Source organism: Actinoplanes sp. L3-i22 (assembly GCF_019704555.1).
Lineage (GTDB): Bacteria > Actinomycetota > Actinomycetes > Mycobacteriales > Micromonosporaceae > Actinoplanes.
Map to the genome: position 1 here is coordinate 6050526 of NZ_AP024745.1, position 219375 is coordinate 6269900.

Consider the following 219375-nt stretch of genomic DNA (forward strand, 5'->3'; position numbering starts at 1 on the left):
GCTGTCCGCGGTGATCGACTTCGGCACGGCGCGGGTCGCCGATCCGGCCGGGGATCTGCTGGCCGCCTGGTATCTGTTCGACGGCGCGTCCCGGCGGGCGTTCCGGGACGCGCTGCGGGTCGACGAGCACGCCTGGGTGCGGGCGCGGGGCTGGACGTTGTCGCTGGCGATGATCGCCCTGCCGTACTACCGGGCCCGGAACCCGGCGGCGGTGCGCGGGACGGCCGCGTTCATCGGCGAGCTGCTGGCCGATTTCGCGGCGGACCAGCCGGTCATTCGAGGTGGTCGCGGGAGATCGGCGGCCCGACCGTGAAGTCGCGGAACGTCGCGCGCAGGCCGGCGCGTTCCGGGGAGCAGCACATCAGGCCGACGTCGACGGTCGCGGGCAGGTCGAGGTGGCCCAGGCGCAGCAGCTGCCAGGGCCGGTCGGCGGCGCGCACGTGCACGGTCACCGCCTGCCCGAAGCGGGTGACGCGCATGGCGAGCTCGCCGTCGAAGCCGTCGACCGGGGTCATCGAGACGTCCGAGAAGTCGCGGGTGAGCACGGTGCTGACCTGGACGGTGCCGGAGGTGACCTCCAGGCCGGACTTGAGCCAGGTGCTCTGGCCGGCGCGGACCATCAGGCCGGCCTGGTCGAAGCGGGTGGTGTGGTCGGCGGATACGATCGCCTCGGCGGTGAAGTCGCCGGTCACCGGCTGGTGGAAGAAGTGCCCGTTGTCGGTGGTCCAGCCGTAGAACGTCGCGCGCCAGAAGTCGGTCCGCTCGCCGGTGACGGCGGTCAGGGTGCCGTCGGTCAGCGACCAGTCGGTGGGCTCGTTGAGCCAGGTCATGCTCATCGGCGGCCGACGGCGCCGTAGATGGCGATGTCGTGCGGGGTCGGGAGCTGGTCGGCGGGGATGCCGGGGCGCCAGTGGGCGACCGGCACGATGCCCGGTTCGATCAGGTCCAGGCCGGTGAAGAATGCGGCGATCTGGTCCCGTGAGCGCAGGTGGACGCCGGGGACCTGGCGGGCGTACGCCTTCTCCTGCTCGGTGGCGAAGTCGACGGTGCCGTGCGAGAGCGTCAGGTAGCTGCCCGGGGCCAGTGCCGACAGCAGTTCGGCGACGATGGCGCGGGCCCGGTCCTGGCCTTCGATGAAGTGCAGGACGGCGACCAGGGTCAGGCCGACCGGGCGGCTCAGGTCCAGGGTGTCGCGCAGCTGCGGGTGGGCCAGGATGGTGCCGGGTTCGCGCAGGTCCTCCTCGATGTAGCAGGTGCGGCCCTGGTCGCTGCTGGAGAGCAGGGCGCGGGCGTGGGCCATCACCATCGGGTCGTTGTCGACGTAGACGACCCGGGCGGCCGGGTTGGCGCGCTGGGCGACCTCGTGGGTGTTGTCGGCGGTGGGCAGGCCGGTGCCGATGTCGAGGAACTGGTCGATGCCGGCGTCGGCGGCCAGGTGCCGTACGGCGCGTTGCAGGAAGGCGCGGTTCTCCCGGGCGGCCAGGCGGATCGTCGGGTGGGCCTGCTCGATCTGGTCGCCGGACTCGCGGTCGGCGGCGAAGTGGTCCTTTCCGCCGAGCCAGTAGTTGTAGCGGCGGGCCGGGTGGACCGTGGAGGTGTCCAGGCCGGCGGGTGCGTCGTCGCCCACGTGTCGTTCTCCCCGTATCGATGTCGGCGAAACTGTCCGTGACGAAGCTAGCGCACAGATGCCGCCGGGGTTCCTTTGTGGATGCTATGAATGTGCGGTGCGGAAACGGGTCACGGACGCCTGCGCGCGGGCGCTGGCGTGTTGCGGTTTCACCCGGCGCCGGCGCGGGTTCCTGCTGCAGCCGGAGTTCGGCTGGCTGGACCTGGGCCTGACCGGGACGCGGACACTGGTCGTCGCGGAGCCGGTGGTCGGGGTACGCCACCCGGCGGTGGAGAAGATCCTGGTCGCGGCGGCGGGCTGGGACGAGCCGGTCGCCTGTGTGCGGTTGAGTGTGGGCGGGCGGTGGGAGTTCCCGGCCGGCGCCGACCTGACGCCGATCGCGGAGGATCTGGCCGAGGCGGTGGTGGTGCGGGGGCAGCCGTTCATCGACCGGTGGGCGCGCTGGCCGGATCTGGCCCGGGAGCTGGCGAGCCTGGCGTCCGACGACGTCCGGGACTATCTGCTGCCGGCGGCGGCGCTGGCGGACGGGGATCGGCGGCGGGCCCAGGCGCTGGCCGGTGACCGGGTGGCGCAGCTGGCCGGCCGGCAGGATGCGGAGGCGGTCGCCTACCGTGAGTTCGCCCGCCGGTTGACCCGGCTGGCGGCCGAGGGGGGCACGTGACGGTGGCGCCGGGGCTGCTCGCGCGGGCGATCGGTGGTCCGGCCGTACCGGATCTGCGGTTGTTGCCGCCGCCGGCGGCTGATCTTCTGGTCGGGCTGCAGGCGCCGCCGCGGCTGGGGGCGCATCTGCGGGCCGTGCACGACGTGGCGTGGCGGCTGACCGGGTGGCTGGCCGGCTCGTACCCCCAATTGGGTTTTGATCGTGCGGCGGTGCTGTTCGGCGCGGCGACCCACGACAGCGGCCGGGGCGGACGCGCGGCTGGCGTACCAGAACGGGTTTCCGGTCGCCGTAGGGTGAGCGCATGCGAATCGCGGTGATCTCCGATGTGCACGGCAATCTGCCGGCTCTGGACGCGGTGCTGGCGGCGATCGCCGGTGACCGTGTCGACCTGACGGTGAACCTCGGTGACCTGCTGTCGGGGTACGTGCAGCCGGCGCAGACCGCGGACCGGCTGATCGGGCTCGATCTGCCGACCGTCGCCGGGAACCACGAGCGGCAGGTCCTGACGTTCCCGGCGGACCGTAAGGGCATGGCGGACCGGGTCACCACCGCCGTGCTGCGTCCCGAGCACCTCGCCTGGCTGGCGTCGCTGCCGATGACCCTGTCCCCGGCGCCGGGGGTGCTCGCGTTTCACGGCACGCCGACCGACGACCTGCAGTACCTGTTGCACACGGTGACGCCGGCCGGGGCGCGGGAGGCGACGCCCGACGAGGTCCGCTCGCGCCTCGGCGACACCGGTGACCTGGCCCTGCTGCTGTGCGGGCACACCCACCTGCACGGGTCGATGCGCCTGCCGGGCGGGCCGCTGATCGTGAACCCGGGCAGTGTGGGCTGGCCGGCGTACACCGACGACGAGCCGTACCCGCACGAGATGGCCGCCGGCAGCCCGCACGCCCGGTACGCGATCGTCGACGACGCGTCCGGGCAGTGGGAGGTGTCGTTCCGGGCCGTCGACTACCCGTGGGACGAGGCGGCCGCGCTGGCCGAGGGGTTCGGCCGGGCGGACGTGGCCGGGGCGCTGCGGACGGGCCGCAACCGATGATGATCCGCTGGGTGACCGGTTTCCTCGACACCCCGGCCGGGCACGCGCCCGCGGCCGAGCGGTTCTGGCTGGCGGTGACCGGCACGACGCTGTCGGCGCGCCGCGGCGACGGCGCTTTCGCCACGCTGCTGCCTGCGGCCGGGGATGCGACGCTGCGGGTGCAGGTGGTCGGGGATCCCCCGGCGCGCGGGCATCTCGACCTGCACGTCGACGACCCGTTCACGGCCGCGGCCGAGGCCGAGGCGCTCGGTGCGGCCGAGGTGCGCCGCGACGACGACCTGGTGGTGCTGCGTTCGCCGGGCGGGGTGGTGTTCTGCCTGGTCGGGTGGGCCGGTGAGCGGTCCGCGCCGCCCGCGCGGTGCTGGCCGGGCGGGCAGGCCAGTCTCGCCGATCAGCTGTGCCTGGACATTCCGGCGGCCGGCTACGACGCCGAGACCGCGTTCTGGCGGGCGGTGACCGGGTGGGCGTACGACCCGATGCCGCACTGCCCGGAGTTCCGGCGGCTGCTCTCGCCCGGATCGGTGCCGGTGCGGCTGCTGCTGCAGCGCCTGGATGCCGGGCCGGCCGGCGTGCACGTCGATCTGGCCTGCGACGACGTGGACGCCGAGGTGGCCCGGCACGAGGTGCTGGGCGCCACGGTGGTCCACCGGGTGCCCGGGGACTGGACGACGCTGCGCGATCCGGCCGGGCGCGCCTACTGCGTGACGGCCCGGCCGCCGGTGTAACAGCGGGCGGGGTGCCGGACAGGTACCGGGCGTGAGGACCTCGAGACCGGACCGGGAGCAGCGCTTCCGGTCGTTGTATGCCGACACGTACCCGCACGTGCTGCGGTTCGCTCAGCGGCGGGTGCATCCCAGCCATGCCGAGGATGTCGCCGCGGACGCGTTCCTGGTCGCCTGGCGGCGTCTGGACCAGGCGCCGCCCGGGGCCGCCGACCTGCGGGCCTGGCTGTTCGGGATCACCCGCAACTGCCTGCTCAACACCCGTCGCGGTCTGGGCCGGCAGGACGCTCTGGCGGTCCGGATCGCCGTGGTCGGCACGCCGGCCGGGATCGCGGCGTCCGAGGAGGACGCAACCGCGCAGCGGCTCGACCTGGCCGCGGCCTGGGGCCGGTTGTCCGCCCGGGAGCAGGAGACCCTGGCCCTGACCGTCTTCGACCAGCTGAGTTCGGCGCGGGCGGCGACCGTGCTGGGGATCAGCGCGGCGTCGTACCGGTTGCGGCTGCTGCGGGCCCGGCGGGCGTTGCGCCGCCACCTCGACCACGCCGACGACGCGCTGGCCGCGCTCGGCCTCACCGCTGTGGAGAACCCGTCGTGACCGATCCGGAAACCACCCTGCGCACCCTGGACGCCGCCGAGCCGTTCACCGCCGAGCAGCGCCGGCACGCCGGCACCGTCCTGGAACGGATCGTCGCCACCGCCCCGGAGCAGCCGCGGCCGGTGCGCCGGCGCCGCCTGGTGCCGGTCGCGGCGGCGGCCGCGACCGTGCTCGCCGCCGCGCTGGTCGTCTGGCCCGGCGGGGCCGGGGACAGCCCGGCCTACGGGTCGTGGACCTCGGTGCCCACCGGGCTCAGCGCCGCGGAGATCGCCCTGGTCGGGCCCGCGTGCCTGGACGAGCTGGGCTGGGGCCGGTCCGACCGGGACCGGGCCACGCTCACCCTGGCCGAACGCCGCGGCGAGTACGCCGTCCTGCTCTACCGCGACGCGGACCTGGCCGGGGCGTGCCTGGCGCACAACGTGCCGGGCAGCGCCGACGTCGACGACGTGGTGGCCGGCGCGGCCAGCGGCTCGTCCGGGACGGCCCCGGCGCGCGGCTACCGCGACGGCGCGCTCGCCGACTTCCGCGGCGCGTCGATCACCGAGGGGGTCGTCGGCGCCGAGGTCACCGGGGTGACCATCCACGCCCGCTCGCGCACCGTCCAGGCCACGGTGACCGGCGGCCGGTACGTGGCGTGGTGGCCGGGCCCGTCGTTCGACCGCGACGCCGCGCACGGCCCGCGGTTGTTCCTCACCTACGACCTGACCCTGCGCGACGGCACGATCCTGACCGACGTCGCGCCGGCCGCACCCTGATTCAGCCTTCGCCGCCCTGCAGCAGGGTCACGCCGGGGCCGTGCAGATCGGCGCAGGCCACGGCCCGGCCGGTGAGTGCCATGGCGAGCGCTTCGGCCGGGCCGGCGACCAGCGGCCCGGCCCCGGCCGCCCAGTCCAGGTCGGTGGCCCGCAGGCGCAGCCCGCCGAGCCGGCCGTGCGGGGCGAGCCCCGGCACGGGTCGCGGCCCGGTGAGGTGGTCGACGGTCCGGGCGGTGTCATCCGGTGGTCTCCACTCTGGCGATGAGCTGCTTGAGGCGGCCGATCTCCTCGGCGAGCGCGACGCTGCCGGCCGGGGTCAGGGTGATCCAGGTGCGGCCGCGTTTGCCCTCGTAGCCTTTCTCGACGGCGATCAGGCCGGCGGTCTCGAGCACCGCCAGGTGCTGCGACAGGTTCCCGGCGGTCAGGGTCAGCTGGGTGCGCAGGTAGCCGAACTCGACCCGGCGGGCCTCGTGCGTGATCGCCAGGATGCCCAGGCGTACCCGCTGGTGCACGACGTCGTCGAGGCCGGTGACCGGGTGCGCCGGCCCGGTCGTCCCGGTGGTCATCGCTGCCTGCGCTGTGCCAGGCCGAAGCCGGCCGCGCCGAGCAGCAGGACCAGGCCGCTGATCGCCTGCGGGGGCAGGAACTCGGCCTGGACGCTGGTGTGCATCTGCCAGCCGAACGTCACCGGGATCAGCACGACGGCCAGGTAGGCGACGGTGAAGCCGAGCAGGGCCAGGTTGCGTTCGAGGCGGGCCAGGACCAGCAGCGCGATACCGATCGTGCCGGCCGGGGCGACCAGCCGGTCCAGGAACATGATCCACTCGGCGGTCGGCTGCGGGTTGGCCGGCACCGGGTGCCCGGCCAGGTAGATTCTCGCCGCGATCCACGCGGCGGTGAACACGACGGTCAGGGCGGCGCCGGTGATCGCGTACGGCAGCACCCGGGTCTCGACGCCGCGCGAGCGGGCGATCCGCAGGTAGGCGACGGCGATCACCGTGTACGACAGCAGCAGCGCGGGCGGCCAGAAGAACATCGTGCCCAGCCGGTTGAACTGGCAGGAGCCGTCGCCGAAGCAGTGCACCCGCATCCCGAACCAGTCGATCGGGATGGCGGCGAACGTGACCGCGGCCAGGGTCGCCAGCGCGACCCAGGTGACGCGCTGGTCGACCCGGACCCGGCGGGTCAGGGCGTCGACGTCGGAGAGCAGCCTGCGCGGATCCACCGCATCAGTAGTCATGCCAATAGGTTTCCATTACAAACCGATTGGCGCCAGTGCCAATTTTCCGGCGGGTCCAGAGAGCGGGTCACGGGTCCAGGGCTTCGATGACCGGTTTGCGGGAGTGCTCGTAGATCACTGAGCTGCGGAAACCGACGATCTCGCGCCGCCCGCTGAACTTGTCCATCAGGAACCCGTGCAGCCCGTCCACGCTCGGCACCGCGACATGGACCAGGAAGTCGTCCCCACCGGCAACCACGAAAACCGACAAAACCTCGGGCAACCCCATGGCGTACGCCTTGAAGCTCTCGATCACCGTCCGCGACAGCGGCCGGATCTGGACGTGCAGCAGCGCCTGCACACCGCGGTGCAGCGCGCCGAGGTCCACCTCGGCGTGGAACCCGGTGATCACCCCACGCTCGCGCAACGACCGCACCCGTTCCAGGCACGTCGATGGCGCGATCCCGACCGTGCGGGCCAGTTCCCGGTTCGTCTGCCGCGCATCCGCCTGCAGGTGGGCCACGATCGCCGAATCAAGTTCGTCCACGACCGGAATTATCCCCCGTTCTCCGAACCTCGTTCGGATCCCGAGATCATCGGCCGCGCGGATGACTACCTTCCCCGGCATGGAGCACGAACTTGTTCTCACCCAGCGCGGCCGCCGATCCGGGCTGCCGATCACCGTCGCGGTGCACTCGACCGCCCGCGGCCCGGCGGCCGGCGGCTGCCGCGTCACGCACTACCCGCAGTGGCGCGACGGCGTCGCCGACGCGCTGCGGCTGTCCGCGGCGATGACCGGCAAATGCGCGATCGCCGGCCTGCCGCTGGGCGGCGGCAAGACCGTGGTCGCCGTCCCGCCCGGGCACACCGTCGACCGCCGGGCGCTGCTGCTCGACGTCGGCGACACGATCGCGGTGCTGGACGGCCGGTACGCGACCGGCCCGGACGTCGGCACCGGCCCGGACGACATGGCGGTGATCGCCGAACGCACCACGCACGTCTTCTGCCGCCCGGCGTCCGCCGGCGGCAGCGGCGACTCGTCGGGGCACACCGCGACCGGGGTCCTCGCGGCGCTGCGGGCGGTCTGCGAGCACCGGTTCGGGTCGGCGGACCTGGCCGGGCGCCGCGTCGCGATCCTCGGCCTGGGCCGCGTCGGCGGGCACCTGCTGCGCCTGCTCGCGACCGAGAAAGCCCAGCTGCTCGCCGCCGACGTCGAGGACCGCCGCGCCCTGGCCGCCGCCCACGGCGCGACCTGGGTCAGCCCGCAAGACGCGCTGAGCGCCGACGTGGACGTGCTGGTCCCGGCCGCGCTCGGCGGCCTGCTCACCCCGCACACGGTCGCCGGCCTGCGCTGCGCCGCGATCGCCGGCCCGGCCAACAACCAGCTCGACGCCCCGGCCACCGCCGGCCTGCTGCACGAGCGGGGCATTCTCTGGGCGCCGGACGTGGTGGTCAGCGCCGGCGGCCTGATCCACGCGACCGCCGTCGAGCTGCTGCACGAGACCCCGGCCCAGGTCGACGCCCGCCTGCACGGCATCGGCGCGACGCTGGCCGCGATCCTGCGCACCGCCGCCGCCGGCGGCCTCACCCCGGCGGCCGTCGTCGACCGGCTCATCGCCCGGCCTGACTGAAACCGATCCCCGCCCGGTTCGCCGGCGCCGGGCCGGGTGACGACGGGCGCGGGGCCGGCGACGTACCCCCAAATGATGGGTTTTTTCGGTGGATCGGGGGTCCTCCGATCTGGTGGGGGCCGGTTTCCTCAACGCCGGCTGCGCCGTTCCGATTGTCGAAGGCAGGAAAACCGGTACGTGCCTGGGGAGGGCGAGGATGGACGAGAACCGTTGCTGGGAGATCATCGAGGCGGCCCGGGACGAGGCCGGTCCCGCCTGGGACGATCTCGACGGCCGGCTGGCGGCGGCTCTGGTCCGGCAGCTGACCGCGCTGGCGCCCGAGCAGGTCGCCCGGTTCGGTGACTACTTCCGGGCGCTGCAGTTGCGGGTGCACCGGGAGGATCTGTTCATCGCGGCGTTCCTGATCCACCACGGCTGCGGCGACGACTCGCTCGGCGACTTCAGCGCCGGGCTGGTCGGCCTGGGCCGCGACTGGTACACCCGGGCGCTCAAGGATCCGGACTGCCTGGCCGAGCATCCGGCGGTGCGCGGGGTCGCGGCCGGCCGGGTCGACTTCAGTGTCCTGCTGACCGAGCGTTTCCGGTACGCGCCGCTGCGGGCGTTGCAGGCGCTGACCGGTGAGGAGTACGACGGCTACTACGACTCGACCGAGCCGGTGTACCTGAGTGACCCGCCGCCGTCGGTGACGCCGCTGCCGTGCCGGCTGGCGGGGCTGGCCGCGTTGTTCCCGCAGCAGCAGGTGTACCTGCGGCAGTTGTACCCGCAGCTGACGGCCTAGTTCTCCGGCTGGCGCTGGCGCAGGTAGGCCAGTACGGCCTCGCGGGTGGTGCGCACCCCGAACAGGGCGCGGGCCTCGGCGATGCGGCGGTTCGCGGTCCGCAGGGAGAGGAACTCGGCGGCGGCGGCCGCCGCGATGGTGTCGCCGGCGGCCAGCCGGTCGAGCAGGGCGCGTTGTTCCGGGATGAGGCTGGCGACCGGGTCGGCGTCGTCGGTGCCGCGCTGGACCGCGCCGATCCGGCTCAGGTCGTCGATCAGGGCGCGCCCGGCGTACGACTCGGGGTCGCACAGCACGACCACACCGGCGCCGCGGGCGGCGGCCAGCACGGCGAGGCGGACGGTTTCGATGTCGTCGTCGCCGATCCGCCCGTGCAGCACGATCCGGGCGGCGGTGACGTCCCATTGCGGGTCGGGCAGGGCGAATCCGGGGCGCGCCGTCCAGCCGTCGCGGGCCAGGCGGCGCAGCACGGTGTCGGCGTCGCCGGCAGTGGCAACTACGTGGCGTGGTGCGTCGGACTGTGGGTTCACCGGCCATCCTCGCTGTTGTCGCTGGTGTCGGGACGGGTCGGGGACACGGCGAAGGCGAGCGCGGCGGCCTCGGTACGGGTGCGGGCGCCGAGTTTGCGCATGCTCGCACGGATGTGGGTGTCGACGGTCTCGCTGGAGATGCCGAGCTGCCCGGCGATCCGGCGGGTCGGCTCGCCGGCCGCGACCAGCCGCAGCACGTCCTGTTCGCGCTGGGTGAGCCCGCCCTGCGAGCGGCGGCCCCGCACGTCGCGGTGCACCCGGTGCTGGCGCAGCCCGCGGCGGGCCCGGCCGGCCAGCACGGTCAGCCCGGCACCGTCGGCGAGCTCCTCGGCGCGCAGCAGCGCGGCCACTGCCCGGTCCCGGTCCGGGTCGGTCAGCCCGGCCGCGATCAGGCAGCGGATCTGTTCGCGCAGGGCGATCGGCTGCCAGCTGTCGGCGGCGGCCGGGAACCCGGTGCCGACCGCCCACGCGGTCAGCGTGCGCCGGGCCGGGCCGGGCAGCCCGGTCGGCACCGGCGAGCTGTCCGGCACGCCGAGGTCGTGGGCGGCCCACCGGGCGGTGATCGCGTGCAGGCCGGCGAGCAGGCCGTCGCCGGTGTCGTCGGTGTCGCCGCGTTCGGGTTGCCCGTCGAGCCAGGCGGCCTCGCGGGCGACCCAGTCGGCGGCCGGGTGCCGCGGCGCGGTCTTGAGCCGGCCGCGGGCGGCGGCGAGCAGCCCGGTGTCGGCCTCGATCAGCGCGGTCGCCGCGGTCGCGTACGCCCGGGCCTGTTCGGGCAGGGCCAGGTCGGTCAGGTTGCCGGCCTGGCGCAGCAGGCTCTCGGTGCCGTCGCTGGGCCCGTGCAGGGCCAGGGCCCAGTCGGCGGCGGCCAGGAACCGGGTCTGCCACCCGTAGGACAGGGTTTCGGCGGCGGTCGCGGCGGCGCGCCGGGCGACGTCGGCGGACTCCTGCAGGCGGCCGTCGGCGGCCAGGTGCTCGACCAGCAGCCAGGCGCTCCACCGGCTGATCAGCGGGTCACCGGCCGGGTCGGCGGCCGCGGTCAGGTCGGTGTCCCAGCCGGGCACCCGGTGCTCCGCGCGGACCGCGGCCAGCGCGGCGGCGACGCCGGGCAGCGGCTGCGGGTGCCGGGCGGTGATCTTCTCGGCCAGGTCCAGGGCCGACATCGGGGCGGTGGCCAGGGCGGCGAGCAGCAGCACCCGGTCGCGGGCGGCGACGACCGCGGTCGCGGCGGCATCCGGCACCCCCCGCACGGCGGCGCCGGCCGCGTCCGGGTCGCCGGCCTGCAGCAGGGCCTCGCCGTGCAGGACGGCGACCTCCAGGGCCAGCGGTGCGGCGGCGCCGGTGGCCCTGGCGCCGGCGGCGGCCAGCACGGACGCGGCCTCGCCCGCCCGGCCGGCGACCAGCAGCGCGTCCGCGGCGGCCAGCCGGACCCGCAGGTCGACGGGGGTGTCCAGGCCGCAGGCGAACAGCAGCAGGGACGCGCGTTCCCCGCCGGTGGCCTGGTCGGCGGCGGCCAGGGCCTGCCGGTACGCCCCGGCCGGGTCACCGGCGGCGGCCAGGTGCCGGGCGGCCTCGGCGGGCGGGGTCAGCTGGGCCAGGCGCTGGTGCATGTCGGTGCGGGCGGCGGCGTCGAGCAGCCCGGCGGCGGTCTCGGCGACGTACGCCGACACCGGGTGCAGCGCGCCGCCGGGTTCGGTGTCGACCAGGCCGGCGGCCTGCAGGTCGGCGGCGCCGGGGCCGAGCAGCGCGGCGGGGGCGGGCCGGCCGAGCAGCCCGAGCGCGGCCAGGGCGGTGCGGGCCGGGCGGGGCAGGTCGGCCAGGGCGGTGGCGATCGCGTACGCCATCTGATCGATCTCGGCCGAGGCCGGGGCCCGGCCCGCGGCGGCCTGCCGGGCCAGCGCGATGATCGCGAGGGGGTTGCCGCCGGCCCGGCCGGTGACCGCCGCCAGGGTGGCCTCGTCCAGGCGGGCCGAGGTGCGCCGGGCCAGGGTCAGGGACTGCTCGCCGGTCAGCGGCGGCACCGGCAGCCAGGCGGTGGCCGCCTCGCGCAGCGCGTCGTGCAGGTCGGCGGGCAGCCGGTGCGGGGTGCGCAGCGCGACCAGCACCCGGCAGGAGCGGGCCAGATGCGCCAGCGCGGCGACCGTGGCCGGGTCGCAGTGCTGCAGGTCGTCGAGGATCAGCAGGCCGCCGCGGACCCGGGAGCGGACCGCCTCGGCGAGCAGGTGCACGTCGTCGCCGGGCAGCCGGGCCCGCACCGCCCGGGACAGGGCGAGGGCGGGAACGCCGGCGAGCATGGCCAGGCCGCCGCCGGCGTGCACCGGGCCGGGCACCGCGGCGGCGATGCGCTGCAGCAGGGTGCTGCGGCCGCAGCCGGGTGGGCCGGTGAGCACGACGAGGGCTGGGCCGTGACGCAGAGTGGAGGATGCGGCCAGGTAAGGCTCGTCCGCCACTAGTTGTCCTCCTTGCCTGGCACGAACACGGGATCCCGCCGGCGGTGTCGGCATCCGTAGTCTGTGCTGCGGACAGGTAACCGAACCTGCTCCAGGAGCGAGAAAGGTCCCCGTTTCGTGACGCCGACTGCCGCCTTCTGCACATTGTCGCTGACAGTGTGCTCAGCTCGCGAGTCGCGGTGACCGGCCCGCTCAGCACCCGGCTGGCTACACTGTGTCACGAGATCGTCACGGATTTCGACTCCGATGCTGGTGGCCAGGTACGACAGATCGGCAACCGTCTACACGAACCGTTACGGGTCGCGATCGCCGGGCGCCTGAAAGCCGGAAAGTCGACACTAGTAAACGCCCTTATCGGCAGGCGGGTCGCCCCTACCGCGGCCGGCGAGTGCACCCGGGTCGTCACCCGGTTCCGCTACGGCCCCGCCGACCGCGTCGACGTCGTCACCCGCGACCACCAGCGCCGCAGCCTCCCGCTCGACGACGACGGCATGGTCCCGGCCCGCCTCGGCGTGCCCGCGGCCCGCATCGCCTACGTCGATGTGACCCTCACCAATGACCGATTGCGGACACTGACCGTCGTCGACACCCCCGGCCTGTCCTCCACCGACACCGCCTCCAGCGACCGCGCCGCCCACGTCGTCGGCGACGCCCCCTTCGACGACGACATCGACGCCGACTCCGCCGCCGAGGTCGCCACCGCCGAAGCCGTCATCTACGTGTTCACCCAGGCCGTGCGCGCCGACGACGTGCGCGCCCTGGACGCCTTCCACGACGCCTCGGCCCGCCTGGCCACCAGCCCGATCAACGCCCTCGGCGTCCTCGCCAAGATCGACACGCTGGCCGGTGGCGCCGACGACCCGTGGCCGGTCGCCGCACCCCTGGCCGCCGGGCAGGCCGGCCTGCTGCGCCGCACCGTCGGCGACGTCGTCCCGCTGGTCGGCCTGCTCGCCGAGACCGCCGGCGCCGGCCGGCTCACCGACGCCGACCGCGACGCCCTGGCCGCCCTGGCCGGGCTGCCCGCCGACGAGCTGGGCCTGCTGCTCACCTCCGTCGACCTGTTCCGGACCTTGCCCGCCCCGGCCGGCCCGGAACGCCGCGAACGCCTGCTCGGCCGCCTCGACCTGTACGGCATCGGCTTCGCCTGCGCCCAGCTCGCCGCCGAACCCCGCCTGGGCACCGGCGAACTCGCCCGCCGCCTGCTCGCCGCCTCCGGCATGCCCCGCCTGCAGCAGACCCTGCAGCAGTCGTTCGGCTGGCGCTCGGACGCGATCAAGGCCGGCTGGGCGCTGACCCGCCTGGAACGCCTCGCCGGGCACACCGCCGACCCGCGCCTGCGCACCACGGTCCGCGACGCCCTCGAAGAGGTCCTGCGCGACCCCGCCTACCACCGGCTGCGCCTGCTCGACGCCGCCCAGCGCGCCGCCACCGGCGCCGTCCGGCTGCCCGCCGACCGGGAGAGCGAACTGATCCGCCTGGCCACCTCCGAGGACCCCCGCTGGATCCTCGACCTGCCCCGGGCCGGCCGCGACGAGCTCGGCACCGCGGCGATCGCCGCGGCCGGCCGCTGGCGCGCCTACGCCGTCGACGGCGCCGGCCCCGCCCAGGCCCGCATCGCCCACGTCGCCCACCGCGGCTTCCAGCTGCTCGCCCAGGAGGTACGCCGATGCGCGACCTGACCGCGACCATGGACACCGCCGTCCGCGACGCCCTGTCCTACCTGCGCACCACCGACATGGACGCCGCCGCCGACCTGGCCGAGCTGCGCCGCACCCAGCTGACCCGCCCCGGCGTGGTCGTCGTCGGCGAGACCAAACGCGGCAAGAGCTCCCTGGTCAACGCCCTGCTCGGGGTCCCCGGCCTGTCCCCGGTCGACGCCGCCGTCACCACCGCCGCCTACCTGAGCTTCGTCCCCGGCGACACCTGCACCGCCCGCGCCTGGCTGCCCGAGGGCGGCGAACCGGTCCCCGTCGACGACCTCGCCGACTGGGCCGCCGGCAAACGCCGCGCCCGCCGCATCGAGGTCACCCACCCCGCCCCGCTGCTGCGCTACCTGAGCCTGCTCGACACCCCCGGCGCCGGCGGCCTCGACCCGGTCCACGCCACCGTCGCCCTCGACGCCGTACGCCGCGGCACCGCCCTGCTCTTCGTCGCCGACGCCTCGGCCCCGCTGTCCAAACCGGAACTCGAGTTCCTCGCCCAGGCCGCCGAACGCGTCGACGCCGTCGTCTTCGCCCTCACCAAGATCGACGCCTATCCGCAGTGGCGCGGCATCGCCGACGACAACCGCGGCCTGTTGCAGGCCCACGCCCCGCGCTTCGCCTCGGCCCCCTGGTTCCCGGTCTCGGCCCGCCTGGCCGAACTCGCCCTGGCCGCCGACGGCCCCCGCCAGGCCACCCTCGCCGACGCCTCCAAGATCCCGAGCCTGCAGCACGCCCTGATCGAACTCGCCGGCCGCGGCCACCAGCTGCAACTGGCCAACGTGCTGCGCGCCGCCCGCGGCGAGCTCGGCCGCCTCGAAGGCCAGGCCGACGCGAAACTGCAGGCCGCCACCGCCGACCCGGCCCGATCCGCGCAACTGCGCGCCGACCGGGCCGCCCTGGCCGGCCGCAAACGCACCGAGTCGCGCCAGTGGACCCTGCTGCTCAGCGCCGAGGTCCAGCGCGCCCGGGTCGAGACCGTCGGCGCGCTGCGCAGCCGGATCGCCGAGATCCAGCAGGAGCTGTCCACCCGCATCGAGAAGCTGCGCGGCCCGGACCTGGCGAAACTTCCCGACGACATCGACGTACACCTGCAGGCCGTGGCCCTTCAGATGTCCGAACGGCTGGAAACGACCTTCGGGCAGGTCGCCGCGCACGTCCTGGACAGCGCCTTCGACGAGGCCGAACGCGACGCCGCCCTCGGCAAGGTCAACGCCACCCTGCGGCACGCCCTGGCCGCCACCCCGCCGCGCGACGGCTCCGGCGACAACCTGCTGATCGCCCTGTCCGCCGGCGGCATCGCGTTCATGGCCGGCCGCGGCGCGGCGCTGGGCCTGTCCATCGTCGGCGCGGCCGGCGGCCTGCTCATCCCGGTCGCCGGGATCGGCCTCGGGCTGGCCGCCGGCGGCTACGTCCTCTACCGCCGCCGGGTGCACACCGACCGCCAGCACGCCCGTACCTGGCTGCGCGACGTGCTCGCCGAGGCCCGCGCCGCCCTGGCCGACGAGATCACCGTCCGCTTCACCGACCTGCAGTACGCCCTGTCGGTCGCCCTCGACGACGCCACCGGGCGCCGCCTGCGCGACCTGGACGCCCAGATCGCCGACCTGGACGCGGCCGCCGCCGAGGACGCCGCCGGCCGCACGAGACGCCGCGCCGCGGCACAGCAGGAACTGGACGCAGTACGAGTACGGGTACGGCAGGCCGACGAGGCCCTGCTCCGGGCACGGGCCCTGACCCCGGCGCCGATCGACGACGAGAGGTAGAGATGAGCGACCACTGGGGCGGCTTCGACCACCACGACGACGTACCGGATTTTTCCGACAGTCACGACATGCCGGACCTGCACGACATGCACACCCCCGAGCTGGATGACCACCACGACGACTACGAGCACCCCGAGGTGCAGCACCACGACGCCGACCACGAAACCGACACTCCGGAAATATCCGAAACGCATGAGACGCTCCCGGTCGTCGACGACTTCCCCCCGGCCCTGGAGGTCGGCGACCTGCCCGAACCCGTCGACGGCTTCCCCTGGGTCGACGCCGCCACCCTCGGCGCCCCCGGCAACTACGACAGCCCCGACGACCCCGTCGACCCGCACGAACTCGCCGCCTACGCCGGCATCGAGGTCCCCGACGGCGCCGACCCGTGGACCCTGCTGTCCGCCTCCGACGACCCCGCCGTCGCCGCCCTGGCCCGCTGGTGGACCCCGGATGAACAGTGACCTGCGTCTCGCCTGAACGCCGCCCGGATGACATCATGTGCGCGCACCGACCCACACCCAGGAGCGCACACGATGGCCGTCACCGGCACCCCGACCCCCGCCACCGCCGGTAAACGGGAACGCACCGGCTGGTACTTCTACGACTGGGCCAACTCGGCGTTCTCCACCACGGTCATCACCGTCTTCCTCGGCCCGTTCCTGACCAGCGTCACCGAACAGGCCGCCGGCTGCGCCATCGACGCCGACGAGTGCCACGCCACCGTCCACCCACTCGGCATCACCGTCGCCGCCGGCTCCTACTTCCCCTACCTGGTGTCCCTGTCGGTCCTGCTGACCGTCTTCGTCCTGCCGGTGATGGGCGCCGTCGCCGACCGCGCCCCCCGCAAGAAACCCCTGCTCGCCACGACCGCCTTCATCGGCGCCGCCGCCACCGTCGCGATGGCCTTCGTCACCGGCGACCGCTACCTGCTCGGCGGCCTGCTCTTCCTGATCGCCAACATCGCCTTCGGCGCCTCCGTCGTCGTCTACAACTCGTTCCTGCCGCAACTGGCCGGCCCCGACGACCGCGACAAGATCTCCAGCCGCGGCTGGGCCATCGGCTACCTCGGCGGCGGCGTCCTGCTCCTGCTCAACCTCGTCGCCGTCACCCTGTACACCGAGGACGGCAACCCCCAGCGCACCCTCGACCTGGCCCGCTGGTCGATCGTCTCGGCCGGCGTCTGGTGGGCCGCGTTCACCCTGATGCCGCTGCTCTGGCTCCGCGAACACCCCGGCGCCGAGAGCACCGGCGAAAGCCGCAACGTCGTCACCGACGGCTTCCGGCAACTCGGCCACACCCTGCGGGCCATGCGCGCCTACCCGCTCACCCTGGCCTTCCTCGGCGCCTACCTGATCTACAACGACGGCATCCAGACCGTCATCAGCCTGGCCAGCCAGTTCGGCACCGAAGAACTCAAACTCGAACAGTCCACCCTGATCATCACGATCCTGATCGTGCAGTTCCTCGCCTTCGGCGGCGCCCTGCTGCTCGGCGCCCTCGCCACCCGCATCGGCGCCCGCAACACCATCCTGGTCAGCCTCGGCCTGTGGCTGTTCGTCGTCGTCGCCGCATTCTGGCTACCCGCCGGCGAACCCGTCTGGTTCATGCTCCTGGGCGCCGGCATCGGCCTGGTCATGGGCGGCAGCCAAGCCCTCTCCCGAAGCCTGTTCTCCCAGCTCATCCCGGCCGGCCGGGAAGGCGAGTACTACGGCTTCTACGAGATCAGCGACAAGGGCACCAGCTGGCTCGGCCCGCTCTTCTTCGGCCTGATCTTCCAGCTCACCAACAGCTACCGCCTCGGCATCGTCTCCCTGGTCGTGTTCTTCCTCGTCGGCGGCGTCCTGCTGGCCTTCGTCCCGATCCGGCGGGCCATCATCGCCGCCGGCAACACACCCCCGACACTGACCTGATGGACATCACCGTCGACCCCGGCTCCCCCACCCCACCCTACGAACAGGTCCGCCTGCGCATCGCCGCCCTCGCCGCCGACGGCCACCTCACCGCCGGCGAGAAACTCCCACCCGTGCGCCAACTCGCCACCGACCTCGGCCTGGCCGCCAACACCGTCGCCCGCGCCTACAAGGAACTCGAACAGGCCGGCCTCGTCGAAACCCGCGGCCGCCTCGGCACCGTCATCACCGCCCGCGCCACCGGCACCTCCCGCCGCGCCCAGCACGCCGCCACCGCCTACGCCGAAACCACCCGCGCCCTCGGCATCCCCGCCGAAACCGCATTAGCCCTGGTCAAAGCCGCCCTAGAAGCCTAACTTCAAGATCTTTTATTGCCTCGGCTGCGGCCAATAACTGACCGTCGCTCCCGCGGGGACCCTTCCGGGCCTCGCAGGGCGCGGGGCGCCCAAAAACGCGAGACCCTCCAGGGCGACGTCCGCGGGTGGGCACGGTTTACCCCAAGATCCAACCCCAGGGAAGTTGTCCACACTGACGCGTCAACCACAGACCCCGAAAACGCAGCCACGCCTGCCCTACGTCTACCAGGTCACCAAATACGACCCCGCCGACCGCGACCGGCACGGCCACTACACCGGCACCGAGGACACCACCAGCGACCACGGGCCGGTCGAAACCGCCTACCTGCAAGCCGTCGCCGCCTTCGCCGACGACAGCGGCGTCGAACAGCTGGCCATCCGCGAGCCGCAACTCGCCGGCGTCGCCCACTTCGGCCTGGAACCACCGGTCGACGGCTACGGACTGGCCGGCCTCCTCCCCACCGGCATCGCCGGATTCCACGACGGGGCAACGGTGCCGATCGATGCCGGCCTGGAACTCGTCCGAGCGATGCTGCGCGACAACGGCGCCTGGTGCCGCTTGGAAGCCGAGGGACAGTTCGCCGTCCACGTCGGCTGGGACCAGTACCTCTACCTCGGCAGCAGCCGGCCCTGCGAAGCCGCGCTGACCCGCACCCGGGCACTCGGCCTGTTCCCGCAACGCCTGGACGCCTCGCCGTACGACTTCACCCCCGACGACCCCGCACACGTGCAGCGCCCCGCCGACGCCGACTTCTGGGCCCGCCTCGACTGGACCATCAGCACCCACCGCGCCACGTACCTGCAGGAGACCTTCGCCCACAACGCCTCCCGATGGCACCGCGTGAACCGCGACAACCTCACGACCGTGCGCTCCCGGCTGACCCCACGCGCACAGCTGTCCGTCTGGCCGGACCTGCTCACCGACGTCGACACGGCCGTGGCCGCCCTGCCCGACGAAGGCCTGGTGACGATCGTCCGGGAGACGGCGGACGGGCAGATCACCAGCACCGTCGCGGACGAGACCCAGTTCGACGACGTGACCGCCCAGCTTGCCGGCGCGAGAGCGGCCGGCGTCGTATCCCTGTACGCCGGCGAAGATCTCCCGCTGTTCACCGCGGTACTGCCCGACAGCGACGGCGTACTCCGCGCACGCTGGCAGACCGAGCCGACACCCAGCGACCGGAACTGGGCGTTCCTGAAGACCCTGCGGCGCGGCCAGCTCGTCACCGGCACGGTCACCTCCATCGCCAGTTTCGGCGTCACCTTCGTGGACATCGGCGGCTTCACCGCGATGATCAACATTCCGGAGTTGTCCCGGCATCCGGTCAACCACCCGTCCGACGTCGTCAGCGTCGGCCAACAGGTGACAGCCGAGATCCTCGACATCGACATGGTTCGGGAGCGAGTCCCGCTGTCACTCCGAGCAGTGCGGCAAGACCCGTGACCACAGGTGGCGCAGAGCAAAACGAGCAGCCCGGCGGCCGATTCAGTAACACACACGCCACCTGCGCCGCCGTCGGCGCCCGCCGGCCCGCCAGGTACAGACGGGGCGGGACTATCCGGCAGTGATCGGCTTGCGCATGCGGACCAGCGGGACGGCCGCCCCGCCCGCGTCGTCACTCAACCGCTCGACCGCCACGAACCCCGCCGCCCGGTACAACGGCTCCCCGGACAGCGTCGCCATCAGCTCCAGCTGCGTGAACCCCTCCGCCGCGGCCGCCTCCTCGCTCAGCGCCAGGATCAACCGGCCCACCCCACGCCGCGCGAAATCCGGGTGCGTGTACATCGCCCGTACCTTCGCAGGGTCTTTCGCCGGATCCAGCAGCGCCGCGTCCCGGCCCTCCGAATGATCACCGCCGTACAGCGTCGCCCGGCGACTCCACCCGCCACAACCGGCGATCCGGCCCTCGGCCTCGACCACGAAATAGGTACGGTCGTCGATCAGCGCCGTGTCCAGCCCCATGATCGCCCGGCTGGACGCGATCTGCGCCTCGTCCAGGAACCCCTTCTGCAACTCACCGATCGCCACCTCGATCAGCGACTCCAGCGCCGCCAGATCCTCCCGAACCGCGAACCGATACCCGAGTCCCATTCCCACTCCGTTCGTCACCGCCGACCAGCCGACAGATTGTCCCCGGCTCTCCGCCGCCACCAGCGAATTTCCACGCGCCGGACAGGGACGTTCCGCAAACATCAGGCGATATCGGCGCCCGAACCGGCCGCTCTAGGGTGTGCAACGTGCCGACCCGCCCCACCGTGCTCTGCCGCGCCGACGACCTGCACGTCGTCGAGACCCCGCGCCTGTGGGTGGTGACCAGCCGCGCCACCGACTACCTCCGGTGGTACCGCCTGTCCATCGACGACCCCCTGATCAGCGGCGACTGGCGACCCGAGGAGATCGAGACCATCCGCCGCGAGGTCACGCTCGACCCGATCGCCGACCCGATCGACTCCGAGCAGCCGCTCCTGCCGGTCAAACCGAACGAGCTCTTCTTCGCCGGCATCGACCGCCGGACCCGCCACCTGGTCGCCAACATCTCGGCCACCACCGACAAGCGCGGCGCCACCAACGTCGGCGGCGCCGTCCACCGGGACTACCGCGGCCAGGGCTACGGCCACGAGATGCTGAGCATGGTGTGCCACCTGCTGCACCGGCACTTCGGCTACGAGCGTCTGGAAGCCGGCTGCGAGATCACGAACCAGGCCAGCCGCCGCTGGCTGACCGGAGCCGGCTTCACCGAGACGACCGCCGGCGACCCCACCCACACCATGCCGAACGGCCGGATCATCCAGACGTACCGCTTCGTGTACATCGACCACGACTACGAGCTGCGCTGCCGCCGCCCACGCCCAGCCCCACCCCGCCGCCGATTCGGCTTCCTCCGGCGCGACTGAGCACCGGCGAAGTTGAGCACCGGCGAAGGCGGCCACCGGCGGGGTCAGCCTCGCCCGCACCGGCTCGCTCCAGACCCGACCCGACCGGGCGACCCCGATCCAGGGACACCCGGCGGGCCGCTGACCGATATTCGCTGGCGCCGGTGTCGCCGCCCGGGGCAAGGTCGGCGCCATGGCGACAATGCGGAAATTCCGGGCCCCGGCCACCGCCGCACGATGGACATCGACCGGCCGGCGGCCGGGGGCATCGACCGGCCGGCGCCCGCAGGCAGTGACCACCCGGCGGCCGCGCCGTGCCTGACACGCCCGCCCCGGAAGAACTGCCCCTCGACCTGCTGTTACGCCTGGCCAGGCGCGAGATCGAAGACCCCTACGGCGAAACCTCGCAGCCGGCCCTGGTCGCCCTGCACCAGCGCCCGACCCGGGAAGTCTTCGACATCGCCGCCACGCTCCTCCACGACAACGACGTCACCCAGCGGGAACTGGGCGCGCAGATCCTCCGCAACCTCGGCGACGAAGGCCCCGACGGCCGCCCCTTCCGCGTCGAGACGATCACGCTGATGCGAGCCCGGCTCCGCACCGAAACCGATCCCGCCGTACTGAGCTGGATCATCTCCGCCCTCGGCTACCACCATGGCAAGGAGGCCCTGCCGCAGGTGCTGGCCTTCACCGACCACCCGGACGACCGGGTGCGCTTCCACATCGCGGCCGCCCTGACCAGCCTGGTCGACCTCGACCGGGTGGAACCCGAGGCCGCCGACGCGTTGATCCGGCTCTGCCATGACGAGGACGACGAAACCCGCTTCTACGCCCTGTACGCGGCGACCCGCGAGATCGCCGGCCTGGACGTCCAGCGGGTCACCGACCTGGCGGCCCAGCTCACGAACGATCCCGACGAGCAGATCCAGGCGATGGCCGTCGCACACCTGGAAACGGTCCGCGAAGTCCGTGCCCTGCTCACCGACGCGGGCGCCGACGACCACCTGATCGGCCCCGTCCTGGTCACCCTCGGCTGGGCCGGCACCTCCGACGACGCCGCCCGGCTGCTGGACGAGGAGATCCGCCGCCACGCCGGCCCCACCCCGACCCTCGCGGAACGACTCGTCACCTGGTGGGCCGACCGGGAAGACCGCACCTGGGGCTGACCAGACGACGTACCGAAATCAAAGCTTCTGGGTCGTCGGCGAAGCCGTCCTTTGTTCTTGAGATCCGGTGCGGCTTGCCGCACTACCTCTAAGGCATCCTAGGATGCTAGTCAAGCGGTCATCGCCCCCAGTCCAGCTGAGCCTCCGGCACCCCCACCGACCGCCCGTAGGCCACCGCCTCGCCCCGCCCGGCCTCGTCGCCCACCTCATACCGGAAGATCCGCCCGGCGTAGACCACCACATGCTCGGCACCGGCGCGGAAATCCGCATACCACCCGCCGTCCGGCGAGAGCGCCGCACTCAACGCCGCCGCCAACTCCTCCGACCGCTGCGCGGGCGCGGCGACGTCCAGCAGCGTCCACACCGCCGGCTGCCCCGGCCCCGGCGCGCTCACCCCGACCCGCGACACCCGCGCCAGCTCCAGACCCGGCACCGCCAGCGCGGCCCCGGCCCGCAGACTCTCGGCAACGATCCGTCCCCTGACCATGCCGCCGATCCTGCCACCGGGGTACGACAAAAACCGCTCAGCCCCGGGGCCGCACCCGGGACATGTCCGGAGGACGCGTCGTGTCGACGTACCTCGGCATCTCCATCTCCCCGGCCCGCAGCGGCGCGAGAGCCGCGTCGATCCCCTCCATGATCAGCCGCGTCGCGCGCATCGCCTGCGCCCCGGGCGTCCCCGACACCGTGGAGATGTCCACCGGCACCCCGAACCCGACCGTCACCACCGGCCGCCGCACCAGGGCCCGCAGCAGCGCCCGCCCGATGTTCTTCGGCGCCTCGTACGGCAGCACCGCGTGCGCACCCCACTGCGCCACCGGCAGCACCGGCGCACCGGTCAGCTGCGCCATCCGCGCCACCCCGGTCTTGCCGCGCTCCGGCCACATCCACGGGTCCAGCCCGATCCGCCCCTCCGGGTAGACCAGCACCATCGCCCCGTCCTTGAGCGCCTGCGCGGCCGCCGGCAACGCGTCCGCCACCTGCGCCGACCCGCGATCCACCCGGATGTGCTCGCAGGCCCGCATCGCCGCACCGACCACCGGCGTGTCGAACACCCCGCCGGTGATCATGATCCGCGGCGCGATCCCCGCCTTGTGACACGCGGCCACCATGACCAGCGGATCGAACGGGCTGACATGGTTCGTGGCCAGGATCACCGGCCCGCCGAGCAGCTCGGCCGGCACCGCCCCGACCACCCGCAACCGGCACAACGGGAAGATCACCACACGGGAGAGGGCGAGCAGAAACCGCCACAGCAGCGGCGGTCGCCAGGTAGTCGACGTTTCCATAGGCGGGCCATGATGACACGCCTGCGCACCGGTATCTATCGGCCGGTCAGCGCATCCAGGTCACGCTCCGCGAACAACCGGTGCTCCCACTCCTCGGTGATGATCGCCCCGACGCACCGCCGCACCGGATAACTCGCCGTCGGCGGATACCCCGGCGCCTCGACCGGCACCGTCGACCCCTCCAGATCAAAATCTTCGAGCAATTTGCGTACGACGTCAGCCCGCTCCCGCCGCACCGCCACGATCTCGTCCAACGACGGCCGCGCCGCCCGATCCCACGGCACCACCGCGGTCATCTCCGCCGGCATCTCGTCGTGCGGCAGACCCAGCGGCGACCACGGCGCCGGCTGCCCCAGCACCGCCCGCAACACCCACGAATCCGTCGCGAACACCAGATGCCGCAACGTCTCGATGAACGACCACTCCCCGTCCACCCGCTCGTGCAGCAACTCCGGCGGCAACTTGCGCGCCTTCTCCACCGTCTCGGCCCACAGCCGCTCCAGGATCGCGTACGCCTCCCGGAACCCCGCCGCATCCGTCGGCGACATCTTCACCCGCTCCGGATACCGCCGGTTCAACTCCGCCTCGACCAGCGGCGCCACCTCCACCCCGTTGATCCGCAGCCCGTCGATCACCCCGTCGATATCCGCATTCACCAGGTACGCACCCCGGAAATGCGCCCCCTCGAAATAGACATTGCGGAACCACACACCGTTGAAGTCCTCGTTGATGAACTCGGTCACTTCGCCCTCCTCGCGACGGTGCTACCGTTTCACACGGCACCACATCGTGGCTGCCCCGGACGAGTTGCGCGTCGTACCCGGCCTGACAAGACGACCGCCTTCCCAAGAGGTGAGTCCGTCATGGCATGGATCGTTCTCGTCATCTCCGGCCTGCTGGAAACCGCATGGGCCATCGCCCTCGACCGCAGCGCCGGCTTCACCAGACCCCTGCCCACCGCCGTCTTCGGCGTCGCCCTCGTGCTCAGCATGCTCGGCCTGGGCTACTCGCTGCGCACCATCCCGGTCGGCACCGGCTACGCCGTCTGGGTCGGCATCGGCGCCGTCGGCACCGCCGTCGCCGGCATGACCGTCCTCGGCGAGAGCGCCTCCCTCCCGAAAATCCTCTGCCTACTGCTCGTGGTCGCCGGTGTGATCGGATTGAAGTACGCCCACTGACCCGCGTCCCCCGGGGAGGCCCCCGTGCACATCGCCGCCGTCATCGTGTACGCCCTGCTCGCGGCCCTCGGAGCCGCCGCCCTCGGCCACGGCGTCGACGCCCTCGCCGTCCCGACGATCCTGGCCGGCGTCGCCGGCGCCACGGTCGCCCTCGCCACCCACCTCAACCGCGGAACCCGCCCGGTCCGCACCGGCGCCCTGACCATCGCCGCCATCCTGGTAGCCGCCGGCATCGCCCTGGCCCCCGCCAACACCGACCGCCCCTTCGTCATCATCGTCGACGTGGTGATCGCCGCCCTCCTGACCGCCTTCACCCTCCTCGCCACCACCAACCGTCAACAGCCCTGACCCCACCTCCGCAAACCACCAAGGGCCGCCCTGACCCCCGCTTCCGCCTCGCCCGGGTCCGGGCCGCCCCCGCCAGCCCACCTCGTCCCAGGCAGCTGTCCGGTCACGGTCCGCTCGGATCCCGCTCAACCCGTGCCTCGGTACGCCGGAAGCCCCTGCGCCCCGCCGTGACCACCCGCGAGGTGGTTGCCCGCCCGGTCCGGGCGATCGCCGCCGGCCCGACCGGTACCGCGAGCTGCGTCGCAGTCCCGGTCACTGCTCCGCGGGTTGTCCACACCAGCGCTCTGTCCACAGGCCACGCCCGTGATCTTGAGAATTCGCGGGACAATGACAGATGGGCCGTCCCCCTTGGGTGGGTGGGTTGTGTGGTGGGGCGAGGGGCACTAGGCAGACGTCCACTGCACGAACGACTACCTGCCCCCTCCGCAGCCCGCGGCGTGGCAACCCACAACCCCCCAACCCACTGCGCGCGGCGCGCGCCGCGCGGCGAGGCGCCCCGTAGCCCGCGGCAGGCGGCAGGCGGCGGGGCGGCGCGGCAGGCGGCGGGGCGGCGCGGCAGGCGGCGGGGCGGCGCGGCAGGCGGCGGCGGCGCGGGACGCCGCGGCGAGGCGGCCGCCCGTGGCACGCAGGACACGGCCCGCCGCCCAATCCCCGCGGCACGGCGGCCCCGCGGCACGGCCGGAGTCAGGTGCAGGGCGGCCGCGGGGCGCGTTGACCTTGCCGAGGGCGGCCCCTCGGGGCTGCCGGCCAAGGCTGCCGGCCAAGGCTGCCGGCCAAGGCTGCCGGCGGAGTCGGGTGCGGGGTGGAGGTGCCTGCGGACGGCCGGCAGGGTGCGGGGTGGAGGTGCCTGCGGACGGCCGGCTGGGTGCGGGCTATGCGGCGAGGTGGGCCATGATGCGGGTGGCGACGCTCTCGATCGCCTCCCTGGTCAGTTTCGGCAGCACGACCAGGGCGCTCTCGACGAAGTAGCCGCGCCCGCGCACGTCCCCCTCCACGGTCTCCGCCAGCCGGGTCGCGTCGTAGAAGGTGACCGAGCGGCTCTGCCCGTCGTGCCGGAGCGTCACCTCGAGCCAGCCCTTCTGGTCGATGAGGAACCAGTCGTACTCGTCCAGCGGACCGGGATAGATCACATCCATCACGCCAGTGTGCTCCGGGGCGGGGACACCGGTCACTCCCGGAAAGCTGTCACCGCGTACGCAAATCTGGTTTGTCGGCGAAGCCGTCCTTTTGTTCTCGGGTGCGGCTTGCCGCACTACCCCTAAGGCATCCTAGGATTCTAGGAAACGACGGTACGTGGCAGGGGCTTCTCGAAGGTCAGCTGGTTGTAGGGCGAGTCGCTGTAGTTCGGGATCTCCATGTAGCCGGTGCGGCGGTACAGGTCGATCGCCTCGACCAGGGCGCGGTGGGTGCCCAGGCGCATGGTGGTGATGCCGTGCGCGGCGGCGTCGGCCTCCAGGGTGGTCAGCAGGCGGCGGCCCAGGCCGAGGCCGCGGGCGTCCGGGGCGATCCACAGGTGGCGCAGCTCGGCGACGCCCGGGGACAGCCGGGTCCACAGGCCGCAGCCGGTCGCCTGACCGTCCTCCCGGGCCAGCAGCATCGTCCCGGTCACGTCGGCGGGGGCGGTGAGCGCGCCGGTGTCGTACCCCTCGGGGAATCTCTCCCGCAGCTCGGCGGCGTAGCGCAGCAGGCACGCCCGGGCCTCGGCCGTCGCCGGGTCGGCCGGGGTGATCGTGGTGGCGGCCAGGCGCAGCATCCGGTGGACCGTGGTCTGGGCCCGGACCAGCTCGGCCCGCTGGCCGGTGGTGAGCGCGCCGAGGGAGTCGACGATCGCGCGGCGGGAGCGCTCGTCGAGCTCGGCGCGCTCCCGGTGACCGAGGTCGGTCAGCTCGGCGACCCGGGCCCGCCGGTCCGTCGGGTGCGGCCGGACCTCGACCAGGCCGTCCGTCTGCAGCGCGCGCAGCAGCCGGGTCAGGTAGCCGGCGTCGAGGCCGAGGCGTTCGCGCAGGTCACGCAGGTCGGCGCGGGACCCGATCTCGTAGAGCAGCCGGGCCGGGCCGAGCGCGCGACCCTGCCCGAGGTAGCGGTCGGTGAGCAGGCCCAGGTGCTGGGTGTAGTACCGGTTGAAGGCACGCACCCGCTCGATCTGTTCGGCATCCACGACCCGACGGTACTTGACTCGGGTCAAAGAAAGCGGATCGGGGGTTGAACCCGACGTCGGGTGAGGTCCTAGCGTTCACGACGTACCTCGGAAAGGGGTTGGTCCGGATGGGGGAAGCCCAGCGTGAGTGGCGCGTCGGGGAGCTGGCACGGGCGACGCGCGTGACGGTTCGGGCGCTGCACCACTACGACCGGCTCGGTCTGCTCGTGCCGTCGGCCCGGACGCCGGGCGGGCACCGCTGCTACACCGGGGACGACGTGCGCAGACTGCACGTCATCCGGGCGTTGCGCGGGTTCGGGCTGAGCCTGTCGGAGATCCGCGACACGCTCGGCGCGGCCGTCGGTGACCCGGTCGGGTTGCTGCGGCGGCAGCTCGCCGAGACCGAGGAGCGGATCCGGCGCGGGATGAGCCTGCGGGGCCGGCTGCTCGGGGTACTCGGCGCACTCGAAGCCATGGACGAGCCGTCGACGTCCGAATTCGTTCAGTTGATCGAGGAGATGAACACGATGTCCCAGCCACTGAGTCCGGAGCAGATCGCCGAGATGCAGCGCCGACGCCAGGAGTTCGCGGCGTCGCTGAGCCCGGCGGAGCTGACCGAGATGAGCCGCCGGCGCACCGAGGCGATGGCCGCCCTGACGCCGGAGCAGCGGGAGGCCATGCGGGCGGAACGCGCCCGCTGGATGCCCGCGCCCGAGTGAATTGTTCCGTCTTGCGGTAGATATTGCCCCGTGACACGATGACCTGCATGCAGTTGCGGCACGACAAGGACGACTGTGTCAGCGGCAGCGCGCTCGCCGAGCGGGGGTGGACGGTGGCGGCCATCCGCCGCTTCCTCGGCGAGCCGGACCGGACCGTGCCGCACCCGGTGCTCCGATCCGCCGGTCCGACGCGACTGTTCAGCCTGGCCCGGGTGATCGCGGCCGAGCAGAGCGAGCAGTGGCGGCGCTGGCGGGCCCGGGCCGTGCAGCGCACCGCCCGCGGGAAGGCGCTCGCGGACGCCGGGCGGGCCGCGCTGCTGGCCGAGATCGCGGCCCTCGACATCCGGGTGCCGGTCCTGCCGGCCGCCGCGCTGGCCGAGGCCGCGATCGCGCACCGCGACCGGCTCGAGGCGGAGCCGGTCGCGGTGGGCGAGGTCGACGAGGCGACGCTGCGCCGGTGGACGGTCGACTACCTGCGGCACCGGACGACCGTGCAGGACGCGACGCTGGACCGTCTCTACGCGCGGGTGGGGCGCGCGGAGGCGACGATCGCGATCCGGAACACGGTCTACGCGGTCATCGCCGCGACCTATCCGGACCTGGCCGACGAGGCTCGACGCCAGGTCGCCCGCCCCACCTGACGCCACCGGCCGCGCTCGATAGCCTCGTGGCGAAACTTCCCTCACGGCGGCAGGAGTGCCCATGGCCCGGCAGCGAGCCGGACAGCAGGCGGGACGTGCCCGGGTGCCCTACCGCGGGCCGGGTCGAACCGTGCGACCGGCGCTGGGGGTCGACGTCGGCGGGGTGATCGTCCGGCTCGCCGGGCGCGACGAGGACACCTCGTTCTTCGGCAGCCGGCCGCTGGAGACACCGGCGGTCGACGGGGTCGTCGAGGCGCTCGCCGGGCTGACCGGGCCGATCTTCGAGGGCCGGGTGCACATCGTGTCGAAGGCCGGGCCGAAAGTGGCCGCCAACACCCGGGACTGGCTGCACCACCACGACTTCTTCGCTCGGACCGGCATCTCCGCCGGGCACGTGCACTTCGTCCGGGAACGCCGGGACAAGGCGCCGGTGTGCGAGCGGCTCGGCATCACGCATTTCGTCGACGACCACCTGGACGTGCTCGCCCACCTGGAGTCGGTCGGCCATCGTCACCTGTTCCTCGGCGGCACCGACGAGCCGGCCGCTCCGGACGTCCCGCCGTGGGCGACCGTCACCCGGGACTGGGCCGAGCTGGCGAGGTTGCTGGCCGCACGATAGAGAACAGGCGTGCCGCGGTGGCGGCACGCCTGTTCCGGGAACGATCGTGACGGTCAGGCGATGTTGAGGATGACCTCGACGTTGCCGCGGGTCGCGTTCGAGTAGGGGCAGACCTGGTGGGCGGCCTCGAGGATCGCCTTCGCCTGCTCCTCCGGCAGGCCGGGCAGCTCGGCCTCGATGACCACGTTCAGGCCGAAGCCGCCCGAGGGCAGCTGGCCGATGCCGACGTCGACGGTGATCGCGGTGTCGGTGATGTCGACCTTCTGCATGCTGGCCACCCGCTTGAGGGCGCTGTGGAAACAGGCCGCGTAGCCCGCCGCGAACAGCTGCTCCGGGTTGGTCAGCGCGCCGCCCGGGCCGCCCATCTCCTTCGGGATCGCCAGGTCGAACTCGAGCACGCCGTCGCTGGAGCGGACGTGGCCGTTGCGGCCGTCACCGGTCGCGGTGGCCGAGGCGGTGTAGATCGCGGTCATGCGGGTGTCACCTTTCGTGGGAACTCTCTGCGGGGCGGTTCGCTCGAATGAGCAGTGACTGCAGTTGGGTCAGCTCGTCGACGGTCAGGTTGACCGAGCAGAGCAGGGCCTGGGTGAGGTCGCCGATCCGGTCGCGCAGCTGCTGACCGGTCCCGGTCAGGCTGACCAGGACGGTGCGCTCGTCGTCGGCGCCGCGGGCCCGGGTCAGGTGCCCCTGCGCCTCGAGGCGTTTCAGCAGCGGGGAGAGGGTGCCGCTGTCGAGCCGAAGGGTGCGACCCAGGTCACGGACGGTAGTTGGCCCGTCGTGCCAGAGAACCCTTAGAACCAGATATTGCGGGTACGTAAGACCGTGCGGGTCGAGCAGCGGACGGTAGAGCGAGGTCATCGCCCGGCTGGCCGCATAGAGCTGAAAGCAGATCATCTCGTCCAGCGCCGCACTCTCCCGCATGCCCAGAACAGTAGTACGCAATTAAGTTGTGCGCAACTGATTGCTGCCGCGGCCCGCTACCTTGTGTGATCATCGCGGGATGCCGGGCATCCGATTCGTGCAACTTCCCCCCGCCGCCCTGTCGGCCCTCGTCGAGGGCGATCTGGACACCGCGAGCCGGGTCGCGGGGACGCCGCTGAGTCAGTACCTGATCGACGAGAACTGGCTCTGGCGGATCCGCCTCGCGGACATCACCGCCGATCCGGACGCCGCCGAGTGGATCGCGCGCGCCGCGATCACCGACCCGGACGGGATCGTCGTCGGCCACGGCGGCTTCCACGGGCCGCCGGACGAGCACGGGGTCGTCGAGGTGGCCTACTCGGTCGACCCGGCCCACCGCCGGCAGGGATACGCCCGCGCGATGCTGCGCGTGATGCTCGACCGGGCCGACGCCGACCCGCGCGTGACCGCGGTCCGGGCCAGCATCCGCCCGGACAACGCCGGGTCCCGGGCGACGATCAAGGGCTTCGGCTTCCGCAAGGTCGGCGAGCAGTGGGACCCGGAGGACGGCCTCGAGGACGTCTACCTCCGCCCGACCAGGTAGCCGGGAGCGCGCGGCGCGGCCGGGCCCGGGGCGGGCAGCCACCCTGCGGGCGGTCACGGCGGGGCGCGGTGCTCCGGCCGTACCCAAGCAAGGGTTGAGCGGGACCGAAGCGGACCGCGACCGGACAGCGACCTGGAACGAGGCGGACCGGAAGGGGTCAGCGGTCCAGGTGGACGACCAGGGGGCGGTGGTCGGAGACCGGCGAATGCGGGGTGCGGACCTGGACCACCCGGCCCAGCGCCGCCTCCCCCCGCGGATCCGCCAGGACGTGATCGAGCTGGGTGCGCGGCGAGGGGCTCGGGAACGTCGCCGCCCGGGCCAGCGGCCGCCACCCGGTGAACGCCCGCACCGGCCCGCTCGGCATGTTCAGGTCGCCGAGCAGGATGCGCGGGGCCGGCAGCGCGCGCATCGCCCGGACCGCGTGGCGCAGCTGGCGGACGTTCCAGCCGGGCACGAACGACAGGTGGGTGGTGCCGACGCTGAGCAGCCCGCGCGGCGTCTCCAGGACCGCGGCGAGCAGCACCCGCGGCTCGTCCTTGAGCAGCAGCAGGCCGTCGCCGGTGAGCACCGGCGAGCGGATCGGCGCGCCGGGCAGCTGGGTGATCTGCCAGCGCCGCACCGGGAAGCGGCTGACCAGGGCGATCCCGTACTGCGGGTGGGCGATGTCGGCGTCGGCGTGCCACGGCTGCCAGGTCTGGCCGGGCGTGCCGACCACCGCGGCGGCGAACCGGTGCGCGGGCGCGTCGAGGGCCCGCGCGCACAACACGGTCAGGTCGAGGCCGCCGGAGCGGGGCTGCGCCCGGTCGACCTCCTGCAGACCCAGCACGTCGGCGTCGAGGTCGGCGACCGCCGCGGCGACCCGGTCGGCGTGTACCGTGCCGTCAGACAGTGATCTGCCGTGTAGCAGGTTGAACGTGGCCAGGCGCACAGGCTGACCCTAGTCAATGGAGAAGATGCGTGTTCACCAAGGCTCTGTGTTGCTCAGTGCTCGTCTTCATAGCCGTCGCGATGTTCGGCATGTGGCTGCAGCGGGTGCGCGGCCGTAAGTGATCGTCACGCTCCTGGTGGCGGCCGCCGCGGCCGGATGGGTCGACGCGGTCGTCGGCGGAGGCGGTCTCCTGCTGCTGCCCGCCCTGCTGCTGGCCGCCCCGCAGCTGCCGCTGCCGACCGCGCTGGGCACGAACAAGCTCGCCGCGATCTGCGGGACCAGCACCGCCGCGTACACGTACGCGCGCCGCACCAAGATCGACTGGGGGGTGGCCGGGCCGTCCGCCGCGCTGGCGCTGCTCTGCGCGGGCTGCGGGGCGCTGCTGGCCGGGTCGATCCCGGCCGGCGCGTACCGGCCGGTCGTGCTCGCCGTGCTGATCGCCGTGGCGGTCTTCGTGACCGTGCGGCCGGCGATGGGTCTGGCCGAGCACATGGAGAAGCGCACCGCGCTGCGCCGGGGCCTGGCCGTCGCGGTCGCCGGCGGGGTGATCGCCCTGTACGACGGGCTGATCGGCCCCGGCACCGGCACGTTCCTGGTGCTCGCGTTCACCACGATCGTCGGCGCCGACTTCGTGCACGGCTCGGCGATGGCCAAGCTGGTCAACACCGGCACCAACCTGGGCGCGCTGATCGTCTTCGCGGCGACCGGGCACGTGCACTGGTGGCTCGGCGCGGGCATGGCGGTCTGCAACATCGCCGGCGCGGTCGTCGGCGCCCGGATGGCGCTGCGCAAGGGCTCCGGCTTCGTCCGGATCGTGCTGCTGGTCGTGGTGCTCGCCCTGATCGTCAAGCTCGGCGTCGATCAGATAAGAATGGCCTGATGAGCGACGAAGCGCAGAATCTGATCGCCGAGATCGAAGAGCAGGAGCGCCGCCTGGTCTTCGCGACCTTCGACGAGGCGGACGCGTGGGCGCTGGGCTGCCTGCTCGTCAACCTGGCCACCCAGCGCGGGCTCCCGGTCGCGGTCGACATCCGCCGCGGCGAGCAGCAACTCTTCCACGCCGGGCTGCCCGGCTCCACCGCCGACAACGACGCCTGGATCGCCCGCAAGGTCCGGGTGGTGAACCGGTTCGCCGCCTCGTCGTACCTGATCGGCCGCCAGCTGGCCGCCAAGGGCCGGGAGCTGGACGCGGCGATGGGCGTCGACCCGGCGCTGTTCGCGGCGCACGGCGGCGCGTTCCCGATCCGGATCACGGGCGTCGGGGTGGTCGGCGTGGTGACCGTTTCCGGTCTGCCGCAGGCGGAGGACCACGCCCTGGTCGTCGAGGCGATCGAGACGTTCCTGGAGGACTGAGTCTGCTGTCGGCAGATCTTCTTGGGCCGGGCCGACGCCGTCGGGCAGGCTCGGCCCATGCGGATTCTGATCCTCGGGGGCAGCGGTTTCGTCGGCCGCACCCTCGCCTCCACGGCTGTCGCGGCCGGTCACGACGTGACGGTGTTCAACCGCGGCCGGCGCGATCCGGTGCCCGGGGTCGAGGTGCTGCTCGGCGACCGGCTCGCCGAGGGCGGGCTCGCCGCGCTCGGCACCGGCACCTGGGACGCGGTCGTCGACACCTGGTCCGCCGAGGCCGCGGCGGTGGGCACGGCGGCGGCCTCGCTCGCGGGACGAGCAGGACATTGGACGTACGTCTCCAGCCGTTCCGTCTACCGCTATCCCGCCCCCCGGCACGCGGCCGAGGACGCCCCGCTCGCCGACCTCGACGACCCGGGTTACGCCGGCGACAAGCTGCGCGGCGAGCGGGCCGCCGCGGCGTTCGGCGGGCCGGTCCTGCTGGCCCGGGCCGGGCTGATCCTCGGCCCGCACGAGGACGTCGGCCGGCTGCCCTGGTGGCTGCACCGCCTGCACCGCGGCGGCCCGACCCTCGCGCCCGGGCCGCGGGAGCTGCCGTTGCAGTACATCGACGCCCGCGACCTCGCCGGGTTCATCCTCGCCAACATCGGGACGGCCGGGGCGTTCAACCTGGTCAGCCCGTCCGGGCACACCACCATGGGCGAGCTGCTGGAGACGGCGGCCGCGGTCACCGGCGGCCGGGCCGAGCTGCGCTGGACCGAGCCGTCGGTGCTCCTCGACGCCGGCCTCGCGCCCTGGACCGACCTGCCGATCTGGCTGCCGCCGGGCGAGCTGCACGACTTCCTGCACCAGGGCGACGTGCGCCGGGCCCTGGCCGCCGGGCTGCGCTGCCGGCCGGTCGCCGAGACGGTGACCGACACCTGGGCCTGGCTGTCCGGCCTGCCCGAGGCCGCGCCGCAGCGCGCCGACCGCCCGTCGGTCGGCCTCGACCCGGCGATCGAGGCGAAGCTGCTCAACGGGTGACCCGCACGATCCGGGCCGGGCCGGTCGCCACGTCCGCCCGGGGCACCTCGGCCAGCTGCCGATACGTCCGGTCGAGGGCGTCCCGGACACCCGCCAGCCAGCCCTCGTCACCCACGTCGGGCCGAGGACCGGGCGGTTCCGCGGCGGACCCGCTCATCAGGCGGGCCGCCATCCGGTTGAGCAGCGCCTGCCGATAGGCCCCGAGCACCGCCGCGGCCAGCGCGTCCACCCCGGGCAGCCGCTCGCGCCACCGCGGGCTGATCTCCACCGCGGCCACGCCGCCGTCCGGAGCCACCCGGACCAGCACGACCCCGTCGTCGTCCACCCCGGCCTGCATCGCCCCGGGTCGCAGATCCGGTCCGGCCATCGGTCTCCCCCCGTCACGGTTTCTCTGGCTAACCCCGTGACGGGGACTTCCGCCGGGCGGCGGGCGGGAGGACGCGGCCCGCGCCAATTCGACCGGGGCCGATGAACCGGGCGGGCCGGGCGAGCGTTTACAGCGATCGCGCGGCGTGCCGTCCGGCGGCTCGCCCGCTGAAGATGCAGCCGCCGAGGAACGTGCCCTCCAGGGCGTTGTACCCGTGGACGCCGCCGCCGCCGAACCCGGCGACCTCCCCGGCCGCGTACAGCCCGGGCAGCGCTTCCCCGTCCACCCCGAGAGCCCGCGAGTCCAGGTCGGTCTGGATCCCGCCGAGGGACTTGCGGGTCAGGATGTGCAGCTTCACCCCGATCAGCGGCCCGGCGGCCGGGTCGAGCAGGCGGTGCGGCGACGATGTACGCCCGACCCGGTCGCCGATGTAGCGCCGCGAGTTGTAGATCCCCTGGATCTGCCCGTCCTTGGTGACCTTGTTGGCCAGCTGCCGGTCCCGGGCCTCGATCTGCCCGCGCACGTGCGTCACGTCCAGCAGCGGCGTGTCGGTCAGCTTGTTCATCCCGGCGACCAGCTCCTCCAGGGTCGCGGCGACCACGAAGTCCGCGCCGTGCTGCTTGAACGCCTCGACCGGCCCGGGCGCGCCCTTGCCGAGCAGCCGGTCGCGCAGGAACGCCTTGCGGTCCTTCGCGGTCAGGTCCGGGTTCTGTTCCGAGCCGGACAGCGCGAACTCCTTCTCGATCATCTTCTGGGTGAGGATGAACCAGGAGTGGTCATGCTCGGCCAGGTCCGGCGTCGTGCGCAGGTACCGGAGCGTGCCGAGCGTGTCGTAGCTGGGGTAGTACGGCTGCGGCAGGCGCCGGCCGAGCGCGTCGAACCACATCGGCGAGGGCGCGGAGAGGATCCGGATGCCGTGCGACGGCCAGATCGGGTCCCAGTTGCGGATGCCCTCGGTGTAGTGCCACATCCGGTCCCGGTTGACCAGCCGCGCGCCGGCGTCCTCGGCGATCCCGAGCATCCGGCCGTCCACGTAGGCCGGCACCCCGGTGATCATCGACTTCGGGGCGGTGCCGAGCCGCTCCGGCCAGTACCGCCGGACCAGGTCGTGGTTCGCCCCGATGCCGCCCGTGGTGACGATCACCGCCTGCGCCCGTACCTCAAATTCTTGAAGCTCTTCCCGGTTTGTCGGAAAGCCACGTGCGGCATCGTCATCTTTCAAGAGCTTTCCGCGTACGCCGACAACCGCGCCCCCCTCGACGACCAGCTCGTCGACCCGGTGCCGGTGCCGGAACTCCAGCAGCCCGGCCTCGGCAGCCTTGAGCGCGGACGCCGCGAACGGCTCGACCACGCCGGTCCCGGTCCCCCAGGTGATGTGGAAGCGCGGCACCGAGTTGCCGTGCCCGCCGGCGCGCAGGTCACCGCGTTCGGCCCAGCCGGCGAACGGCAGCCAGCTCAGCCCGAGCCCGGCCAGCCAGGAGCGCTTCTCCCCGGCGGCGAACTCGACGTACGCCCGCGCCCACTTCACCGCCCACGAGTCCTCGTCGCCGAGCCGGTCGAAGCCGGCCGACCCGCGCCAGTCGCTCCACGCCAGGTCGACGCTGTCGCTGATCCGGGCCCGGCGCTGCTCGGGGCTGTCGACGAAGAACAGGCCACCGAACGACCACCACGCCTGCCCGCCGAGGTTCGCGGCGTTCTCCTGGTCGAGCAGCGCCACCTTCTTCCCGGCGGTGGTGAGCTCGTGCGCCGCGACCAGTCCGGCCAGTCCGGCGCCGACGACGATGACGTCCGCGTCCACGACAACCCCCTCAAGGTGATCCACGCCACGTGGCGATACCGGAATCTATCCGATACATGAAATTGGCTCGCAACACGCCGAGGAGGCATTGTGTCCTCGCTCGCCTCCCAAAACCCCGCACGGACACTACGGCGAATCACGGTGACAATGGTGTGGTGCCGCACCAGATCCCCACCGCCGACCCGGCGCAGACCCGCGCCGAGCTCGAAAATCTCCGCCCTGACCTGGTCGAACGCTACGACGCGGCACTCCCCGGCGCCCGCGCGGCGATCCTGCGCCGGCTGCAGATCGCGATCGGACGTGAGCCTCTTCCGGGAGCCGTCTACGCCGACATGGACCCGATCGAGCTGGCCGCGAAACTCTGGCCCGGGACCGCGTTCGTCGCCGAGGTCGCCAACAGCGTCGCCAACCTGGCCCTCGCCCACGCGAACCGGATCCCCCGGACCCTCCCGGCGCCCGGCGACCCGGACGGCCTCGGCAGGATCGAGCAGCTGGAGACCGACGGGCACCCGCTGCACCCCGGCTGCCGCACCCGGGCCGGGATGACCGTCGCCGACGTGCTCGCCTACGCGCCCGAGCACCGCCCGGTGATCCGGCTGCGCCGCCTGCGGGTCCCGGCCGAGCGCTGGCACGGCACCGCCCAGCCGGTCCTCTACGCCCACCCGTGGCAGGCCGCCCGGCTGCTGCGGGAGTTCCCGTGGCTCACCGACGCCGGCCCGACCCGGCCGATGCGGCCGCTGATGTCGCTGCGCACGGTCGCCCCGGTCAGCGGCGGGCCGCACCTCAAGACCGCGGTCGACGTGCAGATGACCTCGGCGGTGCGGACCGTCTCGCCGGCCGCGGTGCACAACGGGCCGATCCTGTCCGCGTTCCTCACCAGGATCACCGCCGACCTGCCGATCGACATCCTGGCCGAGACCGAGGCCGGCGCGGTGCTCACCGACGACGGGCCGGACCGGCGCCTCGCCCACCTGGTGCGCCGTGCGCCGCGGCTCGGGCCGGGCGAGACCGCCCTCCCGCTCGGCGTGTTCACCAGCACCTTCCTGGACCTGGTCGACGATCCGTACCGATGGCTCGACGAGCTCACCGCGATCCTGTTCGCGCCGCTGACCACCGTGCTCGGCCGCGGCGTCGCGCTGGAGGCGCACGGGCAGAACACCCTGGTCGTGCTCCGCGACCGGCGCCCGGTCCGGATCCTCTACCGCGACCTCGGCGGCGTCCGCGTCGACCGCGCGCTCGGCCTGGACCTGCACGGCGACCTGCTCACCGACGACCCGGCGGTGCTGCGCACCAAGCTCGCGGCGGCCGCGCTCGGCACGGTCGCCAGCCAGCTCGTGGACGCGTTCGCCGACCGGCACGGCGCGGAACCGGACCGGCTGTGGGCGATCGTCGCGGCCGGGCTGCGCGGCGCCCCGGAGCTGCTGACCGAACCACTTCCGGTCAAGGCGACCACGGCCATGCGGCTGGCCGCCGACCCGCTCGACGACATCTGGACCCAGCAGCCCAACCCGATGGCGGTGCATGCATGACCTCCAGCCTGACCACCGGACGCCTCGCCGCGGCCGCCGCGCACACCCAGGCCGCGCTCGCCGTGCACGCGCCGGACCTGGTCGCCGGCTTCCTCGGCAACCTGCCGGACGCGGCCGGGACGGTCGGCAGAAGACTCCGGGGCGCCCTCGCCCGCGAGGGCCTGACCAGCGACGACGAGAAGGACGCGACCCGGCACGCGTTCCACCGGATCGAGTTCGCCCGCTCCGGCGTCACCGATCCGGTGGAGCTGCTCGACCGGGCCGGGATCGACGCGCCCGGGTTCGCCGCGGAGATCCGCAACGCGGTGATCAACCTGGCGATCGCGCTGTCCCGGCCGGGCCCGAACCCCGGCGGGGACGCCGACGAGGCCGCGATCGCCGGGGAGCGGCTGGCCATTTCCGGTCACAACCTGCACCCCTGCGGGCGGACCCGGCTCGGCTGGGACACCTGTGACGTCCTCGAACACGACCTGGAGGCCGGCTCGACGCGGATCCGCTTCATCGCGGTTCGCGACACGGCGCATCTGGGCGATGACCTGAGCAGCTTATATCCGGACAAATCACCACATGGATATCGGGCGCAACCCGTCCACGCCTGGCAACACGCCCTCGTCCTCGACCGCTACCGCCACCTGTTCGCCGACGGCACGCTGCGGCAGCTCGACGGCCACCTCGACGCCATCCCCACCGCCGCCCTGCGCACCCTGCTGCTGCCACCGGACGCCGACGGCAGACGCCACTACCTCAAGGTCTCCCTGGACATCCAGGTCACCTCGACCCGGCGCAGCATCTCGGTCGCCAGCACCCGCAACGGCCCGGCCGTCTCCACCCTGCTGCACCGCCTGGCCGCCGACGAGCCCACCCTGCTGCTGATGGCCGAGACCGCCGGCGCCGCCGTCCCGGCCGGCTCCGGCCGCGACCTGTCGGCGATCGTGCGCGACGGCCTGACCGGGCGGCTCGCCCCCGGCGAGGAGGCGATCGCCGGCAGCGCGCTCCCCTACCGCCTGCCCGGGCTGATCCGCCGGCACGGCGGCGGACCCGCCGCCTGGCTGACCGACTACGCCCAGCTGCTGCTGCCCCCGCTGCTGCGCCTGGCCACGCACGGCGTCGCCCTCGAGGCCCACCTGCAGAACTGCCTGCCGACCTTCGTCGACGGCCGCCCGCACCGCCTCGCCCTGCGCGACTTCGCCGGCCTGCGCCTGCACCTGCCGCGCCTGGCCGCCGCCGGCCACCACGTCGACCTGTGGCCGGGCTCGGTCGTCGGCACCGACGACCCCGCGGTGATGCGCGCGAAGCTCGGCTACACCGCGTTCCAGGCCCACCTCGGCGAGCTCGTCCTGCACCTGGACCTGGACGAACGCGCCGCCTGGCGGATCGTCCGGGAGGTCGTCGACGAGACCTACCGCACGCTCGGCTCGGCCGACGCCCGCGCCGACCACGCCGCGTTCACCGCACCGACCGTGCCGCACAAGGCGCTGGTCCGGATGCGGCTGGCCGACCACGGCGACATCTACCTCCCGGTGGAGAACCCCCTGCATGGCTGAGCTGCCCGGGCACGTCGCCGCCGCGCTGCGCCGCCTGCCGGCGCCGGCCTGCGCCTACGTCTACGACACCGAGGCGCTGCGCACCCAGGCTGCCCGGCTGCGGGCCGCCCTCCCCCGGAAAACCACGCTTGTGTACGCCGTGAAGGCCAACGGCCACCCGAAGGTCGTCGAGACCCTCGCGGCCGCGTGCGACGGTCTCGAGGTCGCGTCCGGCGGCGAGCTCGACCTCGCCGTCCGGGCCGGCGCCCGCCGGATCGTCTTCGGCGGCCCGGCCAAGACCGACGCCGAGCTGGCCGCCGCGGTCCGGGCCGGCGCCCTGCTCAACGTCGAGAGCCGCTTCGAGGCCGAGCGGATCGCCGCCCTCGGCCTGACCGCCGACATCTGCCTGCGGGTCAACCGCGCCACCGTCGCGGTCACCGGCAGTCACGCGATGACCGGCACCCCCACCCCGTTCGGCATCGACGAGAACCAGCTCGGCCCGGTCCTCGCCACGCTTCCGAGCAGCCTGACCGTCATCGGCTTCCACCTGCACGCGGTCTCCAACAACCTCGACGGCCCGGCCCACGCCGATTTCCTGCGCGAGGCGATCTCCTGGTCCGTCAAGACCGCTTCGGCGTACGGCGTGCAGCTCCGCATCGTCAACGCCGGCGGCGGCCTCGGAGTCGACTACACGTCGCAGGCGTCCATCGACGTGACCGCACTGTCCCGGGTCACCGTGCCCGACGGCGTCGAGCTGATCCTGGAGCCGGGCCGCTACCTGGCCGCCGACGCGGGCTGGTACGCCGCCGAGGTCCTCGACCTGAAGACCACCCACGGCCGTACGTTCGCCGTCCTGCGCGGCGGCACCCACCACTTCCGGCTGCCCGCCGCGTGGGGCTACAGCCACCCGTTCACGATCCTGCCGATCGACGCCTGGGACCGCCCGTACTCCCGCCCGGAGGTCACCGACACCCCGGTCGACGCGGTCGGCGAGCTGTGCACCCCGCGCGACGTCCTCACCCGCGACCGGCACGTCAGCCGCCTGCGGGTCGGCGACCTGCTGGTCTTCCCCCGCACCGGCGCCTACGCCTGGGACATCTCGCACCACGACTTCCTGCGCCACCCGGCTCCGGACTTCATCGTCCTCTGACCGGAACGTCTCATCGGGGTGCGCCGATGTCCGTGGGTCTGCTATGACTATCCCGCCATATCGATAAATAGCAGTGTGCGAGGTCCGAACCGGACTCTCCGGGCGCTGCTGTCCACGGGGGATAACTTCATGCTCACGAATGTGTGGCGCCCATCGGCGCGCGCCGGAACGGGCTGGCGGCGCCGGGCGCTGGCCGCTGTCGCCGGCGGGCTGGCGGTCGCGATCCTGATGCCGCAGAGCGCGTACGCCGCGCCCGCGCGGGCCGTGCCGAAGGCGGCGCCGGCCGAGCTCAGCGTGCTGCAGATGCTGGAGCGGCTGGCCGGCCCGCCCGCCGCGGTGCCGGACACCGACGGGCCGATCGACGACGACACCCTGGACCGGATGCTCTGCCAGGACCTCGCCGACTACGACGAGGACCCCGAGGTCCGGGCCGCGGCCCAGGCCGCGCTCGACACCAACGACCCGGCGACGATCCGGGCCTTCCTCGACGACGGCCTGCCGGTCTACCGCAAGGCAGCCGCCGAGATCAAGAAGATCAAGGTCGTCGAGGACCGCGCGCTGGTCCAGAAGTGGGCCGACACCGGCACGCCGATCGTCCGGCAGAAGGCCGCCGCCGCGCTGGCCACCAACAACGCCACCAAGATCGCCGACTTCATCGCGATCGGCAAGGCCGCCGCCGACGCCGCCGACGCGCAGGACGTGCTCAACGCCGCCCAGCAGGCCCAGCTGATCCTGGGCCGGGTCACCCAGCTGGTCGCCGCCGGCGGCCCCCAGGTGCAGGCCCAGGGGCAGCTCGCGCTCGACAGCGAGGACCCGGCGGTGATCGCCGAGTTCTACAACCACGGGTACGCGATCGCCAGCCAGCAGGACGCCGACTCCCAGCAGCAGATCCAGGACGCGCTCGCCGCCCGCACCAAGGCCGTCGACGCGCTCACCGACCTGGCCGGCCGGGCCACCCGGGCGGCCACCGCCCAGCAGCAGATCATCGTGGCGAGCATCAGCGGGACCCAGTCGCTGACCGTCACCTCGAACTCGATGGCGCTGGTCAACAAGTACGCCAAGCAGGCCGACGCGATCTACGCGAGCGACCTGCCGATCCGCAAGGCCGGCGGCGCCACCCACACCGCCGACCTGACCAGACTGCGCACCGACGCCTGCGCGGAATACACCGTCACCGCCCGCAACGCCGACCAGGTCACCGCGCAGTCCGGGGTGGCCACCACGGCCGCCAAGGCGCTCACCGACACCGGCCTCACCCAGGGCATCGACTGGGCCCAGGTGCTGCAGGCCCAGGCCGACGCCGGCACCGCCGCCAAGCAGGCCGCCGAGACCGCGTGCCACGCCGCCGAGGCCACCGAGGCCGCCGCCAAGACCCTGGACGCCGACCACGCCGCCACCGTGGACGCCGCCAACGCGGTCAAGTACCGGCAGGCCGCCGAGCGCGAGCAGGCCGCGGCCGAGAAGCTCGCCGACCGCGCCCAGCAGCTGGCCGCCGCCGCCAAGGCCGCCGCCGCCGACGCGCACGAGCAGCGGATGCGGGCCGAGCTCGCCGCCGAGGACGCGTGGGACCGGGTCGCCGCCGCGCAGGACTACTACGAGACCGCGAAACAGCAGGCGGCCATCGCCCGCCAGGCGACCGCCGACGCGATCACCCACCAGAAGCAGGCGTACGACGCCGCGGTGCGCGCGATCGACCAGCAGAACGTCGCGGTCACCAAGCACGACGACGCCAAGAAGGCGTACGACCAGTCCCTGATCGCCGGGGACCACTTCGCCGAGGTCGGCAAGCGCACCAAGGACCTGATCGAGCGGGCCAAGAAGTCCGCCGACGGCGCGCACTCCAAGGAGCTGGAGGCCGAGGCGGCCGAGGCCCGCAAACTCGCCGCCGAGCTGGCCTGCAAGTACCCGGACAACCCGAGCGGCACCGGCTGCCCGGGCACCGCCGAGATGCAGCGGCTCGCCGCCGACGCGGCCCGGGCCTCGGCCGACGCGATCGCCGCCCGCTCGGCGGCCACCTCGGCCCAGGGCGACGCCACCGCCTCCTCGACGGCCGCCGACGCGGCCGCCGCCGACTACGGGCGGGCCTCGGCCGCCGCCGCGGCCGCCGCCAACGCCGCCCGCGGGGCCGCCAACGAGGCACGCAAGGCCCAGCAGGACGCCGCCGTCGCCGCCACCGCGGCCGGCAAGGCGATCGACGACGCGACCAAGGCCAACAACGACGCGCAGGCCGCGGTCGCCGCCGCCCGCGCCGCCATGCAGCACGCCGCGGCCGCCCGCGCCGACGCCGACCTGGTCCTGCGGGCCTACCAGGACGCCGTCCGGCAGGCCGCGATCGCCTCGTTCCAGACCCGGGTCGCCGGCCGCGCCGCGCTCGACGCCCGGATCGCCGCGGAGGGCATCGCCGACCCGGCGATCACCGCGATCGACGTCGCCAGCCTGTACGGGGAGACCGACAGCGACGCCGCGATGGCCATCGACCTGGCCAACTCGGCGATGGCGATCGGCGCCACCCAGAGCGTCGCGGCCCAGCAGCACGCCGACGACGCGGCCGCCGCGGCGGCCCACGCGGCCACCATGGTCACCCAGGCCGAGGCCCAGGTGAAACCGGCCTTCGTGGCCGCGCAGAAGGCCGCCGAGGCGGCCCAGCGGGCGATCGCGGCCAGCAAGGTCGCGGTCGACGCGGCCCAGGACGCCGCCAAGGACGCCCAACTCGCGGCCGACGCGGCCCAGTCGGCGCGCCGGGCCGAGGCCCAGGCCAGCTCGATCGCCCAGGCCGCCAACGGGCTGGCCCAGCAGGCCTCGCAGAACGCCGGGGTGGCCCGCCAGGCCAAGAACGGCGCCCGCGGCTACGCCGACCAGGCCCAGAAGGCCGCCGACAACGCGAACCTGCTGGCCGGCGACACCGAGACGATGAGCGGCACGATCACGTCGATCTCGAACAGCGTGTGGGGCATGGCCCGGGGCATGAGCGGGCTGGCCAAGGCGCTGATGGAGACCGCGTGGAAGGCCTACGACGTCGAGCAGCAGGCCGCCGAGACCGCGTGGATGCGGTGGCTCAAGGAGAAGAGCGACCAGGCGATCGACCACGTGATGCCGTGGGGCGCCGACATCGCCAAGGGCGCCCGCGACAGCGTGCTCGGCAGCGTCGAGGGCCTCTGGTACCTGAGCAACTGCACGATCGGCACGTTCGTCGGGACCGACCCGGCCAGTGACGAGTACACCGTGCCGTTCGTCAGCTTCCTGCCCACCTCGGACACCGCCTGCACCACGCTGCAGAAGGGTCTCACCGATCTGGTCAAGGATCCCAAGCAGCTCCTGCACTGGGACGAGTGGGGCAAGAACTGGCAGCACGCGCTCGGCATGACGATCGTCGACGTGGTCACGATCATCGGGACCGACGGGTTCGGGGCGATCTTCAAGGCGCTCGAGAAGGGCATCTCCAAGGACATCGCCAAGGCCGGGCTCAAGGACCTGCTGGCCGGGGCCGCCAAGTACGGCGGCGAGCTGCTCTCCAACGCGGTCACCAAGCTCGGCGCGATCAATGCGGCCCGGCTGCTCAGCCTGGCCGAGTCGCTGACCATCAAGCTGACGCTGAGCCCCGAGGAGATCGGGGCGATGGCGCGGGCCATCGTCGACAGCGGCCTGGACGCGGTCGAGCAGGCGTTCAAGAACCTGCGGAACACGCCGATCGTCAAGGTCCTCGAAGACCTGTACAAGGCGTGCGTCCGGGGCAACAGCTTCGACCCGGGGACCCGGGTGCTGCTCGGCGACCGCAGCAGCAAGCCGATCGCCGAGATCGTGGTCGGCGACCAGGTGCTGGCCACCGACCCGGTCACCGGCGTGACCAAACCGGAGCCGGTCACCGAACTGCACCGCAACGTGGACACCGCGCTCGCCGACGTCACCGTCGATTCCGGGGCGGTCCTGCACACCACGCAGGAGCACCCGTTCTGGAACGACACCGCGCGGGACTGGACCGGCGCGGCCGACCTGCGGCCGGGCGACCTGCTGCGCAGCACGGTGGCCGCCCCCAGCGTCGCCGGGGTCCGGTCGTTCACCGGCGACCAGGAGATGTTCAACCTCACGGTCGACGAGATCCACACGTACTACGTGCTCGCCGGCACCACGCCGGTGCTGGTGCACAACATCACCGCCGGCTGCTGGGCGGCGACCGACGAGGCGCTCGACGACCTGCTCGACGACATCTTCGACAAGTACGGCCCGATGGTGGGCGCGGGCGTGGAGTACATGATCAACCGCTACAACAGCGGCTCGTTCAGCCACGCGCTCAAGGGCATCGGAACCGATCCGATCGCGACCGCGCAGTACCTCGCGCTGATGGCGAAGCGGACCTTCACCTACTTCGACACCAAGGAAAAGAACTGGGTCTACTACGACGAGGGCAACGAGATCCTGATCGTCAAGACGTCCGGGAACATCCACGCCTTCAACAAACCGCTCGCCGAGTGGAAAGCCAACCTGGGCACCAGGTACATCGAGCCGTAGGGGATGATCCGGCACATGCGAACCGAATTCGTCGACGGCGAGTACGTCCTGCGCCTTTCCCGGCCGGAGATCGTGACGATCATCTCCGGTATGGCCGCCGCCGACGGTCTGGAACCGGACGACCTCGCGTTCGCCGAACGGGTCGGCGAGACCCGGCCGGACTACCGCGATTTCGTCAACCAGGTGGCCGACTTCTGCCGGTCGATCGAGATCTGAACAGCTGACGCACGGCGAGGGGAACGACATCCCTCGCCGTGCGTCGCTATTTCCGGTCGAAAGTGTCGACAGCGGTCCGGTAGACGGCCGGGACCTGCTCCGGGTTGATCAGGATGGTGAAGTCCGGGAGTGAGCCCGGCAGCGGATCGCCGTGCGCGTTCTGCATGCCCGGCTCGGCGGTCCAGTCGATCAGGAAGACGGCGACCTGCCAGCGGCCCGGCGGCAACGGAACGTGCAGATGCGGCCCGGCCCGCGCGCCGGCGTGCTCGATCCCGCTGAGAATCGCCCCGTCCACCGCGGCGAACAGGTAGTCCGCGGACGAGATGACGAGGAACTCCCGTTCCCGGGCGGTCAATGCCGCGGGCAGCGTTCGTGATCCGATCCGGACCAGGAAATGGAACGCCCCGTCGCTGTGAATGTTGACCGGCACGAACTCCCCGGCCCGGATGTGCCGCCCGATGTCCTCGTCCTCGAGCAGCTCCGCCTCCCACGTCCCGTAGTCGACGACGCCCCGGAAAGCGGGCGGCGACCACATCCCGAAAATGCCGGCGGCGGTCGTCACCGTATCCGAGAATTCCACACCTTCCTCTCTATCCGATCCCCCACCACCACACCGCCCGTTCCCCGAACCCCGGCGGACGGGGCGCGGCTACGGCCGTACCGAAGGATGGTTTTGGGTTTGTGCGGCTTGCCGCACTGCCTCTAGGGCGTCCTAGGAGGCTAGGCATCTGACCACGCCTTGCGGGGCGGCCCGGGGCAGCGGCGGACCGATAGATTGGCGGTCCGGAAATAGATCGACGCAAGGGAGCGCAGGATCTTGGGAACCGTCGCACTCGCCACTCTGGACGCCGGCGCGGATCTGGACGACCTCGAGCCGCTGCGCGCGCTCGTCGGCGACGCCCGGGTCGTCGGGATCGGCGAGTCGGCCCACAACGTCCGGGAGTATCAGCAGGTCAGACACCGTCTGGTGCGGTTCCTGGTGGAGCGGATGGGCTTCGGCACGGTCGCGCTGGAGTCCGGCTTCAGCGAGGGGCTCGCCGTCGACCGGTGGGTGCACGGCGGCGCCGGCGAGGTCGCGGAGGTCGCCACCGGCGGGCTGACCTACGGCTTCGGGCGCACCGCGGAAACTCAGCGACTGCTGACCTGGCTGCGCGAGCGCGGTGGGGAGGTCCGCTTCGCCGGGCTGGACCTGCCGGCCGATCTGGGTTCACTGCTGCCGCCGGTGGAGGGGGTGGCGCGCTACCTCGACGACCTCGACCCGGGGGCCGCCCAGATCATCGATCAGATTCGGACGTACGCGAAGGCCTGGTCCAGTCCGCACACGATGGCCGCGTTCGCCGCCTACCGCGAGACGCCGGCCGCCGACCGGGACGCGCAGACCGTCCTGCTGTCCGAATTGGCCGCCCGGCTGGACGCCCTGCGCCCGCTGTTCGCGCGGCGCGGCGGGGCCGCCGGGTTCGCCACCGCCCGGCACGAGCTGCGGCTCGCCGTCCTGCTCGACCAGATGCTGCGGGCCCAGGCCGCGGCCGTGAGCGGCTCCGGGATCCACGCCGCGGTGAACGTCCGGGACACCGCGATGGCGGAGACCGCGCGGCACCTGCTGGTTGCCGGGCAGCGGATGGTCATCTCCGCGGCGAACTCGCACCTGCAGCGGATTCCGATCAGCCTCGGCGGCACCTTCGAGGTGGCCGTGCTGGGCAGTCACCTGGTCGCCGAGCTCGGCGACGGATACCTGTCGATCGCGGTCACGGCGGTCGCCGGCCGGACGCCGACGCGGCGGCCCGCGCCGGGCACCGAGAGCGGCGTCGAGGTCCTCACGGTGGACCTGGCCGAGCCGGTGCCCGGCAGCGTCGAGGCGCTGCTCGCCGGGGACGGGCCCGGGACGCGGATCACCGACCTGCGGCCGCTGCGGGGCGCCGCCGACGGGCCGCAGCGGTTCCGCAACCTGGACGGCTATCTGGAGCTACCGGTGGCGGAGGCCTTCGACCTGGCCGTCGTGGTACCCGAGCTCGCCTGAGGCCCGTCGTGCCGGCGGTGGCCCCGACGACTCCGGATTCACTCGTCCGAGGACGAGGACGACGGCGACGGCGCCCCGGAGGCTGCGGCATCGGGGGCGTCGGAGGGCAGGTCGGCCGGGGTCAGCTCGTGGATCCGGGCCGCCCGCTCGATCTTCCGCTGCAACGACCGCAGGATCCGGATCGTCTCCTCGTCCCGGAACCCGGTGGTGCTCTGCCAGTCCCACCCCGACCCGAACACGTCGCTCGCGAACACGATCTCCGCGGAGATCAGCACCCGCCGCCAGTCCCGGCGGCCGAGCGGCTGTCCACCCCGGACCAGCGGCCGCAGGCGCACGACGTGCTCGAACAGATGCTCCACACTGCCGAAGTCCATGGCCACGGCGAGCGCCTCGGTGCACCGCGCCGGACCGCCCCACTCCGTCAGTCCCCGGGCGAGCACCTCGCGCTCGTCCTCGTCCAGTTCGATCGACACAAGCTCGTCAGCTGTCACGCCCGTGATGATGCCGGATCGGCCCGGCCGCGGCCCAGTGCTATTCCGCCCGTAGAGGAGTCCCCATGCGGATCCTGCACCTGTCGGACACCCACCTGACCCGCGAGCCGGGCCCGGCCCACGAGACGCTGCGGCAGCTGCTGCGGGACTGCGCCGACATCCCGGACGTCGACGTGGTCGTGGTGACCGGCGACGTCGCGGACGACGGTTCGCCGGAGGCCTACCGGGCGGCCCGGGAGATCATCGGCCGGCCGGCGATCTTCGCGGCCGGCAACCACGACGACCGGGCCGCGTTCGCCGCGGTCCTGGGCAGCGGGCACGAGAACCCGGTGAGCGAGCTGCGCTCGGCCGGCGGGGAGCGGGCGGCGGTCAGCGTGATCGGCGGCTACCGGATCATCACGCTGGACTCCGTGGTGCCGGGCCGGTCCTACGGGCGGATCAGCCGTACCCAATTGTCCTGGCTCGATGATGTTCTGATCGGACCGAGCGTGCTGGCCTTTCACCATCCGCCGGTCGCCGTCCCCGGGATGCTCGCGCAGGCCGCGATGGGCCTGCGCGACCCCGGGGAACTGGCGGAGACCATCGCCGGGCGCGAGGTCCGCCTCATGCTGTGCGGCCATTTCCATTCCCAGGCGTACGGCGTTCTCGCGAACACCCCCGTCTGGGTCACGCCCGGCGTCGCCAGCCGGGTCGACCTCACCGCTCCCCCGGACACGGTCCGCTACGTGACCGGCGCCTCGGCGAGCGTGATCGACGTGGACGGCCCGACCATCCACACGGTCCACGCCCGCGACCCGGAGGCGGGCCGGCTGATCGGCCAGGTCGGCCCGGAGCGCCTCGCCGAGGTCATCGCCACGCAGCAGACCTAGTGCGTTGACCACGAACGTTCGCCGGGTCTGATCCGTCAGGCGGCCTTCGTTCGGGGTCGGCCCCAGCGTTGTTGTCGTTCGCTGCGGATCCGGGCTCGTTCACGGCGTTGTGCGGTCAGGACGTCGGGGTGGCGGGCGTTGGCGTTACGCCATCGCAAGTATTTCTGCAGCTTGCGGGCCAAGACGGTGTGGTTCGGGTGGTCCGAGTTCGCCATGGTGAACATGCGCAAGGGCCCGAACTGTGCCTCGATCGGGTTCGCCCAGGACGCACTGGTCGGCGTGAGACACAACTCGACCTTGTTCCGGACCGCCCAGGCCCGGATCGTCGGCGTCTTGTTCGCCGACAGGTTGTCCAGGATGACGTAGATCGGGGCGCCGTCCGGCCGCGTCCTGCGGATCGTTTTCAGTGCGGACAGGGTGTGATCTGCGCCTTTGCGACGCCGGTTCACGCCCCAGAGCTGGTCGTCGCCGAGGCTGTAACAGCCGTGGAAGTAGCGGATGCCGTGCGTGCGGTGGTAGGTCGCCGGCAGTCGGTCCGGATGCGATTGTCGTGCCCAGCCGCGGCCGTGGTGCGGACGAATCGAGAGCGGCCCGAACTGGTCGAACGCGAAACACCGGGTGGGAAATCGGGTGGTGACTTCCTCGATCCGGTCGAGTTTCGCGTCGAAGTCCGGGTCCTTCGATTCCTTCCAGGTGCGGGTCCGCTGCCAGCTGACCTCGTTACGGCGCAGGATCTGCCGCAGCCGTTCCCGGCCGATCATGATCGGCCGGGCGGCGCCGGTAGCCAGGTAGTCGGCGAGTTTACGCAGGCTCCAGCAGGTGAAGGGCCGCCCGAGCGTGCTCGGGCGGGCCGTGGCCGTCGCGACGATGAATGCCTCATCGTCGTCACTGATCCGGCGGGGACGGCCTCCCGCCCACTGAGGGTCCAACGCACGAAGACCGATCTCGTTGAACGAGTGGATCACGTCCCGGACGGTGTCCTCATGCCCGGCGATCAGGCTCGCGATTGCCGAAACCGGCGTCCCGGACGCCGACGCCATGATGATCAACGCCCGGCGTACCCGGACCGAATCGTGCTTGCCCCTACGGACAAGTTGTTGCAGCTTGCGGCCCTCATCCTGCGTCAACCGCCGTGCCCTGACCGGCTCGGCCAACCTGCCACCTCACTCTCAACAACGCATGTCACCGCCGTTGAGAGTGAGCCGTCATCAGCAGTTACCGACGGAGGCGATCCGGCGTGTCACCGACCCGGTGAACGTTCGTGGTCAACGCACTAGGCGATACCGACCGTCCAGTTCTCCCCGTCGGCGCCGGCGCTGCACGCGTTGAAGGCGTGCTCGCCGGAGACACAGACCCGGAAGGTGACCGTGCGCCCGGCGGTGAAGTCGTGCGGGAACCGGACCGTCTCCCCCGGCTCACGACTGGCCGCATGGGTGCCGGTCTGCAGTGTCCCGTCGGTGCGAAGATACCGGTATTCCAGATAGGCCCGCCCGTCCGAACCGGCCTGCTTGGTCACCGCGAAACTGTCGCTCCGGGCATCGAAACGCGCCTCCGCCAGCAACCTGCTGTCGCGGTCGAAGACCTGCGCTGTGGACGACACCGCGGGCGGCGAGAAGCCCATCGTCACCGTCGACACGGCAAGCAGAATAATGCTGTTCATCGCTGACACCTCCGCACGACACGGCCTTAGGGTTGTCGGCCAAACCGGAGGTAACGATCTTGTACCCGCCGCTCTATCGGATGAAACCCGAAATCCGCTCAGCGACCAGATCCGGCGAGTGCGCGGGCAGGTCGTGCGACGCGCCGGGCACGATCTCGACCCGCGCGGCCGGCAGCACCCGGCGGACCCGCGCGGCGACCTCGATGGACGAGTAGAGCGCGCTGTGCTCGCCGAGCATCATCAGCGTGGGCACGGTCAGGGCGGCCAGCTCGGCGTCGGTCACCGTGTCCGGCAGCGGCAGGCGCCGGCGGAACCGCATGGCCAGCGGCAGGAGGCGGATCAGATTCTCGTCACGGAGCACGGCGTTGCGTACCAAAGGGGAAAGCCGGCGCCGCAGCGGACCGGGAGCGAGCCCGGCGATCGCGCCGGCCGCCAGCCAGATCCAGAACTTGGCGCCGAGGCGGCCGAAGCCGCCCGGATCGAGCAGCGTCAGGCTCGCCGCGCGGCCGGGAAAGGCCAGCTCATGCCGCAGCACCGCCCAGCCGCCATAGGACATCCCGACCAGGTGGGCCCGTTCCACGCCGAGCCCGGCGAGGGTCTCCTCGAGCGCCGCGGCGACGTCGCCGGCGTCCCGGATCGGCCGGGTCTGGGACGCCTCACCCGGCTCGCCGATCGGGTCGAGCGCGATGACCGGATGCTCGCGGCCGAGGGTCTCGACATACCGATACCAGGTCAGGGCGTTGCCGGTGGAGCCCGGCACGAGCACGACCGGCACACCCTCGGCCGCGCCACTGCGGAAACCCACCGCTTCGCCGTAACCGGTGCGGACCCGGACCGGCACGACCGGCGAGGGCCAGAGAAGATCAAAGGCTTTCCGGTACGGCGTGAGGAAGCGCTCCCGGGCGGCGGCCGGCGCTCCCCCGCCGCCGCGTGAGTTCGTGACGGCGACGCTGCTGGCCGTGCTGCCCACCGACCCGGAGGGCGTGCGGATCTCCCGGACCTGGGCGGCGTTCTACAGCCTGGTCCTCGCCGAGCCGGACCTGATCCGGCACGGCGCCCGGTACCCGGACTTCATCGAGCGCCTGCTCGCCGAGCAACTACGGCTGGCCGCCCGCCCGGAGCCGGAGCTGACCGCCGCCGGCCTGCTCGCCCTCGCCAACGGCCTGACCTCGAGCATCCTGGGCGGGCAGCGCGACGCCGCGGCCGCCGAGGCGGTGCTGCGGCACCAGCTGGACCTGATCTTCGGCTGAGCGGTCAGCCGCCCGGGACGTCGGTCAGGCAGAACTCGTTGCCGGCCGGGTCCAGCAGGACCGCCCAGCCGGTGCCGCCCGGGCTGCGGTGGTCGTCGGACAGGGTGGCCCCGGCCGCGATCAGGCGCTCGATCTCGGCGTCCCGGCCCAGGTCCGGCGACTGCAGGCAGACGTGCACCCGGTTCTTGACCCGCTTCGGCTCCGGGACCCGCTGGAAGTAGAAGTTCGCGCCGTCCGGCACCACGATGACGACCTCGTCGTCACCGGGGGCACAGTCCGGGTCGACCGGGTGGCCGAGCACCTCGCTCCAGAAGACCGCCAGGACGTACGGATCGGCACAGTCGAACGCGACGTTACGGACGATAGAGGTCACCGCCCGGACTCTACCGAGCCCCGCCACCGCCCGGAGGCCGCGCGGGCCGGGAGGGGATCTCAACTCGGGCTCCGATCCGCCGATGTCCCCGGCATGAGTCACGTCAGCAGCGAGCGCTGGTTCGGCACCGGACACAGCACCCTGAGCGACCCGGCCGCCGCCGGCGCCGAAGCGGCCACCGCCGCTCTCGCGGGGCGGGAGCCGGCGATCGTGTTCGTGTTCTGCTCGATCGGCTACCAGGTGCCGGAGCTGTTCGACGCGCTGCGCGGGCAGATCGGGGCGGACACCGTGATCGTCGGGTGCAGCACCTCCGGGCAGCTCGCGGACGGACGGGTGAGCCGGTCCGGGGTGGCGGTCACCGCCTGGGGTGGGCCGGGCTTCGCCGTACGCACGCATGTGGCCCGAAGCGTGACCGGCCGCCTCCGTGAGGCGGGCGCGGAGGCCGCGTCCTGCCTGGCCGCCGTCGACTCCGGGCACCGGGCGCTGCTGATGATCGCGGACGGCGTCACCGGGAGCCAGCACGAGGTGGTGCGGGGCGCGTTCTCGGTGGCGGGCGCCGCGGTCCCGCTGGTCGGCGGCGCGGCCGGGGACGAGCTCACCTACGTCCGGACCTACCAGTTCCACGGCGGCCGGGACGGCGTGGAGATCCTGTCGGACGCCGTGCTCGGCATCGCGATCGGCTCGGACCGGCCGCTCGGCGTCGGCATCGCGCACGGCTGGCGCAAGGACGGCGACGCCCTGGTCGTCACGAGCAGCCGCGAGGGCCGGGTGCTGGAGCTGGACGGCGAGCCGGCCCTGGACGTGTTCCTGCGCCGGATGGGCGTCGACGAGTCCGCGCTCGACGACGCCGCCGCCTTCCGGGAGCTGGCCTTCCACCACCCGCTCGGGCTGTCCCGGCGCAGCGGCGAGGACATCCGGGTGATCCACGACGGGGACCGGGCCGACCGGGCGCTGATCTGCCTGGCCGACGTGCCGCAGGGCGCGCTCGCCTGGCTGATGACCAGCACCCACGACTCGCTGCTGGACTGCGCCGGCGACGCGGCCGCCCAGGCGGTGGACGCGCTCGGCGGGGAGCCGGCGCTGGGCGTGCTGGTGTTCGACTGCGCCGGCCGGTGGATCAAGCTCGGCGAGGACGGCGTGCAGCAGGAGAACGCCGAGTTCGGCAAACGGCTCGACGGCGTCCCGTACGGCGGTTTCTACAGCACCGGCGAGATCGGCCGGACCCGTGGCGCGATGGGCATGCACCACTTCACCCTCGTCACGTTCGCCCTGGCCTGACGAGAGCGGGGACGGCACGATGAATCACTGGTCCACCCATCAGCTCACCGAGTTCTTCGCCGCGGTCTGCGCGCCGCAGCAGGAGGGCTCCGCGATCATGGTCGCGGTCGAGCGGGCCACCGAGGTGCTGGAGACCGAGATCGGCGCGGTGCTGCGCGACGGGCGGGTCGAGGTCGCCTGGGGCGTCGGCCGCGAGGTGCTGGAGGCCGCGCTGAACGGCGACGAGCGCCCGGCCGTGCTGACCATTCCGGGGCTCGGCGAGCTGCACGTGACCACCGCCCGGTTCGGCGGCAACCCCGGCGGGGCGCTGCTGGTCGCCCGGGAGACCGACCCGCTCGAACCGGAGGAGCGGCAGCTCCTGCAGGCCATGGCGCAGACCATCGGGCTGGCCCTGACCAACATCAGCCTGCTGACCGCCGAGCGCGCGCTGCGCGAGGAGCGGGAGCGGGAGGCCGCCGAGCGCCTCGCCCTGCTCGACTCGCTGCGCGAGGCCCGGCACGACTCGCTGACCGGCCTGCCGACCCGGGTGCTGTTCCTGGAGATGCTTGCCGACCGGCTGGCCGGCAACACCCCGACCAGCGTGCTCTTCATCGACCTGGACCGGTTCAAGGCGGTCAACGACAGTCTCGGGCACCGGGCCGGCGACGAGCTGCTCGGCCTGGTCGCCGGGCGGATCCGCGGCTGCCTGCGCCCGACCGACACCGCGGCCCGGATCGGCGGGGACGAGTTCGCGGTGCTGCTCAGCGACTGCGAGGCGGAGCACGCGGTCCCGGTCGCGCAGCGCCTGATCGACGCGATCAAGGTGCCGTTCGCGGTGGCCGGGCAGGAGGTGTTCATCGGCGCGAGCATCGGCATCGCGGCCGGCCCGGGCGGCGCCCCGGGCGAGATCCTCGGCAACGCCGACGTGGCGATGTACCGGGCCAAGACCGCGGGCTCCGGCCGGGTGGTGCTGTTCGAGCCGCAGATGCACGCCGAGGCGCTGGCCCGGCTGACCCTCAACGGCGACCTGCAGCGGGCGCTGACCCTGGGCGAGTTCCGGCTGCAGTACCAGCCGCTGATCGACCTGGGCACCGGCCGGACGGTCGGCGTCGAGGCCCTGGTGCGCTGGCAGAACCCGGACCGCGGCTACGTCTCCCCGGCCGACTTCGTGCCGATGGCCGAGGAGACCGGGCTGATCGGCGACCTGGGCCGCTGGGTGCTGAACACCGCCGGGCGGCAGGCCGCGGTGTGGCGCCGGACCCGGCCGGACCTGGGCCTCAACATCAACGTGTCGGGGCGCCAGCTGACCGACCCGGCGTTCGCGGCGGACGTCGAACGGATGCTCGGCGACACCCGGATGCCCCCGGAGGCGGTCACCCTGGAGCTGACCGAGTCGGTGCTGATGACCGACCCGAAGATCGCCATCGCCTCGCTGCGCGACCTGCAGGACCTGGGCGTGGACGTGTCCATCGACGACTTCGGGACCGGCTACTCGTCACTGTCCTACCTGCAGCGGCTGCCGGTGGACGAGTTGAAGATCGACCGGGCGTTCATCAGCCGGGAGAACCCGACCACGGCCGACCTCGCGGTGATCCGGACGATCGTCGAGCTGGCCCGGACGCTGCGGCTGCGGACCGTGGTCGAGGGCATCGAGACGGAGGCGCAACGCAACGCGATGCGACTGCTCGGCTGCGATCTGGGCCAGGGCTATCACCTGTGCCGGCCGGTGCATCCGGAAGATCTGCTGGCCAGCCTGGGCACGGGTGAGTCGGTGCAACGGGCAGCGTGAGGCGGTTCCGGAACCGAAATCCGGATACGTCAAGATACTCACCGTCGTGTGAGTACAAGGGGGCGTGTGTGGCCGAATCCGACGATGAACGGCGCTCGCGGTCGCGGGCCGAGAATCTGCGGCTGACCCGGATGCCGTCCCTGCCACCACGGCCGGGGCCGGCCGCGCCGTTGACCTCGGCGCCGCCGCCCCCGCCCCCGCCTCCGCCCCCTGCCGTGCCGGCGCCGCGCCGCCGGGGCCGGAGCGGTCTGCTGGCCGGGCTGCTCGTGCTCGTCGCCGCGGCGGGCGCCGGGGTCGCGTACCGATGGCAATCGGACGCCGCCGCGAGCCCGGCGCCGTCCGCGCCGACCACCTTCCCGGCGGTCTCGGGCCCGGCCGAGGAGCCGTCCGGACCGGCCGGCGGCCCGGTGGCGGCGGCCGGATCCCCGGCGCCGCTGCCCCCGACCGCCCCACCGGCCCCGATCAAGAGCGCGCAGCCGGCCGGCAAGCCGAACCCGGCCGGGGCCAACCTCGCCCTGCGTGGCGTCTGCACCGCCTCGGGCAGCGAGTCCGACCCGTGGCTGCCGAAGTACGCCTGCGACGGCGACCCGGACACCCGCTGGTCGAGCGCCTTCACGAGCACCCAGTGGATCCGCGCCGACCTGCGGGCGCCGTGGCGGCTCACCAGCGTGACCCTGGTCTGGGAGCGGTCCTACGGCGCGAGCTACCGGGTCGAGACGTCCCTGGACGGCAAGAAGTGGACGAAGATCTACTCGACGACGACCGGCCGGGGCGGCACCGAGGAGATCCCGGCGAAGGGCGCGGTCGCCCGCTACGTCCGGATGGTCGGCCTGAAACGGGTCAGCGAATACGGTTACTCCCTGCTGGAATTCGAAATTCGCTAAAACCTTCCTTCGGTACGGCCGGAGCAGCGCACCGTTGTCGACCATGGACAGCGTGTGCGGCCATGGGGAAGCCGGGTGCTGTCCCGGCCCGGCTACGCCACCGGCCGCAGGGTCCTCGAGCGGGCCGCCTGATAGGGACAACCGGCCGCCTCGAAGGCGGCCGCGGTCGCCAGCACCCGGTCGTGGTCGCCCGCGAGCAGCGCGTCGGCCCGCTCGACCAGGGCCGCCGCGACCGGGTTGCCCTCGACCACGTCGCGCGCCACGGCGATCCGGGCCGCCGCGTCCGGCGATCCGGCCAGGACCGCCGCCTCCGCCCGCAGCGCCACGTACCAGTGCAGCCAGATCCAGGTGACCCACTTCCAGATCTCGTCCGGCGCCAGGGCGGTCCGTTCCGCGGCCTCGGTAGCCCGCCCCTGGTCCAGCAGCAGGATCGTGTCGAAGACCGCCCCGAACCCGTACGTGTACTCCGGGGTGATCCCCATCCGCTCCACCACGGCCTGCCACTCCGCCTGCTCGGCCGGGGACGACCGCAGGCCGTGGACCAGCGCGACCGCGGCCGCCGCCGGTGCGAGCGCCGGCGACGGCGGTCGTCCGGCCCGCTGCCACGCCTCCCGGAACCGCTCGCTCACGGCCAGGGCCTCGTCCAGGTTCCCGGCCAGCACCTCGGTGACCAGCAGCCAGCAGGTGGCCCGATGACCGACCTCGGTCAGCATCGGATGCCCGGCCAGCTGCCGTCCGGCCCGCCGGGCGCCCGGCAGATCCCCGGCCCCGAGCGCCGTCTCGGCCGCCATCCCGAGCGCGTCCAGCCGCTCGTGCGCCACCGCCGGGGTCTCCGGCAGCGGCGCGAGCAGCCGGACCCGCCGCCGCGCGGTCGCCGCCGTCGCGAACGTGTCCCCCGCCCAGCTGTGCGCCCCGATCAGCGCGTCCAGCGCGGCCGACTCCGCGAGCGGGTCACCGAGGTCATGGGCAAGGTCAACAGCCCGCTGAGCGCGGGCGATCGTTTCCGGTACGGCGTTCTCCACCGGCCCCTGAGCGGCCCCGAACGCGTCCGACAGCACCCCGGCCTCGGCCAGCGCCACCGCCGCCCGGGCGACCGGCGAGTCCCCGGCCAGCTCCCGCGCCGAGGCGACCAGGCCGAGCGTCTCCGCCCGGTCCGGCAACCGCTCGAACTTGCCCCAGAACCGGTACGCGCTGGTCGCCGCGACCGCCAGGTCCCGGGCCGCGTCGGCGCGCGACGGCGTCACCGCGGCGGCCGCCCGCAGGTACCGGTACATGTCGTCGCCCCGGATCCGGCACCCGGCGACCGCGGCCGCCTGCCGGAACATCTCGGCGGCCACGGCCGGGTCGGTGGCCAGCCCGGCGGCCTGCTCGAACCGGATCTGCGACTCGGCGGTGAGCTGCCGCGCGAAGGTCAGCTCGGCGAGCTGCCGGGCGAGCTCGAAGTCGGACGCCCAGTCCTGCGCCGCCCGCAGGTCGTCGGCGATCGCGTCGAAGCGGATCCGCCAGTCCGGCCCGGTCCCCGCGAGCGCGCCGGCCTGGGCCTGGCACCAGCGCAGATGCCGGGCCCGGGCGTCGTCGAGTTCGCCGGCCAGGGTGAGCCGCTCACCGCCGTACTGCCGAATGGTCGTCAATAATCGGAACTCGGTCACCTCGGGCCCGGGCGTGACGGTCAGCAGGCTCTGTTCGGCGAGGCGGGCCAGGCCGTCGGCGGTCGCGCCGGCGACCTCGGCCGCGGCCGGCAGCGTGAACGGCGCGACGAAGACCGCGAGCCGCCGCAGCAGCGCCTGATCATCCGCGGACAGCAACGCGTGGCTCCAGTCGAGGGCGGCACGGACCGACCGGTGCCGTTCGTCGCTGCGGGAGCCGCCTTCCAGCATCCGCAGCGGGTCGTCGAGGCCGGCGGTCAGCCCGTCCAGGCCGAGCGCCGGCCAGCGCGCCGCGGCGATCTCGATGGCCAGCGCCATCCCGTCGAGCCGCCGGCAGAACGCGGCGATCGGGTCGCGCAGCGCGTGGTTGGGCGGCCAGCTCGCGGCGGCGGCCCGGTCCAGGAACAACGCGACCGCGTCCGAGTCGCCCTCACCGTCGAGGGAGAGCGGCGGCACCGGGAAGACCCGCTCGAACGGGACCACGAGCCGCGCCCGGCTGGTGGCCAGCACGGTCACTTTCGGACACGTGCGGAGCAGTTTCTCCAGGAACGGGGCGACGCCGTCGCGGACCTGCTCGCAGTTGTCCAGCAGCAGGAGCACCTCGCGGTCGGCGAGGGCGTCGACCACCGACTCGTCCATCGCCCGGCCCAGCTGCTCGCCGAGGCCCATCGCCGCGGCGACCGCGGCCGCGACCACGCACGGGCCGGGCCCGGTCACCGGGACCAGGTCGACGAACCAGACGCCGTCGGCGTGCTCGCCGGCGATCTCCGCGGCGACCGCCAGGGCCAGCCGGGTCTTCCCGACGCCGCCCGGCCCGACCGCGGTGACCTGCCGGTTCTCGGCGAGAAGTGCGCGGAGCCGCGCGCTCTCGGCGGCCCGGCCGACGAACGACGTGAGTGGCGCCGGCAACGCCGGCCGGGCCGCGGGACCCCTGACCGCGGCGAGCGCGCGCCGGTCGGCGACGTCGAGTTTCCGCAGCAGCGCGGAGACGTGACTCTCCACGGTGCGCACCGAGATGAACAGCCGCGCGGCGATCTCGGCGTTGCTGAGATGCTGCCCCACCAGGGCGAGCACCTCGCCCTCCCGGGCCGAGACATCCGTGGTCGTCATGGCGTCATTATCCGCGCCCGGCACGGATGCCGGAACGGACCGCGCGACGCGAGGATCAGAGCATGCGTGAACTGCTGAGACATCCGGTGATGCCGGGCCTGCTGGTGTCGGCGCTCGGCGACGGGATGAGCCTGGTCGCGGTCGCCTGGCTGGCGGTCCGGATCGCGCCGCCCGGGCAGGCCGGGGTGTGGACCGGGCTCGCGGTCGCCGCCTACGCGCTGCCGGCGTCGATCGGCGCCGCCGTGCTGTCCCGGTTCATGCGCGGCCTGCGGGCCGCCCGGCTGGTCGCCGCCGACGCGACGCTGCGGGCGGTGGCGCTCGGGGCGGTGGCGACGCTCGCGGTCACCGGTCATCTGAACCCTTCGCTGTACGTCGTCCTGCTCGCCGTCTCGTCGCTCCTGCACGCCTGGGGCAGCGCCGGGGCGTACACCCTGGTCGCCGAGCTGTTGCCGGAGGAGCAGCGGGTGGCCGGCAACGCGCTGCTCTCCACGTTCACCCAGGCGTCGATCGTGGTCGGCCCGGCGATCGCCGGCGCGCTGACCGGGCTGGCCGGGCCGGGCTGGGTGATCGGCGCCGACGCGCTGAGCTTCGCGGTCCTCGCGGTGGCGGCGTGGTCGGTCTCGGCCCGGCGGGTGGCGGCGACCGAGTCGGCGGCCGGGGCGTGGGCGACGATCCGGGCCCGGCCGCGGCTGCTCGGCCTGCTCGTCGTCACGATGGCCTTCTTCTTCCTGTACGGGCCGGTGGAGGTCGCCCTGCCGGTGCACGTCGCCGAGGACCTGCACGGGTCGGCCGGGCTGCTCGGCCTGTACTGGACGGTGTTCGGGGTGGGCGCGACGGCCGGGGCGCTCGGCGCCGGGCTGCTGGCCCGCTTCCCGCCCCGGTACGTGGTCGTGGCGATCATCGTCGGCTGGGGTGCCGCCCTGGTCCCGCTGGGGCTGTTCGACGCGATCTGGCCGGGGATGGCCGGGCTGGCGTTCGGCGGGCTGATCTGGGGGCCGTACACGGCGATCTCCACGGCGCTGTTCCAGCGCGGGACGCCGCCGGCCGCGATCAGCCGGGTCCTCGCGGCCCGGGCGGCGCTGACCGTACCGGCCACCTCGGTCGGCACGGCGCTCGGCGGGCCGCTGGTGTCGGTGCTCGGCGCGCAGGCCGTCCTGTTGCTGTCCGGGCTGGTCACGGTCGGTCTCGGGGTGGCCGTCGGGGTCGCGGTCAGGGGCCGGCTCGGTGGCCGGTTCCGTGGTCGCCACGGATGCGCGCGGAGTCCCCTGACCGCGAGGCTGGGTGCACCGAACGAACTGGAGGAGTGACCATGACTCAGGGGATCAAGACCGTGCTGCACTCGGTGTCCGACCTGGACGCGGCGAAGGCGTTCTACACCGTCCTGCTCGGGATCGCGCCGCAGACCGACACCTCGTACTACGTCGGCTTCGACACCGGCGGCCAGCACATCGGGCTGCTGCCGGCCAAGGGCGACGTGGCGGCGCCCGTCGTGTACTGGGCCGTCCCGGACATCGCCGCCAAGGTCGCCGAAGTGACCGCGGCCGGCGGCGTGGCCCGCGAGCAGCCGCACGACGTCGGCGGCGGCCGGCAGGTGGCCACCGTGACCGACCCGGACGGGACCGTGCTCGGCCTGCTCCAGGACAGCTGACCGATGAGCCGCCGGATCCGGGTCTTCCACCGCTGGACGTCCGTCGTCTTCACCGCGACGGTGATCATCACATTCGTCGCCCTGGCCCGGGAGGAGCCGATCGTCTGGGTCTCCTACGTGCCGCTGGTGCCGCTCGCCCTGTTGCTGTTCACCGGGCTCTACCTGTTCAGCCGGCCGTATTTCCGGCGCCGCGCCGCGAAGTAGCCGCCCGTGTCCGAGCCCTCGCCACCCGGCGGGGGCTCAGCGCGTCTCCGGGGATCCTCGCCACCCGGCGGGGGCTCAGCGCGTTTCCGGGGATCCTCGCCACCCGGCGGGGGCTCAGCGCGTTTCCGGGGATCCTCGCCACGTCCCGCCGTAAAGCGAACGCTCGTTCTTGACACGACACACCGTCTGCTCCTAGCTTGAAAACGAATGGTCGTTCTCTTTTAGGAGTTGTCATGAACCCGGCCCCGACCCCGTGGCCGCGCGTCGCGGCCACCGTCGCCCTGCTCACGCTGATCATCAGCGTGCTGCTGACCGCGTTCGCCTGGCCCGCCGCGCGGTCCGCGGTGCACGACGTGCCGATCGCGGTCGCCGGTCCCCCGGCCGCCACCGCGCAGGTCACCGCCGCCCTGGCGAAGAACCGCCCGGGCGCCTTCGAGGTCACCGCGGTCGCCGACACCGCCGCGGCCGAGGCCGCGATCAAGAACCGCGAGGTGTACGGGGCGATCGACCTCACCACCGGATCCCCGCAGGTCCTCACCGCCTCCGCGGCCAGCCCGGTGGTCGCGCAGACCCTGCAGGCGGTGGCGACCGCCCTGGCCGCCTCTCCCGCCACCACGGCCGGCGCCCCCGCCACCACGGCTGTCCCGGTGCGGGACGTCGTCCCGCTGCCGGCCGACGACCCGCGCGGCACCGGGCTGGCCGCGGCCGCGCTGCCGATGGTGCTCGGCGGCATGCTCGCCGCGGTGCTGCTCACCGCCCGGGTCCGCGGCACCGGCCGCAAGGTCGCCGGGGCGCTCGGCTACGCGGTGCTCGGCGGACTCGCGATGGCCGCGATCCTGCAGTTCTGGCTCGGCTCGCTGGAGGGCGACTACCTGGCGAACTCCGGCGTGATGGCGCTGAGCCTGGCCGCCACCGCGCTGACCATCCTGGGCTTCGAGTCGCTGCTCGGCACCGCCGGGTTCGGGCTCGGCGCGGTGATCATGATGCTGCTCGGGAACCCGCTCTCCGGCGCGACCAGCGCCCCGGAGATGCTGCCCGGCTGGTCCGGCACGGTCGGCCAGTTCCTGCCGCCGGGCGCGGCCTCGACGCTGCTGCGCTCGGTGGCGTTCTTCGACGGCAACGGCGCCCTGCGGCCGCTGGTCGTGCTGTTCGCGTGGCTGGCGGCCGGCGCCCTGCTGTGCCTGGTCAGCGGCTTGCGCTCGACCCGCCGCGCCGGGGTGGACGAGGCCGCCGAGCAGTCCCGGCCGGTCGCCGTCCCGGCCTGACCGGCACGACCGGCACGTACCACGCAGGGGCCGCCGCTCATCGGCCTCATGATGACGCCACATTGACGTGTTGACTTGACATGACGTTCTTGGTCAACGATGACGCTGCGCCGATCCATACAGTCAAGTCAACACGTCAACATGTTGCGGGAGCGGCACCGGGCAGTGACCCCGGCCCCTTTCCGGCGACCGGACGGATCGCGTTCACCCAGCGCCACTAGCGTGAGACGGATGAGCCTGCCGGCGGACAGCCATGTGCACAGCGAGTGGTCGTGGGACACCCTGACCGGGTCGATGGAGGGCTCCTGCGCGCAAGCCGTCGCGATCGGCCTGCCGGTGATCGCGTTCACCGAGCACGTCGACCACACCCGCTGGGCGGTGCCGACCGACGGGCCGTACCGCAGCGACAGCCTGACCGCCGCCGCCGACGCGGACGGCCTGCTCACCCCGCCCCCGTTCGACGCCGAGGGCTACCTCGCCGCGATCGAGCGCTGCCGGGACCGCTTCCCCGGCCTGCGCATCCTGACCGGCCTGGAGATCGGCGAGCCGCACTGGTACCCGGACCAGATCGCCAAGATCCTGGCCGCCGGCCCGTTCGACCGGGTCCTCGGCTCGCTGCACTGCCTGCCGGACGGGGCCGGCCACGCCGAGCCGTGGGCGCTGTTCCCGCATCGCGACCCGGCCGAGCTGGTCCGGGAGTACCTGGCCGAGATCCCCCGGATGGTCGCCGGCAGCCACCCGTTCGCGGTGCTGGCGCACATCGACTATCCGCTGCGGTTCTGGCCCGCCGATCGGTCCGGGCCGTTCGACCCGGAAAAATTCAAGGACGAGTTTCGGTACGCGTTGAAGGCCACCGCCGAGTCCGGCCGCGCCCTGGAGATCAACACCCGGATCCCGCTGGACGCCACGATCCTGCGCTGGTGGCACGAGGAGGGTGGCGCCGCGGTGAGCTTCGGCAGCGACGCGCACCAGCCCGAGCTCGTCGCGCACGGCTTCCGGGAGGCGGCGGCGATGGCGGAGGCGTTCGGATTCCGGGCGGGGCCGACGCCGTACGCGCTCTGGGGTCGAAGCTCGTAAATCGGTAGCCACGGGCGCTTCCGGACGCTAGACACTCCCGGTGACGGATCGTCGGAAACTCATCGCGCTCGGCCTGGCCCTCGCGGTCGACATGCTCGGCAGCGGTCTGTTGCTGCCGGTCTCGCTGCTCTACTTCACCGAGGTCAGCGGGCTGGGGCTGAGCACGGTCGGCCCGCTGCTGAGCCTCGGGGCACTGGTCTCGCTGCCGGTGCCACTGCTCGTCGGGCACGTCGCGGACCGCACCCGGCCGCTCTCCCGGATTCTCGCCGCGCAGCTGCTGCAGGGCGCGGCCTACGCGGCGTACGTCCTGGTCAGCGGCCCCGGCACGCTGCTGGCCGTGGCGATCGTCGCGGCCGTCGGGCAGCGCCTGTTCTGGTCCTCGTTCTTCTCGGTCGTCGCCGGCCTGGCCGAGCCCGGCGAGGACGGCCGGCGGGCGGATCGCCGGTTCGCGCTGGCCGGCATGATCCAGATGGGCGCGACCGGGGTGGGCACGCTGATCGGCGGGCTCGCGGTGGCGTACTCGTGGTACCAGGCGGTCGTCTACCTGAACGCAGCCAGCTTCCTGCTCTCGGCGGCGCTGCTGCTGCTCGTGCCGCGCGGCGCCCTGCCGTCGCCGGCTCCCGCGACCGGTGGCGGATACCGGCTGATGCTGCGTGACCGGCCGTATCTGCTGCTCATCGCGGTGAACACAATCTACGCGCTGTGCAGCATCTTCATCGGCGTGGCGGTGCCGGTCTACCTGATCGACGGGCTGTCCGCGCCGGCCTGGATCGTCGGGCCGCTGCTGGCCGCGAACACCGTGCTGCTCGCCACCGGCCAGCGCCTCGCGGTCCGGCTGGTCCGGCCGCTGTCCCGGGCCCGGGCGCTGGTGCTGGCCGGCCTGCTCTGGGTGGTGTGGGCGCTGGTCTACGCCGCGGCGGCGGGCGTGCCGGGCTGGGCGCTGATCCCGTGCCTGCTGGCCGGAATGCTCTTCTACGCCGGCGCCGACCTGATCCACGCGCCGATCTCGAACGCGCTGTCGTCGGCCGCCGCGCCGCCCGCCCAGCGCGGCCGATACCTGGCGGTCTACCAGTACACGTTCGCGTTCGCGAACATCCTGGCCCCGACGTTCTTCACCGCCCTCTACTCGACCGGCCCGGCAGTTCCCTGGCTGGCCCTCGCCGTCGTGGCAGCAGCCGCCTCCGCCCTCATGTGGACCCTCCACACCCCCATGTCCGCCCGCGAGAAGGTCCCCGCATAACACCCCCTGCTTGTGTCTAGTCCCGGTTTTTGGAAGAGTCCGGCGGTGATCACGCCGGGGTCTGCTACTCAGGGTGTGATCGACCTTCGGTGGCGCCGGGACTTCCGCCGGCGCTGGGCGGCGTTCGCGGCGAGCGAGGCCGGCAGCGCGTTGGGGTACTCGGCGTTGCCGATCGTGGCGATCCTGGTCCTCGACGCGTCGGACCTCCAGGTCTCGACGCTGACCGTGCTCGCCGGCGTGGTGGGCGCGGTGGTGGCGCTCCCGCTGGGCCCCTGGATCGAGCACCACCGGAAGCTGCCGGTGATGGTCGCCGCGGATCTGCTGCGGTTCGTGGCGATCGCGTCGGTCCCGGCGGCGGCCCTGCTCGGCATCCTGACCTACGGCCAGCTCTGCCTGGTCGCGGTGGTGCAGATGGCGGCGCGGCTGGCCTTCAACTCAGCCGGTGCCGCGCAGTTACGGACGCTGGTGCCGGCCGAGCATCGCGCGGCGGCCAACGGCCGGCTCGAGACGACGTTGTGGACCGCTCATTCGATCGGCAATCCCGCTGGTGGTGCTCTCGTCTCGGGGATCGGCGCCACGGCCGCGATGGTTCTCGACGCGGTCAGTTTCCTGGTCTCCGCGCTTCTGCTGGGCCGGCTGCGGGGGACCGAACCGCAGCCGCCGCCACGGGCCGGGAAACACCACTGGGCGCACGACGTCACGGCCGGATGGCGCTACATCGCCGGGCATCGGGGGCTGGCCGCCCTGTTCGGGAACTCCATCATCTTCGGGGGCTGCATCATGGCCGTCAGCCCGCTGCTGGCCGTCCTCGTCCTCCGCGATCTCGGCTTCGCCGCCTGGCAGTTCGGCCTGATCAGCGGCGTGTCGGCGGTGGCCGGGATCCTGGGATCGATGCTGTGCAAGCCGCTGACGTCACGGTTCGGCGGGCATGCGGTCCTCCTGCTCGCCGGGGTCGGCCGCAATCTGTGGCTCTGGCTCATCCCGTTCGCCCCGGCCTCGACCGGCGGGCTCGTCATGATCGTCACCTCGGACTTCCTGCTGATCTTCTTCGCCGGCATGTTCAACCCGACCTTCGCGACCTACCGCATGAACGCCACCGACGACGCCCACATGTCCCGGGTGACGCTGGCGTGGTCGATCACCACCAAGGCGCTGCAGCCGGTATTCATTGCCGCCGCGGGCGCACTCGCCGCCGCCACCAGCGCGAAGACCTCCCTGACCGTGCTGGCCGTGGTGCTGCTCGCCGGCACGGCCCCTCTCCCCTGGCGCCGCGTCCCGGCCGGCTGAGCCACACCAGCGACATCTCGACTCTGGGTGGGCGTGCGGCCGACGCGCTTCCCTCGACGACCTGACCGCCGTGGCCGCCGAACTCAACAACTGTCCGCGCAAGATTCTCGGCTGGGATACCTCCACCCAGCGGTTCACCCGAGCAGCCTGATCGAATATCCGACAAGGAAGCACAAAGCGCTCTCCTGCCGATGAGAGAGCGACAGCCGCGAAGCAGGAACCGGTGAAAATCGCCGCCGGGATAATTGCCTAAAAGCCGCTGAGAGCGGGAATCTCTGATTCCCTGCCCCAGTTCACGACTTGGGGCAGGCCTTCGCGGAAATCCGCAAGAGAAACAGCATCAACGTCGAGCTTGATCGTGCTGATCTCAGCTAGTCCGACGGCCGCTGAGGCGTCTGGCGATATCGTCAAGGTCAGGTCCGCGCCAGCCAGGTTCGCTGAGCGCAAGCCACCGTAGTGGGTTCGGCCATCGCCCGTGGTGAGGCAGTAGGTGTCGAAACCGAGTCGGACGTCCTGCTCGTCCGGCTCGTAGTCAGTGCGTTGAAACATCAGTGCAAAGCCTGACCCATCGGGCTCTTCAGCGAAGCCCGCCTCGTCGACCTCGAACCCCGCAACTATCACCCCGCGAATTTGCATCCGGACTCCCACTGAACCGTCATGCTGCCTCATCGTCAGCGCCACTCGAACCAGAACATCATGGCGATGCCGGCTTGGTGCTGCGCTCGCGAGAACGGGCTCCAGAACGCACTGATCTGTCCGATGGGCGACCTTTCGTGACGCGGCTGGGACAGCGGTTCTTGGGAGACAGCGGTCTTGCGGTTGTCTCATCGAACTGACGTGCGGCGGTGCTCCACGGGATCATGGGCTCTGTGGATCGCGTCCCACCGGAGCCGTCCGTGCTCGGCGGTCGGCTGTCACCGCTCGGCTGGAGTGCGGGCTTCCTGGAGGCGCCGATCGAGCCGGCTTCGGAGAGTCTGCTCGCCTGGCGCACTGCTCTCGAGGTGCCGTACAAGGTGAGCAGAAGCCGAGCACCCTGGCCCGACCTCCTTCTCGCGCTGGAACCGCTGGAGACGCCGTGGACCAGTGAGGTTTTGGCGTCGCACGGGGCGACCTGGACTGCTTACCTCAACAACGACATCAGCGGCGGCGATCCTTTCCCCGCCACGAGCTACCTCGCCAAGCTCATGGACGTGCGGTGGGTGATCGCCACCCACCAGCCGATGACCTCCGACGGGCATGCCTCGACCCAGCTATGGCTCGGAGGACCAAACGGCGAACCACCCCTGAGCTACGTCCGCACTATCGCCGCTCATGCCGAGGATCGCCGCTGGTCATGGGAAACCTCCGGTCAGGTGCAGGACTTCGAGAGGCCGGCCGCATACCGGGCCGGGAAGATCAGTGAGCGGTTCACTCGACCCCTGCTGCTGGAATACCTTCAGGCTCTCGGCATCGCTGCCGACGACGATACTCAGTACGGCGCTGCCGTCATTGTGAAACGTCGTACGGCTTGGCGTCCCTGGCGACGTTCCCGCCGGCTTACCCTGCGACAAGCTCGACAAAGCGAAAAATGATCGCCTCAAGCTCGGTAAGCGCGCACAACGGCACTTATCGCTGTGCGGCGCGCCGGACTCGAACCGGCTCATCACCGACTGCTTGGATTCTGGGCGGCAGCTAGCGCACTTCCCACTTGCTTTCACCCGACGCGTGAGCAACAGGCTGTCCGTGCCGCGCTGGAAGCGCCAACAGCGCCCTCTCCTGCCGCGATTCGCGTTTGTCTGGCGGGGCCGGCTGCTGTCCGGTGCTGACGGCGCTCTGGTGCCATCGCAGAGCTCAGCCTCGTAGATGCTCGTCCGGAGTGGTGTGACGACCGCCGGAATCCGCCCTGGCTCTCCGGCACGAAGCCACCACGGCAACACTTGTGATCAGCCGAGGAGCTGGTCGCCGAGTGGGGTGCGTTCGTAGAGGAGGCGACGGCCGGCGCGGGTGGTGGTGAGCAGGCCGGCGTCGCGGAGCGTCGTCAGGTGGTGGGACGCGGTGGCCGGGGCCAGGCCCAGGTGACCGGCGACGTCGCCGGTGCTGGCCGGGGCGGCGAGCAGGGTCAGGACCGCAGCGCGGGTCGGGCCCAGCAGCGCGGTCAGGGTGGCGGCCGGCGCCGGCGGGGACTGCCACAGGTTGCCGTAGCCGCGCGGGGCGTACCAGAGCGCCCGGCCGGTCGTGACCGCGTACATCTCAGGCCCGGCGAAGCCGGTGGGTAACAGTGCCATGCCCGCCCCGCCGGACCACTCGCCGGTTTTGTGCGGATATTTCAGGAGCAGCGCCGATCCGTCCCAGGCGAGCCGGGGATGCAGGCTGTCGATCATCGCGCGCGGGCTGCGCGCGGCGGCCACCCGCATCCGCCCGGCGATCTCGGCCTCGGCCGACGCGCGCAGCCGCGGCCACAGCGGCGCGATCGCCACGTCGTGATACGCCCGGACCTCGGCGAGCAGCGTCGTCATACCCGCCCGCGGGTCGCGCGCGAAGGCGACGATCTCCGGCGGCGCCGCCTGGCCGGTCCACCCGTCCAGAACCTCCCCGACCACCCGGTCCAGCGGCGTCGCCGCGATCATCGCGAACTCGTCGTCGAGGCGCGGCCGGGCGATCGGCGGCACCGGGGTCAGGAAGTCCGGGGCGTAGCCGCGCGGGCCGAACAGCACCGCCCGCAGCGTCGGCCACTGCCCGAGCGCCGCCGAGACCCGGGCCGACCAGGCCGGCGACACCCACGGTGCCGGGCCGGCACGCAGCACGAACGCGCTCGCGACCAGCTCGGCCATCGGCGAGTGCGCGAACCGCAGGCCGGCCAGATCGGCGGCCCCGAACTCCCACGCGATCACCCGACCATTCGAGCACGGTCGAACGGCTGCGGGCCAGGGGCCTCCCCCGCCTAGCGTCCGGGCCATGGAATACACCCGACTGGGCCGGACCGGCCTGACCGTCAGCCGGCTCGCGCTCGGCACGATGAACTTCGGCTGGCAGATCGATGAGGAGCGGGCTCACGCCGTACTCCATCGTGGTTTTGATCTCGGGGTGAATCTTGTCGACACGGCGAACATGTACGGTCGCGAGGACGGTGACGGGCTCAGCGAGCGGATCATCGGGGGCTGGCTGGCGAAAACCGGGAACCGGAACCGGACCGTCCTCGCGACCAAGGTCTACGCGCCGATGTCGGACGACCCGAACGACCGCGGCCTGTCCGCGCGCCACCTCGTCGCGTCCTGCGAGGCGTCGCTGCGGCGGCTGCGCACCGACTGGATCGACCTCTTCCAGCTGCACCACGTGGACCGCACCACGTCCTGGGAGGAGATCTGGCAGGCCATGGAAACCCTGACAAACCAGGGCAAGATTCGGTACGTCGGTACGTCGAACCACGCCGGCTGGCACCTCGCCCGCGGGCAGGCCGCCGCCGAGCGCCGCCACCACCTCGGCATCGTGTCCGAGCAGGTCAAGTACAACCTGCTGACCCGGCACGCCGAGCTGGAGGTGTTGCCCGCCGCGGCCGAGCTGGGCATCGGGATCCTGCCCTACTCCCCGCTGCACTTCGGCGCGCTGTCCGGCGCCCTGCGCAAGCAGCGCGAGGGCGTCGCCGGGCGGACTGTCCTGCACGCGCCGGACCGGGTCGAGCCGCACCGGGCTGCCCTGGAGCGCTTCGAGAAGCTCTGCGCCGAGCTGGGCGAGCAGCCGGCCGCGGTGGCGATCGGCTGGCTGCTGTCCCGCCCGGAGGTCACCGCGCCGGTGCTCGGCCCGCGCACCCCCGAGCAGCTCGACGTGCTCCTGGACGCGCCGCTGTCCGCCGAGGTCCTGGCCGCGCTAGACGAGATCTTCCCGCCGATCGGCAACGGTGGTCCGGCTCCCGAGGCCTGGGCCTGGTAGGGCGGCCAGGAAGCGGAAGAAGTGCGGGTCGAAGCGGGCCGGGTCGGCCGCGGCCAGCTCGGCGCGGGTCCACCAGCGGACGGCGGTGAACTCGCCGTCGTCCGGGCGCAGCTCCTCGTCGCCGGTGCAGGCCAGGGTGTACCAGAGGCTGACGTCGGTGTGCCCGTGGTCGATCCCGACCGTGCGGGTGATCGTCAGGAACCCCGGCGTCCCGGACAGCCCCGCCGCGCCCAGCCCGAGCTCCTCCTCGATCTCCCGCCGCGCGGTGACCGCGGGGTCCTCGTCCGGCTCCACGTGACCGCCCGGCGGCAGCCACAGCCCGGCGTTGATGTGCTCGACCAGCAGGATCCGGCCGTCGGCGGCGACCGGGACCACGTAGGACACCAGGTGCTGCGGCGGGGACGCCGGCTTGACCCGGCGGAAGACGTCGCCGGTGCCGCTCAGCCACGTCAGGGCCTGCCGCCGATGATCGGCCGCCAGCTCGTCCGAGGGCTGCAGACGGGAGACCAGGCCGTGCACGAGGGCGACCGATTCACGCATCCGGGAATGGTGCCACGAGCGTCGCGGCGAGCGCGGTCAGGCGCGCGCGATCCGGTTCGGACAGGCGCGCGGTCAGCTCGGCGATCCGCCGGGCCACCTCGGCCGTGCACTCGCGGGTGAACCGCCGGCCGAGCGGCGTCAGCTCGACCAGCACGGCCCGCCCGTCGTCCGGCGACGGCAGCCGGCGGACCAGCTCGCGTTTCTCGGCCCGGCTCACCAGGCCGGTGATCGACGACTTGTCCAGGCCCAGGTGCCGGCCCAGCTCCAGCATGCCGGGTGTCCGGTCGCGCAGGATCCCGAGCATCCGGACCTGGACGATCGACAGGTCGTGCTCGGCGCCGACCGCGGTGAGGATCCGCTGGATCTGGAAGGAGAGCTGCACCAGCGCGTCGGTCGGGTCCACGACACCAGCCTACTTGCATTTAGTACGTGGCACCAACTACCTTGCTTTTAGTACGCGACACAAACTAGTTGGGAGTCAGCCATGCACGCAGCCGTGGTCACCGCCTTCGGCACCCCGCCCCGGTGGCAGGAGTTCCCCGCCCCGATCCCCGGCGACGACGAGATCCTGGTCGACGTCGTCGCGGCCGGCCTGCACCAGCGGGTCCGGTCGGACGCCGACGGCACGCACTACACCTCCGACGGCGTCCTGCCGATGATCCCGGGCATCGACGGCGTCGGCCGCACCGCCGCCGGCGAGCTGCTCTACTTCGTCGCCCACGACACCCCGCTCGGCACCATGGCGGAGCGGGCCGCCGTCGACCGGCGCCGCGCGATCGCCCTGCCGGCCGGCACCGACCCGGTCGCGGTGGCCGCCGCGATGAACCCGGCGATGTCGTCCTGGATCGCCCTGCGCCGCCGGGCGAACCTGCGGCCCGGCGCGTCCGTGCTGGTCCTCGGCGCGACCGGCGGGTCCGGGCAGCTCGCCGTCCAGGTCGCCCGGCATCTCGGCGCGAGCCGGGTGATCGGCGCCGGCCGCGACCCGGAGCGCCTCGCGCTGGTCCGGGAGCTGGGCGCGGACGCCGTCTTCGACCTGACCGACCCGGCCCTGGTCGAGGCGGCCGCCGACGTCGACGTGGTGCTCGACTACCTGTGGGGCAAGCCGGCCGAGCAGCTCCTGCCGGCCCTGCTCACCGCCCGCCCGGATCGTGCCGAGCCGCTGACCTGGGTGGAGATCGGCTCGGTCGCCGGGCCGGAGATCACCCTGCCGTCGTTCCTCCTGCGCGCCGCGGCGGTGTCGATCGTCGGCAGCGGGCAGGGCTCGGTCCGCACCCGGGACATCCTGGCCGAACTGCCCGAGCTCGCCCGGCTGATCACCGACGGCACCTTCCGGATCGACGTGCTCGGCGTGCCGATGCCCCGGGTCACCGAGGCGTGGACCGCCCCGGCCGCGCCCGGACAGCGGATCGTTCTTACACTCGGCGAGTGACCGGGCGGTTCCTGCGCGACCTCGCTGTCTCCCCTGGCTTCGACCCGGCGGCCTACCCGTTCAGCCTGCCGGTCGTGCGCGGGCTGATCGCCGCCGGACGGCTCGACCTCGGGCCCGGCGTCACCTTTCTGGCCGGCGACAACGGTTCCGGAAAATCCACGCTGATCGAGGCGATCGCCGTCGCCGCCGGATTCAACCCGGAAGGCGGCAGCCGCAATTTCCAGTTCGCCACCAAGGCCACCGAATCGACGCTCGGCCAGCATCTGACCGTCGGGCGGGTGGCCGGGCGGCGCGAACGGTCGAACTTCTTCTTCCGCGCCGAATCGTTCTACAACGTGATCACCGAGATCGACAATCTCGGCGTCGGGGACGGATACGGCGGGCGCAGCCTGCACGAGCGCTCGCACGGGGAATCATTCCTGGATCTGATCGAGAAACGGTTCCACCCGAACGGGCTGTACCTGCTCGACGAGCCGGAGGCGGCGCTGTCGCCGCGCGGCTTGCTGATCACCCTGGCCCGGCTGCACGAACTGACCCGGGCCGGATCGCAGATGCTGATCGCGACGCATTCCCCGATCCTGCTGGCGCTGCCCGGGGCGGCCATTCTGCAGATCTCGGCGGACGGGCGGCTGCGGCGGGTGGACTACGACGAGGCCGACGCGGTGCAGGTCACCCGGGACTTCCTGAACGCGCCGGAACGGACGCTCCGGCATCTACTGGCCGACTGAGCTTCGCCTTCGGCTCAGACATATTGCGACGCGGGGCGGCGGGACGGCGCGGCCTCTTCGGTGGCTTCAGAACGATTGACGGTACGGGCGTCGGCCACGGTCACCGTGCTGCCCGACCACACCATCGGATGCCGTGAGTGGTCGTCCCGGACCGGCGTGGGGGTGACCGTGCCGAGGGCGGCGGCGGTCGCGGTCAACTGCGGATCCCACGAGGTGATGGCGGCCGTCCGTACCGTCGGATCGGTTTGCCCGGCGGCGAAGCCGGTCGTTTCCGCATTGCTGAAGTCCGCGGATTCCGCGGTCGTCCGGGGTGCGGAACGGTGGGCGGGCATCGCACTTGCCGGGGTGGCGAAAAGGCCGGCGACCGCCAGGCCGGTGGCCGTGGCGACAAGAACGGAAAATGAACGCTGGCGCATCGGGCGCTCCCCTCGAGAACCGGTGTTGAGATCACTGTGGGGGCGCAGTCTGTGGGCCTGCTGTGCCACGGGCTCCCGATTTCTGTGAACCGAGATCACCCGGCGCCGCCTTCGAACCGGCTCGTCCGGCCCGGCTCGTCCGGCCCGGGTGCGGCGGCGCGGCTCGTCCGGGCGCGGCTCGTCCCGCCCGGGTGTGGCGGCGCGCCAGGAGCAGGCTCGGCTCGGGTGCGGCGGCCGGTCAAGCGAGGAGGGACGCCGGTCAAGCGAGGACGGGGCGGCCGGTCAGGCGAGGGTTTCGGTGACCAGGCGGAGGTCGGCGTCGGGCAGGCCGCCCGGCTTGCGCACCGCGTACTCCCCGTCGCAGACCAGCACGGTCTCGTCGCCGACCCAGTGCGCCGGGCTGTCCAGGATCTGCCGGGCCGCCGCCGCGGCCACCGCCGGAACGTTGTTGCCGACCGACAGCAGTGCCGCCGAGACCAGGTCGAACGCCTCGGGCGGCGCGTCCGCGTCACCGAGCGCCGGCAGCGCGAGCAGCACCCGCCGCGGCGTCGTCGCGATCCGGCGGAACTCGCCCCAGGACAGCCCCGGACCATAGCCGTGGCCCTCCCGCGCGGCCACCGAGATCGCCCGCCCGGGCGCCAGCACCACGTAGTCGTCGCCGCCCTCGAGCTCCGGCCCGTGCCAGATGATCTGCGCGAACCGCTCGCCGATCGGGATCACCGGCCAGGTGCCGGAGGCCCGGATCTCCTCGTCGAGATCGAGCGGGTCGTCATCGTCCCCGAAGAGCGCCCCGATCAGCTCCGGATCCGCGCAGCCGTCGAACATCGCCAGCCAGAACACCCGGCGCTCCAGCAGCGCGGTCCCGTCGGCCAGGACGTCCGCGGGCACGCCGTCATACCGCCGCACGTAGTCGGCGGCCTGCGTCTCGGTCACCATCGATCCGAATCCTATGCCCGCCGCCGGCGCCCGCGACGACAAATCGGGCGCGCTGCCTGGCCCTGCCACTCCCAGGACAACCAGAGCCCTGCCGCCGCGTCCGGGGACGGGGCAGGCTGGGAGCCATGAACAGCAACGCACTTCCCGGCGGGCGCTACCGCGTCGGCGACCTCGACCTGACCCGGTTCGGCTACGGCGCGATGCAGCTCGCCGGGCCGCACGTCTTCGGCCCGCCGAAGGACCGGGACGCGGCGATCGCCGTCCTGCGGACCGCGTTCGACCTCGGGATCAACCACATCGACACGGCCGACTTCTACGGCCCGCACGTGACCAACGAGATCATCCGGGAGGCCCTCTCGCCGTACCGGGAGGAGCTGCACATCGTCACCAAGGTCGGCGCCCGCCGCGACGAGACCGGTGGCTGGCCGCACGCCCGCAGTCCGCAGGAGCTGCGCGACCAGGTCCACGAGAACCTGAAGAACCTCGGGCTCGACACCCTCGACGTGGTCAACCTGCGGGTCGGCGGCTTCGACCGGCCCGAGCCGGGCTCGATCGCGGAGCAGTTCGGCGCGCTCGCCGAGCTGCGCGAGCAGGGCCTGATCCGGCACCTGGGCCTGAGCACGGTCGACGCCGGCCAGATCGCCGAGGCGCAGGCGATCGCGCCGGTCGTCTGTGTGCAGAACTTCTACAACCTGGCGAACCGGGAGGACGACCCGCTGATCGACGCCCTCGCCGCCCAGGGCATCGCGTATGTGCCGTATTTCCCGCTCGGCGGCTTCTCCCCGCTGCAGACCGCGGAGCTGCGGCAGGCCGCCGACGACCTGGGCACGACCGCGATGTCGATCGCGCTCGCCTGGCTGCTGCGGCGCTCCCCGAACATCCTGCTCATTCCGGGTACGTCGTCGGTCGCCCACCTGCGGGAGAACATCGCGGGCGCGGCCCTCGACCTGCCGGCCGACCTGTTCCCGTGAGCAGCGACCGACGAGCAGCGCCCGCCGGCCGGTGAGCGGCGAGCACCGGACGGGCGGCGCGTGACGCGGGCGGCGCGTGACGCGGGCGGCGCGTGACGCGGGCGGCGGGCTCAGTAGGAGGGGGCTGACGGCCGTACCGGGGAAGTCAGTTGCCGGGCGGAACGCCCGAAGCCCGGCAGCAACCGCTCGGTGACCGCCCGCCCGGCCGCCAGCTGGGCCGCGTAGCGGCGACGACGCTCGGCGAGCACCGTCGCGAGGAAGTAGTACGGCGTCGTGCCCGGCGGCGGTGGCGGCGTCACCCGGGCGGCGACCTCGGCGGTCAGCATCCGCTCCAGGCTGCCGCGGTGCGGCTCGCTCAGCTCCGGCGCCCGCGAGACGAACTGCCGCACCTGCCCGGCGAGGTCGTCGTCGACCGCGGACAGGTCGGTGGCGGCCGCCCAGGCGGCGAGGCCGGCCGGCAGCGCCGGGACGAAGCGGAACGGCACCGGCCGCTTCTCGTGCACCACGATCGTGCCCGCGGCCAGGTCGCCGAGGCGGCGCCCCTTCGCCGAGAAGAGCATCACGGCCAGCGTGACCACCCAGGTCAGGAACGGCAGGAGCAGCCCCGGCCACTCGACCGCGAGCCCGATCAGCGCCCGGGTGAACGCGTGCCGCACCCGGATCGGCCCGCCGTCCTCCCGGATCACCCGCAGCCCCATCGCGGACTTGCCGACGCTGCGCCCGTTCGTCCGGACCTCGACCAGGGTCGGGTAGAGGAGCAGCACCAGCACGATCACGATCCGCAGCACGGCGGAGACCAGCGCGTCGTCCACGATGCTGTCCGGCAGCGACGCCAGGATCAGGCCGACGAACAGCATCACCCCACCGGCGACCATGACCTGGATGAGGATGTCGATCCCGAGCGCGATCGCCCGCGAGCCGAGCCGGGCCGGGCGCAGGTCGAGCGCGACGGCTTCGGCGGTCACCAGCTCCGAAGCGGTACCGAGGTCCGAGGCGGTCACCAGGTCCGAGGGTGCGGCGTTCACCCGGACAGTGAACACCACCGGGGCCATCAGGCATACACCGCGTCCACTACGCTTGGCGCGCAACGGACCGGCGGGGGCAGAACGATGATGGATCTCGACGCGTATCTCGCGGAGCGCGGCGGCGAGTGGCACCGCCTGGAGGTGCTGGCGAGCCGGCCGAAACTGGTCAGCCCGGCCGAGATCGACGAGCTGGTGGTGCTCTACCAGCGGGCCGCGACCCACCTGTCGGTGCTGCGCAGCCGCAGTCCGGACCCGGTGATGCTGGCCGACCTGTCCCGCCTGGTCCTGGCTGGCCGGGCCGCGGTCACCCGCAGCAGCGGCGGCTTCTCCTGGCGCCCGCTGCTGGATTTCTTCGCCTACCGGCTGCCCGGTGCGCTCTACCGCACCCGCCGCTGGTGGGGCACCCTCGCGGTGCTGCTGGTCGGCGCGACCGCGGTGATGATCTGGTACATGGGGAGCCACCCGGAGGTGCTGGCGCTGTTCGCCGGCCCCGGGGACATCGACGACGTGGTCAGCAAGTCGTTCGTCGGCTACTACAGCGAGTACCAGGCGCAGAACTTCGCGCTCCAGGTCTGGACGAACAACGCCCTGCTCACCGCCCAGTGCCTGGCCGCCGGCGTGCTGGTCCTGCCGGTCTTCTACCTGCTCTGGTCGAACATGCTGAACACCGCCGTGGTCGGCGGCATGATGGTCAGCCGCGGCGCCGGCGACACCTTCGTGACGTACCTGGCGCCGCACGGCCTGCTGGAGATCACCTGCCTGTTCGTCGGCGCCGGCGTGGGCCTGCGGATCGGCTGGGCCTGGATCGCCCCGGGCCCGGTGCGGACCCGGCTGCAGTCGCTGACCGCCTGGGTCCGCGAGGGCATGGTGGTGGCGGTCGGCCTGGTCCCGACGCTGGCGGTGGCCGGCTGCCTGGAGGCGTTCGTGACCCCGTCGGCGCTGCCGGCCCCGGCCCGGATCGGCATCGGCGCCGCGGTCTGGCTCGGCTTCCTCTTCTACGCCCTGGTCTGGGGTCGCGAGGCCAGCGAGCGCCGCCCGGCCGGCCCGGAGTCCGCCGACCTGCCGACCGCCTGAGCCCCCGGCCCTACAGGCGGCCGGTGGCCTTGAGTAGCAGGTAGACGTCGGCGACCTTGCCGGCGAAGGTGTCCGCGTCCGCGTCGACCACGGTCGCGCCGGAGCGGCCCAGCACGTCGCGCACCCGGTCCCGCTCGAACAGCACCCGCTCGGCGGCCGCCGCCACGTGCACGTCGGCCGCCTTGGACCGCTCGCCCACCTCGGCCATCCGGGCGACCGCCGGGTCCCGCACCCCGGCCACGATCACCTTGTGCCGGGCGGCGAGCCGGGCCAGCACCGGCAGCAGCCCCTCGATCATCGGCGCGGTGTCCAGCGCCGTGAAGATCACCACCAGGGCCCGTTTCCGGTCGCGGCGCAGCAGTTCCCGGGCCAGCAGCGAGAAGTCCGTCTCGACCAGGGCCGGTTCGAGCGACGCCATCGCGTCGATCAGCCGGGGCAGCTGCACCCGGTGGCCGCCGCCCTCGACCCGGGCCCGCACCGACGCGTCCAGCGCGAGCAGGTCCACTTTGTCGTCGGCGCGGGCGGCCAGGACGGACAGCAGCAGCGCCGCGTCGATCGTGGCGTCCAGCCGGGGCGCGTCGCCGACCCGGACCGCCGAGGTACGCCCGGTGTCGAGCACGCAGTAGACCCGCCGGTCCCGTTCCGGACGCCAGGTCCGGACGACGACGTCGTGGTGCCGGGCGCTGGCCCGCCAGTCGATCGACCGGACGTCGTCGCCGAACACGTACTCCCGCAGCACGTCGAACTCGGTCCCGTGCCCGCGCCCGCGGGTGACCACGGTCCCGTCGAGCACCCGGATCCGGGCGAGCTTCTCCGGCAGGATCCGCCGGGACGGGAAGCGCGGCAGCACCCGCAGCGTCCAGGCCGGCGTGATCTTCTCGTTCCAGGCCCGGCGGCGCTGCCGGTACGCGAACCCGAGCGGCCCCCGCGACCGCAGCGTCACCCGGACCGCGGGCCGGTCCCCGTGCCGGGTCGGCACCAGCGTGGTGGTGACCGTCTCGGCGGCGTCCGGCTCCAGCCAGAGCTCGTGGCTCAGCGGCCCGGCGCCGGCCGACGGCACCCAGCTGTCGCGCAGACTGAGCCGGATCGACCGGCCGGACGTGTTGGTCACGGTCAGCGTCGTCGTCGCGGTGTTGCCCAGCCAGACCGTCCGGTCCCCGTCGCGCCGCAGTTCGACGCCGTCCAGCGGCCCGGCGACGAGCAGGTCGACCAGCGCGAGCCCGGCGGCGAGCGCCAGCACCCCGCCGACCGCGAGCCAGGGCGCGGGCAGCAGGGCCGGCAACGGCAGCCCGAGCAGGAGCAGGACGGCGAAACGCCTGGTGATCATCGCGGCGCCGGCACCGACGTCAGGACGGTGGCCAGCACCGACTCGACGGTCACGCCGTCCAGCTCGGCGTCGGCGCGCAGCCGGACGCGGTGGCGCAGGGTCGGCAGGGCGTAGCCCTTGACGTCGTCCGGCACGACGTACTCGCGGCCGTTCAGCCACGCGTGCGCCTTGCTGACCGCGAGCAGCGCGGTCGCGCCGCGCGGGGACGCGCCCAGCTCCAGGGCGGGGGCGACCCGGGTGGCCCGGCAGACGTCCACGATGTAGGCGAGCACGGTGTCGGCGACCTGCACCCGCTGCACCGCGGCCCGGCCGGCGGCCAGGTCGGCGGCGCCGGCCACGGCGGTGACCCCGGCGGCCTTGAGGTCGCGCGGGTCGAAGCCGTTGTGGTGGGCGCGCAGCACGTTCAGCTCGGCCTCGCGCTCGGGCAGCGGGACGCTCAGCTTGAGCAGGAAGCGGTCGAGCTGAGCCTCCGGCAGCGGGTACGTCCCCTCGTACTCGATCGGGTTCTGGGTCGCCGCCACCAGGAACGGCTGCGGCAGCGGCCGGGCCGTCCCGTCGACGCTGACCTGGCGTTCCTCCATCGCTTCGAGCAGCGCGGCCTGGGTCTTCGGCGGCGTCCGGTTGATCTCGTCGGCGAGCAGCAGGTTGGTGAAGACCGGGCCGGCCCGGAAGTTGAACGCGGCGGTCCGCGAGTCGTAGACCAGCGAGCCGGTCACGTCGCCGGGCATCAGGTCGGGGGTGAACTGGACCCGCTTGGTGTCCAGGTCCAGGGCCGCGGCCAGGGTCCGGACCAGCAGTGTCTTGGCCACCCCGGGCACGCCTTCGAGGAGTACGTGGCCGCCGCAGAGCAGCGCCACCACGACGCCGCCGATCACCGCGTCCTGGCCGACGACGGCCTTGCCGACCTCGGTGCGCAGCCGGCCCAGGGCGAGGCGGGCCTGGTGGGCGTCGGGGCTCACGAGGGCATCGGTGGTCACGACTGGTCTCCTTCGAATCCGGTGATCTCGCGTACCAGGTTCTGTACGGCGTGGGCGGCCGAGACCAGCTCGGCATCGTTCTCGGGGTGGAAGTCGGCGAGGATCTCACGGACGTCCGCCACGTCGTACCCGGCGCTGTCGGCGATCTCCTCGAGGCTCGCGCCGGGCGCCAGGCCGAGGTGCGCGACGATCCGCCGGCGCGCGGCGGCCCGCAGGATGTCCAGCGACTCGTCCCGGGCCTGGGCCCGCTGGTAGAGCCGGGCGTGCCCGAGCATCGTCTCGTTCGCCGGGACCCGGGACGGCAGCGGCTCGGCCACCGGCGCGCCGAGCCGGCGGGCGGCGGCGATCGCCAGGGCCAGCAGCGCGAGCAGGAGCAGGACCAGGCCGGCCCAGAACGCCGGCGGGAACGCCTGGCCGAGCGGGTTCGGCGCGGACTGGCTCTGCGGGCGCTCGCGCGGCGCGGTGTCGCGGGGGTCGCCCGCGCTGGACGACTCGCGCGGCTCCTGGCTGTCCGGCACCGCGTCCGGCGTCCGGGACCTCTCGGCCGTCGGCGAGGAGCTCGGCGTCGGCAGCACCTCTTTCCGGTGCACGTCGAGCCAGACCACCCGGGGCGTCTCGGCGAGCAGCCCGACGGCGAGCGCGCCGTTGCCGTGCTCGCCGATCCGGTCGTTGCGGAACGGATCGGCCGCCCCGACCACGGTGACCGCGGCGCCGCCCCAGACGAACCTGATGAGCGCGCCGTCGTAGCAGCTGGCCGAGCTGACCGGGGTGTCGTACCGCAGCCGGGTCACGGCGGCCGGGCCGGCCGCGACCGCGACCGGGTCGGCGCAGCCCGGGCCGGTGACGCCGGTGGTCCAGCGTTCGCCGCCGACGTGGATCGGCCAGTCGGTGGTCGCGATCGCGGCGGCGGACGGGGCGACCACCACGATCCGGGTGCCGCCGGGCACCGCCCCGGAGCGGCTCAGCTGAACGAGGTCGGCCAGCTCGGGCGTGGTGACGAACAGGGTCGCCGGCGTGCCGCGCAGCGCCGAGAGCGCGGCCACCGTCGTCGTCTCGCGGACCACCACCACCCCGCGGTCGCGCAGCCGGCCGGCGAGCTGGTCGGAGCCGATGTCCGCGGCGCTGACCGGGGACAGGAAGTCGGCGTCCTCCGGGTCGGGCTGCTCGATCGCGTGCACGATCAGGGTGCCGACGACCAGCAGGAACAGCACGGTGAACGGGATCACCACGCGCAGCCAGCGCCGGTCGCGCCGGGCTTTCGGCGCGGCTTTCACCGGCGGCTGCAGGGTCGCGGTCACTTCGCCCCTTCCCGCGATGCGCTGAGCGAGGAGCGGACCTCGGTGGTGAGGGCGCGCATCCGGTCGTCGTGCCCGGCGGACGCCTCCCGCTTGCCGTACCAGATCTCCGAGAAGATCGCGGTGGCGCCACCGAGCGGCGACGCGACGACCGGCCGCCGGACGGCGGCGTCCGCGGTGAGCTCCAGGGCGGTGGTGCCGGGCTGCGGCGTGATCACCCCGGCCCGGGTCAGGTCGCCGACGGTCTCCCGCAGCCGCTCCCGGATCGCCTCGGCATAGCGCCCCTCGGCGGCGAGCCGATCCGCCAGCGACAGCCCGGCGGCGGCGGCCGGCGGCGCGGCCTCGACGGCCGCCTCCGGCAAGACCACGAGGGGCTTCGCCGCCGGCTTGGCCTTCGCTTTCGGCTTGCGGCGCCGGCGCGGCAAACGCCAATTCAGCCGTACGCGCGGAAACCGCCACCGCGGAAACCGGAAGCGCGGCCGCCGGAACCGCGGCATCCGGGGCATCCGGCGCGGCACCCAGGCCGGGAACCAGTACCACAGAGCCGCGACCAGCCCGGTCAGCGCGAGCAGGAGCAGCAGCACGATCTGCGGCGACAGCCCGTCGAACAACGCGCCGACCAACTCGTCGTAGGTCCTCATCGCGCGTCCACCAGCGTCGCCGCCTCGTCCTCGCCGCGCGCCCGGCTCCGGTTCAGCGCGATGTCCAGGCCCTCGGTCCGGATCCGCGCCTCGACCAGCAGCACCGCGTCCAGGCAGGCCAGCGCCGCGTACGCGACGGTGTTCGCCACCCCCCACGCGGCCGGGACCGCCCAGCTCAGCCAGCTCGCGTCGAGCACGTTGTAGGCCAGCATGTCGGCGACCGCGATCCAGCCGAGCCCGAGCGCGGCGCGGATCCCCAGCCAGCTCAGATAGCCCAGGATCCGGATCCGGACGACCCGCAGCCCGCCGCGCCCGGACAGCCGGGCCGACCGCCACAGCGCGCCGAACGGGTTGCCCGGCCGGTCCAGCGTCAGGATCGGGGTGGTCAGGCCGGTCAGCGCGTAGAGCACGATCACCCCGGCCAGCCCGAAGTACGCGGCCGGCCAGGCGACCGCGGCCAGCAGCACCGCGATCAGCAGCGCCCAGCCCAGCCGGGCGCGCCGCAGCACCGCCCCGTTGCCCATCGACCGCCCCAGCAGCGCCGGCCCGGCCGCCGCACCGGTGAACGCCCCGAGCAGCGTGATGATCCCGACCTCGATCGCCAGCCCGGTCGCGACGATCTGCCACCAGGCCGCGAAGTCCCACTCGTCGGGGAACCAGAACGGCGGGTACAGCGACGGCACGGCCAGCCGCATCCGGGTCAGCAGCACCTGCTCCCCGGCCGCCAGCACCGCCGCCACGACCAGCAGCGGCAGCGCCCGCTGCCGCAGCAACGCCACCGCACTGTCCAGCGACTCCCCCGCGGTCGTCGCCCGCAACGGCAGGATCGCCGGTTGCCGACGAGATCGCGCCGCTTCTCCCCGCATGGCGGGCATCCTAGAAGACCGGTACGACACGCCCTGTCATAGACCCCCATGACCACGTCGGGACGACCAAACCAGGACCCGGTTCCGGTACGCCCCTGAGCACGCCCGTCCAGCACTCCGGAGACCTGGACGTCGCCTCGCCACCGCCGACCGGATCGTCGCCGCCCTCGGCGACCCGCGCCGGGAACGCCGCCCGCCGCCCCGACGTGCCAGAATGACGCTCATGATCGAAAGAATCGAGTTCCGCACCCGCCGGTGACCGGCACCCTGTTCGACCACGCACTGCGCCTGCACCGGCTCACCCCGGACGGCCCCCTCCGGCACGACGGCGAGCCCTGTCCCGACCATGGCGCCCGCTACGTTCACGGTGGGAAGGACGAGCGCCGCAAAGGTGCCGACGCCGCCGCGCTTCTCGACCGGCACTTCGCCGATCCGGAGGCCCGCCCCAGCGATCTGGCCGGCGCGTTCCGGCAGGTCCACGTGCCGATCCACCGCAACGACCACCTCGCGGCCGCGGCGCTGCGCGCCGATCGCGATCGCGTCCGGCAGACCGGCCGCTGGCTGGTCCGGCACAGCACCGACAGGAACGGCGCGACCGCCGGCCTGGCTCTGCTCGCCACCGACTGGAACAAGGCTGACATTCCGCTGATCCAGACGATCGGCCTGCTGTCCAGCCACTTCGCTCCCCTGGCGGCCACTGCGCTGCGGCGGCGCGGGGACGAGGACGCCCTCCTCTGGCTGGCCCGGCGTTCGGCCGACTGGGGGCGCGTCTACCTGGTCGAGGAGCTGTGCCGATACGGCCCGGTCAGGTCCCGGGACTGGCTCCTGCGGCACTCCTTCGACGGCGACTACCTCAACGCCTACTTCGCCGTCCAGGTAGCCATCGCCGCCGACCTGCACACCGCACTGGTCGAGGGCGAGCCGGACGACGAGCTGCTCGACCACACCGGCCGCCTGCTCAGCTGCATAGCCGGGCCCGGTGGCCCGAGCAGCAACCTCGCCGACTACCCCGCCGGCCGTCCGGTCGTCGACGCCCATGCACGGCACGTCGCGCGACAGGAACCGACCTTCGAGCGCTTCGTGAACGTCGCCCAGGTCGCCCAACAGCTGTCCCGGGATCCCGGAAGCAACGGCTTCGCCGCAGAACACACCGCCGATTTCGTACGCCGTTACCGCACGGTCCTCGATCGTCCGGAGTGGTGCGCGGCCGTCCACCACGGTCTCGCCGCGCGCCACGAGTTCGTCGCTTGGTGCACCAGGCTGGGCCGGCAACTGGGCCTGAAGGCATTCACCGGCTGAGCCGATCTAGGCGGTCCAGAAGGCGTGCAGGCGGATGTCGGCGCGCGGCCACCCGCGATCGTGGATCAGGTGGGCGCGCACCTTCTGGCAGGTGCGCGCCTCCCCCGCGACATACGCCACCCCAGGCTCCTCCGGCAGCCGCAGCGTCTTGAGCGCGCCGAGCAGCGCCGGCGACGACGCGGCACTCGCGCCGTTGCGATAGGCCCAGTCGATCTCCGCACCCCGGGGCAGGTCGGGCCGGTCGTCGGGCGTGTCCACCTCGATCACCCCGTGGACCGGCACCCCGCCCGGCACCGCCCGCAGGATCGCCCCCATCGCCACGGAGCCGGTCTCCTCCCCCACCACGAGGTGGTACGGAGCATCCCCCCGTACCGTCAATCGCCCCTCCGGCGGAGTGACCGCGACCGCGTCGCCCACCCGGACCGAAGCGGCCCATCGCGCCCCCGGCCCGTCGTGCCCGTGCGTCACCACCCGCAGCTCCATCGCACCCCGCGGGTCGTAGTCCCAGATCGTGTAGCTGCGCCACCCCTTCCGCAATGCCTCGATCAGCCCGGCCGGCGACCCGGGCAGCACGGTGAGGTGCTGCCCGGGCTGCCACGCGAGGTCGCGCAGCGCCGGGCCGCTGAGACCAATCTGCACCATCGACGGTGTCACCGCGGTGACAGTCCTGACGGGCGCGCGCCGCACCATTCGATCGAGCAGGCCGGGCACCTTGATCACCTCAGATCTCCGCAGGTCATGGCATGATTATGAGCAATTGCTCGCATCCTCCGCTACTCGCTTTCGCCGCCCCTGGGAGCCCTCGATGACGCCCGATGACAAGCACCTGCAGCCTCGGAGAACGCCCCGGCAGATCCGCGCCGAGCTGACCCGGGCGCGCATCCTGGCCGCGGCTGCTCACGTTTTCGCCGAGCTCGGGTACGCCGCGGGCACCACCAACCGCATCGCCGAGCGCGCCCAGGTGTCGATCGGCTCGCTGTACCAGTACTTCCCCGGCAAGGACGCGATCCTGGTCGCGCTGGTCACCGACCACCTGGCCCGGGAGACGCCGGACCTCGACGAGATCGCCGCGGGGCCGCTGGCCGACGGCGTCCGCGCCATGGTCCACGCCGCCGTCCGCAACCACGACGACGATCCGGAGCTACTGAGCGTGATGATGCAACAGGCGATCCGCTGGCCGGAGGTGATGCCGCTGATGGCCGACCAGCAGCGCCGCCGCGCCGAGGAGGTGCGGGCGTTCCTGGACCGGCATCCGGAGGTCGACGTCGCCGACACGAACACCGCCGCGCACCTGGTGGTGACCACGGTCGGGGTGGTCGCCCACTGGCTGACCGCGGCGCCCGCGGCCCTCGACCCGAGGTCGCTGGAGGACGAGATGACCGCGATGCTGACCGGCTACCTCACCGGCCGCTGACGGTCCGGGCGACCCGGAAGCCGACGTCCTCGATCCGCAGGTCAGGATGGCTGCGGCGGCGCACCGAGGCGCGGCAGCTCCACTTCTCGTCGAACCAGCCGCCGCCGCGCAGCACCCGGTACTCTCCGTAGACCTCGGCGTCGTAGACGTCCCAGCACCAGTCCCAGACGTTGCCGAGCAGGTCGTGGAAGCCCCACGCGTTCGGCTCGCGGGTGCCGACCTCGTGCGGCCGTTCCCCGGAGTTTCCGCGATGCCAGGCGATGTCGTCGAGCTCGCCGTACCGCGGCCCCGCGGTCCCGGCCCGGCACGCGTTCTCCCATTCCGCCTCGGTCGGCAGCCGATATCCGTCCGCCTCCCGATCCCATTCCCCGTCCGAATAGACCGGCGCCAGACCCTCCTTCAAGGATCGCGCGTTGCAATAGCGCACGGCGTCCCACCAGGACACACTTTCGACCGGCAGCCGTTCGCCGCGCACGCTCGCCGGCCATTCCCCCATGACGTCCGCGTATTCGGCCTGGGTCACCGGAAATGCCCCGAGAAGATAAGAGCCGAAATCAACTTCCCAGGCGATTTGCGTACGGCGATCCGTCAGCCGCACCCGGCCCGCGGGCACCGTGATCATCTCTTCCCCGTCTCTCCACCCACCATTTGTGGCGTAGGTAACACAGCACGATAGGCTGCCCGGACTCATCGACGGATCGGGGTGTGATGGAACCGCGGCTGGTACTGCTCGATCTGGACGGCACGCTCCACGAGCACGGCGTGGCGGTGCCCGGCGCGGCCCGGGCCGTGGTCGAGCTGCGGCGGGCCGGGCACACCGTCCGGGTGTTCACCAACACCGACTCGCTCTCCGAGGCCGGCCTGGTCGACCGGATCCGCCGCTCCGGCATCCCGGTCGCGGCCGGCGAGGTCTTCAGCCCGGTCGTCGCCGCGAAGCGCCTGCTCCCACCGGACGCCCGCCCGCTGATCCTGGCCGACCCGGCGGTCCGCGACGACCTGGCCGGCCACGCCCGCCCGGCCACCCCGGCCGAGGCCACCCATGTGGTGATCGCCGACTGCCGCCGGACCCTCGACTACCGCTCCCTGGACGCGGCCTTCCAAGCGGTGCAGGCCGGCGCCGAGCTGCTGGCCCTGCAGCACGGCCGCTACTTCCGCGCGGCCGACGGCAACCACCTGGACACCGGCGCGATCGTCGCCGCCATCGAGTTCGCCACCGGCAAACAGTCCCGCATCCTCGGCAAACCCAGCCCGGACTTCCTCCGCCTGGCCGCCCACGACGCCCCGGGCGAGGTGTGGGTGGTCGGCGACGACCGCACCACCGACATCCTGATGGCCAACACCGCCGGCGCCACGTCCGTCCAGGTCCGCACCGGCAAACATGCCGACCAGCAGAACGCCGACGACCTGCCGCACCCCACCCACACCATCGACTCGATCGCGGACCTGCCGTCCCTCTTCTAGTCCGGGAGGGCGGCGGTCAGGTCGATCTCGATGAGCTGGCCGGTGTAGCCCAGCGACGCGACGCCGAGCAGGGTGCTCGCGGTGGTGAAGGCGGGCGCCAGCGGCGAGGCGTTGAGCTGGTTCCAGACCGCGGACAGGACGTGGCTGTCCGGGCTGACCACGTAGATGATCGAGCGGACCACGTCGGACGGGGACGCGCCGGCCGCGGTGAGCACCGCGAGGCAGTTGGTGATCACCTGGGCGGTCTGGGCCGCGTGGTCGCCGGGCTCGCCGACGACGTGGCCGGCGAGGTCGAGCGGGCACTGGCCGGCCAGGTGGGCGAGCCGCCCGGCCGACGAGATCGTCACGTGGTGGTAGCCGGCGGTCTCGTGGACGGTGTCCGGGCTGAACCTGGTGATCATCGGTCGAGGGCTCCTGGGTCGAAACGCGGCAGCGGCCAGCCCGGGTCGGGACGGAAGCCGGTGTGCGTATCGTCGAACGGGAACTCGGCGTTGTCGATCGATTTGGTCAGCCGCTCGCCCTCGGCCCGGATCCGCGCGGCGGCCTCCTCGCCGAAGTAGAGCGGGTGCCCGATGAACTCGGCGAACTCGTCGGTGTCCTTCCACTCCCACCGCCGGTCCGGCGTCGCCACGATGTCGAGCACCAGGTCGGTGGTCTCGACCCCGTCGGGCTGACGTTCGTACGGCTTCTCCAGGTTGACGTACCACCCGGAGAACTCGCCGGCGGTGAAGAACCACCACACCGAGTGCTCAGCGCCGGGCGGCATCAGGATCAGCACGGAGTTGCCCTGCCAGGTGTGGACCTTGAGTTTCGGGTCGGTCATCCGGTCCGGGCTGACGTCGTGCGTGGTCCGGCCGTCCACGTCGACCAGCCGGGCGAACTCACCGCCCTCGGGCGCCCACAGCAGCAGGCCCTCGTCGTCGTCCCGCACGACGCGCATCGGCTGCGCCCAGGTCCGCCACGGCCCCCGCCGGTATCGCCGGACGACGATCTGCCCCGTCTCGAATCGCATCGCCGCAGACTACAACGGACACTTCACCCCACCGGCCCACGCCGGCGGCGCGCCACAGCGACGACGAGCGGCGGTGCCAGTCAGGTCGACGGCGAGCTGCGGCGCGCGGCGGCGGTCAGTGGCAGCCGGTGAGCAGGGTGTCGCTCAGCTCGCACTGGTAGGGCTGCCCCTCCGGGCTGCCCTCGAGGCGGTTGGTCAGGTAGACCATGACCAGGTCGCGCTCCGGGTCGGCCCAGCCCAGGCAGGCGTTGGAGCCGTTGTGCCCGAACGCGCGCCGGCTGCTGAGCCGCCCCATCGGCCGCGCCCGGCCCGGGTCGTTCTCGTTGCCGCCCAGCTGGAAGCCCTCCGACCAGCGGATCCGGTTGCCGAGCACCTGGTCCACCTCGCCGCTGGTGGACGGGGTGCAGGCGCCGGCCACGCCGTCGGCGGAGAGCAGCCGGGTGCCGAGCAGGGCCTGATAGAAAACGGCCAGATCCCGGGCGGTGCTGGTGATCGTGGCGGCCGGGATGACAGCGTTGCGGGCGATCCCGCGGTTGGCCGCCCACTGCAGCGTGCGGGGGCCGCCGCTCGGCGCCCGGCGCAGCGGGACGCACCGGGGCGGGGCGTTCAGGTGGGTGTCGCGCAGGCCGAGGGGCTGCAGGATCAGCCGGTGCAGGGCCTCCCGCAGGGACATCCCGGTGACCCGCTGGACCAGCTCGCCGAGCAGGAATCCGTAGCTCAGGGTGTGGTAGGCGGGCCGCTGCCCGGGCGCATGGTGCGGGCGGGCGGCGGCGAGCGCGCGCACCGACCGGTTCCAGTCCGGGGCGAGGAGCGCGTCCCGGTAGATGCTCTTCACGTAAGGCAGTCCGGACCGGTGCTGGAGCACCTGCCGTACCGTAATCCGGTCTTTGTCGTTGTTCTCGAATTGCGGCCAGTAGGTGGCCAGCGGGGCGTCGAGCGACAGCAGACCCCGCTCGGCGAGTTGGTGCACGAGCACCGCGACCAGCGGTTTCCCGGCCGAGAAGAGCAGGAACGGCACGTCCCGGGGCACGCCGTAGGACCAGTCGAGCACGACCTCGCCGTGCCGCATCACCACGAGCTGGGCCGCCGCACCCCGCGCCGCGACCATTCTGATCATGGTCTGCACCGTGCCCGGCGTGATGTCCATCTCGTCGGCGGGCAGTTCGTTCCACGTCCGCCGGGTGTCTGATTCGATCGTCATGCTGCCTCCCACGCCGGAGGCTAGCGATCGTCGGAGCGCGTGCGTCGCACAACGCGTGAACCCGGCAACCCGAAAAACCTTTCCGGTACGCGCCGGAAAGGTTAACGGTTGTCAAATACATCGATGCAACCGGGCCGGTCCGGATCCGGTACGGTGTCCTTCGTGAACACCGGACCGGCCATCAGCCACGCACGGATCGGCGATCCGGTGGATCGCTGACCCCCGCTCGTTCGGCGCGCGGACCGCCGGAGCCAACGCTCCCCCAGGTTCCCGTCAGATCCGAACGACTTGCGAGGTCAACGACTTGCCAGCAACTTTCAACCACACCATCATCGCCGCGAAGGACCGCCGGGAGTCGGCGGAGTTCTACCGTTCGCTGATCGAGGCGGCCGAAGCCCCGTCGTGGGGGTTGTTCACCAATCTCCAGCTGAGTGACGGCGTGCTGCTGCAGTTCGCCGAGCCGCCGGTGGAGATCCAGATGCAGCACTACGCGTTCCTGCTCGACGACGAGCTGTTCGACCGGGCGTACGCGCGGTTGCTGGAGCGGGGCATCGAGCACTGGGCGGACCCGCAGATGCGCCGGGCCGGTGAGATCAACGACGAGCACGGTGGTCGCGGCGTCTACTTCAAGGACCCGGCCGGGCACGCCGTCGAGCTGATCACCCGGCCGTACATCTGAGTTCTGGACCCTCCGAACCGGCGCCGGGCGTCCACGTCGGCGGTCCACGCCGCACGGACACCCGGCGCCGCCGCGACGGTCCCGGCGTCCAGACCGCTGCCCCGCTGCCCGCTGCCCCGCTGCCCCGCTGCCCCGCCGGATGGTCACGGCTGCCGCCTGCTCGCTGATGGCTTGCCAGGCACCGCCCGCTGTCGGTCACGGCTGCGGCCGCCACTTGCGGGAGTTGCCGATTGCGGTTGCTTCGGGGGTACGCCGTGGGCGCGCTTAGCCGTCCGCGCAAGCCGCCGGCTGGCGTCCAGGGCTGTCCCAGCGCGATTGAGCAGCCCTCACCACCAGCCGAATCGAACGAGCTGGCGCCCACGGTCGTCAAAGGCCCGCGGAACAGCCGTAACCACCAGCCGACCTCCGCAGCCCGCGCCGCCCGGCCGACCAGGCCGTGCGGGCAGACCCCACCCTCCACCGGGGGCAGGCCGCCACCAGCCATTATCCCGGAATTCTCAAGATCACGCCGAGGGGCCTGTGGACAAGCCGCTGCTGTGGAAAACCTCAAACGATCACCAGAATTTGTTAGCGTCCGGAGTCCGAAGTAGAGGGGCTGGCGATGCGTATCACGGTGCTCGGCGGGTGCGGCGCCTGGCCGCTGCGCGGTGAGGCGTGCAGCGGGTTCCTGGTCGAGCTGGACGGTTTCCGGCTGGTCGTCGATGTGGGGTACGGGACGATGCCCCGCCTGCCCAGCCCCGACATCGACGCCGTGATCGTCAGTCACGGTCATCCGGACCACTGCGCCGACCTGAACCCGCTGCTCCGGGCCCGGGTGCTGCGTGCCGAGCCGGCGCCGCCGCTGCCGGTGTTCGCGCCGGGCGGTGCGCTGGACGCGGTGCTCGCGCTGGACCGGCCGGGGATGCTGGACAGCGGGCTCGATCTGCACGAGTTCGTGCCGGGTGACCGGTTCGAGGCGGGGCCGTTCCGGGTCGAGACGGCGCTGCTGCCGCACTGGGTGCCGAATGCGGGGCTGCGGATCAGCGCCGGCGGGCAGGTGCTGGCGTATACCGGGGATTGCGGGCCCAGCCCGGAGGTGGCCCGCCTGGCCCGGGACGCGGATGTCTTCCTGGCCGAGGCTTCCCATCTTGACGACGTACCGAAGGAGGCCGTTGGTTTTCTTTCCAGCGCGACCATTGCGGGCGGGGAGGCGGCGCAGGCCGCGGCCGGTCATCTCGTGCTGACGCACCTCTTCGCGGAGACTCCGCCGGAGGAGGCGGCCGAGGCCGCGCGCAGCCGCTTCGACGGGGAGGTCACCGTCGCCCGCTCCGGCCTGGTCCTGCGCCTCTGACCCGGCCGCCCAGCACAAGCCGGGCCCCGACACCAGCCCGGCCCGGCCCGGCGGGAGCACAGCCCGGCGGGAGCACAGCCCGGCGGGAGCACAGCCCGGCGGGAGCACAGCCGGGGCTGGCGGCGGCGCGGCCCAGCAGGAGCGCGGCAGCAACCCAGCCCGGGGTCAGCGGCTGAAGAGGGCGCGCCAGCGGGACAGCAGCACGCCCGAATTCGGGGACTCCAGTCGTTCGACGGACTCCTGACGCAGGCCCGAGGCAGCGAAGGCGTCGATCTCGGCGCGGGTCAGCGGCCACGGCGGCCCGTCGCCCGAGGAGTCGGTGACGGCGGCGGCGAGAACGAGGAGCGTTCCCCCGGCGGCGACGAACGTGCCCACCTCGGCGATCGCGCGGGCGCGGATCTCCGCCGGCAGAGCCTGAACGTTGTTGCTCTCCAGCACGAAGTCGTAGCCCCGCCGCCACTCCGCCGGCGGCTCCAGCAGATCGGCCACCCGATAGTCGACCGCCGACCGGGGATGCCGCGACCGAGCCAGCGCAATCGCCGTCCCAGAGATATCAAAAGCGGTCACCGCATACCCCAGCCCCGCGAGGTGTTCAGCATCCCGCCCGTTGCCGCACCCGACCACCAGCGCCCGCTGCCCGTCCCCACCCGCAAGCGCGAACTCCCGCAGGTTCACGCTGGCCGAGGGCACGTCCCACGGCACGGTGGCCCGCCCGTCCCGCGCCTCGGCATAGAGCCGCTCGAACCACCCCGTCGCATCCCCGTCCGCCAGCGACTCCGCCGCGAGCCGCCGGACATCACCGATCCTCGGGTCGGCGGCCATCAGCGCGGCACGACCCGCCGAAGTTCCCGGAGTGCCTGCCGCCGCACGTCCCCGACCAGGGTGTCGATGTAGAGGCGCCCGTCCAGATGGTCCGTCTCGTGCTGCAGCGCCCGCGCCAGGAAGCCCGTCCCCGCGATCACCACCGGCTCACCGTGCTGATCGAAGCCGCGCGCGGTGACCGACATCGCCCGCTTCGTCGAGTAGCCGAGCCCGGGCAGCGAGAGGCAGGCCTCGTCGTCCTCCTGCTCCCCGTCGAAGTCGGACAGCACCGGGTTGATCAGATGCCCGACCTGCCCGGCCACGTTGTAGGAGAACACCCGCAGCCCGATCCCGATCTGCGGCCCGGCAACCCCGGCCCGCCCCGGCTCCCGGACGGTGTCCTCCAGGTCCCGGACGATCTCGCGCAGGCTGGCGTCAAAATCGGTCACCGGGTCGGAGGGCGTGCGCAGGACCGGGTCACCGTAGAGCCGAATCGGCCGTACTGTCATGCCCGAAATCCTATCCAGCCGTTACCGGATCAGGCCGCGAGGGCCGCGGGAACGGCGAAATCGCGGGCCGGAGAAAGCTGGGCGAGGTGGAGCCCGTCGAAGCTGATGGCACTCAGCCCGGCCGCCGCCGGCCGGTCGATGATCGTGATGGTGGCCACGTCGCGGTGGATCCGGTGGCCCGGGTCGGCGACCGCCGACAGCAGCCGCTGCCACTTGCGCACGTGCGTCGCGAACGAGGACCGCCGCACCTGGCGCCGGCGCGCCTCCTGCCCGGCCAGCGCCTCCCGCGGATCAACATCGAGAAGCAGCAGATGCGTACGCCGATCCGCCCGCCGCGCCGCCCCGACGATCAGCCGGGTCGCCCAGTCCCGAGTCCCCGACTCGTGCACCACGACCGATTCGGTCCCTCGCAGCGCCCGGTACAACCGCACGAAGTGCGCCACGTGCACGACCGGCCGCCAGTACTTGTACGGAATCGCCCCGAGATACGGACTCCACTCGACCCGGGCCTGCTCGGAGTCGAGGAGCCGCACCCCCGGCCGCGGAAAGAGCCGCTTGAGCAGCGTCGTCTTCCCCGCTCCGGGCACCCCGGCCACCACGAGCAGCGCACCGGCCGGATAGTTGAGCTCCGGAACGCGGCGCCCGCGGAGGTCCTGGCCGACGGCCATGGTCGTTTCCTCTCCCGCCGGGGCAGGAGACCGGATCCCCGATGACATCCCGAGACCTCGGCCCCTGTCCGCGGCAACTCACGTCACCAACAGGGCCGAAGGTCTGGTCCGCCTCGGGAAACCCCGAGGCCCGGGCGTCGGGGGCCGGAGGGCCCCAGGATGTCGAACGACCGGCGGGAGGACTACTCCCCTTCAGCGCGAAAGAATACCGTCACGCCGCAAGCAGGGCCGTCCGGTCGCGCAGCAGCATGTTCTTGAGCTTGATCAGCGACCGCCGGGTCTGGCTCTTGACCACGGTGATCGGCACGTCGAGCTCGGCGGCGACCTGTTCGACGCTCTGGTCGGCGAAGTACCGCAGCACCACGATCTTCCGGTCCCGGGCGGGGAGCCGGCGCAGCGCGCCGAGCATGGTGATCCGCAGGTCGAGGTCCATCGAGTACTCGGGTTCACGCAGCTCGCCCGGGGTCGACTCGGTGGAGCTGCGGCGGCGCCGATGGTCGACGTACGTCCGGAACAGGACCTTCTGGGCGTACGCCGGAAGGTTGTCGCTGTCCGCGGCCCGGTCCCAGCTCAGGAAGAGCTTGGTCAGGGTGGTCTGGGTCAGGTCCTGGGCGAGGTGCCAATCGCGGCACAGCTGGAACGCGCTGCTGTGCAGTCGCTGTCTGGTGTCGTTCGCGAACGTCGCGAACTCCTCCGAAACCGGCGAGATAGTGAGCATGACCTGGGTGTCGCCTTCTCTGGGGCCCACGGTGGCAGGGGATGTCACTGTGGACCGTGTCCGGGAAACGCGTGCGTCAAGGTACGCGCTCATCCCCCGATCGTGGGGGCGGACGTTGAGAGTGGCACGCAATAGGTAGAGAACGCTCGGAAGCCACTATGCGGAAGCTGTGACCGGTCCCGCGAGCGCCGCCCGCAGCGGTCCGGCCTTCGCGGCGGCCTCGGCGACCTCGGCCTCCGGGTCGCTGTCGGCGGTGATCCCGCCGCCGGCCCAGGCGTGCACGCGGGCGCCGTCGACGGCCACCGTGCGGATGCTCAGCCCCAGGTCGACGTGGTCGTGCCCGATCCAGCCGAGGGCGCCCATGCTGACCCCGCGGCCGACCGGTTCGAGTGCGGCGATCTGCGCCAGCGCGGCGATCTTGGGCGCCCCGGTGACGCTCCCGCCGGGACAGACCGCCCGCAGCAGCTCGGCCAGACCCACGTCGCCGGACAGCGGCGCCGAAACCACCGATTCCGCCTGCCAAAGACCACACCATTGGCGTACGGCGAACAGCTCCTCCACCCGCACCGGCCCGGTCCCGGGCAGCCGGGCGAGGTCGTTGCGCTCCAGGTCGACGATCATCACGTGCTCGGCGCGTTCCTTGGCCGAGGCGAGCAGCTCCCGGCGGCCCTCGGCGGTGGCCGGCCGGGTCCCCTTGATCGGCCGGGTGAGGACCCGCCCGTCGCGCACCTCGACGAGGGTCTCCGGCGACGCGGTGGCGATCGCCCAGGAGCCGTCCGGGGCGGCGAGGACCCCGCCGTACCGCGCGCCGGGCAGGGCGGCGACGCGGTTCAGCGCCGCGGCCGGATCTCCGGCGTACGGCGCGGACGCGTGCCCCACCACATTGACCTGATAGACGTCGCCCCGCCCGATCGCGTCCCGGACCCGCTGCACCGCCTGCGCGTGCTGTTCAGGACTCCAGCTCGCCGCCCACGTCCCGAGTTCCCAGTCACCGGTTGAACCGGTGGTGACCTGCGGGGCGTGTACCCAGATGACGGCGTGGACGTCGGGGACGGAGGGGACCGGCGAGGGTGCGCCGGGCGTGGCGTTGATCATCACTGATCCGGCATCAGCCGACACGTAGAGCGACGCTCCGCAAATAGTGCCATGGCCGTTAGTCCTATTTTTGTCATCCGTTCGGCCGAGGTTTCGCACCGGCAGTCCGCTGTCGGCCAGGAACCCGGTCAGAAGCTCAGCAGGGTCACCGGAATCACCCTGTCGCCACGAAAACGAACGTAACGCATGGTGACGGGCACGGCAGGCGGTGGGAGCCGCCGGAGGAGCACCGGAGGGAGGTACCGGAGAGTGGTCGGCAGGCCCCCGGACGTGGACCATCGGAAGCGCGGAATCGTGGCCCGACGCCGTCACTCGGTTGAACCGTTGTCGTTCGATGTGAGGTAACGTTCGGCCTCGACTTTGTGAACCTTCACACAGCCCCCTACCGGAGAAAACCCGCGATGTGCCATCACCTGAACCAATGCCCTCCAGCCGACGCGATCGACCGGGAGGCCGCCCGTACCGTGGCGACCTTCTGCGAGCAGGGCTGGAGCCTGCTGTGCAACGGTGTCATCGTTTTCGAGGACACCGGTGAGCTCCTGCCGGACGGCACCACGATCGAACCGCACCGAGGTCCGGCCCGGCACGCACTCGCCGCTTAGTTACTGAGGGTAACGATACGGCCGCCCGGTTTTGGCGGAAGTTTCGCAGCCCGAAGCCCCCCAGCGGGCTCCTCTCATGAGGAGGCCCGACCACCCGACATCCGTGGACTTCTCGGTTGAGACAGACCGGCGGCCGGCGGGCAAAGACGGCGCAGGCCGCGATCCGATGAAGAACCGCGACCTGCGCATCAAATCGTAGGGTCAGCTCTCGAAGGCCTCCGGCGAGGGGCACGAGCAGACCAGGTTCCGGTCCCCGTACGCCCCGTCGATACGGCGCACCGGCGGCCAGTACTTCGCGGTCCGGTCGACGCCCTTCGGGAAGCCGGCGACCGAGCGCGGGTAGGGGTGCTCCCACTCGTCCGCGGTCACCGCCGACGCGGTGTGCGGCGCGTTGGCCAGCGGATTGTCGTCCTTGGGCCAGACGCCCGCGGCGACCTGATCGATCTCCGCCTTGATCGCGATCAGGGCGTCGCAGAACCGGTCCAGCTCGGCCAGGTCCTCGCTCTCGGTCGGCTCCACCATCAGTGTGCCGGCCACCGGGAACGACATGGTCGGCGCGTGGAAGCCGTAGTCGATCAGCCGCTTCGCGACGTCGTCGACGGAGACGCCGGTGGCCTTGGTGATCGGCCGCAGGTCGAGGATGCACTCGTGCGCGACCAGGCCGTGCTCCCCCGCGTAGAGCACCGGGTAGTGCTCGCGCAGCCGGGCCGCCACGTAGTTCGCGGCCAGCACCGCGGTCGCGGTGGCCTGGGCCAGGCCGTCCGGGCCCATCATCCGCACGTACGCCCAGGAGATCGGCAGGATGCCGGCCGAGCCGTGCGCCGCCGCCGAGACGGCGTGGTGGTCGCCCTGCTCGAGCGGGTTGCCGGGCAGGAAGTCGGCGAGGTGCGCGCGGACCGCGACCGGGCCGACGCCGGGACCGCCGCCGCCGTGCGGGATGCAGAACGTCTTGTGCAGGTTCAGGTGCGACACGTCCGCCCCGAACTTGCCCGGCTTGGCGTAGCCGACCAGCGCGTTCAGGTTCGCGCCGTCGACGTACACCTGACCACCGGCCGCATGTACCTTCTCGCACAGCTCGGCGATCGAGGTCTCGTAGACGCCGTGCGTGGACGGGTAGGTCACCATGATCGCCGAGAGCGAGCCGGCGTGCTTCTCGATCTTGGCGGCCAGGTCGGTGAGGTCGACGTTGCCGTTCTCGTCGCAGGCCACCACGACCACCCGCATGCCGGCCATCACGGCGCTGGCCGCGTTGGTGCCGTGCGCGGACGACGGGATCAGGCAGACGTCGCGGTGCGTCTCGCCGCGCGAGCGGTGGTAGCCACGGATCGCGAGCAGGCCGGCCAGCTCACCCTGGGAGCCGGCGTTCGGCTGGACGCTGACCGCGTCGTAGCCGGTGATCTCGGCGAGCCAGCCCTCCAGCTGGGCGACCAGTTCCTCGTACCCCCGGGTCTGGTCGGACGGGGCGAACGGGTGGATGTTCGCGAACTCGGGCCAGGTGACCGCCTCCATCTCGGTGGTGGCGTTCAGCTTCATCGTGCACGAGCCCAGCGGGATCATGCCGCGGTCCAGCGCGTAGTCGCGGTCCGAGAGCCGGCGCAGGTAGCGCAGCATGCTGGTCTCGGAGTGGTGCGTGTTGAAGACCGGGTGGTGCAGGTAGTCGCTGGTCCGGGCGAGCGGCTTGGCGCCGCACTCGGCCGGCTCGGCGACGGTCGCGCCGAACGCGGCCAGCACCGCCGCGACGTGCGCCGCGGTGGTGGTCTCGTCGGCCGCGATCGACACCCGGTCCGCGTCGACCAGGCGCAGGTCGACGCCGGACTCGGCGGCGGCCGCCACGATCGCCTCGGCGCGCCCGGGGACGACCGCCGTGATCGTGTCGAAGAACGCCTGGTGGGCGACCTGGACGCCGGCCGCCGCGAGGCTGCCGGACAGGGTCAGGGCGTGGCCGTGGACCCGCTTGGCGATCGCGCGCAGCCCGGCCGGGCCGTGGTAGACCGCGTACATCCCGGCCATCACGGCGAGCAGGACCTGGGCGGTGCAGATGTTGCTGGTCGCCTTCTCCCGGCGGATGTGCTGCTCGCGGGTCTGCAGGGCGAGCCGGTACGCCGGCGCCCCGTCCGCGTCCTTGGAGACGCCGACCAGGCGCCCGGGCAGCGAGCGCTCCAGCCCGGCCCGGACGGCCAGGTAACCCGCGTGCGGGCCGCCGAAGCCGAGCGGCACGCCGAAGCGCTGGGTGGTGCCGGCCGCGATGTCCGCGCCGATCTCGCCCGGGGCCCGCAGCAGGGTCAGCGCGAGCAGGTCGGCGGCGACCGTGACCAGGGCGCCCTTGGCGTGCGCGGCCTCGACCAGGGCGGCGTGGTCGCGGACCGCGCCGGACGCGCCCGGGTACTGCAGGTGCAGGCCGAAGAACTCGGCCGGCAGCTCGTCGCCGGCGTCCAGGTCGACCAGCTTGACGTCGATGCCGAGCGGCTCGGCCCGGGTGCGCAGCACGGCGAGCGTCTGCGGGAACGTGTCGGCGTCCACGACGTACGTCGAAGACTTGGTCTTGGAAGCCCGGCGGGCCAGCGTCATCGCCTCGGCGACCGCCGTCGCCTCGTCCAGCATCGACGCGTTCGCGGTGGTCAGCCCGGTCAGGTCGGTGACCATGGTCTGGAAGTTGAGCAGCGCCTCCAGGCGGCCCTGGCTGATCTCCGGCTGGTACGGCGTGTACGCCGTGTACCAGGCCGGGCTCTCCAGCACGTTCCGCTTGATCACCGCGGGCGTGTGGGTGCCGTAGTAGCCCAGGCCGATCATCGGGGTGGCGACGACGTTGCGGCCGGCGATCGCGCGCAGCTCGGCGATCGTCTCCTCCTCGGAGGCGCCGGCCGGCAGATCCAGCTCGCCCCGGAACCGGATCGACGACGGGATCGCCGCGTTCATCAGGTCGCCGAGCGACTCGTACCCGACGGCCTTGAGCATCTCGGTCTGCTCGTCAGCCTGCGGACCGATGTGGCGGTGGGTGAATGACGACGTCATGGGCGACTCCCGGGCTTGAGAAGGCTGACAAAGCCCTCCCCCTCTGTCATACCCACAAACGGGGACTTCAGAGTCGCCTGCCCGCGCAGTTCGGGTGCCTGTAGAGATTCCGGGGAGGAGTTGCCCCTTCGGCGCCCGTGCTCGTCGATGTGTCGAGACCCGGGTCTCTCCCACGCGGCTGGCAACCAACCTACCAGTGGACATGACCAAGATCGGTACTCCTAGGGTGGAGCTGTGACCTACACCCCTGCCGTTGATCGCTACGAGTCCATGACGTACCGCCGCACCGGTCGCAGCGGACTCAAACTGCCCGCCATCTCCCTGGGCCTCTGGCACAACTTCGGTGACACCCGCCCGGCCGACCGCCAGCGGGACATCGTGCGCCGCGCCTTCGACCTCGGGGTCACCCACTTCGACCTGGCCAACAACTACGGCCCGCCGCCCGGCAGCGCGGAGACCAACTTCGGCCGGATCCTGGCCGCCGACTTCAAGAGCCACCGCGACGAGATGATCATCTCCAGCAAGGCCGGCTACACCATGTGGGACGGCCCCTACGGCGACTTCGGCTCGCGGAAATACCTGGTCAGCTCGCTGGACCAGTCGCTGCAGCGGCTCGGCCTCGACTACGTGGACGTCTTCTACCACCACCGGCCGGACCCGGAGACCCCGCTGGAGGAGACGATGGGGGCGCTCGACCACATCGTGCGCTCCGGCAAGGCCCTCTACGTCGGCCTGAGCAACTACAAGGCCGAGCAGACCGCGAAGGCCGCCGCGATCCTGCGCGAGCTGGGCACGCCGCTGCTGATCCACCAGCCGTCCTACTCGATCCTGAACCGCTGGACCGAGCACGACAACCTGCTGGACACGCTGGAGGAGGCGGGCGCCGGCTGCATCGCGTTCAGCCCGCTGCAGCAGGGCCTGCTCACCGACCGGTACCTGGACGGCATCCCGGACGACTCGCGGATCCGGACCAGCGTCTTCCTCAACGAGAGCTCGCTCGACGCGAAGACCCTCGGCCGGCTGCACGCGCTCAACGACATCGCCAAGCGGCGCGGTCAGTCCCTGGCCCAGCTCGCGCTGGCCTGGGCGCTGCGCGACCCCCGGATGACCAGCCTGATCATCGGCGCGTCCAGCGTCCAGCAGCTGGAGAACAACATCGCCGCCCTGAACAACCCCGAGCTGTCCGCCGCCGACCTGAGCGACATCGACGGCACCGTCCTCGATCTCTAAGATCAAGATCAACCCAATTGTTTGGTACGGCGTAATTGCCGCGCACGCCCGGGCCGGTCTTCGTTACCGTCCCGGGCATGACGGAGCTGATCGAGAAGCACACGATCCTGGCTGTCGTGGTCGGCTCCCGCGCCTACGGGCTGGACGGGCCGGAAAGCGACTATGACCGGCGCGGGGTCTACGCGGCCCCGACCCGGGACTTCTGGCGCCTCGACAAGCCGCCCACCCACCTGGACGGGCCCGCCGAGGAGCAGTTCTCCTGGGAGGTCGAGCGGTTCTGCACCCTGGCGCTGCAGGCCAACCCGACCGTTCTGGAAGTGCTCTGGTCCCCGCTGATCGAGTCGAGCACGGTCGACGGCGAGGAACTGCTCGCCGCCCGCACCGCGTTCCTGTCCCGGCGGGTCGCCGAGACCTACGGGAACTACGCGCGCGACCAGCTCGACAAGGTCGCGTCCCGGCGCGCCCGGACCGGGGAGATCAACCACAAGCAGGCCATGCACATGATCCGGCTGCTGATGGCCGGCGCGCACGTGCTGCGGACCGGCGAGATCCTGGTCGACGTGCGGCACCTGCGGGACCGGCTGCTCGCCGTCCGGCAGGGCTCGGTCGCCTGGGACGACGTGGCCGCGTGGGCCGCCGAGCTCCTCGCCGACCTGGGCACGGCCGCCGCCGGGACCCGGCTGCCCGAGCATCCGGACCGCGACCTGGTCGACCGGCTGCTGGCCGGCGTCCGGGAACGAGGACTGTCCCGGTGAACGGGGCTCACGACGTACCCAAGGGGAGAGAATGACCATCGCAGTGCCGGAGTGGGCGGCGGACGTCGCCCGGCAGCTTCCCTATCCCTTGGTCTTCTGCACCGTGAGCGGCGCCCACCTGTACGGCTTCGCCTCGATCGACTCCGACCTCGACCTGCGCGCCGCGCACGTGCTCCCGGCCGTCGAGGTCGTCGGGCTGCACACCGGCCCGGCCACGCTGCAGCGCGCCGGCGTCCGCGACGGCGTCGAGCTGGACGTCGTCTCGCACGACCTGCTGAAGTTCGCCAAGCTGCTGAACAGCCGCAACGGCTACGTCCTGGAGCAACTGCTGTCCCCGCTCGTGGTCGTCACGTCGCCGCTGCACGCCGCGCTGGTCGACCTGACGCCCGGGCTGATCACCAGCAATCACGCCTATCACTACCTGGGGTTCTCGCACAGCCAGGAGAAGCTGTACGCGAAGACCGGCGAGCTGAAGCCGGCGCTGTACACGCTGCGGGTCCTGCTGACCGGCATCCACCTGATGAGAACCGGTCAGCTGGAGACCGATCTGGGGGTGCTGGGCACGTCGCTGCCCTACGTCCCGGACCTGATCGCCGCCAAGCGCGACGCCGAACACGGCCCGTTCCCACCGGACGTCGCCGCCCGCCTGGCCGACGACATCCCCCGCCTGCGCGCCGACCTGGAGACCGCCCGCGACAACTCCCCGCTGCCGAACCACCCGTCGGCGACCGCGGTCGCCACCCTCCACGACCTGATCGTCACCACCCGCCTCGGTCAGCCGTAGAACCAGACGATCATGCGCACGTTGTCGCCGCCGTGCTTCCCGGCCAGCGCCCGCATGCCGTCGAGCCGGTGCCGCAGCTCCGGGAGGTCGTCGAGGATCTCCCGGGGCACGGCCCGCTCGGCCCGCCAGACGACGTCGCCGTCGCGCCACTCGGCGCCCTCGGCCGGGTCGGCGTCCGGCGGCGTCCATCCGCCCTTGCCCACCCGCACCAGCCGGCCTGCGGTGACCCGATAGCGCGACAGCCACGCGTTCACGACCGGCGCCGGCCGGTCCCAGTCGATCCGGTCCAGCTCCGCCCAGGTCACCCAGCTGTGCTCGTAGTGGTCGTCGAACCGATGGGCCGCCGCGAGCACGTCCGCCCCGGCATCGCCGGGAATTCCGCGCGCCGGGGCCACCGGCACGAACCCGGCGACGTTGCGGACCCCGAACAGCAACCCGAACGCCTCGTAGCTCCGCGGAATCCCACCCACATCGAGATCAGCGTCCGCCCACGGCGTCCCCGGCCCACCCGGCCGCACCTGCACCCGCCCGTCCATATCGGTTCCCATGGCGACCCTTCCTAGGCGAAGTCGGCGTACGCGAGGTGGGTGGCGCAGTGGCGGCACCGGAACAGGTAGGCCGTGCCGTCGCCGTCCCGGCGCAAGGCGTTGAGGAGGGCCTCGGCCACCTCGGCCGGCCAGCCGTAATAGCCGGTCAGGTGGGCCCGCACCGACTCCCGGGCGTCCGGGAGCGACGCCAGCTCGGCCGCGCCGACCGGGCCGTGGAACTCGGCGGCGTCGCCGCAGTGGGCCAGCCAGCGTTCCTGTTGCCGCCCGGTGAAGCCCGGCGTGCGCCGCAGCACGACCTCGGCCACCTCGGCCGGGAGCTCCGCCGGCACGTCGGTGAACGTGGCGTCGAACCGCGCCGCCGCGCTGCCGTCGGCGATGCACCACGGACACAGCTCGCTGTCCAGCTCCTCCTCGGCGAACACCGGCCCGGCGTAGGTCAGAGGCCGCTCCCGGCCGCAGCAGAGGCAGTCGACCGGCTCCCGCGTGACGGCGCCGGTGGCGATCGGATCCGGGTGGTAGACGAACTCGGGCAGGTCCATGGCCGCGATCATGCCCGCTCGAGTTGGTCGAGGGCCCAGGCCGCCCACTCGCGCTGGGCCTCGGCCTGGCGGACGCCGAGCTCGATGGCGAGCCGGCCGAACCGGAGGCGGCCGCGCGGGTGGCGGCGGTCGGTGTCGGCCAGGTCGGCCATCGCGCGCAGCTCGACGGCGAGTTCGTCGGCCTCGGCGAGCTGGCTCTGGACGACCGCCCGGGCCTCGGCCGGCTCCAGCGCGGAGATCAGGCACAGCCGCAGGATCTGCTCGTCGCGGACCGCGCGCGGCTTGGGCGGCGACAGCAGCCACCCACGCAGGGCGTCCCGCCCCGAAGCGGTGATCGCGTACGTCCGCCGCCCCCGCGCGCCCTCCTCGGCGACCTCGATCAGCCCGTCCTCGGCCAGCCGGGCCAGCTCTGGGTAGATGTGGCTCTGCCGGGCGGTCCAGGCGAACCGCTGCAACGACTTCTCGAACCGGGCGGTCAGCGCATATCCGCTGGCCGGGCCGTCCTCCAACAGTCCGAGGACCGCGAAACGTAACGACATCCGAGAATTCTCCCATGCCCACGCCTACATTTGTATAGGTACAGTTGTAGGCATGGACGTACTCATCGTCGGCGCCGGCCCGACCGGGCTCACCCTCGCCTGTGACCTCGCCCGTCAGGGCGTCGACTTCCGCATCGTGGCGCGCGAGCCGCGGCCCGCGCCGGGCTCCCGCGGGTTCAGCCTCAAGCCGCTGTCGCTGGCCGCCCTGGATGACCTCGGCGCCGCCCCGGCGATCACCGCGGCCGGCTCCGTCGAGCGCCGCACCCGGTTCCACCTGGGCACCCGCCTGCTGTTCCGCGGGGATGTGCCGCCGGACGTGGCGACGGCCGAGAATCCGTACCCGAATCTGATCGCCCTCCCGCAGTGGCGGACCGAGGCGATCCTGCGGGAGCGGCTCGCCGAGCTGGGCCGGGCGGTCGAGTTCGGGGTGGAGGTGACCGGCGTCGACGGCGAGCGCGTCACGCTGGCGACCGGGGAGGCGATCACCGCGCGGTTCGTGGTCGGCGCGGACGGCGGGCACAGCGTGGTCCGCAAGGCGATGGGCGTCGCGTTCACCGGTCACTCCGGGGAGCAGAGCGCGGTGGTCGCCGACGTCCGGCTCGACGGGCTCGACCCGGCCGACGGGGTGCACCTGTGGCTGGATCCCGGCGCCGGCATGCTGGCCGCCCGGCCGCAGGGGGCCGGGCTGTGGCAGATCGTCGCGTCCGGCGTCGAGGCCGATCCGGACGTGCTGCGGGCGGCGTTCCGGACCCGCAGCGGCCGGCCGGACCTGCGGATCACCGAGGTGGAGTGGATCTCCCGGTGGCGGTACAACGTGCGGATGGCGTCGCGGTTCCGGGCCGGGAACCGGTTCGTGGCCGGGGACGCCGCGCACGTGCACAGCCCGTTCGGCGGGCACGGGATGAACACCGGCATCCAGGACGCGTACAACCTGGGGTGGAAGCTGGGCATGGTCCTGCGCGGCGAGGCGACGGGCGCGCTGCTGGACACGTACGAGATCGAAAGAATGCCGGTGGCCCGCAGCATCCTCGCGGACAGTGACCGGCGGATGTCCGGGATGTTGGGCTCGCGCCTCGCGCGCCCCCTGCTCGGGCCGCTGATGAAGGCCGGTATGGCCCGGCAGTCGCGGAGGAATCGCCGGGATCATCCGGCGTACCCGGAGGGGCCGCTGATCACCGCGGGTGGCGGTCATCCCGCCCCGGACGGCCGCCTGCCGACCGGCGCCCGGCTGTTCGACCTGTTCCGCGGCTCGCACTTCACGGTGCTCGGCCCGGCCCCGGTGCCGGGCCTGGACCTGGGATTCGTCCGCCAGGTCCAGGTCACCGGGCCGTTCCGGGTGGTCCGCCCGGACGGCTACCTCGCCCTGGTCGCGCCCGGGCCGCAGCCGGTGCTCGACTACTTCGCCCGGGTCCGCGCCCCGGCCCTGGTCTAGGGCCTGCGGCCGATCCAGACATAGCGGGTGGCCCGGACCGCGAGATCGTCGCGGTCCGCGGCATTCTCGGCGTACGCCGTCAACGCCGCCAGCTCGTCCGCGGTGAGCCGCCCCGCCAGCCGCTCCGCGCTGCGCCCCAGGGTGACCTGCGCATACCGCACCGCGGTGGCGTCCAGCGGCCCGGCCAGCTCGATGTCGAACTGCCGCTCCCCGGCCAGGGTGAACCCGGCCGCCGTCAACCGGGCGCCCCAGTCCACACCCATGTGCAGGCCGCCCTCGAGGCGCATCCTGGCCAGCTCGTCGTGGGCCCGCTGCTCGACCGCGACCCCGGCCGGATCGGTGAGGAACCGCGGGAACCCGTCGATCTCGGTGATCATGAAGACGCCGCCCGGCCGGAGCACCTCGAAGACCTGGCCGAGGGTGCGCGCCGGGTCGGCCAGGTGGTGCATCGACGCGGACGCCCACACCAGGTCGGCCGGGCCGAGCGCGGGCCAGTCGCCGTCCAGGTCGGCCCGGACCGTACTGATCCGGTCGCCGAACCCCGCCTCGTCGGCCCGCCGCCGCAGGTGGGCGAGCATCTCCTCGTCCATGTCGACCGCGGTCAGCGTGGCGGCGGGCAGGTGCCGGGCCAGCGCGATGGTCCCGGTCCCGGTGCCGGCGCCCAGGTCGACGATGCGCGGGGTGGCCGGGACGAGCGAGCCGGCCCAGCCGATCACCTCGCGGTAGTAGTCCCGCAGGACCTCGGCGTCCAGGTCGAGCATCTGCGCCAGCCCGTCCCCGTGCCCCTGCTGCTGCTGGTGACCGTGGCCGTGCTGGTGGTGGCCGTGCTGGTGACCGTGTTCGTGTGCCATGCCACGACCGTACCCTCGTCTTGCGTCTCTGACATACCATCTTGCGTATGACGCAAGACGGCGAGTTGGACGCCCTGGTCCGGCAGCGGATCCGCGGCCTGCGGGTCGCCCGCGGCTGGACCCTCGACGAGCTGGCCGCCCGCGCCTACCTGACCCCGTCCACGCTGAGCCGCATCGAGACCGGGCACCGCCGGATCGCGCTGGACCAGCTCGCCCCGATCGCCCGGGCCCTCGGCACCTCCCTCGACCAGCTGGTCGAGTCCGGCCGCGACGAGGACGTGGTGATCCGCCCGCACCACGACGACGCGCGCGGCATGACCACCTGGCTGCTCAGCCGGGAGGGCACGCCGGCCGGGATGACCGTCGCGAAGCTCCGCGTCGACCGGGCCGTCCCCACCGACCTGCGGGTGCATCCGGGGCGGGACTGGTTCGTCGTGCTCTCCGGGACGATCGTCCTGCGGCTCGCCGACCGGACCATCGTCGTGACGACGGGCGAGGCCGCCGAGTTCTCCACGATGGTCCCGCACGCGTTCGGCTCGGCGGGCGGACCGGCCGAGATCCTGTGCATCCTCGACCACGACGGCGAGCGCTCCCACCTGGGCCCCGGCACCGTGTGATCAAGTCCGCACGAGGACGAGCGCTCCCACCTGGGCCCCGGCACACGTGATCAAGTCCGCACGAGGGCGAACGTTCTCACCTGGCTCCCGGCACCGTGTGATCAAGTCCGCACGAGGGCGAACGTTCTCACCTGGCTCCCGGCACCGTGTGATCAAGTCCGCACGTCGGCAACGCGACACCGGCCAGGGCGTGCGCGCCCGCCGGGCGGCGGGTTCAATCGATGAATCATGGACTATTACCTGCTGGCCGGGGACGCCATCCTGGTCGAGGAATTCGCCTACGGCGAGGACCACGTGACCGTGGGCCTGGCCGGCGCGATGTGGGCGGCCGGGGACGCCGGGTGGCGCGGCACCGGGTCGTTCGGGAGATTCCTGCGTACGGACGAGGACCTCCTCGCCATGATCACCCCGATCCGCCGGGACCGCGCCGCGCGGGTGTTCCGGCAGCTCGACGGCGGCGCCCTGCCCAGCGAGCTGGAACTGCGCTCCCGCTTCGGCGACTGGGTCCGGTTCACCAACGCGGCCCCGCTGCGGCTGGTCGAGGACGAGGCGCCCCGCGGGTTCAGCGAGAAGCGGGTCTACCGCGTGCTGTTCGCCAAGGAGCCCCGGGCCGCGGGGCTGGCCGAACTGAGCGCGGTCTGGGCCGGCAGCACCCCGGGCGGCCTGCCGGCCGGCGAGGGCCGCGCGGGCGACCACCGGTTCACCTGGAACCTGCGCCGGATCGGCCTCGGCATCGCCTGGGGCCTGGACGTCACGATGCTGCTGGGCAACGGCCCGGACGGCGCGAGCCCCGACGTGGCCGGCGCGGTGCTGCGCAAACTCACCGCCGACGTCCGCGACCGCGGCCTGATCCCGGTCACCACCGAACGCTTCGCCTGACCGCCCGCGCCGGCCCGCCGCCGGGCCGCACGCGGTAGCCGCTCACGGCTGGGGACGACGAGACCCATCGGAGGCGTCGCCGCTCACGGCCGGGGACGCGCGCACCCCATCGGCGGCGTCGCCGTTCAGGACTGAGGGCCGAGCACCCCGCCGGCCACCCCGGCGCCCGGCTCCTTCAGCTCGACGAAGATCCCGTGCGTCGGGGAGTCCCCCACGTTGTGCCCGGAGTGCTCCTGCGCGCCCACCCACCGCACGACACCGGCCGGCATCTCCACGTCGACGGCCCGGTCACCGTCGCTGACCCGCCGGCGGAACGCGCTGAGCGTGACCATCACGGTGTCCGGATGGCGATGCGGATGAGTCCGGTCGCCGGGAAGATCCCGATATTCGAGGACCCGGACCCGATCGTTCTCGAACACGACGGAATACAGCTCAGGGTCGGTAACGGTCGGATCGTGGCTGCTCGTCATGGCTCCTCCACGCGCTCCAGGTTTCGTGGGACTACGATACCATGATGGCGATGCCGATCCCATATGAGTCCACCGGCCGGACGAGTCAGAAGTCCCGCACCCGCCAGGCCCTGATCGACGCCACCCGCGAGCTCCTCACCGAGGGCCAGACCCCGCGGGTGGAGGACTCCGCCGCGCACAGCGGCATCTCCCGCACCACGGCGTATCGGTACTTTCCGAACCAGCGCGCCCTGCTCCTCGCCGCCCAGCCGCGACTCCAGCCGGACACCCTGCTCGACGAGACCGCGCCGGCCGAGCCCCGGGCCCGCCTGGCCGCGTTCATGGTCGCGTTCACCCACTACAACCTGAGCTACGAGCCGCAGCTGCGGTCGGCGCTGCGGCTGTCACTGGACGACCCGGCCGAGGAGGACCGGCCGCTGCTGCGCCGCGGCCGGGCGATCGGGTGGATCGAGGACGCGCTGGCCCCACTCGCGGCGACCCACCCCGGCGTCGACCGGCCGGAGCTGGCCGTCGCCATCCGCTCGGCGACCGGCATCGAGTCGCTCGTCTGGCTGCTCGACATCGCCGGCCGCACCCGGGAGCAGGCCGCCGCGACCGTGCACCGCACGGCACTGGCACTTCTGGACGCCGCCATGAACGAGAGCGCATGACGATCCGGAAATCACGATCGGAGAATTCCCGGAAAAGGTCACTCATGATGCGCCTGACCGGGCAGGATCGAATGTTTCCCGCGCCCCCGGAGCGAAGGCGCTTGCTTTTCGGTGGGGATGCCGGTTTAGGCTGGGCCCATGTCCGCGAGCGCCGCCCCCGTCGTCCACCTGGCCAGGCCGCACCGGCAGGTCGTGGTGGCCGGCACCCTTGCCGAATTGCGCGGGCCCACCTGCGGTCTGGTGGAGTTGCCGTTGCGCCTTTGGTGGCATCCGCACCGCGCGTTCGATCTCGGCCAGCGCACGATGCTGCTGTGGATGTATGAGAATGTGCTCCGCGAATCGATCCGGGTCGACGAGTTGCGGGCATTTATCGACGGCGCCACCCTGGTCCGGGTCTGGCCCGACCTGAATCTGCCGCGGGGCGTGCGCGCCGCGTGGGAGGCCCGCCATCCCCGGCTGCGCGTTCTGTTCGCCACGGCCGCATAAAAGAATGGGCGTCGACGACTTCTATCGGGACGTCGCGCGCATCGCACTCGCCGTCGCCGACAAGCACGGGTTCGTGCTGGGCGGCGGCGTGGCCTGGCTGGTGAACGGCCTGGTCGCCCGCCCCACCGAGGACATCGACCTGTTCACCGATCTGACCGACGGCGTGACCGCGGCGGCCGGTGAGGTCGCCGCGGCGCTCACCGAGGCCGGCTATCGGGTGGTCCGCGAGGAGGGCGACGAATTGTTCGCCGGAATGGACGCCGACCTCCAGGAATTCCTGGTCGCCGGCGAGGATCGGGCGCTTCGTCTCACCCTGTGCCGGCTGGACCGCAGCCGCGCGCCGGTGGTGATGGACCTCGGCCCGGTCATGCACCTCGACGACCTGGTCGCCACGAAGGTCGCCGCGCTGGTCAACCGGCGCGAGGTCCGCGACTACATCGACGTCGCGGCCGCCCTGGAGCGGTACCCGCTGGACCGGATCATGGAGCTGGCCCACGCCGCCGACCCGGCCATCGATCCGCGGGACATCGCCGACGCCGGCCGCTACCTGGACCGTCTGGACGATGTCCGCTTCACCCTGTACGGCCTGGATGCCGCAATGATCGCCCAGCTCAGAGATCGCCTGGCCGCCTGGCCCCGGGACTAGGCCGGGCCCGCTGAACAGGCTTAGTGTGTCCGGGTGCCCGCGAACACGTGGAACTTCCGTTCAGTACGTGACCTGCGCCGCGCCAGTCTCGACACGGGCGTGGAGGTCGACTTCGGCGCCGGGGTCCACCTGCTGCCGTCCTGGACCACCGCGCTCGACCTGCGCCCGCTCGTCCCGGCGGACGGCCCGGTCGACTGGACCGCGCTGGACCGGCTGCCCAAGCTGGTGAGCGTGTCCTGGTCCGGCCCGGACCGGGGCCTCACCGGCGTGCTCGCCGCCCAGCCCCGGATCCAGTACCTGGAGTGGTTCGACGCCCAGGGTGACCTGGACCTGCGGCAGTCGGCCGTGCTCCGGCTCTGGATCAACTGCGCCGGCCTCAGCGGCGTCCTGCTGCCGGAGTCGCTGGCGGTCCTGCTGGTGCAGAACCCCCGGGAGAACCTGCGGATCGAGACCCGCGACGACCGGCGGCGGCTGGCGCTGCACCTGGCGTTCGACGGCGCCGAGGCGATCATCCCGGCCGGGCTGCGGGCGACACCGGTGGTCCGGCTCGGTCTCGGCGGGGAGTTCTCGGTCAAGGCGCTCGAGTCGTTCACCGGCCTGCGCGACCTGACCTGCGAGTTCGAGGCGCCGCCGGGCCGCCTGATCGACCTGCCGCTGCTCGGGCAGCACCCGGGGCTGACCCGGTTGTGCCTGATCAACGCGTACGACCTGGACCCGATGACGATGCCGGACCTGCCCTGCCTGAGCACCGTCGAGCTGGTCGGCACCCGGGCCGAGATCGCGGCCCGCCTGGAGCTGCGGTTCCAGGGCCGGGAGCGGCCGCAGGTGTCGGCCCGCTACGCCCGGCCGTTCGGCGAGCCGGCCTGAGGCAGTGAGCGCCTGATCAGGGCCACCGCCGCCACGCACAGCACGCCCCCGCTGACCAGCGCGGCCGTTCCGGAGAACGCACCGGCGACCAGCCCGGCGCGCAGGTTGCCGAGGTCCGGGCCGGCCGAGCCGACGATCTGCTCGGCCGCCGCCACCCGCCCCAGCAGCGGCGATGGCGTGTGCAACTGGACGACGGTCGCCCGGGACACCACGGCCACGGTGTCCGCGGCGCCGGCCACGACCAGGCAGCCCAGGCCCAGCCACGGGTTCGGGACCAGCCCGAGGGCGGCCAGCGCGACGCCCCACACCGCCGCCCCGGCGAACATCACCGGGCCGGGACGCCCCAGCCGGGTGAACGTGCCGGACAGCACCGACGCGGTCACCCCGCCGACCGCGATCGCCGACAGGAACAGGCCCAGGGTGCGCGGGTCCCCGCCGAAGCGCTCCGCGTTGATCAGCGGGAACAGGCTGATCGGCATGGCCAGCAGGGTCGCCGCCAGGTCGGTGAGCAGCGCCGCCCGGACCGCCGCGTGCCCGGCGATGAAGCGCAGGCCCTCGCCCACCGCCCGGATCCCGGGCGCTCCCCCGGCCGATGGCATGGCCGGCAGGCCTATCGCGCCGTAGATCGCCAGTCCGAAGGTCAGCGCGTCGACCAGGTAGCACCCGCCCACCCCCAGCCAGGCCAGCACGAGGCCGCCGAGCGCCGGCCCGATCAGCATCGCCGCCTGGAACGAGATGTGGTTCAGCGCCAGCCCGGCCGCGAGGTCCCCGGCCGGCAGCAACCGGGGCAGGAACGTCCGGGCCGCCGGACCGGCCGCCGCGCCGAAGCACGCCTGCACCGCGAGCAGCAGCAACACCCCGGGCACCGGCAGGTGTCCGAGGAATCCCTGGACCGCGAGCAGCGCCGAGCAGACCGCCGCCCCGACCCGGGTGATCAGGTAGAGCCGGCGCCGCTCGGTCCGGTCCACCAGCGCCCCCGCGAACAGCCCGAACGCCACGATCGGCAGCGCCTGGGCCAGCCCCACCGCGCCGGTCCACGCGGTGCTGTGGGTCTGCTGCCAGACCTGGTACATCACCGCGACGCCGGTCATCTGGCTGCCGAACCCGGAGAGCGTGCCCCCGATCCAGAGCCGCCGGAACACCGGCGCGGTGCGCAGCGGACCGATGTCGATCAGCGCTCCCACGCGGGGTCCCCGGCCAGCTTGTCGGCGATCCGGTCGTGGAAGCTCCGGCGGCTCAGGACCGCCTCGATGTCCCGGACGACGCGGAGCATCCCGTACGGAATCTCCGCCTCGATCTCCGCGACGACGGCCTCGGTGGCCCGCCACTCCGCGGCGAGCCGCTCGACGACCCGCCGCGCCTTGTCGGTCAACTCGACGTTCTTCGCGCGGCCGTCCGGCCCCGGCGACGTCTGCACCCACCCGGCCGCCCGCATCGCGGACACCTTCTGGCTCAGCGCGGAGTGCGTCCGGCCCACCGCGGCGGCCAGCCGCGTGATCGTCACCGGACCCAGCGCATGCAGTTTTATCAATTCCTTGACCCAGGCCATCTTGAGCCCGTCGGTCGCCGCGTCCGCGTAGAGCCGGGCGATATCGGCATCCAGGGTGGCCTGCAGGTCCCACAGTGGACGCCAGACGGCGTGGTCGGTGGGATCGATGAAGTCACTCATCCCGGCATCGTAACAGCGCTTATATAAGCACTGTCACAATGCCGGAAGATTTGACATCTACAACTCAATAGAAGAATGATGCGGTTACCGACTTAGGGTTGGCTAACCTTTGGAGACGCATGACCGCCATCTACCTCATCGGGCTGCGCGAAGGCCTGGAGATCAGCCTCGTGGTCTCGATCCTCGTGGCCTTTCTGGTCAAGAGTGATCGGCGTCCGCTGCTGCGCCTGGTCTGGGCCGGCGTCGCCGTCGCGGCGGTGCTCTCCATCGGATTCGCGATCCTGCTGCAGGTCGGGATCGCCGAGCTCAGCACGACCAACCAGGAGCTGTTCGAGGCGATCGCGTCCTTCGTGGCCGTGCTCTTCGTCACCTGGATGATCTTCTGGATGCGCCGGATGGCCCGCCACATCGGCACCGAGCTGCGCGGCCGGATGGAGGACGCGATCCAGGTCGGACCGGTCGCGGTCGCCGGGGTGGCCTTCCTCGCGGTGATCCGCGAGGGCCTGGAGACCTCGATCCTGTTCTACGCCGCGGCGCAGGGCGCCACCGACGCCAAGCCGCTGATCGGGATCTCGCTGGGCCTGCTCACCTCGATCGTGCTCGGCTGGCTGCTCTACCGCAGCGCGGTCCGGATCAACCTGTCCACGTTCTTCAAGTGGACCGGCGCGCTGCTGGTCCTGGTCGCCGCGGGCATCTTCAAGTACGGCGTGCACGACCTGCAGGAGTCCAACGTGCTGGGCGGCCTGGACAAGCTGGCCTTCGACGTGACCTCGAGCTTCCCGCCCACCGCGTGGTACGCCGAGCTGCTCCGCGGAATGATCAACTTCACCCCCGCGCCGACCGTCGCCGAGACGCTCGCCTGGGTCGCCTACGGGATTCCCGTCCTCGTTCTCTTCCTCTGGCCGGCCCGCAAGCCGGCGCCCACCCCCACCACCCCCGCCACCACGGCTTCCTAGGAGAACGATGCACACCGCACGACTGCTCACCGCCGGAGCGGCAGCCGCGCTGCTCTTGACCGCTTGTGCCGACAAGGCCACCGACGACAAGTCCGGCGACGCCGCGACCGGCAAGATCGCCGTCGCCGCCACCGACACCGAGTGCAAGGTGGAGCGGAGCACCTCCGCCGCGGGCACGGTCACGTTCGCGATCGCCAACAAGGGCTCGAAGATCAACGAGTTCTACGTCTACGCCACCGGCGACCGGATCATGGGCGAGATCGAGAACATCGCCCCCGGCCTGTCCCGCGAGCTCATCGTCGAGCTGCCGGCCGGCGCGTACGAGACCGCCTGCAAGCCCGGCATGATCGGCAAGGGCATCCGCAACGCGTTCCAGGTCTCCGGCTCCGCCGCGCCGCTCACCGAGGACGCCAAGCTCGCCCAGGCCACCGCGGACTACCAGCGCTACGTCAAGTCGCAGACCGCCGCGCTGATCGAGCAGACCACCGCGTTCGTCACCGCCGTCAAGGGTGGCGACATCGAGAAGGCCAAGGCGCTGTTCCCGATCGCACGCACCTACTGGGAGCGGATCGAGCCGGTCGCGGAGAGCTTCGGCGACCTCGACCCGAAGATCGACGCCCGCGACGGCGACCTGGAGCCCGGCGTCGAGTGGACCGGCTTCCACAAGATCGAGAAGGACCTCTGGGTCACCAAGGACGTCAGCAAGGACGGCAAGATCGCCGACCAGCTGCTCACCGACGTCCAGACGATCGTCACCAAGGCCGAGTCGGTCACGTTCTCCCCGGTCGAGCTCGCCAACGGCGCCAAGGGCCTGCTCGACGAGGTCGCCAGCGGCAAGATCACCGGCGAGGAGGACCGCTACTCGCACACCGACCTGTGGGACTTCGCCGCCAACATCGAGGGCTCGCAGGGCGCCATCCAGGCGCTCCGGCCGGCCCTCGAGGACCGCGACCCGGCCCTGGTCAAGACCCTCGACGAGAACTTCGCCAAGGTCGAGGCCGCGCTCGAGAAGCACCGCGCCGGCGACGGCTGGAAGCTGCACAACACGCTCACCCAGGCCGACCTGAAGGAACTTTCCGACGCCATCAACTCCCTTGCCGAGCCGATCAGCAAGGTCGCGGCGATCGTCGCCAAGAAGTAACAGCAGGACCGTCCGGGGGCGGGGCAGGCGCCTCGCCCCCGGTTCACCACTGAAGATCAAGATCTTTTTTGCCTACGTCCGCCGGGGTACAGATCGTCGCTCCCGCGGGGACCCTTCCGGGCTTCGCAAGGGCGCGGGGCGCCCAGAACACGAAACCCGCAAGGGCGACGTCCGTGGGTGGGCACGGTTCAAGGACAACCCCAAACCCGTAGAAGGGCTCGTGGCATGGAACGGCGCAAAATTCTCGGATTGGCCGGCGCGGGCGCGGCCGGTGTCGCAGCCGCCGGCGCCGGGGCGTTTGCCCTGACACATCACGACAACGCCTCGGCCGGCGCGTCCACGGACGCTGTCGACGCGGCCGGGTCGATCGCGTTCTACGGGGCCAAGCAGGCCGGGATCGTGACGCCGGCCCAGGACCGGCTGCACTTCTGCGCCTTCGACGTGATCACCGACGACAAGGCCGCGCTGATCGACATGCTGCAGGACTGGACGGCCGCCGCCGCCCGGATGACGCAGGGTCAGGACGCCGGCACGTTCGGCGCGGTCGGCGGCTCCCTGGAAGCGCCGCCGGACGACACCGGCGAGGCGCTCGGGCTGCCCGCCTCCGGCCTGACCCTGACGATCGGCTTCGGGCCGACGCTGTTCCGCACCGAGCAGGGCAAGGACCGCTTCGGCATCGCCGCGAAACGCCCGGCCGCCCTGGCCGACCTGCCGAAGTTCCCCCGGGACACGCTGGAGGCGGCGATCTCCGGCGGCGACATCGGCGTCCAGGCGTGCGCCCACGACCCGCAGGTCGCCGTGCACGCCATCCGCAACCTGGCCCGGATCGGCATGGGCAAGGTCAGCGTCCGCTGGTCCCAGCTCGGCTTCGGCCGCACCTCGTCGACGTCCCGCTCGCAGGCCACCCCGCGGAACCTGTTCGGCTTCAAGGACGGCACCCGCAACCTCAAGGCCGAGGACACCCCGCTGCTCGACGAGCACCTGTGGGCCCAGCCCGGCGACGGCCCGGACTGGATGACCGGCGGGTCCTACCTGGTCACCCGCAAGATCCGGATGCTGGTCGAGACCTGGGACCGCTCGCCGCTGGCCGAGCAGCAGACGATCATCGGCCGGGACAAGGGCGAGGGCGCCCCGCTGACCGGCAAACTGGAGCACGACGAGCCGGACTTCGCCGCCCGCGACGGCGAGGACCAGCCGGTCATCCCGGTCGACTCGCACCTGCGGCTGGCCCACCCGGACCAGAACGGCGGTGCCCGGCTGCTGCGCCGCGGCTACAACTTCGTCGACGGCTCGGACGGGCTGGGCCGCCTGAACGCCGGGCTGTTCTTCATGGCGTACCAGCGCAACCCGCACAAGCAGTTCGTCCCGGTGCAGAACACACTGGCCAAGACGGACGCGCTCAACGAGTACATCCGGCACGTCTCCAGCGGCCTGTTCGCCTGCCCGCCCGGCCTGCTCGCCGCCGACGACTACTGGGGCCGCACCCTGTTCGCCTGACCACCACCCGGCGCCCGCCGTCACCGCCCGCCCCGACCGCCCACTCCGCGCCCCGCCGTCGCTGCCCATCCTGACCGCCCACCCCGCGCCCAACGCCCTGACCGCGCGTCGCCGGCGCCGCCCGCCCGGACCATCCGCACCGCGCCCCGCCCGCCTTGCTCAGCCTCGGCCACCGGCGGCGCGGGCGGACCAGCGGGGCGACTCGGGCGGGGTGGTGGCGGTCAGTGCCAGGCGGCGGTCAGTGCCAGGCAGCGGTCATCAGCTGGATCAGGTCGAGGGTGGCCTCGCCGGTCCAGATCACCGAACTCAGCGCGACCAGGGCCGGCAGCAGCACGAACACGGCCGGGGCGACCGGCGGCTTCGGGCGCAGCAGCAGGGCGACCCGGCGGGGCACCACGCCGCCCGGGGCCGCCGCGTGCAGGGCGGCCGCGAACGGGCTGCCCGCTCCGGCCAGGGCCGCGACCCCGATGGCGTGCGCGAGCGTCCGGCGGCTGCCCAGGTTGGTGGCGGCGCGCTCGTCGGCGGCCCGCTCGATCAGGTAGTCGACGTGCTTGCCGACCCACCACAGCGCCGGGTGCGCGGCGACCGCCAGCTCGGCCGCGCGGGCCAGGCGGTGGTGACGCTCGGCCAGGTGCGCGTGCTCGTGGGCGAGCAGCGCCTCGAACTGCGGGTCGGTGAGCAGGCCGCGCATCCCGGTGGTGACCACGACGTGACCGGGATCGCCCGGGACCGCGAACGCCCGCGGCGCCTCGTCCGGGAGCATGACCAGGCCGCCCGGGCCGCCGACCGGCACCATCGCGAGGACCCGGCGCTGCCGCCGCCAGCGCCAGGTCACCGAGGCGAGGCCGCCGATCAGCAGGGCCAGGCTGAGCCACGGCACCCACTCGACGCCGGCCGTGTCGGCGGCGACCACCGAGGCCGACCAGCCGAACAGGCGCCCGACCGCGGGGACCTGGGCGAGCGCGTGCGCGGACAGGAGCAGCAGGTTGATCGTGCTGGTCACCGCGACGGTCACCGCCGACCAGGCGACCACCGCGGCGGCCCGGCCCGGGGCGAGCCGGTCGGCGAGCAGCCGCGCCACGATCACGGCCAGCGGCGGAACGATCACCACCGACCACAGAAAATGATCGAACATCTCCCCACCCTTCCCGCGTGCTCCTGCGATGCTCTCACTCCCCCGCCGCGATCGCGCATCGCACCTCGTAGGGTGATCATCCGTGACCGACGACGAACCCGCCGCGGGCAGAGGCCAGGACCACGACGAGCCGGCCGCCGACGCCACCCCGGACCGCAACGGGACGGCCACGGGTGCCGCCCCGGACCGCGCCGCCCCAGACCGTGCCGAGCCGACCGCGCCCAACGGCCAGAACCATGACAAGCCGGACGCGGCCGCACATCGTGCCGAGCCTTCCGCGGGCAGCGGCCCGGACAGTGACGGGCCGGCCCGCCCGGGGCCGGACGAGGTGGGTGGGTGCACGGTGACGGTGTGCCGGGACTGCTGCTGCGGGAGTGCGAGCAAGCACCCGGCCGTGGACCACGACGCCCAGATCGACCGGCTGCGGGCCAAACTCGGCCCGGGCCATCGGATCCGGACCAGCGACTGCCTGGACGTCTGCGCCCAGTCGAACGCGGTGGTCGTGCAGCCGGCGCCGCAGGCCCGCCGGGACGGGGCCCGGCCGGTGTGGTTCGGGCTGGTGCTCGACGACGTGGTCCTCGACGACATCGCCGGCTGGGTGGCGGCGGGCGGACCCGGACGCGCCGGCCTGTCCGACGCCCTGGAACTGTCCGTGATCACCCCGCCGGCCCAGCCCGGCGCGGCACCCGCGATCCCCGGCCGGCCGTGACGGCTGTTCCGGCGCGCTTGAACCGCCGTGAGCGCCAGCCGGGACCGCGAGCCGCGCCGCGACCTCACACCCAGCCGCGCCTCGCGCTACCGGCTGGCGCTCACGGCTCTTCCCGAGCCCGAAAACAACCCTCACCACCAGCCCGGACCGCAGGGCGCGGCTGGGGCTGGACCCGGCAACCCGCTCGCGTGGGTCCTTTGAAACCGCAACCACCCACGGACATCGCCCTGTAGGGCCTCGCGCTCTGGGCGCCCCGGCGCCCTTGCGAGGCCCGGAAGGGTCCCCGCGGGAGCGACGATCAGTTATCGGCCGCAGCATAGGCAAAAATGAAGTTGATCTTCCAAAGGGTGGATTCTCGATTTCACAGCATCGATCGATAGAGTCGTCCGGTGAGCAGACGGCGGCCCGGCCAGTTGGAGTCGGAGATCATGGCGGTGCTCGGCGAGTCCGGCGGCCCGATGACGCCGGGTGAGGTCCGCGACCGTCTGGATCCGTCCGGTGAGCTCTCCTACAGCACCGTCGTCACCACGCTGACCAGGCTGTACGAGAAGGGCTCAGCGTCGCGGCACCGGGCCGGGCGCGCGTTTCGCTACGGTGCGCCACACGGTCCGGCCGGCCTGGTCGCCGACCGGATGACCCGGCTGCTGTCGGACGAGGCCGATCGCGCGTCGGTGCTGCGCCGCTTCGTCGGGAACCTGGACGCGACGGACGAGCAGCTGCTGCGGGACCTGCTCAGCGAGTGACCGCCGGCAGGTGCCCGAAAGAGATCAGCGAGTGAGCTCGGGCGGCCGGGAGACCACCTCGACCGACGCGAACCACGACGTGACGCTGATCCGCACGACCGGCGTGCCGGGCACCCGGGGCACCGGCGCGAGCTTCATCTCCCGGGAGCTGAACGCGCTCAGCCCGGACAGGTCCACCTCGACGCCCTCCGGCACGATCACGGTCAGCTCACCGAAGGTGACGGTGCCGACGATCTCGATCACGTCCGCGCCGGTCAGCACCGCCCGCAGGTCGAACTCGGTGGAGCCGAAGACGGTGTGTGCGCGCACCGACCGGTCCCGCATCCGCCAGCGCCCGCGCCGGGTCGTCTGACTGAAAACGGTCACCACCCGGTCGACCGTGCCGGCGGAGCCGACGATCGGCTGCGCGGCCAGGCCCTCGGTGGTGCGGGCCAGGTCGGTGTCGGTCTCGGCGGCCCAGACGGCGCCGACCCGGACGCTGAACTCCTCCAGCGTCAGGCGGCCCTCGCCGCACGCGCGCTGCAGAAGCTCGGCCACTCGTTCACGGTCGCCGTCGGAGATCGGCGCCGGCACAGGAAGTCCCACGGCGCAGACCCTACCGCCGGTCCCCTTGACGCGGTGTCCGGGAGGAACTGACAAACTTGCAGGATCATGACGCTGACCGATCGCCTTCCCGGAACCCCTGAACCCGACGCCGTCTTCGAAGCCTTCCAGGCCTGGGTGGCGGAGCAGGGCATCGTCCTGTACCCGCATCAGGAGGAGGCGCTGATCGAGATCGCGACCGGCTCCAACGTCATCCTGAACACCCCGACCGGCTCGGGGAAGAGCCTGGTCGCCGCCGGCGCGCACTTCGCCGCGCTGGCCGAGGGCCGCACCACCTTCTACACCGCGCCGATCAAGGCGCTGGTCAGCGAGAAGTTCTTCGCGCTCTGCGAGATCTTCGGCGCGCACAACGTCGGCATGCTGACCGGGGACGCCAGCGTCAACGCGGATGCCCCGATCATCTGCTGCACCGCGGAGATCCTGGCGAACCTGGCGCTGCGCGAGGGCGCCGACGCCGACGTCGGCCAGGTGGTGATGGACGAGTTCCACTTCTACGCCGAGCCGGACCGCGGCTGGGCCTGGCAGGTGCCGCTGATCGAGCTGCCGCAGGCCCAGTTCCTGCTGATGTCGGCGACGCTCGGCGACACCACCCGGTTCGTCGACGACCTGAGCCGGCGCACCGGCCGGTCGACGTCGGTGGTCAGCAACACCGAGCGCCCGGTCCCGCTGCTGTTCGAGTACGCGATGACCCCGCTGCACGAGACGATCGAGGAGCTGCTCAACACCAAGCAGGCGCCGGTCTACATCGTGCACTTCACCCAGGCCGCCGCCCTGGAACGCGCCCAGTCGCTGATGAGTATCAACATGAGCTCCAAGGCCGAGAAGGAGGCGATCGCCGCCGCGATCGGCAGCTTCCGGTTCACCGCCGGCTTCGGGCGCACGCTGACCCGCCTGGTCCGGCACGGTATCGGCGTGCACCACGCCGGCATGCTGCCGAAGTACCGGCGGCTGGTCGAGACGCTCGCCCAGGCCGGCCTGCTCAAGGTGATCTGCGGGACGGACACCCTCGGCGTCGGCATCAACGTGCCGATCCGCACGGTGCTGTTCACCGGCCTGTCGAAGTACGACGGGGTGAAGACCCGGCTGCTCAAGGCGCGCGAGTTCCACCAGATCGCGGGCCGGGCCGGCCGGGCCGGGTTCGACACCCTGGGCACCGTGATCGTGCAGGCCCCGGACCACGTGATCGACAACGAGCGGGCCCTGGCCAAGGCCGGCGACGACCCGAAGAAGCGGCGCAAGGTGGTCCGGAAGAAGCCGCCGGAGGGGCAGATCGGCTACAGCCGGCCCACCTTCGACCGGCTGGTCGAGGCCGACCCCGAGCCGCTCACCTCGTCGTTCCAGGTCTCGCACGCCATGCTGCTGAACGTGCTGGCCCGCGAGGGCGACCCGTACCAGGCGATGAAGCACCTGCTCACCGACAACCACGAGGACCGGCCCCGGCAGCTCAAGCACATCCGCCGGGCGGTCGCGATCGCCCGCGCGCTGGTCGCCGGCGGCGTCATCGAGCGCACCGGGGACGGCCTCTACAAGCTGGTCGACGATCTGCAGCTGGACTTCGCGCTGAACCAGGCGCTGTCGCCGTTCGCGCTGGCCTGCCTGGAGCTGCTCGACAAGGAGTCCCCGGAGTACCCGCTGGACGTCGTCTCGGTGATCGAGGCGACCCTGGAGGACCCGCGGCAGGTGCTCTCCGCGCAGCGGCAGAAGGCCCGCGGCGAGGCCGTCAACCAGATGAAGTCCGACGGCATCGAGTACGAGGAGCGGATGACGCTGCTCGAGGACGTGACCTGGCCGCGGCCGCTGCTGGAGCTGCTCGAGGGGGCGTACGAGACGTACCGGCGGGGTCACCCGTACGTCGCCGACTACGAGATCAAGCCGAAGTCCGTGGTCCGCGACATGTACGAGCGGGCCATGACGTTCACCGAGTACGTGTCGTTCTACGGCCTGTCCCGCTCCGAGGGCCTGGTCCTGCGCTACCTGGCCGACGCGTTCCGGGCGCTGCGGCAGACGGTGCCGGAGGACGCCCGTACGGAGGAGTTGGGTGACCTGATCGAGTGGCTCGGCGAGCTGGTCCGGCAGGTCGACTCCAGCCTGCTCGACGAGTGGGAGCGGCTGCGCAACCCGGGCGCCGTCATCGAGGAGGTCCGCATCGACGACAAGCCGCCGGCGGTCACCCGCAACGTGCGCGCGTTCAAGGTGCTGGTCCGCAACGCCATGTTCCGCCGGGTCGAGCTGGCCGCGATGAGCCGCTACCAGGAGCTGGGCGAGCTGGACGCGGAGTCCGGCTGGACCGCGGACCGCTGGCGCACGGCGATCGACGAGTACTTCGACGAGTACGACTCGCTGGGCACCGGCGGGTCGGCCCGCGGCCCGCAGCTGATCCAGATCGAGCAGGGCACCACGGTCTGGACGGTCCGGCAGGTCTTCGAGGACCCGAACGGCGACCACGACTGGGGCATCGACGCCACGATCGACCTGGCCGAGTCCGACGAGCTGGGCGGCGCCGCCATCACGGTCGTGGCGGTCGGCCCGCACTAGGTTCCGCGGTACGGGCATGTACCACTACCGGCACATGCCCGTCCTACCGTCGTGGGCATGACGCCACGACCCACCGCCGACCCGACCATCGGCGACCGGATCCGGGACCGCCGCCTGCGGCGGGGCTGGAGCATCCGGCACGCCGCCAGCCGCGCCGGCGTCTCGCACGCCACCTGGAGCCGGATCGAGCGGGGGCTGCAGGCCGCCGACAACCGGTTCATGCTCGCCGACCTGGCCGGTGCGCTGGACTGCTCGCCGGCCGAGCTGGCCGGGACCGCGGTGCCGGCCGGGGACCGGGAGGCGGTCGCGGCACACGCCGCGGTCCACGGGATCCGGCAGGCCCTGGTCGAGCTGGACCTGTCCGCCGACCCGGCCGCGCCGCACACCTCATCCGCGCCCGATTTGTCCACTCCAGCCGAGGCCCCAATGGCCGAGCTAACGCGGAAAGTCGCGATCATCGACTCGCTGCGGCAGGGCTGCGACTATGCGGGCGCGGGCCGGCTCCTCCCGGAGGTGCTGCGCGGCCTGCACCTCGCCGTGGCCGGTGAAGACGGCGGCCAGGCGTTGCGGCTGCTCTGCGACGCCACCTTCATCGCCTCCTCGGTGCTGCGCAATCTCGGCCATCCGGCCGAGTCCTGGCTGGGCGCGGAGCGCTGCAAGGACGCGGCCGATGCCGCTCAAGACCCGATTCTGCAGGGGTACGCGGCCTACGCGCGCGCCAGCGCGGCCAGCGCCTGCGGCTCCTACGAGCGCGCCTACGCCCTGGCCGCCCGGGCGGTCGACGCGCTCACCCCGTACCTCGGGCGGCCCGGCGGCCCGGAGATGACCGGCTCGCTGCAGCTGATCTGCGCCTACGCGAGCCGGGGCGGCAAACGCCCGGACGACAGCCGGGCCTGGTCCGCCGAGGCCGCCGCGCTGGCCGCCCGGACCGGCGAGACCACGACGCTGGGCCTGTTCTTCGGCCCCACGAACGTCAGGATCTGGCGGATCGGCATCGAGGCCGACGGCGACGACGCCGCGCTGGCCGCCACGATCGCCCGGGACACCGACCCGGCGGTCCTCCCGGTCGGCTTCCGCCAGGTGTTCTTCTACGCGGACACCGCCCGCGCGCTCGCCCGGCTGCGCAACCGGGACCGGGAGGCGATCCGCTTCCTGCTCACCGCGGAGCGGGTGGCGCCCCAGCACGTCCACACGTCGTCGCTGGTCCAGGAGACCGCGCGAGCCCTGCTGGACCGCTCCCGCCGGATGGCCGGCGGCACCGAGCTGCGAGCCCTCTGCGAACGCCTCCAGATCGGCTGACCGCCCGCGCGCCAACCGGCACCCGGCCCACCGACGGCGAGTCCTGGGAAGTCCGGGATTCAGGCGCCCAGCCAGGCGGTGAGGCGTTCGGGCAGGCCCGTGGTGGATCCGTCGGTGGCGGCCCAGGCGACGTAGCCGTCCGGACGTACGAAAATCGCTGTCAGGTTTTGATCGTCGGTCTTGGCGGTGTGGACGGTGAGGCGGTCGGCGTGGCCGGTGGCGGCGGCGCGCAGGGCCGGGTCGCCGGTCAGGTCGAGCAGCAGGGCGCGGCCGGTGTGCAGGTGGTCGGCCGGGCGGGTGCCGTCGTCGAGGAGCAGGTCGGGAGCGCTGCGGCCGATCAGCGGGTGGTCGCCGGGCAGGTCGTAGCCCTGCCGGACGCCGGAGATGCGGGTGGCGAAGTACGTCGTGCCGTCCACGGTCGACGCCAGGTCGCCGAGGACCGCGCGCAACGCCCGGGCGTGCCGGTCCGGCCGCATGATCGCGATCTGGGCGCGGGTCCAGTCCAGCACCCACGCGCCGATCGGGTGCCGCTCCGCGGTGTACGTGTCCAGCAGGCCGGGCGGCGCCCAGCCGCGGACCGTCGCGCCCAGCTTCCAGCCGAGGTTCATCGCGTCGCCGAGTCCGAGATTGATCCCCTGCCCGCCGAACGGCGAGTGCACGTGCGCGGCGTCCCCGGCGAGCAGCACCCGCCCGCTGCGGTAGTCGGTGACCTGGCGCGCGTTGTCGGTGAACCGGGTGACCGAGCTGATCCCGGTCACCGTCACGCCGACGCCGGTCACCCTGCGGATCGCCCCCTCCAGCTCGGCGGGCGTCACCGGGCTGGTGCGGTCGGCCGGCGCCCCCTCGAACTCGGCGACCAGGATGCGCCCGGGGAACGGGCCGAACGCGTACGCCCCGGTGTCGGTGATGTTCCAGGAGGGCCGCAGGCCCTCGGTGTTCTCCATGTCGGCGATGGCCTGGTACGCGGTGATCTCCGGCGGGGTGCCGGGGAAGTCGAAGCCGGCGAGCTTGCGCACCAGGCTGCGCCCGCCGTCGCAGCCGACCAGCCAGCCGGCCTCGATCGGGCCCCGGTCGGTGGTGACGGTGACCGACGACGCGTCCTGGGTGAAGCCGGTCATGGTGACCCCGCGCCGCACGTCGGCGCCCAGCTCCCGGGCCCGGTCCTCGAGGATCGCCTCGAGCTGCTGCTGTGTGACCATACCGAGGGCGACGAACCGGGCGCTGCCGGCGATCTCCGGGTCGGTGGTGTCGAGCAGCTCGGAGTCGAGCATCATCGCGCCGAAGTGGCCGAGGAACCGGGGCCGCGGCGCGTCCGGCCGGCGACCGGCGAAACCGAACCGGGCCAGGGTCTCGTCGCGCGCCTTCGTCAGCGCCGGGGCCAGGCCGCGCCGGTCGAGGGCCTCGATGCCGGGCACCGTGACGAAGCCGGCCTTGATCGTCGGGTCGATCTCGGTGTTGCGTTCCAGGACCACCACGCCGGCCCCGGCCAGGCGCAGCTCGCAGGCGAGCATCAGGCCCACCGGGCCGGCTCCGGCCACCACCACGTCAGTCATCGTCCCCCGCCTTCCGGACCACGAAAGTACTGTCACCCGAAAAGTACTGCCGCTGTAAAGTTCTGGCAAGTAAACTTTTCCGGTGACCGAAATGGGACTGCGGGAGCGCAAGAAGCGCCAGACCCGGGAGCTGATCTCCGGCATCGCCACCATGCTGTTCGGGCAGCGCGGCTTCGACGCGGTGACGGTGGCCGAGGTGGCCGAGGCGGCCGGCGTCTCGCAGAAGACCGTGTTCAACTACTTCCCGCGCAAGGAGGACCTGTTCCTCGACCGCCTGCCGGACCTGATCGACCTGGTCACGCGCGCGGTCCGGGGCCGGCCCGAGGGCGCCACGGTGCTGGCCGCGGTCCGCGGCGTGGTCCTCGACCTGCTCCGCGAGGGGCATCCGCTGAGCGCCTACCCGGAGCCGACGCACGTCGCGTTCTACCGGGTCGTGGTCGGCTCGCCGGCGCTGCAGGCCCGGGCCCGCGAGTTCGTCCAGGAACTCGAGGACCTGCTGACCACGATGTACGCGGAGGCCCCGGCCCCGGGCGCGTCGGCGGGTTTCGCCGCGGCGGTCACCGTGGCCGCCTACCGCTCGGTCTACTTCTCGACGGCCGCGCGCCTGCTGGCCGGCGAGCACTTCATGGACGTCCGGGAGGGGCTCGCCGGCGAGTACACCCGGGCGTTCGACGCGGCCGAGCGGGCGATCAGCTGACCACCGCCAGGTTGCCCAGCCCGCCGGTCGCGATGATGTCCAGGCCGGCCGCGTCGTCCAGGTCGCCGGAGCGCAGCGTGGCGCCCGCGCCGACCCCGCCGGAGTGCTGTCCGTAGAGGACGACGTCCCCGGCGCCGCTACCGATCGCGACCTTGACCGGCACCTGCTTGGCGGTCCGGATCCGCCAGGTGCTCACCCCGCCGCCCATCCGGATCGGCAGCGTTCTGCCGAGCCGGCCGAGGGTGATGTCGATCCGCTCGGCGCCGCCCTCCAGGTTGATCCGGCTGACCGTGCCGGCGCCCAGGTCCAGGGTGACCGACCGGCTGCCGGCGCCGGTCCGCAGCTGCCAGACCCGGGCGTCGCTGAGCCGCACCTCGACCGGGTCGTTCCCGGCGTTCGCCTTACCGCTCAGGCGCAGCACCCCGCCGGTGAACACGCCGTCGGCCGGCCCGCTGACGGTGAAGTCCCGCCCGTCCAGGTCGGCGGTCCGCACGACCAGGTCGGTGACGCCGGTGAGCAGCTCGAAGCCGCCCTGCAGCGGGGCCGCCTCGGTGGGCGGCGAACTGGCCCGGACCGGTGTGGTGGTCAGGACCGAGGACGGCGCCGGCGGCGGGCTCGGTTCGAGCGGGATCACCACCTGCGTCGACTCGGCCGGGACGATCGGGGCCGGCAGCGCGCCGATCCGCCGGATGTCCGAGTTCGCGAGGGGCCGGGCCAGCACCACCGAGCCGCCGATCACGGCCAGCGCCAGGGTCCCGGCCAGCAGGACCGGCCGCCGGCGCCACCGCCGGGCGGGCGGCTCGCCGGGCGGGCCGGACTCCGGGGCGCCGGGCACGAACGCCCGCCAGCCCAGGGCCCGCTGCCGGTGCGGGGCGTCCGGCCAGTAGTCCGCGATGTTCGGCAGGACGACCTCCGGCGGCTCCGGGGCGGGCCGTCTCGGCGGGGTGTCCAGATATCTGGCGATCCGCAGGCGGGTCTCGTCCGGGTCGGACCGCTCCACAAACGTCTCCTCGGCCGCGCATCGAAATGATCCGTCGAGGACGGTACCGTTTCGTTGACGCGCGGCCAACAGGGATCACCCGGTGGCGCGGACCCGTCCCACGATCGCGTTGAAAGCGACATCCTCGATCGAGGGCCGCGGCTGCGACGCGTCCTGCGGCCACCAGCGGGACACCGACTGCACGCCCGGCTCCAGCAGGTCCAGCCGGTGGAACAGTTTGCTCAGCTGCTCGCCGGTGCGGGCGCGGAACCGGCCGTCCGCGTTCGCCGCCTCCAGCTGCTCGATCGCGGCGGCCGGAAGGTACTCCCAGGTGGAGTGCGAGGCGATCACGAAGCTGCCCGGCGGCAGCGCGTCCAGAATGGTGTCGACCACGCCCTGCGGGTCCTCGTCGTCGCGGATGAAGTGCAGCACCGCGACCAGCATCACCCCGATCGGCCGGGTCCAGTCCAGCGTCGAGCGGACCTCCGGGTCGTCCAGGATGGTCCGCGGCTCGCGCAGGTCGGCGTCGATGTACGCGGTCACCCCCTCCGGCGTGCTGGTCAGCAGCGCCCGGGCGTGGGTGAGCACGATCGGGTCGTTGTCGACGTAGACGATCCGGGCCGCCGCGTCGATCCGCTGCGCGACCTGGTGCGTGTTGTCCGCGGTCGGGATGCCGGTGCCGATGTCCAGGAACTGCCGGATGCCCTGCTCGGCCAGGAACTTCACGGCCCGCTGCAGGAAGTACCGGTTCTCCATGGCGGCCAGCCGGATGGTCGGCATGCCCTTCTCGATCGCGTCGGCCGAGGCCCGGTCGGCGGCGAAGTTGTCCTTCCCGCCGAGCAGGTAGTTGTAGCGGCGGGCCGGATGCGCCACGGTCGTGTCGATCCGGTCCAGTGCGTTTCGCCGGTCAGCCACCGACGCCTCCTCAAGCCGAGCCGAAGATCCGCACGCATCGTAATATGCCCGGGCGCGTCCGCAGTGGACAGCATCCATCTCCCGGGATTTGTCACGACCCCGTGACTCGATGCGTGGCGACTCAGCAGAACTCGGCGCGCAGCTCGGCGAGCAGGTCCTCGGCCCGCCCGTCGAACGTCTCCAGCGCGGTGGTGTACGTGTCGGCCAGCGCCTGCGCCGGATCGGCGTGTGCCGTATTGAAGATCGTGATCACCGCCATCGGCGCCCGATCGATGCGTTCCCGCAGGTCGGCGCGCTGCTGCTCGGTGAGCCGGTTCTCCAGCTGATCCAGCGGCAGGCCGGTGGTCGCGGTGACCAGGGCGGCCGCGGAGATCAGCCGGAACACCGCGCGGCGGTCCGGGAACGGCAGCGGCTCGCCCTTGTCCAGCGCCTCCAGGGCCGGCCGCGCCCAGTCGAGCGTGTCCAGGCCGGCCACCTCGAACGCGCGCCGGGCCAGCCAGCGCGTCACGCTGCGTTGCTTCTCCGGTTGCCAGGCGGCGAACTCCTTGGCCACCGCGTCGTACGCGCCGGGGTTCCCGGGCGTCCGCCGCGCGGCGGTCGGCGCCGGGGCCCGGGCCGGCCGGGCGGGCGCGGTGCCGCGCAGGGCGTGCCGGGCGCACCGCCGCAGCACCACGGCCTGCAGGCTGCGGTCGCTGTCCCGGATCGCGTACGCGGTCGCGAACCGCTCCATCGGGTCGTCGCCGGGGAACGCCGCGGCCGCGAGGTCCTGCACCGCGTTCATCGCCTGCAACTCCCCGGTGAGCCGCTCGTGCAGCTCCCGGAGCCGGCCCCGGACCTCCGGCGCGGGCGGCCGGTCCGCGGCGAGCGCGTCGAGGATCTCCCGTACCGCGGGCTCGCCGAGCAGCCCGGCGTCCTCGGCGATCAGGCGGGTCCGGAACGCCACCATCGCCGGCACGTTCTCCGGGATCGGCGCGGCGAGCATCCGCCGGACGAACGGGTGGTCCAGCGCGGCCAGCCCCTGGCCGCCCTCCGGGACGAGATCGTCCGGGACCACGGTCAGGACCACCCCGGGCAGGTCCTGCTCCATCAGGTCGAACGGCAGGCGGACGCCGGTGACCCGCTCGGCGAGCGCGAGCGCGGCCGCCTCCGGGATGACGTCGTCGCGGTAGCCGAACGGCAGCCCGGCCAGCAGCGCGTCGAGCACCTCCGGCGCCGAGCCGGAGCGCCGCTCCGGGCGGAGGCTGTCGAGGACCAGCTGGGTCCGGTCGCCGGTGACGTAGGTGAGCTCGGAGCGCCCGTTGATGTCGCGGACCACGCTCAGCGCGGTGCCGTCGCCGGCCGCGGCGAGCCGGCGCAGCACCTCGGAGCGGGCGCCCTGGTCCCCGTTGATCTCGATGCCGACGTGCCAGGCGGCGACGGTCGCGACGACCAGAGTGGCGGGCTCGTCGCCGTACCGGAAGGTGTCCAGCACCTGCGCGAGGTCGGCGGGCTGCATGATCTTCTCGGGATCACCGCCGAACGCGGTGATCAGCGCGGCGTCGTCGAGGCTCCGGACGAAGGTCAGACAGAACGCCTCGCCCCATTCCGCGTCCACCAGCATCCGGTCGTAGTATTCGGCCGCCTCGTCACCCACCCGGTCACCGTACGGTTCGCCGCCGGGCCCCGGAGTCGAATCGATCGATCCTCGCCCGATAGCGTGGCCGATCATGCTTTCGGCACTCTCCGGATTCCTGTTGATCGGCGTGATCGTGCTGGCCGGATGGGGTCTGCGGCGCTTCGCCGGGCTGCCGGAGAACGCCGAGGCGGTGCTGGCCCGGGTGGTCTGGCTGGTGCTCAATCCGTGCCTGTTGTTCACCGGTGTCGCACGCGCCGACCTTTCCGCGTTGTTCAGCGAACCACTGCTGGTCTCGGCCGCCGCCGCGGTGATCTGTTCCGGGCTGTACGCGCTGATCGTGCGCGATCGCGGGGTGCTCGGGCCGCTCGCGGCCGGCTACGTCAACGCGAACTACATCGGGATCCCGATCGCGACGTACGTGCTCGGCGACGCCACCCTGGTCATCCCGATCATCATGCTGCAGCTGCTGATCGTCACGCCGGTCGCGCTCACGCTGCTGGAACTGGGCACGACCGGGCGTACCTCGCTGCGGGCCACGCTGGCCGCCCCGCTGCGCAACCCGCTGATCGTGGCCACCCTGCTCGGCGCGGTCGTGGCGGTGACCGGGCTGCGGATGCCGTCGACGGTGCTCGAACCGCTGGTCACGATCGGTCAGGCCGCCGTACCGATGGTGTTGATCGCCTTTGGCATGTCGCTTTCCGGCCGTCGCGTTCTCGCGCCCGGGCCGGACCGGCGGACGACAATCCTCGCGGTCGTGCTGAAAACCGCGGCGATGCCGCTGATCGCCTTCCTGTTGGCGATCACGTTGCGATTACCCCCATTCGAGGTGTACGCCGTGACAGTGCTCGCCGGGCTGCCCACCGCGCAAAATGTCTACCTGTATGGTCAGCGGTTCGGCACCGGCCTGATTCTGGCCCGGGACACCATCTTCCTCACCACTGCGGCCTGCGCCCCGGTCCTCCTATCGGTGACATTTCTGTTCTCCTTTTGGTGAATGGTCAATGCGACCATGGCGTGACAGCCTTTTTGGCGTGACCGTACGCCGGATGCCGCTCAGCGAGGTCCTCGCCACGTACCGGCCGCCGGTCGGCGGGGATACCTGGAAGCGGGCGATCCCCGACCTGCTGGCCGACCCGGACGACGCCCGGATCGTCGACCTGCTCCGGGCCGAGCTGCTGGAGCACGGCGACTTCCGGGAGCCGATCGTGGTCGAGCCGGCCGAGGGCGACGTCCTCAACGGCCTGCACCGGATCGTCGCCGCGGTGCTCAGCGAGCACGCGGCGCTGGACGTGGCCGACACGTACGAGGACCTGCCGGAGAAGCGCCGGATCCAGATCGGGCTGGCCGCCCGGCCGGTCACCTCGGCGCTCGTCGACCGGCTGACCAAGGTGCTGTTCTCGTTCCCGTTCGCCGGCGGCTGGACCAACTGCGACCTGCTGTTCCCCGGCGACGACGAGCTGACCGGGTGGTGGAACTGCCCGGCGGGCCTCGACGAGGCGCTGGGGGCGGAGCTGGTCGGCCGGGCCGCCGCGGCGGGCATCCGGCTCACCGTGATCTCGATCAGCCCCGCGGAGTGACTACGCTGGTCACGTGATCAACGGGCCGGTGCTCCTCGGCGGGTACGCCGCCAAGTCCTGCCCGCGCGCCGTGCACAACGAGCACGACGCCACCGTGCCCCGGGTCGACACCGTCGTCCCGCCCGCGCTGCGGCAGCTGTTCGACACCGGGATCGCCTTCGAGGCGTCCGTGCTCGCCGAGTGGGCGACGCTGGACCTGCCGGGCTACGTCGACCTGAACGACCTCGACGGCGACAAGCGCACCCACATCGGCGCGACGATCGGCGCGATGCGGGCCGGCGCCACGGTGATCGTCGGCGGCCGCCTGCCCGACGACGTGCCGGGGCACCGCACCGGCAAGCCGGACCTGCTGCTGCGGGCCGCCGCCGGCGGCTACCACCCGGGCGACATCAAGGCCCACCAGGTGCTCACCAAGGGCGTCGACGCGGTGGTCAGCACGCTGGAGTCGCCGGCGCTGGCGGACGCCGCGCGGCTCACCGACGCCGGCGCGAAGGCGCACGAGAACGACCTGCTGCAGCTCGCCCACTACTGGCGGATGCTGGCGGCCTGCGGCCACCAGGCCGCCGCGCCCTGGGGCGCGATCGTCGGGACCGACGGATTCACCTGGTACGACCTGGCGCTGCCCCGGTTCGTCACGTTCTCCCGCAGCCTCGGCAAGGCCCGGCGCAGCGCGCTCGACCGCTACGACCACGAACAGGACTTCCGGGTCCGGATCGCCACCGTCGCCCGGCAGCGCACCGGCGCCCCCGACGACCCGGCCCCGCTGGTCGTGCCGATCGGGCAGGCCGAGTGCACCACCTGCAAGTGGGCGCCGGTCTGCGTCGACGAGCTGCCCGGCGCCGACCTGAGCCGGGAGCTGCGCGGCACGCTGAGCGTCCGGGAGTACCTGGCGCTGCAGGGCAGCGGGATCAGCACGGTCGCCTCGCTGGCCGCCAGCGATCCCACCGCGGTCCTGGCCGGGCCGTACGGCACCGAGGTGGCCCACCTGGCCCAGCGCCGGCACCGCCTGCACAAGGCGGCGATCTCCGCCCAGCTGTCCCGGGACGGCCTGGTCCTGCGGCTCAAGGACGGGCCGCTGCCGGTGGTCCCGCGCGCGGACGTCGAGGTCGACCTGGACGTGGAGTGGGGCGAGGACGACCGGGTCTACCTCTGGGGCCTGCTGATCACGTCCGGCGGGACCAGCCGCTACGAGGCGTTCTTCGACCCGGCCGTGAGCAGCGACGCGGCGGAGGCCGAGCTGGCCCGGCGCTGCCTCACCCGGCTCGCCGAGCTGCCCGAGGGGACGCTGGTCTTCCACTACACCGCGCCGGAGCGGACCCGGGCCCGCCGCTTCGGCCCGCTCCCGCCCGGCAGCCGGCACCCGGACCGCTGGATCGACGTGTTTCCGCTGGTCCGCGCGGCGGTCGACTCGCGGGCCGGGCTGGGCCTGAAGACGGTCGCGGTGCACGGCGCCGGCTTCCACTGGCGCGACGACGACCCGGGCGGCCGGCAGTCCCAGGACTGGCACCGCGCGGCCCGCGCCGGGGACCAGCACGCGGCGCGGCGCCTGCTGGACTACAACGAGGACGACGTACGGGCGACGCTCGCCGTCCGGCAATGGCTCGCGGGTCTGTGAGCGCGTTCACCCGGTATTCATGATCCTGCCGTTCCCCGGAGCATTCCCGGTCCCGTCCGACTGGGGCATCGTCCCTTGTGGTTGATCTTCAACCATTGACGAGAGGCGAAGTGTGACATTCACGGGGATGCGGCTCCTGTCGCAGCGGTCCAGGCTTCTGACCTTCGCGATCCTGCTCGGCCTGCTGGCCGGCACGCTCGCGGTGGCTCGCCCGGCGCGCGCGGCCGGCTACGGCTACTGGATGATCAAGAGCGAGGTCTACGGCAAGTGTCTCAGCACCAACCTGGCCACCTCGCCGGCCGGCGGCGTGACCCATCAGGTGTACCTGACCACCTGTAACCCGGCCACCACGCACCAGTGGTGGCAGGTCAACGTGGGCGGTCTGGACGACAAGGTCACCAGCTGGGTGAAGGACGACGGCTACTACTGGGAGCTCAGCGCGAACGGCTCCCCGCTGCTCGGCGTCGAGGGCATCCACGCCGTCTACACCGCCCGCCAGTCGGACGTCGACGGCCACAAGTGGACCCTGGGCAGTGGCGGCCCGATCGAGTTCATCAACAGGTCCAAGTACGAGAACACCCAGTGGCTGTTGAGCGCCTCGGACCAGAACCCGTACGCCGGTGGCGGCTACCGCGTCTACACCTCGAAGTTGCGTAGCCCGGCCGCGCCCGCGCAGTGGTGGGTCCTCACCACCCAGAACTCCGCTGGCCCGCCGCCGTGCGCCACCTGCATCGTCACGCCCCGATCGTGACGTGACGGGCGGCGCCCGGCCCGACGGCCGGGTGCCGCCCGTTGACACGCCACCGCTCGTGCCGTAAGCCCGGAGGCCAGACCCGAGCGAACCGGAGACGCCCATGGTGACCGTCCGTCAGCCCCTCGTCGAGCGCACGGCGCGGCTCGTGCTCGCCGGCTATCTCCTGGCGCTGCTGCTCACCGCGATCGCGGCCGGCGCCGGCCGGATCGAGCTCACGCTCTTCGCCTGGGCCTGGCTGGCGGTGCCGGTCATCGCCTTCGGCCAGTCGGTGTGGACGGCCGCCCGCGCCCGCCGCGCCACCGACCCGGCCCGCGCGGCCGACCTGTCCCTGCAGGCCGCCATCCAGCTGATCATCGGCCTGCTCCTGCTCGGCTCGTTCCTCTACAACTGGTACCGCGCACCCCAGGCCTTCCTCAACTGGTGGTGACGTCGAACAGCGATTCCCGCACCATCGCTCCGCCCGGGTTTTTGGCACCGCAACCACCCTCGGACGTCGCCCTGGAGGGTCTCGCGTTTTGGGCGCCCCGCGCCCTGCGAGGCCCGGAAGGGTCCCCGCGGGAGCGACGATCAGTTATTGGCCGCAGCGTGGGAAATGCTGAATTTGATCTTCGTCTATCCTGCGTAGCGGGGTTGCTGGAGGCTGCGGCGGAACTCCGCGTGGGCGCTCCGGAAGACCGCGTTGAGGCGTTCCAGCTCGGTTTCGGTGGGTTCGCGGCGCAGGTGGACGCCGATCTTGAATTCGCCGTCCTCGATCGTCACGTCGAGGCGTTCGAGCAGGTCCGTGGGCAGGCGGGTGAGCACGAACTCGCGGAAGGCGTCGGCGATCGTGCCCGGCATGTCGCCGCAGCCGCAGGTCCGGCCGTCGAGGACGGCGCCGAGGTGGCTGCGGCCGGCGAGCGCGTCCGGGTGCGCAGGCCCGAGCAGCGGCAGGCCCTCCTCGAGGACCCGCTGCGCCTCCGGCAGCCGCGCCTCGTGCTGGAAGAAGAGGCCGAGCGCGACCAACGCCCGGCCGACCGTCTCGTGATCGGCGCCGCGGCGGGCCTGGGTCAGCGCCGCGGTCAGCCGGTACTCCGCGGGCGCGGTGCTACCGAGCTCGTTCAGGGCGAGGCCCCAGTTGCGCAGCACCTGGCTCTGCAGCTCCGGGCGGCCGACCTGATCCGCCCGGCGGTAGGCGGCCTCGTAGGTCCGCAGCGCCGCGTCGTCGTCGCCGGTCTCGCTCTGCGCCATCGCCAGCCCGAGCGCGGCCGTCACCGCGTCCTCCAGCCGCCCCTGCCGGTCGTAGGAGTCGAGCACCCGCTCGATCGCCTCGACCCGGCCGGACTGGTCGCCGAGGTCGCTGCTCAGGTTCGCCAGCGCGGACAGCGCGTTCAGCGTCGCCTGGTGATCCGCGCCCAGCCTGGTCCCGACCGCGTCGATCAGGGCGGCGAGCAGCTCCTTCGACGCCGGGTCGGCGTGGTCGAGCCGGGTCACCACGGCGCCCGCGAGCTCCTCGACGACCGGGTCCGGCAGCTGGTCGAGGCCGACGAACAGCGGCTCACCGGTGCCGCCGGCGTGCACGATCGCCGCCCGCAGCGCCAGCGCGGTCGCCACCCGGGCGTGCCCGTTGCGCCAGAAGTTCGCCACCGCCTCCTCGACGACCTGGCGGGCCCGCGCCCCGTCGCCGCGTTCGAGCAGCAGGTCGGCGAGGGGTTCGAGGCCGAAGGCGTACCCGGCGTGCTCCCGGCCGTAGAACGCCAGCCGCTCCTGGACACCCTCCCGCAGCGACGCCTCGGCCTCGTCCAGCCGGCCGGCCAGCCGCAGCGCCATGCCGAGATTCATCCGGTACGTCAGCTGGTCCTTGTGCGTCTCGTGGTCCCGCGGCGGCGCCGACGCGGCCTGCCGGTAGCACTCGATCGCCCGGTCCAGCTGGTCCGCGTTGAGCAGGACGTTGCCGAGGTCGCACTGGGCCGAGGCCCACGCCGGGCTGCCCGTGCCGTGCTTGTCGGCGGCCGAGCGCAGCTCCCGGGACATCAGGCTCTCGGCATCGACCAGGCGCCCCTCCCGCAGGAGCGCGAATGCCACATCGACCGGACTCGGTGTCGTCGTCACGAGCCGAGATTCTAGGGGCCGGCAAAATGTCGGTGGGGGCTTCTACGGTGTCGGCATGGCTCTCATCTACGCGTTCCGCGACGAGGCGGGGCACTGGCACGGTGACCCCGCCGGTCACCCACCCGACGGCGAATCCATCCTGACGTTCCGGCCCGGTCCCGGTGATCCCGGGTGGCGCAGTCCCTTCGCCGGGCAGGCGCTGGTCGTCCGGATGGCCGGGATCGTGGCCGCCACACCCGGCCTGGTCAGGTATTTCCTGGACGACGAGACGTCCTGCTATGCCACCCGCGCGGTGGAGCGGGAGCTGTTCGGGCCCGAGGTCGCCGCCGCCCGGCGCCTGGCCCGCTGGCCGCCCGCACCGCCGGCGGCCCGGCCCGAGGAGCCCGGCGAGCGGCGCTACGACCTGACCCTGGCGCCCGAGCCGGACGGGCTGGCCGTCGAGATCACCGGGGCCGACCGCGACGGGCGGGTGATCGCGCACGTCCAGGGGCATCTGCCCGGCGCCGACCTGGCCCTGGTCGGCCGGCTGCTGCTCGACGCGGTGGCGCCGCGGCACGGCCGGTGGACGCCGGCGGAGGTGGCGCTCGCGGTTCGCCGGCACGGCGAGGGGGCCGAGGTGGACGAGATCGCCGCCGAGTTGCGGCGGACCGGGCGCAGCGTGCGGTTCAAGCTGCACTACCTCGGGCTGGTGCCGCTCCCGGCGGCCGAGGCACGACGGTCCGGCGCCGCGCATCGGCGGGGCCGGGGCCGCGCACGGGTCGTCCCGGGCTGACTGTTGCGCGGAGATTTCGGCGGCGTTACGTTGCCTGCATCGACAGACGTCGCTGCAATCGGGCGGCCCATCCGAAGGGCGGGTCCATGTCCATCAGTCGCCGCACAGTCCTGACCGCCGGCGCGGGCGCCGCCGCCGGCGCCCTCGTCCCCGGCCTCGCCCAGGCCGCGGCGCCCACCGCCGTCACGTTCCGGCTGGACGCGGAGACTCTCGACGGCGGCGAGCAGGTCGTCTCGCTCACCCTGGGCACCGGGAAGCTCGGCCCGATCGCCCCGGCCGGCCTCACCACCGGCAGCTTCACCGTGCACGCCAAGGCGACGAGTCCGATTCCGATCGCGGACGGAGATCAGATCTTCTCCGAGTACGACCTGGACCGCCCGGTGACCAGCGCCCGCCTCGACCGCCACGGCGACATCGTCCTGGGCCTGAGCTACGCGGAGGGCCAGCTCGGCGGCGGCACCCTGGGCTACATCGCGAGCCGGGGCCGCAACGTCCGCCTCGACCTCGAATACACGATCACGCAGCGGAAACCGCTCGTGCTGCGCACCGGCCGCCCGCTCACGATCAGCCGGTTCACCCAGGGACGGCTGGCGAACCCGGAGGTCGACGCGTTCGGCCAGCACGTCTCCGGCGCCGGCCTGAAGTACCGGCTGTACTCGCCGGCCGAGGCGCGCGGCCGCCGCCCGCTGATCGTCTGGCTGCACGGCGGCGGCGAGGGCGCCTCCCTCCCGGACGGCTACTACGACAACGAGACCACGCTGCGGGCGAACCGCGGGGCGCTCGGGTTCGCCACCCCGGAGGCCCAGCGGATCTTCGCCGGGGCCTACGTGGTCGCCCCGCAGAGCACGTCGTACTGGATCGAGGACGGCGACCGGTTCGCCCCGCAGATCCGCGCGATCGTCGCCGAGGTCTCCCGGCGGCACCACGTCGACCCGGACCGGATCTACGTCGCCGGGTGCAGCAACGGCGGCTACATGAGCCTGAAGATGACCACCGTCTACCCGCGCCTGTTCGCCGCCTCGGTCCCGATCTGCGGCGTCGTCGAGGACCTGATCCCGGACCCTGCCCTGGCCGGGATCAGCACGCCGACCTGGCTGGTCGCGTCCCTCGACGACGACACGGTCGACCCGCTGGCCAACACCGTCCACGCCCACGAGCTGATCCCGCGGTCGCTGGTCAGCCTCTACGACCACGTGATCTGGAACGACCATCAGTTCCCCGGCCACTGGTCGTGGATCTACGTGGCCCGCAACGCCCCGGCCGTCCACGGCACCCACGTCTGGCAGTGGATGGCCCGCCGGCGATGACCGTCAGCCCGGCAGCTCCACGTCCGGCTGCCCGGGCAGCGACAGCACCCCGGTCACCCCCTCGGGGAGCCGCGCGTCGACCTGGAGCACCCCGTCGACGATCTCCCAGTCCACCTCGATCCGGCCGTGCCGGGTGTCCAGAGCGGACCGGCACCAGGTCAGCCCGCCACCGGGGCGCGGCGCGACGAGGACCCGGGCGTATCCGGGTTCGAGCGGCGCGATCCCGCCGACGGTCCGGTGCATCCAGTCCGCGACCGCCCCGAGGGCGTAGTGGTTGAAGCTGGTCATCTCCCCCGGGTTGACCGTCCCGTCCGGCAGCATCGAGTCCCAGCGCTCCCAGATCGTGGTCGCGCCCATCGTCACCGGGTACAGCCAGGACGGGCACTCCTTCTCCAGGAGCAGGCGGTACGCCGCGTCCAGGTGCCCGGTCCGGGTCAGCGCGTCGGTGATGTACGGCGTCCCGGCGAACCCGGTCGACACCCGGTACCCGCTCTCGGCCACCAGCGCCGCCAGCCGCTCCCCCGCGGCCGCCTCCCGCGCGGGCGGCAGCAGGCCGAAGACGATCGCCAGCGTGTAGACCGTGGCGCAGTCCGACCGGATCACCCCGTCCGCCCCGACGTACTCCGTGCTGAACGCCGCCCGCACGTCGGCGGCCAGCGACCGGAACTCGGCCTCGTCCGCCGCGTGCCCGAGCAGCCCGGACACCTCGGCGACGATCGACAGCGACCGGTAGTACGCCGCGGTCGCCACCACCCCGGGGTCGGCCTTGGCCTTGGCCGGCCCGTCCGGCGGCGCGTCCGGGTCGAGCCAGTCCCCGAACTGGAACGACGCGTCCCACACCCCGGTCGGCGAGAGCAGGGTGCGGACCCGGCGGACGTGCGCGGTCATCGAGTCGTACCGGTCCTCGAGGATCGCGCGGTCGCCGTACGCCTGCCAGAGCGCCCACGGCACCCACACCGCGGCGTCCGACCAGAACGCCGTACTGTCCGGGTCCGGGAATTCCGGCGGGTGCGGCTGGAACTTCAGGATGTCCGGGATCACGAAGGACACCAGCCCGCCGGCCGCCTTCTGCTCGGCGGCCAGGTCGGCGAGCCAGTCGGCGAGGAACGACCCGACGTCGAACAGGTAGGCCGCCGACGCCGCGAACACCGCGATGTCCCCGGTCCAGCCGAGCCGCTCGTTGCGCTGCGGGCAGTCGGTGGGCAGGTCCAGGAAGTTGCCCCGGGTGCTCCACACGACGTTGCGGTGCAGCTGGTTGAGCAGCTCGTCGGAGCACTCGAAGGTGCCGGTCCGGCGGATCGCCGAGTGCACGACCACCGCTTCCAGGTCGTCGACCGCGTCCACGCCGGTGATCTCGGCGTACCGGAAGCCGTGGAAGGTCATCGTCGGTTCGAAGAAGTCGGCGCCGCCACTGAGCAGGTACCGGTCGGTCGCCTGGGCGTCGCGCAGCGGCCGCACCCCGAGCTCGCCGTCCTCCAGGACCTCGGCGTGCCGTACCCGGACCTCCGTCCCGGCCGGCCCGGTGACCGTGAACCGCACCCAGCCGACCAGGTTCTGCCCGAAATCGATCAGGGTCCGCCCGGCCGGCGAGGTCCAGACCTTCGCCGGCGGCACGCTCTCCTGCCGGGTCACCACCGGGCCGACGTACGGCGTGAGCCGCCCCCGGTCGAAGTCGAGCACCCGCACCGGCAGCGACCACTCCGGGGTACCGCCGCGCCGCCGGGCGTCGATGGTCATCCCGTCGTACAGGTCGTCGGCGAGCACGTCGGACCCGCCGGCGGTCCACGTCTCGTCGGTGCCGAACACCCGCCGGCTCCCGTCGGTGAACGTGACGTCGAGCTCCGCGATCAGGCCGAGCCGGTCGCCGTAGAAGGCCCGCCCGCCCATGAACCCGAGCCGCCCCCGGTACCAGCCGTTGCCGACCAGCACGGTGATCACGTTCTCGGCGGCGAGCAGGCCGGTGACGTCGTGGCTGAGGTAGCGCAGCCGGTGCTCGTAGGAGCTCCAGCCCGGGCTGAGCACGTCGTCGCCGACCGGCCGGCCGTTGATCCGCGCCTCGTGCACGCCGAGGCTGCTGATCCGCAGGGTGGCCCGGGCGATCGTGCCGGGTCCCAGCGCGACTTCGGTACGGAAGAGGGGCGCGCTGCCCAGCTCGACGGCCGGGCTGATCATCCGCGCAGTCCATTGACGCATTGTTGTGAAACCTTTCAGCCCTTGACGGAGCCGGCGACCATGCCGGACACGATCTGTCGCTGGAACACCGCGAACATGATCAATGGAGGGATCGTGACCAGCAGGATGTCCATGAACAGCAGGTTGTAGGAGTTGGTGTACTGGCCCTGGAAGTTGAACAGGGTCAGCTGCACGGTGGCGTTCTCGTCCCCGGGCAGGAAGTAGAGCGGGCTGGCGAAGTCGTTCCAGATGAACACGCTCTGGACCACCACGACGGTCACGATGATCGGGCGCAGCAGCGGGAACACCACCCGGAAGAACAGGCTCAGCGGCCCGGCCCCGTCGATCGTCGCCGCCTCGTCCAGCTCCCGCGGGATGCCGGCGATAAAAGCCTGGAAGAGCAGGACACAAAACGCCATCGCGTACGCGATCTCCACCAGGATCAGTCCCGGCATGGTCTTGAACAGCCCGGTCTTCTGCAGCACCCAGATCGTCGGCACCACGGCCGGCGGGATCACCAGGCCGGAAAGGATGACCAGGTTGAGCCCGCTGGTCCAGCGCGACCTGCGCCGCTCCAGCACGAACGCGGCCATCGCGGCCAGGACCACCACCACCGCGACGCTGACCACGGTCAGGATCGTCGAGTTGATGAACGCGACGATCAGCAGGTAGTCCCGCGCCTCGAAGACGGCCTGCAGATTCTGGACGAACGCCCACTGCGTCGGCCAGGAGAACTGCAGGAACGCCGCGTCCTGCTGGGTCTTCGACGCGGTCAGCAGGATGAACGCGAACGGGATCAGGAAGACCACCCCGAACAGGATGATCGAGAAGCTGCTCAGGAGCCACGAGCGTCGCTGCGTCATCATGACTCCTTGCGGTTGAAGAACCAGAACAGCGGCAGCACGAGCAGGATGACCAGCAGGAACAGCACGACGTTGCCGGCCGTGGAGAGGCCGTAGAAGCCGGCCTGGTACTGCTTGTAGACCACCGACGCCATCACGTCCGAGGTGAAGCCCGGCCCGCCCTTGGTCATCGCCCAGATCAGGTCGAACTTGCGCAGCCCGCCGATCAGCGACAGCAGGATCACCGAGATCGTGGCCGGCCTGGCCAGCGGCAGCGTGACGTTGCGGAACCGCTGCCAGGCGCCGGCACCGTCCATCCGGGCGGCCTCGAAGTACTCGCCGGGGATGGACAGGATGCCGGCCATGTAGATCACCGTGGCCAGCCCGACGCCCTGCCAGACGTCGACCAGCGCGACCGACAGCAGCGCCCAGCTCGGGTCGGCCAGCCAGGCCGGCCCGGTGATCCCGACCAGGTCGAGCGCCTGGTTGAGGACACCCCGGGTCGGGTGCATCAGCACCTGGAAGGTCAGCCCGACGCCGATCGTGCTGACCAGCACCGGGAAGAACGCGACCGAGCGCATGAACCCGCGGCCCAGGATCGGCCCGGTCAGCAGCACGGCCAGGGCCATTCCGAGCACGACCTTCAGCCCGCAGGTGACCACCGCGTAGATCAGCGTGTGCCACAGCCCGGAGGCGAGCGCCGGCTCCCTGAAGAACTGCACGTAGTTGTCGAGGCCGATGAACTCCTGGTCGAACAGCGTCCAGCGGGTCAGGCTGAACCAGAACGCCATCACCGACGGGACCAGGAAGAAGACGGCGAAGATCACGCCGCCGGGAATCAGGAACCAATAGGGGTACGACGTTTTCCGCCGGTCCCGCGGTGGCGACGAATCGCGCGTCGCCACCGCGGACGGCTCGGTGAGGGTGGCCATCACCAGCCCTGGAGCCCGAGCTGCTGGGCCTGCTTCTTGACGTCCTCGTCGTAGAGCTTCGCGCCGGCCGGGGCGTTCCGGATGCCGGAGCCGACCTCGACGGTGATCTGCTCCAGCGCCGGGCCCTTGATCGGCGACAGGAACTCCAGCGCCGGGCTGGCCTGGCCGGCGTCGACGTACGCGCTGAGGTCCTTGACCGCGGGCGCCACGTTGTCCGGCAGCTTGCAGGTCTTGACCGCGAACGGGCCGCCGACCGGGGTCGCGCTCGCCTCGGCCGCGCAGCCGTCCGCGGACGCCAGGAACGCCTGGAACTTCTTGGCCGCGCCGAGCTTGGCGTCCTTGGTGGTCTTCGGGATGTAGATGCCGGACGGCTCCCAGAGCGTGACGCCGTTCTTCGCGGCGTCCGTGCCGGGCAGCGCGAAGAAGCCGACGTCGTTGACGTTGTCCGGGGCGGCCGTCGAGATCGCGGTGACGCCGAAGGTGATCATCGGGTAGTGCCCGGCCTTGCCGGTGGCGACCGCGGCCAGGCCCTCGTTGTACTTGGCCGAGGCGTAGTCCGAGTTCCAGTACCCGGCCTTCTTCAGCTCCTCGAGGTGCTGGAAGCCGGCCAGCGCGGCCGGGGTGGTGGCGAACTTCGCCTGGTTGTTCGTGTACTTGTCGGCGAAGCCGGGGTCGGCGGCCGACACGTTGTGGAAGTCGGCGAGCACCAGCACCTGCGAGGTCCAGGTCTCGCTGTAGGTCTGCTCGACCGGCGCCACCCCGGCCGCCTTGAGCTTGGCGTTGTTGGCCATGAAGTCGGCCCAGGTCTTGGGCACCTGCAGGCCGAGCTTGGCGTACAGCGGCTTGTTGTAGAAGATGCCGCCGCCGGTGATGTTCTGCCACGGCGAGCCGTACACCTCGTTGTTCGCGGTGACGACCTGCTTGAACGTGGGATCCAGGTCGCCGACCCAGGACTCGCCGCTGACCGGGGTCAGGTTGGTCTGCGGGGCGATCGCCTGGAACAGCGAGCCGGAGTTGTATTCGAAGACGTCGGCCATGTCGCCGGTGGCCAGCCGGGTCTTGACCAGGTTGTCGCCCTCGCTGCCCTGCGGGCGGGTGTCGAGCTTGACGTCGATATCGGTGTTCCTGGCCTCGAACGCGGCGATGACCGCCTCGGCGACCTTGACGTTGGCGGGATCGTTGTTGGTGAGAAAGGTGATCGGGGTCTTGCCGTTCGCGTCGCTGCTCGAACCGAGCGAGCCGGCGCTGCAACCCGACACCGTGAGCACGCCGGCCAGCAGGACCGCGGCACTGAGCCTCATGTGAACCTCCGGTTTCGAACGTGTGTGTAGATCGGTCTCCGAGAAGTGATGGCGGTCACGGTAGACCGATCTACACGACGTGCACAAGACACAAAACGAAACGTTTCAAGATGCGGAGAACGGTCTACACTTCCGGACATGTCGATCACGAAGGGCCGGTCCGTCACGATCAGTGATGTTGCCGAAACGGCGGGCGTCTCCCGGGCCGCGGTCTCCAAGGTCATCCGGAATGCGTACGGCGTGAGCCCCGCCATGCGCACCCGGGTCGAGGCCGCCATCGAGGAGCTGGGCTACCGCCCGAGCGTCGCCGCCCGCGCCCTGCGGGGCTCCAGCTACCGGCTCGGCCTGGAGATCCCGCACGTCAGCGCCCGCTTCATGACCCAGATCGTGGAGGGCGCCACCAGCGCGCTCACCGGCACGCCGTACCAGCTGGTCCTGGCCCCGGCCGACGGCCCGAAGTACGGGACCGACGCCCCCGCCTACCGGACCATCGAGTCGCTCGCCGACGGCCTGGTCGACGGCATCATCGCGGTCTCCCCGCTGGTCGACCTGGACTGGCTGGAGGAGCTGGCCGCCCGGGTCCCGGTGGTGATGCTCGGCCGCCACGACACGCCGCGCGGCTACGATACGGTCGTCGGCGACGACATCGCGGGAACACGGATGGTGATGAACCACCTGTTCGCCCTGGGCCACCGCCGGATCGCCCACCTGACCGAGGCCGAGCCGGTCACCGAGCCCGGCTCCGCCACCCCGCACGCGATCCGCCTCGAGGTCTACCGCGCCTGCATGACCGAGGCCGGCCTCGGCGACCTGATCCAGGTCGCCCGCCGCGAGGACAGCCCCGACCTGTCCCGCGCCGCCACCGCCGAGCTGCTCGCCCACCCGGAGCCACCGACCGCGATCTTCGCCGGCCACGACGACATCGCCCTCGGCGTCCTGGCCGAACTCGCCGCCGCCGGCCTGCACGGCCGGGTCGCGGTGATCGGCTACGACAACACCGACCTGGCCGCCCACCCCCTGATCGACCTCACCTCGGTCGACCAGGCCGGCCCGGAGATGGGCGCCCAGGCCGCGACGATGCTCCTGGAACGCCTGCAGGGCCGCACCGAGCCCCGCAACTACACCGCCACCCCGACCCTCAAGATCCGCGGCTCCTCCCGCCCTGCCTGAGCGGGCTACTCGCTCAGCGCCAGGGCCACGTCGGTGGCGATCGCGTCGACCTGGGCGCGGGTCAGGACCGGGACCGGGGCGACCGCCGGGCTGCCGTCGCCGCCGAAGTAGTTCACCGCGGACAGCGCGAGCGCGTGCTCGCCGTCCCGGAGCAGCACGTCCGCCCCGTAGAAGACCCAGCCCTTGCCGGGTTCGTCCACGTAGTGCACGAGCGTCAGCCCGTCGCCGGTCCGGGTCGCCGAGCAGACCGGCACGCCGGCGCCCGCGCATTCGTACAGCGGGCGGCAGGACCGCCCGCCCGAGCACCCGGCCGGGCGCAACGACACGTACAGGCCGCCCTTGCGACCCTGCCCGGTGATCCCGGAGCGCCCCTCGAACGACACCGGGTCCTTGTCGAGCCACATCCTGGGGTGCCCGTCCGGATCCCGCTTCTCCCCCGGCACGTCCGGCATGTAGATCCACTTCGTGCCGGCGGCGTGCTTCTCCGTCGCCGCCTCCAGCGCGACCCGCAGCCGCCCCAGGGTCCGTTCCCGGCCGGCCGGGGTGTCCTCCTCGATCAGCGACACCGGGGCGGCCGGCGACGGGGTCGCCGCGGGCGGCTGGACGACCGGATCCGCCCGGTGCTCCCCGCCGCCGGTCAGGGTCACCCCGGCCACCACGGCGACGACCGCCAGGGCCGCCGCCCCGCTCGCCGCCGCCCGGCGGAACCGCTGCTTCCGGCGGGTCCGCACGATCACCGCGTCCAGGTCCACGGTCGACGGCGGCGCCGCGCCGATCAGGCGGTCCAGCATCTCCTGCGTCATCGCGGGCTCTCCTTCGCCAACGAAAGGGCGCGCAGCAGCTCCAGGGCGCGCGCCGACTGACTCTTGACCGTTCCCGCGGAGATGCCGAGCAGCTCCGCGGTCTCCTCGATCGACCGGTCGAAGTAGAAGCGCAGCACCACGACCGCGCGCTGCCGCCGCCCGAGCTGCCGCAGCAGCTCGACCATCTGCTCCCGGTCACCGGCCCGGTCCGGTGGCGTCCACCCGGGGTCGGGCAGCTCGTCCGCCGGATGCTCGCGCCGCCACGGCCGGCGACGTTCGTCGATCCAGGCCGTGGTCAGGACCCGCTGCGCGTACGCATCGGGATTGTCCGCCGTGGAGACCCGCCGCCAGTGCCGATACAGCTTGCCGGCGACCGTCGCCACCAGGTCGTCCGCCAGATGCCAGTCGTGGCACAGCAGGTAGGCCGCGCGTCGCCACCGTTCCATCCGGGCCCCGACGAACGCCCGGAACTCGTCCTCCTCGGACCTGTCCACTCGTCCTCCCGCTCCGCTGCTCCCGGCAGCTTCCCCTGGCACGACGGAACCGGGGGCCGGCGGGGTTGCATCAGGCGGTGGGCGGATCCGCCCACCAGGTCGCGGCGACGAGTTCGGCGATCAGGGTCTCGGTGAGCAGGCGGACGTCCGGGTCGTCGTCGTGCGGGTAGCGGATCACCGCGGCCGCGCCGGCCACCGGCGCGCCGACCGCGAGCAACCGGGAGCCACGCTGCCGGATCCACTCCATGGCCTGCTCGTCGTAGCGGGAGCCGGGAAACAACAGCGCGCGGTAGTCGAGGGTCTTGGTCAGGTACACGTCGACGTGCGCCCAGTCCCCGGTCTCGGTCGCGTCGGCCCGGCGGCGCGGCCCTTCACGGACCATCAGCGCGGACTGCTCGGCCGACGAGATCCGCTCGGCCGGCGCGATCGTGTGGACGCCGTCCGGCCCGTCCAGCACCTCGAGGGCCGCCGGCAGCCAGGACCGCCGGTCGTCGAGCAGGTGGGCGGTCGCCTCGGCGGCCCGCCGGCACAGCTCCGCGACCGGTTTCGATCGGTCGCCGCCGGTCAGTCGCCCGGCCAGGGTCAGCAGCAGCGCGAGCGTGTGCGTGAAACTCCGGCAGGCGACCCCGCCCCGCTCCACGCCGGCCAGCATCGGCACGGTCAGCGCGGCCCCCTCGGCGATCGGCGCGCCGTCCGCGTTGGTCAGCGCGACGATCGGCGAGATCCCGCGGTAGCGCGCGGTCGCCTCGACGGTCTCGCGGCTCCCGCCACTCGCCGAGATCGTCACGACCAGGGTGTCCGGCCGCGGCGGCAGCGAGGCCCCGGCCGACGAGTACTCCGCCCAGGCGTCGATCCCGGCGGCGCGCAGCCGCAGGGCGGCGACCCGGGCCGCGTACCGCGAACTGCCCATTCCCAAGATCAAAACCCGTCTTGGGTACGGCGTCAGCCCCGCGAACGGATCGCCCGCGTCCAGCGTCTCGGCCAGGGCCAGCAGCGACGCCGGCTTCTGTTCCAGGTCCCGCAGGAACAGCGTCGGATCCATCGGTTCTCCTCAGGGGTAGCGGCGGCGCAGGACTTCCATCGGCGCATAGCGCCACCGCGGCAGGAACCGCGCCGCGTACACCAGCTCACGGCACTCCTGCGCGGTCTCGAAGCCGGTCAGCAGCGCCTCGTCGAAGAGCGCGCCGGCCACCGGCCGGTACGCGTCCAGCAGCGCCGCCCGCTCCCGCGCGATCCAGTCCCGGACGGCGCCGGCGTGGGCGTGGGCGGTGCGCTTGTTGGCGATCGCGGCCACGTGCTCGACGCTGGTCAGCAGCTGGGCGACGTCCCGCGCGGCCGGTTCGAGCACGTCCTGCGGGGCGGTCGGGTTCCCGTCGAAGTCGATCACCGCGTAGCCGCCGTCCCACCGCAGGATCTGCCCCACGTGCAGGTCGCCGTGCAGGCGCTGCACGGCGGTGACGGCCGCCGGCAGCGCGAGGTCGGCGCGGATCCGGTCCGCCCGCGCGGCGAGCCAGGCGCCGTCCGGCCCGTCGACCAGCGTCAGGGCGTCGTCGATCGCCCGCCGGCCCTGGGCCAGCCAGCCGTCCACGCCCGCGGTGCCGACCGGCGCGGGCAGCACCGGCGACGGGGTGGCCAGCGCGACGTGCAGTTCCGCGGCCAGCGCGCCGAGCACCGCCCCGACGGCGGCCGCGGGCCCCCCGGCCAGCTCGGCGAGCAGGTCGTCGGTCGCCCAGTCCCAGCCGTCGAGCGCCCCGGGCAGGAACCCGACCACCAGGGCCCGCAGGTCGTCGCCGCGGTAGAGGGCGGCGTACGGCCGCGGGGTCCGGGTGAAGCCCACCTCGGCCAGGTGCGCGAGCAGCTGCGGGGCACGATGCGGCGCCGGGAGCGGGGGTGTCAGCCACTTCACCACGGCGTGCTCGGCCACCACGACCGACCGGTGCGTCTGGTCCACGGTGATCGGCCGCTCCACCGCCGGGCGCGGCAGCACCAGCGGTGGCCCGGCGAACCGCCGCAGCTCGTCGGGCGCCTGCGCGTCCGCGCCGGAGGCGATCACCCGGACCAGGTCCGCGGACTCCGTCGATGTGCCCATCGATCCCCTCTCCCCGCCGGTTTGCTGAACTCCGATTCAGATCGAGGTGCAAACTACCAGGCCACCGTACGGGCTGGTTTCCGCGTGCGGGTGGGGCGCGGCTGACGTCGTACCCAAGCAGGCAGTTGATCCGAGCGGGACCACCGCGGACGCCGCGCCGGCGGCGGACCTCAGCCTTTCGCCCGGGCCCGCGCCGCCCGACGCGGCGTGACCTGCAGCGGGTTGCCGGTGACGCCGCGCGCGTAGCTCAGGATCAGCTCCTCCGCGTCGGCGACGGCGATGGTCGGGTGCCGGGCCACGATCCGGTAGCCGTAGGCGTCCTCGAGCGCCACCAGGTTGCGGCCGATCGTCAGGGCGGTATCGGTCAGCGTGAACACGCCGCGCGCCACGCCCGACTCCAGGATCGTCTGGTACATCGACACCTGGCGGTCGAAGAGCGTGGTGAGCAGCGCGGCGTAGACCCGGTTGCGGCCGGCCGCGCCGCCGAGCTCGCAGAGCAGCCGCACGTCGGTGTCGTCCGAGCCGCTGGGCAGGCCGGACCGGACGGTGAGCACGAGTTTCTCGACCGGATCGGGCACCTCGGCGATCCGCCGGACCCGCTGCTCGTAGAAGCGCTCCATGCCGGCGTGGTGCGCGTCCAGCAGCAGGTCCTGCAGATCGGCATAGTGGTAGAGCACCGCGCCCGAGGTCAGCCCGGCCTCGGCGGCGACCTGCTTGACCTGCACGCCGTCGGTGCCGTGCAGGACCATCGCGCGCCGGGCCGCCTCGATCAGGTCCTGCTGGCGGTCCGCACGGCGCTTTCGGGGAGTCGTCATCGTCCTGCCTGAAGATCCTCGGTTCCCCTTGACGGACGGGCGAACCTCTATTTGAATTCTGATTCAGATTCGAGCCAGGTGGAGTGCTCATGCCCGAACGCAAGCTGACCATACTCTTCATGCCCGAGAGCGCCTACGGGCCGACGAACAACTGCATCGGGATCGGAGACATCCTGCGGCAGCGCGGGCACCGGGTGGTGTTCGCCGCCGAGGCGTCCTGGAAGGGCAGGCTGACCGCGCTCGGCTTCGAGGAGGACCTGGTCGACCTGGCGCCGCCGGCCGAGGGCGAGCAGGACGCCGGGCAGTTCTGGAAGGACTTCATCCGGGACACCGCGCCGGAGTTCCGCAAACCGACGATCGACCAGCTGGAGACCTGGGTCAAGCCGGTCTGGGAGGAGCTGATCGTCGGCGCGAGGTACTGCGAGCCCCACCTGAAGGCGATCATCGAGCGGGTCCGCCCGGACGTGATCGTCGAGGACAACGTGGTGGCGTTCCCGGCGCTGACCACGGCCGGCGTGCCGTTCGTGCGGATCGTCTCGTGCAACCCGCTGGAGGTGAAGGGCTCGTCGGTCGCGCCGGTCTTCTCCGGCTATCCGCAGGACGACCCCGCCGGCTGGGACGACTTCCTCGCCGAGTACGACCGGACGCACCGCCCGCTCTGGGAGACGTTCAACGAGTGGGTGGTCGCCCAGGGCGCCGACCCGCTGCCCGACCTGGAGTTCATCCACGAGGGCGCGCTCAACCTGTACGTGTACCCGGCGGAGGCCGACTACACCGCCGATCGGCCGCTGGGCCCGTCGTGGCACCGGCTCGACTCGTCGGTGCGGGAGACCGACGAGACGTTCACCGTCCCGGATCTTCCCGGCGAGGGTTCGCTGATCTATTTCAGCCTCGGCTCGCTCGGGTCCGCGGACGTCTCGCTGATGCGCCGGCTGATCGAGGTGCTCGGGCAGACCCCGCACCGCTACATCGTGTCGAAGGGGCCGCTGCACGACGAGATCGAGCTGGCGCCGAACATGTCCGGGGCCGAGTTCCTGCCGCAGACCTCGATCCTGCCGCAGGTGGACGCGGTGATCACGCACGGCGGCAACAACACGACGACCGAGGCGCTGCACTTCGGGAAGCCGATGGTGCTGCTGCCGCTGTTCTGGGACCAGTACGACAACGCGCAGCGGATGGACGAGCTGGGCTTCGGGGTGCGGCTCGACACCTACAGGTTCCGGGACGAGGAGCTGTTCGCGGCGGTGGAGACGGCGCTCGGACTCCGCGAACGGGTGGCCGCCGTCGGCGCGGCGGTGCGGGAGCGGGACGGCCTGCGCAAGGCGGCCGACCTCATCGAGAAGCTTCCGTGACCGATTCTTCCCTCCGGGACGCCGCTCCAGAGGTTTTCTGGACATCCCGGTTCACTCCGGAGATATCCGATCCGGTCCCCGACCGGGCCACCGCCGACCTGGTCGTCGTCGGTGGCGGCTTCACCGGACTGTGGGCTGCGGTGCAGGCCAAACAGGACGACCCGGACGCCGACGTGCTGCTGCTGGAGGCGCGGCACGCCGGCTACGGGGCGTCCGGCCGCAACGGCGGCTTCCTCAGCGAATCGCTCACCCACGGGCACGGGCACGGGATCGCCCGCTGGCCCGGCGAGTTCCCGAGACTGGTCGAGCTCGGGCGGCGGAACCTGGCCGAGATCGCCAAGACGGTCGCCGACCACGGCATCGAGGCGGACCTGCGGCTGGTCGGCAAGACCACGTTCGCGCTGGCCCCGCACCACCTCGGCGAGCTGGCCGGGCTCGCCGCGCTGCACGAGCGCCTCGGCGACCGGGTCACCCTGCTCGACGCCGACGCGGCCCGGGCCGACGTGCGGTCGGCGACCTACCTCGGCGGGCTGCGGATCCACGACTCCGGCGGGCTGGTCGACCCGGCCGCGCTGGTGAACGGGCTGACCGGGCTCGCCGAGCGGCTCGGGGTGCGGCGCTTCGACCGGTCGCCGGTGCTGGGGATCCGGCGGGACGGGGGCGGGCTGGTGCTGCGTACCCGGTCCGGCTCGGTGCGGGCCGGGAAGGTGCTGATCGCGACGAACGCGTTTCCCGCGCCGTTGCGCCGGATCCGGCCGTGGGTGCTGCCGGTGTACGACCACGTGCTGGTCACCGAGCCGCTGTCGGCGAGCCAGTGGGCGTCGATCGGGTGGGAGGAACGACAGGGGCTCACCGACAACGGGAACCAGTTCCACTACTACCGGCCAACCGCCGACGGGCGGATCCTGTGGGGCGGGTACGACGCGATCTACCACTTCGGCGGGCGGGTCGACGCGTCCTATGAACAGCGCGACGCGACCCATCAGTTGCTGGCGCGGCAGTTCTTCGCGACGTTTCCGCAGCTGGAAGGGGTGCGGTTCACCCACCGCTGGGGCGGGGTGATCGACTCGACCAGCCGGTTCACGCCGATCTTCGGGACCGCGCACGGTGGGCGGGTGGCCTACGCGGTCGGGTACACCGGGCTGGGGGTGGCGTCGTCGCGGTTCGGGGCGCGGGTGGCGCTCGACCTGCTGCGGGACGAGCCGTCCGAGCTGACCCGGTTGGCGATGGTGCGGCGGCGCGGGATCCCTTTCCCGCCGGAGCCGGTGCGCTGGCCGGTGGTGGCGCTGACCCGGCACCAGATGATCCGCGCCGACGCGAACGGCGGCCGGCGTGGCGCATGGCTGCGACTGCTCGACCGTTTCGGTGTCGGCTTCGACAGTTGATTGACGTGTGTTGACGTATTGACTGCACAGCGTCGAGAAGTCAAGTCAACCCGTCAATGTTGATTCAACATATTGATCGCATCAACATGACGCTTCCCTCGTACATGAATCTGGAAAGGTCATCCCCATGGCACCTCGCGTGATCGTCAATCCGGCCGACGGCGGCGCAGCCGCCGAGGTCGCCGACACCGACCCGGCGGACGTCGCCGCGGCGGTGGCGCGAGCCCGGGCCGCCTACCTGAAGTGGAAAGACGTCACCCCCGGTGAGCGGGCCCGGGTGCTGCTCAAGCTCGCCGACCTGGTCGAGGAGCACACCGCGGAGCTGACCCGCCTGGAGGTCGCCGAGACGGGCAAGCCGATCCCGGTCTTCGCCGAGGGCGAGCTGCCGTTCGCGGTCGACAACCTGCGGTTCTTCGCCGGCGGCGCCCGATCCCTGGACGGGACCGGCGCCGGGATGCTGTCCAGCGGCTACACGTCGTTGCTGATCCGGCGGCCGATCGGCGTCATCGGCGCGATCGCGCCCTGGAACTTCCCGCTGATCATGGCGGTCTGGAAGATCGGGCCGGCGATCGCGGCCGGCAACGCCGTGGTGATCAAGCCGGCGCCGCAGACACCGCGCAGCACCCAGCTGCTCGCCGAGCTCGTCGAGCGGGCCGGGGCGCCGGAAGGCCTGGTCACCGTGGTGACCGGGGGCGGGGACGTGGGCGAGGCCCTGGTCACCGACCCGGGCGTGGACATGGTCAGCCTGACCGGGTCGTCGGAGACCGGGCGCCGGGTGATGGCCGGCGCGGTCACCGGGCTCAAGCGGCTGCACCTGGAGCTGGGCGGGAAGGCGCCGGCGCTGGTCTTCGCGGACGCCGACCTGCACGAGATGGCCGCCGGAGTGGCGATGGGCGCGACCTACAACACCGGGCAGGACTGCACCGCCGCGACCCGCGTCTACCTGGAGCGGAGCGTCTTCGACGACGGGGTCGCCCGGCTGCGGGAACTCCTCGGCAAGATCACGGTCGGCGATCCCGCGGCCGAGGGCACCGACATCGGGCCGATGATCTCCGCGGCCCAGCGGGAACGCACCCACGGCTTCGTGACCAGGGCGGCCGCGGCCGGCGCGTCGGTGCTGACCGGTGGGGTGCCGCTGGACGGGCCGGGGTTCTACTACCCGCCGACGCTGATCGTGGGCGCCGATCAGGCCAGCGAGGTGGTGCAGCGGGAGGTGTTCGGGCCGGTGCTGGTCGCGGTGCCGTTCGACGGCGAGGACGAGGCGATCCGGCTGGCGAACGACACGCCGTACGGCCTGGCGTCGTCGATCTGGTCGCACGACGTGGCCCGGGCCCTGCGCGTCTCGCACCAGCTGGACTTCGGCGTGACCTGGATCAACGATCATTTGCCGATCGCGTCCGAGGCGCCGCATGGTGGGGTGAAGGGCTCCGGATTCGGCAAGGACATGAGCCAGCAGGCGATCCAGGAGTACTCGGTGACCCGCCACCTGATGATCAAGCACGCCGCGCCGGCGCCCCACACCTCGTTCCGCCCGGCCTGATCGCGCTGCTCCGGCCATCACGTGATGGCCGGGGCTACCGGGGATCCCGCTCGACCGTCCACTGCAGGTCGACGACCCGCAGCTCCGGCCGCCCGTATCGGCGCGGATCCCAGCCGTCGACGGTGAACAGCTCGTGGATCTGCGCGACCGGCGTGTCGACGTCGTGGCACAGCACCGTGCCGTTCCTCCGCACACGATCAACGACAAAATCCCGGATGGCGTACGGGTCGGTCACCGAAGCGCGCTCAACGCGGTGGATGAGTGCTCGGACCTCGCCGTCAAGTCGGGGTGATTTCATTTGCCCGGCAAGCCGAGGGGTCATCTTCTCGCCGTTCCTGGTCGCCCTGTCGGCGGCATGAGAGCTAGCCTCATTGCGTGTCCGTTGACCTTGCGGCGACGTTGCCCCAGCCCGTGGCTCTCGCCGACGTCATTCACCGCGCCAATGACGTCCTCACCGATCTACTCGGCGGTACGGCAGCGCCGGAAATCGTGGCGGCCGCCGCGGACGCCGACAGGGTGCTCGATCCAGGCACCGATCCGCCCATGATCACACTCTGCATGCCGGCAACTGGCGACTGCGCCCACCTCTTCGTCATGGATCACGAATTCGCGGACGGCCCGTACGTGTTGTTCAGCCCGGCCCGGACCTGCGTCGGCGTAACGATGACGGTTGCCCTGGCGCTCGCCACGGCAATGCTCTCCGGGGGCCGATACAGCGACGAAGAGATCGGAATGCTCCCCGCGTCCGAGGTTCTTCCTGCCTATGTGGTCGCCCGCACCGCGCTCGCTGAGCCCGAAATCGAATTCGTCGGGGCCTGTGAACGATATGTTCGGCAATTCCCGGCGTTGCAAAGATGGCCTGAGCAGCGCGCCATGAATGAAGCATCTGAAGATCCTGGCGGTAGTGGTTGCCAACCCTCGCAGGCGAAGTAAGCTCGCGGAGGCGGACCAGAGCGCCGCGTAATTCGCCTTGAGCGGTGGGCGAATTATCCAGCTGCTCGGTCGAATGCACGCTTCGTGCAATTCGGTATCCCTGATGAAACGCACTGTTCTCGGCATGTGAGCAAAGTCCTTCACCGAGCAGCGGTGTCGGCAACGTAGGTTGCTCCCCCGTCGTCTGCTGAGAGCGACCGGCATCGGGACCGCGCTGCCCGCCGGCGTGCCGGCGTCGTCGATGATCGTGCTCATGCTCGGATGCTGATGGCGGGCGACGGCTGGAGGACGGCCCGGCGGAATGGTCAGGGGCGGTCGGTGAAGGCGGCGCGGGCGGCGATCAGGTCGGGCATGTGGGCGGTGCACCAGGTGCGGGCGGCGTCGACCAGGGTGAGGAGGCTGCGGCCCAGCGGGGTGAGCGAGTACTCGACGCGGGGTGGATTCTCGTCGTACGCGGAGCGGGTCAGCAGGCCGTCGCGTTCCATCGAGCGCAGGGTCTCGGCGAGGACCTTCGGGGTGACCCGGCGCAGCGGGACCCGCAGTTCGTTGAAGCGGCGCGGGCCCTGCTCCAGGCAGAGCACCACCATCGCGGTCCACTTGTCGCCGATCCGGAACGGCATCACGGTCGTCGGGCAGGCGTCGTCGAACATGTCGGGGCTCAAGCCGGCAGTCATTCCGCGAGCCTAACCACGGCCATTCCGCGAGCCTAACCACGGCGCTCGAGCCGGGCGAGGCCCACGACACGAGCACCCGGGCCAGGCACCACGCAAGCACCCGGGACAGGCACCACGCAAGCACCCGGGCCGGGCGCGGCGGCTCGGTGGGCGCTGCGAGCGCCGGGCGAAGCCGCAGGTCAGGTCCGGTTTCGTTGCGGTAACCGACGGTCGGGCGCCTAACCTGCCGGGCATGAGCAGCATCGCCATCTTCGGCGCGGCCGGCCGCGCCGGCCGGGCCATCGTCACCGAGGCCCTGAGTCGTGGGCACACCGTCACCGCCGTGGTCCGGGATCCGGCCCGCCACCCCGATCTGGACGGCCGCGTCGTCCGCGGCGACATCACCGACCCGGAGTCGGTGGCCGCTGTCCTGAGTGGCCAGGACGCCGCCGTCAACGCCGTCAGCCCGGCCTCCGGCCCGGAGGAGCTGGCCAGGCTGGAGCTGAACCCCGGCTTCTTCGCCGATGCCGTGGACGCGCTGGTCGCCTCGAAGGTGCCCCGGATCGTCGCGATCGGCCTGTTCAGCAACCTGCGCGGCGCCGATCCCCTGCCCGAGCAGTTCCGGGCGTTCGCCGACGCGCACACCGCCGGCCTGACCCGGCTCCGGGAGTCGGACGCCGACTGGGTGATGCTGACCCCGCCGGCGCTGCTCACGCTGGACCGTCCGCGGCTCGGCGGCTACCGGCTGGGCGGGGACGAGGCGGTACCGGGGCACCTGTCGTACGCCGATCTCGCCGTTGCCGTTGTCGATCAGATCGAGGAACCGACCCTGCACGGCGAACGCGCGGCGATCTTCAACGTGGACTGATCGTGGTCCGGCCGCCCGGCGCCCCGTAGAGCCACAGGGTGCCGGGTGGCGGCTCCGGCAGCCGGCCGCGCAGCAACTCGCCGAGGGCCTGCCCGAGCTCGGCGATCGGGCCCACGTCGTACGCATGATCGCCGCGGAAGACCAGGTGCCAGTCGTCGGCCTGGCCCGGTGTCCGGGGCGGCCGGTCCCGCAGGCGCGCCGCGGTGTCGTCGAGCAGCTCGGCCAGCTCCTCGCGCTGGTCGAGGGCCAGCCCGAGCGCGACGTCGAAGAACAGGTCGCTGAACATCGCCTGGGTGCGCAGCTCCTCCACGGAGGACGCCCACCAGCCCGGCCGGTGCTCGGGCGGGATGCCGTCGACATCCCGCAGGAGCTGGCCGAGCAGTATCGACAGGGCGCCGTCGTACGCCCAGATCTCCCGCCCCGGGTCCGGAAGATCCGGCGGCGGCCCCCCATAACAGCCGATCGACCTGGTTTTGCTCACCGATCCATCGTCGCCCATTCGCGCTCACGGCACGAGGATCAACCGGATCGGATTACCTTCCTTCTCGTCGAGCTGCCGGACCGCCTCGGCCGCCTGGGTGAGCGGCATGATCCCGCTGACCGACCGGGAGAACTCCAGCCGGTTCAGCGCGACCAGCTTCAACAGCTCGAGGACGCTCTCCGGGCCGGAGCCGTAGTGCCCGCGGACCTGCTGCTCCAGGAAGCTGAACCGGGTGCCGTCCGGGATGGTCAGCGGCTGGTCGGTGAGCCCGACCAGGATCAGCTTGCCCCACCGGGCCAGGCTCCGGGACGCCTGCACGCGCACCGGGGCGACCCCGGCGAAGTCGAACGCGAACGCCAGGCCGGTCCCGCCGGTGGCCTCGCCGACCAGGTCCGCGAACTCCGGGTCGGCCGGGTCGAGGGCCAGGTCCGCGCCGAACTGCAGGGCCCGCTCGCGGGCGCCGGGCAGCGGGTCGACCGCGACGATCGGGGCCGCGCCGATCATCCGGAGCAGCTGGACGGCGTGCGCGCCGAGCCCGCCGACGCCCCACACGCCGACCGCGCGGGCCGGCTGGACCCCGGCGGTCGCGGTGATCGCCGCCCACGGGGTGGAGACCGCGTCCGGGATGAAGCAGGCCTGCTCGAACGAGAGGGTGTCCGGGATCGGGACGACCGTGGCGGCGCTGGAGACCGCGTACTGCGCCCAGCCGCCGTCGTAGTCGACGCCGCGGGTCAGCACCTTGCCGCCGGTGATCTCGCCGGCCTGCAGCAGCACCCGTTCGCCGACGGTGAGCCCGGTGACGCCGGCACCGACCTCGTCGATCACGCCGGCCGTCTCGTGCCCCAGGGTGACGCTGTCGCCGGTCAGGTAGAGCGGCTTGAGGATGCCCTGGATCAGGTGCACGTCGGAGAGGCACACCCCGGCGGCGCGCACCGCGATCCGGACCTCGCCGGGACCGGCGTGCGGCTCGTCCACCTCCTCGACGGCGAACTTCCCGGTGGACACGTGCAGACGGCCAGCCAGCATTTCCCGATTCCTCCGAGTCTCGGCACTGCTTGGTGTTCCGGTAACGCTTGATCAAAGGGAATCATGCACCCGCGGCGTGCGTGACAGGGACATACCAGCCGGATGCCAGCCGGATCGGTCACTCTGCGGCCATGGATGCGATGAGCGGCAGGGTCACGTCCGAGGACGGGACGACAATCACCTTCCTTGAGTACGGCGCGGGCCCCGGACTCGTGATCGTTCCCGGCAACAATCGCCGCGCCCACCACTACGCGGACCTGGCCGGTCTGCTGGCCGACAGCTACCGGGTGACGGTGATCGACCGGCGCGGGCGCGGGCAGAGCGGGCCGCAGGGGCCGGACTACAGCGTCGACCGGGAGGTCGAGGACGTGCTCGCGGTGCTGGCCGCCCGCGGCGCGACCTGGCTGTTCGGGCACAGCTACGGCGGGCTGATCGCGCTGCACGCGGCGATCGCCCGGCCGCCGGCCGCGCTGGCCGTCTTCGACCCGGGCGTCAGCCTGCGCGGATCGTTCCCGGCCGGCTGGCTGCCGCGCTTCACCGAGCTCGTCGAGCAGGGGAAGCAGACCGCGGCGATGACCACGTTCCTGCGCGGGACCGGGCTGGCGCCGCTCGGGAACGCGCCCGGACCGGTGTATCGGGCGCTGGCGTTCATGCTGCTGCGGGGCTCGGACGGGCCGGACACCCGGGCGATGATGGCGACCACGCCGCGGGAGATCGGCGAGGTGCTGCGGCTGGACTCGGACGGTTCCCGGTACGCCGCGATCAGCTGCCCGACGCTGCTGCTCGGCGGGAGTCAGACCCCGCCGTACCTCCGCGATGTTCTTCCCCAGCTCGCACGGATCATTCCGCACGCGGCCTACGAGATCATCGACGGCCTCGACCACAACGCGCCGGACCTGAACGCCCCGGACCCGATCGCCGGACGGCTCGCCGGCCTGATGCGGCGCACCTCACCGGTCTGACCGCTCCGCGGCGGGCAGGCCCCGCATGATCAGCGCCAGCAGGCGGTCCAACCGGGCGGGGTCGGCCGGCAGCTGCTCGTTCGCCCAGGCCACGGCGTTGACCGCGGTCAGCACGTCGTCGATGTCGGCGTCGCCGCCGGCCCGGCGCAGCAGGCGCCCGCCGGCCTCGCGGATCCGGTCGTGGCACTCGGCCAGGCCCGGGTCGCCGCCGCTGCCGAGCACCTCGACGGCGACGAAGCCGCGCATCGCCGACGCGTGGACGGCCACCGCGCGCAGCCACTCCCGGAGCGCGGCGCCGGGGTGCGCGTGGTCGAGCAGGACCTGGCCGCGCTCGCACAGCGCCGCCACGTCCGCCTGGATGATCGCGACCAGCAACGCCTGCACCGACGGGAAGTGCCGGTAGAGCGTTCCCGGGCCGACCCCGGCCCGCTGGGCGATCCGGTTCAGCGAGGCGGCGGCGCCGTGCTCGGTGAACTCGGCGCGGGCGGCGGCCAGGACGAGGTCGCGATTGCGGCGGGCGTCGCTTCTCATCAGTCCCCTTCACCGTTGCCAATTCACCGTTGCCAAGCGGAGAGCTTCTCCGTATCTTACCGGACATCAAGCGGAGAAGTTCTCCGCATGGGAGGGTGAGATGCGGATCGGCATCATGATCGGAGAGGTGCGCGGGCCCGCCACCGCCGACGACCTGCGCGCCCAGGCCGCCGCGGCGGACGGGCTGGCCGCTGTGTGGTCGGCGCAGGCCCTGGGCTGGGACGCGCTCACCGCGCTGGTCCTCGCCGCCGGGCAGACGCCGACGGCCGAGCTGGGGACGGCCGTCGTGCCGGTCCGGCAGCGGCATCCACTGACGCTGGCCGGCCAGGCGCTCAGCGCGCAGGCCGCCACCGGCAACCGCCTGACCCTGGGGATCGGCGCCGGGATCGGGGCGATGCTGACCGGGATGTACGGGCTGGCGGCCGACCGCCCGGTGGCCTACCTGCGGGAGTACCTGTCCGTGCTGCGGCCACTGCTGCGCGGCGAGCAGGTCGAGCACCACGGCGAGATGATCACGGCGGTGGGGACGGCGGCGATCCCGGGGACCGAGCCGCCGCCGGTGCTGCTCGCGGCGCTGGGTGAGCGCATGCTGCGGCTGGCCGGCGAGGCCGCCGACGGGACGGTCACCTGGATGGCCGGGCGGCGGACCCTGGAGACGCACGTGGTGCCGCTGATCACCGCCGCGGCGGCGTCCCCGCCACGGATCGTGGCCGGGCTGCCGGTGACGGTGACCGCCGATGTGGACGACGCCCGGGAGCGGATCGCCCGGTACTACGGGATGGCCGCCCGGGTGCCCGAGTACCGGGCGACGCTCGACCGCGAGGGGGTGGCCGGGCCGGGCGACGTGGCGCTCGCCGGGGACGAGAGCGCGGTCGCGCGGCAGCTGGGACTGCTGGCCGAGGCGGGGGTGACCGACTTCGCCGCGGCTCCTTTCGGGACGGTCGCGGAACAGGCTCGGACGGTTCGGCTGCTGCGGGCGGTGGGGGCTCCGGGCGTACCCGATAATCGGGTTTGATCTGTCGGGCCGAAGGCTGTGGATAACCGTTCGGGGATGTCGCGGGCGAGTGCTAACGTTCGCGGGCAGAAAGGGGGCACCGTGCCAAAGCTGAACCAGATCATCGCGGTCGAGAAAGGCGTCAAGAGCAAGGCTTTCGCCGATCTCAGCGACGCGCACCACGCCGTGCAGAAGACCGCGCCGCTGGCCGGCATCTCCCGCACCTATCAGCCGAAGGACGAGGAGGGCGAGCAGCTGCCCGCCGAGTCGACCCGGGTGCAGATCAAGTCCGAGGAGATCCTGCGCGACGTCGGTAATACGTTGACGCGCCTGTTCGACGTGACCGCGACGAAGGACTGGACGAACTGCGTGGCCCGCGCCGACGTGGTGGTCGACGGCCGCACGATCGCGGCTCAGGTGCCGGTGACCTACCTGCTCTTCCTGGAGAAGCAGCTCGTCGATCTGCACACGTTCGTGAAGAAGCTGCCGGTGCTCGACGCGGCCGAGTCCTGGGTCCGCGACGACTCCACGGACAGCTGGCGGACCGAGCCGGTGCGCACCAACCGGACCAAGAAGGTGCCGCGCAACCACGTCAAGGCGGAGGCCACCGAGAAGCACCCGGCCCAGGTCGAGGTGTATTACGAGGACGTGACGGTCGGTTACTGGACGACCGTGAAGTTCTCCGGGGCGCTGCCGGCGAAGCGGGTCAACGAGATCCTGGACCGGGTGATCACGCTGCAGACCGCGGTCAAGTTCGCGCGTGAGGAGGCCAACAACACCGAGGTCACCGACGAACGGGTCGGCGCGGCGGTGTTCGGCTACCTGTTCGGATGACACACAGACTCCCCGTGGGAGCGCGGGGATGCGCCGGCAACGGCGCAAAAGCTGACAACTGAAGTTGAAGCTGATGACGCCGGTGACAGTGCGGGTTCAAATCCCGCCCCCCACACTTCCGGGTGGGGGTAGCCCAAATCTGGCAGAGGCAGCCGGCCTGAAACTCAGATTCTCGCTCCAATGTCAGCATTCACCACTGATCACCGGATCGAACGGGTAGGGACGACGACAGCGGATGCCGGTTCAAGTCCGGCCCGCCGTGCTTCGAACGGCGGTAGTTTAATGGCAAAACACGCTGTCTTGAGAATGATCCCCGCTCTTAAAAGTGCTGGTGTGTGCAATTCAGTGGTAAGTCGAGCCCCGGTGGATGGCCATTCCGCCGGGGCTCACCAAATGGCAGACCGGCCGCGTGCGGCGTAGGTAGGACCAGGCGGCCACGCTCAGCGCGACGCCGTAGACGGCGAACGCGCCGACGCCCACCCAAATCACCAGCAGCGCGTCGGCCGGGGTGGGAAAGTCACCCGCGGCGATCGTGATCACGCCGGCCGTGCCGAGCGCGGCGTAGACGATGCCGGCCGCTCCGTAGGGGGCGAGCGTGGCCGCGCCGAGGAACGCGGGACCGAGCAACAGCAGGCGAGGCATCCGCCGCCACGGCCGGACCAGGGCGAACAGCAGGAGCACCCCGGCGGCGGCCAGCAGTGCCGTGGCGTCGAGGCCCCAGCGTTCCAGGGTGAGCCAGATTCCGGACGCGCCGTTGCGCTCGGCGATGGCCACCATCTGTGCGCCGCTGATCCCGGCGAAGGCTCCGCCCAGTGCCCAGGTCGTCTTCATCGCCGCGTACGGCAGGAACGCCGCCGCGCCCAGGTAGGCGAGCAGGCGGACGCGGCGCGGCGCGGGTGACGGCTCCGCCCGAGGTGTGCGCGGCGCCGCACCCCGGGCAGCTGCCGGACGTGGCCCAAGCGGTGACGACGAGCAGCACCGCGGCGAGCGCCCGGTTCACCGTGGCCAGCGGGCTGTCGACCGTCTGGTTGAACGCGAGGGTGATGACATCCATCAGCAGGCCGAACGCCGCCGCGCCGCTCACCACGGCCGACGCCACCAGGCCGGCCCGGGCGAGCCGCCGGCCCGGATGCCGGAGGGTGGCCCAGGCCGAGATCGCCGCCAGGCCGGCCGCCGCGACGACAACCCCGTTCAGGCCGACCGGCAACGGGGTGTCGGCCCGGTAGAACACCGCGGCTCCGGCAGATGTGCAGGTCAGGCCAAAGATTGCGTACACCGCCGACCAGACCAGGATGGCTTGTACGCGCCGGCGGCGTGCGTCGTCAGTCATGCCACCACCCTCGGCCGCGGCGATCTCCACTGCCTCCCCTGCGGAAGGGAAGCGGCTCCCCCGGGAGAGGGAGCGGGCTCAGCGGGCGAACTTGCGCTTCGCCTCCGGGGTGACCGGGGTGAACAGGTTGACCAGGGTGCCGTCCGGGTCACGGACCAGCATCGATCGGTTTCCCCACGGCATCGTGGTGGGCGGCATGATCGGCTCGGCCTGGATCGCGTCGACGTCGTCGACCAGGAATTCGAGGATCTTCTCGTCCGGGCGGACGAAACCGGGAACGGTCGACGCGCCGGCGATGGCCAGGGTCGCCGCGCCGGTGTTGATCTCGGCGAACTCGGGCGTGAAGCTCTTCGCCGGGATGCCGGTGATCTGCTCGTAGAACGCGATCAGGCGGGCGACGTCGGCGGTGATGACTCGGGTCGATACGAAGTTCATGCCGGGAACCGTAGGCGGGATACTGGACAGAATCCGCCCAGTATTTGGAGAGACGTGACCCGGCCCACCGCGCGCGTGCTGACCCTGCTCGAACTGCTGCAGTCCGGCGGGGTGCGGACCCTCGCCGACCTGTCCGAGCGGCTCGGCGTCGACGCTCGGACCGTGCGCCGCTACGTACAGCACCTGGTTGACCTGGACATTCCGGTGGAATCGGTGCGTGGGCGGTACGGCGGGTACCGGCTGGCGCGCGGGCACCGCCTCCCGCCGCTGATGCTGGGCGAGGACGAGGCGCTCGCCGTGCTGCTCGGGCTGACCGGCCAGGCGAGCACGGCGGCCGAGACGGCGGCGGCCAAGCTGCGGCGGGTCCTCCCCCAGCGGCTCGACGCGCTCCGGGACGCGCTCGCGTCGACCGCGCCGGGCGCTTCCGCGCCGGACGGCGCGATCCTTCTGCCGCTGGCGGTTGCGGTCCGCGATCACCAACCGGTCCGCCTCGATTCCAGGACCTTCTTTCCGTACGGGGTGGTCGCGCACAACGGGCGGTGGTACGTGACCGGTCTGGATCCGTCGGTCGGCGAGCAGCGGACGTTCCGGCTGGACCGGATCTCGCAGGTCCGGGGGCTGCCGGGCTCGTTCACGCCACCCGACGGCTTCGATCCGGTCGAGCGGGTGCTGACCGGGTTCGCCACGGCTCCGTACCGGCACGAGATCCACCTGCGGATCGAGGCGACCGAGGCCCAGATCCGGCGGCGGTTGCCACCGAGCCTGGCGGTCGTCCACGGCGGGGCCGACGGCTGGCTGGAGGTGTCGATGCGGGCCGAGAGCCTGGAGTGGATCCCGGCGCTGCTCGCCTCGGTCGACCGGCCGTTCGTCATCGACAGTCCCGCCGAGCTGCGAACCCTCGTCGCGGCGTTCGCCGCCCGCGTCGCCGACTACGCGACCCGGACCGATCGATGAGCCAGGCGTTCGCGGCCGGCAGCGCGGCCGGCCAGCTCAGTAAGCCAGGCACTCGCGGCCGGCTGCGCGGCCCGGTCTGAAGGACGCGGCGAGGGCACTCCGGCGGCCACATCGACTCGGCTCGGTGCGCCAGGCATACGCGGCGGCCACATCGACTCGGCTCGGTGCGCCAGGCATACGCGGCGGCTACGCGGCCCGGGCGCCTCGGTGAGTCAGGCGGTCACCATCAGCGACATCGCCTCGGTCATCGGGATCGGCCGGCGCGACGCGGCCGTGATGTCCTTGCCCTCCGCGGTCCAGAGTGGCGGGAAGACGTTGATCGCCTGGTCGAGACCACAGGCCGCGACCTCCCGCTCCCAGCCCGGCCAGCGCAGTGTCTCGTAGAAGGCGGTCATCCCGCCGCCGAGCATCGAGGCCAGCCACTCGCCGTAGCCGCAGTCGAGGTTCTCCCAGCCCAGACTGTCCGGCGCGAAGTACTCGACGCCCTCGTGGGTCCACGCGAACTGGCCGCCGAGGACGTCCTGCGCCACCAGGACCGCGCCGCCCACGCCCTCGTTGGCCTGGCTGAGCGCGGCCAGGTCCCGGACCTCGCTCCCGGAGCCGAGCACGCGCAGCCAGCCGTGGTCGATCACGATGCCGCCGGTCCGGTGCACCACCGCGCCCAGCCAGGACCGGGTCGTCACCTGAACCTGGTGCAACTCCGCATCCGCACGCCGCGGATCGGCCGGCAGGATCTCGACCGGGTACGGCGCTTCCGCCACCGCCGCGGCGACCTCCGGCCACGCCGGGTCACCGACATCGACAAGATCACTCAGCGGACGCACTCGCCGAGCATGCCACGAACCCACCCCACCGCAGGACCGAACCCGAATTCGACCACCTTGTCCGACGTGGAACCAGCCACCAAGCCCGGCATCACAGGCCGGCAGCGCAACCCCAGGGCGCCCCCGCCCAAGGTGGAACCTCAACCGGCAAGCCCAGCCCAGCCCGGCCAGCAAGCAGGGCGCCCCCGCCCGGCGAGCCCAGCAGCGCGGGCCCACAGCACGACCTCAGCGCGCCCCCGCCAAGGCGAAACCTCAACCGGCAAGCCCAGCCCGACCAGCCAGCAGGGGCGCCCCCGGCCGGCGAGCCCCGGCAGGGCGGCCCGACACGGCGGCCTCAGCCGCTGAGCCCGGCAAGGCGGCCCGACACGGCGGCCTCAGCCCCTGAGCCCGGCAGGGCGGCCCGACCCGAGCCTGGAGGCTCAGCCGGTGAGGTCGGCGTCGTGGGCCAGCAGGGCGATCTGGGTGCGGCTGTTGAGCTTCAGCTTCAGCAGGATGCTCGACACGTGCTGCTTCACCGTCGGCATGCTCAGGAACAGCTCACGGCCGATGTCCGCGTTGGAGCCCCCGGTGGCCATGGCAGCCGCAACCGAACGCTCGCGCTCACTCAGCGACCCGAGCATCCGCCGCGCCCGAACGCGCCGGCCCGCCGCACCCGAGTCGTCGAACTGCTTGAGCAGTTCCCGCAACACCATCGGCGACACGAACGACTCACCCGCCGCCACCCGGTTCACGGCCCGCAGGATGTCCGCCGCCGGCGTGCCCTTGAGCAGGAACCCGATCGCCCCGGCCCGCAGCGCCCGCAGCACGTAGTCGTCCACATGGAACGCGGTCAGCACGATCACCTCAGGCGGGTCCGGCCGGCAGCGCAACAACTCGGTCGCCGCCAGCCCGTCCATCTTCGGCATCCGGATGTCCATCAGCACCACGTCCGGCTGATGCAGGTCGACCTGCGCCGCCACCTCCGTCCCGTCCGCCGCCTCACCCACCACCACCGTCGTCGGCGGATCGTGCAGGATCGTCCGCAACGCATCCCGCACCAGCGGATCGTCATCCACGATCAGCACCCGCGCCCCACTTACCGGCGCCGCCGCCTCGCGCGCCCCGCCCACCGGCGCCGCCGCCTTCCGCGCCCCGCCCACCGGCGCGGCCGCTTCCCGCACCCCGCCCACCTGCGCGGCCGCTTCCCGCACCCCGCCCACCGACACTCCGACTGCCACCGTCCCGCTCCCCCGAACCTCTGCCCCTCGTACCCCGACCTCCGACGCCGAGGCCGCCAACAGCTCGCTGACCTGCACCCCGCACCCACGCGCGTCGGCCGCCAGCGCCACGCCCACCTGTGCCCCGGCCGCGAGCATTCCGGCCGCTGACACCCCGGCCGTCGCCGTCCCGTTCCTCCGGACCTCTGTATCTCCCGCCCCGACCCCCGATGCAAGGGCCACCGGCACCGCACTCGCCCGTTTCCCAGGCCCACGGGGCCCGGCCAGCCGCGCCTGGCTCGGCTGCGTTCCTGGCCGGGGCGGCCGTGCGCGGGGCGTCGGCCTGGTCATCTTGTCGGCCAGGGCAGGTTCGCACGGACCCGGAAGGCCTCGCCCTCGGGCCCGTGGTGCAGGTGGCCGCCGACGATGGCGACGCGTTCGGACAGGCCGATCAGGCCGGTCCCGCCGCCGGGGATGAGCGGGACGACAGAGGTGTGCAGCATCGGATTGGTCAGCTCGATGGTCAGGCCGTCGCCGGGCGCGCCCCACACCATCACCACCACCGGTTTCCCCCGGGCGTGCTTGCGGGCATTCGTCAGTCCTTCCTGAACGATGCGATAGGCCGCGCGGCCGACCGAATCCGGGATCGTCGCCGGCTCGGTCACCTCCTCGGAGAGGCTCACCGGCTCACCGGCCCCGCGCACTTCGTCGACCAGCCTCGCCAGGTCGAAATAGCCCGGCTGCGGCCGCTCGGGCGGCAGGTCGGGCCGGTCCTCCCGGAGCACCCCGATCACCTCCCGCAGATCTTCGAGGGCCTGGTGGGCGCTTCGGCGGATCGTCCCCGCGGCGGCCGCGACCGCCTCCGGCGCCGCCCCTGGGCGCAGCTCCAGCGCGCCGGCCTGCAGGCTCAGCAGCGAGATCCGGTGGGCGAGCACGTCGTGCATCTCCCGCGCGATGGCGGTGCGCTCCAGGTGGCGGGCCTGCGCGACCCGCAGCTCCTGCTCCGCCTCCGCGCGGCGGGCCCGATCATCCAGGGACGCCACCAGCTCGCGGCGGGCGCGTATATACAGCCCCCAGGTCAGGGCGGCGATCAGGCAGACCAGCCCCAGCGTGATCTGGGCGACGCCGAGATGCACCGTGTCCGGCCGGATCAGCAGGGTCAGCGGTGAGACCAGCGCATATCCGGCGACGACCGCGGCGGTGACCGCGGGCCGCCGGTAGGAGGCGACGGTGAAGAGCGCGATCAGCGAGACCGGCCCGGCACTCTCCGAGACGACACTGCACAACCCGGCCACGGCCGCGAAGGCGACCGGGCGGGACCGGCGCACCCAGATCCCCAGGCAGCTCAGGCCACCCAGCACCGCGTCGAGGAGCAGCACCGTGGTGTCCACGCCGTGCTCGGCGCCGTCGTAGACCGCGGCAGCCGCGAACGCGCCGGCGACCAGGAACAGCACCAGGTCGGCCAGCCACTCGGGAAGCACATGCGGAACAGCCACGCGCCGACGATACGGCGGCCGGGGCACCCTCCACATCCGACTGAAGTAGGTGTTCCGAACCCGACTTCGGTAGGAAGCCCCGCGACCGCCGCACGGCCCAAGCTGATCGCCATGGACACCAACCGCCGGGCGTTCGGACTGATCGGCGCCCTGTTTCTCGTCGCACTGTTCACCAACGGGATCGGCAGCGAGCTGGCCGAGTCCACCACCAACCACCGGCTGATCCTCACCGGCGAGTTGCTCGAGCTGATCTGCGGCGTGGCCGTGGTCGGCATCGGCGCGCTGGCCTTCACCGTTTTCCGGCAGGTCAGCCCCGGTCTCGCCACGGCCCATCTGGGCTTCCGGGTCATCGAGGCCGCGGTCAACGCCATGATCGTGCTGAGCACGCTGACCGCCGCCGAGCTCGTCGGGCCGGCCCGTGACGTGCTGCTGGAGCAGCGCTATCAGGCCCAGCTCATCGCGATCTACACGTTCTCGTGCAGCGGCGTGGCGTGGTATGTGCTGCTCCACCGCTTCCGCGTCGTCCCGCGCTGGCTGACCGTGCTGGGGCTGGCCGGCGTCGCCGTACTTCTGATCGGGTCTGTTGTTGATCTTTATGGCGCCGATCTGGACATGCTTCTCTACGGCGCTCCGATGGGCCTGACCGAGCTGGTGATCGGCATCTGGTTGCTGACCGGCCGGGCGCGCGTGCGAGCATCGTCATCTGACCTGCGGGAACGGGGAGGACGAAATGCGTACGGTGACTCGCCGGATCACGCTGCGACGGGCTGATCTCGAGGGCTCGGTGTGTCCCGTCCCGGAGGAGGTCGCCGAGGTGCTGCAGGACCGGGATCCGGTCATGGTCGTGCTGGAGCACCGGGTCAAGGGGATCACCCCGACCCGGGAGGTCTTCGAGGCGGCTCTGGAGCAGGACATCGGCTGGCAGTTCACCGGGATCGCCTGGCCGACCGGGATCCAGGCCGGGATGTTCGTCACCATCTCCTGGCAGCAGGGGCGGGACGCGGTCGTCGTGCGGACCAAGGTTCTCGAGGATCCGCTGCGGATCGACGGCGTCAACTACTACCACGAATATGATCCGAAGGCCGTGACCCGGGACTTCGACCCCCGCCCCTCGAACCGGGGCCAGGTGCTGAAGGCGATCCGCAAGCTGGGCCGGGTCTTCGACGACGGCAGCGTGGTCTTCCCCGAGGAGGCGCTGGCCAAGCAGGCCGGGCTGGGCCGTGGTCAGAAGGGCGCGTTCCTGCTGAAGAACGCGGTCGAGCAGTTGATCCGCGAGGGCTACATCACCCGGGTCGCGGGCAGCGTCGACGCGGGCGGTCACCCGTCCTATCCCGAGGTGGACGGTGAGGAGCAGGTCGACCTGCTGTTCTACGCGCCGCTGGTCGACCCGGCGCCGCATCCGAGCGAGCCGGACGACGACGAGGACGGGGAGCACCAGGATCGGCGGGAGCACTGGGTGAAGGGGTTCATCCGCAAGCTGCCGCCCGGCGCCCAGCCGTCCGAGAAGCAGATGGCCGCCTACCAGCGTGCGCTGGACAACGCGGAGACCGACGAGAACCTGGAGCCCGGCTACACCTTCGTCAAGAAGCACCACCGCCACGGCTGACCTCGCGCAGCGCAGCGGGATGCGGCGGGGCGGGCTGGCGCGGGGTGGGCTGGCGCGAGGCAAGGCGGCGCGAGGCAGGGCGGGGCGCGGCACGGTGCGAGGCAGGCCGGCGCGGCGGGCGCGGCACGGCACGGTGCGGCGCGAGGCAGGCGGGCGCGGCGCGAGGCGGCGGGCGCGGCACGGCGGGCGCGAGGCGGCGGGCGCGAGGCGGCACGGTGCGGCGCGAGGCAGGCCGGCGCGGGGCGGGGCGGGGCGGCGAGCCGTCACGGGGAGTCGGTGGGGTGGCTCAGGGTTCGGAGGGTGTCCAGGACGGTTCGGACGGCGGCTCGGTGCAGGGTTTCCGGGCGGGTCAGGACGTCGATGTAGCGGCCGATCGGGAGGTCGTCCAGGGGGCGTAGGGACAGCCGGGGGTCGGGTGGCGAGGTGTGGGCGGGGAGCAGGGCCAGGCCGGCGCCGGCGGCGACCATCGAGGCTACGACGGTGAACTCGTTGATTCGGTGCACGATGTCGAGGGGGCGGCCGGCGGCGGCCGCGATCGCGGTCAGTACTCCGCCGACCGGGAAGCCCTCGTGGGTGCTGATCCATGGCTGGGCGGCGACGTCCACGGCGGTGAGGCGGGGCTTCGCGGCCAGGGGCGAGTCCGCGGCCATCGCGACGTAGATCGGCTCGTGGATCAGCGGGACCACGGCGACCCGGTCGGTGGGCCAGGGCGGGTGCTGCGCCAGCCGGTGCGCGACGACCAGGTCGTAGTCGCCGACCAGGCTCGGGAAGTCGGCCTGGGCGACGTCCTCGTCGGCACAGCGGACGTGGCCGTGCCGCCGGGCCAGCGCCGGGAACCAGGTGAGCGCCGCGCTGTGGAACGCGCACACGGTCACCGGCGCCGACGGGTCGTCGAGGTACCCGCCGACGGCGCGCTCGGCACGGTCGAGAGCGGTCATCACCTCGACCGCCGCGGCGGCCAGGGCGCGGCCGGCCGCGGTCAGCACGAGGCGCCGGCCGCTGCGTTCGGTCAGCGGCACCCGCGCCGACCGCTGCAGCGTGTTCAACTGCTGGGACACCGCGGACGGTGTGATGTGCAACGCGCGGGCGACCGCGGCGACGCTCCCCCGGTCCCCCAGCTCGCGTAACAGCCGTAGGTGATGCGGATCCACTAGTCCCCACTACATCGTCGATTCAGAGGTTGGCCTCTTGTCTACCGGATCCGCGCCGCCGAAGCTCGCCCTGTGTCGACAACGCGTATCGGTGACGCCCTGCTGCTGGCGGTCGCCGTGGTCTGGGGAAGCAGCTATCTGACCGCGAAGAGCCTGACAGTCGCCGGCGGCGTGCTGGTCCTGCTGGCCCTCCGGTTCCTGATCTCGGCGGCCACGATGCTGCCGGTCCTCGCCTTCCAAAGCCTGAAAGGGCAGGCGACAGCCCAGACAACACCGCGGGCGGCAGAAGAAGAGCCAGCCGGGCGGGCAGCGGCAAAAGAGGCAGCCGGGCGGGCGGGAGACGGGGCAACCGGGCGGGCGGCAGAAGGGGCAGCCGGGCGGGAGACGGGGCAGGCGGCGCAGCGGGTGAGCCGGCGCGAGCTCGGCACCGGCGTGCTGCTGGGCGTCACCCAGGCCACCGTCCTGCTCCTGGAGACCTACGGCGTCTCGCTCACCAGCGCCACCAACGCCGGCGTCCTGATCAGCCTCACCATCCTGATGACCCCGATCCTGGAGGGCCTGGTCTCCCGCCGCTGGCTCCCCCGCTCGTTCTTCCTGGCCGCCGCCGCCGCGACCGCGGGCGTGATCCTGCTGGTCGCCGGCCCGGGCCTGCGCCCCCCGTCGACCGGCGACGCGCTGATGCTGGCCGCCGCCGTGGTACGCGCCGTCCACGTGACGCTGTCGGCACACCTGACGCGGAACCGTTCGTACCGAACCGGGGTTTTGACCGCCCTGCAGACCGTGACCGGCGCCGCCCTCTTCACCCCGGCGTTGTTCGCCGTGCCCTGGTCCTACAGCCCGGCCCAGTGGCTCGCGGTCACCTATCTGGCGCTGGGCTGCAGCGTCTTCGCGTTCGTGGTGCAGCTCTGGGCGATCCGCCGCACGTCGGCGTCCCGCGCGAGCCTGCTGCTGGGCACCGAGCCGGTCTGGGCGGTCTTCTTCGGCCTGCTGCTCGCCGGCGACCGGCTGAGCCCGATCGCGGTCGCCGGGATCGTGCTGGTGCTGGCCGGAACGTATCTCGGACAGCGGGTCGAGAACCGGGCCCGGTCGATGCCATCCTTGCCGGATGCGATGGGTGGTGTGGCGGCAGGACGACAACGGCAACCGGTACGTGGTGGCGCGGAAGGACTCGCAGGCTGAGGCGGAGCAGCTCGCGGCCACGCTGGAGGCGCGCGGCCACAAGCAGCTCTATTGGGTCGTGTCCGAAAACGTGGCGGCCGAAAACGATTAGGCGAAGTCGCGGTATTTGATCTTCGCCCGCCGGCCGTCCGGGTGGTGCCAGACCAGGCCCTCGTAGTCCGGATGCGCCAGGATCCACGCGCGCAGCCCGTCGAGGTCGCGCGGCACGTCGAAGCGCTCGGCCGCCGCATGGGCGATCAACTCATGTCCCCCGGTCCGCTCCGGGTTGCCGTTGATCTTCGGACCGACGAGCTCGTACGTGCCGGGCCGCCACCCGTCCGAGCGCGCGACCGCCTCGACGTGACAGGCCGCGTACGACGACTGTCCGATCGGCTCCCACCCCACCGTCTTGCCGGTGTTGTCGTCGGTCATCACCGCGCGGTAACCCGGCGGCCGGGTGCGCCCGGGCCGGACCTCCCGGCGCGCCCACCACGTCCCGTCGTCGTCCAGCAGCACGCACGTCCCGTCGTACTTCCTGGTCGCGACCCCTTCCCCGGCGAGCACCCAGGCACACTCCGGGTTGGCCTCGGGCAGCACCCGCTTGCGATCGTCCGGGTCCCGCTGGAACACCGTGGGAATCTTGCGCATGTCGAAATCCTCGCAGGGCCGGTCCAGCGATTAACGTCCAAGGATGGATCTTCGGATGTTCGTCGATGGCGCGTGGCGCGAGGCCCGATCAGGAGCGGTCACCACCGCGACGAGCCCGGCGACCGGTGAGGTGCTCGGCACGGTTCCGGACGGCGACCGTACGGATGCTCGCGAAGCGATCGAAAGCGCACGTCGCGCCGCGGCCGGATGGGCCCGCCTGTCCGCGTTCGACCGGGCCGCGCTGCTGCACCGGGTCGGTGACGTGATCGAGAGCCGGCGCGGCACGCTGGCCCGCACCCTCACGCTCGACCAGGGCAAACCCCTGTCCGAAGCGAACGACGAGGTGGCCGAGCTGATCGTCTACTGGCGGATGGCGGCCGAGGACGCCAAGCGGCTCGGCGGGCTGCTGCCGCCGTCGTCGAGCGCCGGCACGCGGGCCATGCTGATCCGCCGGCCGCGCGGCGTGGTCGGCGTGATCACGCCGTGGAACTGGCCGTACACGATGCCGGCCGAGCTGATCGCGCCCGCGCTGGCGACCGGCAACACGGTCGTCTGGACGCCCGCGCCGTCGACCTCGGTGGCCGCGATCGCGCTGGCCGGCTGCGTCGCCGAGGCCGATCTGCCGCCCGGCGTGCTCAACCTGGTGACCGGGCCGGGCGCGGTGGTCGGCAACGAGATCGCCGCGCATCCGGGGGTCGACGCGGTCGCGTTCATCGGCTCGACGGCGACCGGCCGGCTGGTCGCGCAGGCCGCCGCGGGCAAGGCGACGCTGCTGGAGATGGGTGGCAACGGGCCGCTCGTGGTCCTCGATGACGCCGACCTGGACCGGGCCGTCGAGGGCGCGCTCACCGCCTGTTTCCTGTGCGCGGGGCAGAGCTGCACGGCCGGCGAGCGGCTGCTGGTGCACTCGGCGGTGTCCGACGAGTTCGCGTCGCGGCTGGTCACGGCCGTGCGGGAGCGGATCCGGCTGGGTGATCCGTTCGACGCCGCGACGACGATGGGGCCGCTGAACAATCCGGCGGTGGCCGCGAAGATGGCCGAGCACGTGGCCGATGCGGTCGCCCGGGGCGCGACGGTCCGCACGGGTGGCGCGCCGGCAGGTGGTTTCCCGACCGATTTGTACTGGCCGGCAACGGTCCTCACCGAAGTCCCGGTCGAGGCCCTGGCGGCGGCCGAGGAGACGTTCGGGCCGATCGCGCCGATCGTCCGGATCGAGAGCCTGGACGAGGCGATCGAGCTGACCAACGCGTCCCGGTACGGGCTGCTCGCGGCGGTCTACACGGCCGATCTGCAGCGCGGCCTGACGTTCGCGGACGCGGTCCGCACCGGCTGGGTCAACATCAACGAGTCGACGAACTACTGGGAGAGCCACCTGCCGTTCGGCGGACGATCAGGATCGGACAGCGGCCTCGGGCGGGTCGGCGGCCCGCACCCGGCGGACACGTTCACCGAGCTGCAGACCGTGATCATCGGCCCGCCGTCCCGCTGAAAACCACATCGCTCAGCGGAGCAGGTCGGGCACGCGCTCGAACAGCTGAACGGTGAACGTGATCATCTCGTGGAGCATCCAGTTGCCGCAGAACAGCAGGACCGCGCCGATCGCGACCGCCTTCGGCACGAACGACAGCGTCGCTTCCTGGATCTGCGTCACCGACTGGAACAGGGAGATCGCGAAACCGACCGCCAGCGCGGTCAGCAGCACCGGCGCGGACAGTTTCGCCGCGATCGTCATCGCCTGCAGCCCCAGCTCAACCACCATGGTGTCGGTCATGCCCCTCCCTTCGGGCGAATCCGCGCCCGGTCGAGTGCAGTCCGGTCACCGCCCGGTTGCTATTCGGTTCACCCGCACAGGAAAGCTCAGGTCCCGCTTTCCGCTGCCGCACCGAAAACCCCGGACCCACACCCCGATTGGGTACGGCGAACAGCGCCGAACAGGCGCGGAGATCGGGCCCGGGGTAGGTTGGCGGTATGGTTTCTGCGATCGAATTGCATGGCGACCCGCACGTCGCGCGGTACCTGGAGACCGACGGCGAGGACGGCTTCCACTGGCGGAACGGGACCGAGATCCTGATCCTGTTCACCACCGGCCGCAAGTCGGGCGAGGAGCGCTCGCACGCGCTGATCTTCCGCGAGCACCACGGCGCCTACCTGATCGTCGCGTCCAAGGGCGGTGCCGCCGCGCCGCCGGCGTGGTTCGTCAACCTGCAGGCCGACCCGCAGGTCGAGGTCCAGATCAAGGGCGACCGTTTCCCGGCCACCGCCCGGATCGCGACCCCCGAGGAGAAGCCCGCGATGTGGGCCAAGATGGTCGAGGTCTGGCCGGACTACGACGAGTACACGAAGAAGACCGACCGGGAGATCCCGATCGTCGTCCTCGACCGCACCTGAGCCGAGCACCGCACCTGAGCCGAGCACCGCACCTGAGACGAAGACCGGGCCCAGCCGAGCCGAAGGGTCAGGCTCGCACCGGCAGCGACGAGTAACCCCGCAGGGTCAGCCGATCCCGGCGGACCGGCTCGCCCGCGGGGGCCAGCCCGGGCAGCCGGGTCAGCAGCAGCGGCAGCGCGACCTGCGCCTCCAGCCGGGCCAGCGGCGCCCCCAGGCAGTAGTGCGCGCCCCCGCCGAACGAGACCGGCTGGATGTTCGGCCGGTCCGGGTCGAACCGGTGCGGGTCGGGGTACCGCGCCGGGTCCCGGTTCGCCGCGCCGAGCAGCATGGTCAGCATCGCCCCGGCCGGGACGGCGACCCCGTCGAGATCCAGCGGGGTGGTGGTGAACCGCGAGGTCAGCTGCACCGGCGAGTCGTACCGGAGGATCTCCTCGACGAAGGCCGGCGCGAGCTCCGGGTCCGACCGCAACCGATCAGCCTGCGCGGGATGGTCCAGCAGGATCTTCAGGCCGGTGCCGAGCAGGTTGGTGGTGGTCTCGAAGCCGGCCACCAGCAGCACCACCAGGTTGGCGAGCAGTTCCTCGCCGGTGAGCACGGCGTCGTCGTCCCCCGCGGCCTGCACGAGCGCGCTGGTCAGGTCCTCGCGCGGGGCCCGCTGCCGGTCCGCGACCAGGCCGATGAAGTAGTCCTCCAGCTCGCGCCCGGCCTTGTCCGCGCGCCCCATCTCTTCCTCGCTGCTGATCGGCTCCAGCACCACGGTCAGGTCGGCGGCGCGCTGCCGGAACCAGCGGCGCTCGCCCTCCGGGATGCCGAGCAGCGCGCAGATCACGCCGATCGGCAGCGGGTAGGCGAACGCGCTCATGAAGTCGGCCTCGGCCGGCATCTCGTCGATCAGCTCGCCGACCTGGGTGGCGATGACCTCGCGCATGGCGGCGACCCGGCGCGCGGTGAACGTGGCGGCGGCCGCGCGGCGCACCCGGGAGTGGTCCGGCGGGTTGGTCTGCAGCATCGACAGCACGACCGAGGCGACCCCGCGGTTCTCCCGCCAGGTGGGCCAGAACTGGTCGTAGTCGCGCTTGTCGGCCACCCGCAGGCCCGGGTCCCGCAGCAGGCGGCCGACCAGGGCGTGACTGCTCACGAAGAACTGGTTCTCCATGGCCGGGAGGACCGGCGAGTGCGCGCGGATGACGTCGTAGGCGGGGTATGGATCGAGGCGTCCCTCGGGCTGGAAAAGTAAGCCGAGCGCGGTTTCGTAATCCATCCGGTCATCATGCCCGGCGCTGTCGAGCCCGCGAAGGCTCAGTTCGCGCAACGTCCGACCGATGATCTGTCCCGGAAGGGCCGCCACGGGCCCGCCGTCGAGGGGGCGATCATGGAGCGGTGGTTCGGGGTCGGGCGCAGTCTGCTGGCCGACCCGGCCGAGGCCGGGACGCAGGCGTGCCGCGAGGCGCTCGGTGGCCGCCGGGCCGGCCTGGTGATCGTGTTCGCCTCGCTGTCGCACTCGACACCGGCGATGGCGGCCGCGGTGCACGCGGCGGCCGGCGGGGACGTGCTGATGATCGGCTGCTCGACGTCCGGGGAGTTCACCGCGGACGGTCGCGGCGCCGGGGTGGTGGTCAACGCGCTCGGCGGGGACGGGTTCCAGGCGTCCGGCCGGGCGGTGCCGTACAACAGCATGGATCTTTATGCGGCCGGCGAGACCGTGGCGTCCGCGCTGGACGACGTGGACTCCCCGCACCGGGTGCTGCTGATGCTCGGCGACGGGCGCAGCGGTGACCAGCAGGAAGTGGTCCGCGGGGCGTATTCGGTGGCCGGCGCGCAGGTGCCGCTGATCGGCGGGTGCGCGGGCGACAACGTGACGCAGACCGGTACGTACTCGTTCTTCAGCTCGGGCACCGAGGTCCGGGTCCTGAAGAACGCGGTGCTCGGCGCCGCGCTCGGTTCCGAGTCGGCGTTCGGGATCGCGATGGCGCACGGCTGGCACCGGACCGGCGAGCCGATGGTGGTGACCCGCAGCGAGGGCGGGCGGATCTTCGAGCTGGACGGTGAGCCGGCCCTCGACGTCTACCTGCGGCGCACCGGCGGGACGCCGGAGATCGCCGCGGACCCGGGCGCGTTCCTGAACTTCGCCACGGTCCGGCCGCTCGGCCTGGCCCGGCGCACCGGCGAGGACGTCCGGATCATCTTCGAGTGCGACCCGGAGCAGCGGTCGATCTCCAGCCTGGCCGACACGCCGGAGGGCGCGATGGTCTCGTTCATGGAGCAGGACGCCGACCAGGTGATCGGTGCGGCGGCCACCGCCGGCCGGGCCGCGGCCGACGCGCTGGGCGGCGCCGAGCCACTCGGGGTCCTGGTCTTCGACTGCTGCGTACGCCCGATCGCCCTCGGCCAGGACAACACCGACGCCGCCGCCGAGCGGCTGCGGGACGCGCTCAAGCCGATCCCGTTCGGCGGTTTCTACTCCAACGGCGAGATCGTCCTGACCCGGGGCGCGAAGGGCATGCACCACCTGACCGTGGCCGCCCTGGCCGTGAGCTGACGCCGTGACCGCCTGGTCGATGCTGCGGCTCAGCGAGTACTTCAGCGCCATCACCCGGGCCGGGGACGAGCCGGCCGCCGCCCGGGTCGCCGTCCAGCGGGCCACCGAGGCGATCGACGCCGAGCTGGGCGCCGTGATCTGGAACGGCGCCCTGGCCGCGTCGGTCGGGCTGGGCCGTTCCCCGGAGCCGGCCCTGTTCACCGAGATCCGCCCGGGCAGCGAGTCCGTGCGGTTCCCCGGGTTCGGGGACGCGTTCGTCACCGTGCACGCGCTCGACGGCGACTACGACGAGCGCCTGGTCGTGGCGCGGGCCGACGAGCCGTTCGCGCCCGAGGAACGCCAGATGCTGCAGGGCATGGCGAAGGTGCTCGGCCTGGCCGTGCGCGGGCTGCGCACGATCGCCGCCGAGCAGCAGCTGCGCCTGGAACGGGAGCGGGAGGCCGAGGCCCGGCTGGTGCTGCTGGAGGCGCTCGAACGCCGGGAACGGCTGCTCGAAACGCTGCTGCGGGTGCAGCGGGCGGCCGGGCAGGGCACCCCGCTCGGCGAGCTGCTGGACGCGATCACGCTCGGCGCCCGGACGCTGCTCGACGACGGGGTCGCGGCGCTGGTCCTGCACGACATCGACGACCCGGCCCGGCTGACCGTGGCGTCCGCGTCCGGCGGCACCTCGACCGGCCGGGATCCGGTCCTGCGGGCCGCCCGCCGGGCGATGGCCGCCGGCGAGCCGATCGCCGACGGGCCGCTGGCGGCCGCGCCGGTCTACATCGGGGACCGGCTGGCCGGCGGGTTCGTGATCGCCGGGCACGGCGGCGACGTGCGCGTCTCCGAGCGGCGTGACGTCCTCGCCGCCTTCAGCGAGCAGGCCAGCCTGGCGCTGACCGGCGCGCACACCCTGGCCGCGGTGCACGCGGCGCACCACGACCCGCTGACCCGGCTGCCCAACCGCACGCTGTTCCTGGAGCGGGCCGAGCAGGCCCTCGGCGCCGGTGGCCGGGCCGCCCTGCTCTACCTGGACCTCGACCTGTTCAAGCAGGTCAACGACACACTCGGGCACGCCGCCGGCGACGAGCTGCTGCGCGGGGTCGCGGACCGGCTGCGCACCTCGGTGCGCGAGTCGGACATGGCCGCCCGGTTCGGCGGCGACGAGTTCGCGGTGCTGCTGGAGCCGATCTCCGGGGAACCGGAGGCGTGGGAGATCGCGCAGCGGGTGATCGACGCGATCAGCGAGCCGTTCGAGATCGCCGGGCGCAGCGTGCTCACCCGGGCCAGCGTGGGCATCGCCTACGGCGGCCCGGGCCGGACCGCGGAACGCCTGCTGGAGGACGCCGACCTGGCGATGTACCGGGCCAAGAAGACCAAACCCGGCACCTGCCGGGCCTTCGAACCCCGCATGCGTACCGAGTTGCTCCGCCCGGCCTGCTGACCCGTCCTACTGGTAGCCCACCTGGATGATCAGCAGGCCGTCCCGGATGTCGGAGCTGATGTGCACGGTCGCCGGGTCGGTCAGGCTGGGTGACTTCTCCCGCTCCCCGTCGACGCCCATCTGCCGGGCCAGGTCTTCGGCGGTCTGCCCGGCGGCCGGCCGCACCTTGAGCACCCGCCAGCAGCCGCCGGACCCGCACGCGGTGTCCTCGCCGACCACCGTGGCCCCGGCCGGCACCTCCGGCACCCGCGACGCCGGCGGCAGCGACCCCTCGCCGCCGAACACCGACAGGTAGACGAAGCTCCCGCCCCAGCAGAAGGCGAGCGCCGCGATCACCGCGAAAAACCCGACAACCACATTTCGCGTACGCCGTCGCGACGCCCCAGGCGCAGAAGTCATCGCGCCAGGGTAGCGACCAAGATCCTCGCCACCCGGATCGGCCCGATCGGAAATCGTCCATGAATGGCCCCCGGGATGCCGCACCAGCTTGTTCCCGAACGTCACGCCCACCCGAATTCATGGGCGTATCGTCACTCACGGAAGCTATTCGCAAGCCGCGACAGCGGCTTAATCGGTAACTCGAGTCACCGTGCGGCACAACAGAAACAATGCGTGACATCGAACCGGGACCGTCCTCCAGACTTGTCTTGGCGTCGCCCGCCGGGCCGGCCTGACCGGCCGCACCGCGGACGAGGCTCAGCGAAGGAGCGAATGCGATGTCGGCCGACCGGCTCAAGAAGGTGTTCACCGAGGTTCTCGACATCAGTCCGGACACCGACTGGGACACCCTGGAGTACCGGGGATCCGAGCTGTGGGACTCGGTTGCTCACATGCAGCTCGTGGGCGAGATCGAAGAGGCCTTCGACATCATGCTGGAAACCGGCGACGTCCTGGCGATGAGCAGCTTCGCCGAGACGGTCAAGATCCTCCAGCGGCACGGGGTGAGCCTTGACTGATCTCCTGGACCTGTCCGGCAGGGTGGCCCTGGTGACCGGCTCGACGCGCGGAATCGGCTGGCGAACCGCACAACTCCTGGCGGCGCACCGGGCCACGGTGATCGTCAACGGCCACACCGATGCCGCCGCCGTCACGGCACGGGCCGGCGAGCTCGAGACCACCTACGGGCGACCCGCTTCCGGCGTCGTCTGCGACGTGACCGACCCCGCCGGCATCCGCCGGGCCTATCAGCTGATCTTCAAGGAACACGGCCGGCTGGACGTCCTCGTGAACAATGCCGGCATTCTCGACGACGCGCTGCTGGGAATGGTTTCCGACGAGATGATCGAACGCTCGTTCCAGGTCAACACATTCGGGGCCATCCACCATCTCCAAGCGGCCGCCCGCCTGATGCAACGAAAGAACGAAGGCTCGATCGTCAATCTGAGTTCGATCGTCGGAGTGGTCGGCAACGAAGGGCAGACGGTCTACTCGGCCACCAAATCCGCGTTGATCGGCCTCACGAAGTCCGCCGCGAAGGAACTCGCGCCACGCCAGATCCGGGTGAACGCCGTCGCGCCGGGATTCATCGACACGGACATGACGCGCGCGCTCCCGCCGGAGAGGTTCGCCGAGCGTGCGGCCGGCATCAAGATGGGACGCACCGGCACGCCGGACGACATCGCCCGTTCGGTGCTCTTCTTCGCCTCCGACATGTCGAGATATGTGACGGGGCAGGTGCTGGGAGTCGACGGCGGCATGCTCGTGTGAAGTGAGGTCTCAGTGCTCCTGCATCACGATGACGCCCGGCCGGCACTCATCGACGCCCGCACCGGCGCGGTGGAAACGTACGCGGAACTCCACCGGGACGTCGAGGCCGTGAAATCGGTGCTCGGTGCCGATCACGTACTGGTGTTCCTGTTCGCGGACAACTCGGTTACGACCGTCCTTCGCTACCTCGGTTGCGTCGAACACGGGCACCCGGTCGCTCTGCTCGACGCGGAGCTCGACCCGGATCTCGCCGTCCGCTTGCTGGAGCACTACCAGCCGGAGATCGTCATCCAGCCACCCGATCGAGCCGCCGCACCCCGCGACGGGTATGTCGAGACCGCCCATGGCCTGTGGCGGCGGGACCGGCCGCGACATCAGGTCCACCGGGATCTCGCCGTCCTGCTGACGACCTCGGGCAGCACGGGAAGTCCCCGGTTCGTCCGGCTCTCGCACACGAACATCTCCGCGAATGCCGAGGCAATCGCCGAGTCGCTGAGTCTCACCCGTGCCGAGCGAGCCATCACGTCCCTGCCGTTGCACTACAGCTACGGAATGTCGGTGCTCCACTCGCACCTGATCGCCGGCGCGAGCGTGGTGGTCGGGAAGGCGGACCTGTTCTCGCCGGCATTCTGGGAGTCGCTGGGGGAGCTCGGTGTCACCTCGATGGCAGGTGTGCCGCTGACCTTCCACACCCTGCAGCGGGTCGGGTTCGCGGAGTGGGACCTGCCCCGTCTCACCACGCTGACGCAGGCCGGCGGGAGGCTCGAGGACCGGCTGGTCCGATACTTCGGTGATCTCATGCGGGAGCGCGGCGGACGCTTCTACGTCATGTACGGACAGACCGAAGCCGCTCCCCGGATGTCGTGCCTGGACCCGGACCGCCTGCCGGACAAGCTGGGCTCGGTGGGCACCGCCCTCGCCGGCGGCGAACTGTTCGTCCGCGCCGGGGACGACGGCCCGGCACGTCCGGGTGAGGTAGGAACCGTCTGCTACCGGGGGCCCAACGTGATGATGGGCTACGCGGAGAACCGGGCCGACCTGGCGCTCGGCGACACCACCGGGGACGTCCTGGACACCGGCGATCTGGGCTTCATCGACGAGGACGGCTATCTCTTCGTCACCGGCCGGACCAAACGCATTGCCAAGCTGTCGGGCGTCCGCGTCAGCCTCGATGAGATCGAGGCGATGCTGGCCGATCACGGCCCGGCCCGCGTCGTCGCGCTTTCCGGCGAACAACTCGGGATCTACTGCACCTGGGGCGACGACCAGCACTTCGCCGCCGTCCGGCGGGAACTCTGCCGGGTGCTGAAGGTGCCACCGAGGTCGCTTCGGTTCGTGCACGTGGACGCTCTGCCGGTCCTGCCGAACGGCAAGCCCGACTATCGCGCGCTGGCCGAGCGCGGGCTCGAACCAACCGGACGGTGCACGTGAGTCTCGACGAACTGCTCGCACGCCGGCAGTACAGCCTCGATCACCTCGAGAAAGGACGGCTTCTCGCCGCCGAGCTCACCCTGCTGACCGAGCAGCACCGGCGCACGTGCGCCGGATACGCACGGATCCTCGACACGTTTCCCCCGGCCACGGACGTCCGGAGCCTCGCCGACGTGCCGTACCTTCCGGTTGCGCTCTTCAAGACCCATCGGCTGGCGAGTGTGCCCGACGACGAGGTCTTCAAGACGATGACGTCGAGCGGGACCACCGGGCAGACCGTCAGCAGAGTGGTGCTGGACCGGAGGACGGCGGACCTTCAAACGCGGGCCTTGGCCGCGATCATGACAACGCTGCTGGGGCCCCGGCGCCTTCCGATGATCATCATCGATGCCAAGCACGAGGTGAGCCGGCAGAAGCAGTTCAGTGCCCGAGTCGCCGCCGTTCTCGGGATGGCGAGCTTCGGCCGGCACCATTTCCATGCCCTGGACGACGACATGAACCTCGACCGCCGAGGTCTGGCCGCCTTCCTCGGCCGCTTCGCCGGTGAGCCGATCCTCGTCTCCGGTTCCACCTTCATGGTGTGGCAACACCTGGTTCACCAGATCGGGCCGATGGAGGCGGATCTCTCGAACGCCACTCTCGTCCACGGGGGTGGCTGGAAAGCCCTGCAAGCCCAAGCCGTCGACAACGCCACCTTCAAGAGGACGCTCTTCGAGCTGACCGGTGTCACCCGGGTGCACAACTTCTACGGCATGGTGGAACAGGTCGGCAGCGTCTTCCTGGAGGGCCACGACGGCTACCTCTACCCGCCGAACTTCGCCGACGTCATCATCCGCGATCCGCGGACCTGGGACGAGGCACCGGTGGGTCAGGCCGGGGTGATCGAGGTGGTGAGTGCCCTCCCGCGGAGCTATCCCGGGCACGCGTTGCTCACCGAGGATCTCGGCGTCGTGCACGGAGCCGGCGATCCCGCCACGGGCTGGGGCGGCAAACAACTGGAAGTGATCGGACGCGTGCCACAAGCCGAGTTGCGGGGCTGCGGCGACACCTACGCCCACGAGCACAGCGGGACGGCGATGCCGGCATGACCGCGGTCACCGACGCCCCCACCGTCCGCCAACTGCTGCCGGTGGCCGCGGTGATCGGCGTCCCCGACCTCCTACGGGACCTGCGAGAGGCTCGGGTCGAGGCGCCGTTCAGCGCGGAGGCGATGGATTTCTGCGCCCACTTCGCCCAGCGACTCAGAAGGGAGGCGCGCGGGCTGCCGGAGGCCCAAGCGCTCGCGTTCTGGTTGCGCGGCACCGGGATCCGGCGTCTCGCCGCCGATTTCGCGGAGTTGAGCGACGACACCTGCCTTCTCGTCCCGCGCGGGACGGTCCTGCACATCCCGCCCGCCAACGTCGACACCATCTTCATGTATTCGTGGTTGCTGTCCACGCTCGCCGGGAATCGCAACGTCGTACGACTCTCCGACCGAGCCGGTGAGCAGACCACCCTGATCGTCGACGTGCTGGCCGACCTGTTCCGGGCCGGCGGTCATCCGTCCGTCCGGGCATCGACCACGGTGGTGCAGTACGGCCACGACAAGCAGGTCAACGATCTGCTGTCAGCCGCCTGCGACCTGCGCGTCGTGTGGGGTGGTGATGCGACGATCGCACAGATCAGGCGCAGCCCCTTGCCGCCGCACGCCACCGAGTTGACGTTCCCCGACCGGTTCTCGCTGGCGGTGTTCAAGGCCGACAGCTACCTCGCCCTCGACGACGGCGGACGGGACCACCTGGCGCAGCGCTTCTTCAACGACGCGTATTCGTTCGACCAACGCGGGTGCTCGTCACCGCGGCTCCTGGTCTGGGCCGGTGGCCACACCGCCGCCGAGGACGCCGGCCGCGACCTCTTCGGCCGGCTCGCCGAGGTCACCCGGCAGCGCGAGTACGAGGTCGCGACGTCCACCGCGATCGCCAAGCTCGCCTACACCCGCCGAGCCGCGATCGACTGGCCGGTCGGACAAGCCCGTTCGTACGGAAGCCGGCTGACCGTCCTGCCCCTCGATCGGTTCGCGGATGTGCGCGGCGAGTTCTGCGGCGGTGGCATCTTCTTCCAGTTCCGCGTCGACTCGCTGCTCGACCTGCCGCGTCACCTCGACCGCCGCGACCAGACCCTGGTCCAGTTCGGATTCTCGGCGGCGGAACTGACCGGCCTGATACGCGAACTCAACGGCCGCGGGATCGACCGGGTCGTCCCGGTCGGCGAGGCCTTGACGTTCCACCACATCTGGGACGGCTACGACCTGCTCCAATCGTTCACCCGCCGGACGACCATCAACCTGACGGAGGTGCACCTCACATGACGCGCGTGGAACTGGTCATCGTCGGCGCCGGGGGGTTCGGCCGGGAAGTCCTCGGCTACGCCCAGGACGCGTTCGCCGGCCGGCCGGCGCACCGGGTAGCCGGCTTCGCCGACGACAACCCACGGGCGCTCGACGGGTTCGACCTCGCCGCGAAGGTGCTGGGCCGGGTCCACGACATCCCGATCTCCGAGGCGACGAGGTTCGTCGTCGCCGTAGGTCACCCGGCCGCCCGCCGGGCGCTCGCCGCGGCGGTCGAGTCCCGGGGTGGGCGTCTCCTGACCGTCGTCCATCCGTCGGCCTACATCGGGCCCGGGGCGCGGTTGGGCGACGGATGTGTGGTGTGCCCTTTCGCCTTCGTCGGCACCGCGGCCACCATCGGTGCCAACACCGCGATCAACGTTCATGCCTCCGCCGGCCATGACGCGATCACCGGCGGGAACTGCGTGTTCTCGCCGTATTCAGCGATCAACGGCGGGGTGGAACTGCGGGACGACGTGTTTCTGGGAACCCATGCGACGGTCTTCCCGGGGCGGACCGTCGGGCACGGTGCCAAGATCAGCGCCGGCGCGGTCGTGCACCGGGACGTCCCGGCCGGGGCCCTGGCGGTCGGCAACCCCGCCAAGTCGCGAGTCCTGTTCGCCCTCGACCCCGGGTGACCGGACCTTCTCCGCCGCGACGCCCATCTGCGGGGCCGGCTCCTCAGCGGTCTGCCCGGCGGCCGGCCGCACCTTGACCACCCGCCGGCAGCCGCCGGACCCGCACGCGGTATCCCCGCCGCGATCACCGCGAAAAACCCGACAACCAGATTTCGCGTACGCCGTCGCAAACGCCCCAGGCGCAGAAGCCAGCGCGCCGAGGTAGCGATCACGGTCCCGGCCGTCTCAGGGGATCAGCACGGTCTTGCCGCGCAGCCGCCCCGCCTCGGCGTCGCGGTGGACCGCGGGCAGCTCGGTCAGCGGACGCACGGCCGCGACGTCGACGCGCACGATCCCGGCGTCGATCAGCGCGACCAGCTCGGCGAGCTGCCCGGGGTCGTTGCGGGCCACGAAGTGCAGGCCCACCGGCAGCGTGATCGAGACCAGCACCCCGCCGAGCGCGACCAGGGTCCCGGCCCGCTCAGGCTCGAGGTGGACCAGGTTCAGGACGGCGTCGAACGGCCCGGCCGGCAGCGGGGTCGTGGAGTAGTCGACGACCTCGTCGGCGCCCTGCGCCCGGACCGCCGCCGCGCTGCGGGCCGAGGCGGTCGCGGTGACGTGCGCCCCGGCGTGCCTGGCCAGTTGGACGGCGAACCCGCCCACCCCGCCGCCGGCGCCGTTGATCAGGACGCGCATGCCGGGGGCGAGCTTCGCGTGGTCGAAGACGGCCTGCCACGCGGTCAGGCCGGCGATCGGGATCGCGGCGGCGTGCGCCAGCGGGATCGTCGCGGGCGCCGCGACCAGGTCGGCGGCCGGCGCGACCACGTAGTCCGCGGCGGCGGCGACGATCCGGCCGATCACCCGGTCGCCGGTCGTGGTGACGGTACCGGAGACGTCGCCACAGAGGGTGAACGGTAAGCCGGCGGGCATCAGCCCACGTCGTACGCCAAGGTCTGAGGGGTTGAAAGAAGTTCCGGCCACCCTGATCAGCACCTCGCCCGGCCCGGGTGCCGGCCGAGGGACGTCGTCGTCCTGGATCACGCTCGGATCGCCGTGCCGGTGGATTCGCATCGCTCGCATGATCCGAACCTAGAGCGGCCGGGCGGGACGATCCATGTGCCGGAAACCCGCCTTTCTGCGCTGCTGCACATCCTGCGGGCCTGGCTCGACCAGGCCCCGGCCGGCGAGACCGGCACCGGGTGGGCGGCGGCGCTCAACGACCCGCCGATCGCCGCCGCGCTGCGGGCCATGCACCGGTCCCCCGGCCATCCGTGGACGGTGGCGACCCTGGCGGCCGAGGCCGGCCTGTCCCGGACCCCGTTCGCGCGCCGGTTCACCGAGCTGACCGGCCAGCCGCCGCTGACGTATCTGACCTGGTGGCGGATGACCACCGCGGCGCGCCTGCTGACCGCCTCGGACGCGCCGCTGAGCACGATAGCGGCCGAGGTCGGCTACACGTCGGAGTTCGCCTTCGCGGCCGCGTTCAAGCGCCGCTTCGACCGGCCGCCGGGCCGCTACCGCCGCGCGCCCGGCTAGCGCGGGCTCGCCTTCGGCAGGCTCCGGAGCCGGTTCTGGAGGGCCTGCTCCAGGGCATCGGAGTACCCGCCGTCGAACGCCGCGTCCTGGAGCCGCTTCGGGAAGAGGCTCTCGACCTGGGCGGTGTAGTCGCCGTACTCCGGCATCCGCACGCCGGCCGAACCGCTGAGGTCCACCGCCATCGGCATCGACGACTCCGACCGCGCCTCGGTGCCGGCCGACGCGCACAGGGACCAGACGTACGCCTGCCGGACGTCGGCCAGGGCCGTCGCGCCCCGCGGGTCGACGCCCAGAACCCGGACCACGCACACCATCGTCGCCGGCTGCCGCCGCGCGGTCATCTCCGCCTCGACCAGCGGCACCACCCGCCCGGCGACATCCTCGGCCAGCGATGCCGGCACCGCATCCGCCGCGCCCCGGTGAGCGACGACGAACCACCCCGCCCCGGCGATGCCGACGGCGGCGGCACACAGCACCGCGGCACTGATCTTGGTCATGCCGGCTCTCCCCGACATTCTCCGGTGCGGTCCGCAGAAACCCCAGGTCAGAAAGCCAGACTAGAGCATCCGGAGGAGCCGCTGCTCCAGACCGACGTTCGCACATGGTCGGTGAAGCTGTCCGAGTACCGGGCCGGCGGCGCCGCCGCGGATCATGTCCGGACGGCGCGGGTGCAGCGGGTCACGTACGGCAACCGCACCTCGTCGTGCCCGGCCAGATCCGGATGTGAGTCGAGCAGCTCCGCCACGTTCCCGAGCAGCTCGGCCCGCTCCGGCCCGGGCAGCACGATCACATAGCTGCGCGAGGCGATCATGTCGAACAGCGCCGCCCGGCTCATCGTGTGCACCCACCCGAACTCGGCCCGTTCCACCCGCTCGAACGGCTCCCCCAGAACCGGCGCGGTGTCCATCTCCTGCCGGCTGTGGTGGTGCAGCAGATCGCCCAGCTCGGCGACCCACGGCTCGTTGTCGTCCCGCACGTTCCACACCAGGCCGAGCGTGCCGCCGGGCCGCAGCACCCGGGCGATCTCCGGCACGGCGAGCGCCGGGTCGACCCAGTGCCACGCCTGCGCCATCACCACCGCGTCGGCGGAGGCGTCCGGCAGCGGGATCCGCTCGGCCGTGCCGTCGTGCACGGTCGCGGCCGGCACCGCGTCGGCGAGTTCCGCCCGCATCCCGGCGGACGGCTCCACCGCGATGACGTCGAATCCGGCCGTGACCAGCAGCTCGGTGAACTTCCCGGTGCCGGCGCCCAGGTCCAGGACGGTCGTGGCCGACGCCGGGACCAGCCACTCCACCGCCGCCACCGGGTACGTCGGCCGCCCGCGCCGGTACTCCCGGGCCGCCGCCCCGAAGGACGACGCGTGCTGCCGGCGCTGCTGCTCACTTGCCGATGAGGTCACGGGGGCAACATATGTCATGCCGCCCCCGTGCGCCTGATCAAGGTCGGCCGTCGGCCCCGCACTTGACGATGATCCGGATGCAGTCGTTCACCCGGCGCGCCATCTCGTCGACCGGCCACGCGTTGAAGAAGTCGCCGTGCATCGTGTAGCCGGGTCCGGAGGCCAGCCGCAGCCGGGCCGGGTCGCCGTTGACCGGGTACCGCATGACCTGGCGCAGCTTCGGCACGACCACCGGGTGGCTGGCCGGGCAGGCGTTGTTGACCGGGTACGCCATGTGGCTCTTGTGGTCGGCCGAGTCCAGGTTCCGCCCGTCCCAGCAGTGCGGGAAGTCGAGGTACGACTCCAGCATCGAGCCCGCCGGACAGTTGACGAAGTCGGACAGCGGGTTGACCTCGCCGTGCGACAGGCAGGACCAGCGGGCGATGGTGTTGTCGGCCGGCCCGGTCGCCTTGGCGTTGCCGGCGACGATCCGCAGGCCGAGCGGCAGCGGCTGGGTTTGCGCGATCAACGCGTCCGAGACGCCCTCACCGAGGTAGTAGAAGACCCCGGTGACCGGCTCGACCGGCACGTTGTCCTGGTAGAGCGTGGGAATCCAGTAGGACGACTTGTCGATCGACGGGTTGCAGTTGCTGTTCGCGTTGATCAGGTCGTTGACCGTGGTGGCCGCGTTGGTGACCACACTGCCGAAGAAGCTGTGCATGTGCGAGGCGCCGGGCAGGTTCGGGAAGACGATCGGGTCGTCCGGCAGCCGGTGCGTGAACGGGCAGTCGGCCAGGAACTCGGCGACCCGCACGGCGCCCGGCGGAATGGTCGGCGTGGTGCTGCCGCCGCCGGTCCCGAAGACCTGGAACTCGGTCAGCGACACTCCCCACTGGGTGGCCCGGACCGTGGTGTTGAGGCGCACGTATCGCCCGGTGCCGTTCACCGTGAGCGTCTGCCGCCCACCGGTTCCCGCCGTGGTGCTGTAGCGGGTGGTCCAGGAATTGCCGTCGGCCGAGGTCGCGATCGAAAAGGATTTGGCGTACGCCGCTTCCCAGTCGAGGACGACCGACGTGATCGTGGCACTGGCGCCGAGGTCGACCTGGAGCCATTGCGGGTCGGTGAACGCGCTCGACCAGCGGGTGCCGCCGTTGCCGTCGACGGCGTTCGCCGCGGGGAAGGCGGCCGATTCGACGGAGGACGCGGTGGCCGTTCTGCCCTGCGAGAGCAGGGTGTCGGCGGCGCTGGCCGCGGTCGCGGCGACCAGGGCGTACGCGGTGAGCGCCGCGGCCAGCGCGACAGCCAGGAGGGGACGTTTTCGCATGGGCGACGAGCCTTTCCAACCACAGGAGGACGGGGGTGTGCAAGAAAGCGCTCTCTTGCCGCCACTGTGAACGGCGTGTTAATCAGTGTCAATGCGCCGAAACCGGTACCGGCGACGTCGCGGCAGGTCAGCGCGCCGCCCTCGGCAAAGTTCCGGTAAGTGGGGACTCCCTCCCCACTTACCGGACGAAAGGCGAACCGTTTCCCCTTAGATTGACAAAAATCAATGACCAAGGTGGCGTACGGCCAGATCGGGCCCCCAGGATCTTTCACCAGGCAGCCCGCTCGACCCGAAGTGCGGGCCGTACCTAGGAGTCTGGATGACCGCCACCACCGCCGTCCGATCCCTGCTCGCCGCCGCGACCGCCGCCCTGGCCGTCACGATCGGCCTGGCCACCCCCGCCACCGCCGCCGCCCCCGCCGACAAGCTCGCCGTCCTGTCGAGCTTCACCCAGACCAGCGCGACCAGCTACAACTCCTGGAACGCCGCCCGGCAGAACCAGGGCGCCTGGTCCGCCTACGCCTTCGACTGGAGCACCGACTACTGCTCGTCGAGCCCGGACAACCCGCTCGGCTTCGACTTCAAGCTGTCCTGCGCCCGGCACGACTTCGGCTACCGCAACTACAAGGCGGTCGGCGCGTTCGACGCCAACAAGGCCCGCCTCGACTCGGCCCTCTACGAGGACCTCAAGCGCAAGTGCGCCACCTACTCGTCGGCTGTCCGGCCCGCCTGCACCGCGCTGGCCTGGACCTACTACCAGGCTGTCTCGGTCTTCGGCTCGTTCGCGGCGGTCTCCGACGCGGACCTCGCCAAGGCCGCCGAGCTGAAGCGGACGGCACTGGCGAACGCCGCCTGATCCCCTTCGGTCAGAAGGTGGTCTGCGACAGCACGTCGTTGACCACCTTCTGCGCCGCGGCCTTGGTCGCCGGCGACGTCCGGGCGTCCACGCCGACCTGGAACTTCGTACCGCCGGCCGGGTCGGTGAAGTAGTGCCCGAGCTCCAGCTGGTACCGGCCGTCGGCGTTCTTCGCGGTCTGCCGGAACCGGGTGTCGCCGTCCACCCGCCGCAGCCCGCCGGTGTTCACGAACCAGTCCTGGTCCAGCGCCTTGCGGTCGGCCGCGTCGCAGCCGTCCGGGCAGGTGCGCAGGATGATCCCGGCACGCTCACCCGTCTTCTTCCTGTCCTGGCAGACCACCGCCTCGGTCTCCGGAAGATCGATCTTTCCCGGTACGCACGTCCAGGAACCGGGGATCCGGAACGCGAACGGCCAGCCGGCCGGCGCCGCGACGTCGGTCTTCTCGTCCCGGCCGAAGGTGGCGCCGGTGACCTTGCGGTCGGGCGCGTCCCGGCGGAGGCCGGAGCCGGCGTCGCCCTGGGACGACTCGGGGAACTTCGGCACCGCCGGGCCGGTCGGCGCCACCGGGAAGGTCGGCGCCTCGAACGCCGTCGACTTCGCCGGCGCCGGCGTGCCCCCGGCCGGCAGGGCGAACCCGGGCCGGTCACCGACGCCGGTGAAACCCACCAGCCCGCCGGCGACCAGGGCGGCGGCCGCGACCACGTTGATCGCGACGGCGGCGCCCAGGCCCGGGTAGCGCTGCGGCGGCGGGCCGAACGCGCCACGCAGGAACGGCAGCACCGGGGCCCGGTACTCCAGCGAGGCGGTCTGACCGGGCGCGAGCTCGACCGGGAGATCGGCCCGGCCACCCAGCACGAACGGCACGTTCGCGTGCACCAGATGCGGACCCGGATCGACCGGTACGACGACCCGGCGCTTCCAGGCGGCGCGAACCGGCCGGCCGTCGACGGTCAGGACCGGCTTGACGATCCCGAGCAGCACCGCGATCGGCGCGAACCGCATCGTCACCGCGATCGTCGCCGTCCCGTACCCGGGCAGCGGCGCGGGATAGGAGACCGCCTGCGGCGCGGTCGCGGCATAGGTGACCGGCTGCTGCGCGGTCACGGGATAGGACGGCGGCGGCGCCGGGTAGACGATGGGCTGGGACACCGGCGGCTGGGACACCGGCGGCTCCGGCACCGGCGGACGCGGCGCGGGCCCGGTGTCCGGACGCGGCGCGCCGTAGACGCCCGGCCGCGGAGCCGGGTGCACGATCGGCGGCGGCGGCGCGTAGGTGGCCGGCATCGCTTCATCCCATGACGGGAACGACGGGTATCCCTGGCTCATCGCGATCTCCCCCTGGCATCCGTGCTACGCCAGAGAACACACCGCGAAACGCCCAACGGTTCGACGCCGTCCGATCCTTGACACCTATTCGGGTGTCACCCCGTACCGGAGACCGTCGACGAGCAGGGCGACCATCCGCCGGGTGTGGTCCGGTTCCTCCTCGGCCGGCAGGCACAGGTTGGCCACCGCCCGCAGCAGGTCGTAGGGGTCCACGTCGCGCCGCACCAGCCCGGCCCGCGCGGCGTCGTCGAGCAGCGTGCTCAGCGCCGGCCGCAGATGCCGGTCGAAGTACGCCGGCAGCGGCGCGAACGCCGGGTCCCCGGAGTGCAGGGCCGCGGCCAGCCCCCGCTTGGTCGCCATGAACTCGATGTACCGATCCAGCCACAGCCGCAGCGCCTCGACCGGCGGATGGGCCGCCGCCAGCTCCGTCGCCGCCGCCGCGCACTGGTCGATCTCGTGCTGGAAGACCGCGGCCACCAGATCCGACCGCTGCGGGAAGTTCCGGTAGACGGTCCCCAGCCCGACCCCGGCCCGCTCGGCGATCTCCCGCACCGGAGCATCGACCCCGGAACTGGCGAACACCTCCTTGGCCGCCTCCCGCAACGCGTCCCGGCTACGCTGCGCATCCGCCCGCACCCGCCGCACCGGCTCCGCCGTCTCGTCAGCCACCGCGCGCCTCCACACCCAACCGGAACAAGGTTCCGATCCTATCCCCCGAGCCGGGCCCCGGCCGTCAGGGGCGCAGCAGGGGTGGGTGGAGGAGGGTGGCCGGGCCGCGGCGGAACAGTTGGGCGGGGCGGCCGCGGTCGCGGGTGACGCTGTGGCCGGTCGGCTCGATGAAGCCCTCGGCCGACGTCACCTTGCGGTGGAAGTTGCGCGGGTCCAGCCGGGTGCGCCAGACCGTCTCGTAGACGTCGCGGAGATCGGCCACGGTGAACTCCGGGGCGCAGAACGCCGTCGCCAGCGGCGTGTACTCGAGCTTGGCCCGGGCCCGCTCCACCCCGTCGGCCAGGATCCGGTCGTGGTCGAAGGCGAGGCCGGACGACTCGGCCAGCGGCCGCCACTCGGCGCGGTCGGCGTCGCTGCCGGCCACCGGCACCGGCAGGTCCGGGACCATCGCCAGGTATGCCACGGTCACCACCCGCCCGCGCGGATCCCGCCCGGGGGTGCCGTACGTCGCCAGTTGTTCGAAATGCCCGGTCGACGGGTCCACCCCGGTCTCCTCGCGCAGTTCGCGGGCCGCCGCCTGGTCGAGGTCCTCGTCGTCGTGGACGAAGCCGCCGGGGAGCGCCCACCGCCCCCGGTACGGCTCGATGCCGCGCCGGATCAGCAGCGCCTGGAGCGCGCTCTGCCGGATGGTCAGCAGCACGAGATCAACTGTGACGGCCGCCATGTATAGCGTCATGTTGACGATAATAACCACAGGCTTTATCGTCATCGTGACGAAAACGAAGGAAGGACCCCCGATGGCCGACGTCAAACGCCGCCTGCACCTGCGACACCTGCGCTCCGCCCCGACCAGCTGGGTCAGCTGGACCGTCCAGGGCAAGGCGAAGCGCTCCGGCACCGGCCTCGCGTTCTGGTACCGGCCGCTGACCGCGGTGCTCTCCGAGGTGCCGGTCGACGACCGCGAGCTGCCGCTGCTGTTCCACGCCCGCACCGAGGACTTCGCCGACGTGACCGTGCAGGCCACGGTGACCTACCGGTTCAGTGACCCGGCCGCGGCGGCGGGCCGGCTGGACTTCTCGATCGATCCGTACAAGGGCAAGTGGAACGGGCAGCCGCTGGACCAGGTCGCCACGCTGCTCGCCGAGCTGGCCCAGCAGCCCGCGCTGGACGTGATCGCCCGGCTGCCGCTGGCCGACGCGCTCACCACCGGGATCGCCCCGATCCGGCAGTCGGTCGCGGACGCGCTGGCCACCGACCCGCGCCTGGCCGAGACCGGGGTGACCGTGGTCAGCGCCCGGGTGGTGGCGCTGCGGCCGGAGCCGGAGCTGGAGCGCGCGCTGCAGACCCCGACCCGGGAGAAGGTGCAGCAGGACGCGGACCGGGCCACCTACGCCCGGCGGGCGCAGGCCGTCCAGCAGGAGCGCACGATCGCCGAGAACGAGCTGCAGAGCAAGATCGAGCTGGCCCGGCAGGAGCAGCAGCTGGTCGAGCAGAACGGCGCCAACTCGCGCCGCGCCGCCGAGTTGAAGAGCGAGTCGCAGCTGGTCACCGCGCAGAGCGAGGCCGCCCGTGCGCGCCTGGCCGCGGGCGCCGAGGCGGACGCCGAGCGGCTGCGGGACGAGGCCCGCGCGGCCGGCGCCCGGGTGGTCGGTCTGGCCGAGGCGGAGGCCGAGGCGGCGAAGCTCGCGGCGTACCGGGACCTGCCGCCCGAGGTGCTGCAGGCGCTCGCGCTCAAGGAGCTGGCGCAGAACGTGCCGGCGATCGGCGAGCTGACGATCACGCCGGACCTGCTCAGCAAGCTCGTCGGGCGGATCGGGTCATGAGCACCCTCACCCCGCGCATCGTGGTCGTGTCGCGGCGCAGCGAGCTCGACGAGCTCCTCGCCCGGCACGGCACCCGCGGCGCCGCCGCCTACTTCCTCAAGCAGCGCGGGCGGGACCTCGACGAGGTCACCGCCCGGCACGAGGCGCTCCGGGACGCGCTGACCGAGGTGGGCGGCGCGGTCCCGGCCGACTGGCGGCGCGGTCACGTCGAGCGTGCGGACCTGCCCCGCTTCCTGTTCGCCCCGGAGGACATCGTGCTCGCGGTCGGCCAGGACGGCCTGGTCGCGAACGTGGCGAAGTACCTGGACGGGCAGCCGGTGATCGGGGTGAACCCGGAGCCGGGCCGGAATCCCGGGGTGCTGGTCCGGCACCCGGCGAGCGCGGTCGGCAAGCTGGTCCGCAGCCGGATCCGGACGCTGCAGCGGACCATGGTGGTGGCCCGGCTCGACGACGGGCAGGAGCTGTCCGGCCTCAACGAGATCTACATCGGTCACGCCGGCCACCAGTCGGCCCGCTACGTGATCGCCACGCCGGACGGCGCCCGGGAGCGCCAGTCGTCGTCCGGCCTGATCGTCGGGACCGGCACCGGGGCGACCGGCTGGTGCGCGTCGATCGCCCGGGACCGGGTGACCGCGCCGCCGCTGCCCGGCCCGGCCGACCCGGTGCTCTGCTGGTTCGTCCGGGAGGCCTGGCCCTCCCCCGCCACCGGCGTCACGCAGGTGACCGGCCTGCTCGCGGCCGGTCAGGAGCTGGAGCTGACCAGCGAGAGCGAGCGGCTCGTGGTCTTCGCCGACGGCCTGGAGCAGGACGCGCTCGAACTGTCCTGGGGTCAGCGGGTCCGGATCACGATCGCGGAACGACGACTCAACCTCGTGTAGCGGGCTGGAAGCGCTCCCATTACGCTCTCGCCATGGCCTTCCTGCTCGATCTTGCGAACATCCTCGGCGGCCTGCTGCTCGCCATCCCGCTGCTGCGCCGGGTGCCGAACGTCGGCGGCGGCCTGGAGCGGTTCACCGACCGGGTGGCCGACTGGTCCTGGCTGGTCGGCATCGTCGCGCTGATCACGGCCGGGTTCTTCTTCATCGTCCACCTCATCGACGGCCACATCTGGCACTTCGAGGTGGTCGGCCTGGCCGTGGGCGCGCTGCTGACCTGGGAGAAGTTCACCGGGAAGCGGATCCTGCGCCCGGCCGGGACGGGCGACCCGGCCGGCCTGTCCCTCGCCATCGCGATCTTCGGCGTGATCGCGATCATCGTCGGCATCGAGGGCCTCTTCACCCCGAACTGAGGCCGGGGCCGGAGCCCGAGGCAAAAAACAAAACCGAGAACCGAACTGAAGTTCCGCAACCTGACCGAACCCGATCAGGAACGGACACCGGACCCGGCGGCTTTCACAGTCTCCGGATGACGACACGACAGCGAACTCGGCAGCGGTCCGCCGCCGCGGCGATCCTCGCGCTGACGGCCGCCGGATCCACCCTCGGCCTCCCGGCTCCGGCGCAGGCCACCGTACCCAAGGTCGCGGCCAGCTGGTCGAGCCTGATGTACCGCAGCCTCACCCACGACGCTCAGCTCCAGGCGATGCGGACGTCGCTGGCCACCCAGCAGAAGGCGGTCCGCACCTGGACCGCCGAGGTCGCCGCGGCCGGTAAGGCGCAGCGCGGCGCGCAGGCCACCCTGACCACCGCCACCAGCGCGAACACCGCCGCCCAGACCCGCTGGGCGACCGCCCGTACCGCCCTGTCCACCGCCCGGCAGAACCTGAGCGTGGCGGCGAAGCGCAAGCCCCGCAGCACCACCGCGATCACCAAGGCGAACACCGCCGTCGCCGCCGCCGTCAAGACGCTCACCACCCGCAAGACCCAGGCGCAGGCGGCCACCGCCGCGCTGTCCGCCGCCGGCAAGGCGTCCCGGGCCGCGACCACCCGGGTGACCAAGGCGAACGCCGCGGTCGCCTACATGACGGCCGCCGCCGCGACCACCCGGCAGGCGATCGCCGCGCTGCCGACCGCCGAGTCCTACGCCGGCCAGGCCGCCACGCTCAGCAAGGACGTGGTCAACCAGGTCCGCCCGGTCTTCAAGGTCACCGACACCACCCAGGTCTACGGCGTCACCGTGCACAAGAACATCGCCTTCGCCTTCAAGCGGATGGTCGACGACGCGAAGGCCGACGGCGTCCAGCTCTCCGGCGGCGGCTTCCGCACCACCCAGCGCCAGGCCGAGCTGCGCGTGATCAACGGCTGCCCGGACGTCTGGACCGCCCCGTCGTCGTCGTGCCGGGTCCCGACCGCGATCCCCGGCCGCAGCCTGCACGAGCTCGGCCTGGCCATCGACATCTCGTCCGGCGGCAAGACCATCTCGTCGAGCACCCCGGCCTTCAAGTGGCTGAAGCTGCACGCCGACGAGTACGGCTTCGTCAACCTGCCCGCCGAGGCCTGGCACTGGTCGATCAGCGGCAACTGAAAAAGATCAACACCCGCTTCGCCGTACGGGCGTCGGGCCGCGCTCCGCATTCGTGGCCCGATGCCCGGTCTCGTCCGCGGAACACCGTCCCGGGGCGTATCCCACCGGACGGCCGATCACCCGGTGGGTGCGACTCGGAACTGCCCGCTCGCACTCAAAAAGGTCGCAACCGAGCCGATCAGAGCGGATGAGACGTCCGCGGAGGTGATGGCCCGGATGGGTCCGGAACAGGTCGGCGACTGGGTGCTGGACGAACTGCCCCGGCTCAACGAAGCGATCCTGCAAGACGACGCACCGCCCGGTCTGCTGGTGACGGACCTGGGCGAGCACGTGCTTCCCGAGCTGCCGGAGATGGCCCAGCTGACCCCGGCGCAGGCCCAGCGGCTGGTGGTGCACCTGGGGTTCGCCGGCGCCTCGGTGGCCCGGCACTACCAGGAGCACACCCCGGACGGCACCGGGCATCCGGAGCAGGCGTTCGCCGGGCTCACCGTCGGCGCCGCGCAGGTCCCGTTCCGGCGCTACTTCGCGGCGCTGGCCGAGCGCACCGGCACCGGCCACTACGAGCGGGACAGCTACGCGTCGCTGGTGCGGTGGAACGTCGGCACGATCCGGGTGCTGCTGCGCGGCGAGCTGGTCGCCGATCTGCCGGGCGTGTTCGACGACCGGCGGATCCGCACCTACACCGGCACGCCCGGCGAGGAGCGCTTCTTCCTGCTGGTCAAGCAGGGCGAGACGATCGAGCTGGCGGTCAACTGCTTCCTGCTGCCGCTGACCCTGGACAACGCCGACCTGATCGGGGCCGGCGCCCGGCACCGGGTGCGGCAGGCCACCGTACTGCTGGACGCGCTGCGCCGGCTGTTCCTCGACTTCGCGGCGATGCCGTCCGAGCAGAGCATGGCCGCCGAGATGTTCATGGACGTGTTCCGGCAGTTCGCCGCGCACTGGACGACCGACGACATCCCGCCCAGCGGGGCGCTCGACCCGGAGGCGCTGAAACGCGACTTCCTGCTCGGCATCGCCGAACCCGGCTACGAGCAGCAGGCCCGGCGCCTGTTCCCGGCGCTGCTCGACCGGGAGCGGGACGAGATCGCCGACCTGATGGCCGCGCCCTCGCTGCCGCACCGGCTGCTCGCCCAGATCGAGTGCGACGAGACCTGCCTGAGCGGGTCGGACGACGGCGACCTGCGCCGGCTCGTCGGGCGGCACCCGGCGCTGGTCGACTGGTACCGGCTGCTGGCGATGCACGCCCGGGCCTCCGGGGCGCACCTGATGCTGAGCAAGAAGTTCCTGTTCAAGCCGCAGCGGGAGCGCGACCGGGCCGGCCTCGGCGACCGGCTGCTGGTGTCGAACCGGGCCGGCACCACCGGGATGACCGAGACCTACCTGGAGCGGATCACCCGCGCCCGGCGCGAGCATACGCTCGCCCCGCTGCGCCCCGTGTTGATCGCCGGAATCCCGGACGCCACACCCGGCCCGGAGTTACGGTCCGGAAAGGAAGGGGCCATGCCGGTCGTGCTGGAACTGACCGGATGACCCGGACGGACGACGGAGCCGGGGGCATCGTGGGAGCACGATCCGGCGCCGAGGTGCGCGACGGCACCCGCCGGCCGATGCCCGAGCTCGGCCGCGACCAGTTGATGGCGCTGATCGACTACACCTCGTCGGTGATCTACATGCGCGACTCCGACGGGCGGTACCTGCTGGTCAACCGGCAGTACGAGCGCCTGTTCGGCCTGCGCCGCGAGGACATCGTCGGGCTCACCGACCACGACCTGTTCCCGGTCGAGGTGGCCGACGCGTTCCGGGAGAACGACCTGCAGGCGCTGGCCGGCGGGGTGCCGGTCCAGATGGAGGAGCAGGCGCCCGGCGACGACGGCGTGCGCACCTACCTGACCGTCAAGTTCCCGCTGATCGACGAGCACGGCGTCCCGTACGCGGTGGCCGGCATCTCCACCGACATCACCGAGCGCAGCCGGGCCGAGGCCGCCCTGCGCGACAGCGAGGAACGGTTCCGGCTGCTCGCCGAGCACGCCCAGGACATCATCTTCCGCTACCGGCTGGAACCGGCCCCGGCGATGGAGTACCTGAGCCGGGCCGTCGCGGCGATCACCGGCTACCCGGCCGAGGACTTCTACGCCGACCCGCGACTGATCCTGAACCGGATCGAGCCCGAGGACCGGACCGCCTTCGAGCGGTCGTGGCGGGCGCCCCGGTCCGGGACCAGCACGTTCCGCCTGCGCCGCCGCGACGACGCGGTGGTCTGGATCGAGCAGCGGGCCGGCGCGGTCACCGACGACACCGGCCGGCTGGTCGCGGTCGAGGGCATCCTGCGCGACGTCACCGAGCGGATGGCCGCCGAACGCCAGCGCGTCGAGCTGGAGCAGCAGCTGCGCCAGTCGGAGCGGCTCGACTCGCTCGGGCAGCTCGCCGGCGGCATCGCCCACGACTTCAACAACATCCTCGCGGTGATCTCCGGATACGCCGACATGATGGTCGACGAGCTGGGCGAGGACCATCCCAGCCGGGCCGACGCGGCCGGCATCAAGCAGGCCGCGGACCGGGGCGCGGCGCTGACCCGTCAGCTGCTCATGTTCAGCCGGTCCGAGCCGTCGCAGGCGGATCTGCTCGACCTCAACGCGGTCGCCTCGGAGATGACCCGGCTGCTGGCCCGGACGCTCGGCGAGGACATCGAGCTCGGCACGGTGCTTGTCCCCGACCTGCCGCCGGTCGTGATGGACCGCAGCAAGCTGGAGCAGGTCGTGCTGAACGCGGTGCTCAACGCGCGGGCCGCGATGCCGTCCGGCGGCCGGCTGACGATCAGCACCGGGCTGGAGCACGACGGGGACGGCGGCGACCAGGTCTGCCTCGCGGTGACCGACACCGGCTGCGGGATGACACCGGAGGTGGTGGCCCGCGCGTTCGAGCCGTTCTTCACCACCAAGGGCCGGGGCAGCGGGACCGGGCTGGGGCTGGCCACCGCGTACGGCGTGGTCACCGACGCGGGCGGCCAGATCAGCCTGGAGTCGGAGCCGGGCCGGGGCACCACGCTGCGGGTCCGGTTGCCGGCCGGCGCGCAGGGCACGCCCGGGGTCGCCGCGCCGGTCCCGGCGGCGGCCGTGCAGGCCGGCGACGGGCGCCGGATCCTGGTCGTCGAGGACGAGGAGCAGGTCCGCGACATCGTCTGCCGGCTGCTGCGCAAGGCCGGCTACCAGGTGTTCTCGGCCCCGCACCCGGCCGAGGCGCTGCGCATGTGCCGCAACGACGGGCTGGCCTTCGACGTGCTGCTGACCGACGTGATCATGCCCGGGATGTCCGGCACCCAGCTGGCCGCGGAGCTTCGGGCGGACCGTCCCGGGCTGCCGGTGCTGTTCATGTCCGGTTACACCAGCGGCCCGGCGCCCGGCGGCCAGGAGCTGCCGGCCGACGCGCCGCTGATCCGCAAGCCGTTCGAGTCGAAGACCCTGCTCGACGAGGTCTACCGGGTGGTCACCGAGCAGGTCTGACCGTGATCGGATCCGGTCAGGGGATGCGGCGCAGGTAGTGGCGGACCGGGAAGCCGGTCAGGTAGCCCTCGTCCTCGTAGAGCGCCTGGGCGGTCTTGTTCGTCTCGTCGGTGGACAGTTCGATCCGGACCACGCCCCGCTCGGCGGCGCGCTCCGCGGTGGCCCGCAGCAGCGCCCGGGCCACCCCGGCGCGGCGGGCGGACGGGGCCACGAACAGGTCGTTCAGGATCCAGATCGGCGCCCGGCGGACCGAGCTGAACGACGGGAAGACCTGAGTGAAGCCGGCCGGCTCGCCGCCGACCCGGGCCAGCAGGATCAGCGACTCGCCCCGGGTCATCCGCTCCGCGAGGAACGCCCGCGCCTCGTCCCGCTCGGCGGGCGCCTCGTAGAACTCCAGGTAGCCGAGGAACAGCGTGGTCACGATTTCCAGGTCAGCCGGGCCGGCCTCGTCGACACGTACGTCGGAATGCATGTGATGTCCTCTGTCCCCCGCGAATCTGCCGCCGGACGCTATCACGCGGGTTCCAGGCCGTACCGTAAGCCGCTTTTGATCTTTGAAAGGGTCTCAGCCGAGGACGATGGCCTCGAAGATCGAGGAGAAGGTCTGCTGCTGCTCGGCGGTGGTGAAGTTGACGTAGTAGTGCAGCTTCGCGTAGTCCGCCTCGCTCGGGAAAACCAGCGCGCTGTTCGCCACCTGCTCCATGTCGCTGCGATCGGTTCCGGTCAGCGCCGCCGCGTCGGTCTTGATCTGCGCCTGCGCGGCGGGCACCGGGCAGACGTAGTTGATGTACTCGGCCAGCGTCGCCGCGTTCGCGATCTCGTAGAAGAAGTCGATCAGCAGCAGGGCGTCGACCGGGTTCTCGGCGGTGACCGGGATGGCGAAGTTGTCGGTCCAGATCGTGCCGCCCTCCTGCGGGATCACGAACTTGAGGTTCGTGCCGTCCGAGAGGTTCTTCTGGAAGACGTCGCCGGACCAGGCCTGGGTGAGCCACACCTCGCCCTTGCCGAGCGCGTCGACGTAGTCCTGCTCGAAGTACTTGCGGACCAGGCCGGCGTCGCGCTGCTGCTTGAGCTTGGCGGCGGCCTTCTTCCAATCGTCCTCAGTCGATCCCTCGGGCTTGATCCCGGCCGCGAGCAGACCGAAATTGCCCAGCTCGGTGGCGTCCGACATCATCCCGACCTTGCCCTTGAACGCCGGGTCCCACAGGTCGGCCAGGCTGGTGATCTCCCGGCCGGTCCTCGCCGGGTCGTAGGCGATGCCGGTGATCCCGGACGCCCACGGCACGCTGAACACGTTCGCCGGGTCGAAGCTCTCCGCGGTGTACTTCGCGGACGCGTTCGCGGTGAAGTTCGGCATCCGCGCGTGGTCGAGCGGGGCCAGGAAGCCGGCCGAGCGGAACTGACCGAACTGGATCCCGTTGGTGATCACCATCAGGTCGTAGCCGATCGACTGCCGCGCCGACAGCTGCGGCTGCACCTTGGCGAACCACGGGCCCATCTCCTGGATGACCTCCTGGTAGTTCACCTCGATGCCGGTCTTCGCGGTGAACTTCTTCAGCTCCGGGTGCGCCGGGTCCATGTACAGCGGCCAGTTCGCGAAGTCGACCTTGCCGTTCTGCTTCCGGCCCGCCCAGAACGTGGCCAGGGTGCTCGCGTCCACGCTCGCCGCCGGGGTGCCCTTGCCCGGGACGCCGCATGCGGCCAGCGTGGCGCCGAGCGCGGACAGTCCGCCGAGGCGGAGGGCGGCCCGGCGGCCGAGGCGGCCGGTGGTGAGGCCGCGGAGCAGGGCCGGGTCAGGTGTGGAGCGGGAGGGCATGATCAAAACCGTACGTTCGTCTCGGGAGCCTCAAGATCACCAGTCTGGCCATATCCTCCGCCCTGACGCTGCGGCATCATGGCCTGATGGCGAAATCGGACGTCGGACGGCGCACCTGGCTCGTCCTGACGACCGTGGCGTTGGCGTACGCGGCCGGCGCCGAGATCGCCTTCGTGGTCTTCGGCGCCACCTCGATCGTCGTGCTGTTCCTGCCGGCCGGCGTGACCCTCTCCGCGCTGCTGCTGCAGCCGGCCCGGCGCTGGCCGGCGATCCTGCTGGTGGTGGCCGCCGTCGAGATCGCCGTCGACCTCCGGCACGGGCTGGCCCGCCCGTGGGGCTACGCCCTGGCCAACACCGCCGAACCGCTGCTCGGGGCCCTGCTGCTGCGCCGCAACGTGCCCGGCCGGGTGGACCTCGCCCGGCGGCACCACCTGCTCGCGTTCCTCGGCTGCTGCGTGCTGGCCGGACCGCTGCTCGGCGCGGTGATCGGCGCCACCACGATCACGATGAGCCAGGATCGCGGCTGGCTGGCGTCGTTCCTGCCGTTCTGGGCCGGCGACGCGGCCGGCGCGCTCACCGTCGCCGGGACGGTGCTGGTCTGGCGGCCCACCCGGATGCTGCCGGTCGCGCTCCTCGCCACCGTCGCGGTCACCGTGCTCGGCTTCTGGCCGCAGCACCTGCCACTGTTCTACCTGCCGCTCCCGCTGCTGTTCGGCCTCGCCGTCCGGCAGCCGCTCGCGGTCACCATGCCGGCCGGCCTGGCCATGGCGATCACCGCGAACGCGATGACCAGTTCCGGTCACGGGCCGTGGGCGCTGCTCGGCGGGCCGGTCGAGCTGACGACCGCCACCCTGCAGCTCTTCCTCGCCGTCGCGATCCTCGGCGCGTGCTTCCTGACCGTCGGCATCGCCGAGCGCGATCAGGCGTTGCTCCAGGTCAGCGCGGCCCGCCGGCTGCAACGCGCGCTGCTGCCGACGCTGCCCGCCGACCGGCCCGGCGTGCGGTTCAGCGCCGGCTACCGCCCGGCCGACCACACCCACGACGTCGGCGGCGACTGGTACGACGTCTTCGACCTGCCCGGCGACCGGATCGGCATCGCCGTCGGCGACATCGTCGGCCACGACCTGGCCGCGGCCGCCGCGATGGCCCGGCTCCAGGCCGCCCTGCGGGTCCTCGCCCGCACGGCGCCCGGGCCGGCCGAGGTGCTCACCGAGCTGGACCTGGCGAGCTCCCTGATCACCGGCGCCTACAGCGGCACGGTCGGCTACGCCGACTTCAACCTCAAGACCCGATTGCTTCGGTACGTGTGTGCCGGGCACCCGCCGCCGTTGCTGGTGACCGCGGAGGGCGGGGCCTTTCTGTGGGAGGGCCGTTCCCTGCCGATCGCGGTCAGTCCCGGGCCGCGCGGGCACGGCTCGCTGACCGTGCCGGCGGACGCGCACCTGATCCTCTACACCGACGGGCTGGTCGAGCGGCGCGGGGAGACCCTGTACGCCGGCTTCGAGCGGCTGGCCGCCACGGCCTCCCGGCTGGTCCGCGCCGAGGTGCCGGACCTGTGCCGGGCCCTGCTCGACGCGATGCCCGCTCCCGGGCCGGCCACCGACGACACCGTGGTGTTGTACCTGCGCTTTCCCGGTTGATCCGGGTCGTCGTCAGGCTATCCCCAGGGCCAGCTGCTTGATCCGGCGCAGGGTCAGGGTGGTCTCGGCGGACTGAATGCCGGACAGGGCGCCGAGGTCGTCGCTGAGGTACCGGTAGAGATGCTCGGTGTCGCGGCAGGAGACCGAGGCGACGATGTTCGCCGGGCCGGTGGACGCGGCGGCGAACTCCACCTCCGGATGGGCGGCGAGCGCGTGCCCGACCGTGGACAGGGCGGACGGCGTCACGGTGAGCCAGAGCATCGCGTCGACGTCGTGGCCCAGGTGCTCGGGGGCGTACTGCACGGCGAAGTAGAGCACGCCGTTCGTCCGCAACCGGTCGAGGCGGTGCCGCAGCACGTCCTCGGACTGGCCGGTCGCGGCCTGCAGCTCGGCCAGGGTGGCGCGGCCGTCCCGGAACAGCGCGCCGAGCAGCGCCTCGTCGAGGTCGTCGACGGTCGCGGTGCCCGTGCCGGTGACCGGCGCCGGGCGCAACGCCGCCTGCTGCTCCGGGGTGAGGGCGCCGGTCTTCGCCAGCCGGCCGAGCCGCCCGCCGTAGAACCGGTGCAGCAGGCAGTGCGCGCTGAACCCGGCCAGCCGCGGGGTGCGCCGCAGCCGGTTCAGGAGCAGCTCGTCGCGGTCGGCCCGGCTCCGGGGCTTCATCGCACAGGTCACCTCGCTGCCGCCGGAGATCAGCGCGACGTAGGAGGTGTCCGGGCGGCGGGCGAGCGCCCCGGCAAGTCCCTCGGCCGTGTCCGGCGTGCACTGCAGGCGGACGATCCAGTTCGAGCGGCCGAGCCGGCTCTCGTCGGCCACGCCGAGGACACGCAGGCCGGCCTCGGTGCGCAGGCGGCGGAACCGGCGGGCGACGGTCTGGTCGGAGACGCCGAGGACGGTCGCGATCCGGCTGAACGGGGTGCGGCCGTCGAGTTGCAGGGCCTGCAGCAGTTGCCGATCGAGCTGGTCCATCAACCCCGTCTCCTTGATCATCGACCTCCTTGATCATCGGCCGTTGCCGGTCAGGCCTTGGGCTGTTTCAACAAGACCACCGCGATCACCGCGGCGAGCAGCATCAGCGCCGCCGACACGGTCAGTGCCAGGTGGAAGCCGTCGAGGAAGGCGCGGCCGAGCGCGGCCGGCACGGCGCCGGTCCGGTCGCCGTAGTCGATCGAAGCGACCGCTTGGAAGCCGCTGTCCGCCATGGCCGCTTCGGCGGCCCTCCGGTCGGCGTCCCCCACTCCCGCCTCGGTCAGGTGGGCGGGCAGCGTGGCCGCCGCCCGGCTGGTCAGGAGCGCGCCCAGGACCGCCGGGCCGAGCGCGCCGCCGACCTGACGGAACGCGTTGTTGCCGGCCGCCGCCATCCCGGCCAGCGGAAACGGCACCGAGCCGACCGCGGTGGCGGTCATCGGGGTCAGCACGAAGCCCAGGCCCAGACCGAACAGCGCGAGCGGGCCGCTGATCGCCACGAACGACGTGCCGGCGTCGACCGTGCCGAGCCAGAACAGGGCGCCCGACGAGACGACCAGGCCGCCGCTGAGCAGCCAGCGGGTCGGCACCCGGTGCATCAGCCGCCCGACCAGCGGACCGGCCACCACCGGCACGGCCGTGCTGACCAGCAGGCGCAGCGCCGCCTCCATCGTCGACAACTGCTGGACCAGGCCGAAATAGAGACTCAGCACGAAGACGCTGCCGATCACCCCCAGGAAACTGACCATCGCGATCACCGCCGTGCCGGTGAAGCCCCGGCTCGCGAAGAGGGCCGGGCTCAGCATCGGCGAGTCGCTGCGGCGCTCCACCCCGACGAACGCGGCCAGGGCCAGCGCCGCGACCGCGAACGCGCCCAGCACCGCCGGCTCGGTGAACGAACCGGCCCCGCCCTCGATGACGGCGAACACCAGCGCGACGATCGCCACCGCGACGGTGACCTGGCCCGGCCCGTCCAGGTGCCGTTTGCCGGGCGCCCTCGAGTCGGTGACCAGCGGGATCGCGAGCGCCGCGGTGAGCAGCGCGAGCGGGATCGAGGGCAGGTAGATCCACCGCCACCCGGCGTGCTCCAGGACCACGCCGGCCAGCAGCGGGCCGACCGCCAGGGCGAGCATGAGCGCGGTCGCCCACAGGGCGATGCAGCCGCCCCGCCGCCTCGGGTCCGGCACCGCGTGGCTGATCAGCGCGAGCGTGGTGGGCAGCAGCGCCGCCGCGCCGATCCCGGCGAGCGCCTGGCCGAGCCAGACGACCCCGATCGACGAGGCGGACAGCGCGACGGCCGAACCCGCCGCGCAGCACAGCAGGCCGGCCAGGAAGACCTTCCGGCGGCCGTGCACGTCACCGAAGACGCCCGCGGTCAGGATCAGCGCGGCCATCGGCAGCACGAACGCGTCCGACACCCAGGACAGGTCGGCGGTCGACGCCCCCAGCGCCGCCTGGATCGCCGGCAGGCTCACCGCGACCGTGGTCACCGGCAGGTACGCCACGAACACCGCGACGCAGGCCATCACCAGCGTGGGGCCGAGCCGCTCGACCGTTGTCTGCTCTGTTGTCACCATGTACGGAAAGCTCCTCCACGGCGGGCCGGGCGCCCGCCGGCAGCCAGAGTCGGGCAACGGCCGCTTCCCGGCCAGCCACCTGCCGCAGAACCCGGAAATCCGACGCCGGCCCGCCCTGGTGCCGGGCAATCCGACAGCCGGCCGGGAGTGCGAGCCGCGCCTCGGTCCGGACCCGCGCGGTACTCGCGGTCGCCGGGTGGTCGTCGGGGCTGTTCCGGGGTGGCGGACGTGGCCGCCGGGTGCGGGGCGCGGCCCACATCTTCCGGTGGCATGCTTCACGCATGAGCGGAGCCGACGCCACGATCACTCCCGCGCAGCGGCGGCCCGCGCCGAGGTGGGTGGCGCCGCTGTTCGCGGTGCTGGGCGCGGCCACCATCCCGTGGACGATCTACCTGTCGCTGACCCTGCCGCAGCGGATGCACACCCACAACTACCGCACCGCCTGGGTCGGCTTCGACGTGCTGCTCGTGCTGGGGCTGCTGGCCACGGCGTATACGGCCTGGCGCGGCCAGCCCCGGGTCGGCCTGCTGGCCGGCGCGACCGCCACGCTGCTGGTGGTCGACGCCTGGTTCGACATCATGCTGTCGAGCCGGTCGGAGATGCTCACCGCCGTGCTGTCGGCCGCGTTCATCGAACTGCCCCTCGCCGTGCTCTGCGGCTGGATCGCCCTGCACGTCGAGCGCCTCGTCGAGCGCCGCCTGCGCCGGCTGGCCCGGACCGCCGCCCGGCTGCGGGCCGAGACGGCCGGCCGGACGGCGGGCGAGCCGTCGCGACCGCACGGTGAGGTCGGGCTGCGGCACCTGCTCCGCGAGCGGACCCGGCTGAGGGATGACCGCGACTCTCGGTGACGTCTACGGAGCCGGCCGGCGAAAGCGCCGCCGGAGGGCGAGACCGCCGGACAGCACCGCTGTCGCGGCCGCGAGCGCCGCGACGGTGAGCAGGCCGTCGGTGATGCCGTCGACCGTGGTCGCCGGCGTCGCGGCCGTCCCGAGCCGGCCCGCGGCCAGCACGTTGTCGGCCACGTCGACGGCCTCGGTGCCGACCGCGCTCAGCTGGTGATGGACGGCTCCCGGGGACAGCTCCAACAGCCGGGCGGAATCGACCTCGTCCATGCTGATCAGCTGGTAGCGGCTGTCCTCGTCGTCGAACAGTGTCGTGGTGGCGTCGCTGGTGGGCGCGTATGCGACAGCCACCGAGCGGCCGGAGGGCCACCAGCCGAGCACCCGTACCGCGTACGCGCCGTCGAGCTGATACCGCGGCCCCACGGCTGCCCCGGTCGTCGCCGCGAGGGTGGTCACGGTCCAGCGCATCGGGTAGTCGCCGCAGGCGGAGCAGTGCTCCCCCGACACCACGAGCAGTCCCTGCCCGTCGCGGGTCCAGCTGCCCTTGCCCGCCAGCCGCGCGCCGTCCGGCAACGGGACGGCGCTGCTCCGGCCGTCGGCGACGGTGACGATGACGACCTGACCGGAGGCCTGGTAGGCCAGACGCGTGCCGTCCGGCGAGAACGCGACCGTCCAGCCGTCCAGCGCCGCGGCGTCCGGGAGACCCGCGACCTCGGTGATCTGGCCGCTTGCGACGTCGAGCAGGTTCAGCATGGTGGCGGACCCGTTCGCCGTTGCCGGGTCGGGCCCGTCGCCGCCGGGCACGCGGCTGGTCACGGCGAGCCGGGCGCCGTCCGGCGACCAGGCCTGCGCCGCGAGCTCCCGGTGCTGCCAGGCCTGCGGGTACGCCGTCCACCGGCCGGTCGCGAGGTCCAGGATCCCGTCGCCGGAGGCCAGGCGGCGGCCGTCCGGCGACAGCACGGCCCCGAACCGTTCCTCAGCGTATTGGCCATAGTTGGTCAATACGCTGGTCCCGACCGGGGGTCGGGGGCCTCGCGAACGGTCTTCGAGGCCGGGGAACGCCGGGGTCTCTGGTCGGGGCCGGGCGCGTCTTGCCCACGGGTGTGGTGCGTGCCGTCTCGACCAGCCCGAACTGTTGTTCCCTGACGCCCATGGTGTGGGGTGCGGCCTGGCCGGTAGTTTCCCGAGCGCGATCCGCTGGTCGTGTCCGGGTGACACCTGACCGTCGCCGCGCCGTGAAGCCGTGGGCGCGTCGTGCGATCACCACCGCCGCGGCATGATGCCGGGTCGCGGCGGAAGTCTTACTGGTGAGGGCAGATTTCCAATGCTGCCCGCCCCATTTAGAGGTGTAGGCCGGGTCGACGGCGATCACCGCGATCCCGGCGGTGGAGGCCATGCCGGCGAGACGATCCCGGAACTGTGCGGCGGGGATCCCGGCGACCGTACGCCGGAACCGCTTACCCCGGGCACCGCGGCCCATGGTCTCCCGGCCGGTGGCGCGGGCGTCGGCGAAGCCCAGGTTCTCGACCGCGATCGCCGGGCAGCCGTGCAGGTGCGCGAGGTGCAGGGCGTGGCTGATCGCGGCGCGTAGCCGTCCGTCACGTTGCGAGGCCGGGCCGGAAGGTCGAGGGGGATGGTGATCGGGGCGCCGACCGGGTTGCCGTGCGCGTCGATGACATGCGCGGCGAGATGATCCGCGTTCAGGTCGATACCCAGCAACCTGCCGCCGGCGAGCGCGTCCAGGCCGGGCGTGTAGGCCGGGGTCGTCCAGGAGGCGTCCAGGTACCAGCGGCCCCGCACCGCATCGAAGCGGATGTCGTAGCGCACCGACCGGTCGGCGGCGACCCGGTCGGCCCACTGCCCGGCCCGATGCGTGAACGCGACCGGCTCGGTGAGCCGGTATCTGCCGCGTCCGGCGTTCGCCAGATGCTTGAGCGGGGCGGGCAGGGCGATTGACACGACGCCGCCGGGCGTGACGGTGATGGTGTAGTTGCCGTGCGGGGCACCGGTCTCGCCGTCGGCGGTCAGGAACATGCGGGCCGCGTCCCACCGGGCCCGCCACTGCGCCTGGGTGAGCCCGGCGGCGTCGAGCCGGTGGCGGGTCTTGGCCAGCCGCCGTCCGCCCGCAACGATCGCCGGACGACCATCGGCCAGCCGATCTCGGGCGGCGGCGGCGCGGGCGGCCAAGGCCTGGCGGCGCTGTAGTTTGGCGGCCCGCTCGCTGCGGCTGGCATAACCGGATATCCGGCCGACCCGGCCGCCGACCGGGGCGCCGATCCGCGCGTCCAGGACGGTCAGGGCCTGACCCAGGCTCGACACGTCTGCTCTGAGCGCCCGCATCCCGAGTTGGTACTGGTCCTCGGCTGCCCGGGTGATCGAGCCGGCCCACCGGGAGGTCGTGACCGCGGTCAACTCCCGCTTACGCCGCGCGCGCTGGGTGTCCTTGCCGGACACGTCGCCAAGCCGGACCCGGACGGCCAGATCAGCCCGATACAGCCCACCCAAAAAGGCTCCGACCTGTGCCAGGACAGCAGCCTCCCCGATACTGGGCCGCAGCCTCGTCCGAATGCGGGTGCCCGCAGGCGCGGCGACAACGAACGACGCCGCGATCGGCCGCAACGCCTTCCTCCGCCGCTTCGCCTTCACCCGGCGAATAGTACATCCGTTCGACGGCGGCCAGTAATGACCAACAACTCAGTCAGCTGTCGTGGACCCGGCGGCCCCGGCGTTGTTGACGAACACCCGGTATTCGCCCGAGTCCGCGCTGATCACGGCGCCGTACCAGTGGGAGCCGTCCGCGAACCACGTGTTGCCGCTGATCAGGACGGCAGCCGCGGCCACCGGATGCTTCGTCTCGTCGGCGCTGCGGATACCCGGCGGCCCCACCGTCGCCGGCAGGTTCACCGACCGCGACCCCTTCGCCGCCGTCGGTGTCCCGGGATGCCATCCGAAGAGACCAGTGGTGAATCCGGCGAGCGTGAGGACCACGAGCGCCACCGCCAGCAGCGCGCTGAGGACCGATATCTGAACCGGCCGGTTCGGCCGCGGGTGACCCGACGTCATGGGTGGTGATCCTCCGGGGGTCGATTTCCCGGCGAAGTTTGTCAGGCCGCGGAACAGCGCGTTCACCTGGGGCTTCAGCAGATCGTTCCGGGTTTTTGAAACCGCAACCACCTGACGGAACTGAGAAGAGCGTCGGTGGCCGTTCCGGGTTTTTGAAACCGCAACCACCCTCGGACGTCGCCCTGGAGGGTCTCGTGTTCTGGGCGCCCCGCGCCCTTGCGAGGCCCGGAAGGGTCCCCGCGGGAGCGACGATCAGTTATTGGCCGCAGCGTAGGCAATGATGAATTTGATCTTGATGGTTTCGGGCTCCGGAAAACGGCGAACCCGCCGGGGAAAGCCCCGGCGGGTTCGGAAGTGTGCTGGTCAGACGTGGGCGGGCTCGGGGGTGGGGTGACTGGCGGCCTGAGTCGGGGTGGTGGGCTTGCTGCCGCGCAGCGGGACGTGGCGGACGAACAGGGCCACGACCACGCCGATCACGGCGACCGCGCTGCCCCAGATGAACAGGGCGCCGATGCCGTCGGTGACCGCGTTCTGGAACAGGGTGCGGGCCGCCTCCGGCATGGCGCGCAGCGCCGCCGGGGTCATCGAGGAGATCTCGTGGCCGGCCGCGGCGCCGCCCGCCGAGGTGAGCGAGCTGGTCAGGTGGTGGGCGTAGATCGCGCCGAGGATGGAGACGCCGAGCGAGCTGCCCATGTTGCGCAGGAACGTGGAGACGCCGGTGCCGGCGCCCATGTCGCGCATCTCCAGGCTGTTCTGCGCGATCAGCGTGCTGGTCTGCATGATGCCGCCCATTCCCGCGCCGAGGACAACCATGTAGAGGGCCGTCACCGTCTTAGAGGTGTGCAGATCAACCGTGCTGAACAGGAACATCCCGGCGACCACGAGGGCGGAGCCGATGATCGGGAAGATGCGGTACCGGCCGGTGCGGCTGATCACGTTGCCGACCAGGATGCTGACCACCATGACGGCGGCCATCATCGGCATCAGCAGCAGGCCGCTGTTGGTCGCCGACGACCCCTGGACGAACTGCTGGTACTGCGGGAGGTAACCGATCGCGCCGAACAGGGCGAAGCCGGAGATGAAGGCGATCCCGCCGGCCAGCACGAAGTTCCGGTTGCGGAAGACGCGCAGCGGCATGATCGGCTCGGCGACCCGGTTCTCGACCGCGATGAAGGCGGCCAGGCCGGCCAGGGTGAGCGCGATCAGGCCGAGGATCTGCGGGGACGTCCAGTCGTACTGGGTGCCGCCCCACGTGGTGATCAGGACGAGCGAGGTGATCCAGACCGCGAGCAGCACGGTGCCGACCCAGTCGATGCGGGCCGCGCCCTTGCCCTTGGGCAGGCGGGCCAGCGTGATCCAGGAGACGACCAGCGCCACGATGCCGAGCGGCAGGTTCACGTAGAACGCCCACCGCCACGACAGGTGGTCGGTGATGAAGCCGCCGATCAGCGGGCCACCGATCATGGCGACCGGCATGACCGCCATCATCACGCCCTGGTACTTGCTGCGGTCCCGCGGCGGGATCATCTCGCCGATGATCGACAGCACGCCGACGATCAGGCCGCCGGCGCCCAGGCCCTGCACGCCGCGGAAGCCGACCAGCTCGGCCATGTTGTGGGCCATGCCGCAGAGCACCGAGCCGACCAGGAACAGGGCGACCGCGGCGACGAAGGTGATCCGGCGGCCGAACAGGTCGCCGAGCTTGCCCCAGATCGGGGTGGCGATCGTGGTCGCCAGGATGTAACCGGTGGTCACCCAGGACAGATGCTCCAGGCCGCCGAGGTCACCGACGATCGTCGGCAGCGCCGGCGCCACGATCATGTTGTCCAGCTGGGCGAGGAGCATGGCGATGACCAGGCCGCTCATCGTCACCATGATCTCGCGGTGACTGAATCCCAGCCCCGCCTCGTCCGCCGGCTTTGTCGGCGCTACGGGTTCCGCCATGGACTGCCCTTCCTCGTACGACTGTGACGGAGGTTCCATCGGTCGCGAGGCGGGGCGGCTGAGCAGCGACTTCGTCACACGACGTCGTCACACCGGGACGAGCAGGCCCTCGGTGAGCAGGCGGCGGGCCAGCACGAGGCGGTCCGCGTCGTCGTCGAGCGGGAGCTTGCCGACCGGGTGCGGCGCGCCGTCCAGGGCCAGGCGGGTGGCCGGCTCGCAGTGGCCGGGCAGGGTCAGGGTCCGGCCGCCGGTCAGGTGCAGCGTGATCCGGCCGTCGGCGCGGGTCAGTTCCCAGCGCAGGCCGGGCCGGGCGACCACCTCGTCGGCCGGGGTGAGCGCGGCGGCGAAGTCGAGCTGGGCGAGCGGGCTGAGCGGCGCCGGGCGGGCGTCCGGCCAGGAGCGTTCGCGCAGGCGGGCGGCGATCTCTTCGGGGTCGGCGGTGAGCAGCCAGGAGCGCAGCGCGGCGACCGTGGCGGCCACCTCGGCGCCGACCGAGTCCGCGTCGGTGAGGTCGAAGCCGTAGGGCAGCGTCGCCCGCAGCCGGGCGTCCGCGGTGGCCAGCCCGAGCAGCTCCTCGACCAGGGCGTACCGGGTCAGGCCCCGGATGCCGATGGTGAGATGCAGCGAACGACCGGCTTCGGTACGGGCCGAGTGCAGCCACCCGCGCGGCAGGTAGAGCGCGTCCCCGGGCCGCAGCACCACGTCGAGGGCCGGCTCCCCGTCGGCGGTCGCGGCGACCTCGTCGGCCCGGCCGCCCCACGGCTGGCGTTCCAGCGGGTCGGGCAGCACCGGCGGGTGGATGATCCAGCGTTTGGCGCCCTCGACCTGCAGCACGAACACGTCGTGCGTGTCGTAGTGGGTGGCGAAGCCCTGGCTCGACGGCGGCGTCAGGTACGCGTTGACCTGCAGCGGCCGGTCGAGTTCGGCGCCGAGCCGCCCGGTGAAGTCGATCAGCGGCGCCCAGAGCCGGTGCAGTCCCTGCAGGACCAGCGTGGCGCCGTCCGCGAACAGGCGCATGACCTGCTCGTCGAGGACCTGGTCGGCGATCTCCGCGCCGACTCCCCCGCCGCCGGTGTACCGGCCGGCCGGCAGCACCTTGCCCTGCTGCGCCACCCGCAGGAACGGGGTGCGCAGCCCGCGGCGGCTGAGCAGCTCGTCGACCGCCGCCGAGGAGAGCAGGTCGGCGAAGCCCGCCGGGCCGCGGAGATCCGCGGCCCGGGACAGCAACGGCGACCGGCCCCAGTAGGCGGTGGCGAACTCGGCGGGATCCGCCGCGACGAGCCGGGCCAGGGTGTCGGTCCTCAAGAGGCGGTGCCGTCCGCGCCACCGTCGTGACCGAGCGGGTTCGCGCCGCCGTCGGCCGGGCCCTCCCCGGCCGCGCTGCCGTCGGCCCCGCCGTCCACGGCACCCGCCGCCGCGCCGCCGTCGGCCGGGCCCTCCTGGCCGGCGCCACCGTCCGCGCCGCCGTCGTGGCCGACCGGGTTGGCGCCGCCGTCCGCGGCACCCTCGGCGTCGCGCGGGTCGGAGCTGGTGATGTCGTCGCTGTTAAGTGTCATGATCATTGCGTACCCGCAAGGATCCCGGCTAATCCCCCTTCTGCCCGGCGAACTGCTGCCCGGTGAGGCGGCGGATCGCGAGCAGGCCGCCGATTCCCGGGATCCAGGCGATCAGCTTGGTGGTGCGGCCGGCGCCCGGGGTCCAGGCGGTCAGGGTCAGCACGGCGAGATACGCGCAGCCGTGCACCGGCCCGCACAGCGACGCGACCGGACGCGCGTGCACGGTGGCCAGGTTGGTGACCAGGATCAGCAGGGAGATCAGCTCGACGGCGGCGGCGATCCGCAACGGGCGGTGCACGCTCATGCGCCGGTCGTGGAGCCGGGCCGGACGATCATCAGGACCACCACCGCGGCCCAGAGCAGGTTGAAGACGCCGGTGAGCATCCCGAGCCGGGCCGGGCGGTACGGCGTCCCGGCGACGATCCGCCGCTGCGCGGGAAGGATCGCCAGCCCGAGCAGCGCGGCGGCCACCGCGGTCAGCGCGATCGAGACGAGCAGCCAGGTGTCGCCGAGCACGCCGAGGCTGCTCGCGGTGGCCAGGCCGAAGACCGGCACGGCGACGCCGAGCAGCGCGTACACCCGGCAGATCCGGTGCAGGAGCGGGAGCGCGGCGTGGTCGGCCCGGCGGGTCATCGCGGGGAACATGCTGGCCGCCACGGTCACCGGCCCGATCGCGACGATGGCGGCGAGGACGTGCAGGCTGAGCAGGAGCTTTGTCACGTCACGGGACGTTAGTGAGGATCGCCGCCGGGCAGAACTGGCTGGATTGCCCACCTTCAACGGGTTCTGGCCAGGCGGCGGGTTAGGCTCGGCGGCATGCACATCGTGGCGGTCCTCGCGCTCGACAAGGTGATCCCGTTCGACCTGGCCACGCCGATCGAGGTGTTCGGCCGGGTGGGCGGGGAGCGCTACGAGGTGCGGGTCTGCGCGCCGGCCGAGACGGTGGACGCGGGGACGTTCACGCTGCGGGCCCGGTGGGGGCTGGACGCGCTGCTCGACGCGGACACGATCATTCTTCCGGGCTGTGCGGACGTGGCCATGGTCGTACCGGAAGAGGTTTTGGATCATGTCCGGAAGGCCGCCGCGGGCGGCACCCGCATCGCCTCGATCTGCGCCGGCACGTTCATCTTCGCGGCGACCGGGTTGCTCGACGGGCTGCGGGCGACGACGCACTGGCTGGCCGCGGCCGAGCTGGCGGCGCGCTATCCGGGGATCACCGTCGACCCGGACGTGCTCTATGTGGACAACGGGCAGTTCCTGACGTCGGCGGGGGCGGCGGCCGGGCTCGATCTGTGTCTGCATCTGATCAGGCGGGACCACGGGTCGGCGGTGGCCGCCGACGCGGCCCGGCTGTCGGTGATGCCGCTCGAACGGGAGGGCGGGCAGGCGCAGTTCATCGTGCCGGCGCAGCCGCCCACGCCGCGCGGGTCGGCGCTGGAGCCGCTGCTGCGGTGGATGCAGGAGAACACCGACGTCGAGGTGACGCTCGGTGACCTGGCCGCGCGGGGCGGGATGAGCGTCCGGTCGCTGAACCGCCGGTTCCGCGAGCAGACCGGGACCACGCCGCTGCAGTGGCTGCTGCGGGCCCGGATCCGGCGGGCCCAGCACCTGCTCGAAGCCACCGATCAGCCGGTCGAGTCGATCGCCGGGCAGGTCGGTTTCGGATCGCCGACCGCGTTCCGGGACAGGTTCAAGCGGATCGTCGGGACGAGTCCGCAGAGTTACCGAACCGCCTTCCGGCAGCGCTGACCACACCGATCAACAACACGATCAAAAACCCGTCCCCGGTACGTGTGTAGACCGTCCCCCGCCCCGCCGAACCCACCGTGACCAGCAGCTCCGCGTCCCCCGCCACGGCTTCGCCGACGATCCGGCCGGTCGGATCGGAGACCGTCAACCGGCCGGACGCGGCCGAGCGCACCACGGTCATCCCGCTCTCGACGCCCCGGACCACGGCCATCCGGCTGTGCAGCCACCCGTCCACGGTGAAGTCCAGCGCGGGCACCAGCATCACCGTCGCGCCCGCCGCCCGATAGCCCCGGACCAGCCCGGGAAAGTCCAGGTCCTTGCAGATCGCCACGCCGAGATGACCGTCAATGATCAGGTCGTCGTGTCCCGGGACGAGCCAGTCCTCCAGACCCGGGATCAACTTCTGCTTCGCGTACGTCGTCAACGGGCCGAGCACGATCGCCACGTTCCGCCGATCCAGCACCGCGCCCACGATCACCCGCGCCCCGACCGGCCGGAACGCCTCGATCAGCACCGGCAGTGTCACGCCGGTCAGCCGGAACACCTTCTCCGGCAGCACGATGACGCGCGCGCCCCGGGCGGCCAGTCCGGTCGCCCGGGCGGCGTAGCGGGCGAGCAGCTCCCGGCCCGGCGGCTGATCGATCGGCAGACCGTCCTCGGGCTGCGCCAGGGCGACCAGGCCGACGGTCAGCCCGGCGCCGGCCGGCGGGCGGCTCAGGGACCAGCCCGCCCAGCCGCCGGTCACCACCGCGAGCGCGAGCAGGCAGGCCACCGCGGGACGGGGCGACCGCGGGACGGCGGCGAGCGCGATCGGCACCGCGAGCAGCAGATGGGTCACGCCCCAGATTCCGGTGAGGGCGGCCAGCTGGACGACCGGCCGCACGTCCGCCTGGGTGTAGGCGAGACTCCACCACGCGCCGTTCGGCAGCAGGCGGGCGACCGCGTACTCGCCGAACACCCAGAGCGCCGGGACGACGAGCACCGCGGTCACCGTCCGTCCGCGCCGGAGCAGGGCCCGCGCGGCCAGCACGGTGCCGACGGCCAGGGCCGCGCCGAGCACGACGACCCCGGCGACCATCGGGACCGGGATGCGCAGCGTCCGGACGTAGTAGCCGGCCACGTCGACCTGCCCGATCAGCCAGGCCACGGCGGTCGCCGCCGCCACCGCCCGGGGACCGGCCCGGCCGGGGACCAGCAGCAGCGGCAGCGGGGCGAGCCAGGTCAGGGCGGCGATCGGGTGCAGTCCGGTGCCACCGGACCACAGCAGGCCGCTCAGCAGGGCGGCGAGGATTGTCAGCATGCCCCGAGCGTGCGGCGGACGGGGTGGGCGGCGGATCGCCGTACCGAAGGATGTCGATCTGGTCCTCCGGAGGGAGGCGCGGCGGCGCCGAACCGGTCGATACTGCCCGGGTGAAGCGGTACGTCAATCTCGCCGTCACCATCGCCGCGGTCCTCGCCACCGTGCTGCCCGCCCTGGCCGGCGGCCCGCGCGCCTGGTGGGTGCTGCCGCTCGCGCTCGCCTCGTCGGTGCCGGTGCTGTGGCGGGACCGCGCGCTGCTGCCGGTCGGCCTGCTCGTCGGCACCGCGACGACGGTCTCCGCGTCGCTGGGCGCTCCCCCGCTGTTGCCGGTCGGGCCGCTCGTCTGCCTCTACACATTCGCGGCGCGCTCGGCGTTGCCGGTCCGGCTGCTCGGGCTCGGGGTCACCGCGGCCGGCCTGCTCGTCTCGGTCCTCCACCCCCGTCCCGACCTGGAGGTTCTGCGCTACCTCGCGGTCGCTTACCTTTTCGCGTACGCGTTGGGCACCAGCACCCGGGCACGCCGGAACCAGGCCGCCGCGCTCGCCGAGCGCGACCGGCGGATCAGCGGCGAACGTGCGGCGGCCGTGCTGCGGGAACGCACCCGGATCGCCCGCGACCTGCACGACATCGTCACGCACGCGGCCGGGATCATGATCGTGCAGGCGGAGGCGGGGCCGTTGCTGGTCCGCAGTGATCCGGAGCGGGCGGATGCGGCGTTCGCGGCGATCGCGGCGACCGGGCGGGACGCGGTGGCGCAGTTGCGGCGGGCGGTCGGCAATCTGCGCTCCCCCGTGGACGACTCGTTCGAGCAGCCCGGATTGGCGCAGATGCCGACGCTGATCGACCGGGTCCGGGCGGCCGGGATCGCGATCGAGTACCACATCTCGGAGATGTCGTACCCGGTCACCGCGGATGTCGGGGCCGCCGCCTACCGGATCACGCAGGAGGCCCTGACCAACGTGGTCCGGCACGCACGCGCGAGATCCGCGCGGGTGGTCCTGGACCGCCGGGGCACCTCGCTGTCCCTGTCGATCACGGACGACGGCCGCGGGGACGGCCTCGACCCGCCCGGCTTCGGCATCCTCGGCATGCGCGAACGCGCCCAGGCCTGCGGCGGCACCCTCCGGACCGGGCCGCTGCCGGACGGCGGCTTCCGGGTCACCGCGACTCTCCCGGCCGCGGCCCGATGACGCGCGTGCTGCTCGCCGACGACCAGGAGCTGTTCCGGGCCGGGTTCGCCACGATCCTCGGCGCGGAACCGGACCTGGAGATCGTCGGCGAGGCCGCCGACGGGGCGGCCGCCGTCCGCGCCGCCGTGGAGTTGCGCCCCGACCTGGTCCTGATGGACATGCGCATGCCGGTGCTCGACGGGGTCGAGGCCACCCGCCAGGTGTGCGCGCGCACGGACAGCCGGGTCCTGGCCCTGACCATGTTCGACACCGACGACTACCTGTACGCCGTGCTGCGCGCCGGGGCCAGCGGCTTCCTGCTCAAGGACGTCCCCCGGGCCGAGTTGGTCAACGCCGTCCGGGTGGTGGCGGCCGGCGACGCGCTGCTCGCCCCGGCGGTCACCGCCCGCGTCCTCGGCGAGCTGCACCGCCGCGGCCACCCGGACCCGGCCCTGGCCACCGCCGTCACCACGCTGACCCCGCGCGAGACGGACGTGCTGCGCCTGATCGCCGCCGGGCTGACCAACGCGGAGATCGCCGCCCACCACCACCTGAGCGAGCACACCGTGAAGACCCACGTCGGCAACCTGTTCACCAAGCTGGCCCTGCGCGACCGCGCCCAGGCGGTGATGATCGCCTACGAGTCCGGCCTGGTCGTCGCCGGGCAGACACCGCTGCCATGAATGACCGTGGTCTGCAGCACCTTGCCCGACTCGACGTCGATCATGACCATCGCCTCGGCCGCGCCCAGGCACGGTCGCGGCGCGAGGGGCGGCGCGCTGTTCTCGCCGGGCAGGCTGAGCAGGAGAAAGCCGGCCGCCGCCAGGATCAGCACTCGCGGACTCCACCGGACGGGCTCCGGATCGACCGGGCGCACGGTGTCGAGATCGATGACAGGCACGCCCGGATCCTAGGCACTCAGGTCCACCCGGCCGTGCGGGCACCACTCCACGGGCGCATCAGGGCAGGCCCGCGGAGTCGCGCCCGGCGCCGATCTACTCCTCGGCCTGGTACTCCTCGACCTTCTCCACCGGCCAGCCGATGAACTCGGCGATCTCCTCCGGGTCCGCCTCGTCGGACAGCACCCAGTCCTCGACCGCGTTCGCGAGGCCGTCCGGGAGGCCCGGCGCGGCCACGTACGCCAGCTCCTCGTCCTCGAGGATCCGGTCGTGGTGGATGAACTTGTCGTCCGGGTCGAGGTCGGCGGCGGCGGTCTCGTATTCGTCGAGGCCGCCCTCGCCGGCCGCCAGGATCTCGTTGGTGCGCCAGTCGATGATGTCCCAGCCGTCCTGGCCGATCTGACCGCCGGTGATGATCCGGTGGCCCTGGGCTTCGAGTTCCTCGATGCGGCGCCGGGTCTCGGTGAGACTGGCGTAGTTGGCCTCGAGCACGTTCTTGACGTGCTCCTTGAGAAGGTCGCTCACGGGCGTGGAGCCTATTGCCTCGCCGGCCCCTGCCGGCGACCACCCCGGTGACCACGCCGTCAGCCCTTGCGGGCGACCGCCCCGTACGCGTCGATGAACTCGCCCTCCGCCCGCCAGCGCGTGATCGGCACCAGACCGGGCTCGACCAGCGTGAGACCGTCGAAACAGCCGGCCAGTTCGTCCGGACTGCGCAGAATGTACGGCACCCCGCCACTCTCCGCGAGCCGCTTCGCCCCCTCGACCACGGACGGTGTGGTGTTCGTCCCGTCCCACAGCACCAGGTGGCTCCCCGGCGCGGTCGCCCCGAACGTGTCGTCCACGATCGAGCGCAGCACGTCCAGTGACGGCTCGTAGCCGAGCACGCCCATGAACATCACCGCGACCGGCCGCGCGAAGTCCAGCGTCTTCGCCGCCTCCGCCAGGATCCGCTCCGGGTCGTGGTAGTCCGCGTGCACGTAGAAGCCCGCCTGCGCGGTCACCAGCGGATCGTTGTCGACGTAGACGACCTTCGCGGCTGGGTCGACGCCGCGCGCCACCTCGTGCGTGTTCTGCATCGTCGGCAATCCGGTGCCGATGTCCAGGAACTGGCGGATGCCGGCCTCGGCCGCCAGGAACCGCACCACCCGGATCAGGAAACGCCGCGACTCGCGCGCCATCACCACGATCTCCGGGTACACCCGCGCGACGGCGTCACCGGCCGCGCGATCGGCGGGGAAGTTGTCCGTGCCACCCATCCAGTAGTTCCAGATCCGCGCCGCGTGCGGCACGTCCTCCCGCAGCTCAGTCATGGACCGGATTCTATGGACGGAACTCAGCGCGGGGTATAGGCGCGCAGGAACGCCCGGACCCCCTCGATCACCAGATTCCGGACCCCCTCGTCCCCGGCATCGGGAATCACCGTCGACCCGTGCCGGTTGAGCACCACCCCGAAGGTCAGCGCGATCAGGTGGTCCGCCGCCAGCCGCGGGTCCGGCGCGACCAGCAGCCCGGCCTCGTCCAGCTCGCCGATCCGGGCGGCCACCGCGTCCTCCGGCGCGTCCTTGAACGGCGCCTCGCTCAGCCGCCCCTCCCCGCCGAGGAGCTTCAGCAGCGTCAGGTAGTCGGCCGAGCCGAGCATGTCGGTGACGATCCGCAGCGAGAAGCCGACGAACGCGTCCTGCAGCTGCCCCGGCTCGGTGACCCGGGCGAGCGTCGCGTCCAGGGTCCGCCGGACGGTGCCGACCAGCGAGTCGGAGATGTCCGTGACCACGGCCTGGAGCAGCGTGTTCTTGTCGCCGAAGTAGTCGTAGACGGTTCGCTTGGAGACACCGGCCCGGGCGGACACGGCGTCCACGCTGGTCCGGTCGAAGCCGTCGCTGAGGAACAGGTCACGGGCGGCCGAGAGGATCGCGGCGCGCTTGGCGGCGGACCCCTCCCGCAGCGTCTTCGTACTTGGCACGGAACGAAGCTTACCGCTACTACACTGCACGGTGTAGTGTCGTCGGCATGAAGGCACTCATCTCCGGCGCCAGCATCGCCGGGCCCACGCTGGCCTACTGGTTGCACCGCTACGGCTGGGAGGTGACCGTGGTCGAGAAGGCCGCCGCCGTCCGCGCCGGTGGCTACCCGATCGACATCCGCGGCACCGCGCTCGGCGTCCTCGACCGGATGGGCGTGCTGCCCGAGGTCCGCGCCGCGCACATCGACACCCGCCGGCTCACCTTCGTCGCGCCCGGCGGCAAGGTCGCCGGCCGGGTCAGCGCCGAGCAGCTCACCGGCGGCACCGCGGGCCGCGACCTGGAGCTCCCCCGCGGCCGGCTCACCACGATCCTGACCGCCGCGATCCGCGACGACGTCGAGTGGATCTTCAACGACTCGATCGCCGACCTCGACGACCACGGCACCGGCGTCGCGGTCACCTTCGCGTCCGGCCGCACCGGCAGCTACGACATCGTCGCCGGCGCGGACGGCCTGCACTCCAACACGCGCAAGCTGGTCTTCGGCCCGGAGGACCAGTTCAACCGGTACCTGGGCTACTGCTTCGCCGGCTTCACCATCCCGAACGACCTGGGCCTCTCGCACGAGGGCCTGACCTGGTCGGCGCCCGGGCGGATGGCCGCGATCTACGCCCCCGGCTGCACCGATACGCTGCACGGCTTCCTGATGACCAGGCGCCCGCAGCCGCCGCTCGCCGAGCTCGGCGACGCCGCCGCCCAGCGCGCGCTGATGGCCGAGGTCTTCGCCGGCGACGGCTGGCTCGTCCCCAAGCTGCTCGACGGCATGCGCGCCGCCGACGACGTGTTCTTCGACGTCACCAGCCAGATCCACCTGCCGTCCTGGTCCCGCGGCCGGGTCGTGCTGACCGGCGACGCCGCCCACGCCCCGTCGTTCTTCTCCGGCCAGGGCACCAGCATCGCCCTGGTCGGGGCGTACCTGCTGGCCGGCGAACTGGCGACGGCGACCGACCACACCGCGGCCTTCGCCGCCTACGAGCAGAAAACCCGCCCTTTCGTACGGATGAATCAGGCGCTCGCCGACACCGGCGGCACCACCCTGGCCCCGTCGACCGCGCGGGCCCTGTGGCTCCGCAACAACGTCCTGCTGAAGCTGGCCCCCCTGCTCGCCCGGACCGGCCTGCTCGGCCGCTCCGCCCGCAGGGCCGCCACCGCTCTGACCCTGCCCGACTACCCGGTCCCGGCGCCCCATCCGGCCCGATCGCGCTGATCAGAAGCGGGCCTTCTCGCGGGCGGGCAGATACTCCCAGGCGGACGGATCGGGTTCCGGGAGAAAGACCGGACGGGTCAGCGCGAGATCACCGGCCCGCTGCGCCCGAAGAATCAGCCCGAGCCCGGGCAGCCCCGAATTCCCGTCGGGGTCGAAACACAGCATCGCGTCGTGTTCCTCGGCATAGGCGGCAATCCCCTCCTCGGTCCGTGACGGCGCCCCGCCCACCAGCCTCGTCGCGCCAGGTCACCGATCAGGCCGGCGATCCCGGCGTGGTTGATCAGCACGTCCGGGCCGCCGCACCGGGTCCGCACCGCGCCGCCGCCGCCGCCGAGTCGTCGGAGGTCACGTCGACGGTCACCCCGTCGACGCCGAGGGTCCCGGCGGCCTGCCGCGTCCGGCCGGCGCCGCGCGGTGGACGAAGAATGCGGCCTCCCCCGGCGGAGACGTGGTGTCCGCCGGGGAAGACCTCCGATGATCTTCTAGGCGACGGATTTCGGGGCGATCGGGGCGACCGCGTTGCCGGGGCGGTCGGACTCGGCGCGCATGCCGCCGCGGATCGTCTCCAGCATCGTCATGCCCTGCGCGGCCAGCGACGCGACCACGCTGTTCAGGCCCTCGGCACCGTCCAGCACGGTGACGTTGGCGCCCCGCAGCCCCTCGGCGGCGGCCCGCATCATCTCCGGCAGCTTGTCGATGATGGCCTGGTCCAGGGCGATCCGGTCCTGGGCGGCGGCCGCCTCGGCGGAGAGCTTGGTGGCGTCGGCGTCGGCGCGGGCCAGCGCGCGGATCCGCTCGGCCTCCGCCTCGGCCGGGCGGACCACCTCGGCGATCAGCTGGGCCTGGCGCAGCTCGGCGTTGCGCTGCGCGACCAGGGCCTGCTCGGTGATCACCTCCTGGGCGGCGCGGGCCGCGGCGAGCGGGCCGGACTGGGCCGCGGTCTGCTGCGCCTGATCGATCTCGGCCTGGTACTGCGCCTGGGCGATCGCGGTCTGCCGCGCGTACTCCGCCTGGTGGCGGATGCTCTCCTGCTGCGCCATCGCGCTCTGCCGGTCGGCGGCGGCCTGGGCGACCTTCGCCTCCTGGTTGACCCGCGCCTGGTGCGGGGCGGCGAGCGCCCGGATGTAGCCGACGCCCTTGTCGTCGATGCTGCTGATCTGCAGCGAGTCGACGGCCAGGCCGATCCGGGCCATCTCGGTCTTGCTGGCGTCGACGATCGCGTCGGCCAGGGTCTGCTGCTCCCGGATGATCGACTCGACCGTCATGCTGCCGATGATGCTGCGCAGGTGGCCGGAGAAGATCCGGCCGACCAGCGTGGACATCTGCCCCTGGTCGCCCTGGAACCGGCGGGCGGCCGCGGCGATCGACTCGTGGTCGTCGCCGACCTTGAACGCGATCACCGCCTGCACGGACAGCGTCAGGCCCTGCTGGGTGTAGCAGTCCTCGACGACCTCGGCCTCCTGCATGGCCAGGGTGAGCCTGGTCGCCTTGGAGAAGATGGGCACGACGAAGACGCCGTGCCCGGTGACGATCTTGAACGGCAACGCGTCCGCACCCCGCTGCTTGCGACCACTGATCAGCAGCGCTTCGTTGGGGGCGGGCACCCGATAACCGAACATGTTCCTACAGCCCTTCTTCGGTGGGCCATGGCTCGACGTCGATCTGGCGCGATCCACGGTTGTGGATGACGAGGACCTCGGCCCCCGCGGGGACCGGCTCGGGGGCGTACGCCAGGTAGTAGTGGGCCATGCCCGCGACCAGCAGCCGTACCTCTCCCGCGCGCTCGCCGCCACGGATCGGAATGATCACCATTCCGATCCGGCCGACCAGTGTCTCCCTCGTCACGACTGCATTGTGCTCCCGCCACACGAGCCCCTGCTGCCCCGGCTTCCGGGGAAGCGTCACCGGCCGGGCAAACCCGCGCCCGGGCTGATCGAATTCGGGCAGGAAGACCGGCTAGGACCCGGCCTCGACCGGGCCGCCACCGAAGCCGATCTCATTGCCGTCCGGATCAAAAAAGATCGCTTTGCGTACGCCGTTGCCATACGTCTCGCGCTCGGCCGGTTCCAGGCCCCGCACCGCGATGTCGGCCAGGCGCGAGTCGAAATCCTCGCAGAACAGCGTCTGCAGGCCGTGCCCGGCGTCCTTGGGGCGCAGCTCGACGTAGACGTACCGGTGCTGGGCGATCTCCCAGACCGCCTCCCGGTCGTTGGGCAGGAACGCGGGCTCGGCGCCGAACAACTGCTCGTACCACGCGACGGCCCGGACGTAGTCGCTGACCGGTATCCCGGCGAACAGTTCCACGGTCATCGGGTCAGCCTCCGGCCTTCGCGACGCTGGCGTCCATGCTTCTCACCCTATCGGTTCGGTGTGGACGGTGAGCGAGTTCAGCGCCTCGGTCCAGACCTCGTCGCCGTACGGGGGAACGAATTTGATCTCGACCGCGACCACGAAGCGGTGATGACCCGGCCAGCCGTAGGCGTAGCGCCAGCGGACCCCGCCCGGGCACCGCCACTCGCCCTGCACCCCGGTCAGGCCGAGCCGGTCGAGGCGGAACGGGCTGGTCCCGGCGGCGGTGCAGCCGGTCGGGCCGAAGTAGTCGCGCATGTACTCCGGGGTGAATCGTCCCTCCTTGACGACCCGGGCCGAGGCGCCGGCGAACAGACCGGGGACGGCGGCGTCGGTGAACCAGTCGCTGACGTTCGGCGAGGCGTTCATGCCCGGGCCGACGTCGACCTTGTTGTAGAACGGGGCCTGACCGGGGTGCCAGCCGTTGCCCCAGTGCTGGCCCCAGGCGGCCGGGACGTGCACCGACAGGCTCCTGGTGTCGTCGAGGAAGTCGACGTAGTCGACCTTCGGCGCCGCCCCGGCCGCCGGCGCGTCCGCTGTCCGATCCCGGTGCAGCACCGCCAGCAGCCCGGCCACGAGCAGGGCGACGAGCACCAGGCCGAGCACCGGCGCCAGCAGCCGGTGCCGCGGGCGGTCGGCGGCGACCGCGGTGTCCAGGCCGTCGAGCCACGCGGCCGCCGAGGCCGGGCGCGCGGACGGCGCCGGGGAGAGCCCGGAGAGGATCGCCCGCCGGACCCCCGGGCGGACCGACGTCTCGTCGTCCAGCTCCCCGGCCGACGGCGGGCGCCCGATCAGCATCCGGGCCAGCAGGGCGCTGCACGCGTAGACGTCGGCGCGCTCGTCGACCGCGGCCGCCGCGTCGGACTGCTCGGGCGCCATGTAGCCCGGCGTGCCGACCGGC

The 219375-nt window shown here is 72.4% G+C and carries 235 protein-coding genes and 2 riboswitches (2 of these 237 running past the window's edge); of the genes, 119 read left to right on the forward strand and 116 right to left on the reverse strand.

The window, feature by feature from the left end:
• Positions 1 to 313, forward strand: the end of a protein-coding gene (locus tag L3i22_RS27125; RefSeq protein WP_221320357.1) for an aminoglycoside phosphotransferase family protein. 653 nt of this gene lie to the left of the window's left edge; the window shows 313 of its 966 coding nt (coding positions 654–966); its start codon lies beyond the left edge, outside the window; the stop codon is at positions 311 to 313.
• Here the strand turns inward: L3i22_RS27125 and L3i22_RS27130 are convergent.
• Positions 273 to 836 (reverse strand): DUF1349 domain-containing protein, encoded by a 564-nt coding sequence (locus L3i22_RS27130; protein ID WP_221320358.1) that lies wholly within the window; start codon positions 834 to 836, stop codon positions 273 to 275. The genes L3i22_RS27125 and L3i22_RS27130 overlap by 41 nt on opposite strands.
• Positions 833 to 1627 (reverse strand): SAM-dependent methyltransferase, encoded by a 795-nt coding sequence (locus L3i22_RS27135; RefSeq protein WP_255657162.1) that lies wholly within the window; start codon positions 1625 to 1627, stop codon positions 833 to 835. Before L3i22_RS27135 ends, L3i22_RS27130 begins: the two co-directional genes overlap by 4 nt.
• Before the next feature lie 97 nt (positions 1628 to 1724).
• Here L3i22_RS27135 and L3i22_RS27140 point away from each other — a divergent pair, with 97 nt between their 5' ends.
• From L3i22_RS27140 to L3i22_RS27165, 6 genes are read left to right on the forward strand one after another with little or no spacing between them, the layout of a single operon-like run.
• Entirely contained in the window at positions 1725 to 2288 is a 564-nt protein-coding gene (locus tag L3i22_RS27140) for a hypothetical protein (protein ID WP_221320359.1), read from the forward strand.
• Positions 2285 to 2605: a hypothetical protein gene (locus tag L3i22_RS27145; protein ID WP_221320360.1), complete on the forward strand. Its 321-nt coding sequence runs from the start codon at positions 2285 to 2287 to the stop codon at positions 2603 to 2605. The genes L3i22_RS27140 and L3i22_RS27145 overlap by 4 nt, the downstream gene beginning before the upstream one ends.
• Positions 2590 to 3330 (forward strand): metallophosphoesterase, encoded by a 741-nt coding sequence (locus L3i22_RS27150; protein ID WP_221320361.1) that lies wholly within the window; start codon positions 2590 to 2592, stop codon positions 3328 to 3330. Before L3i22_RS27145 ends, L3i22_RS27150 begins: the two co-directional genes overlap by 16 nt.
• An 11-nt stretch (positions 3331 to 3341) precedes the next feature.
• Entirely contained in the window at positions 3342 to 4055 is a 714-nt protein-coding gene (locus tag L3i22_RS27155) for a VOC family protein (protein ID WP_255657163.1), read from the forward strand.
• A 31-nt stretch (positions 4056 to 4086) separates the two neighbouring features.
• Positions 4087 to 4647: an RNA polymerase sigma factor gene (locus tag L3i22_RS27160; protein WP_221320363.1), complete on the forward strand. Its 561-nt coding sequence runs from the start codon at positions 4087 to 4089 to the stop codon at positions 4645 to 4647.
• On the forward strand, positions 4644 to 5402 hold the full coding sequence (locus L3i22_RS27165) for a hypothetical protein (RefSeq protein ID WP_221320364.1): 759 nt from the start codon (positions 4644 to 4646) through the stop codon (positions 5400 to 5402). The genes L3i22_RS27160 and L3i22_RS27165 overlap by 4 nt, the downstream gene beginning before the upstream one ends.
• 1 nt (position 5403) lies before the next feature.
• Here L3i22_RS27165 and L3i22_RS27170 read toward each other — a convergent pair whose 3' ends face one another.
• From L3i22_RS27170 to L3i22_RS27185, 4 genes are all read right to left on the reverse strand, one after another.
• On the reverse strand, positions 5404 to 5598 hold the full coding sequence (locus tag L3i22_RS27170) for a hypothetical protein (protein ID WP_221320365.1): 195 nt from the start codon (positions 5596 to 5598) through the stop codon (positions 5404 to 5406).
• 40 nt (positions 5599 to 5638) lie between these two features.
• The gene (locus tag L3i22_RS27175; protein ID WP_221320366.1) at positions 5639 to 5968 is read right to left on the reverse strand and encodes a transcriptional regulator; all 330 of its coding nucleotides are present in this window, start codon (positions 5966 to 5968) and stop codon (positions 5639 to 5641) included.
• On the reverse strand, positions 5965 to 6642 hold the full coding sequence (locus L3i22_RS27180; RefSeq protein WP_221320367.1) for a hypothetical protein: 678 nt from the start codon (positions 6640 to 6642) through the stop codon (positions 5965 to 5967). Before L3i22_RS27180 ends, L3i22_RS27175 begins: the two co-directional genes overlap by 4 nt.
• A gap of 67 nt (positions 6643 to 6709) precedes the next feature.
• Entirely contained in the window at positions 6710 to 7168 is a 459-nt protein-coding gene (locus L3i22_RS27185; RefSeq protein ID WP_255657164.1) for an Lrp/AsnC family transcriptional regulator, read from the reverse strand.
• A 79-nt stretch (positions 7169 to 7247) separates the two neighbouring features.
• Here L3i22_RS27185 and L3i22_RS27190 point away from each other — a divergent pair, with 79 nt between their 5' ends.
• Together L3i22_RS27190 and L3i22_RS27195 are read left to right on the forward strand one after the other, a co-directional pair.
• The gene (locus L3i22_RS27190) at positions 7248 to 8252 is read left to right on the forward strand and encodes a Glu/Leu/Phe/Val dehydrogenase family protein (RefSeq protein WP_221320369.1); all 1005 of its coding nucleotides are present in this window, start codon (positions 7248 to 7250) and stop codon (positions 8250 to 8252) included.
• 196 nt (positions 8253 to 8448) lie between these two features.
• The gene (locus L3i22_RS27195; RefSeq protein ID WP_221320370.1) at positions 8449 to 9030 is read left to right on the forward strand and encodes a DUF4240 domain-containing protein; all 582 of its coding nucleotides are present in this window, start codon (positions 8449 to 8451) and stop codon (positions 9028 to 9030) included.
• On the opposite strand, the gene L3i22_RS27200 is transcribed toward L3i22_RS27195, so the two are convergent.
• On the reverse strand, positions 9027 to 9557 hold the full coding sequence (locus L3i22_RS27200; protein WP_221320371.1) for a LuxR family transcriptional regulator: 531 nt from the start codon (positions 9555 to 9557) through the stop codon (positions 9027 to 9029). The two genes, L3i22_RS27195 and L3i22_RS27200, sit on opposite strands and share 4 nt — an antisense overlap.
• Positions 9554 to 12004, reverse strand: coding sequence for a LuxR C-terminal-related transcriptional regulator (locus L3i22_RS27205; RefSeq protein WP_255657165.1), 2451 nt, complete (start codon positions 12002 to 12004; stop codon positions 9554 to 9556). The genes L3i22_RS27200 and L3i22_RS27205 overlap by 4 nt, the downstream gene beginning before the upstream one ends.
• Before the next feature lie 179 nt (positions 12005 to 12183).
• Here L3i22_RS27205 and L3i22_RS27210 point away from each other — a divergent pair, with 179 nt between their 5' ends.
• From L3i22_RS27210 to L3i22_RS27235, 6 genes are all read left to right on the forward strand, one after another.
• Positions 12184 to 13683 (forward strand): dynamin family protein, encoded by a 1500-nt coding sequence (locus L3i22_RS27210; protein ID WP_221320373.1) that lies wholly within the window; start codon positions 12184 to 12186, stop codon positions 13681 to 13683.
• On the forward strand, positions 13671 to 15470 hold the full coding sequence (locus tag L3i22_RS27215; RefSeq protein WP_221320374.1) for a dynamin family protein: 1800 nt from the start codon (positions 13671 to 13673) through the stop codon (positions 15468 to 15470). The genes L3i22_RS27210 and L3i22_RS27215 overlap by 13 nt, the downstream gene beginning before the upstream one ends.
• A gap of 2 nt (positions 15471 to 15472) precedes the next feature.
• Entirely contained in the window at positions 15473 to 15934 is a 462-nt protein-coding gene (locus L3i22_RS27220) for a hypothetical protein (RefSeq protein WP_221320375.1), read from the forward strand.
• 72 nt (positions 15935 to 16006) lie between these two features.
• Entirely contained in the window at positions 16007 to 17383 is a 1377-nt protein-coding gene (locus tag L3i22_RS27225; protein WP_221320376.1) for an MFS transporter, read from the forward strand.
• Positions 17383 to 17739 (forward strand): GntR family transcriptional regulator, encoded by a 357-nt coding sequence (locus L3i22_RS27230; RefSeq protein ID WP_221320377.1) that lies wholly within the window; start codon positions 17383 to 17385, stop codon positions 17737 to 17739. The genes L3i22_RS27225 and L3i22_RS27230 overlap by 1 nt, the downstream gene beginning before the upstream one ends.
• Positions 17740 to 17902: 163 nt before the next feature.
• The gene (locus L3i22_RS27235) at positions 17903 to 19183 is read left to right on the forward strand and encodes a S1 RNA-binding domain-containing protein (RefSeq protein WP_255657166.1); all 1281 of its coding nucleotides are present in this window, start codon (positions 17903 to 17905) and stop codon (positions 19181 to 19183) included.
• Positions 19184 to 19294: 111 nt separating this feature from the next.
• Here the strand turns inward: L3i22_RS27235 and L3i22_RS27240 are convergent, their stop codons facing one another.
• Positions 19295 to 19831 carry a GNAT family N-acetyltransferase gene (locus L3i22_RS27240; RefSeq protein ID WP_221320378.1) on the reverse strand — a complete coding sequence of 179 codons (537 nt, stop codon included), beginning with the start codon at positions 19829 to 19831 and terminating at the stop codon, positions 19295 to 19297.
• Between the two features lie 146 nt (positions 19832 to 19977).
• Between L3i22_RS27240 and L3i22_RS27245 the strand changes: the two genes are divergently transcribed.
• Positions 19978 to 20634: a GNAT family N-acetyltransferase gene (locus tag L3i22_RS27245; RefSeq protein ID WP_221320379.1), complete on the forward strand. Its 657-nt coding sequence runs from the start codon at positions 19978 to 19980 to the stop codon at positions 20632 to 20634.
• 293 nt (positions 20635 to 20927) lie between these two features.
• Complete coding sequence (locus L3i22_RS27250) at positions 20928 to 21779, forward strand: HEAT repeat domain-containing protein (protein WP_221320380.1); 852 nt, start codon at positions 20928 to 20930, stop codon at positions 21777 to 21779.
• A 118-nt stretch (positions 21780 to 21897) separates the two neighbouring features.
• Here L3i22_RS27250 and L3i22_RS27255 read toward each other — a convergent pair whose 3' ends face one another.
• Genes L3i22_RS27255 through L3i22_RS27265 form a run of 3 tightly spaced genes read right to left on the reverse strand, consistent with a single transcriptional unit; the run spans position 21898 to position 23811 of the window.
• On the reverse strand, positions 21898 to 22266 hold the full coding sequence (locus L3i22_RS27255) for a hypothetical protein (protein WP_221320381.1): 369 nt from the start codon (positions 22264 to 22266) through the stop codon (positions 21898 to 21900).
• 37 nt (positions 22267 to 22303) lie between these two features.
• Positions 22304 to 23068, reverse strand: coding sequence for a 1-acyl-sn-glycerol-3-phosphate acyltransferase (locus tag L3i22_RS27260; RefSeq protein ID WP_221320382.1), 765 nt, complete (start codon positions 23066 to 23068; stop codon positions 22304 to 22306).
• 35 nt (positions 23069 to 23103) lie between these two features.
• Positions 23104 to 23811 (reverse strand): DinB family protein, encoded by a 708-nt coding sequence (locus L3i22_RS27265; RefSeq protein WP_221320383.1) that lies wholly within the window; start codon positions 23809 to 23811, stop codon positions 23104 to 23106.
• A 33-nt stretch (positions 23812 to 23844) separates the two neighbouring features.
• Positions 23845 to 23912: riboswitch (guanidine-III (ykkC-III) riboswitch) on the forward strand.
• Between the two features lie 19 nt (positions 23913 to 23931).
• On the opposite strand from L3i22_RS27265, the gene L3i22_RS27270 reads away from it, so the two are divergent.
• Both L3i22_RS27270 and L3i22_RS27275 read left to right on the forward strand, forming a co-directional pair.
• Positions 23932 to 24246, forward strand: a complete 315-nt coding sequence (locus L3i22_RS27270; RefSeq protein ID WP_221320384.1) for a multidrug efflux SMR transporter — start codon at positions 23932 to 23934, stop codon at positions 24244 to 24246.
• A gap of 24 nt (positions 24247 to 24270) precedes the next feature.
• On the forward strand, positions 24271 to 24594 hold the full coding sequence (locus L3i22_RS27275) for a hypothetical protein (RefSeq protein WP_221320385.1): 324 nt from the start codon (positions 24271 to 24273) through the stop codon (positions 24592 to 24594).
• 872 nt (positions 24595 to 25466) lie between these two features.
• Here L3i22_RS27275 and L3i22_RS27280 read toward each other — a convergent pair.
• A complete protein-coding gene (locus tag L3i22_RS27280) occupies positions 25467 to 25730 on the reverse strand; it encodes a hypothetical protein (protein WP_221320386.1) in 264 nt (87 codons plus the stop codon).
• A 140-nt stretch (positions 25731 to 25870) separates the two neighbouring features.
• Positions 25871 to 26752: a MarR family winged helix-turn-helix transcriptional regulator gene (locus L3i22_RS27285; protein ID WP_221320387.1), complete on the reverse strand. Its 882-nt coding sequence runs from the start codon at positions 26750 to 26752 to the stop codon at positions 25871 to 25873.
• A 107-nt stretch (positions 26753 to 26859) separates the two neighbouring features.
• Between L3i22_RS27285 and L3i22_RS27290 the strand changes: the two genes are divergently transcribed.
• The 3 genes from L3i22_RS27290 to L3i22_RS27300 all read left to right on the forward strand — a co-directional run bounded on the left by L3i22_RS27290 (position 26860) and on the right by L3i22_RS27300 (position 28710).
• Complete coding sequence (locus tag L3i22_RS27290) at positions 26860 to 27450, forward strand: MerR family transcriptional regulator (RefSeq protein ID WP_221320388.1); 591 nt, start codon at positions 26860 to 26862, stop codon at positions 27448 to 27450.
• 47 nt (positions 27451 to 27497) lie between these two features.
• Positions 27498 to 28091 carry a hypothetical protein gene (locus L3i22_RS27295; RefSeq protein ID WP_221320389.1) on the forward strand — a complete coding sequence of 198 codons (594 nt, stop codon included), beginning with the start codon at positions 27498 to 27500 and terminating at the stop codon, positions 28089 to 28091.
• A 61-nt stretch (positions 28092 to 28152) separates the two neighbouring features.
• Positions 28153 to 28710, forward strand: coding sequence for a hypothetical protein (locus tag L3i22_RS27300; RefSeq protein ID WP_221320390.1), 558 nt, complete (start codon positions 28153 to 28155; stop codon positions 28708 to 28710).
• A 53-nt stretch (positions 28711 to 28763) separates the two neighbouring features.
• Here the strand turns inward: L3i22_RS27300 and L3i22_RS27305 are convergent, their stop codons facing one another.
• Positions 28764 to 29183, reverse strand: coding sequence for an organic hydroperoxide resistance protein (locus L3i22_RS27305; RefSeq protein ID WP_221320391.1), 420 nt, complete (start codon positions 29181 to 29183; stop codon positions 28764 to 28766).
• Positions 29184 to 29190: 7 nt separating this feature from the next.
• Positions 29191 to 29631: a MarR family winged helix-turn-helix transcriptional regulator gene (locus tag L3i22_RS27310; RefSeq protein WP_221320392.1), complete on the reverse strand. Its 441-nt coding sequence runs from the start codon at positions 29629 to 29631 to the stop codon at positions 29191 to 29193.
• Positions 29632 to 29710: 79 nt separating this feature from the next.
• On the opposite strand from L3i22_RS27310, the gene L3i22_RS27315 reads away from it, so the two are divergent.
• Entirely contained in the window at positions 29711 to 30214 is a 504-nt protein-coding gene (locus tag L3i22_RS27315) for a GNAT family N-acetyltransferase (protein WP_221320393.1), read from the forward strand.
• A gap of 157 nt (positions 30215 to 30371) precedes the next feature.
• Here L3i22_RS27315 and L3i22_RS27320 read toward each other — a convergent pair whose 3' ends face one another.
• Positions 30372 to 31142 (reverse strand): endonuclease/exonuclease/phosphatase family protein, encoded by a 771-nt coding sequence (locus tag L3i22_RS27320; protein ID WP_221320394.1) that lies wholly within the window; start codon positions 31140 to 31142, stop codon positions 30372 to 30374.
• A 118-nt stretch (positions 31143 to 31260) separates the two neighbouring features.
• Between L3i22_RS27320 and L3i22_RS27325 the strand changes: the two genes are divergently transcribed.
• From L3i22_RS27325 to L3i22_RS27335, 3 genes are read left to right on the forward strand one after another with little or no spacing between them, the layout of a single operon-like run.
• The gene (locus L3i22_RS27325; RefSeq protein ID WP_221320395.1) at positions 31261 to 32022 is read left to right on the forward strand and encodes a TSUP family transporter; all 762 of its coding nucleotides are present in this window, start codon (positions 31261 to 31263) and stop codon (positions 32020 to 32022) included.
• A complete protein-coding gene (locus tag L3i22_RS27330) occupies positions 32022 to 32495 on the forward strand; it encodes a heme-degrading domain-containing protein (RefSeq protein ID WP_221320396.1) in 474 nt (157 codons plus the stop codon). Before L3i22_RS27325 ends, L3i22_RS27330 begins: the two co-directional genes overlap by 1 nt.
• 57 nt (positions 32496 to 32552) lie before the next feature.
• Entirely contained in the window at positions 32553 to 33515 is a 963-nt protein-coding gene (locus L3i22_RS27335) for an NAD-dependent epimerase/dehydratase family protein (protein WP_221320397.1), read from the forward strand.
• Here L3i22_RS27335 and L3i22_RS27340 read toward each other — a convergent pair.
• Both L3i22_RS27340 and L3i22_RS27345 read right to left on the reverse strand, forming a co-directional pair.
• Positions 33505 to 33882, reverse strand: a complete 378-nt coding sequence (locus tag L3i22_RS27340) for a hypothetical protein (protein ID WP_221320398.1) — start codon at positions 33880 to 33882, stop codon at positions 33505 to 33507. The two genes, L3i22_RS27335 and L3i22_RS27340, sit on opposite strands and share 11 nt — an antisense overlap.
• A gap of 127 nt (positions 33883 to 34009) precedes the next feature.
• The gene (locus L3i22_RS27345; RefSeq protein ID WP_221330180.1) at positions 34010 to 35680 is read right to left on the reverse strand and encodes an FAD-binding dehydrogenase; all 1671 of its coding nucleotides are present in this window, start codon (positions 35678 to 35680) and stop codon (positions 34010 to 34012) included.
• A 155-nt stretch (positions 35681 to 35835) separates the two neighbouring features.
• On the opposite strand from L3i22_RS27345, the gene L3i22_RS27350 reads away from it, so the two are divergent.
• From L3i22_RS27350 to L3i22_RS27370, 5 genes are all read left to right on the forward strand, one after another.
• On the forward strand, positions 35836 to 37209 hold the full coding sequence (locus L3i22_RS27350; protein WP_255657167.1) for an IucA/IucC family protein: 1374 nt from the start codon (positions 35836 to 35838) through the stop codon (positions 37207 to 37209).
• A complete protein-coding gene (locus L3i22_RS27355; protein ID WP_221320400.1) occupies positions 37206 to 38753 on the forward strand; it encodes an IucA/IucC family siderophore biosynthesis protein in 1548 nt (515 codons plus the stop codon). The genes L3i22_RS27350 and L3i22_RS27355 overlap by 4 nt, the downstream gene beginning before the upstream one ends.
• Entirely contained in the window at positions 38746 to 39882 is a 1137-nt protein-coding gene (locus L3i22_RS27360; protein ID WP_221320401.1) for an alanine racemase, read from the forward strand. The genes L3i22_RS27355 and L3i22_RS27360 overlap by 8 nt, the downstream gene beginning before the upstream one ends.
• A gap of 129 nt (positions 39883 to 40011) precedes the next feature.
• Positions 40012 to 44388, forward strand: a complete 4377-nt coding sequence (locus L3i22_RS27365; RefSeq protein ID WP_221320402.1) for a Hint domain-containing protein — start codon at positions 40012 to 40014, stop codon at positions 44386 to 44388.
• Positions 44389 to 44403: 15 nt separating this feature from the next.
• Positions 44404 to 44604, forward strand: a complete 201-nt coding sequence (locus tag L3i22_RS27370) for a hypothetical protein (protein ID WP_221320403.1) — start codon at positions 44404 to 44406, stop codon at positions 44602 to 44604.
• Positions 44605 to 44650: 46 nt separating this feature from the next.
• On the opposite strand, the gene L3i22_RS27375 is transcribed toward L3i22_RS27370, so the two are convergent.
• On the reverse strand, positions 44651 to 45184 hold the full coding sequence (locus L3i22_RS27375; protein ID WP_221320404.1) for a hypothetical protein: 534 nt from the start codon (positions 45182 to 45184) through the stop codon (positions 44651 to 44653).
• A 237-nt stretch (positions 45185 to 45421) separates the two neighbouring features.
• On the opposite strand from L3i22_RS27375, the gene L3i22_RS27380 reads away from it, so the two are divergent.
• Positions 45422 to 46621, forward strand: coding sequence for an erythromycin esterase family protein (locus L3i22_RS27380; protein WP_221320405.1), 1200 nt, complete (start codon positions 45422 to 45424; stop codon positions 46619 to 46621).
• Positions 46622 to 46659: 38 nt separating this feature from the next.
• Here the strand turns inward: L3i22_RS27380 and L3i22_RS27385 are convergent, their stop codons facing one another.
• Entirely contained in the window at positions 46660 to 47112 is a 453-nt protein-coding gene (locus tag L3i22_RS27385) for a hypothetical protein (RefSeq protein WP_221320406.1), read from the reverse strand.
• Between the two features lie 65 nt (positions 47113 to 47177).
• Here L3i22_RS27385 and L3i22_RS27390 point away from each other — a divergent pair, with 65 nt between their 5' ends.
• Positions 47178 to 47981, forward strand: a complete 804-nt coding sequence (locus tag L3i22_RS27390) for a metallophosphoesterase (RefSeq protein ID WP_221320407.1) — start codon at positions 47178 to 47180, stop codon at positions 47979 to 47981.
• Between the two features lie 35 nt (positions 47982 to 48016).
• On the opposite strand, the gene L3i22_RS27395 is transcribed toward L3i22_RS27390, so the two are convergent.
• From L3i22_RS27395 to L3i22_RS27405, 3 genes are all read right to left on the reverse strand, one after another.
• Positions 48017 to 49135, reverse strand: coding sequence for an IS630 family transposase (locus L3i22_RS27395; RefSeq protein WP_221320408.1), 1119 nt, complete (start codon positions 49133 to 49135; stop codon positions 48017 to 48019).
• A 119-nt stretch (positions 49136 to 49254) separates the two neighbouring features.
• Entirely contained in the window at positions 49255 to 49641 is a 387-nt protein-coding gene (locus L3i22_RS27400) for a hypothetical protein (protein WP_221320409.1), read from the reverse strand.
• A gap of 73 nt (positions 49642 to 49714) precedes the next feature.
• Positions 49715 to 50446 carry an alpha/beta fold hydrolase gene (locus tag L3i22_RS27405; protein ID WP_221320410.1) on the reverse strand — a complete coding sequence of 244 codons (732 nt, stop codon included), beginning with the start codon at positions 50444 to 50446 and terminating at the stop codon, positions 49715 to 49717.
• A gap of 79 nt (positions 50447 to 50525) precedes the next feature.
• Between L3i22_RS27405 and L3i22_RS27410 the strand changes: the two genes are divergently transcribed.
• Positions 50526 to 50891, forward strand: coding sequence for a TetR family transcriptional regulator C-terminal domain-containing protein (locus tag L3i22_RS27410; RefSeq protein WP_221320411.1), 366 nt, complete (start codon positions 50526 to 50528; stop codon positions 50889 to 50891).
• Positions 50892 to 50895: 4 nt separating this feature from the next.
• Here L3i22_RS27410 and L3i22_RS27415 read toward each other — a convergent pair whose 3' ends face one another.
• Positions 50896 to 51264 (reverse strand): VOC family protein, encoded by a 369-nt coding sequence (locus L3i22_RS27415; RefSeq protein ID WP_221320412.1) that lies wholly within the window; start codon positions 51262 to 51264, stop codon positions 50896 to 50898.
• 93 nt (positions 51265 to 51357) lie between these two features.
• On the opposite strand from L3i22_RS27415, the gene L3i22_RS27420 reads away from it, so the two are divergent.
• The 3 genes from L3i22_RS27420 to L3i22_RS27430 all read left to right on the forward strand — a co-directional run bounded on the left by L3i22_RS27420 (position 51358) and on the right by L3i22_RS27430 (position 55194).
• On the forward strand, positions 51358 to 52542 hold the full coding sequence (locus tag L3i22_RS27420) for an FIST signal transduction protein (protein ID WP_221320413.1): 1185 nt from the start codon (positions 51358 to 51360) through the stop codon (positions 52540 to 52542).
• Positions 52543 to 52561: 19 nt separating this feature from the next.
• Positions 52562 to 54310 carry a bifunctional diguanylate cyclase/phosphodiesterase gene (locus L3i22_RS54415; RefSeq protein ID WP_221320414.1) on the forward strand — a complete coding sequence of 583 codons (1749 nt, stop codon included), beginning with the start codon at positions 52562 to 52564 and terminating at the stop codon, positions 54308 to 54310.
• A 68-nt stretch (positions 54311 to 54378) separates the two neighbouring features.
• On the forward strand, positions 54379 to 55194 hold the full coding sequence (locus tag L3i22_RS27430) for a discoidin domain-containing protein (RefSeq protein ID WP_221320415.1): 816 nt from the start codon (positions 54379 to 54381) through the stop codon (positions 55192 to 55194).
• 92 nt (positions 55195 to 55286) lie between these two features.
• On the opposite strand, the gene L3i22_RS27435 is transcribed toward L3i22_RS27430, so the two are convergent.
• Positions 55287 to 57950, reverse strand: coding sequence for a LuxR C-terminal-related transcriptional regulator (locus tag L3i22_RS27435; RefSeq protein ID WP_221320416.1), 2664 nt, complete (start codon positions 57948 to 57950; stop codon positions 55287 to 55289).
• Between the two features lie 62 nt (positions 57951 to 58012).
• Between L3i22_RS27435 and L3i22_RS27440 the strand changes: the two genes are divergently transcribed.
• The 7 genes from L3i22_RS27440 (at position 58013) to L3i22_RS27470 (ending at position 64671) form a co-directional block, all read left to right on the forward strand.
• Positions 58013 to 59257: an MFS transporter gene (locus L3i22_RS27440; protein WP_255657168.1), complete on the forward strand. Its 1245-nt coding sequence runs from the start codon at positions 58013 to 58015 to the stop codon at positions 59255 to 59257.
• Positions 59258 to 59259: 2 nt separating this feature from the next.
• Positions 59260 to 59598, forward strand: a complete 339-nt coding sequence (locus tag L3i22_RS27445; protein ID WP_221320418.1) for a VOC family protein — start codon at positions 59260 to 59262, stop codon at positions 59596 to 59598.
• A gap of 3 nt (positions 59599 to 59601) precedes the next feature.
• Positions 59602 to 59802: a hypothetical protein gene (locus L3i22_RS27450; RefSeq protein WP_221320419.1), complete on the forward strand. Its 201-nt coding sequence runs from the start codon at positions 59602 to 59604 to the stop codon at positions 59800 to 59802.
• A 233-nt stretch (positions 59803 to 60035) separates the two neighbouring features.
• Entirely contained in the window at positions 60036 to 61067 is a 1032-nt protein-coding gene (locus tag L3i22_RS27455) for an ABC transporter permease (RefSeq protein WP_221320420.1), read from the forward strand.
• Between the two features lie 231 nt (positions 61068 to 61298).
• Positions 61299 to 62144 (forward strand): PHP domain-containing protein, encoded by an 846-nt coding sequence (locus L3i22_RS27460; RefSeq protein ID WP_221320421.1) that lies wholly within the window; start codon positions 61299 to 61301, stop codon positions 62142 to 62144.
• A gap of 40 nt (positions 62145 to 62184) precedes the next feature.
• On the forward strand, positions 62185 to 63384 hold the full coding sequence (locus tag L3i22_RS27465; protein ID WP_221320422.1) for an MFS transporter: 1200 nt from the start codon (positions 62185 to 62187) through the stop codon (positions 63382 to 63384).
• A 75-nt stretch (positions 63385 to 63459) separates the two neighbouring features.
• Positions 63460 to 64671: an MFS transporter gene (locus L3i22_RS27470; RefSeq protein WP_255657169.1), complete on the forward strand. Its 1212-nt coding sequence runs from the start codon at positions 63460 to 63462 to the stop codon at positions 64669 to 64671.
• A 249-nt stretch (positions 64672 to 64920) separates the two neighbouring features.
• Here the strand turns inward: L3i22_RS27470 and L3i22_RS27475 are convergent, their stop codons facing one another.
• A complete protein-coding gene (locus L3i22_RS27475; protein ID WP_221320423.1) occupies positions 64921 to 65307 on the reverse strand; it encodes an Imm10 family immunity protein in 387 nt (128 codons plus the stop codon).
• Between the two features lie 233 nt (positions 65308 to 65540).
• On the opposite strand from L3i22_RS27475, the gene L3i22_RS27480 reads away from it, so the two are divergent.
• Positions 65541 to 66242, forward strand: coding sequence for a hypothetical protein (locus L3i22_RS27480; protein WP_221320424.1), 702 nt, complete (start codon positions 65541 to 65543; stop codon positions 66240 to 66242).
• Between the two features lie 351 nt (positions 66243 to 66593).
• Here L3i22_RS27480 and L3i22_RS27485 read toward each other — a convergent pair whose 3' ends face one another.
• Positions 66594 to 67541, reverse strand: a complete 948-nt coding sequence (locus L3i22_RS27485; RefSeq protein ID WP_221320425.1) for a winged helix-turn-helix domain-containing protein — start codon at positions 67539 to 67541, stop codon at positions 66594 to 66596.
• Between the two features lie 64 nt (positions 67542 to 67605).
• On the opposite strand from L3i22_RS27485, the gene L3i22_RS27490 reads away from it, so the two are divergent.
• Entirely contained in the window at positions 67606 to 68577 is a 972-nt protein-coding gene (locus L3i22_RS27490; protein ID WP_221320426.1) for an aldo/keto reductase, read from the forward strand.
• Here L3i22_RS27490 and L3i22_RS27495 read toward each other — a convergent pair.
• Together L3i22_RS27495 and L3i22_RS27500 are read right to left on the reverse strand one after the other, a co-directional pair.
• Positions 68515 to 69117 carry an NUDIX hydrolase gene (locus tag L3i22_RS27495; RefSeq protein ID WP_221320427.1) on the reverse strand — a complete coding sequence of 201 codons (603 nt, stop codon included), beginning with the start codon at positions 69115 to 69117 and terminating at the stop codon, positions 68515 to 68517. The genes L3i22_RS27490 and L3i22_RS27495 overlap by 63 nt on opposite strands.
• The gene (locus tag L3i22_RS27500) at positions 69110 to 69520 is read right to left on the reverse strand and encodes a MarR family winged helix-turn-helix transcriptional regulator (RefSeq protein ID WP_221320428.1); all 411 of its coding nucleotides are present in this window, start codon (positions 69518 to 69520) and stop codon (positions 69110 to 69112) included. The genes L3i22_RS27495 and L3i22_RS27500 overlap by 8 nt, the downstream gene beginning before the upstream one ends.
• An 81-nt stretch (positions 69521 to 69601) precedes the next feature.
• On the opposite strand from L3i22_RS27500, the gene L3i22_RS27505 reads away from it, so the two are divergent.
• Positions 69602 to 70546, forward strand: a complete 945-nt coding sequence (locus L3i22_RS27505; protein WP_221320429.1) for a zinc-binding alcohol dehydrogenase family protein — start codon at positions 69602 to 69604, stop codon at positions 70544 to 70546.
• The gene (locus L3i22_RS27510) at positions 70543 to 71274 is read left to right on the forward strand and encodes an AAA family ATPase (protein ID WP_255657171.1); all 732 of its coding nucleotides are present in this window, start codon (positions 70543 to 70545) and stop codon (positions 71272 to 71274) included. The genes L3i22_RS27505 and L3i22_RS27510 overlap by 4 nt, the downstream gene beginning before the upstream one ends.
• 14 nt (positions 71275 to 71288) lie before the next feature.
• Here the strand turns inward: L3i22_RS27510 and L3i22_RS27515 are convergent, their stop codons facing one another.
• Together L3i22_RS27515 and L3i22_RS27520 are read right to left on the reverse strand one after the other, a co-directional pair.
• Positions 71289 to 71759 carry a hypothetical protein gene (locus L3i22_RS27515; RefSeq protein ID WP_221320430.1) on the reverse strand — a complete coding sequence of 157 codons (471 nt, stop codon included), beginning with the start codon at positions 71757 to 71759 and terminating at the stop codon, positions 71289 to 71291.
• A 213-nt stretch (positions 71760 to 71972) separates the two neighbouring features.
• Positions 71973 to 72626 carry a hypothetical protein gene (locus L3i22_RS27520; protein WP_221320431.1) on the reverse strand — a complete coding sequence of 218 codons (654 nt, stop codon included), beginning with the start codon at positions 72624 to 72626 and terminating at the stop codon, positions 71973 to 71975.
• A gap of 125 nt (positions 72627 to 72751) precedes the next feature.
• On the opposite strand from L3i22_RS27520, the gene L3i22_RS27525 reads away from it, so the two are divergent.
• On the forward strand, positions 72752 to 73597 hold the full coding sequence (locus L3i22_RS27525) for an oxidoreductase (RefSeq protein ID WP_221320432.1): 846 nt from the start codon (positions 72752 to 72754) through the stop codon (positions 73595 to 73597).
• 110 nt (positions 73598 to 73707) lie between these two features.
• On the opposite strand, the gene L3i22_RS27530 is transcribed toward L3i22_RS27525, so the two are convergent.
• A complete protein-coding gene (locus tag L3i22_RS27530) occupies positions 73708 to 74622 on the reverse strand; it encodes an RDD family protein (protein WP_255657172.1) in 915 nt (304 codons plus the stop codon).
• 87 nt (positions 74623 to 74709) lie between these two features.
• Between L3i22_RS27530 and L3i22_RS27535 the strand changes: the two genes are divergently transcribed.
• Entirely contained in the window at positions 74710 to 75696 is a 987-nt protein-coding gene (locus L3i22_RS27535; protein ID WP_221320434.1) for a stage II sporulation protein M, read from the forward strand.
• A gap of 10 nt (positions 75697 to 75706) precedes the next feature.
• On the opposite strand, the gene L3i22_RS27540 is transcribed toward L3i22_RS27535, so the two are convergent.
• Genes L3i22_RS27540 through L3i22_RS27560 form a run of 5 tightly spaced genes read right to left on the reverse strand, consistent with a single transcriptional unit; the run spans position 75707 to position 80802 of the window.
• Positions 75707 to 77023, reverse strand: coding sequence for a DUF58 domain-containing protein (locus L3i22_RS27540; RefSeq protein ID WP_221320435.1), 1317 nt, complete (start codon positions 77021 to 77023; stop codon positions 75707 to 75709).
• Positions 77020 to 78000: an AAA family ATPase gene (locus L3i22_RS27545; protein ID WP_370644244.1), complete on the reverse strand. Its 981-nt coding sequence runs from the start codon at positions 77998 to 78000 to the stop codon at positions 77020 to 77022. Before L3i22_RS27545 ends, L3i22_RS27540 begins: the two co-directional genes overlap by 4 nt.
• Positions 77997 to 79298 carry a DUF4350 domain-containing protein gene (locus L3i22_RS27550; RefSeq protein ID WP_221320436.1) on the reverse strand — a complete coding sequence of 434 codons (1302 nt, stop codon included), beginning with the start codon at positions 79296 to 79298 and terminating at the stop codon, positions 77997 to 77999. Before L3i22_RS27550 ends, L3i22_RS27545 begins: the two co-directional genes overlap by 4 nt.
• On the reverse strand, positions 79295 to 79936 hold the full coding sequence (locus L3i22_RS27555) for a DUF4129 domain-containing protein (protein WP_221320437.1): 642 nt from the start codon (positions 79934 to 79936) through the stop codon (positions 79295 to 79297). The genes L3i22_RS27550 and L3i22_RS27555 overlap by 4 nt, the downstream gene beginning before the upstream one ends.
• Positions 79933 to 80802: a hypothetical protein gene (locus L3i22_RS27560; protein WP_221320438.1), complete on the reverse strand. Its 870-nt coding sequence runs from the start codon at positions 80800 to 80802 to the stop codon at positions 79933 to 79935. The genes L3i22_RS27555 and L3i22_RS27560 overlap by 4 nt, the downstream gene beginning before the upstream one ends.
• A 255-nt stretch (positions 80803 to 81057) precedes the next feature.
• Here L3i22_RS27560 and L3i22_RS27565 point away from each other — a divergent pair, with 255 nt between their 5' ends.
• Positions 81058 to 82101 carry a hypothetical protein gene (locus L3i22_RS27565; protein WP_221320439.1) on the forward strand — a complete coding sequence of 348 codons (1044 nt, stop codon included), beginning with the start codon at positions 81058 to 81060 and terminating at the stop codon, positions 82099 to 82101.
• Between the two features lie 6 nt (positions 82102 to 82107).
• On the opposite strand, the gene L3i22_RS27570 is transcribed toward L3i22_RS27565, so the two are convergent.
• Positions 82108 to 82791, reverse strand: a complete 684-nt coding sequence (locus L3i22_RS27570; protein ID WP_255658718.1) for a siderophore-interacting protein — start codon at positions 82789 to 82791, stop codon at positions 82108 to 82110.
• A gap of 115 nt (positions 82792 to 82906) precedes the next feature.
• Here L3i22_RS27570 and L3i22_RS27575 point away from each other — a divergent pair, with 115 nt between their 5' ends.
• Positions 82907 to 83515, forward strand: coding sequence for a TetR/AcrR family transcriptional regulator (locus tag L3i22_RS27575; protein ID WP_221320441.1), 609 nt, complete (start codon positions 82907 to 82909; stop codon positions 83513 to 83515).
• Here the strand turns inward: L3i22_RS27575 and L3i22_RS27580 are convergent.
• Positions 83502 to 84137 carry a formylglycine-generating enzyme family protein gene (locus tag L3i22_RS27580; RefSeq protein ID WP_221320442.1) on the reverse strand — a complete coding sequence of 212 codons (636 nt, stop codon included), beginning with the start codon at positions 84135 to 84137 and terminating at the stop codon, positions 83502 to 83504. The two genes, L3i22_RS27575 and L3i22_RS27580, sit on opposite strands and share 14 nt — an antisense overlap.
• A gap of 86 nt (positions 84138 to 84223) precedes the next feature.
• Here L3i22_RS27580 and L3i22_RS27585 point away from each other — a divergent pair, with 86 nt between their 5' ends.
• Positions 84224 to 84976, forward strand: coding sequence for an HAD-IIA family hydrolase (locus L3i22_RS27585; RefSeq protein WP_255657173.1), 753 nt, complete (start codon positions 84224 to 84226; stop codon positions 84974 to 84976).
• Here L3i22_RS27585 and L3i22_RS27590 read toward each other — a convergent pair.
• From L3i22_RS27590 to L3i22_RS27600, 3 genes are all read right to left on the reverse strand, one after another.
• Complete coding sequence (locus tag L3i22_RS27590) at positions 84973 to 85377, reverse strand: RidA family protein (protein ID WP_221320444.1); 405 nt, start codon at positions 85375 to 85377, stop codon at positions 84973 to 84975. The two genes, L3i22_RS27585 and L3i22_RS27590, sit on opposite strands and share 4 nt — an antisense overlap.
• Positions 85374 to 85988, reverse strand: a complete 615-nt coding sequence (locus tag L3i22_RS27595; RefSeq protein WP_221320445.1) for a DUF402 domain-containing protein — start codon at positions 85986 to 85988, stop codon at positions 85374 to 85376. Before L3i22_RS27595 ends, L3i22_RS27590 begins: the two co-directional genes overlap by 4 nt.
• 115 nt (positions 85989 to 86103) lie before the next feature.
• Positions 86104 to 87189 (reverse strand): serine hydrolase, encoded by a 1086-nt coding sequence (locus L3i22_RS27600; protein WP_221320446.1) that lies wholly within the window; start codon positions 87187 to 87189, stop codon positions 86104 to 86106.
• 304 nt (positions 87190 to 87493) lie between these two features.
• Between L3i22_RS27600 and L3i22_RS27605 the strand changes: the two genes are divergently transcribed.
• Positions 87494 to 87868 (forward strand): VOC family protein, encoded by a 375-nt coding sequence (locus tag L3i22_RS27605; protein ID WP_221320447.1) that lies wholly within the window; start codon positions 87494 to 87496, stop codon positions 87866 to 87868.
• Between the two features lie 601 nt (positions 87869 to 88469).
• A complete protein-coding gene (locus tag L3i22_RS27610) occupies positions 88470 to 89198 on the forward strand; it encodes an MBL fold metallo-hydrolase (protein ID WP_221320448.1) in 729 nt (242 codons plus the stop codon).
• Between the two features lie 165 nt (positions 89199 to 89363).
• Here L3i22_RS27610 and L3i22_RS27615 read toward each other — a convergent pair whose 3' ends face one another.
• The 5 genes from L3i22_RS27615 to L3i22_RS27635 form a co-directional block, all read right to left on the reverse strand.
• Positions 89364 to 90020, reverse strand: a complete 657-nt coding sequence (locus L3i22_RS27615) for a bifunctional 2-polyprenyl-6-hydroxyphenol methylase/3-demethylubiquinol 3-O-methyltransferase UbiG (protein WP_221320449.1) — start codon at positions 90018 to 90020, stop codon at positions 89364 to 89366.
• Positions 90020 to 90508: a peptide deformylase gene (locus tag L3i22_RS27620; protein ID WP_221320450.1), complete on the reverse strand. Its 489-nt coding sequence runs from the start codon at positions 90506 to 90508 to the stop codon at positions 90020 to 90022. Before L3i22_RS27620 ends, L3i22_RS27615 begins: the two co-directional genes overlap by 1 nt.
• A 29-nt stretch (positions 90509 to 90537) precedes the next feature.
• Positions 90538 to 91176 (reverse strand): AAA family ATPase, encoded by a 639-nt coding sequence (locus L3i22_RS27625; protein WP_221320451.1) that lies wholly within the window; start codon positions 91174 to 91176, stop codon positions 90538 to 90540.
• 211 nt (positions 91177 to 91387) lie between these two features.
• Complete coding sequence (locus L3i22_RS27630; RefSeq protein ID WP_221320452.1) at positions 91388 to 91894, reverse strand: SigE family RNA polymerase sigma factor; 507 nt, start codon at positions 91892 to 91894, stop codon at positions 91388 to 91390.
• A gap of 156 nt (positions 91895 to 92050) precedes the next feature.
• Positions 92051 to 93268, reverse strand: a complete 1218-nt coding sequence (locus L3i22_RS27635) for a chorismate-binding protein (RefSeq protein WP_221330184.1) — start codon at positions 93266 to 93268, stop codon at positions 92051 to 92053.
• A 122-nt stretch (positions 93269 to 93390) separates the two neighbouring features.
• Between L3i22_RS27635 and L3i22_RS27640 the strand changes: the two genes are divergently transcribed.
• Complete coding sequence (locus tag L3i22_RS27640; protein WP_221320453.1) at positions 93391 to 93591, forward strand: DUF5999 family protein; 201 nt, start codon at positions 93391 to 93393, stop codon at positions 93589 to 93591.
• A 201-nt stretch (positions 93592 to 93792) separates the two neighbouring features.
• Here L3i22_RS27640 and gcvP read toward each other — a convergent pair whose 3' ends face one another.
• Positions 93793 to 96603 carry an aminomethyl-transferring glycine dehydrogenase gene (gcvP, locus tag L3i22_RS27645; RefSeq protein WP_221320454.1) on the reverse strand — a complete coding sequence of 937 codons (2811 nt, stop codon included), beginning with the start codon at positions 96601 to 96603 and terminating at the stop codon, positions 93793 to 93795.
• Positions 96604 to 96679: 76 nt separating this feature from the next.
• A riboswitch (glycine riboswitch) is annotated at positions 96680 to 96786 on the reverse strand.
• Between the two features lie 51 nt (positions 96787 to 96837).
• Between gcvP and mgrA the strand changes: the two genes are divergently transcribed.
• The 3 genes from mgrA to L3i22_RS27660 all read left to right on the forward strand — a co-directional run bounded on the left by mgrA (position 96838) and on the right by L3i22_RS27660 (position 99372).
• Positions 96838 to 97833 carry an L-glyceraldehyde 3-phosphate reductase gene (mgrA, locus tag L3i22_RS27650; RefSeq protein ID WP_221320455.1) on the forward strand — a complete coding sequence of 332 codons (996 nt, stop codon included), beginning with the start codon at positions 96838 to 96840 and terminating at the stop codon, positions 97831 to 97833.
• 77 nt (positions 97834 to 97910) lie between these two features.
• Positions 97911 to 98588 carry a DNA polymerase beta superfamily protein gene (locus L3i22_RS27655; protein WP_221320456.1) on the forward strand — a complete coding sequence of 226 codons (678 nt, stop codon included), beginning with the start codon at positions 97911 to 97913 and terminating at the stop codon, positions 98586 to 98588.
• Between the two features lie 31 nt (positions 98589 to 98619).
• Complete coding sequence (locus tag L3i22_RS27660; RefSeq protein ID WP_221320457.1) at positions 98620 to 99372, forward strand: DNA polymerase beta superfamily protein; 753 nt, start codon at positions 98620 to 98622, stop codon at positions 99370 to 99372.
• On the opposite strand, the gene L3i22_RS27665 is transcribed toward L3i22_RS27660, so the two are convergent.
• Genes L3i22_RS27665 through L3i22_RS27675 form a run of 3 tightly spaced genes read right to left on the reverse strand, consistent with a single transcriptional unit; the run spans position 99363 to position 100998 of the window.
• The gene (locus L3i22_RS27665; protein WP_221320458.1) at positions 99363 to 99920 is read right to left on the reverse strand and encodes a hypothetical protein; all 558 of its coding nucleotides are present in this window, start codon (positions 99918 to 99920) and stop codon (positions 99363 to 99365) included. The two genes, L3i22_RS27660 and L3i22_RS27665, sit on opposite strands and share 10 nt — an antisense overlap.
• A gap of 11 nt (positions 99921 to 99931) precedes the next feature.
• Positions 99932 to 100459: a CbrC family protein gene (locus tag L3i22_RS27670; RefSeq protein ID WP_255657175.1), complete on the reverse strand. Its 528-nt coding sequence runs from the start codon at positions 100457 to 100459 to the stop codon at positions 99932 to 99934.
• 8 nt (positions 100460 to 100467) lie between these two features.
• Complete coding sequence (locus L3i22_RS27675; protein WP_221320460.1) at positions 100468 to 100998, reverse strand: PadR family transcriptional regulator; 531 nt, start codon at positions 100996 to 100998, stop codon at positions 100468 to 100470.
• A 52-nt stretch (positions 100999 to 101050) separates the two neighbouring features.
• Here L3i22_RS27675 and L3i22_RS27680 point away from each other — a divergent pair, with 52 nt between their 5' ends.
• A complete protein-coding gene (locus L3i22_RS27680; RefSeq protein WP_221320461.1) occupies positions 101051 to 102430 on the forward strand; it encodes an FAD-dependent monooxygenase in 1380 nt (459 codons plus the stop codon).
• On the opposite strand, the gene L3i22_RS27685 is transcribed toward L3i22_RS27680, so the two are convergent.
• Positions 102427 to 103281 (reverse strand): class I SAM-dependent methyltransferase, encoded by an 855-nt coding sequence (locus tag L3i22_RS27685; RefSeq protein ID WP_221320462.1) that lies wholly within the window; start codon positions 103279 to 103281, stop codon positions 102427 to 102429. The genes L3i22_RS27680 and L3i22_RS27685 overlap by 4 nt on opposite strands.
• A 47-nt stretch (positions 103282 to 103328) precedes the next feature.
• Here L3i22_RS27685 and L3i22_RS27690 point away from each other — a divergent pair, with 47 nt between their 5' ends.
• Both L3i22_RS27690 and L3i22_RS27695 read left to right on the forward strand, forming a co-directional pair.
• Entirely contained in the window at positions 103329 to 103898 is a 570-nt protein-coding gene (locus tag L3i22_RS27690) for a helix-turn-helix domain-containing protein (RefSeq protein WP_221320463.1), read from the forward strand.
• 228 nt (positions 103899 to 104126) lie between these two features.
• Positions 104127 to 104777, forward strand: a complete 651-nt coding sequence (locus L3i22_RS27695; RefSeq protein WP_221320464.1) for a hypothetical protein — start codon at positions 104127 to 104129, stop codon at positions 104775 to 104777.
• A 125-nt stretch (positions 104778 to 104902) separates the two neighbouring features.
• Here L3i22_RS27695 and L3i22_RS27700 read toward each other — a convergent pair whose 3' ends face one another.
• Positions 104903 to 105247: a cytoplasmic protein gene (locus L3i22_RS27700; protein WP_221320465.1), complete on the reverse strand. Its 345-nt coding sequence runs from the start codon at positions 105245 to 105247 to the stop codon at positions 104903 to 104905.
• 50 nt (positions 105248 to 105297) lie between these two features.
• On the opposite strand from L3i22_RS27700, the gene L3i22_RS27705 reads away from it, so the two are divergent.
• The 4 genes from L3i22_RS27705 to L3i22_RS27720 all read left to right on the forward strand — a co-directional run bounded on the left by L3i22_RS27705 (position 105298) and on the right by L3i22_RS27720 (position 107896).
• Positions 105298 to 105897, forward strand: a complete 600-nt coding sequence (locus L3i22_RS27705; protein ID WP_221320466.1) for a TetR/AcrR family transcriptional regulator — start codon at positions 105298 to 105300, stop codon at positions 105895 to 105897.
• 138 nt (positions 105898 to 106035) lie between these two features.
• Positions 106036 to 106383, forward strand: a complete 348-nt coding sequence (locus L3i22_RS27710) for a hypothetical protein (protein ID WP_221320467.1) — start codon at positions 106036 to 106038, stop codon at positions 106381 to 106383.
• 4 nt (positions 106384 to 106387) lie between these two features.
• Positions 106388 to 107029, forward strand: a complete 642-nt coding sequence (locus tag L3i22_RS27715; RefSeq protein ID WP_221320468.1) for a nucleotidyl transferase AbiEii/AbiGii toxin family protein — start codon at positions 106388 to 106390, stop codon at positions 107027 to 107029.
• A 33-nt stretch (positions 107030 to 107062) separates the two neighbouring features.
• Positions 107063 to 107896, forward strand: coding sequence for a hypothetical protein (locus L3i22_RS27720; protein WP_221320469.1), 834 nt, complete (start codon positions 107063 to 107065; stop codon positions 107894 to 107896).
• Here the strand turns inward: L3i22_RS27720 and L3i22_RS27725 are convergent.
• Together L3i22_RS27725 and L3i22_RS27730 are read right to left on the reverse strand one after the other, a co-directional pair.
• The gene (locus tag L3i22_RS27725) at positions 107866 to 109080 is read right to left on the reverse strand and encodes an MFS transporter (RefSeq protein WP_221320470.1); all 1215 of its coding nucleotides are present in this window, start codon (positions 109078 to 109080) and stop codon (positions 107866 to 107868) included. The two genes, L3i22_RS27720 and L3i22_RS27725, sit on opposite strands and share 31 nt — an antisense overlap.
• Positions 109068 to 109565, reverse strand: a complete 498-nt coding sequence (locus L3i22_RS27730; RefSeq protein WP_221320471.1) for a MarR family winged helix-turn-helix transcriptional regulator — start codon at positions 109563 to 109565, stop codon at positions 109068 to 109070. Before L3i22_RS27730 ends, L3i22_RS27725 begins: the two co-directional genes overlap by 13 nt.
• 119 nt (positions 109566 to 109684) lie before the next feature.
• On the opposite strand from L3i22_RS27730, the gene efeU reads away from it, so the two are divergent.
• The 3 genes from efeU (at position 109685) to efeB (ending at position 113159) form a co-directional block, all read left to right on the forward strand.
• Positions 109685 to 110521: an iron uptake transporter permease EfeU gene (gene efeU / locus L3i22_RS27735; protein WP_221320472.1), complete on the forward strand. Its 837-nt coding sequence runs from the start codon at positions 109685 to 109687 to the stop codon at positions 110519 to 110521.
• A 7-nt stretch (positions 110522 to 110528) separates the two neighbouring features.
• Positions 110529 to 111662, forward strand: a complete 1134-nt coding sequence (gene efeO / locus L3i22_RS27740; protein ID WP_221320473.1) for an iron uptake system protein EfeO — start codon at positions 110529 to 110531, stop codon at positions 111660 to 111662.
• Positions 111663 to 111887: 225 nt separating this feature from the next.
• The gene (gene efeB, locus L3i22_RS27745) at positions 111888 to 113159 is read left to right on the forward strand and encodes an iron uptake transporter deferrochelatase/peroxidase subunit (RefSeq protein ID WP_221320474.1); all 1272 of its coding nucleotides are present in this window, start codon (positions 111888 to 111890) and stop codon (positions 113157 to 113159) included.
• 238 nt (positions 113160 to 113397) lie between these two features.
• On the opposite strand, the gene L3i22_RS27750 is transcribed toward efeB, so the two are convergent.
• Positions 113398 to 114294, reverse strand: coding sequence for a M56 family metallopeptidase (locus L3i22_RS27750; protein WP_221320475.1), 897 nt, complete (start codon positions 114292 to 114294; stop codon positions 113398 to 113400).
• Between the two features lie 343 nt (positions 114295 to 114637).
• On the opposite strand from L3i22_RS27750, the gene L3i22_RS54650 reads away from it, so the two are divergent.
• Positions 114638 to 115003, forward strand: coding sequence for a hypothetical protein (locus L3i22_RS54650; RefSeq protein ID WP_221330185.1), 366 nt, complete (start codon positions 114638 to 114640; stop codon positions 115001 to 115003).
• 389 nt (positions 115004 to 115392) lie between these two features.
• Positions 115393 to 115746 (forward strand): BlaI/MecI/CopY family transcriptional regulator, encoded by a 354-nt coding sequence (locus tag L3i22_RS27760; protein WP_255657177.1) that lies wholly within the window; start codon positions 115393 to 115395, stop codon positions 115744 to 115746.
• 24 nt (positions 115747 to 115770) lie between these two features.
• Here the strand turns inward: L3i22_RS27760 and L3i22_RS27765 are convergent, their stop codons facing one another.
• On the reverse strand, positions 115771 to 116331 hold the full coding sequence (locus tag L3i22_RS27765) for a DUF1707 domain-containing protein (RefSeq protein ID WP_255657178.1): 561 nt from the start codon (positions 116329 to 116331) through the stop codon (positions 115771 to 115773).
• 66 nt (positions 116332 to 116397) lie between these two features.
• Between L3i22_RS27765 and L3i22_RS27770 the strand changes: the two genes are divergently transcribed.
• Together L3i22_RS27770 and L3i22_RS27775 are read left to right on the forward strand one after the other, a co-directional pair.
• A complete protein-coding gene (locus L3i22_RS27770) occupies positions 116398 to 118884 on the forward strand; it encodes an RNA helicase (protein ID WP_221320476.1) in 2487 nt (828 codons plus the stop codon).
• Between the two features lie 57 nt (positions 118885 to 118941).
• Positions 118942 to 120183: a helix-turn-helix domain-containing protein gene (locus L3i22_RS27775; protein WP_221320477.1), complete on the forward strand. Its 1242-nt coding sequence runs from the start codon at positions 118942 to 118944 to the stop codon at positions 120181 to 120183.
• A 59-nt stretch (positions 120184 to 120242) separates the two neighbouring features.
• Here L3i22_RS27775 and L3i22_RS27780 read toward each other — a convergent pair whose 3' ends face one another.
• On the reverse strand, positions 120243 to 121736 hold the full coding sequence (locus L3i22_RS27780; RefSeq protein ID WP_221320478.1) for an FAD-dependent monooxygenase: 1494 nt from the start codon (positions 121734 to 121736) through the stop codon (positions 120243 to 120245).
• Positions 121737 to 121827: 91 nt separating this feature from the next.
• On the opposite strand from L3i22_RS27780, the gene L3i22_RS27785 reads away from it, so the two are divergent.
• Positions 121828 to 122433 carry a TetR/AcrR family transcriptional regulator gene (locus L3i22_RS27785; RefSeq protein WP_255658720.1) on the forward strand — a complete coding sequence of 202 codons (606 nt, stop codon included), beginning with the start codon at positions 121828 to 121830 and terminating at the stop codon, positions 122431 to 122433.
• Here L3i22_RS27785 and L3i22_RS27790 read toward each other — a convergent pair.
• The 3 genes from L3i22_RS27790 to L3i22_RS27800 form a co-directional block, all read right to left on the reverse strand.
• Positions 122426 to 123433 carry a hypothetical protein gene (locus tag L3i22_RS27790; protein ID WP_221320480.1) on the reverse strand — a complete coding sequence of 336 codons (1008 nt, stop codon included), beginning with the start codon at positions 123431 to 123433 and terminating at the stop codon, positions 122426 to 122428. The two genes, L3i22_RS27785 and L3i22_RS27790, sit on opposite strands and share 8 nt — an antisense overlap.
• 75 nt (positions 123434 to 123508) lie before the next feature.
• A complete protein-coding gene (locus L3i22_RS27795; RefSeq protein WP_221320481.1) occupies positions 123509 to 124327 on the reverse strand; it encodes an SAM-dependent methyltransferase in 819 nt (272 codons plus the stop codon).
• A gap of 121 nt (positions 124328 to 124448) precedes the next feature.
• Positions 124449 to 125960, reverse strand: a complete 1512-nt coding sequence (locus tag L3i22_RS27800) for a DUF6461 domain-containing protein (RefSeq protein WP_221320482.1) — start codon at positions 125958 to 125960, stop codon at positions 124449 to 124451.
• Positions 125961 to 126033: 73 nt separating this feature from the next.
• On the opposite strand from L3i22_RS27800, the gene L3i22_RS27805 reads away from it, so the two are divergent.
• From L3i22_RS27805 to L3i22_RS27825, 5 genes are all read left to right on the forward strand, one after another.
• Positions 126034 to 126936, forward strand: coding sequence for an AEC family transporter (locus L3i22_RS27805; protein ID WP_221320483.1), 903 nt, complete (start codon positions 126034 to 126036; stop codon positions 126934 to 126936).
• 37 nt (positions 126937 to 126973) lie between these two features.
• Positions 126974 to 127519: a hypothetical protein gene (locus tag L3i22_RS27810; protein WP_221320484.1), complete on the forward strand. Its 546-nt coding sequence runs from the start codon at positions 126974 to 126976 to the stop codon at positions 127517 to 127519.
• 13 nt (positions 127520 to 127532) lie between these two features.
• Positions 127533 to 129134 (forward strand): TM0106 family RecB-like putative nuclease, encoded by a 1602-nt coding sequence (locus tag L3i22_RS27815; protein WP_221320485.1) that lies wholly within the window; start codon positions 127533 to 127535, stop codon positions 129132 to 129134.
• 127 nt (positions 129135 to 129261) lie between these two features.
• On the forward strand, positions 129262 to 129885 hold the full coding sequence (locus L3i22_RS27820; protein ID WP_221320486.1) for a hypothetical protein: 624 nt from the start codon (positions 129262 to 129264) through the stop codon (positions 129883 to 129885).
• A gap of 103 nt (positions 129886 to 129988) precedes the next feature.
• Entirely contained in the window at positions 129989 to 130315 is a 327-nt protein-coding gene (locus L3i22_RS27825) for a hypothetical protein (RefSeq protein ID WP_221320487.1), read from the forward strand.
• Between the two features lie 185 nt (positions 130316 to 130500).
• On the opposite strand, the gene L3i22_RS27830 is transcribed toward L3i22_RS27825, so the two are convergent.
• A complete protein-coding gene (locus L3i22_RS27830) occupies positions 130501 to 131976 on the reverse strand; it encodes a tetratricopeptide repeat protein (protein ID WP_221320488.1) in 1476 nt (491 codons plus the stop codon).
• Positions 131977 to 132031: 55 nt separating this feature from the next.
• Between L3i22_RS27830 and L3i22_RS27835 the strand changes: the two genes are divergently transcribed.
• Both L3i22_RS27835 and L3i22_RS27840 read left to right on the forward strand, forming a co-directional pair.
• A complete protein-coding gene (locus tag L3i22_RS27835) occupies positions 132032 to 132748 on the forward strand; it encodes a hypothetical protein (protein ID WP_221320489.1) in 717 nt (238 codons plus the stop codon).
• 86 nt (positions 132749 to 132834) lie between these two features.
• Entirely contained in the window at positions 132835 to 134055 is a 1221-nt protein-coding gene (locus L3i22_RS27840; protein ID WP_221320490.1) for a PHB depolymerase family esterase, read from the forward strand.
• A gap of 3 nt (positions 134056 to 134058) precedes the next feature.
• Here the strand turns inward: L3i22_RS27840 and L3i22_RS27845 are convergent, their stop codons facing one another.
• Genes L3i22_RS27845 through L3i22_RS27860 form a run of 4 tightly spaced genes read right to left on the reverse strand, consistent with a single transcriptional unit; the run spans position 134059 to position 139302 of the window.
• The gene (locus L3i22_RS27845) at positions 134059 to 136248 is read right to left on the reverse strand and encodes an alpha-L-rhamnosidase (RefSeq protein ID WP_221320491.1); all 2190 of its coding nucleotides are present in this window, start codon (positions 136246 to 136248) and stop codon (positions 134059 to 134061) included.
• Between the two features lie 14 nt (positions 136249 to 136262).
• Positions 136263 to 137090, reverse strand: a complete 828-nt coding sequence (locus tag L3i22_RS27850; RefSeq protein WP_255657179.1) for a carbohydrate ABC transporter permease — start codon at positions 137088 to 137090, stop codon at positions 136263 to 136265.
• Positions 137090 to 138001 (reverse strand): carbohydrate ABC transporter permease, encoded by a 912-nt coding sequence (locus L3i22_RS27855; RefSeq protein WP_221320493.1) that lies wholly within the window; start codon positions 137999 to 138001, stop codon positions 137090 to 137092. The genes L3i22_RS27850 and L3i22_RS27855 overlap by 1 nt, the downstream gene beginning before the upstream one ends.
• Positions 138001 to 139302 carry an ABC transporter substrate-binding protein gene (locus L3i22_RS27860; RefSeq protein WP_221320494.1) on the reverse strand — a complete coding sequence of 434 codons (1302 nt, stop codon included), beginning with the start codon at positions 139300 to 139302 and terminating at the stop codon, positions 138001 to 138003. The genes L3i22_RS27855 and L3i22_RS27860 overlap by 1 nt, the downstream gene beginning before the upstream one ends.
• A 138-nt stretch (positions 139303 to 139440) precedes the next feature.
• On the opposite strand from L3i22_RS27860, the gene L3i22_RS27865 reads away from it, so the two are divergent.
• Positions 139441 to 140472 carry a LacI family DNA-binding transcriptional regulator gene (locus L3i22_RS27865; protein WP_221320495.1) on the forward strand — a complete coding sequence of 344 codons (1032 nt, stop codon included), beginning with the start codon at positions 139441 to 139443 and terminating at the stop codon, positions 140470 to 140472.
• A 5-nt stretch (positions 140473 to 140477) separates the two neighbouring features.
• Here L3i22_RS27865 and L3i22_RS27870 read toward each other — a convergent pair whose 3' ends face one another.
• The 5 genes from L3i22_RS27870 to L3i22_RS27890 all read right to left on the reverse strand — a co-directional run bounded on the left by L3i22_RS27870 (position 140478) and on the right by L3i22_RS27890 (position 144673).
• The gene (locus L3i22_RS27870) at positions 140478 to 141275 is read right to left on the reverse strand and encodes a hypothetical protein (RefSeq protein ID WP_221320496.1); all 798 of its coding nucleotides are present in this window, start codon (positions 141273 to 141275) and stop codon (positions 140478 to 140480) included.
• Positions 141272 to 141769, reverse strand: a complete 498-nt coding sequence (locus L3i22_RS27875) for a SigE family RNA polymerase sigma factor (protein WP_221320497.1) — start codon at positions 141767 to 141769, stop codon at positions 141272 to 141274. The genes L3i22_RS27870 and L3i22_RS27875 overlap by 4 nt, the downstream gene beginning before the upstream one ends.
• A 70-nt stretch (positions 141770 to 141839) precedes the next feature.
• On the reverse strand, positions 141840 to 142811 hold the full coding sequence (locus L3i22_RS27880) for an SIS domain-containing protein (RefSeq protein WP_221320498.1): 972 nt from the start codon (positions 142809 to 142811) through the stop codon (positions 141840 to 141842).
• Between the two features lie 9 nt (positions 142812 to 142820).
• Complete coding sequence (locus L3i22_RS27885; protein WP_221320499.1) at positions 142821 to 143858, reverse strand: hypothetical protein; 1038 nt, start codon at positions 143856 to 143858, stop codon at positions 142821 to 142823.
• Positions 143859 to 144028: 170 nt separating this feature from the next.
• Positions 144029 to 144673, reverse strand: a complete 645-nt coding sequence (locus L3i22_RS27890; RefSeq protein WP_221320500.1) for a TetR/AcrR family transcriptional regulator — start codon at positions 144671 to 144673, stop codon at positions 144029 to 144031.
• A gap of 89 nt (positions 144674 to 144762) precedes the next feature.
• On the opposite strand from L3i22_RS27890, the gene L3i22_RS27895 reads away from it, so the two are divergent.
• The 3 genes from L3i22_RS27895 to L3i22_RS27905 all read left to right on the forward strand — a co-directional run bounded on the left by L3i22_RS27895 (position 144763) and on the right by L3i22_RS27905 (position 148950).
• Entirely contained in the window at positions 144763 to 146025 is a 1263-nt protein-coding gene (locus tag L3i22_RS27895) for a glycosyltransferase (protein ID WP_221320501.1), read from the forward strand.
• Entirely contained in the window at positions 146022 to 147410 is a 1389-nt protein-coding gene (locus tag L3i22_RS27900) for an FAD-binding oxidoreductase (RefSeq protein WP_221320502.1), read from the forward strand. Before L3i22_RS27895 ends, L3i22_RS27900 begins: the two co-directional genes overlap by 4 nt.
• A 127-nt stretch (positions 147411 to 147537) precedes the next feature.
• Positions 147538 to 148950 carry an aldehyde dehydrogenase family protein gene (locus L3i22_RS27905; RefSeq protein ID WP_221320503.1) on the forward strand — a complete coding sequence of 471 codons (1413 nt, stop codon included), beginning with the start codon at positions 147538 to 147540 and terminating at the stop codon, positions 148948 to 148950.
• A 34-nt stretch (positions 148951 to 148984) separates the two neighbouring features.
• Here the strand turns inward: L3i22_RS27905 and L3i22_RS27910 are convergent, their stop codons facing one another.
• On the reverse strand, positions 148985 to 149143 hold the full coding sequence (locus tag L3i22_RS27910) for a hypothetical protein (protein ID WP_221320504.1): 159 nt from the start codon (positions 149141 to 149143) through the stop codon (positions 148985 to 148987).
• Between the two features lie 182 nt (positions 149144 to 149325).
• Between L3i22_RS27910 and L3i22_RS27915 the strand changes: the two genes are divergently transcribed.
• A complete protein-coding gene (locus L3i22_RS27915) occupies positions 149326 to 149883 on the forward strand; it encodes a hypothetical protein (protein ID WP_221320505.1) in 558 nt (185 codons plus the stop codon).
• A 305-nt stretch (positions 149884 to 150188) separates the two neighbouring features.
• Here the strand turns inward: L3i22_RS27915 and L3i22_RS27920 are convergent, their stop codons facing one another.
• A complete protein-coding gene (locus tag L3i22_RS27920) occupies positions 150189 to 150557 on the reverse strand; it encodes a helix-turn-helix domain-containing protein (RefSeq protein ID WP_221320506.1) in 369 nt (122 codons plus the stop codon).
• Between the two features lie 232 nt (positions 150558 to 150789).
• Between L3i22_RS27920 and L3i22_RS27925 the strand changes: the two genes are divergently transcribed.
• A complete protein-coding gene (locus L3i22_RS27925; RefSeq protein WP_221320507.1) occupies positions 150790 to 151404 on the forward strand; it encodes an NAD(P)-dependent oxidoreductase in 615 nt (204 codons plus the stop codon).
• Here L3i22_RS27925 and L3i22_RS27930 read toward each other — a convergent pair.
• Positions 151391 to 151885: a hypothetical protein gene (locus L3i22_RS27930; RefSeq protein WP_221320508.1), complete on the reverse strand. Its 495-nt coding sequence runs from the start codon at positions 151883 to 151885 to the stop codon at positions 151391 to 151393. The genes L3i22_RS27925 and L3i22_RS27930 overlap by 14 nt on opposite strands.
• A 24-nt stretch (positions 151886 to 151909) precedes the next feature.
• Positions 151910 to 152911, reverse strand: a complete 1002-nt coding sequence (locus L3i22_RS27935; RefSeq protein WP_221320509.1) for a zinc-binding dehydrogenase — start codon at positions 152909 to 152911, stop codon at positions 151910 to 151912.
• Positions 152912 to 153042: 131 nt separating this feature from the next.
• Here L3i22_RS27935 and L3i22_RS27940 point away from each other — a divergent pair, with 131 nt between their 5' ends.
• Positions 153043 to 153873, forward strand: a complete 831-nt coding sequence (locus L3i22_RS27940) for an alpha/beta fold hydrolase (RefSeq protein ID WP_221320510.1) — start codon at positions 153043 to 153045, stop codon at positions 153871 to 153873.
• Here the strand turns inward: L3i22_RS27940 and L3i22_RS27945 are convergent.
• Positions 153862 to 154404 carry a TetR/AcrR family transcriptional regulator gene (locus tag L3i22_RS27945; RefSeq protein ID WP_221320511.1) on the reverse strand — a complete coding sequence of 181 codons (543 nt, stop codon included), beginning with the start codon at positions 154402 to 154404 and terminating at the stop codon, positions 153862 to 153864. The genes L3i22_RS27940 and L3i22_RS27945 overlap by 12 nt on opposite strands.
• Positions 154405 to 154504: 100 nt before the next feature.
• On the opposite strand from L3i22_RS27945, the gene L3i22_RS27950 reads away from it, so the two are divergent.
• Positions 154505 to 155419, forward strand: a complete 915-nt coding sequence (locus L3i22_RS27950) for a TIGR03564 family F420-dependent LLM class oxidoreductase (RefSeq protein WP_221320512.1) — start codon at positions 154505 to 154507, stop codon at positions 155417 to 155419.
• 81 nt (positions 155420 to 155500) lie between these two features.
• Positions 155501 to 156232, forward strand: a complete 732-nt coding sequence (locus L3i22_RS27955) for a hypothetical protein (RefSeq protein WP_221320513.1) — start codon at positions 155501 to 155503, stop codon at positions 156230 to 156232.
• 342 nt (positions 156233 to 156574) lie between these two features.
• Here L3i22_RS27955 and L3i22_RS27960 read toward each other — a convergent pair whose 3' ends face one another.
• A complete protein-coding gene (locus L3i22_RS27960) occupies positions 156575 to 157063 on the reverse strand; it encodes a hypothetical protein (RefSeq protein ID WP_221320514.1) in 489 nt (162 codons plus the stop codon).
• A 65-nt stretch (positions 157064 to 157128) separates the two neighbouring features.
• Here L3i22_RS27960 and L3i22_RS27965 point away from each other — a divergent pair, with 65 nt between their 5' ends.
• Positions 157129 to 157458 carry a hypothetical protein gene (locus tag L3i22_RS27965; RefSeq protein WP_221320515.1) on the forward strand — a complete coding sequence of 110 codons (330 nt, stop codon included), beginning with the start codon at positions 157129 to 157131 and terminating at the stop codon, positions 157456 to 157458.
• 182 nt (positions 157459 to 157640) lie between these two features.
• Here the strand turns inward: L3i22_RS27965 and L3i22_RS27970 are convergent, their stop codons facing one another.
• Positions 157641 to 157997 carry a VOC family protein gene (locus tag L3i22_RS27970; protein WP_221320516.1) on the reverse strand — a complete coding sequence of 119 codons (357 nt, stop codon included), beginning with the start codon at positions 157995 to 157997 and terminating at the stop codon, positions 157641 to 157643.
• Between the two features lie 54 nt (positions 157998 to 158051).
• Here L3i22_RS27970 and L3i22_RS27975 point away from each other — a divergent pair, with 54 nt between their 5' ends.
• Positions 158052 to 158951 carry a YafY family protein gene (locus tag L3i22_RS27975; protein WP_221320517.1) on the forward strand — a complete coding sequence of 300 codons (900 nt, stop codon included), beginning with the start codon at positions 158052 to 158054 and terminating at the stop codon, positions 158949 to 158951.
• A gap of 212 nt (positions 158952 to 159163) precedes the next feature.
• On the opposite strand, the gene L3i22_RS27980 is transcribed toward L3i22_RS27975, so the two are convergent.
• The 3 genes from L3i22_RS27980 to L3i22_RS27990 form a co-directional block, all read right to left on the reverse strand.
• Positions 159164 to 159775, reverse strand: a complete 612-nt coding sequence (locus tag L3i22_RS27980) for a DUF2625 family protein (RefSeq protein ID WP_255657180.1) — start codon at positions 159773 to 159775, stop codon at positions 159164 to 159166.
• A gap of 419 nt (positions 159776 to 160194) precedes the next feature.
• On the reverse strand, positions 160195 to 160992 hold the full coding sequence (locus L3i22_RS27985; RefSeq protein WP_370644246.1) for a response regulator: 798 nt from the start codon (positions 160990 to 160992) through the stop codon (positions 160195 to 160197).
• 326 nt (positions 160993 to 161318) lie between these two features.
• Complete coding sequence (locus L3i22_RS27990; RefSeq protein ID WP_221320518.1) at positions 161319 to 162467, reverse strand: sensor histidine kinase; 1149 nt, start codon at positions 162465 to 162467, stop codon at positions 161319 to 161321.
• Positions 162468 to 162578: 111 nt separating this feature from the next.
• Here L3i22_RS27990 and L3i22_RS27995 point away from each other — a divergent pair, with 111 nt between their 5' ends.
• Both L3i22_RS27995 and L3i22_RS28000 read left to right on the forward strand, forming a co-directional pair.
• Complete coding sequence (locus L3i22_RS27995; RefSeq protein WP_221320519.1) at positions 162579 to 163238, forward strand: DUF4386 domain-containing protein; 660 nt, start codon at positions 162579 to 162581, stop codon at positions 163236 to 163238.
• Complete coding sequence (locus L3i22_RS28000; protein WP_221320520.1) at positions 163198 to 164073, forward strand: hypothetical protein; 876 nt, start codon at positions 163198 to 163200, stop codon at positions 164071 to 164073. The genes L3i22_RS27995 and L3i22_RS28000 overlap by 41 nt, the downstream gene beginning before the upstream one ends.
• 263 nt (positions 164074 to 164336) lie before the next feature.
• Here the strand turns inward: L3i22_RS28000 and L3i22_RS28005 are convergent, their stop codons facing one another.
• Complete coding sequence (locus L3i22_RS28005; protein WP_221320521.1) at positions 164337 to 165224, reverse strand: LysR family transcriptional regulator; 888 nt, start codon at positions 165222 to 165224, stop codon at positions 164337 to 164339.
• A gap of 72 nt (positions 165225 to 165296) precedes the next feature.
• Here L3i22_RS28005 and L3i22_RS28010 point away from each other — a divergent pair, with 72 nt between their 5' ends.
• Positions 165297 to 166403, forward strand: a complete 1107-nt coding sequence (locus L3i22_RS28010; protein WP_255657181.1) for a DMT family transporter — start codon at positions 165297 to 165299, stop codon at positions 166401 to 166403.
• 87 nt (positions 166404 to 166490) lie between these two features.
• Here the strand turns inward: L3i22_RS28010 and L3i22_RS28015 are convergent, their stop codons facing one another.
• The gene (locus L3i22_RS28015; protein ID WP_221320522.1) at positions 166491 to 167030 is read right to left on the reverse strand and encodes a hypothetical protein; all 540 of its coding nucleotides are present in this window, start codon (positions 167028 to 167030) and stop codon (positions 166491 to 166493) included.
• 43 nt (positions 167031 to 167073) lie between these two features.
• Here L3i22_RS28015 and L3i22_RS28020 point away from each other — a divergent pair, with 43 nt between their 5' ends.
• Complete coding sequence (locus L3i22_RS28020; protein ID WP_221320523.1) at positions 167074 to 168519, forward strand: aldehyde dehydrogenase; 1446 nt, start codon at positions 167074 to 167076, stop codon at positions 168517 to 168519.
• Between the two features lie 12 nt (positions 168520 to 168531).
• Here the strand turns inward: L3i22_RS28020 and fliQ are convergent, their stop codons facing one another.
• Positions 168532 to 168801: a flagellar biosynthesis protein FliQ gene (gene fliQ, locus L3i22_RS28025; protein ID WP_221320524.1), complete on the reverse strand. Its 270-nt coding sequence runs from the start codon at positions 168799 to 168801 to the stop codon at positions 168532 to 168534.
• Positions 168802 to 168998: 197 nt separating this feature from the next.
• Between fliQ and L3i22_RS28030 the strand changes: the two genes are divergently transcribed.
• Positions 168999 to 169418: a nitroreductase family deazaflavin-dependent oxidoreductase gene (locus L3i22_RS28030; RefSeq protein ID WP_221320525.1), complete on the forward strand. Its 420-nt coding sequence runs from the start codon at positions 168999 to 169001 to the stop codon at positions 169416 to 169418.
• A gap of 67 nt (positions 169419 to 169485) precedes the next feature.
• On the opposite strand, the gene L3i22_RS28035 is transcribed toward L3i22_RS28030, so the two are convergent.
• Complete coding sequence (locus tag L3i22_RS28035; RefSeq protein WP_221320526.1) at positions 169486 to 170679, reverse strand: cytochrome P450; 1194 nt, start codon at positions 170677 to 170679, stop codon at positions 169486 to 169488.
• Between the two features lie 9 nt (positions 170680 to 170688).
• Here L3i22_RS28035 and L3i22_RS28040 point away from each other — a divergent pair, with 9 nt between their 5' ends.
• Together L3i22_RS28040 and L3i22_RS28045 are read left to right on the forward strand one after the other, a co-directional pair.
• A complete protein-coding gene (locus tag L3i22_RS28040; protein WP_221320527.1) occupies positions 170689 to 171957 on the forward strand; it encodes an FIST signal transduction protein in 1269 nt (422 codons plus the stop codon).
• Between the two features lie 4 nt (positions 171958 to 171961).
• Entirely contained in the window at positions 171962 to 173380 is a 1419-nt protein-coding gene (locus tag L3i22_RS28045; RefSeq protein WP_221320528.1) for a GGDEF domain-containing protein, read from the forward strand.
• A gap of 6 nt (positions 173381 to 173386) precedes the next feature.
• Here the strand turns inward: L3i22_RS28045 and L3i22_RS28050 are convergent, their stop codons facing one another.
• Positions 173387 to 173779 carry a hypothetical protein gene (locus tag L3i22_RS28050; RefSeq protein WP_221320529.1) on the reverse strand — a complete coding sequence of 131 codons (393 nt, stop codon included), beginning with the start codon at positions 173777 to 173779 and terminating at the stop codon, positions 173387 to 173389.
• A gap of 317 nt (positions 173780 to 174096) precedes the next feature.
• Here L3i22_RS28050 and L3i22_RS28055 point away from each other — a divergent pair, with 317 nt between their 5' ends.
• The 6 genes from L3i22_RS28055 to L3i22_RS28080 are packed head-to-tail and all read left to right on the forward strand — an operon-like array spanning position 174097 to position 179521.
• Positions 174097 to 174336 (forward strand): acyl carrier protein, encoded by a 240-nt coding sequence (locus L3i22_RS28055; protein WP_221320530.1) that lies wholly within the window; start codon positions 174097 to 174099, stop codon positions 174334 to 174336.
• Positions 174329 to 175087, forward strand: coding sequence for an SDR family NAD(P)-dependent oxidoreductase (locus L3i22_RS28060; protein ID WP_221320531.1), 759 nt, complete (start codon positions 174329 to 174331; stop codon positions 175085 to 175087). Before L3i22_RS28055 ends, L3i22_RS28060 begins: the two co-directional genes overlap by 8 nt.
• 12 nt (positions 175088 to 175099) lie before the next feature.
• Entirely contained in the window at positions 175100 to 176518 is a 1419-nt protein-coding gene (locus L3i22_RS28065) for an AMP-binding protein (RefSeq protein ID WP_221320532.1), read from the forward strand.
• A complete protein-coding gene (locus L3i22_RS28070; RefSeq protein ID WP_255657182.1) occupies positions 176515 to 177606 on the forward strand; it encodes an acyl-protein synthetase in 1092 nt (363 codons plus the stop codon). Before L3i22_RS28065 ends, L3i22_RS28070 begins: the two co-directional genes overlap by 4 nt.
• The gene (locus L3i22_RS28075; protein WP_221320533.1) at positions 177603 to 178865 is read left to right on the forward strand and encodes an acyl-CoA reductase; all 1263 of its coding nucleotides are present in this window, start codon (positions 177603 to 177605) and stop codon (positions 178863 to 178865) included. The genes L3i22_RS28070 and L3i22_RS28075 overlap by 4 nt, the downstream gene beginning before the upstream one ends.
• Positions 178862 to 179521: a NeuD/PglB/VioB family sugar acetyltransferase gene (locus L3i22_RS28080; protein WP_221320534.1), complete on the forward strand. Its 660-nt coding sequence runs from the start codon at positions 178862 to 178864 to the stop codon at positions 179519 to 179521. The genes L3i22_RS28075 and L3i22_RS28080 overlap by 4 nt, the downstream gene beginning before the upstream one ends.
• Positions 179522 to 179746: 225 nt before the next feature.
• Here the strand turns inward: L3i22_RS28080 and L3i22_RS28085 are convergent, their stop codons facing one another.
• Entirely contained in the window at positions 179747 to 180580 is an 834-nt protein-coding gene (locus tag L3i22_RS28085) for an NADP-dependent oxidoreductase (RefSeq protein WP_221320535.1), read from the reverse strand.
• 36 nt (positions 180581 to 180616) lie between these two features.
• Here L3i22_RS28085 and L3i22_RS28090 point away from each other — a divergent pair, with 36 nt between their 5' ends.
• Positions 180617 to 181036 (forward strand): helix-turn-helix transcriptional regulator, encoded by a 420-nt coding sequence (locus tag L3i22_RS28090; protein WP_255657183.1) that lies wholly within the window; start codon positions 180617 to 180619, stop codon positions 181034 to 181036.
• Here the strand turns inward: L3i22_RS28090 and L3i22_RS28095 are convergent.
• The 3 genes from L3i22_RS28095 to L3i22_RS28105 form a co-directional block, all read right to left on the reverse strand.
• On the reverse strand, positions 181033 to 181533 hold the full coding sequence (locus L3i22_RS28095; RefSeq protein WP_221320536.1) for a hypothetical protein: 501 nt from the start codon (positions 181531 to 181533) through the stop codon (positions 181033 to 181035). The two genes, L3i22_RS28090 and L3i22_RS28095, sit on opposite strands and share 4 nt — an antisense overlap.
• 152 nt (positions 181534 to 181685) lie before the next feature.
• Positions 181686 to 182435, reverse strand: a complete 750-nt coding sequence (locus L3i22_RS28100) for a class I SAM-dependent methyltransferase (RefSeq protein ID WP_255657184.1) — start codon at positions 182433 to 182435, stop codon at positions 181686 to 181688.
• Positions 182436 to 182472: 37 nt separating this feature from the next.
• A complete protein-coding gene (locus L3i22_RS28105; RefSeq protein ID WP_255657185.1) occupies positions 182473 to 183738 on the reverse strand; it encodes a DUF1996 domain-containing protein in 1266 nt (421 codons plus the stop codon).
• 319 nt (positions 183739 to 184057) lie between these two features.
• On the opposite strand from L3i22_RS28105, the gene L3i22_RS28110 reads away from it, so the two are divergent.
• The gene (locus tag L3i22_RS28110; protein ID WP_221320538.1) at positions 184058 to 184594 is read left to right on the forward strand and encodes a phospholipase; all 537 of its coding nucleotides are present in this window, start codon (positions 184058 to 184060) and stop codon (positions 184592 to 184594) included.
• A gap of 10 nt (positions 184595 to 184604) precedes the next feature.
• Here L3i22_RS28110 and L3i22_RS28115 read toward each other — a convergent pair whose 3' ends face one another.
• The 3 genes from L3i22_RS28115 to L3i22_RS28125 form a co-directional block, all read right to left on the reverse strand.
• Positions 184605 to 185921 (reverse strand): hypothetical protein, encoded by a 1317-nt coding sequence (locus tag L3i22_RS28115; protein ID WP_221320539.1) that lies wholly within the window; start codon positions 185919 to 185921, stop codon positions 184605 to 184607.
• Positions 185922 to 186005: 84 nt separating this feature from the next.
• Complete coding sequence (locus tag L3i22_RS28120; protein WP_255657186.1) at positions 186006 to 186590, reverse strand: TetR/AcrR family transcriptional regulator; 585 nt, start codon at positions 186588 to 186590, stop codon at positions 186006 to 186008.
• Positions 186591 to 186654: 64 nt separating this feature from the next.
• A complete protein-coding gene (locus tag L3i22_RS28125) occupies positions 186655 to 187326 on the reverse strand; it encodes an NUDIX domain-containing protein (RefSeq protein WP_221320540.1) in 672 nt (223 codons plus the stop codon).
• A 61-nt stretch (positions 187327 to 187387) separates the two neighbouring features.
• Between L3i22_RS28125 and L3i22_RS28130 the strand changes: the two genes are divergently transcribed.
• The 6 genes from L3i22_RS28130 (at position 187388) to L3i22_RS28155 (ending at position 194379) form a co-directional block, all read left to right on the forward strand.
• Positions 187388 to 188413, forward strand: a complete 1026-nt coding sequence (locus L3i22_RS28130; protein WP_221320541.1) for an SPFH domain-containing protein — start codon at positions 187388 to 187390, stop codon at positions 188411 to 188413.
• Entirely contained in the window at positions 188410 to 189291 is an 882-nt protein-coding gene (locus tag L3i22_RS28135) for a hypothetical protein (RefSeq protein WP_221320542.1), read from the forward strand. Before L3i22_RS28130 ends, L3i22_RS28135 begins: the two co-directional genes overlap by 4 nt.
• 32 nt (positions 189292 to 189323) lie before the next feature.
• A complete protein-coding gene (locus tag L3i22_RS28140) occupies positions 189324 to 189701 on the forward strand; it encodes a hypothetical protein (RefSeq protein ID WP_221320543.1) in 378 nt (125 codons plus the stop codon).
• Positions 189702 to 189817: 116 nt separating this feature from the next.
• A complete protein-coding gene (locus tag L3i22_RS28145) occupies positions 189818 to 190876 on the forward strand; it encodes a D-alanyl-D-alanine carboxypeptidase family protein (protein ID WP_255657187.1) in 1059 nt (352 codons plus the stop codon).
• A gap of 216 nt (positions 190877 to 191092) precedes the next feature.
• On the forward strand, positions 191093 to 192409 hold the full coding sequence (locus tag L3i22_RS28150) for a hypothetical protein (protein WP_221320544.1): 1317 nt from the start codon (positions 191093 to 191095) through the stop codon (positions 192407 to 192409).
• Between the two features lie 29 nt (positions 192410 to 192438).
• The gene (locus tag L3i22_RS28155) at positions 192439 to 194379 is read left to right on the forward strand and encodes a PAS domain-containing sensor histidine kinase (RefSeq protein ID WP_255657188.1); all 1941 of its coding nucleotides are present in this window, start codon (positions 192439 to 192441) and stop codon (positions 194377 to 194379) included.
• Between the two features lie 16 nt (positions 194380 to 194395).
• Here L3i22_RS28155 and L3i22_RS28160 read toward each other — a convergent pair whose 3' ends face one another.
• Both L3i22_RS28160 and L3i22_RS28165 read right to left on the reverse strand, forming a co-directional pair.
• Positions 194396 to 194851, reverse strand: coding sequence for a GNAT family N-acetyltransferase (locus L3i22_RS28160; protein WP_221320546.1), 456 nt, complete (start codon positions 194849 to 194851; stop codon positions 194396 to 194398).
• A gap of 93 nt (positions 194852 to 194944) precedes the next feature.
• Positions 194945 to 196195, reverse strand: a complete 1251-nt coding sequence (locus tag L3i22_RS28165; RefSeq protein WP_221320547.1) for a spermidine/putrescine ABC transporter substrate-binding protein — start codon at positions 196193 to 196195, stop codon at positions 194945 to 194947.
• A gap of 86 nt (positions 196196 to 196281) precedes the next feature.
• Between L3i22_RS28165 and L3i22_RS28170 the strand changes: the two genes are divergently transcribed.
• Entirely contained in the window at positions 196282 to 197835 is a 1554-nt protein-coding gene (locus tag L3i22_RS28170) for a PP2C family protein-serine/threonine phosphatase (protein WP_221320548.1), read from the forward strand.
• A 12-nt stretch (positions 197836 to 197847) separates the two neighbouring features.
• On the opposite strand, the gene L3i22_RS28175 is transcribed toward L3i22_RS28170, so the two are convergent.
• Together L3i22_RS28175 and L3i22_RS28180 are read right to left on the reverse strand one after the other, a co-directional pair.
• Positions 197848 to 198822, reverse strand: a complete 975-nt coding sequence (locus L3i22_RS28175; protein WP_221320549.1) for an Lrp/AsnC family transcriptional regulator — start codon at positions 198820 to 198822, stop codon at positions 197848 to 197850.
• Between the two features lie 29 nt (positions 198823 to 198851).
• The gene (locus tag L3i22_RS28180) at positions 198852 to 200375 is read right to left on the reverse strand and encodes an MFS transporter (protein ID WP_221320550.1); all 1524 of its coding nucleotides are present in this window, start codon (positions 200373 to 200375) and stop codon (positions 198852 to 198854) included.
• A gap of 281 nt (positions 200376 to 200656) precedes the next feature.
• Between L3i22_RS28180 and L3i22_RS28185 the strand changes: the two genes are divergently transcribed.
• Complete coding sequence (locus tag L3i22_RS28185; RefSeq protein WP_221320551.1) at positions 200657 to 201223, forward strand: hypothetical protein; 567 nt, start codon at positions 200657 to 200659, stop codon at positions 201221 to 201223.
• A gap of 3 nt (positions 201224 to 201226) precedes the next feature.
• Here L3i22_RS28185 and L3i22_RS28190 read toward each other — a convergent pair whose 3' ends face one another.
• The 8 genes from L3i22_RS28190 to L3i22_RS28225 form a co-directional block, all read right to left on the reverse strand.
• Entirely contained in the window at positions 201227 to 202177 is a 951-nt protein-coding gene (locus tag L3i22_RS28190) for a hypothetical protein (protein ID WP_221320552.1), read from the reverse strand.
• Positions 202178 to 202585: 408 nt separating this feature from the next.
• The gene (locus L3i22_RS28195; protein WP_221320553.1) at positions 202586 to 203722 is read right to left on the reverse strand and encodes a hypothetical protein; all 1137 of its coding nucleotides are present in this window, start codon (positions 203720 to 203722) and stop codon (positions 202586 to 202588) included.
• Positions 203723 to 203911: 189 nt separating this feature from the next.
• Entirely contained in the window at positions 203912 to 204448 is a 537-nt protein-coding gene (locus L3i22_RS28200) for a hypothetical protein (RefSeq protein WP_221320554.1), read from the reverse strand.
• A 195-nt stretch (positions 204449 to 204643) separates the two neighbouring features.
• The gene (locus tag L3i22_RS28205) at positions 204644 to 206155 is read right to left on the reverse strand and encodes an MDR family MFS transporter (protein WP_370644550.1); all 1512 of its coding nucleotides are present in this window, start codon (positions 206153 to 206155) and stop codon (positions 204644 to 204646) included.
• 156 nt (positions 206156 to 206311) lie between these two features.
• The gene (locus L3i22_RS28210) at positions 206312 to 207529 is read right to left on the reverse strand and encodes a cupin domain-containing protein (protein ID WP_221320556.1); all 1218 of its coding nucleotides are present in this window, start codon (positions 207527 to 207529) and stop codon (positions 206312 to 206314) included.
• The gene (locus L3i22_RS28215) at positions 207526 to 207780 is read right to left on the reverse strand and encodes a BatC protein (RefSeq protein ID WP_221320557.1); all 255 of its coding nucleotides are present in this window, start codon (positions 207778 to 207780) and stop codon (positions 207526 to 207528) included. Before L3i22_RS28215 ends, L3i22_RS28210 begins: the two co-directional genes overlap by 4 nt.
• A gap of 28 nt (positions 207781 to 207808) precedes the next feature.
• On the reverse strand, positions 207809 to 208084 hold the full coding sequence (locus tag L3i22_RS28220; protein ID WP_221320558.1) for a DUF3817 domain-containing protein: 276 nt from the start codon (positions 208082 to 208084) through the stop codon (positions 207809 to 207811).
• The gene (locus L3i22_RS28225; protein WP_221320559.1) at positions 208081 to 208500 is read right to left on the reverse strand and encodes a hypothetical protein; all 420 of its coding nucleotides are present in this window, start codon (positions 208498 to 208500) and stop codon (positions 208081 to 208083) included. The genes L3i22_RS28220 and L3i22_RS28225 overlap by 4 nt, the downstream gene beginning before the upstream one ends.
• Positions 208501 to 208596: 96 nt before the next feature.
• Here L3i22_RS28225 and L3i22_RS28230 point away from each other — a divergent pair, with 96 nt between their 5' ends.
• Complete coding sequence (locus L3i22_RS28230; protein WP_221320560.1) at positions 208597 to 209529, forward strand: GlxA family transcriptional regulator; 933 nt, start codon at positions 208597 to 208599, stop codon at positions 209527 to 209529.
• On the opposite strand, the gene L3i22_RS28235 is transcribed toward L3i22_RS28230, so the two are convergent.
• The gene (locus L3i22_RS28235; RefSeq protein WP_221320561.1) at positions 209471 to 210829 is read right to left on the reverse strand and encodes a nitrilase; all 1359 of its coding nucleotides are present in this window, start codon (positions 210827 to 210829) and stop codon (positions 209471 to 209473) included. The genes L3i22_RS28230 and L3i22_RS28235 overlap by 59 nt on opposite strands.
• Before the next feature lie 110 nt (positions 210830 to 210939).
• Here L3i22_RS28235 and L3i22_RS28240 point away from each other — a divergent pair, with 110 nt between their 5' ends.
• The gene (locus L3i22_RS28240; RefSeq protein ID WP_255657189.1) at positions 210940 to 212019 is read left to right on the forward strand and encodes a sensor histidine kinase; all 1080 of its coding nucleotides are present in this window, start codon (positions 210940 to 210942) and stop codon (positions 212017 to 212019) included.
• Complete coding sequence (locus L3i22_RS28245) at positions 212016 to 212681, forward strand: response regulator transcription factor (protein WP_221320563.1); 666 nt, start codon at positions 212016 to 212018, stop codon at positions 212679 to 212681. Before L3i22_RS28240 ends, L3i22_RS28245 begins: the two co-directional genes overlap by 4 nt.
• Here L3i22_RS28245 and L3i22_RS28250 read toward each other — a convergent pair.
• From L3i22_RS28250 to L3i22_RS28265, 4 genes are all read right to left on the reverse strand, one after another.
• Positions 212636 to 212899, reverse strand: coding sequence for a hypothetical protein (locus L3i22_RS28250; protein ID WP_221320564.1), 264 nt, complete (start codon positions 212897 to 212899; stop codon positions 212636 to 212638). The genes L3i22_RS28245 and L3i22_RS28250 overlap by 46 nt on opposite strands.
• Before the next feature lie 94 nt (positions 212900 to 212993).
• Positions 212994 to 213422: a hypothetical protein gene (locus tag L3i22_RS28255; protein WP_221320565.1), complete on the reverse strand. Its 429-nt coding sequence runs from the start codon at positions 213420 to 213422 to the stop codon at positions 212994 to 212996.
• A 59-nt stretch (positions 213423 to 213481) separates the two neighbouring features.
• Positions 213482 to 214210: an SAM-dependent methyltransferase gene (locus tag L3i22_RS28260; RefSeq protein ID WP_221320566.1), complete on the reverse strand. Its 729-nt coding sequence runs from the start codon at positions 214208 to 214210 to the stop codon at positions 213482 to 213484.
• 23 nt (positions 214211 to 214233) lie between these two features.
• Positions 214234 to 214860, reverse strand: coding sequence for a TetR/AcrR family transcriptional regulator (locus tag L3i22_RS28265; protein ID WP_221320567.1), 627 nt, complete (start codon positions 214858 to 214860; stop codon positions 214234 to 214236).
• A gap of 47 nt (positions 214861 to 214907) precedes the next feature.
• Between L3i22_RS28265 and L3i22_RS28270 the strand changes: the two genes are divergently transcribed.
• Positions 214908 to 216125: an FAD-dependent monooxygenase gene (locus tag L3i22_RS28270; RefSeq protein WP_221320568.1), complete on the forward strand. Its 1218-nt coding sequence runs from the start codon at positions 214908 to 214910 to the stop codon at positions 216123 to 216125.
• Here L3i22_RS28270 and L3i22_RS28275 read toward each other — a convergent pair whose 3' ends face one another.
• The 5 genes from L3i22_RS28275 to L3i22_RS28295 all read right to left on the reverse strand — a co-directional run.
• Complete coding sequence (locus L3i22_RS28275; protein WP_221320569.1) at positions 216126 to 216353, reverse strand: hypothetical protein; 228 nt, start codon at positions 216351 to 216353, stop codon at positions 216126 to 216128.
• 254 nt (positions 216354 to 216607) lie between these two features.
• On the reverse strand, positions 216608 to 217729 hold the full coding sequence (locus L3i22_RS28280; RefSeq protein ID WP_255657190.1) for a flotillin family protein: 1122 nt from the start codon (positions 217727 to 217729) through the stop codon (positions 216608 to 216610).
• Between the two features lie 19 nt (positions 217730 to 217748).
• Complete coding sequence (locus L3i22_RS28285; protein ID WP_221320571.1) at positions 217749 to 217970, reverse strand: hypothetical protein; 222 nt, start codon at positions 217968 to 217970, stop codon at positions 217749 to 217751.
• Between the two features lie 111 nt (positions 217971 to 218081).
• Positions 218082 to 218435 carry a VOC family protein gene (locus L3i22_RS28290; protein WP_221320572.1) on the reverse strand — a complete coding sequence of 118 codons (354 nt, stop codon included), beginning with the start codon at positions 218433 to 218435 and terminating at the stop codon, positions 218082 to 218084.
• A gap of 42 nt (positions 218436 to 218477) precedes the next feature.
• Positions 218478 to 219375 carry the 3' portion of a serine/threonine-protein kinase gene (locus tag L3i22_RS28295; protein WP_221320573.1) on the reverse strand. 557 nt of this gene lie beyond the right edge of the window, so only the last 898 of its 1455 coding nucleotides appear in the window; its start codon lies off the right edge, out of view — the gene reads right to left on this strand; its stop codon occupies positions 218478 to 218480.

Excerpts from the sequence above, each read along its gene's own strand:
- L3i22_RS27280 (WP_221320386.1), bottom strand. The coding sequence starts at position 25,730 with ATGGATGTGATCTATCCCGGTCCGCTGGACGAGTACGACTGGTTCCTC.
- L3i22_RS27230 (WP_221320377.1), top strand. The coding sequence starts at position 17,383 with ATGGACATCACCGTCGACCCCGGCTCCCCCACCCCACCCTACGAACAG.
- L3i22_RS27365 (WP_221320402.1), top strand. The coding sequence starts at position 40,012 with ATGCTCACGAATGTGTGGCGCCCATCGGCGCGCGCCGGAACGGGCTGG.
- L3i22_RS27570 (WP_255658718.1), bottom strand. The coding sequence starts at position 82,791 with ATGGTGCGGCGCGCGCCCGTCAGGACTGTCACCGCGGTGACACCGTCG.
- efeB (WP_221320474.1), top strand. The coding sequence starts at position 111,888 with ATGGAACGGCGCAAAATTCTCGGATTGGCCGGCGCGGGCGCGGCCGGT.
- L3i22_RS28085 (WP_221320535.1), bottom strand. The coding sequence starts at position 180,580 with ATGCGAGCGATGCGAATCCACCGGCACGGCGATCCGAGCGTGATCCAG.
- L3i22_RS27225 (WP_221320376.1), top strand. The coding sequence starts at position 16,007 with ATGGCCGTCACCGGCACCCCGACCCCCGCCACCGCCGGTAAACGGGAA.
- L3i22_RS28105 (WP_255657185.1), bottom strand. The coding sequence starts at position 183,738 with ATGCGAAAACGTCCCCTCCTGGCTGTCGCGCTGGCCGCGGCGCTCACC.
- L3i22_RS27475 (WP_221320423.1), bottom strand. The coding sequence starts at position 65,307 with ATGCAAATTCGCGGGGTGATAGTTGCGGGGTTCGAGGTCGACGAGGCG.
- L3i22_RS28075 (WP_221320533.1), top strand. The coding sequence starts at position 177,603 with ATGACCGCGGTCACCGACGCCCCCACCGTCCGCCAACTGCTGCCGGTG.
- L3i22_RS27750 (WP_221320475.1), bottom strand. The coding sequence starts at position 114,294 with ATGTTCGATCATTTTCTGTGGTCGGTGGTGATCGTTCCGCCGCTGGCC.
- L3i22_RS28215 (WP_221320557.1), bottom strand. The coding sequence starts at position 207,780 with ATGACACTTAACAGCGACGACATCACCAGCTCCGACCCGCGCGACGCC.
- L3i22_RS28165 (WP_221320547.1), bottom strand. The coding sequence starts at position 196,195 with ATGCCCTCCCGCTCCACACCTGACCCGGCCCTGCTCCGCGGCCTCACC.
- L3i22_RS27290 (WP_221320388.1), top strand. The coding sequence starts at position 26,860 with ATGGGGGAAGCCCAGCGTGAGTGGCGCGTCGGGGAGCTGGCACGGGCG.
- L3i22_RS27885 (WP_221320499.1), bottom strand. The coding sequence starts at position 143,858 with ATGGGCACATCGACGGAGTCCGCGGACCTGGTCCGGGTGATCGCCTCC.
- L3i22_RS27925 (WP_221320507.1), top strand. The coding sequence starts at position 150,790 with ATGAGCAGCATCGCCATCTTCGGCGCGGCCGGCCGCGCCGGCCGGGCC.
- L3i22_RS27895 (WP_221320501.1), top strand. The coding sequence starts at position 144,763 with ATGCCCGAACGCAAGCTGACCATACTCTTCATGCCCGAGAGCGCCTAC.
- L3i22_RS27700 (WP_221320465.1), bottom strand. The coding sequence starts at position 105,247 with ATGACGAGCAGCCACGATCCGACCGTTACCGACCCTGAGCTGTATTCC.
- L3i22_RS27940 (WP_221320510.1), top strand. The coding sequence starts at position 153,043 with ATGGATGCGATGAGCGGCAGGGTCACGTCCGAGGACGGGACGACAATC.
- L3i22_RS27620 (WP_221320450.1), bottom strand. The coding sequence starts at position 90,508 with ATGACAGTACGGCCGATTCGGCTCTACGGTGACCCGGTCCTGCGCACG.
- L3i22_RS27635 (WP_221330184.1), bottom strand. The coding sequence starts at position 93,268 with ATGGTCCACGTCCGGGGGCCTGCCGACCACTCTCCGGTACCTCCCTCC.
- L3i22_RS28150 (WP_221320544.1), top strand. The coding sequence starts at position 191,093 with ATGGGTCCGGAACAGGTCGGCGACTGGGTGCTGGACGAACTGCCCCGG.
- L3i22_RS27870 (WP_221320496.1), bottom strand. The coding sequence starts at position 141,275 with ATGACGCAGGAGATGCTGGACCGCCTGATCGGCGCGGCGCCGCCGTCG.
- L3i22_RS27920 (WP_221320506.1), bottom strand. The coding sequence starts at position 150,557 with ATGACTGCCGGCTTGAGCCCCGACATGTTCGACGACGCCTGCCCGACG.
- L3i22_RS27495 (WP_221320427.1), bottom strand. The coding sequence starts at position 69,117 with ATGCGTGAATCGGTCGCCCTCGTGCACGGCCTGGTCTCCCGTCTGCAG.
- L3i22_RS27675 (WP_221320460.1), bottom strand. The coding sequence starts at position 100,998 with ATGTCGTTACGTTTCGCGGTCCTCGGACTGTTGGAGGACGGCCCGGCC.
- L3i22_RS28220 (WP_221320558.1), bottom strand. The coding sequence starts at position 208,084 with ATGAGCGTGCACCGCCCGTTGCGGATCGCCGCCGCCGTCGAGCTGATC.
- L3i22_RS27970 (WP_221320516.1), bottom strand. The coding sequence starts at position 157,997 with ATGAACTTCGTATCGACCCGAGTCATCACCGCCGACGTCGCCCGCCTG.
- L3i22_RS28035 (WP_221320526.1), bottom strand. The coding sequence starts at position 170,679 with ATGGATTACGAAACCGCGCTCGGCTTACTTTTCCAGCCCGAGGGACGC.
- L3i22_RS28095 (WP_221320536.1), bottom strand. The coding sequence starts at position 181,533 with ATGACCAAGATCAGTGCCGCGGTGCTGTGTGCCGCCGCCGTCGGCATC.
- L3i22_RS27660 (WP_221320457.1), top strand. The coding sequence starts at position 98,620 with ATGACCATCGCAGTGCCGGAGTGGGCGGCGGACGTCGCCCGGCAGCTT.
- L3i22_RS27595 (WP_221320445.1), bottom strand. The coding sequence starts at position 85,988 with ATGCGATTCGAGACGGGGCAGATCGTCGTCCGGCGATACCGGCGGGGG.
- L3i22_RS54415 (WP_221320414.1), top strand. The coding sequence starts at position 52,562 with ATGAATCACTGGTCCACCCATCAGCTCACCGAGTTCTTCGCCGCGGTC.
- L3i22_RS27905 (WP_221320503.1), top strand. The coding sequence starts at position 147,538 with ATGGCACCTCGCGTGATCGTCAATCCGGCCGACGGCGGCGCAGCCGCC.
- L3i22_RS28170 (WP_221320548.1), top strand. The coding sequence starts at position 196,282 with ATGGCGAAATCGGACGTCGGACGGCGCACCTGGCTCGTCCTGACGACC.
- L3i22_RS27355 (WP_221320400.1), top strand. The coding sequence starts at position 37,206 with ATGACCTCCAGCCTGACCACCGGACGCCTCGCCGCGGCCGCCGCGCAC.
- L3i22_RS27255 (WP_221320381.1), bottom strand. The coding sequence starts at position 22,266 with ATGGTCAGGGGACGGATCGTTGCCGAGAGTCTGCGGGCCGGGGCCGCG.
- L3i22_RS27450 (WP_221320419.1), top strand. The coding sequence starts at position 59,602 with ATGAGCCGCCGGATCCGGGTCTTCCACCGCTGGACGTCCGTCGTCTTC.
- L3i22_RS27945 (WP_221320511.1), bottom strand. The coding sequence starts at position 154,404 with ATGAGAAGCGACGCCCGCCGCAATCGCGACCTCGTCCTGGCCGCCGCC.
- L3i22_RS27585 (WP_255657173.1), top strand. The coding sequence starts at position 84,224 with ATGGAACCGCGGCTGGTACTGCTCGATCTGGACGGCACGCTCCACGAG.
- L3i22_RS27260 (WP_221320382.1), bottom strand. The coding sequence starts at position 23,068 with ATGGAAACGTCGACTACCTGGCGACCGCCGCTGCTGTGGCGGTTTCTG.
- L3i22_RS27525 (WP_221320432.1), top strand. The coding sequence starts at position 72,752 with ATGAACAGCAACGCACTTCCCGGCGGGCGCTACCGCGTCGGCGACCTC.
- L3i22_RS27420 (WP_221320413.1), top strand. The coding sequence starts at position 51,358 with ATGAGTCACGTCAGCAGCGAGCGCTGGTTCGGCACCGGACACAGCACC.
- L3i22_RS28175 (WP_221320549.1), bottom strand. The coding sequence starts at position 198,822 with ATGATCAAGGAGACGGGGTTGATGGACCAGCTCGATCGGCAACTGCTG.
- L3i22_RS27445 (WP_221320418.1), top strand. The coding sequence starts at position 59,260 with ATGACTCAGGGGATCAAGACCGTGCTGCACTCGGTGTCCGACCTGGAC.
- L3i22_RS28135 (WP_221320542.1), top strand. The coding sequence starts at position 188,410 with ATGAGCACCCTCACCCCGCGCATCGTGGTCGTGTCGCGGCGCAGCGAG.
- L3i22_RS27315 (WP_221320393.1), top strand. The coding sequence starts at position 29,711 with ATGCCGGGCATCCGATTCGTGCAACTTCCCCCCGCCGCCCTGTCGGCC.
- L3i22_RS27390 (WP_221320407.1), top strand. The coding sequence starts at position 47,178 with ATGCGGATCCTGCACCTGTCGGACACCCACCTGACCCGCGAGCCGGGC.
- L3i22_RS27995 (WP_221320519.1), top strand. The coding sequence starts at position 162,579 with ATGGACACCAACCGCCGGGCGTTCGGACTGATCGGCGCCCTGTTTCTC.
- L3i22_RS27560 (WP_221320438.1), bottom strand. The coding sequence starts at position 80,802 with ATGCGGGGAGAAGCGGCGCGATCTCGTCGGCAACCGGCGATCCTGCCG.
- L3i22_RS28015 (WP_221320522.1), bottom strand. The coding sequence starts at position 167,030 with ATGCGCAAGATTCCCACGGTGTTCCAGCGGGACCCGGACGATCGCAAG.
- L3i22_RS28270 (WP_221320568.1), top strand. The coding sequence starts at position 214,908 with ATGAAGGCACTCATCTCCGGCGCCAGCATCGCCGGGCCCACGCTGGCC.
- L3i22_RS27295 (WP_221320389.1), top strand. The coding sequence starts at position 27,498 with ATGCAGTTGCGGCACGACAAGGACGACTGTGTCAGCGGCAGCGCGCTC.
- L3i22_RS27270 (WP_221320384.1), top strand. The coding sequence starts at position 23,932 with ATGGCATGGATCGTTCTCGTCATCTCCGGCCTGCTGGAAACCGCATGG.
- efeO (WP_221320473.1), top strand. The coding sequence starts at position 110,529 with ATGCACACCGCACGACTGCTCACCGCCGGAGCGGCAGCCGCGCTGCTC.
- L3i22_RS27805 (WP_221320483.1), top strand. The coding sequence starts at position 126,034 with ATGCTTTCGGCACTCTCCGGATTCCTGTTGATCGGCGTGATCGTGCTG.
- efeU (WP_221320472.1), top strand. The coding sequence starts at position 109,685 with ATGACCGCCATCTACCTCATCGGGCTGCGCGAAGGCCTGGAGATCAGC.
- L3i22_RS27190 (WP_221320369.1), top strand. The coding sequence starts at position 7,248 with ATGGAGCACGAACTTGTTCTCACCCAGCGCGGCCGCCGATCCGGGCTG.
- L3i22_RS28160 (WP_221320546.1), bottom strand. The coding sequence starts at position 194,851 with ATGCATTCCGACGTACGTGTCGACGAGGCCGGCCCGGCTGACCTGGAA.
- L3i22_RS27690 (WP_221320463.1), top strand. The coding sequence starts at position 103,329 with ATGACGCAAGACGGCGAGTTGGACGCCCTGGTCCGGCAGCGGATCCGC.
- L3i22_RS27845 (WP_221320491.1), bottom strand. The coding sequence starts at position 136,248 with ATGCGTCAATGGACTGCGCGGATGATCAGCCCGGCCGTCGAGCTGGGC.
- L3i22_RS27220 (WP_221320375.1), top strand. The coding sequence starts at position 15,473 with ATGAGCGACCACTGGGGCGGCTTCGACCACCACGACGACGTACCGGAT.
- L3i22_RS28245 (WP_221320563.1), top strand. The coding sequence starts at position 212,016 with ATGACGCGCGTGCTGCTCGCCGACGACCAGGAGCTGTTCCGGGCCGGG.
- L3i22_RS27820 (WP_221320486.1), top strand. The coding sequence starts at position 129,262 with ATGCGGCTCCTGTCGCAGCGGTCCAGGCTTCTGACCTTCGCGATCCTG.
- L3i22_RS27455 (WP_221320420.1), top strand. The coding sequence starts at position 60,036 with ATGAACCCGGCCCCGACCCCGTGGCCGCGCGTCGCGGCCACCGTCGCC.
- L3i22_RS27505 (WP_221320429.1), top strand. The coding sequence starts at position 69,602 with ATGCACGCAGCCGTGGTCACCGCCTTCGGCACCCCGCCCCGGTGGCAG.
- L3i22_RS27890 (WP_221320500.1), bottom strand. The coding sequence starts at position 144,673 with ATGACGACTCCCCGAAAGCGCCGTGCGGACCGCCAGCAGGACCTGATC.
- L3i22_RS27520 (WP_221320431.1), bottom strand. The coding sequence starts at position 72,626 with ATGGTGACCGAGACGCAGGCCGCCGACTACGTGCGGCGGTATGACGGC.
- L3i22_RS27240 (WP_221320378.1), bottom strand. The coding sequence starts at position 19,831 with ATGGGACTCGGGTATCGGTTCGCGGTTCGGGAGGATCTGGCGGCGCTG.
- L3i22_RS27195 (WP_221320370.1), top strand. The coding sequence starts at position 8,449 with ATGGACGAGAACCGTTGCTGGGAGATCATCGAGGCGGCCCGGGACGAG.
- L3i22_RS27615 (WP_221320449.1), bottom strand. The coding sequence starts at position 90,020 with ATGGCCGCCGACCCGAGGATCGGTGATGTCCGGCGGCTCGCGGCGGAG.
- L3i22_RS27580 (WP_221320442.1), bottom strand. The coding sequence starts at position 84,137 with ATGATCACGGTGCCCGCGGGCCGGGTGCGGCTGACGGATCGCCGTACG.
- L3i22_RS27835 (WP_221320489.1), top strand. The coding sequence starts at position 132,032 with ATGGCTCTCATCTACGCGTTCCGCGACGAGGCGGGGCACTGGCACGGT.
- L3i22_RS27600 (WP_221320446.1), bottom strand. The coding sequence starts at position 87,189 with ATGACGATCGAATCAGACACCCGGCGGACGTGGAACGAACTGCCCGCC.
- L3i22_RS27305 (WP_221320391.1), bottom strand. The coding sequence starts at position 29,183 with ATGACCGCGATCTACACCGCCTCGGCCACCGCGACCGGTGACGGCCGC.
- L3i22_RS27670 (WP_255657175.1), bottom strand. The coding sequence starts at position 100,459 with ATGGACCTGCCCGAGTTCGTCTACCACCCGGATCCGATCGCCACCGGC.
- L3i22_RS27770 (WP_221320476.1), top strand. The coding sequence starts at position 116,398 with ATGACGCTGACCGATCGCCTTCCCGGAACCCCTGAACCCGACGCCGTC.
- L3i22_RS27330 (WP_221320396.1), top strand. The coding sequence starts at position 32,022 with ATGAGCGACGAAGCGCAGAATCTGATCGCCGAGATCGAAGAGCAGGAG.
- L3i22_RS27310 (WP_221320392.1), bottom strand. The coding sequence starts at position 29,631 with ATGCGGGAGAGTGCGGCGCTGGACGAGATGATCTGCTTTCAGCTCTAT.
- L3i22_RS27855 (WP_221320493.1), bottom strand. The coding sequence starts at position 138,001 with ATGGCCACCCTCACCGAGCCGTCCGCGGTGGCGACGCGCGATTCGTCG.
- L3i22_RS28080 (WP_221320534.1), top strand. The coding sequence starts at position 178,862 with ATGACGCGCGTGGAACTGGTCATCGTCGGCGCCGGGGGGTTCGGCCGG.
- fliQ (WP_221320524.1), bottom strand. The coding sequence starts at position 168,801 with ATGACCGACACCATGGTGGTTGAGCTGGGGCTGCAGGCGATGACGATC.
- L3i22_RS27640 (WP_221320453.1), top strand. The coding sequence starts at position 93,391 with ATGTGCCATCACCTGAACCAATGCCCTCCAGCCGACGCGATCGACCGG.
- L3i22_RS27685 (WP_221320462.1), bottom strand. The coding sequence starts at position 103,281 with ATGGCACACGAACACGGTCACCAGCACGGCCACCACCAGCACGGCCAC.
- L3i22_RS27440 (WP_255657168.1), top strand. The coding sequence starts at position 58,013 with ATGCGTGAACTGCTGAGACATCCGGTGATGCCGGGCCTGCTGGTGTCG.
- L3i22_RS28040 (WP_221320527.1), top strand. The coding sequence starts at position 170,689 with ATGCCCGGCGCTGTCGAGCCCGCGAAGGCTCAGTTCGCGCAACGTCCG.
- L3i22_RS28140 (WP_221320543.1), top strand. The coding sequence starts at position 189,324 with ATGGCCTTCCTGCTCGATCTTGCGAACATCCTCGGCGGCCTGCTGCTC.
- L3i22_RS27490 (WP_221320426.1), top strand. The coding sequence starts at position 67,606 with ATGGAATACACCCGACTGGGCCGGACCGGCCTGACCGTCAGCCGGCTC.
- L3i22_RS28205 (WP_370644550.1), bottom strand. The coding sequence starts at position 206,155 with ATGGTGACGATGAGCGGCCTGGTCATCGCCATGCTCCTCGCCCAGCTG.
- L3i22_RS27555 (WP_221320437.1), bottom strand. The coding sequence starts at position 79,936 with ATGAGGACCTACGACGAGTTGGTCGGCGCGTTGTTCGACGGGCTGTCG.
- L3i22_RS27715 (WP_221320468.1), top strand. The coding sequence starts at position 106,388 with ATGGGCGTCGACGACTTCTATCGGGACGTCGCGCGCATCGCACTCGCC.
- L3i22_RS28050 (WP_221320529.1), bottom strand. The coding sequence starts at position 173,779 with ATGACTTCTGCGCCTGGGGCGTCGCGACGGCGTACGCGAAATGTGGTT.
- L3i22_RS27535 (WP_221320434.1), top strand. The coding sequence starts at position 74,710 with ATGGATCTCGACGCGTATCTCGCGGAGCGCGGCGGCGAGTGGCACCGC.
- L3i22_RS27665 (WP_221320458.1), bottom strand. The coding sequence starts at position 99,920 with ATGGGAACCGATATGGACGGGCGGGTGCAGGTGCGGCCGGGTGGGCCG.
- L3i22_RS27335 (WP_221320397.1), top strand. The coding sequence starts at position 32,553 with ATGCGGATTCTGATCCTCGGGGGCAGCGGTTTCGTCGGCCGCACCCTC.
- L3i22_RS27360 (WP_221320401.1), top strand. The coding sequence starts at position 38,746 with ATGGCTGAGCTGCCCGGGCACGTCGCCGCCGCGCTGCGCCGCCTGCCG.
- L3i22_RS27710 (WP_221320467.1), top strand. The coding sequence starts at position 106,036 with ATGTCCGCGAGCGCCGCCCCCGTCGTCCACCTGGCCAGGCCGCACCGG.
- L3i22_RS28260 (WP_221320566.1), bottom strand. The coding sequence starts at position 214,210 with ATGACTGAGCTGCGGGAGGACGTGCCGCACGCGGCGCGGATCTGGAAC.
- L3i22_RS27695 (WP_221320464.1), top strand. The coding sequence starts at position 104,127 with ATGGACTATTACCTGCTGGCCGGGGACGCCATCCTGGTCGAGGAATTC.
- L3i22_RS27610 (WP_221320448.1), top strand. The coding sequence starts at position 88,470 with ATGCGTATCACGGTGCTCGGCGGGTGCGGCGCCTGGCCGCTGCGCGGT.
- L3i22_RS28125 (WP_221320540.1), bottom strand. The coding sequence starts at position 187,326 with ATGACGCTATACATGGCGGCCGTCACAGTTGATCTCGTGCTGCTGACC.
- L3i22_RS27840 (WP_221320490.1), top strand. The coding sequence starts at position 132,835 with ATGTCCATCAGTCGCCGCACAGTCCTGACCGCCGGCGCGGGCGCCGCC.
- L3i22_RS27730 (WP_221320471.1), bottom strand. The coding sequence starts at position 109,565 with ATGAGTGACTTCATCGATCCCACCGACCACGCCGTCTGGCGTCCACTG.
- L3i22_RS27540 (WP_221320435.1), bottom strand. The coding sequence starts at position 77,023 with ATGATCACCAGGCGTTTCGCCGTCCTGCTCCTGCTCGGGCTGCCGTTG.
- L3i22_RS27960 (WP_221320514.1), bottom strand. The coding sequence starts at position 157,063 with ATGAAGACGACCTGGGCACTGGGCGGAGCCTTCGCCGGGATCAGCGGC.
- L3i22_RS27130 (WP_221320358.1), bottom strand. The coding sequence starts at position 836 with ATGAGCATGACCTGGCTCAACGAGCCCACCGACTGGTCGCTGACCGAC.
- L3i22_RS27175 (WP_221320366.1), bottom strand. The coding sequence starts at position 5,968 with ATGACCACCGGGACGACCGGGCCGGCGCACCCGGTCACCGGCCTCGAC.
- L3i22_RS28235 (WP_221320561.1), bottom strand. The coding sequence starts at position 210,829 with ATGCTGACAATCCTCGCCGCCCTGCTGAGCGGCCTGCTGTGGTCCGGT.
- L3i22_RS27370 (WP_221320403.1), top strand. The coding sequence starts at position 44,404 with ATGCGAACCGAATTCGTCGACGGCGAGTACGTCCTGCGCCTTTCCCGG.
- L3i22_RS27785 (WP_255658720.1), top strand. The coding sequence starts at position 121,828 with ATGGGACTGCGGGAGCGCAAGAAGCGCCAGACCCGGGAGCTGATCTCC.
- L3i22_RS27180 (WP_221320367.1), bottom strand. The coding sequence starts at position 6,642 with ATGACTACTGATGCGGTGGATCCGCGCAGGCTGCTCTCCGACGTCGAC.
- L3i22_RS27400 (WP_221320409.1), bottom strand. The coding sequence starts at position 49,641 with ATGAACAGCATTATTCTGCTTGCCGTGTCGACGGTGACGATGGGCTTC.
- L3i22_RS27575 (WP_221320441.1), top strand. The coding sequence starts at position 82,907 with ATGACGCCCGATGACAAGCACCTGCAGCCTCGGAGAACGCCCCGGCAG.
- L3i22_RS28230 (WP_221320560.1), top strand. The coding sequence starts at position 208,597 with ATGCACATCGTGGCGGTCCTCGCGCTCGACAAGGTGATCCCGTTCGAC.
- L3i22_RS28130 (WP_221320541.1), top strand. The coding sequence starts at position 187,388 with ATGGCCGACGTCAAACGCCGCCTGCACCTGCGACACCTGCGCTCCGCC.
- L3i22_RS27655 (WP_221320456.1), top strand. The coding sequence starts at position 97,911 with ATGACGGAGCTGATCGAGAAGCACACGATCCTGGCTGTCGTGGTCGGC.
- L3i22_RS28055 (WP_221320530.1), top strand. The coding sequence starts at position 174,097 with ATGTCGGCCGACCGGCTCAAGAAGGTGTTCACCGAGGTTCTCGACATC.
- L3i22_RS27215 (WP_221320374.1), top strand. The coding sequence starts at position 13,671 with ATGCGCGACCTGACCGCGACCATGGACACCGCCGTCCGCGACGCCCTG.
- L3i22_RS27625 (WP_221320451.1), bottom strand. The coding sequence starts at position 91,176 with ATGGCCGTCGGCCAGGACCTCCGCGGGCGCCGCGTTCCGGAGCTCAAC.
- L3i22_RS28030 (WP_221320525.1), top strand. The coding sequence starts at position 168,999 with ATGGTTTCTGCGATCGAATTGCATGGCGACCCGCACGTCGCGCGGTAC.
- L3i22_RS27865 (WP_221320495.1), top strand. The coding sequence starts at position 139,441 with ATGTCGATCACGAAGGGCCGGTCCGTCACGATCAGTGATGTTGCCGAA.
- L3i22_RS28000 (WP_221320520.1), top strand. The coding sequence starts at position 163,198 with ATGCGTACGGTGACTCGCCGGATCACGCTGCGACGGGCTGATCTCGAG.
- L3i22_RS27340 (WP_221320398.1), bottom strand. The coding sequence starts at position 33,882 with ATGGCCGGACCGGATCTGCGACCCGGGGCGATGCAGGCCGGGGTGGAC.
- L3i22_RS27950 (WP_221320512.1), top strand. The coding sequence starts at position 154,505 with ATGCGGATCGGCATCATGATCGGAGAGGTGCGCGGGCCCGCCACCGCC.
- L3i22_RS27935 (WP_221320509.1), bottom strand. The coding sequence starts at position 152,911 with ATGCTGGCTGGCCGTCTGCACGTGTCCACCGGGAAGTTCGCCGTCGAG.
- L3i22_RS28290 (WP_221320572.1), bottom strand. The coding sequence starts at position 218,435 with ATGACCGTGGAACTGTTCGCCGGGATACCGGTCAGCGACTACGTCCGG.
- L3i22_RS27850 (WP_255657179.1), bottom strand. The coding sequence starts at position 137,090 with ATGACGCAGCGACGCTCGTGGCTCCTGAGCAGCTTCTCGATCATCCTG.
- gcvP (WP_221320454.1), bottom strand. The coding sequence starts at position 96,603 with ATGACGTCGTCATTCACCCACCGCCACATCGGTCCGCAGGCTGACGAG.
- L3i22_RS27780 (WP_221320478.1), bottom strand. The coding sequence starts at position 121,736 with ATGACTGACGTGGTGGTGGCCGGAGCCGGCCCGGTGGGCCTGATGCTC.
- L3i22_RS27300 (WP_221320390.1), top strand. The coding sequence starts at position 28,153 with ATGGCCCGGCAGCGAGCCGGACAGCAGGCGGGACGTGCCCGGGTGCCC.
- L3i22_RS27150 (WP_221320361.1), top strand. The coding sequence starts at position 2,590 with ATGCGAATCGCGGTGATCTCCGATGTGCACGGCAATCTGCCGGCTCTG.
- L3i22_RS28145 (WP_255657187.1), top strand. The coding sequence starts at position 189,818 with ATGACGACACGACAGCGAACTCGGCAGCGGTCCGCCGCCGCGGCGATC.
- L3i22_RS27705 (WP_221320466.1), top strand. The coding sequence starts at position 105,298 with ATGCCGATCCCATATGAGTCCACCGGCCGGACGAGTCAGAAGTCCCGC.
- L3i22_RS27680 (WP_221320461.1), top strand. The coding sequence starts at position 101,051 with ATGGACGTACTCATCGTCGGCGCCGGCCCGACCGGGCTCACCCTCGCC.
- L3i22_RS27630 (WP_221320452.1), bottom strand. The coding sequence starts at position 91,894 with ATGCTCACTATCTCGCCGGTTTCGGAGGAGTTCGCGACGTTCGCGAAC.
- L3i22_RS27590 (WP_221320444.1), bottom strand. The coding sequence starts at position 85,377 with ATGATCACCAGGTTCAGCCCGGACACCGTCCACGAGACCGCCGGCTAC.
- L3i22_RS27825 (WP_221320487.1), top strand. The coding sequence starts at position 129,989 with ATGGTGACCGTCCGTCAGCCCCTCGTCGAGCGCACGGCGCGGCTCGTG.
- L3i22_RS28185 (WP_221320551.1), top strand. The coding sequence starts at position 200,657 with ATGAGCGGAGCCGACGCCACGATCACTCCCGCGCAGCGGCGGCCCGCG.
- L3i22_RS27460 (WP_221320421.1), top strand. The coding sequence starts at position 61,299 with ATGAGCCTGCCGGCGGACAGCCATGTGCACAGCGAGTGGTCGTGGGAC.
- L3i22_RS27775 (WP_221320477.1), top strand. The coding sequence starts at position 118,942 with ATGACGCCACGACCCACCGCCGACCCGACCATCGGCGACCGGATCCGG.
- L3i22_RS27880 (WP_221320498.1), bottom strand. The coding sequence starts at position 142,811 with ATGGATCCGACGCTGTTCCTGCGGGACCTGGAACAGAAGCCGGCGTCG.
- L3i22_RS27860 (WP_221320494.1), bottom strand. The coding sequence starts at position 139,302 with ATGAGGCTCAGTGCCGCGGTCCTGCTGGCCGGCGTGCTCACGGTGTCG.
- L3i22_RS28020 (WP_221320523.1), top strand. The coding sequence starts at position 167,074 with ATGGATCTTCGGATGTTCGTCGATGGCGCGTGGCGCGAGGCCCGATCA.
- L3i22_RS27435 (WP_221320416.1), bottom strand. The coding sequence starts at position 57,950 with ATGACGACCACGGATGTCTCGGCCCGGGAGGGCGAGGTGCTCGCCCTG.
- L3i22_RS28110 (WP_221320538.1), top strand. The coding sequence starts at position 184,058 with ATGACCGCCACCACCGCCGTCCGATCCCTGCTCGCCGCCGCGACCGCC.
- L3i22_RS28115 (WP_221320539.1), bottom strand. The coding sequence starts at position 185,921 with ATGAGCCAGGGATACCCGTCGTTCCCGTCATGGGATGAAGCGATGCCG.
- L3i22_RS28180 (WP_221320550.1), bottom strand. The coding sequence starts at position 200,375 with ATGGTGACAACAGAGCAGACAACGGTCGAGCGGCTCGGCCCCACGCTG.